Origin of the sequence: Arthrobacter sp. BL-252-APC-1A, assembly GCF_009696625.1 — a bacterium.
Classification (GTDB): Bacteria; Actinomycetota; Actinomycetes; order Actinomycetales; family Micrococcaceae; genus Arthrobacter_B.
Map to the genome: position 1 here is coordinate 1 of NZ_VULS01000002.1, position 226,762 is coordinate 226,762.

Below are 226,762 nucleotides of genomic sequence, written 5' to 3' on the forward strand. Positions count from 1 at the left end.
GAAGGTTTGATTGACACTTTGCCTGTGAGGATTTGATCCTTGCGGGTGGAAGGATGTTCATCATGCCCAAAGCCTTTCCCGAAGAGTTCCGACGCGATGTCGTCGCGGTCGCCCGCAAGGGCGAAGCACCCATTACCCAGATCGCTAAGGACTTCGGTGTCTCACCGGCAGCCCTTCACCGCTGGATGAAGATCGCCGACAAAGAGGACGGCGTGAAATCCGGCGTCGTGTCCGATGACTCCGCGAAGCTGCGGGAGGCCAACAGGCGCATCCGGCTCCTGGAGCAGGAAGCCGAAGTAATGCGCCGTGCCGTGGCCTATCTGTCCCGGGATATCAATCCAAAAAAATGATGTACCCGCTGGTCCGTGAGCTGGCTGCCAGGGATGCCTCGATCAGGGTTCCCGTGGCAGTGTCCTGCCGGGTATTGAATTTCTCCAGACAGGCCTACTACCAGTGGGTCGCCAATCCTGTCCCGTCCCGGGACTGGGAAGAAGCGCACCTGATCAACGCCGCCATTGATCACCACCGCGATGATCCTGCCTTCGGGTACCGGTTCATCGCCGATGAGATCAACGCCGGCCCCGGCCCTACGGTCAGCGAACGCAGGATCTGGCGGCTGTGCTCCGAGAACGGCATCCTCTCCGTGATTCATCGCCGGCGCCGGTCAGGCCTCAAGGCCGGCCCTCCGGTCCACGATGACCTCATCGAGCGGGACTTCAGCGCCACGGCACCGAACCGGAAATGGCTCACGGACATCACCGAGCACCACACCGGGGAGGGAAAGCTCTACCTGTGCGCCATTAAGGACCTTCATTCAAACCGCATCGTCGGGTATTCGATGGACGGGCGGATGAAAGCTTCCCTGGCCGTTGCCGCACTGGACCATGCCGTGGCGTTGAGGAAACCGGCGGGCACTGTGGTCCATAGCGATCGCGGGTCCCAGTTCAGATCCCGCAAGTTCGTCCTAGCCCTGAACACCTACGGCCTGAGCGGATCGATGGGCCGGGTAGGGGCATGCGGTGACAATGCTGCGATGGAATCGTTCTTCTCCCTGCTTCAAAAGAACGTCCTGAACCGGAAACGATGGGAAACCCGGGCCGAACTCAGGCTCGCCATCACAACCTGGATCGAGCGCAGCTACCACCGAAAACGCCGCCAACGTGCCCTCGGACGGCTGACACCCATCGAATTTGAGACAATAAAAAACGCGGCCTCAGCCGCGTAAAAAATTATCAACCCCAGCTGTCAACGAAACCTTCAGCAGTCCCGTATTCCTCGTTCTCTCCGACGGTGCTGCGCAGCAGCTGGCACACGTAATCCGCTTCCCAGGATTCTGGCCGGCCTTGCAGGAGTGCTTCTATCCCGCCAACGTTGGCCGCGACGGAAGCGAGGATCCGGGAAAGAGTGCCAGCGAAATTTGTCGGCACTGAGTGTTCGTTGGCGGTGCCGGCGCCAATGATGCGCTGGCCGCGGGCAGCTGCGGTGAGTGCGGTGATGGCTTCGTCTACCGGGTCGGGTTCAGGGGCATTCTTCTCCAGCAGGGTTGGGGTCATTGCTGTTCCTCTCGGATGCTGACGGGTGTTCCTGGGGTGATGCCTTTCAGTGCGTCTGCCGGTACTTCCAGAAGGGCGTCGACTGCTCCCGGTGATTTCCATCGGGGGCAGAGACTCTGGCGGTTTTCCGTGCAGGGGTCCAGCGTACTGATCTGCAGAACCTGTCCGTCGGCTATCCAAGCTATGTCGATGGGGATTTCCATTCCGGCCATCCACACCTCTCGTTCTTTGCCCGGCTCGAAGGTAATGAGCATTCCTGTGCCGGGTGGAAGGTTTTGCCGGCCACTGAGCCCTGCGCTTTGCTGCTCGGGTGTGACTGCGACTTCAACCTGAAACTCCCGCTCCTCCCCCACGGTGACGGTTGCTGCCTACGGCGCAGCATCGCTGGCACATCCTGCCAGGGTGATGACCGCCAGGACCTGCACAATGAGTCCCCGAGCGATGCGCAGCTCCTTTCCGGAGCTGGGGGTGAAATGGCAGGAGCGGGAACCGCACCACACGGTCCCCGCTCCTCTTTCTGTCCTCCGCAACCAACGAAGGAAATTTCTGTTCACGCCCGTCCTTCTTCTTGACGGGTCCGGCGCCCGGGACGCAGCGCACCGGCTTTCACCGGGACCCACTTCCTGCCGTTGTTGTGCTTTCGCTGCAGCCGGCGCACTTCCCGCAACACCGCGCCCTCAATGAGCTCTGAGACTGACCGGTAGCCTTCCGCTCCGCCGGCTGCCAGGAAAGCGGCTCTGACCTGATCCGCGTCTTGTTCTGTGAAATACGGGGTGAATGACGCAGGTTTTCTTTGGCTCATCGGGTTCCCTGGTCCATGGTCTTCATTCCAGCACCTGGATCCTGAGGTTCTCGGCCGCAGCAGCCCACTCCAGGAAAGGGGCTCCCGTTCGTTCTGTGGGGTCCTCGCTGCGGTACAGGAATTCGTCCCTGATGCGTTCGAGTGCGGTGGAGAGTACGAACACGTCATGCTCTCCACCGAGCTCTAGTTTCTTGCCTGGCATTTTTCTCTCTACTCCACGGGTGTGAGGTAGGGGTTTCCGCTCTGTTGTTCGGGCTGTGAGGGGCGTTTGGCCGGCTGCACGGGGCCGTATTTGAGGGACGCTCCGATTTCTTCGACGTCGAGTTCGATGGTGGTTCGGTTCTCGCCGTCCTTGGTTTCGAACCGCCGGGATTTCAGTGTTCCTTCGGCTATGACCCTGCTTCCCTTGGTGAGGGATTCCGCGATGTATTCGGCTGTTTCGCGCCATACGGTGCAGCGGATGAAGAGTGTTTCTCCGTCCTTCCATTCATTGCTTTGGCGGTCCAGGATCCTCGGTGTTGAAGCGATGGTGAAGTTGGCGACCGGGACGCCGCTGGGGGTGAAGCGCAGTTCGGGATCCGAGGTGAGGTTTCCGGTGATGGTGGTGGTGGGTTCGCCTGCCATGGTGATCAGCTTCCTTCGTGGGTGATAGATGGGAGTGCTGCTTTTTATGGGTTAGGTGCTGGGGGTTTCCAGGGCGATGACCTGGTTGATCTTGTCCGGGTTCAGTCCTGACCAGTGATCTTCGGATCCGTCCCGTTCGTAGACGACGACGGGTGCCTGGACGTACCCGAGTTCTTCGGTGATGTATTCCAGTGCTGCGGGGGTGGCGGTGATATCGACTACCTGGGGATCAAGCCCGGCGTTCTTGAACCTTCCGATGGTGAGCTTGCAGGGTCCACAACCGGGCTTCGTGTAGACGGTGATAGTCATGGCACTCATTCCTCAGGTTTCGTAGTCGTTTTAGTCAGAGTCCGTGCTGTTGGTGATGCTTCTATTTTCCCATTTATTCATCTGAATAATAAGGGGTTTTGGCCCTAAATCTAGGGGTTTTCTACCTGTATATCGCTGGAACGTGCGAGTAGTTTCGGGACCAGTTTCGCTGGGTTGGGCCAGGCCAGCCCTGGTTCGTTCTCTGATTAGTTCGCGTTCCATTTCCGCCACGGAGGCGATGATGTTGAACATCAGCCGGCCGGATGGGGTGGTCGTATCGATCCCTTCTGTAAGGGACCGGAAGGCAACTCCCCGTTCGTGCAGCGAATCCAGCAGTTCTACCAGTCCGCGCACGGTCCTGCCGAGACGGTCGAGCTTGGTAACGACGAGTGTGTTTCCGGGCTGGAGTGCCCTCAGGCAGGCTTCCAGTTCTGGTCTGGCCATGGTGGCTCCGGAGCGGCCGTGGTCGGAGTAAATTTCGTAGCACCCTGCCTGGCGCAGCTGCTGCTGCTGGGATTCCAGGCTCTGTTCAGTCGTTGAGACGCGGGCGTCGACGGAGACCGCGGTGCGCGGCAGCCACATCCGCAGGGCTTTTCGGAACGCTGCTGAGGGGTCGAAAGATGGTGGTGGCAGCATCGGGGCGCGGGGAAGTAGGCTCGATCAAGGCTCGTAGCTCCTGACTCTTGATGAATGCGTAGAGAACATCCATCACAGCAGGGCTACGAGCCCTTTAGCTTTCAAGACACGGAACCTGTTTCACCATCAACCGCGAAGAGCCGCTTTGTCTGCTGTCATCGCCAGCGGCATCAGCGGGGCTGCCGCGTCAGAGACGAGCGAGGTGTGTCCAAAGCTCCTTACGTTTATGTAGGGGTGTACAACGGGAATGCGATTGCTCCGATTGCTGGATACACTGGAACACCCCAGGTCGGAAACTCAGTTTGCTACACCGGTACACAATCCGGGCAGGTGTGCAGCAACACTGTTACGCGGGTTAATCAGTACATTTGCTATTCGTACATTCCTGCTCAGTGCTACGGGGGCTTAACCGTAACCGAACAGAGCAACGGCGTTCCAGCTGCTGGGAACGGTGACAGCGGAGGGCCGGTAATATCCGCAATAGGTGGCGTTATCCGCTAACGTCCTAGTCGTTGCCCATGGCATCCAATTGTGCCCGCGCCCGTAGCCGGTCTTGCAAGCCGGCGGCGAGGAGAATTTCGACGATTTTCTCCGGACCGCCCAGCTCCAACAGCACGTTGGTGGCTTTCTGATGCCCGTCGCCCGCGGTGTAGATACTCTCCTCGACTGTCTCGTTCAGGGTGGGTGAAGAACGGAAGTCAAGGGGACCGTTGGCTATGGCCTCGCGCTGAAGCTGCTCGTTCGATTCAACATGGCGCGAGACGGATTCAAACACGTTGAGCTGGTCTTCATCTCTGATCCCCGTGCCCTCGAAGAGCTTGTTGATCTGCTCGATCAGGCCGCCGAAGGTGCCCAGGGTTTTTTCTCTGACGACCCCGGAGCCCACAGCTGTGATCCCCTTGAGCCCCTTGCCCTCCCCGTCGACCAGCTTCAGGTCCCGGGCTTCCTGCTTTTTCAGGGCGTAGTGGGTGAGCACCACGTCGGAAAGATCCAGGTTGTTGCCGGTGGCGCTGGTCTGCAGTGCCTTGGAGAGCAGCTTGAGGTAGATCGCAAGTTTTTCGATCCGGGTGCTCCCGTAGTCGATGATCTGCGAGAAGAAATCATAGGACTTGTTGAAGGCTCCAGCCGTTTTACGGAACTCCTCCAGCTGCTCCAGCTCCAGCGTGTTGTTTGTGAACACCGCTTTCTTGTGGCGGTCGTGGAACACGTCAATGGCTGGCTGGAGGTGTGACACCAGACCGTTGTGGTTGCGCTGGGCCACCCATTTCGCGGCGACCAGCTCCACTTCCCGGTCATTGTAGATACCTGCGGCGTCCAGCTTCATGATCATGTCGTGAATGACGTCCGGATTGGATGCCTTCACGATGGACGCTTCCTCAAAATAGGTTTGGAAGGCGTCGAGGATGGTGTCCGGATCGTTGGCGAAATCCAGTACGTAGGTCTTGTCCTTGCCCGGGATCACCCTGTTGAGGCGGGAGAGGGTCTGCACGGCGGCGATGCCCGAGAGTTTCTTGTCCACGTACATGCCCACCAGCAGGGGTTGGTCGAACCCGGTTTGGAACTTGTTGGCCACAAGCATGACTTGGTAGTCGTCGCTGCCGAAGGCCTTGGTCAGGCTTCGGCCCTTGAGCCCGGGGTTCATGGTGTATTCGGTAAAGCCGTTGGGTCCGGATTCGGGGTCGGTTACCTCGCCGGAAAAAGCAACCAAGGCAGCCAGCTCCGTTTCATAGCCCTTGAGCTGAAGGTAGTTGTCGATGGCGAGTTTGTAGCGGACCGCTTCCTTGCGTGAGGAGGTCACCACCATGGCTTTGGCACGGCCGGCCAGGTGGTGGGCTACATTTTCGCGGAAGTGCTCCACGATGATTGCGACTTTCTGGGCGATGTTGTGCGGGTGCAGCCTCACCCATTGCATCAGTGCTTTGGTGCCCTGGTCGCGATCCACCTCCTGGGTGGCAGCGTCCTGGTCGGACTGAGCGATTCGGGCTGCCATCTCGTAGGTGGTGTAGTTCTGGAGTACGTCGAGGATGAAACCCTCCTCGATGGCCTGCTTCATTGAATACAGGTCGAAGACCTCCATTGTCCCGTTCTCGTCCGGACGTCCGAAGAGATCGATCGTCTTCGCTTTCGGTGTGGCCGTGAAGGCGAAGAAGGAGAGGTTCATGGTGGCGCCGGCCCTGGCTGCCATTTCGGCGGCCAGAACGTCCTCGGTGGTGATGTCCTCGCCCTCCTCCAACCCCATGGAGGTGAGGACATTCTTCAAAGACTTGGCGGCGTCCCCGGACTGCGACGAATGGGCCTCGTCAGCGATGATCGCGTAGTTGCGCCCGGCCAGGCCCTTGTTCTTGCGAATCTCTTCCATGGCATGGGGGAAGGTCTGCAGGGTCACGCCGATGATCTGCCGGCCTTTGATTAAAGCCTCGGCGAGTTGCTTGGATTTGGAGCCTTCGGAGCCGCGGGTGATCGGAGCGAAGACGCCGGCCACGGTTTCCAGCTGCTCGATGGCCTTTTGCAGCTGGCCGTCCAAAACAGTGCGGTCGCTGATGACGATGACGCCGTCGAAGACCTTGGACCCGTTCTCGCGGTGCAGGGAAGCGAGCCGGTAGGCGGTCCATGCGATTGAGTCGGTCTTCCCGGAGCCGGCCGAGTGCTGGATCAGATAATTGTGCCCGGGTCCTTCGGCCAGAGCGGCGCTGGTCAAGGCGTTGACGGCGCGCCACTGGTGGTACCGCGGGAAGCGGGTGGAAGCCTTGAAGGACTTCTTCCCGGTGATGGGGTGGGTGTCTTCCTCGAAGCGGTAATGAATGAATTTTCCGAGCACCGTCAGCCACGCTTCAGGCTCCAGAAGATCTTCCCAGAAGTAGGCGGTTGGGGAGGTGCCTTCGCGCTCGGCGTTGCCGGCCCCGTTGTTCCTGCCCGCGTTGAAGGGCAGGAACCGCGTTGAAGGTCCCTCCAGCTTCGTTGTCATGTGCACTTCCTGGTTGGACACGACAAAGTGCACCAGTGCCCCGCGCCCGTGACACAGCAGCGGTTCGCCCTTGGGATTGCGGTCCTGCCGGTACTGCTTCAGTGCCGCCTCGGCGTCCTGCGTCAGGTCCGTTTTCAGTTCGACGGTGGCGACAGGGATTCCATTAAGGAAGAGCACCAGATCCAGGGACTTGTTGTTCGCCTGGGAATAATGGACCTGGCGCATCACCCGTAACCTGTTGCGCCCGTAGCGTTCCACAGTGGAAGGGTTCAACCCATCGGCAGGCTTGGGCTGGAACATCCGCAGCGTCGCCGGTGTCACGCCGATCGGCTTCTTCAGGGCGTTCAGCGTACCGCCGCCATTGAATGGGTCCGCGCCCATTACGGACGACAACCGGTCCAGTACCCGGAGCTTGGCCTTGGCCAGCATCGTTGGGTTCAGGTCCGGCTTCAGGACCTTTGCAAGCTCCTCCGGTACGGTGTCCTGCAGCCAGCCGAACACGTCCTCGGGGAAGAGCGCCCGTTCGCGGTCGTAGCCCTCATCGGTGGCGGAATAAAGCCAGCCATGGGCAGCCAAGTGGCTGCAGATGCTGTTCTCGAACTCAATCTCGTTATGCAACGCCAACAGACTCGGCCCCCACCTTGTTAGTTGAAGCCCGCGCCATGCGGTCGCGGACATCAATCTTCCCCGTGACCGCCGCACTGATTACGGCCGCCCGTCGCTCTTTCGACAGCTTGATAGCTTGACGTGCATCGGCGATAGCAGCGTCAATTTCGGCGGTCTCATGGTCGACGAATTCAGCAATGGAACGCTGTTCGTCAATAGGTGGGACCGGGATCAGGAGTGCGCGCAGTTTCTCAGCGGTGAGGTGCATAATCGTTGAACCGTTGCAGATGACTTCGAATACCCCGGAATCCCTAAACACGCGGATCAAATAGCCCAAGTACTTGGTATCTGCTGACCCAAGGGACCTAACGCGGTTTACGGTCTTTTGGAAGCTCCAGCCGTCCATGGCGGAGTCCAAGTAATGCACCGTTCCGACAGAACCGCCCTCTACTACCAAGAGATCTTTGGCCATCAGGTTCAAGCGTTCGGCTTCATAGGAGGTAAAGGCCATTTCATTGACGTCGGATAGATCAAGACCCGCATCTTGAATGTTGCCGGCGCGAACATAGGGGAGCACTCGTGCCCCGACAGGTGTTTCCTTGGCGCCATCGAGCATCTTTCCAAGCACGACCTCAAAGTGGTGCCCTAGTGTTGAGAGCAGCCAGTGCGCCGGAACCTCACCAATCCATGTCACCCCGCTGTCCTTCATAGGAACGCTTGAGTTCAGGCCTTTGGTGACTGCTTGAGCGGTGATTGCTGTGCGGCGCTCTTCCAGAAGGGCGATCAAGTCCTCCTGATCCGAGATGAAGGCATCAATCTCGTCCGTCTCACAGTCGAGATAGTTAGAAATGGCTTCTTGTTCGTGGAGAGCCGGGACACCAATTTTTGCTGAGCCCAGATCTGTTTGGGTCATGCTTGGCAGCGCAGTGCTCGTTACGTAGAAGTCGAACGGGATGCGCGTGGCCCAGTAGTAGAGAAACTTCGGTAGCAATCTGTGAGTATCGATTCGGGTGTAATACATCGTGTCAACAGTCCAAAACTTACCGTTGACATACAACGGCTTGTCAACGGTTCCCTTGCGACCGAAAAGCACCGACTCGCCATCGAATAAGTATTCCGAAGATCGGCGGAACTCACCCCCTGAGCCGATGACCGGATAGCCGCCGTTTTCGACCATCACATGTTTATAATCCGAACCATTGCCAAAGTTTACAAATCGGGATAAACGAACCACGTCCCAATGCGCCGGAATGTGGCCTAGAGATTTAACCCCGCTGTCTTTATACGCCGGATACAGCTTCAAGCTCATGCCTTGACCTGCTCCAGGCGTGAACGGATGCGACCCAGAACTGCATCTAGATCGGCATCGATCACCTCCAACGGGCGAGGCGGTATGTACTCGTAGAAGTGACGGGTGAAGGGGATTTCACACCCGTCTTTGGTTTTGTCTTCGTCAATCCAGGCATCGTCAATGAACGGTTTCACTTCGCGCTCTACGTACGCGTGGATGTCCTCGTTCCAGGGAACGTTTTCAGTGTCGCGCAGATCAGGATCCGGTTCGGCCTTGCCCTTCGCGCCTGTACAGACGTCGGCGGTGTCGTCCCGCTCGGAAAGCCCGGCGACGAGTGCTTTCAAATGGGGTCCGCTCAGGTCGGCTCCCGTGGCCCGGAGCTGCTTCTTCAAGGCTTTGGTGAACTCGTCCCGGTTCTTCCACACCACGCCCGTGTCCATGGTCTCCAGCGCAGTCCGCACGTTGGCCATGGCCTCGGCCGTGAGCTTGCTGAAGGCCTTCACCGCCAGGGCCGCCTCGATACGGTCGGGAGTGGTGGCGAAATTTAGCTTCAGCGGACGTTCTACAGTGATGGTGCGGTAAAGGAAATCTGTGGTGTCGAAAATCTTCGACTGGTCGCTGGCCATGAAGTCTCCGTAGAGCTTCACAATGGCTTGGACGTCCTTGGGGCCGAGCTCATTGCGCTTGGATCCCAGACCCTTGCGCATTTTGCGGAACAGCTTGGATCCATCGACCAGTTGCACCTTGTTTCGTCGCTCAGGCGCTTTTTCCTTGGACAAAACCCAGACGTAGGTGCTGATGCCGGTGTTGTAGAACATGTCGGTCGGCAGGGCGATGATTGCCTCGAGGTAGTCGCGTTCCAGCACCCACTTGCGGATGTTCGATTCGCCGGACCCGGCGCCGCCGGTGAACAGCGGGGAACCGTTCAGGACAATCGCGGCGCGGCCTCCGGCTGAGTATTGTCCGGGTTCCCGCATTTTGGATATCAGGTGCAGCAGGAAGAGCATGGAGCCGTCGGATACCCGCGGCAGGCCGGGGCCGAAGCGGCCCGCGAAGCCCCGTTCGGAGTGTTCCTCGCGGACGGTTTTTTCCTGTTTCTTCCAGTCCACGCCGAAGGGCGGGTTGGAGAGGCAGTAGTTGAACGTGGTGCCGGCGTGCCCGTCGTAGAGCAGGGTGTCGTCATTGACGATGGCGTCCACGGACTGGCCCTTGATGACCATGTCGGCCTTGCAGATCGCGTACGACTGGGCGTTGAGTTCCTGGCCGGCGAGGGTGAGCCGTGCCTTCGGGTTCATGCTGGTGAGATGGTCTTCGGCGACCGAGAGCATGCCGCCGGTGCCGGCGGTCGGGTCGTAGACGGAGCGGACGATGTCACCGTCGCGCAGGGCTTCGTCGTCGTTTTCAAACAGCAGGTCCACCATGAGTTCGATGACTTCGCGGGGGGTGAAGTGTTCACCGGCGGTTTCGTTGGAGGCCTCAGCGAACTTGCGGATGAGTTCCTCAAAGACGTGCCCCATTTGGGCGTTGGAGACCTTCTGGGGATGCAAGTCGACCTCCGCGAAACGCTGCACCACCAGCAGCAGGAGGTTGTTATCTTCAAGTTCCTCGATGCGGTCCTCGATCTTGTACTTCACGAAGATGTCGCGCACGTTCTCTGAGAACGCGTTGATATAGGCGAGAAGGTTCTCACGCAGGTTCTCGGCGTCTCCCACCAAGGTGGCGAGATCGTAGCGGCTGGTGTTGAAGAACGAGTGCTGGTGGCCTGCTCTGCTTTTCAGCAGCACTGGCCGGATCGGGATGCCCTTGGCCTCGGCGTCGGCGACGACTTCGAGCACCTTGGGCTTAGTGTCCGCTAACACGGAGTCCAGGCGCCGCAGGACAGTGAAGGGGAGGATGAAGTCACCGTACTGGTGTGCCTTGAAATTACCCCGTAGAAGGTCGGCGATACCCCATATGAATGATGCGTGGTTGCTCAAGTCGTCCCAGTCCCTCTTCGTGTTACCGCCGGCCCATCACTGTTCTGGTCCGACATGCTTAGCCTCTATTCAACCCTCTTTCCGTGGCGACTGGCTGCACTGTGGGGCCCGTACGGAGAACGGACTCGTCACTGGCTCGGCCTCCGGGGCGTCTGTATGGTTGCCGGGCGGCACATTCCACGGGGACGTCGTGTAACGCGATACCGAGGTCGAAATGCGCCGTCGGCTTAGCTGGAATCGACGCGTTTTCTGGAGCTCCTCTGCCACAATGAATAATCATCGTCCTAACGGACGTCAACAGGGGAGAGGCTGCGCGGTGCCAAGCTACGGATTCAAACTACTCGAAATTCAACTATTTCGGGGCCGGGGACAGAAACCGTTGGACTTTGGGGCGCCCGACGGCGACACGAAGAATCCGGAGACCGCACAGATCACGCTTCCTTACCTGGACCTCCTCCTGAAAGACTTCGCGCCGGTCGATGAGACTGAGGCACCGGAGTCCGAAGAGGGTACCTCGATGGGCGATGCATCGACCGACGAAAAGAGTTCGGAGGACGACGCACAGGCCAATGAGGAGACGGTCGAAACCGTAGCGATGGGATCGGATGACGTCGTGGGAGAAGACCCCGATTCTGGAATACCGGAGGAAGAGGGGCGCAAACAGCTTGCAGTAGTCCGGGTTAAGTCCGCCGTGAGGTATCAGGGTGCGGTGCTTCTGGACACGGTTTACGGAATTGTTGGTGATCACGCTCTGGCTGTTGATCCCGAAGGTAAAAAGGACGACACGGACCTCACCAGCCTCGCCACCACCCGGCATTACCGGGCACTCGTTATCGCCCCCACCAGCGGTAAGAATGGACTGCTGGCCGTAGAGGTGGTCTCACGATCACACGCAGGAGGACGCCTTCCCAGCCGCCTGCATGCCGGCGCAAAAGGACACAATTTCAAGGTGCGAACGTTCGGTGCGATCGCTGACGACGAGTCTGTCCGTAACCTGATGAAGGACGGTCGGATCCGTGAGGTCAACTTGTTCCAGACGTTGCCGAGTTCGGACTCCAGCCAGAGCACGACAATTCCGGCGAAGATCACGTTCACCATCGGGGCGGGCTCAACAGAGGAGACCTCACTCAAAAAGCGACTGACGCACTGGCTCCCCACCAAAGAGAACAAAGCGAAGAAGGACAAGCCCGTCGCGGCGGACGAGGCGAAGGCTCTCGCAAGCTATTTGTGGCCGAAGCTTGCTGAGAGTGCTGCGTTTGAAACTGCTGAGGTAGTCGTCGATGGTATCCAGAGGAAGCGGCTCAAACCTCTAGATATGGCATCAGGGTTCACCTACGATCTTGGTGATGTCAGACCCAACAACGATACTTTCGTTGCAAGTGTGGCAGATGTGGTGAACGACTTAGCGGCCACGAATCAGATCGATCTCGAAAGTGATTGGTCGGCGCCGATCGGTGGCTAAAGAAGGGGCAGGCATGCACAAACCTCGCTGGCTGAGAGTTTTTTCCCGGCTGAACGTATTCGCTCTTCTCGGAGACCAGTTCCGTTACCTGACTGACCTGTCTACAAATCGGCCTGAGTGGATCATCCGTGGACTCGTCGTTTTGCTTGCCCCCGCCGCTTTCACCCTTTCGCTTGTCTTCCATGTTCAGATGCAAACAGTTGGGGACCTTGTCGGCGCCCTGGGGCTTCTTGCTGGCGTGTTCATCTCCGCGTTTGCCTTGGTGTTCTCCATCCGCATCAATCTCTCAGCGAAGCCCAGCAAAGTCCTGGAGCGGAGAACAGCGCGTCTGATTGATGAGAGTGCGCTGACATTGCTCGCAGCTGGCCTTCTGTCTGGAATCGATGCGATCTGGCTCGCGGGAGTTTCCGCCTCGATCCCAGCCGAGGGATACGTCGTGTCCGAGTTTGCGACGGCCGTCACCGTGGGGCTTAGTTCATTGGTCGTGCTCTACTTTCTGCTTTCGATACGGCGTCTCCACAAGCTCTACACCGATACCTTCGTGCCGTTCTGGCGGGTGCAGACAGTCGTCGAAGGTTCTGCAACACGACAGGAAACAAAGGACGCCCGCGGCCAAGCCGCAGAGATCGACGCACGACGCAATAGCTAGGTATCGCGAGTGTCGTACGCGTCTTACATGCCCGTGACCAAGTCTTGGAGATAAACACCCCAGCCACGATCCCTGTGGCGACGAGGCTGAGGGCAGGATCTGCCCACAACTGTAGACAGAGTTGCGGCGGCTGATCCTCAGCCCTTGGACTGCAGCTCAGGTCATGCAACTACTCACCCTTGGACTGCCGCCGAAACGAAACCCGCATCTATTCCCCAGATTCGGTGACAGCACACGATAACTAGTGGCAGCAAGAAGTAGGCCTGACTAGAGGCAGCCAAAGCTTGGCGTCCGGCGGTGACGGTGGGATTCGAACCCAGAGCGCCGGGGTGGATATTTGCCGTCTGGAGCTGGTCAGGATCGCGCCGGCTTGCACCTCCGCAGGCAGCCGGGGAAGGGTGCGTCGAGCAAGCTTTGCCAATTCCTTGCCAAGTGCCTCCTGTAGGGCAAAGCAAAAGACCCCGGTTCCCTTTGTTTACAAGGGAACTGGGGTCTTTCTCATCTGGCGGTGACGGTGGGATTTGAACCCACGCTGTGCCTCATCAAACTGAAATCCCCGGGCAGGTGGCCAGACCGCTCGCGCTCATCCCAGAAGACGTTCCTTGCCCAATCGTCTTGCGTCGGCCTCCGGGGGCGGTGGCCGGCCGGATGGTCGTAGATACTCTCGCTCGCCGGAGACAACCGCATCGATCTCGTCTTGAAGATCAGTACCGGGAACGAATACAGCCATGTACCCCTGGTTCCGCCGGGACGTCCGCACTGCCGGAGGTGGACGAATCGATAGGCGTTGAGGCAAGAAACGTGTCCATCGCCGGTGTTCGCGGACTACATGTGCGAACCGAGTCCGTTGTACCGCTCGCCGCCTAATCCAAGGCGAGCAGTTGTGTCCGAACACGAATGGAGGCGGCTCAGTGCGATGACCGGCCACCCAGCTCACGGAGACACCTGACCTGCGCCACTTGCGCCATTTCTGCCGAACAAAAAGTGGCGCAGGCATCCAAGCGCAGCCCAGGCCTGAATTGGCGGGGATCTGAGGGGGAGCACAGGTGGTTGGAGCTCTGTATTTTAAATATTTTAGAAAATAAAAGTGGCGCACCCTACAGGCCTGTGATCTAGCGGATTTCCTCGACGGCCAGGGTCAGGGCATCGAGGCCGGCGCAGGCTGCGTCGAGCTGGCCGAGCAGGGCGGTGAGCTGAGTGCCGAAGGCTGCTTCAACGCCTGGTAATTGATGCATCGCGGCTTCGCGGAGAATCGGGAGGAGACGGGTCACGGTGGCCTCGATGTTCCGGGTCCGGCCGGACTTGAGCAGGATCCGCCGCAACTGGGACCCGGTCAGGACGGCGGCCTGTGACGGGGTGGGGACGGTTCGGAGCAGGAGCCTGGCGGTCGGGCTGCTTAGATCGGATGTGTGGGGGAAGGCCTTCAGTGCCGAGGGATAGTACTCGCGCAGGACGGAACGGATACGGTTGGCGTGCTGCTGCCGATCCCAGACCGCGTCCTGTTGCGCTCGTGCGAGCACTGCAATGGACTGGACCAGTTCCGAGTCTTGAGGCAGAGGACGGTGGGCGTGGCGGTCCGTGCGCAGGATATTGGCCAGTGCCGCGGCGTCTTGGGTGTCGGATTTCTTCCGGGAGACCGTGTGTCGTTCGCGGTATCGAGCCACGGCCATTGGGTTGATGGCGTAGACGTCCCGGCCGCTGGAGCGCAGCGCCGCGACAAGGAGCCCGCGTGTTGTTTCGATGGCCACCGGAATGCGGTCCTCAATCCGGTCTCCGTGCGTGGAAAGCAGGTCTAGCAGTTCCGCTAGTCCCGCTGCCGATTCTGCGACTCGCTGCGAGGACAGCAAACGGCCCTGTGAATCAACGAGTGCGATGTCGTGGTGTCCCTCTGCCCAGTCGATCCCGCAGAACACTTCCGTCATGTGGTTGTTCCTTCCCCTGTGGTGGTAGCTGCAGAGGACCGTTGTGACCTGGGACGGATGCGACCTAATGGTAGAGCTCGATGGCTCGACATCTGATTGGCATTCTTATCCCTGTCGGATGCTGCCGGGGTCGGGTCTTAATGTGAGAACTCTGGGTTTCGGGTTTCTGGTCGAGACTTTGGCCGGCAGCAAGCCCCCGGGGTCAACCTACGTTCCGTGGGGGTGAGGGAGCCAGAGGGACAATCTTTTTCGACGGCTCATGGCCACGGTAACGGGAAGACCTCATCTGACTCCCTCACCTCCCATTAGGTAACGGGGGGGATCCGTGTTGCGCCACTTTTTGGGAAAATGGCGCACTGACCCGGTCAGATCGAGCGGCGTTAGGGCGCGTCGCAGGTGGTCCAGAGCCCCGGCCCTGGACTACGGCGAAGTCCGAGTACGTGAGGTACTGCTCGAACATCATAGGAACGGCGCCGTCTTCGGGGTACTCCGCGGTCGCGTAGCCCTCGTGGACCATCCGCAGGCCCAGGTCCTGGGTGACACCCCGCGCCGGTGATGACGTAGGCCAGCGTGTCCCCGTCCTCGCCGACGGGGTCCTTCAGCTCGGCTTCGTAGGTGACAGCCACCGGTTCGTCGGCGCGCATCAGTCCTTCGAGGTGTGCGGTCGCTTCATCAGCGCCGCACTCGCCACCGGAAGGGGCGTCAGCGCCGAGCATCCGTACTGTGGGGTTAGGTTCCCTGGTGGGGGCTCTGCTGTTCCTGTGCCACTTGTGCCATTTCTGCCAAAACAAAAGTGGCACAGGCCTCGAAAGGGAGCTCAGGCCTGGATTGGCGGGGGTTAGAGGGAACTCACGGCGGGGTTGGAGCTCTATTTTTAGTTATCTTTCGAGAAAAAATGGCACACCCCTACATGCCTGCGATTCCGGGGTTTTTGTCCCCCAAAAGAGGCCGTGTGCCACTTGTGCCACTTTTTTTGAACTTTCTTCTTAGACGCGCGCACGCGCACACGCGCAACTTCTAACCTCGGAGAAAAGTGGCACAAATGGCACAGAGGCGTTTTATGGCCTGTTTTCGTTGATATACCAACAGAAAACACCGTGCCATTTCTGGGAGGAGAAATGGCACGGGTGGTCGGAGGGCGGGCCTCAGAGGGGCCGGAACGCCTTTTCTTTACTGGGATCGGGGCACTGTGCCACTTCTACCCGGAAGTGGCACAGTGTCTTGGCTCCGCTGGCTCTACGGGCCTCGCCTGGCCCAGATCCCGTCCCTAAGTCACGGCAATATCTGCTGCAGAGCGGCACCAGATCGAAGGTCTTCAGGGGGCTGTCTTACTGTGTTCAACAATGCATATAGATATCCCCGCTGGGGCTCATCGATTTGCTCTCCTGCTCTCCCAGCGTCTCCTCCGGAGTGCTGCGACAGAAAAAAGTGCGAAGAGCGCCGGGGAGGGCACCAGTTCATCGCAGCCCACTCCTCCTGCAGACGGGCGGGCTAGATCACGCCCTCGCGTCCAAAGACTTCCGTGGGACCTCATTCCCCGCGCGCTGCCTCAAGTTCTTCCATGCGTCGACGCGTCGCGGAGATAGAGTCTTGTGCATGGTGAGCTTCCTCCTCAGCCTTGCCCAGCCGCCATTGAAGCAGGCTGAGTTCTCGCCTAAGTTCATCAATTTCTTCATCGATGGCGCCCCTGTCTTGCAACAGTGAAGTGAGCGGCACCTGGAGCACGTCTGCGATCGCGACGGCCTCGTCAAGCCGGACTGCCCGTTCGTGCTTCTCTGCCCTGGCAACAGCGCTGGGATCTATGCTGCGTCCGATCCGGTCGGTGATGAGCGCAGCAAGCGCTGCCTGTGACAAACCAGCCCGCTGCCGCTCCACGGTGAGCCTCCGGGCAAATGTCTCTGTTGCGATCGTCATGGCGTGTCCGTTCTCCGCTCAAAGCTTGTGATCAATACATGATGATTTACTGATATTGCGATATTCACATCGTATCGCTATGCTGGAGGTACGAAAGGTCGCGATAACGCTACAGTCCACACACCAGTTCTCTTGGGTGGCGGTGACCACCGATTCCCGGAACGAAGGACGCATGGGACCCCAGTCAGAGGTCCTAAATGTCCACTTCGACCGCATGCCTCCCGGAGGCCCTGTCCAGCGGAAACGACCCGCTTCTCCCGCTACGCGCCGCTCATGAGCGCGGCTGGCCGAAACCGCACACACTTCGCAAGTACGTCCATGCCGGCCGGCTTCCTGCTGTTCGGGCAGGTAAACAGTTCCTGGTCAAGGAATCTGATCTCACCCGGCTGATGCCACAGGTTAGCGCCGCTGGCACCCCGTTTGAGTGTCAGTCTCCTTCCGAAGCCGATCTGACTGACCTCACCGCGCTTGCATCCCGAATGGTCGCCTCCTGGCCGCGGCTTAGCGAACAGCGCAGGATTGAACTGGGCCGCCTACTTGCCACTGGGTGAAACACGTCCTTACATAGGCGAAGCCAGCGGTGTTACTCAAGCGATCAGCCGGACCGCGTCGGAAATCAGTCTGGCTGGACTCCTTGCGGCGAAGGACGTCCTCAATCCGGCTACGACACATCTTCGGCGGTGCGTTTGGAGCATCGCGTCCTGCCTGCCGGAGGCCCGGCATGTCTGGTCGTGGAAGGATCACAAGAGGGTCATCATCTCGCTGACCTTTACCTGAACAGCCGATAACCGGAACACCTCGAAGGCCGGGTCGCAGGGACCGAGCGGTTTGCCTTTTGCATGCACTTCCACCAGCTTTTCTAGCTGGTGGAAGGGGGCGGGAGTCTCGATATGTGTGGAACGCCTGCTTGGAAGCGAACAGAATGCAGACATGCAGCGTCACAATTCATTAGCTGGTGAAAGCTGCGTACGCCTGCTGATATTCTTTTGACTGAGAAATTCCTGCACGTTTCTAGGTTACGCACCCAGGCCCCCGCTCTGCGGGTTTCTTTTTTACAACTTTTAGGGCGACAAGGAAGGTCCATAGCTGTGACCGGCGCTGAGAATAAAGAAATTAAGCATCAGAAACCCGTTCGAGGACAATTCGCGGGGGCTACCTTCTTCGTCGTATGCCTAGCTGCAACTGCCGCCCATTACGGGGCCTACGCCGCTCTCGGCGTCTTGAACGAGGTTGAGTTCAGGCCACTCACGGTGGGGCTGCTGCCATTAACCGCGACAATCGTCATGGGGGTGACATGCCGTAGCTGGAGCCAGTGGCGCAAATGGATCTGGCCTTGGGCGATGGCGGCAGGAGTGCTGGGTTTTATGCTCGCTAACCTGAATTTTTACATGTGGAGCGAGTCCGTGGTGGAGGCAGAGCGCTCGGAAAAGCTGGCTGTGGAACGTGCGGCCAGCGAGGCTGAGTCACGGGCGTGTGAGTACCTTTCCTTGGCCATCGATCAACGTTCAGAAATCGACCAGCACCGGCCGCAGTTCGAGTCAGATGGCACCCCGTGGGGTGACCATTTCGCAAAGCATTTAATGGGAGAAAGCCCGGTGACAGCCAACCTGAGGGAAGAATATGCCCAGTACTGCTAGATGATCAATGAAGTCTGTCGTTGCGTACCGGCGCTCGTGGGCACTGCACTGACCCAGCTCGACACAATTCCGATCAAGGGCCGGGTGCCGCAGGCCAGCGGGGATCAGGACTTATTTGGGTCCGGCTGGAGGGGACATAGACCGGAACGGGTGTGGCACCCGGAACCACATCTTGCCGCGCGACCTGGACTACATCGGGTTTAAACCCGGAACCAGTAGCTGTGTTGTAACGAGTGGCACCCTTCTGGATCCTCAACCGGCGCAGTGATCAGCGTCGTGCGGGGCAGGGCACCTCGAACGCCGTTCGGATCGAACACGTCGACCTGGACCTGAACCTGGACCTGAACAGCTAATAACCGGGACACCTCGACGGACGGGTCAGCTGGATCGGTGCCGTCTCAGTCCGCCGCCAAGTGCTCCCTCAGAGAAAAAAGAGTCGTTAGCCCCTATCGTTCTACCTATGACTGATCCCGCCTTCGCGCTACTTTGGCCACGGCCCCTATTTGAGTGGGAGGCCCGCCGAATCTTAGATCTTCCCTGGGAAACCAAGGATTGGACCTCCATGGTTACTCACCTCTTACTTGAGGCCTACGAAGACGACGAGGTTGCGTCTGCATTTCAATCTGCAATGCCGACCGACGACATCTTCTTGAGCCCTGTAGTACCCAGCAAAAGTATCGCCGCAGCCAGGGCCTGGTTTACTGAATTGCTAAGAGACGAGTCTCGACTGCAGCCCTACAAGGCACCTGTCTACTGGGCTGAGCGAACGGGTGCAAGTGGGACAATAGCGGCCGATAAACCGTACGAGAGCTTCGCCGAGGACTTCTTTGAGCTCATAGACGAATTGCAGGAGGCGGGTTACTTCCCCAAGGTCCTCAAGAAGGATTGCGTCGACGATCCTATTGACTTGGATGACGTGCGAAAGACAATCCGGCGGGCCACTAGATTGGACATCAAGTGGCCCATGACCCCCGGCGATATATTGTCACTCTCAGATGACGCCGTGTACTCACTGGTGGAGTATTTCCACGATCAGGCTCAGCGGCCACGGACTGCCACTCTTCATAGCTATGGCGACTGTGGCCTTCACTTCCAGAATTGGAACAGCCAGACGGGGCAAAGCGTCTACCGCTGGCGCCTCAATGCACTCCTAGAGAACCATGGCGTGCCGCTTCGCATAGGTCCCACAGGTGAAGAGCAAGGACGTCTTATCCGACACTTCGGCTCCCCCTTGGATGACCTCGCAGAGTCAGAAGTCGACAGGCGCGCCGAGGAACCAGAGGACGAGGTCGCTCATGCCGTGAGAAAGTATCGAGCACGCGACGCGTCAGTCGTGGAGAAGCGCTCTGCAATCGTGATGCTCTACGGCGAGATGGAGCCGAAACGGAAAAGGATCGAGAGCACGCTTTCTTCGTCTGACGCAAGCGACCTCTTCAGGATCGCGAACAAGTTTAACCTGAGACACCGAGGACAATCCCAGCAGACAGAGTATGGAGAGGAGTTCCTAGACTGGGTGTTCTGGACTTGTTTGGCCACTCTCCGGCTGTTGGTGGATCTGGACACTTCTGGGCCACCTTCGGGAAATCGTGTGGAATAAGAGGTGTCATCTAGTGGACATCGGCTGCCTGATGTCTGCTTCGACTTCCACCATCCGGCCTTCCAACCCGATGAGGCCAACTCCGGCGTTTGTGGAGGCTCCCTCCCCGGAATAAGCCGAGAACCCTGGGATTCATCGACACATACAATGACATTTCTGTTGCAAGTAGCGGTTCAGGGTTGTCAGCTGAACGCCCAGAGAATGTGCGCGCTCCCCTGGCTCAGGCCATGCTCAGTGCGCGACTGCCGGGCGGTCTCCGCCTCCGAGAGGCCACGTAGACCGATGGCAGCCCAAAGTACGCTTTACTGTGATCACGGTAGCCGCCGTGGCTTTTGCTGCACTTCTGGTAGCCGTGCTGAGTTCCGGTGACGTCCGCGAAATGCTCATGTCGCTCATCAGGGCGGCCCTGAGTTTCGGGTGAGACCCGTCGAACGCCGGCTCGGTGGTGAGGCAGGCACCGTCACGGCAGAGCTGGCTGTTGCAATGCCTGCCGTGGCGGTCCTCCTGGCCGGGCTGCTGACCGGGGCTGCGGCTGGAATTACCCAGCTTCGCCTGGAGGAAGCGGCACGGGCGGCAGGCCGGGCGGTAATGCGCGGAGATGCGGCCGCGGCGGGCGCATCAGTCACCCGCCTGGCCGGGCAGCGGGCGTCGCTTGAATTGGCTGTGGAGGGGGAGTGGGTGCAGGTGCGGGTTTCTTCACCGTTGGACGCTCCGCTCCTGGAGCATCTGCCGGTCACCCTGCAGGCCAGGGCCTCCGTCCTGCCGGATCAGCTGCCGTGAGCAGGCAGGTGCGCTGGGGCAGCATTCCCGCAGGGTACGGAGACGGGAACGACTCTGGCTCTGGAACTGTCATGGCGCTCGGGACGGTGCTGGGGGCGATAGTCCTGTTTCTGGGGGTTCTGCTCCTCGTCCAGGCGACCATTGGAGCAGCCCGTGCGGGGGCGGCTGCGGACCTGGCGGCATTGGCCGGAGCCGACACCATAAGGGGCCTGCGCCCAGGGGACCCCTGCGACGTCGCGGCCGAAGTAGCGGCCCGGAACGCTGCGGAACTCTCGGCATGCGTTCCCGACCCCGGTGCCCGCACTGTCGTGGTCTGGGTTCAGGCCTCGGCGGCATCACTGCTGCCTTGGCCGGCCACTGCACAGGCACGGGCCGGGCCGCCGGGACCGCCCAGGAGCAGCGAGGGGGTGGGATGAGGGGAGCAGCGAGGGGCGGGGTGAGGGGAGCGGCGAGGATCCAGTCATGGGGTGCGGCCGGGAGGATAGAGGCGAAGGAAGTTATCGCCCTCACATCCGCTGGGGGCTGCACTGCCACAGGGAGTCAGTCCCGGGCGCCGGTGCCAGCCGATACCCGGTTGCCTGCTTCGGTGCGGCCGGGTGCATCCGCCAGCAGCACCTCGATCAGAGTCACGGCGCCCTTTTTGTCCAGGGGGTTGTTCTTGTTCCCGCACTTGGGGGACTGCACGCAGGACGGGCAGCCGCCCTCGCACTCGCAGGCCCGGATGGCATCCCGGGTGGCGGTGAGCCAGATGGTGGCAGCCTCGTAGGCGCGCTCCGCGAAGCCGGCCCCGCCCGGGTGGCCGTCGTACACAAAGATCGTCGGCTTGCCGGTGTCAGCGTGCAGGGCGGTGGAAACGCCGCCAATGTCCCAGCGGTCCGATGTTGCCACGAGGGGCAGCATTCCGATCGAGGCATGCTCGGCAGCGTGCAGCGAACCGGGGAAGTCAGCCGCGGCCAGACCTGCCCCCAGCAGCAGCTTCTCGTCAATGATGAACCACACGGCCTTGGTGAACAGCTCCTTGGCCTCGAGCTCCAGCGGTTCCTCTCCCAGAATCTCGTTGGAAACCAGGGCCTTGCGCTGGAAGGAGACAACCTGCGTGGTCACCTTCACCGTGCCGAAGCACATCTGGACCTCGCCCCACTGCTCGGTCCGCTCAGTCTCCATGACTTCGATCTGGGTGACGTCCCGGGCCTGGGTGTAGAACTCCGGATTGGCCCGGGTCACCACCGCACAATGGTCCGCTTCGTTCAGCTCTTCAACCAGGAAGGTCTGCCCCTGATGTACATACACGGCCCCCGTGTGCGCCTGGTACTGGCTCTGGGCCCCGTCCATGGTGCCCAGCAGGGTGCCAGTCTCCGCTTCCACAATGTTGATCGGGCCACCCCCGGCTGCCCGCAGGTTCACCATCGAAGCAGCGCTCTCCGCATGGGTCCAGAACCAGCCGGCAGGACGGCGCCGCAGGTAACCCTGGGCCACCAGCTGATCCAGCAGGCCGGCGGCAGCCGGCCCGAACAGCTCACGCTCATCCGGCGTCAACGGAAGCTCGGCCGCAGCCGCGCACAGGTGCGGTCCCAGCACGTACGGATTGGACGGGTCGAAGACGGTCGCTTCTACGGAAATATCGAAGATCGCCTCCGGGTGGTGCACCAGGTACGTGTCCAGCGGATCATCGCTGGCCACAAATGCCGCCAGGGCGTCCTGTCCGGACCGGCCGGCCCGGCCGATCTGCTGGAACAGGGATGCCCGGGTTCCCGGCCAGCCTGCCACCAGCACGGCGTCGAGCCCGGAAATGTCGATTCCGAGTTCCAGCGCCGAGGTGCTCGCGATTCCCAGCAGCTGGCCGCTGCGCAGCTGGTTCTCCAACTCCCGGCGTTCCTCTGGCAGATATCCGGACCGGTACGCAGCGACCCGGCCGGGGAGGGACGGATGGACTTCATCCAGCAACCGCCGGGTTATGGTGGCGATGGTTTCAGCGCCCCGGCGGGACTTGATAAAGGCAATGGTCCGCACCTGGGCGGCCACGAGGTTGGCCAGCAGGTCAGAGGTTTCCGCGATCACCGTGCGGCGCTCGCGGGCACCGTTTTCACCCTTGCCATCAGTGAGCTGCGGCTCCCACAAAGCCACGGTGGTCGCCCCGTGAGGGGAATAGTCCCGGGTGACGGCATCAACCGCGCTGCCGATCAGCCGGCCAAAGGACTGGGCAGGATCCGCGGACGTGGCGGACGCGCCAATAAAGATGGGGTCCGCCCCGTAATAACGGCAGATCCGGCGAAGCCGCCGCATCAGGTTGGCGACGTTCGAGCCGAACACGCCCCGGTAGCTGTGGGCCTCGTCAATGACCACGTACTTCAGCCGGCGGAAGAACCGGGCCCACCAGGCGTGGTTGGGGAGCACCCCGAAGTGGAGCATGTCCGGGTTGGCCAGGACCATGTTCGCGTGGTCGCGGATCCAGCGCCGGGCACCCGGATCAGTGTCGCCGTCGTAGGTTTCGGCTCGGAGCGTCGGAAGATGCAGGGAATTCAGGGCCGCCAGCTGGTCTGCGGCGAGGGCCTTGGTAGGGGAGAGGTACAGGGCCACGGACCCCGTCGGTTCCAGGGAAATCCGGTCGTCCAAGGCGGTGCGGTAGATTTCGTCCAGGACCGGCAGCTGGTAGGCCAGCGACTTTCCGGAAGCGGTGCCGGTGGAGATGATCGTGTGCCGGCCGGAATGCGCTGCCTCAGCGGCTTCCGCCTGGTGCCGCCACGGAGTATGGACGCCCAGGCGCCCGTACGCTTCAACGAGGTCGGGATGCACCCATTCCGGCCAGGGAACGGTTTGGGCCTCACGCGCCGGAATCTCGTGCAGATGGACCAGCTGCTCGGGGTCGGCACCGCCGCCAAGCAGCGGGATGAGGGAATCGTGAATGGCCACGCGGCCATTGTCCCACCGGTACCCGTGCGTTCGGGACACGGATACCGGCCGGTCCGCGGCGGGCGAAATCTACAGCCGCGGCTCAAACATCATGACGCTTGCAAGGGACTCCCAGCCCAGATAGCGGTACAGCTCCAGGCCTGTTGCGGGAGAGATCAGCAGCCCTGTCTCGGCATCATGTTCCAGGGCCAGTGCGGTCAGGGCCCGCATCACGTAACTGCCCAGCCCCTGGCGGCGGAAGTCCGGCTCGGTGGCAATCTGGTCATAGACGGCAAACCCGTCAACCACTGCCACATGTCCGCGGGCCGCCGGGATCTCCCCGAAGCTGACCTCCACCCGTCCGCCGGTGCCGCTGCGGAAGGTCTGGGCCGTGTAGCTGTCCGGCGGAATTGGATCCTCAATGTCCTGTCCTTCCATGGGCAGGACCATAAAGACCTCATCCGTGGACCGGACAGACAATCCGTAGACGTTGGCGGCACCGTACAGATCGGCCACCCGGGACGTCACGATGGTGAACAGCCGCCCGGCCCCCTGCCTGGCCGATGACGCCAGCGCCGCGAACTCGTCATGGGACGGCTCAAGGGCGAAATACTCCCAGTCATTGGTTTTATCGTGCAGGAAAGCGGCCGGAAACCGACCCTCATGGCGGGTCTGGTAGCCACGGGCTTTGGCCCACCCGGTTACCCAGGTCTCCAGGAGATCATCGGTTAGTCCGTTCATGGAGAAACCCTAGCCCCCGCCTGCCACGCGCGGGAGGGCAGACCGGTAAAACCGGATTTCGCCCGCCGGTCTACCCTTAATACGTGGCCCTGAATCGAATTGCTCTCTATTACGCCTTCACCCCTCTTGCCGATCCGGAAGCGATCCGGCTCTGGCAGCGTGCGCTGTGTGAAAAGCTCGGCCTGCGCGGCCGGATCCTCGTCTCCAAGGACGGCATCAACGGAACCGTCGGCGGTGAACTCAGCGCCGTCAAGGCCTATGTCAAAGCAACCCGCGAGTACCCTGCGTTCAAGAAAATGGACATCAAGTACTCCGAAGGCTCGGCCGAGGACTTCCCGCGCCTGAGCGTGAAGGTCCGCCCCGAGATCGTGAGCTTCGGCGCCCCCGGCGAATTGAAGGTGGATGAGAACGGCGTGGTAGGCGGCGGGACGCACCTGCGCCCGGAAGAACTGCATGAGCTGGTGGAGAAGAAGCGTGCAGATGGAGAAGACGTTGTTTTCTTCGACGGCCGCAACGCCTTTGAAGCCCAGATCGGCAAGTTCAAGGGCGCTGTTGTCCCGGATGTTTCGACCACCCACGACTTCATCAAGGAACTTGAGTCGGGCAAGTACGACGACCTGAAGGACAAGCCCGTGGTCACGTACTGCACCGGCGGCGTGCGCTGCGAAGTGCTTTCCGCGCTAATGGTGAACCGGGGGTTCTCCGAGGTCTACCAGATGCAGGGCGGAATCGTCCGCTACGGAGAAACCTATGGGGACAAAGGCCTCTGGGAGGGTTCGCTTTATGTCTTCGACAAGCGGATGCACATGGAGTTCACGGACGACGCCGTCACCATCGGTGAGTGCGTGCGGTGCCACGCGCCCACGAGCAAGTTCGAAAACTGCTCCAACCCCTCCTGCCGCAAGCTGACCCTTTACTGCGCCGAGTGCGCCGCGGATCCCTCAACACTGCGCTGCCCGGACGGCTGCGAAGCCTAATTTCAGGCCCGCGGCCTTCCGGACCCGGAGGCATTGTGGCACCGGCAGCTGGGACACTCCGGCAGTGCACCGACGTGCAGTGCAGCTACGTCCGTGCAGCTATTTCCCGAAGGCAGCCGGAGCAGTAGCTTCGGCGAGGCTCGCCACAGCCTGCTCGAAAAGCGCTGCAGGATCTGAGGCCCTGCCGGCGCTTTCCTCACGGGCAAAGCACTGCCAGGCGATGCGCCACGTACAGGCAACGAGTTCCGCCAGGACCTGTGCCTGCATCGTTTCCAGCAGGCCCCGTTCCTGCAGCGACTTACTGAGCACGGTCACCAGATGCATCTCCTGGCGGGACACTGCCTGCAGCAGCCTCGGCTCACGCAGCAGCAGCCGGGAGATGCGTTTGAATTCGGACTGCTCAACCTCGTAGGCGAACTGCTGCCTGGACGCATCCATCAGCTCGCGGAGGATCCGCGCCGGGGACCAGGAAGACTGCAGCTCACGGGCCAGAAGTGACCCGAGCAGTTCCCCCTGCCCGGGTACGGCGGCCGCTTCCTTGGAATCGTAGTAACGGAAGAATGTCCGCTCGGAAATGCCGGCCTGCTCCGCGATACGGGCAACCGTGGTGGCATCCATCCCGGCTGTCTCCAGCAGGTCCAGGGTTGCCAGCTGGATGTCACGCCTTGTGGCGGCCTTACGGTCTTCGCGTTTTCCCACGCCGTCCCAGCTTTCTTCGCAGTGCACGAGTGCTTGTGTTCTGTCACAGTATGCCACTTCGATTATAGAAAAGATGGCAGAGTGTGACAGTATTTTCCGGTTCAAGTCCAACAGAAACCGAGGGAATCCTTGAGTCACGAAAGCACCACCGCTGAACTGGACGGAAAGCCAGCCGCTCCGCCCCGTCCGGCACTTTCCACAAAACAGCTGACCGGAATCATCGGGGCGCTGGCGCTGGCCGCGTTCCTGATGATCCTGAACGAGACAGTCCTGACCGTGGCACTGCCCTCGATCATGGCGGACCTGCAGGTCACCGCCGCAGCGGGGCAGTGGCTGACCACCGGGTTCCTGCTGACCGTGTCTGTAGTGATTCCCACGACCGGGTTCCTCCTGCAGCGCTTCACCACCCGGAGCCTGTTCATCTTTGCACTCTCGAGCTTCCTGGTCGGCACGCTGCTGGCCATCTTCGCGCCCACCTTCGCAGTGCTGCTGGTGGCCCGGATTATCCAGGCCGTCGGCACGGCCATTGTGCTGCCGCTGCTGATGACCACCACGCTCACGCTCGTCCCCATGCACAAGCGCGGAGCCATCATGGGCCTGAACTCGATCGTCATCTCCGTTGGTCCCGCAGTTGGCCCCACCGTCTCCGGCGCAATTGTGAACGCGTTCAGCTGGCACTGGATCTTCGTGCTGATGACACCACTGGCGGTAATCATCCTGCTGCTCGGGATTATCTTCATCAAGATCCCCTCATCCACCCGCAAGCTGCCGGTGGATGTGCCCTCGGTGATTCTCTCCGCACTGGCATTCGGATTCCTGGTCTACGCGATCTCCAGCCTGGAACATGCATCAGAGAACCTCGTCCTGCTCGGCGCCAGCGTTGTGGTCGGCGCCGGCTCCCTGGCGCTGTTCATCAAACGGCAGATCGTCCTGACCCGGTCCGGCCGTGAACTGCTGAACCTGGCACCCTTCCGGAACCGGAACTTCACCATCAGCGTCGTCCTCATCATGGTCGCAATGGGAACCCTTCTCGGCACCGTCGTGATCGTGCCGATCATGCTCCAGACCGGCCGTGGCCTGGATACCCTGACCATCGGCATGATGCTCCTCCCCGGCGGACTGGTCCAGGCCGCCGTCGGGCCCGTTTTTGGCCGCGTTTTTGACCGCTTCGGCCCCCGCCCGGTGCTCATTCCCGGTGCCGCGATGCTGGCGCTGGGCCAATGGCTGTACGTCGGTGTTACACCGGAGTCCCCGCTCTGGGTCTTCACCGTCTCCCACATCGTGTTCAGCATTGGCCTGGCCATGCTGATGACCGGGCTGCTTTCCGCCGCCCTGGCCACAGTGGAGCCCCGGCTCTACGGGCACGGATCGGCCATCTTCAACACCGGCCAGCAGCTCGGCGGCGCAATCGGCACCACCATCTTCGTGACGGTACTGTCCATGCTCTCCGCGGCGAAACTCGACGCAGGCTCTGAACTGGCGGACTCGCTGTTCTCCGGCGGCCACACGGCCTTCATCATCGGCGCTCTGCTGGCCACCGCCGCCGTCGTCCTGGCCCCGTTCATCAAGATTCCCCGCCGGGCCTAAAGCGGAGGGGAGGAGCGGGCACGGAACCTAGACTGGAGGAGTGACTGACTTCTCCTGTGTTCCGGGCACCCCGCAAAGCTCAAACCTCCCCCTGCTGGCTGCGCTCGCCGCTGACCTCCAGGACGCCGGCTACACGGTCGACGGCGTCGCCGCCTTCCTCGGCGAAGAGGCAAACGCTGCGCTTGGCCGGGACCAGCTGGTCCCGGCCATGCTCGCTTGCCGTGAAGCAGCCGCCGCCGGCACCGCAACCGCGGTAGCCGCGGCGGTGGCGCTGTGGCTGGTGGGGGAGTCCGTGCCTGTAGAGCAGGCGGACGAGGCCTTCCCCCGGACCGGTGCCGCAGGCCTGAGGGAACTCGGACTGGCCGAAAAGGATCCGGCAGCCCCGGAGCTCCTGCGCGCCGCCGTGGACCTGCGCCCCTATGAATTCGAAACCAGCTGAGCCTGCGCGCTCCGGCGGACCGGGCACTGGACCTGGGCACCGGCTGCGGAATCCAGGTCTTCCACCTGCTCGGGCACGCCCGGCACGTCACGGCTACGGACATCTCCGAACGGGCACTGGGCTTCACCAGGTTCAACCTGGTGCTCAATGCCCCCTCGCTGGGCCTGGATCCTGAACATCTCCAGGAGCGGGTGGACCTGCGGCTTGGCAGCATGCTGGAGCCCGTAGCAGGGGAACAGTTTGACCAGGTGGTATCCAACCCGCCGTTCGTAATTACTCCGCGGGTGCCGGGTGAGGAAGCCGAAGACCGCTTTACGTACCGGGACGGTGGGCTGCCGGGAGACGGGATCGTCTCCGGTCTCTTCCGGGACCTCGAATCCGTCCTTGCGCCTGGAGGCACTGTCCAGATGCTCGGCAACTGGGAGATCCAGGGCCCGGAGGACAGCAAGGACGCCTGGAACGCACGGCTTCGTTCCTGGCTGCCGGACACAATGGACGCCTGGGTTATCCAGCGTGAAGTCCTCAGCCCCGCTGAATATGCCGAAATGTGGCTCAGGGACGCGGCCGAGAACCGTGACCGGGCTGAGTATGCGGCCTCCTACGCCGCGTACCTGCAGGATTTCGCCTCGCGCGGGACCACAGGCATCGGCTTCGGCACGGTGTGGATGCGCCGGAGGATGGACCCGAAGTCGGCCCCGCTGCGCCGCTTCGAGGAAATCACCCACCCCCTTGAGTCGCCCCTTGCCCCGCACCTCGCTGCCTCCGTCGAACGCTTCGACTGGACCCGGGAGCACCCTGACCTGGCAGCCGAGCATCTGGTAGTGGCGGATGACGTCACCGAGGAACGCCACGCCCGCCCCGGCGCAGAGCACCCCGGTGTGATCCTGCTCCGCCAGGGAGCCGGGCTGCGGCGGACCAACCTGATGAGTACCGAACTGACCGGATTTGTGTCAGCGTGCGACGGTGAGCTGCCCGCCGGAGCGATCATCGCCGCCCTGGCAGCGCTGCTGGGCCGTGAGGACCCGGAGTTCGGCCCCGCGCTGGAAGAAGAGGTACGCAACCTGGTCCTGGACGGGTTCCTTCTGCCGGCGGAGCAGTAAGGCAGCGCACACCGAAATTGGTCTGCGTCTGCCCGGCTGTGCAGTTATGGTTACCCTTGTGCTTGGGGATTCCCCATACTGTCTAAGGATGAGCGAGCCTGCGGAGCCCTGCCCGTGCCATCCCTCATCCGCTTTTTGATCCACCCCCGTACGTAGGAGAACAGTGCCAGTTAAGGCAACGGACAAGTCGACCGGCAAGAAGAAGAAGCTGGTAATTGTCGAGTCACCGGCCAAAGGCAAGACGATCGCCGGCTATCTCGGCGACGGCTTCGAGGTCACGGCATCGATGGGTCATATCCGTGACCTGCCCCAGCCCTCGGACCTTCCCGCAGAGTTGAAGAAGACCTCCGTGGGTAAGTTCGCCGTTGACCTGGACAAGGACTTCGAGCCCTACTACGTCGTCTCCTCGGACAAGAAGAAGAAAGTCGCGGAACTCAAGGCCGCGCTCAAGGACGCCGACGAACTCTATCTCGCAACTGACGGTGACCGCGAAGGCGAAGCCATCGCGTGGCACCTGCTGCAGGTGCTCAAGCCCAAGGTTCCCGTCCATCGCCTGACCTTCCCGGAAATCACCAAGGAAGCGATCCAGCGGGCGCTGCAGGAAATGCGTGACATCGACATTTCAATGGTCGATGCCCAGGAAACCCGCCGCATCCTGGACCGCCTCTACGGCTACGAGATTTCCCCTGTTCTCTGGCGCAAGGTGGCCCGAGGCCTTTCCGCCGGCCGGGTTCAGTCCGTGGCAACCCGCCTCGTCGTAGAGCGCGAACGGGAGCGCATGGCGTTCCGCTCCGCCTCCTACTGGGACCTGCTCGGCACCTTCGCCACTGCCTCTTCCGAGTCCTTCAAAGCCCGGCTGACCTCGGTCGACGGCGCCCGGATCGCTTCCGGCAAGGACTTCACCGACCGCGGTGAACTCAAGTCCAAGAACGTCACCCACCTGGATGAAGCGGCAGCTCTCTCGCTGGCCGAGGGCCTGCAGTCGGCGTCGTTCACTGTCCGCTCACTTGAAACCAAGCCGTACACCCGCCGCCCGGCAGCGCCCTTCACCACCTCCACGCTGCAGCAGGAAGCCAGCCGCAAGCTGCGCTTCTCTTCGCGCGTGACCATGCAGGTGGCACAGCGCCTGTATGAAAACGGCTACATCACCTATATGCGTACCGACTCCTCGGCGCTTTCGGACCAGGCCATTAACGCGGCGCGCCGCCAGGCTTCGGAACTGTACGGACCCGAATACGTTCCGGAAGCCCGGCGCGTCTACAAGGGCAAGTCCAAGAATGCGCAGGAAGCCCACGAGGCCATCCGCCCCGCCGGTGACTCCTTCCGCACACCGGCCCAGGTTGCGTCCTCGCTGCGCGGCGACGAGTTCAAGCTGTACGAGCTGATCTGGAAGCGCACCGTCGCCTCCCAGATGGCAGACGCCAAGGGCTCGACGGCGTCCGTCAAGCTCGGCGCAGTCTCCGCCGACGGGCGGGACGCCGAGTTCTCCGCTTCCGGCACCGTCATCACGTTCCGCGGCTTTATGGCCGCTTACGAGGAAGGCCACGACGCCACCCGGGATGAAGACGAAGGTTCCGAGGGCGGCCGCCTGCCCATCCTGAAAAAGGATGATCCGCTGACCGCTGCCGAGCTGGGCGCAATCGGCCACGAGACCTCCCCGCCGCCGCGCTTCACCGAAGCTTCGCTGGTGAAGACGCTGGAAGAGCTGGGAATTGGGCGTCCGTCAACGTACGCGGCCACCATCTCCACGATCATGGACCGCGGTTACGTGACCCAGCGGGGCCAGGCACTGGTGCCCAGCTGGATCGCGTTCTCCGTAGTCCGGCTGCTGGAGGAGCACTTCACGGACTACGTGGACTACGACTTCACTGCCGAAATGGAAGAGGACCTGGACCGCATTGCCCGCGGCGAAGCCGGCCGGGTTGAGTGGCTGAACCAGTTCTACTACGGCGACCGCGTGGACACGGGCCTGCACACGATCGTCAACGACCTCGGTGAGATCGACGCCCGCGCGGTGAACTCCATCGAAATCGCGGACGGCATTGTGCTGCGCGTAGGAAAGTTCGGCCCGTACCTGGAGCGGCCGCTGCCGGCGGATGCCCCGGAAGGTACCGAGCCCGAGCGCGCCAACGTTCCCGAGGACCTGGCCCCGGATGAGCTGACCGCCGAGAAGGCGATTGAGCTGATGAACACCGCCGGACCCGAGGAACGTGTCCTGGGCGAGGATCCGGAAACGGGCCGAACCATTGTGGCCCGCAACGGCCGCTACGGTCCGTACGTCATTGAACTCATTCCCGAGCCCACGGCTGAGGAACTGGCCAACCAGCCGGTTGAGTATTACAAGAACGGCAAGCCCAAGCCCCCGAAGAAGCCTGCCAAGGTGAAGCCGCGCACGGGTTCGCTGTTCAAGTCCATGAGCGTGGAAACGGTCACCCTGGAAGAGGCGCTGAAGCTGATGAGGCTGCCCCGCGTGCTGGGCACCGACGCTGAAGGCAACGAGATCACGGTGCAGAACGGCCGGTTCGGTCCCTACCTGAAGAAGGGCACGGATTCCCGGTCGATCGGCTCCGAGGAGGAGATCTTCACGATCACCCTCGAGCAGGCCCTGGAGATCTACTCGCAGCCCAAGCAGCGCGGGGGACGCCAGGCAGCGGCGCCGCTGGCAGAGTTCGGCACCGACCCCGTCTCGGAGAAGCCTGTGGTGGTCAAGGACGGCCGGTTCGGTCCGTACATCACCGACGGCATCACCAACATCACTGTTCCGCGGTCCATGGCCATCGAGGAGCTGACCCGGGAACGGGCTCTGGAACTCCTGGCCGAGAAGCGTGAGAAGGGTCCGGCCAAGAAGCCGGTCCGCAAGCGCGCCGCAGCGAAGAAGTAGGCGGTGCCGCCTGCCGTGCATCTGGTCCGGTTCCCTGCGCGGGACCGTGGACAGGTGCACGGCAGCTGCCGACGCATAATGGGATCATGCGGCTAGGAGTCCTGGACGTCGGGTCCAACACTGTGCATCTGCTCTTGGTGGATGCCCATCCCGGCGCGCGCCCCGTTCCGTTCGCCTCCCACAAACGTCCCCTGCAGCTGGTCTCCCACCTGGATGACCAGGGTGCAATCACCGGGGCAGGCCAGCGACTTCTGGTGGAGTTTGTGGTGCAGGCCCGTGACTTCGCCGTCCGTCACCACGCCCAGGATCTCCTCGCCTTCAGCACTTCCGCCATCCGCGAGTCCGCCAACGGGCCGGACGTGCTGGAGTACGTGGAACTGCAAACCGGTGTTGCCCTGACAGAACTCAGCGGCCGGCAGGAAGCCTCCATGACCTATTTGGCGGCCCGCCGCTGGTTTGGCTGGGGTGCCGGTTCACTGCTGGACCTGGATATTGGCGGCGGCTCCTTCGAAATGGCGCAGGGACTGGACGAACTGCCCGACGTCGCGGTCTCGGTCCCGCTGGGGGCGGGCAGGCTGACCAGGGACTGGCTGCGGGACGATCCGCCCTCAGCAGCGTCCCTGGACGCGCTGCGCGGCTATATTCGCGGCGTCGTGCAGGAAGCCTCGTCCGAATTCGCCGAATACGGTGCACCTGACCTCGCCGCTGGAACTTCCAAGACCTTCCGCTCCCTCGCCCGGCTCACCGGGGCCGCGCCTTCTGCCGCCGGTCCGTATGCCCGCCGCAAGCTGCGCCGCGCTGACCTCACGGGGCTCATCCCGCGGTTGGCGGGAAGAACTGCGGCGCAGCGTTCAGAGCTCGACGGCGTCTCCGTGCTTCGTGCCCCGCAGGTGCTCGCCGGGGCGCTTGTGGCGGAGGCCGCCATGGAAGCCTTCAACCTAAAGTCCCTGAGCATTTGCCCCTGGGCACTGCGCGAGGGACTGATCCTGCAGCGTTTCGACGCGCTGCGCTTTGACACCCTGCATCTTGACCCACCGGGCCGGCTTCCGGCCGGGCACCAGAGCCTCACGCCGGAACCGGCCGGGGCACTGGTCCTGGCTGCCGCCGGCGAACCGAACGGAAGTGCACCACTATGACACTGACCTCCCCCCGCAATGTGCCCACCGGAACCCACCTGCCGCAGATTCCGGTGGCACTTTCCAGTTCCTCGGTCTACCCGCTTTCCGTCCACGACACGTTCGCCGTTGCCCATGACCTGGGCTACGACGGCGTGGAGGTGATGGTGACCGGCAGCCAGATCAGCCGTAACCCCGAGACCATCCGGGGCCTGAGCGAGCGGTACCACATGCCGGTGCTGGCCATCCACGCGCCGACGCTGCTGCTGACGCAGCAGGTATGGGGGAAGGCCTGGACCAAGATCGAGCTCTCGGCTGCCATGGCTGCGGAGGTGGGTGCCAGCACGGTTGTGGCGCATCCACCGTTCCGCTGGCAGTCAGGCTACGCAGAGAACTTTGCCGAAGGGGTCCGCAGGATCGCTGACGAGTACGGCGTCACGATAGCCGTTGAAAACATGTATCCCTGGCGGGTAAGGGGACGGGAAGCGAAGGCCTACCTGCCGCACTGGAATCCGCTGCCCGAGCCCTATGAGCACGTGACCTGGGACTTCTCCCACGCGGCGATTGCAGGCATGGATTCCTATGAAGAGATCCGCAAACTGGGCAGCCGGCTCAGCCACGTGCACCTGACGGACGGCACTCCAAACGGCAGGGACGAGCACCTGCTGCCGGGGGAAGGGACCCAGCGCTGCGCTGAGGCGCTGCAGTATCTTTCCGAAACCGGATACACCGGCACCGTGGCCATCGAAGTGAGCACCCGGAAAGCCAAGGAGCCGGGGGAGCGGGAAGAGATGCTGCGCCAGACTCTCGAGTTCGCCCGGGTAAACCTGAACCAGGTGCTGGACGAATAGGGCTTAAACGAGCGGGTGCCGGCGATTGCCTCGGGACGGTTGGGGGGAAACGTCCACGAATCGCCGGCACCACGGGGCCGTTACCGGCCCTTCATCACTCGCACCTCCAAGAGGCACTTAATACTGTAGGAAGCGAAGTTGTGCACAAGCCTAGAAACAGCTGTGCGTCCGCTTGGAATCGGGCCGTTTCGGGTCCGTGCAAGGCACCGTGAAAGAATCGTGGCATGCAGAATCTTCCCCGTCTTTCCTTCCTCGGCTGCGGTTCAATGAACGAAGCCATCCTCGGCGGCATCCTGGCCGGCGGCTACCCTGCTGAACTGATCACCGCCACGGTCCGCCGCGCCGAACGTGCCGCACAGCTGCGCGAACGGCACGGGATCACGGTGCTCGCCGGGTCCGAAGATCCCGGGGCCAACCGCACCGCGGCCGAAAACGCGGACGTGGCAATCGTCGGAGTGAAGCCGGTGGGCGTGCGCGCGATGCTGGAAGAGGTGGCCGGAGTCCTGAGCCGGGACACCGTCGTCGTGAGTGTTGCCGCAGCCGTTCCGCTGGAACTGATGGAAGCTGCCCTTCCGGCCGGCACCCCCGTCATCCGGACCATGCCCAATACCCCCGCGAAGCTGGGCCGCGGCGTCACCGCCCTGGCACCGGGATCGGCTGCCACCCCGGACTCCGTGAAGCTGGTGCGCTCCCTGCTCTCCGGGACCGGGCGCGTAGTCGAGGTACGTGAGGACCAGATCAACGCCGTCGGGTCCGTCAGCGGCTCGGGCCCTGCCTACGCCTTCTACCTGGCCGAAGCCATGGCAAAAGCCGGAGCCGAGCTGGGTCTGGACCCCGAGCTGGCCGCGCTGCTGGCAGCCGAAACCCTAGCCGGAGCCGGAGCCATGCTTGCAGAGCCCGGCGCGGACGCAGCAGCCCTGCGCAAGGCCGTGACCAGCCCCAACGGCACCACGGAAGCGGCAATCCGCGTCTTTGACGACCGGGACCTGCCAGCCATCATCGGCGCCGGGATGACCGCCGCGGAGCGTCGCTCAGCGGAGATCACGGCCGAGCTCAGCGCCTCCCGCTAGCCGGAGGCTACGGCCGGGACGCGAAGCGTTCCAGCAGGTCCACGTGCCCGGAGACAATCAGCATGTCCCGGCTGGAAACCTTGGTATCAGCCTGTGCATAGGTGAAGTCCTCACCCGGGGACTTCACCCCCACCACGGTCACGCCGTACTTGGAGCGCACATTCGACTCGCGAAGCGTGAAGCCCTGGGTCTCCTTGGGCGGGTACATTTTCACGATCGCGAAGTCGTCGTCGAACTCGATGAAGTCCAGCATCCGGCCGCCCACGAGGTGGGCGGCGCGCTGCCCGGCGGCAGCTTCCGGATAGATCACGTGGTTGGCGCCAATGCGGGTAAGGATCTTTCCATGCGCCGGCGTAATTGCCTTGACCCACAGGTGCTCGATACCCAGATCCACCAGGTTCACCGTGATCAGGACGCTGGACTCAATGGAGGTGCCAACACCCACGACGGCGGCGGAGAAGTCCTGCGCACCAAGCTGCTTGAGGGCGTCAATGTTGGTGGCGTCGGCCTGGACCACGTGAGTGAGCTTGCCGGAGGCTTTCTGCACGAGGTCCGGATCGCGCTCAATCGCCAGGACCTCGCGGCCCTGCTTCACCAGCTGCTCGGCGGTGGCCGAGCCGAACCGGCCCAGTCCGATGACCAGGACGGGGGCATTGTGCGGCGGTCTTTCAGCCAATGATCGGCCTTTCTTCCGGGTAGTGGTACAGCGGTTTGCGCTGCCTGAGGGCCAGCGCAGCCGCCAGGGTGATCGTGCCAACGCGCCCTGCGAACATCAGGCCGGCCAGGATGTATTTGCCCGACGGCGGCAACTCGGGACTCAGCCCGATGCTTAGTCCCACAGTCGCGAAAGCGGAGATCACTTCGAACAGTACCGGCTGCAGCGTTTCCTCCGTGACGATTAGCAGTCCGATCGTGGCGACAGCCACCATGGTGGCTCCAAGGATGACCACGGAAATGGCCACCCGAAGGGCGCCGGCGGGAATGTTGCGGCCGAAGGCCCGAACGTCGGTGTCGCCGCGGGCCTCGGCAACGATCGCCAGGAAAATCACGGCAATCGTGGTGACCTTGATGCCGCCGGCGGTGGACGCCGAGCCGCCGCCCGCGAACATGAGCATGTCCGTGATGACCAGGGTGGAGGCATCCTGGTCTGCCATCTCCACCAGGCTGAAACCGCCCGAGCGCATCATGACTGAGGCGAAGAGGGCATGCAGGATCTTCTCGCCCACCCCCATCCCGGCGATGGTGCGCTGGTTGAACCATTCCAGTGCAGCCCACAGCAGCGTGCCGGCGAACAGCAGGATGAGGGACACCAGCACGGTGAGCTTGGTGTGCAGGTTCCATCGCCGGGTCTTCATCCGGCTCTGGAGCAGCACCATGATCACCGGGAACCCAAGGCTGCCGATGAAGACGCCGGCCATGATCGGCACCAGCACCCACAAGTCATTTTCGTAGGGCACCAGACCGTCCGAGTGCGGTGTGAACCCGGCGTTGTTAAAGGAAGAGACGGCGTAAAAAACGGCGTGCCAGATGGCCTGGGCCGGGGATTCGCCCAGGACCATGAACCGCGGAGCCAGGATGGCTGCCAGCACCAGTTCGATCAGGACAGTGGTGCTGACGACGATCCGCAGCAGGTTGCCCACCTCGCCCAGACGGCCGGTATTCATGCCTTCCTGGGCGATCAGCTTGCCGCGGACTCCCAGCCTGCGGTTCACGGCCAGGGCCAGCAGCGATGCCATGGTCAGGATGCCCAGGCCGCCCACCTGGATCGCCACCAGAATGAGCACCTGCCCGAACCCGGACCAGTGCGCAGCAGTGGAGACCACCGTCAGTCCGGTAACGCACACCGCTGAGACGGCCGTAAACAGTGCGTCATGCAGCGCGGTGGCCTGCCCGGACGCTGAGGCCAGCGGAAGCGCCAGCAGGGCCGTGAAGAGCAGAATGACCAGGGAAAAGACGATCAGGGCAAGCCTGGCCGGTGAGGAGTTGGCGACGGCGTCAATGAAGTCCCTGCCCGCAACGATGAAGCCAAGGGGACGGCGCTGCCGCGTCTGCAGCGGTTGCTGCGGTTGGGATGCCATGGGTAGTGAAGTCCAGTTCTGTGCGCGGGGTCCTGCAAAGTAGTAAACCACTTAACCCTGCCGCCGGCGGTGCGGGACCGTGTGGTGCGATCGCGTAGCCTGTGAGCATGACGAGTACCGGGCTGAGCCTTCCCGCCGTGCCCACACACATTGTGTGGGACGAATCGTTGCTGGCATACAACTTTGGCCCCGGACATCCCATGAGCCCGCTGCGGCTGGATCTCACGGCACGCCTGGCGAAGGAGCTGGGGATCTTCGACCTGCCGCAGGTCAGCCTGGGCGCCCCGTTCGTCGCTGATGACGCCCAGCTTGCCCGGGTGCACGATCCCGCCTATGTGGCCGCGGTACGGGAAATCAGCCGTAATCCGGAGCGTCCAAACGCTCCGCTCGGCCTGGGCACAGAAGACGATCCGGCCTTCGAAGGCATGCATGAGGCAAGTGCCCGGCTGTTCGGCGGATCCCTGGCTGCGGCCGAGGCAGTCCTCTCCGGCAAGGTGCGGCATGCCGTGAACTTTGCCGGCGGCATGCACCACGCCGCCGCGGGCAAAGCCTCGGGTTTCTGCATCTACAACGACGCCGCTGCCGCCGTCGCGCGCTTCCTGGACGCCGGTTACACCCGGGTCCTGTACATCGACGTGGACGCACACCACGGCGACGGCACCCAGGCGATCTTCTGGAACGATCCGAGGGTCATGACCATCTCAATCCATGAGACGGGGATTTCGCTCTTTCCGGGGACGGGCTTCGCCAACGAATCAGGCGGGCCGGACGCACCCGGAACGGCTGTGAACGTGGCGCTGCCGCCTGGTACCAGGGACGCCGGCTGGCTGCGTGCCTTCCACGCCGTTGTGCCCCAGCTGGCCGGTGCCTTCGAACCCCAGGTGATCATCAGCCAGCACGGCTGCGACGGGCACCGGGACGATCCGTTGTCCAACCTGCGGCTTTCGGTGGATACCCAGCGGCAGGCCGCCCTTTCAATTTCCGGGCTGGCGGACCAGTTCGCTGAAGGCCGGTGGATCGCAACCGGGGGAGGCGGTTACAACGTGGCCAGCGTGGTGCCGCGTTCCTGGGCACTTCTCCTCGCCGTCGCTGCAAACACCCGCATGCCGCTGACCACCCCGGTGCCCCCGGCCTGGCGCGAATACGTTCGGGAACGGCACGGGATCGATACCCCTGCCGCGATGGGCGACGGGGTGGACATGTGGTGGCGTTCGTGGGAGGTGGGCTACGACCCCAACGACGACATTGACCGCACTGTCATGGCAACCCGGAAGGAAGTCTTCCCGCTGCACGGGCTTGACCCGTGGTTTGACTGACCAGGGCCCCCGGGCCCGATGGCCGATTAGCCAGTGTCTCTACCGGCTAAGGTAATGCATATGGTCATTGACGATGTTTTCGCTGTCATAGCTGAAGGAACGCGGCGCGAGATTCTCGGAGTGCTGCGCGGCGGCGACAAATCCGTTGGCGCACTGGTAGAGGAGCTGGAGGTCAGCCAGCCCACCGTGTCCAAGCATTTGAAGGTCCTGCGTGAAGCCGGCCTGGTTGATATGCGGGCCGAAGGACAGCGCCGCTACTACTCCCTGAAGACCGCACCCCTGGACGAAGTAGTACTATGGCTAAGCGCATTTGATCTGCCATCCATTACCGCCGCCCAGGCCACCACACCGACCCTGGCGAGCGTCGCCGCCGGAACCAGCGGCGAAGCACGCGGCCGTTCCCTGTTTGCCGGGATTCCCGGCGCAGCACGGCAAACCGCTGCCGCAGCAGCGGCGGCCAAGATGCCCTCCGGCACTGCCGAGAACCCAACGGCGGCAGTTGACGCCAGCGTCCAGCAGCAGCTGGGCCGAACTGTAGGCCGCGCCGCGGAACGCGCTGCCGATCTGCTGGGAGCACTGCCCAAGTTCCGCCGCCGCCGCCCGTAGGCGGCACCCCTTCCCCGGTCCTGCATCGCTTACGGACACTGACCGGTCTAGCGTAGTAACGGGAGGGGGAATCGATAAGGAGCAACACATGGACGCAACACTCACACGCGTGCGCGACGAGGTTTTTCGCCGCAACCCAGGCGAAACAGAATTCCACCAGGCGGTCGTCGAAGTCTTCGACACCCTTGAGCCGGTTCTCCGCAAGCATCCGCAGTTTGGTGAGGCAGCGATCCTCCAGCGGATCTGCGAGCCGGAACGCCAGATTATTTTCCGTGTTCCCTGGGTCGATGACCAGGGCCACGTGCGCATCAACCGCGGCTTCCGTGTTGAGTTCAACTCTGCGCTTGGCCCGTACAAGGGCGGACTGCGTTTCCATCCCAGCGTTTATCTGGGAATCGTCAAGTTCCTTGGCTTCGAGCAGATCTTCAAGAATGCCCTGACCGGCATGCCGATTGGCGGCGGCAAGGGCGGATCCGACTTCGATCCGCGCGGCAAGTCCGACGCCGAAGTGATGCGCTTCTGCCAGTCCTTTATGACCGAGCTCTACCGCCACATCGGCGAATACACCGACGTGCCCGCCGGTGACATCGGCGTCGGCGGCCGTGAAATCGGCTACCTGTTCGGCCAGTACAAGCGGATCACCAACCGATACGAGTCAGGTGTCCTCACCGGCAAAGGCGTCAGCTGGGGCGGTTCCCTGGTCCGCCCCGAGGCAACCGGCTACGGCGTCGTGATGTTCGTCGAGGAGATGCTGAAGACCCGGGGGCTGAGCCTCGACGGGCAGCGGGTCATCGTCTCCGGATCCGGCAACGTGGCAATCAACGCGATCGCCAAGGCCCAGGCATTCGGCGGCAAGGTTGTGGCCTGCTCCGATTCCTCCGGCTACGTGGTCGATGAAGCGGGGATCGACGTTGAACTGCTCCGGCAGATCAAGGAACACGAGCGCGGACGCATATCCGAGTACGCCCAGCGCCGCGGCGGAAATGTTTCCTTCGTCGCCGGCGGTTCGGTGTGGGACGCGGGCGCCAATGTGGCGCTGCCCTGTGCAACGCAGAACGAGCTTAGCGAAGACGACGCCGTGTCGCTGGTGAAGTCCGGTGCCGTCGCCGTGGCAGAGGGCGCCAACATGCCGTGCACCCCCAAGGCCATTGAGGTCTTCCAGGAAGCCGGCGTGCTCTTCGGCCCGGGCAAGGCAGCGAACGCCGGCGGCGTTGCCACCTCTGCCCTCGAGATGCAGCAGAACGCCAGCCGGGACGCCTGGTCCTTCGAGCACACCGAGCAGCGGCTGAGCCAGATCATGGTGAACATCCACGACCGCTGCGCAGCCACTGCCGATGAGTACGGCTCTCCGGGCAACTATGTGGTGGGTGCCAACATCGGCGGCTTCGTGAAGGTCGCCGACGCGATGCTGGCGCTCGGCGTCATCTAGGCTCCGCTGCCCAGCCGGACGTGGTCCGGCGTCAGTTCGCTGACGCTGGCCACGCCCATCAGGGCCATTGTCCGCGCGGCCTGGGCCGAGAGGATCTGGATGCTCCGGTCCACTCCGGCCCGGCCGCCGGCCATCAGGCCGTAGAGATACGCCCGGCCGATAAGGGCGAAGTCCGCACCCAGCGCCAGCGCCGCCACGATGTCCCCTCCACTCATGATTCCGGTGTCCAGGATGATGCTGGTCTTGCCCTTCAGTGCAGCCGCAGTCTCCGGCAGCAGCTGCAGCGGAATCGGCGCGCGGTCCAGCTGGCGTCCGCCATGGTTGGACAGCACAATTCCGTCAGCCCCGTGGTCCACCGCCTGCCGGGCGTCGTCGAGGGTCTGGATGCCCTTGACCACCAGGTTTCCCTTCCACACCGACCTCAGCCAGTCCAGGTCCTTGAGCGTCAGGGTGGGATCGAACATCGAGTTGATGAGCTCAGCGACCGTTCCCGAATACCTGTTCAGTGACGCGAAGGAGAGCGGCTCGTGGGTAAGGAAGTTGAACCACCAGGCCGGCCGGTAGGAGGCATCCAGGACGGTCTTCAGTGTCAGGGCCGGCGGAATGGTCATCCCGTTGCGGACATCCCGCAGCCGCTCCCCGGCAACGGCGGTATCCACGGTGACCATCAGGGTGTCAAAACCCGCTGCCGCGGCCCGGTTGATTAGCTCCAGCGACTTGTCCCGGTCTGTCCAGAGGTAGAGCTGGAACCAGTTCCGGCCGTCCGGGGCTGCCGCCGCAACGTCCTCGATTGAAGCGGTGCCCATGGTGGAAAGCGTGTACGGGATGCCGGCGGCTGCGGCAGCCTGCGAACCGGCGTATTCACCCTCCGACTGCATCATCCGGGTAAACCCGGTGGGAGCGATGCCAAAGGGAAGGGCAGACTCCCGCCCCAGTATCGAGGTGGACAGATCCACCGAGGCTACGTTGCGGAGCACACCGGGACGGAACTGCAGGTCCTCGAACGCTGCCCGGGCCCGGCGCAGGGTGATTTCCCCTTCCGCGGCCCCGTCCGTGTAGTCGAACGGCGCCTTCGGGGTGCGCCGTTTGGACAGGTCACGCAAATCCCAGATGGTGCTTGCCTTCTGCAGTCTGGCCGCCGCTCCGAGCTGCGGTTTCTTGAACTGCATCAGGGGTGCAAGGTCCTGGACCCGGGGAATCCTGCGCGTAAGGGCCGGGGGTTTGGAAGTCACGGAAAAACTCGCTTTCAGTACAGCCTGTTCGTGCCCACGAGCCTACGGGGTGCGGCTGGGGCGTTCCGTCACAAACGCGGTTTGTGACCGCAGAGAATTGCCATGTGCACTCCAGAGGGTTAACGTCGTGGGCATGACTAACCGTTGGTATGCGTATTTTTCGTTGGCTCTGGAGGAGCCCGCGCGATAGTACGCTGACGCCAACCTTCAGAGCCAACAGGGCAGGGGATCATTCCCTTGCCCTTCGCCATATCCGGCGGGTTCTGAAGCAAAGTCCCGCCGGTCCATTCTCACAACGGATACGGGACCATGAACCTCACCACCGCACAGCACTCCCAAGCCACAACCGACCTTCGCGTCAGCGAATTCCGCCCGCTGCCCGCACCGGAAGAGCTGCTGGCCGAACTGCCGCTCTCTGCGGAGCTGGCGCAGACAGTGAGCCAGGGCCGCGAAGCCGTCCGTGCAGTGCTCGACGGCGTTGATGACCGCCTGCTCGTCGTCGTCGGACCCTGCTCCATCCACGACCCTGATGCCGGCCTGGACTACGCCCGCCGCCTTGCCGAAGCAGCGCAGGAGCACAGTTCGGACCTGCTGATAGTGCTGCGCGCCTACTTCGAGAAGCCCCGGACCACGGTGGGCTGGAAGGGCCTGATCAACGATCCGCACCTGGACGGCAGCCATGACATTGAGAGCGGCCTCTTCGCAGCCCGGAGGTTCCTGATCGCTGCGGGAGAACTGGGACTTCCTGTGGCCACCGAATTCCTGGAACCCATCAGCCCCCAGTACGTGGCCGACCTGGTCAGCTGGGGCGCAATTGGAGCCCGGACCACAGAAAGCCAGATCCACCGCCAGCTCGTCTCCGGCCTGTCCATGCCGGTGGGATTCAAGAACGGCACTGACGGGTCCCTCCAGATCGCCCTGGACGCGTGCACCGCGGCTTCGGCTCCGCAGTCGTTCCTTGGAATCGACGGTTCCGGCCGCGCCTCCATGGTCCGCACCGCGGGGAACGCGGATGCACACCTGATCCTGCGCGGCGGCAATTCGGGCCCCAACTACTCTGCAGCGCACGTTGCTGCCGCCTCGGAGGCACTGGCCGCACGGGGACTGAACCCCCGCCTGATTGTCGACGCGTCCCATGCCAACTCCAACAAGGACCACCACCGGCAGGCGGAAGTCGCTCTGGAGCTGGCGGCCCAGCTTGAGTCCGGAACTGCGGGTGCCCACCAGCTTGCCGGGGTAATGCTGGAGAGCTTCCTGGTGGGAGGTGCCCAGGCCCACGACGCCGCCAATCCGGGCCCGCTGGTGTACGGCCAGAGCATCACGGACAAGTGCATGGACTGGGAGACGTCCGCCGGGGTGCTTTCGGTGCTCGCACAGGCAGCACGGACCCGTAGAAATGCGTCATAAGCGCGGCCTATTGGAGTGGAAAACTTCCACTATGGTTACTCCAGCCACTAGAGTAGAGTGCTAGACGGTCACGAGATGGTCATCAAGGCGACACGCCGCCGCAGTTGTGTAGGGCGCAGGTTGCTTCCGAGCGAAGGAACAAGAGATAAATGGCAGACGAGAGCAATTTCTCGGACGTGCGGTTTCTGACGGTGTCAGAGGTCGCGGATGTCATGCGCGTGTCCAAGATGACCGTTTACCGGCTCGTGCATTCCGGCGAACTTCCGGCGGTCCGTTTTGGGCGGTCGTACCGCGTTCCGGAGTCTGCTGTGCAGCAGGTTCTGCGCAACGCCGTCATTGACAGGCAGTCCGGTACGGCCTAAATCCGTTCCGGCCGTAACCTGATTTGGGGTGCTGTCTGCGCTGTCCGTAAAGGCTGTGCGGAGGCGGTACCCTGTTAAGGAACGTTTTCATTCTGGCTAGTAACTGCCGGAACCGATGCTGGCGGGCCATGTGGCCTGGCGGAAGCGGGGACCGGCATGGCTCCTAATTCAAGTTTGTGAGGACTCTGTGGGTTCAGTAATCAAGAAGCGCCGCAAGCGTATGGCCAAGAAGAAGCACCGTAAGCTGCTTCGTAAGACCCGCCACCAGCGCCGCAATAAGAAGTAGATTCTTCTTATCTGCCGTTGAAGCCCGCCGTCCGTCAGGACTTGGCGGGCTTCCGCTTTTAAGCGTCCCTTTCGACCGGGACTGCTAGCGGGACCGGACCCAGGAGAAACCCCGCCACAGGCCGTAGGCTGCCCCTGCGAGGGATGCCGTCTTGAGCCCAAGGGTGGCCGCACGGCGGCCGGAACGGAAATCGTAGACGGGCCAGTTCTTCTCCCTGGCATGACGGCGGAGCCGTGCATCCGGGTTGATGGCCACTGGGTGGCCCACCATGCTGAGCAGCGGCACGTCATTGTAGGAATCGCTGTATGCCCAGCACCGGTCCAGGTCCAGGCCCTCCTGCTGCGCAAGTACCCTGACGCCGTCGGCCTTCGCGGGTCCGTGCAGGAATTCGCCAACCAGCCGGCCGGTATAGAGTCCGTCACTGACTTCGCTAACGGTCCCCAGGGCCCCCGTCAGGGAGAGCCTGCTGGCGATTACTGAAGCCACTTCAATCGGCGTGCCGGTAACCAGCCAGACCGGACGTCCCGCCCTCATGTGCTGTTCTGTCAGCGCACGGGTTCCAGGCCAGATCTTGGAGACGATCATCTCGTCATAGACTTCCTCGCCCAGGATCCGGACGTCTTCCGCGGCCAGGCCCGTGGCGAATGCAAGCGCGGCGTCCCGGACGCTGTGCACGTCCTTCAGGTTTTCGCCCTGGAGCATAAAGCGCAGCTGCTTGGCTGCAAACCCGGCGGCCTCACGGAGAGTGAAGACCCTCTTCTGGTACATCTTCCGGGCCACGTGGAAGAGGCTGGCGCCGCGCATAAGTGTGTTGTCTACGTCGAAGAATGCGGCCTCTCCCGGGTTGCCTGCCGCGGCCGGAGAATCGTCGGCACGGACAAACATGGATCGGGGCATGGAAGAAGTCTACTGAAAAAGAGCTCCCGGCCTCGGATATGCGGCTTGGAGACTAAATTGGAAGTCATGAATGATGTCCTTCCCGACGCCGCGGTGCCCGAATTGCTTCTGCTGACCCGTCCGGGATGCCACTTGTGCCAGGCTGCCCGGGAAGTTCTGGACCGGGTCTCCGCGGATCTCGGAGTTCCCTGGCAGGAACGTTCGATTGCAGATGACCCGGAGCTGCTCGAACGGTTCGCCGAGGAGATTCCCGTCCTGATGATTGACGGTGTGCAGCGTGACTTCTGGCAGATCGACGAATCGCGCCTGCGCCGGCTCCTGTCCGCGTAACCGGGGGCCAAACACACTTGGTGCGGAAGCGGATGCGGTCCTAGAGTGGGTGCTTACCGGGCCTGGCGGTCCGCAGGACCGTCCAGTTGCCCAGTAGCTAACGGAGTTGCAGAAGTGAGTATGCCGGATGAGCAGGATGTAACGGCCGTTGGTGCGTCCGCGCATGGACGGCATATCCCGCCGGCTTCCCTCGCCCGCCTGACCGTGTACCTGAGGGTGCTTGGCACCATGCTGACCGAGGGCGTGGAACGGGTCTCCTCAGAGGAACTCGCGGAGGCAGCCGGCGTCAACTCGCCCAAACTCCGCAAGGACCTCTCCTATCTGGGTTCCTACGGGACCCGCGGTGTTGGGTATGACGTTCCGTACCTCAGCGGCCAGATTTCTGCGGCGCTTGGCCTGACCCTCGACTGGCGGGTCGCGATCGTGGGCGCCGGGCATCTGGGCCGTGCCCTGGCCGGTTATCCGGGGTTCGGGACCCGCGGGTTCGAAGTAGTGGCACTTTTCGACGCGGATCCAATGACGGTTGGACAGGAAATCGGCTGGCTGCGGATCAGCCCGGTGAACTCCCTTGAACGGGTACTGGAGACTACCAGGGCCAATATGGCGGTCCTTGCCGTCCCGGCGGAGGCAGCACAGGAAATGTGTGACCGTCTGGTGAAGGCCGGAATCACCAGCATCCTCAGCTTTGCCCCGGTTGTTCTCCAGGCCCCGCCGGAGGTACAGATCCGGAAGGTCGATATGGCCACGGAGCTGCAGATCCTTGCCTATCACGCACAGCGTGCCCAGGTGGCCGCCCTGGCGACGGACGCCCAGGCACGCCTGATGCGCTGAGCTCTGTTCAGGCTGGAACTAGCCGGTTTCCCCGTGAAGCAAAGTAGCGGGCGCTCTGCGGGATAAACAGCAGACCGGTTCCCAGCCCTGCCAGTACTCCAGCTGTGACGTGCTGGTACGCCAGGTCCTTGAATCCGAAGAACAGGGCCGCGGCTACCAGCACGACACAGCCGGCCCGGGCCCAGCTCCGGCCGTCGCGGATAAGCGATGCCAGGAGAACGTAGAACCCGAAAGCCACAGCAGCCACGGCCGCGTCCGCTACCCGGGCCATTGACAGGACAGTCTCCACCGGGACGCCCAGCGCCTCCAGCTGAGATGCTGCGGCGGGTGCCGCCCGCTGGGGGTCCATTGCCTCCCGGAGCCCGATCAGCAGGGTCAGCACGCCGCCCCCGGTGATGAGGAGGGCCGCCAGGTTCACCGGAAGGGGCGCCCGACGGCGGGACCTGCGGTCGGTGATCCGCGGCGCGGGGGCGGGTGCTGCAACCGGGGACGGGCGGTGGTCCGGACGCGGCGGGGTTTTTGCTGCCGGCCGCGGCCGGGCGGGGGACTTCCTTCCCGCCGGTGCAGGCGCCGTCGTGGTTGCCTCAGAAGCGGTGTCAGCCTGGGCCTGAACGGGCTCAGCCTCCGGCGCGTGAACGGATGCCGGGGAAGTGAGCGCCAGCTTAATGACTGCATCTGGAAAACGGGCCCAGCCAAACAGCCGATCCCCGACCCCGGTTTTTGGCTGCCGGCCGGCAGAACCGTCCGCGGGAAGTTCCCGGGTGCGTCCCGTGGGAGGAAGCGGCTCGCGGCCGTGCCGGCGGAGGCCGGTGTGCAGGATTCGCCGGGGGAGGGATTTGGACCCGGCTCCGGATGAGCTGGGCGCTGCGGGAGTAGTTGCCATAGTCGTCGCCGCCTTCACAAGACCGGGAAATCATTGCCCGCCAGGGGTCCGGGGACCTCGGCGGGGACTCCACGCTACGTGCCGCGGCGGCGGCTGTGACCTCAGCCGGCCCAAACCTGCATGCGCTTTCCCGAAAATTATCCGGGTGGGCCCGGGAGGTCTCAGTAAGGGCGGTAGGGGTTGAAATTATGGCGCTGGAAGTATGGGTTGCTGGGCCGCAGGTAGAGCATCACAATTCCTGCGATCCCGGCCAGCGAGGAGAGCAGGGAGATCCAGCCGATCAGCGAGGTCACATAGGCGGGAAGGGATAACAGCAGCCCGAAGGCCGAGAAGGCTGCGAACACTGTGCCGACAATCCGGGCCCAGTTGTGCCCCTTCAGGACGAACCAGGCAATCAGGACGTAGATGCCCAGTCCGATGATGCTCAGCACCACCGAAAACCAGATCAGGAACCCGCCGGCGTCCTGGACATCTATGTTGGCGTCCCGCAGGGCGTCGGTTTGGGAAAGGGTCAGGACATCCGGCAGACGGACTGCGGTCACGATGTTGTTGATCAGGGAGAGGACTCCCGCGGCGATGATCAGCCAGAACCCCGTCACGACTTCACGGGGTGCAGGACCCTTGGGCTGGGTCGACGGTCCCTGCGCGGCTCCGGGATAGCTGTAGCCGGAGGGCTGCGCGGGCTGGTAGCCGTATGACTGCCCGTACTGTCCCTGGCCATACTGCCCGTAGGGCTGCCCCGGCTGCTGATATGGGCCCGGCCCTGCGGCATGTCCCGGGTGCTGGCCGGGTTCCGGCGGGATGTGGGTCTGTGCCGGCTGATTCGGCTGATTCGGCTGGAGAGGAGGGCTGTACTGTCCGTATTTCGGCTCCGGACGCTGGTCCTGGCCTTCACCGGGTTCCGGCTGCCGGCCCGGGAGGTCCTGGTTTTCGTGGGGATCGCTGGGAGTGCTCATTGGTGCCCGCCTGCCGAGTGGATGGCCTGCCGAAAGAGCCTCCGGCAGGGCAGATAACCCATCTGCGAAGTCGGGGTTCAGTCTAGCTGTCCTGGCACGCGGCAACACGGTTTGGCGCGCGAATCGACGGTGCGCGGGGTACAAAAACAGCAGGTCCGGGACGCGGGAGAGCGTACCGGACCTGCTGGATGAATGCGTGTGCTTATGCCTTGACGAAGGCAACGTCCACGTTGATGGTGACCTTGTCGCCAACCAGGACGCCGCCGGTTTCAAGTGCGGCGTTCCAGGTCAGGCCGAATTCCTTGCGGCTGATGACGGTGGAACCGGAGAACCCGGCGCGGGTGGCGCCGAACGGATCGACCGCTACGCCGTTGAATTCGACGTCCAGGGTGACCGGGCGGGTGGTGTCCTTGATGGTCAGGTCGCCGGTGAGCTTGTAGGTTTCACCGGAGCCTTCGACGCTGGTTGCCGTGAAAGTCAGTTCCGGGTACTGCTCGACGTCGAAGAAGTCGGCACCCTTGACGTGTCCGTCACGGTTCGGCTCGTTCGAATTGAACGACGCGGCGTCGATCGTGGCGCTGATCTTGGAATCATTCAGGTCCTGACCAACCTCGAGGACAGCAGTCACCTTGTCGAAGTTGCCGCGGACCTTGCTGATGCCGGCGTGGCGGACGGTGAAGCCAACCTCGCTGTGGGAGGAATCGAGGTTCCAGGTGCCTGCAGTCAGACCGGTGGGGATCATGGGGTTCTCCTTCTGGGATGCGGCGGTGTGCTGTCTGCACCACCGCCAGTAGATGCATTTGCATTTACTATTGCATACATTGGTCAAAGGTTCAAGTGTTCGTGAAGATTTAATCTATCCCGGCGACTCTGCGAGACTTGAAAGCATGTCCCGTGCCTCTATCCACCTCGTCCGCCATGGTGAAGTCTTTAATCCCGACGGCATCCTGTACGGCCGGTTGCCGGAGTTCCACCTCTCCGAACTGGGCCGCGAAATGGCAGACCGTGTAGCCGGCCACTTCGAGCAGCGCAGGAACGACGGCGCAAAGCTGGTTCATCTGGTTGCCTCGCCCCTGACGCGTGCCCAGGAGACCGCAGCCCCGATCGCAAGCGCCCTGGGCCTCGAAACCATGACCGACGAACGGATCCTGGAAGCGGAAAACCGCTTCGAAGGCCTTCCCGGCGTCAAGCGCCAGCTCCGCAATCCCCGGTACTGGCCGCTTCTTCGCAACCCGATGAAACCCTCCTGGGGAGAGCCGTATGCCCAGCAGGTGGAGCGGGTCATGGCAGCGGTTCACGACGCGCGCATCCGGGCTCTGGAACTGGGCGGCTCCGGTGCTGAAGCAGTCCTTGTCAGCCACCAGCTGCCGATTTGGGTGACCCGCCTGGCTGCTGAGGGCCGCAGGCTCTGGCACGATCCCCGCAGCCGGGAGTGCACCCTCACCTCGGTCACCACCCTGGAATTCAATGACATGGAACTCACCGGCGTCCGCTATGCGGAGCCGTCCGCTGATCTTTTGCCCGGGGCAGCGAATCTGCCTGGCGCATAATACAATTACTACGCGTTGTAGAAGTGGCCGCCCCCTGCCGCGATGAAAGCTGGATCTCCGTGAAGAAACCCGAAAGCGAAACACCGCCTGCCGCCATGCACCGCAGGTCCTTCCTGCGGCTTGGTGCCGGGCTTGCCGTTGGCGTGCCGCTGGCGGCTGCGCTCGCAGGCTGCTCAACGGATGATCCGCTGGCCGAACAGGCCAAAGCAGGAGACAACAAGAACTACATCGCCGGAGACGGGTCCGTCACTGAATACGCGCCGTCCGAACGAGGTGAACCGGTTCGCTTGAGCGGAACCCTGTTTGACGGCACGGAAGTCAGCGCTGCTGACTGGGCCGGCGACGTCGTCGTCCTCAATTTCTGGTACGCAGCGTGTGCTCCCTGCCGCAAGGAAGCCCCCGACCTCGTGGAGCTGCATGACACTTACGCTCCCGAGGGCGCACGCTTCTACGGTGTGAATATCCGCGACGAGGCCAAGACTGCCGAGGCCTTCGAACGCAATTTCGCCATTCCCTACCCGAGCTTCGAGGACCGCAACGGTGAAGTCCTGCTGGCCATGACCAGCTTCGTGCCGCCGCAGGCTGTGCCCACCACGCTCGTCCTTGACCGCGAAGGCCGGGTCGCTGCGCGCATCCTGGGCCTTGCGGACAAGGGAACCCTGAAGACGCTCATCAGCGACGCGCTGGCCGCGTAGCCGCTGTGCCGCCCGTGATCCCAGCCGCCGCAGTGCCGGCCGCCAACGTATTCGCAGAGACGATCCTTAACGGATCGATGCTGCTGGCGATCCCGGTTGCCGTCCTTGCCGGGCTGGTTTCATTCCTGTCCCCGTGCGTGCTGCCGCTGGTGCCCGGCTACCTCGGCTACGTCACCGGCCTGACGGGCATTGACCTGCAGAAACAGCGGCGCGGACGGATGTTCACCGGAATCGCACTGTTCGTGCTCGGGTTCTCGGTGGTTTTTGTGGCCATCGGCGCGGGAATCGGGCAGCTCGGCTCCTGGCTGCGCGGCGCCGAACAGGCTTGGATCCAGCAGGTCCTGGGCGCACTGATCATCCTTCTGGGCATCATCTTCATGGGTGGCCTGTCCTGGTTCCAGCGCGACCGCAAGATCGAGGCGCGCCCCCCGGCCGGACTCTGGGGCGCCCCACTGCTCGGCGTGACCTTCGGGCTGGGCTGGGCACCGTGCCTGGGCCCGACCCTCTCAGCCGTGCAGCTGCTCTCCTTCTCCGGCGACGACGCGTCCGCGGCGAAGGGCGCGCTGCTCACCTTCGTGTACTGCCTGGGCCTGGGGCTGCCGTTCCTGCTGATTGCCCTGGGCTTCAGGCGCGGAATGGGAGCACTCGGTTTCTTCCGCCGGCACCGCGTCGCCATGCAGCGCTTCGGCGGCGGCATGCTGATCGCCCTTGGCCTCCTGATGGTCACCGGTGTCTGGAACATTTGGATCAACCAGCTCCAGGGCTGGTTGGATAGTGTGACGCTGCCAATCTGATGAACACTCCTTCGAACCCGTCCCCAGAGAACAATGAGAACCAGTTGAAACCTGAACCGGACAGCGAAAAGACGCCCACTCCGCCGGCACCTGATGCGGGAACCAAGACCGCTGCGGCGGGAGGCAAGGGCAAAAAGGCGGCCAGCGACGTCGCGCTTCCCAGCCTTGGGCTGCTTGGCACCCTCCGCTGGGCCTGGACACAGCTCACCAGCATGCGCACTGCACTGTTCCTGCTGCTCCTGCTGGCCGTGGCTGCCGTTCCGGGGTCGCTCTTCCCCCAGCGGCCGGCCAACCCCGCCGCGGTCACGCAGTACATTCAGGACAACCCGGGTTCAGGGCCTTGGCTGGACCGTTTCCAGCTTTTCGACGTGTACTCCTCCGTCTGGTTCTCCGCGATCTACCTGCTGCTGTTCATCTCCCTGATCGGGTGCGTGATTCCGCGCGCCAAGGTGCACTGGAAGGCGCTGCGCTCCAAGCCGCCGCGGACTCCCACCAAGCTCTCCCGCCTGCCGGAGTACGGCACCCTTGCGGTGCCGGCCGGCACCGGACTCACTGCTTCACAGGCCGCCCGCGACGCTGAGGCAATTCTTAGCAAGCGCGGCTACCGCGTCGAGGCCCGGGACCTGGACGGGGACCGCCCGTCCGTGGGCGCCGAGCGCGGCTTCCTGAAGGAAACCGGAAACCTGGTTTTCCACGTGTCCCTGATCGGCGTCCTGGCCTCCGTGGCCGTGGGCGGGCTGCTGGGCTACAACGGCCAGCGGGTTGTGGTGGAAGGCGATACTTTCGTGAACACCCTGGTGGGTTACGACACCTTCACTCCCGGCACCAACTTCACCGAGTCCCAGCTTTCTCCGTATTCGCTGACCCTGGATGAATTCGAAGTCACTTTCGACCGCCAGCCAAACGGCAACGTCCAGCCGCTGGACTTCCACGCGGACGTTACGGTGCAGGAGGACCCGGACGAGGAACCGCGCAAGGAAACGCTGAAGGTCAATGAACCGCTGAACATCGGCGGAACCAAGGTTTACCTGGTCGGCAACGGATACGCACCCGTGGTGACAGTGCGCGACGGCGAAGGCGAGATTGCGTACCAGGGCCCGGTGGTCGGTGTACCCACTGACGGTGTGTACACGTCCCTCATGGTGATCAAGGCTCCGGATGCCAAGCCGGACCAGCTCGGTTTCGTAGGATTCTTCCTTCCCACCGCCATGCTGGATTCGCAGGGGGTTTCCTTCTCCGGTGACCCCGATCCGGTGAACCCGCAGCTCAACCTGAACTCCTACTACGGGGACCTGGGGCTCGACGACGGTGTTCCCACCAACGTGTTCGTCCTTGATACCGAGGACCTCACGCCCCTGAATAACCGGGACCTGGACTCGGGCGGCATTGTGCTGGGCATGAACCAGACGTACGACCTGCCCGAGGGCAAGGGCTCGATCAGCTTCGACGGCCTGCTGCGCTATGCAGCACTGGACGTCCACTACGATCCGGCCAAAACCGGGGTGCTCATATTCTCCGTACTCAGCCTTGCGGGGCTGTCCGCCTCCCTGTTCCTGGCCCGCCGCCGAGTCTGGGTCCGTACCGGAACGGCCGAAGATGGACGCATAATGGTCGAGTACGGTCTGCTGGCCCGCGGTGAAGACGCGCGGCTGGAAACCGAGGCTGAAGCCCTGCGGAACCTGCTCGAAAAGAAGTGGCTGGCGGGAGCTCCCGCCGCAAACCCTGCGGAAGGCCCGGATACCCTGGCCGACGCATCAGTGGCCGGCAGCACCGGACGCACGGAAGAAACAGGTAAGGACTCCTAATGCCCTCCATCGACTACCAGCTCGCGGAATACAGCGACCTATTTATGCTGCTGGCGGCGTTCACCTACACGGTCGCGCTGCTCGCCTTCGCCTGGGACCTGGCCAAGAGCAGCAAGACGCTGCAGGCCGTTGACCGTAAGGCCGCAGCCCAGGCGGCCCCGGCGAAGAAGGTCATGGCCACCGCGGGCGCTCCCACGGGACCGGCAGACTCCAACCGCCAGTGGGACAGCAGCGAAGCAGTCACCGCTGACGACGCCATGGGCTACACCGGACCACGCCGCAATGCGGCCCGGGTCGCGGTTGCGCTCACCGCGCTGGCTACGCTGATCCATGCCGCTGCCGTCGTGGCCCGGGGCCTGGCTGCCCACCGTGTGCCGTGGGGCAACATGTACGAATTCTGCACCACCGGCGCCCTCGTGGTGTCCGTGATCTTCCTGCTGGTGCTGCTGCGCCGCGACCTGCGGTTCCTAGGCACCTTCGTGGTGGGCCTGGTGCTGATCATGATGATGGCTGCGACCATCGGCTTCCCCACCCCGGTAGGCCACCTGATCCCCGCGCTGCAGAGCTACTGGCTGATCATCCACGTTTCCGTTGCGGTTATTGCCTCGGCCCTGTTCACCCTGACCTTTGCCATGTCGGTGCTGCAGCTGCTGCAGGCTGACCGCGAGGCCAAGGCCCGTGCCGGCGCGAAGGAACGCTTCGGGTTCCTGAAGATCGTTCCCTCGGCACAGTCCCTGGAGAACTTCTCCTACCGCATCAACGCCGTTGCCTTTGTGCTCTGGACCTTCACCCTGATGGCCGGCGCAGTCTGGGCCGAGCAGGCCTGGGGCCGTTACTGGGGCTGGGACACCAAGGAAGTCTGGACCTTCGTGATCTGGGTTGTCTACGCCGGCTACCTGCACGCCCGCGCAACCCGTGGCTGGACCGGCACCCGCGCCGCCTGGCTCTCGATCGTCGGCTACCTCTGCGTGGTCTTCAACTTCACCATCGTCAACGTCTACTTCGCCGGCCTGCACAGCTACTCCGGCGTCTAGTCCCTGCCGTTTCAAGGCCCCGCTCCGGCTCCTGCCGGGGCGGGGCCTTTGCTGTTTCGGGTGGGGTGCGGCTTGGGGCGGATCTCGCGGCCGGTGTCGTGAGGCTGCGGCACGTGGTTGAGGCACGCGGGCTTTTGCGCCGGACCCATTCCGCAAGCGCTCTGAACGGTGCCAGACTGGGCCAATGAGTCACCGCGCAGGGTACAGCCGGCGCGCAGCACTCGTCCGGGTCGACACGTCTGGTCCTTCATGAAGCCGGGGGGCAAAGCCGTCGTCGCGCTGCTCGCGTGCTGCATCGCGCAGTTCGTCCTGACGGTCAACGGCTCGATCGTGAGCATCGTCCTTCCCGACATTGCGAGGGAGTTCGGCTCCTCGATGACGTTGCTGCAGTGGACGGTAGGAGTCTACGTCCTCGCTTTCGCGTGCCTCCTGACAGCGGCGGGCAACACGGCCGACCGGCTCGGCCGCCGCCGCATCCTGATCGCCGGACTCGCCGTAATCCTGATCGGCTCCCTGGTCTGCGCGCTGAGTCCCGATGTTGCCGTGCTAATCGCCGGGCGCGTCGTGCAGGCCGTCGGCGCAGCCATGCTCGCTTCGTCGGGGCTCGCCGCTGTCTCGGCCGAGTCAACCGTCACCGCGGTGCGGGTCCGCGCGATCGCGTGGTGGGCCGCGATTGGCGGTGTCGCCCTGGCCGCCGGACCCTTCATCGGTGGCGTCCTCAGCGAGTACTTCGGATGGCGCGGCGTGTTCTGGATGAGCGTCCCGGTCGCCCTCATCGGCCTGATCCTGGTGCCGATCTCAGTCAAGGAGTCACGCAACCCCTCGCCGTTGCCGTTCGATGCCGTCGGGCAGATCCTGCTGTCGGGGTTCCTCGCTGCGCTGGCCTTCGCGATGATCGAGGGCACGCAGCTTGGCTGGACTTCCGCGCCGATCCTGATCGCGCTCGGGGCCGCGGCTGTGCTCCTCACCGTCGGGCTGCTGCGTGCCCGGCGCCGGCCGGATCCCCTGATCCCGCTCCGGCTCTTCGCCGACCGCCCCTTCGTCCGGGCCTCGCTCACCTCGATCATCGGCTTCGCCGCCGCCGCAGGCTTCTTCTATATCGCCCCGCAGTATCTGCGCTCGATCCGCGGGGAGAGCGCGCTGGAGGCGGGCATCTTCCTCCTGCCGCTCGCGCTCGCCGCTCTGGCTTCCGCCCAGCTGTCCGGGCGGATCGTCGCGGCCGGGCGGGCGGGCCAGGACCTGGTGGCGGGCGGAGTGGTCATGGCAGTCGGTTCGGTGATGATGCTGCTGTGGTCGGACGGCTCGCTGTGGGTGGTCGCGGCGGCGTTCATCGTCTTCGGATTCGGCTACGGACTGCTCAACGATCCGCTCAGCGTGGAGGAGCTCGCATCGCTTCCCGGCTCGGAGGCGGGCCTGGCTTCGTCGCTGTTCTCGACGTCGAAGCAGACCGGTCAGCTCTTCGGCATCGCGGCGGTGGGCACAATCCTGTCCGCGGCCTCGCCGGACTTCGCGCCCGCCTACCGCGATGTAGGCGGGTGGGGCTGGGCGGCGCTGGTAGTCTGCGGCGTCGCGGTCTCCGCCCTCAACGTCCCCTCCCTGGGAAGCCGCGCCAAGCCGATCCGCACCCCCACCATCACGACCCCGGACGGGCCTTCCCGTTAAAGGTGGCTAGTTGCTGCTGGGCTTCTCGTCGTCGTTCTGCTTTGAACGCTTCTCGCGGTCGGCGATTTCCTGCTCCCGGCGCTTGAGCTCTTCTTCCTTCTGCTTCTGACGGCGGCGGATCTCCAGGTTGCGGAGGAACTCGGGGTCATCGTCCGGAGCAGTGGGGTGGCGCGGTGCGCGGGGCTTGGGCTCGGGACCGCTGGCCGGACGGCCAAAAAGGAACCACAGAATGGCACCCAGAACCGGCAGCAGAACAATCACAGCGATCCAGGCGGGTTTGGAAATGCTCCGGACTTCGTGTGCACGGGACATAAGGCAGTCGATGACTGCGTAGATGATTACGGCTGCGACGACGATGACGCCGAGGAGTACGAAGCGGGGCATGCCCCCAGTGTAGTGGAGGCAGCTGGAGGCGGCCTGAATAGTTTCCAAAGGCACTCAATCAGGCAGTTTCAGCCCGTTCGGCAGGCTGGGAGACTGGTTCAGGGGCAGCCCGTAGAATGGGCACGTGGCTTTCTGGAAATTTACCGCTCTCCGCCTTGGTCTGGTGGCCGTCTTCTTTGTTGCAGGCCTGTACCTGCAGCTGGGCCTGGTGCTGTCCGCAATCGTGGCCGCAGTGCTGGCCTGGTGCGTGACGTACCTGTTCTTCCGCGACATGCGCGACGCCGCTGCCAAAGGCCTGCAGAGCCGGTTCAGTGAAAAGACACCTCCCTCACGCAACCGCGCTGAACTGGACGATTCCGCGGCAGAGGATTCCATGCTTGACGCCAACCCGGATGTGACGATCGATTCCGACCGCAAGCTTCGGGAACCCAAGCCCCGCGACTCCTAGACCGCTGCCCCTGCCGGCCCGGCGGATTCTGCTAGGGTCGGGTTTTTGCCCGGGGAATCTTCCCGGCGCACGGCAAACGGGGGATAGGCATGGAGACAGGAACGGACGCTGCAGTGCGCAGCTCCCGGGCGGAACAGGAATACAACAAGCGCTGGCTCATCGGTGTCACTGCCGGTCCGCTTGCTGCGGGCCTGCTCGCCGGGGCATGGATGTTCTCAGTCGCCGGGAACCTGCCTGACCCGCTGGCCAGCCACTGGGGTCCGGACGGCGTCGACGGCTACATGTCCCTCCCGGGCAACGCGGCAATCGCTGTCTTTGTTTGCGGCGGGAGCGGAGCCCTTGTGGCAGGGCTCGCCATCGCGGCGCGTGCCGCCTCACGGGCCGTTGCCCGGATCGGCGTGGGCTTCGGGCTGGCCATGGGCATTGCCATGACAGGGCTGGCTGTAGCCGTTGTTGCCGGCCAGATAGGGCTGGATGACGCATCACAGGCTTCAGCCTCTGCTCCGGTCATCTGGACATCGGTACTGGTTGCGGCCCTGACAGGAGCAGTCATGGGCTGGCTTTACCGTCCAGGAGAGGTTGAGCGGCTGCAAAGTCCCGAGACCCGGGAACAGTCGAACGCTGCTTCCGGCCCGCTGCTCTCTGCCACAGCCCGCGCTGCCGCTGCCGCACAGCAGAGTCTTGCCGTCAACGTTTCCATGGGTCCGGTCAAGTGGCTGCTCAGCCTGGGCGTCGGTGCGCTGGTTACCCTGAGCCTGGTCTTCATCCTTCCGCAGCTGGGTTTGCTCGGCATTCCGGCCGCGGCCCTGATGCTGGCCTTTTGCCAGGGAAAGATCGTTATTGACCCTGACGGCGTCCGTGTCCTGGCCGGCGGGTTCTGGAAACTCATGCCGCTCTCCTACGAAGAGATTCGGGGCGAATCCGTTGAGGACATCATTGCCATGGACTTTGGCGGCTGGGGTTACCGGCTGACCGGAGGAAGCGTCGGCTTCATTATGCGCAGCGGCCCTGCCCTGGTCCTGACTGCCGGATTCAAGCAGCGCTTTGTATTTTCGATGCCCGACGCCGAGACCGCCGCCCGCGCCTGCGCACTGGTGAGCGCCTACCGGACTGGCTCCGGGGATGAATCCGCTGCTCCTGCGGTTTGAATTACCTCCCGGCGGGTGGTTTGGTCCGTTTCGGGCCCCTAAGCGTCGCTAGGGTGACTGCTATGAGATCCCTTCTTACCGCTGCGCGGCGCTGGGCGGCTCCTTCAGCGGCCGCTGTCTTCTTCAGCGGGTGGTGCGTCGTGGAAGTGGGCCGCATGAGTCCGATGGCCGCCACCCTTCCCATGTTCTGGAACGGAACCATACCCCTGCTTGTGCTGACGGCAGCCATCGGTGTTGCTGTGCGCTGGCCCGTCCTGTCCCTTTCCCTGACGGCGCTCCTGCTGACCGCACAGCTGCTGAAAGTCGTGCAGCCCCTCGATACAAACTGGGCGATTTATCTTGGTGCCTTCCTCTCGCTGGGACTGATCGCCTGGACCAGTAAGCGCCGCACCAGGATTATTGCCTTCGCGGCCAACACCGTGTTCGCCGCCGTAATGACGTTCCTGATGCTCTCCTGGCGCTACGGCTATGGAGTCGGCTGGCTCCCGCCGCTGTATCTGGGGGACAGGGCGGCCCTGACGGCTTTCGGGCCCCAGCTGTTCTTTATGCTGCTGCTCATTGCCGCGGCCTGCTTCGCCCTCGGCCTGCTGCTGGCGCTGGTCCAGGAGCGCGGTCGGTTGTTCCGGGCACGGGAACTGGCGCAGTCCACGTTGAAGGACCGGGAAATCGACCTGGTGGTAGAGCAGGAACGAACCCGGATCTCCAGGGACCTCCATGACGTCCTGGCACATTCGCTGGCAGTTATCGCAGCACAGGCAGACGGGGCACGCTACAGCGCGAAGGACCAGCCCGAACCGGTGCTGAAGGCCCTTGAAGCCATTTCGTCATCAGCCCGGAGCGCGCTGGTGGATGCCCAGCGGGTCATCGAGGGAGTGCAGGATGACGGGATGAGCGCTCCGCAGCCGCAGATGGACGATATTGCCGGGCTGATCGAGGGCATGAGGAGCAGCCTGGACATCCAGGAGGGGATTTCCGGAGAGCCGGTCAAACTCTCCAGCGGCCAGCAGCTGGCGGTGTTCCGGATTGTGCAGGAATGCCTGACCAACGCCCTGAAGCACGGAGGGCGCCGCACAACCGTTCGGCTCAACTTCGACTGGAGCGGCCCGGGACTGACCCTGCACGCATCCAGTGCGCGGCATCCGAATGCGACGGAAGGCACGGCCGGGCAGCGGACGGGCCGGGGGATTCCCGGAATGCGGGAGCGGGCCAGCCTGGCCGGCGGCTGGCTTACGGCGGGTCCGGACGGCGATCAGTTCCGGGTGACGCTGTTCCTGCCTTACGGCCCAGCCGAGGGCCGTCCTGCTGCAGCTGATCCTGCAGCCGGCCAGGAACCGGGGGAGACCCCACAGCTCGCACTGAGCAGCGGAGGGAAGGTTCCCGGCGATGTCTGAAACAGATACACGGATCTCAGTTGCGCTGGTGGACGACCAGCCGCTGTTCCTGGCCGGAATCCGCATGCTGGTCGAGAGCCAAGAGGACATGGTCTTCGCCTGGGACGCCGGGGAAGGGCTGCAGGCGGCCCGGCTGGCGGCCGAAAAGCGCCCTGACGTGATCCTGATGGACCTGCGGATGCCGGTCCTTGACGGTGTTGAGGCGACCCGCCGGATCGTGGCGGAGGCAGACAGCGCCGGCACGGAACCGCCCCGCATCGTCGCCCTGACGACCTTCAACCGCGACCAGGCGGTGGTCCAGGCTGTTCAGGCCGGGGCCAGCGGATACCTGCTCAAGAGTGCTGAGCCGGAGTTCCTCCTGGCCGCCATCCGGACCGTCCATTCGGGCTATTCAGTGATTGCTCCGGGGTCAATCCATTCCCTCTTCGACCACGCGGCCCGCAACGCACCGGCACGGGAACCGGATCTTGCCGTCCTTGAAGTCCTCTCCGCACGGGAACGCGACGTGTTCCTGCTGGCGGCAAAGGGCCTGAGCAACGGTGAAATGGCACAAAGCCTCTTCGTCTCGGAAGCCACGGTGAAGACCCATCTGCGCAGCGTCCTGGACAAGCTGCAGCTGCGCACCCGGATCCAGCTGGTGTCCTTCGCCCACGAGCGCCGGCTGCTGGGCAGCTGACCGGGATGCCGGTACGCAGACAACCCGTGACAAGGACCGGGCGCGGGAAACCCAGGGGGCTGCACGCTGCCGGTCACCTGGGGATAGTGGCCGCCGCGGTCCACGCCTTGTCCTGGTGCATGGTCGGCATCCTGGCAGCTCCCGGGATTTCCGGACTCAATGCAGGGTCCGCAGGCGGGGACGCCGCATGGCTGGTTACGCTTCTGGCACTCCTGGCTTCAGCGGTGCTGATCCTTGGGACAGTGCTCGGTGTCCTCGGGACCGGCAAAGGCGGCGAGTCAGCCGCAGAGCGGCTTCGCGCTAGGCCAGCACCCGCGTCAGCACCAGCGCCAGCCCGTAGACGACGCTGAAGCCCAGGTTGATCAGGCCCGTCTGCTTCAGCACCGGGATCAGGCTGCGGCGCTTCTTGCCCTTGAGCATGAGCCAGCTGGGCATCAGGCAGGCCGGCAGCAGCAGCAGGACCAGCAGCACCCACGGGTAGTCGCCCACCAGCAGCAGCGGCAGGAGAAGCGCCAGCGCGAGCATCATCACGTAACTGATGCGGGCGGCGTCGTCTCCCAGGCGAACCGCAAGGGTCCGCTTCCCGGATTCCCGGTCCGTGGGGATGTCCCGCACGTTGTTGGCCATCAGCAGGGCCGTGGCAATCAGCCCGGTGGAGATGGCACCGATCCAGGCCGCAGCGTTGACCTGCCCGGCCTGCGTGTAGGTGGTGCCCAGTGTGGCAACCAGGCCGAAGAAGACGAAAACGAACACATCGCCCAGGCCAAGGTACCCGTACGGATTCCGGCCTCCGGTGTAGCCCCAGGCGGCAGCGATGCAGCCCACGCCCACCAGCAGGAGGAACCAGGCCTGGGAAAGGATTACCAGCGCAAGGCCGGCCGCCATGGCCAGGCCGAAGCACAGGAATGCCGCGTACTTCACGTGTTTGGCGGCAGCGGCACCGGAGCCCGTGAGCCGCAGGGGCCCCACCCGGTTGTCGTCGGTGCCGCGCACGCCGTCGGAATAGTCGTTCGCGTAGTTCACGCCCACCTGGAGCAGGATTGCCACCAGTGCGGCGAGCAGGGCGTTGAACCAGTGGAAGGAGCCCAGATCGAACGCAGCCGCGGAACCGATAATCACCGGAGCAACTGCCATGGGAAGTGTCCTGGGGCGTGCCCCCTCGAACCATTGCGCCGCTGTGGCCACAGTCAATTCCTTCGTTAGCTCGTGCTGGTGTGCTCCGGCAGGAAAAGGCTGCCGGGCAGCTTCATTCTCCCGCACCACCTGCGGGAGGGCGAAACGGGTCCTAGCCGCGGGCGGCGGCGAGCAGCTGGCGGACGGCCAGCCTGTCAGTCTTGCCGCCGGGCAGCAGGGGAAGCCGTTCCAGCTCCACCACAATCTTGGGTACGGCCGGTGCACCCAGCGCGGAGCGGACCGCGCCCCGCAGCAGGTCGGTGTCCACCGAGCCGACGACGACGAGTCCCACCACGGCGCCCCACTCCGGGTCCTCAAGTCCCATGGCCACCGCCTGGTGCACTTCGGGAAGCTGTTCGGCGGCGGCTGCCACAGCAGCGCCGGAGACCTTCACGCCGCCGGTGACGATCACGTCGTCGAGCCGTCCGGACACGGAAACCAGTCCGTCCGCTGTCACCGAGCCCGTGTCATCGGTGCGGAACCAGCGCTTGCCCGAATGGAAGGCGAACCGTTCAGCGGTGAGCTCCGGCGCGCCGAGGTAACCCTCAGCCAGCATGTCTCCGGCAATCCAGAGCCGGCCCTCGGACTCCTGGACCTCGACGCCGGGCAGAGGCACGCCGTCGTACACGCAGCCGCCCGCCGTCTCGCTCATGCCGTAGGTGCGGACCACGTTCAGGCCCTGGGCCTGGGCCTGTGCCAGGAGGGCCGGGCTGGCGGCTGCCCCGCCCAGGAGGATCCCGTCGAAGCGCTTCAGCACGGCCAGCGTGTCCGGTGCCGGATCGGTGAGCAGCCGGTGCAGCTGGGTGGGGACCAGGGACGTCAGCCGGGTGCGGTCCGTCATCGCCTGAGCCGCGGTGGTGAAAGCTTCCGGGCTGAACGGTGCTCCGGTGTCCATGAGCACAGGTTCGGTTCCCGCATACAGGGAACGCACCAGCACCTGCACGCCGGCAATGTAATGCACCGGCAGGGCCAGCAGCCACTGGCCGTCCCTGCCCAGGTGCATCGCCGTCGCCATTGAGGAGGCCGCCAGCGCATCCGTGCTGAGCATGGTCTGCTTCGGCACTCCGGTGGAGCCGGAAGTGCTGATGACCAGGGCGACGTCGTCGTTGGGCAGTTCCCCGGTGAACGTCTGCGCCGGGTCGGAGTGCGGGGCGACGGCAGGACCTTCGCCGGCCAGCGCGGCAGCCAGGGGCGGCAGCAGGTCCCCGGCGTTGTATCCGGCAGGTGTGTGGACGGGAAGCAGTTCCATGACGTCCTAGAAGTAGTAGGGGAAGTTGGACCAGTCCGGGTCCCGTTTGGACAGGAACGCTTCCTTGCCCTCCACCGCTTCGTCGGTCATGTAAGCCAGGCGGGTGGCTTCGCCGGCGAAGACCTGCTGGCCGGCCAGGCCATCATCGGCCAGGTTGAAGGCGAACTTCAGCATGCGGATCGCCTGCGGGGACTGCCGGGCAATGTCCGCGGCGTATTCGAGGGCAACCTTCTCCAGGTTCTCGTGGTCCACCGCTTCGTTGACGGCTCCCATGGCAACCATGTCCTCAGCCGAATACTCACGGGCCAGGAAGAAAATTTCCCGGGCACGCTTCTGGCCGATCTGGCGTGCCAGCAGCGCTGAGCCGTAACCGGCGTCGAAGCTTCCCACCGTCGCGTCGGTCTGCTTGAACTTGCCGTGCTGGCGGGAAGCGATGGTCAGGTCGGCAACTACGTGCAGGCTGTGTCCGCCGCCGGCGGCCCAGCCGTTGACGACGGCGATGACCACCTTGGGCATGGTCCGCATCAGGCGCTGGACTTCCAGGATGTGCAGCCGGCCAGCGCGGGCCGGATCAATCGTTTCCTGGGTCTCGCCCTCTGCATACCGGTACCCGTCACGCCCGCGGATGCGCTGGTCACCGCCGGAACAGAAGGAATGGCCGCCGTCCTTGGGAGAGGGGCCGTTGCCGGTGAGGAGCACGGTGGCAACATCGGGAGTCATCCGTGCATGGTCCATGGCGCGGTAGAGCTCGTCAACGGTACCGGGACGAAACGCGTTGCGGACCTCCGGCCGGTTGAAGGCGATCCGCACCGTGGGCAGGTCGCGCACGACGGCGCCGTCGGCGTCGCGCTCCACCTGGCGGTGGTAAGTCATGTCCTGGAAATCTTCAAAACCGCCAACCACCCTCCACTGCCGGGGATCGAAGATGTCAGAGACCTGCGCGGGAAGTTGTGTAGTCACGGTCTCGAGTTTATCGCGGCAGCATCTTGGCCGGCTCCGGACCGGTTTCCGCCTACTGCCTTCTAGCCTCCGCAGCACCGGCGTAGCTTGAGTGAATGGCTAGCAGCTCCGTTACGGGGACCGACGGCCCCGCCTCCGATGCACTCCTAAAACTTGGCAGGTTCTTCACCCGCTGGGACGAAACGGCCGACGGCCGCGCTGTCTTCCGCGAAGGTGGGCGCAAGGGCGATGCCTTCTACCGGAACAGGTGGAGCCACGACAAAGTGGTCCGCTCAACCCACGGCGTGAACTGCACGGGCTCCTGCTCGTGGAAGGTCTATGTCAAGGACGGGATCATCACCTGGGAAGCCCAGGAAACTGACTATCCCACCGTTGGCCCGGACCGGCCCGAATACGAACCCCGGGGCTGCCCGCGCGGCGCAGCGTTCTCCTGGTACACCTATTCACCCACACGGGTGCGCTATCCCTACATCCGCGGCGTGCTGCTTGAAATGTACCGGGAGGCCAAGCGGTCCACCGGAGGGGATCCGGTGCTGGCCTGGGAATCCCTCATTGCCGATCAGGGGAAGCGCCGGACGTGGCAGCAGGCCCGCGGCAAGGGCGGCCTGGTCCGTTCAAGCTGGCAGGAAGCCCTGGAAATGACCGCGGCAGCCCACGTTGCCACGATCAGGAAGTACGGTCCGGACCGGTGCACCGGCTTCTCCCCGATTCCCGCCATGTCCATGGTCTCCCACGCAGCCGGTGCACGGTTCATCAACCTGATTGGCGGGGTGATGAACAGCTTCTATGACTGGTATGCGGACCTGCCGGTCGCCTCACCGCAGGTATTCGGCGACCAGACAGACGTCCCTGAGTCAGGGGACTGGTGGGACGCCACCTACCTGATGATGTGGGGCTCGAACATTCCGGTGACCCGGACCCCGGACGCGCACTGGATGGTTGAAGGACGGTACCGGGGCACGAAGGTGGTGTCGGTCAGCCCGGATTACGCGGACAACACCAAGTTCGCCGACGAATGGCTGCCCGCCCAGGCCGGGTCCGATGCAGCGCTCGCCATGGCCATGGGCCACGTGATCCTCAAGGAGAACTTCGTGGACCGGCGGGTGCCGTTCTTCGAGGACTACGTGGTGCAGTACACGGACCTGCCGTTCCTGGTCACCCTGGTGGATGGCCCGGGCGGAACCACTGTTCCGGGAAAGTTCCTTACCGCACAGGACCTGGGCGGAGAGGAGGCGCAGGCTGCCGATGCCGCGTTCAAGACCGTCCTGCTGAACCGGGAAACGGGTGCCCCCACCGTGCCCAACGGTTCCATGGGGTTCCGCTACAACGATGACGACGCCGGGAAATGGAACCTGGATCTGCAGGGTGTCTATCCGGCACTGTCCCTGGCTGACGGTGCCGGCTGGCTCGGGGAGACCAGCGGGGTTGACCTGCCGGTGTTCTCCGACCCCTCCGGCGCAGGATCCGTGGTGCACCGCGGGGTTCCGGTAACAACGGTGGCGGGCAGGAAGGTCACCACGGTCTTTGACCTGATGCTGGCGCAGTACGGCGTGGGCAGGGACGGGCTGCCCGGAGACTGGGCCTCCGGATACGACGACGCCGCCACCGCCTACACCCCGGCATGGCAGGAAGAACTGACGTCCATCAAGCCCTCGGCGGTCATCCGCACAGCCCGGGATTTCGCGGCCAACGCTGAGAAGTCCAAGGGCCGGTCCATGATTATCCTCGGTGCGGGCATCTGCCAGTGGTACCACGGTGACGTTACGTACCGGGCGATCCTGGCCATGCTGATGCTCTGCGGCTGCGAGGGGCGCAACGGCGGCGGGTGGGCGCACTATGTGGGGCAGGAAAAGTGCCGTCCGATCACCGGATGGGCCGCGATGGCCTCGGCGGGGGACTGGAACCGGCCGCCGCGGTTCATGATCGGTACGGCCTTCTGGTACATGCACACGGACCAGTTCCGTTCCGACGGGTACTCCACCGACGCCGTGCAGTCGCCGCTGGCGGAAGGCCACCTGCGGGGCATGCATTCGGCGGATGTTATTGCCAAGTCCACCCGCATGGGCTGGATGCCGTTCTTCCCGCAGTTCGACGCCAAAAATTCACTGGACGTCGCCGACGAGGCCGCAGACGGCGTCGCCCGCGGTGAAGCGCCCAACGAGGCTCGGTGGGTGGCGGACCGGCTCAAGGAGGGCAGCCTGCGCTTTGCCGTGGAGGACGTCGATGCGCCGGAGAACTGGCCGCGCACCCTGATCCTGTGGCGGTCGAACCTCCTCGGTTCCTCCGCCAAGGGAGAGGAATACTTCCAGAAGCACCTGCTGGGCACGCTGAACAACGTGATGGGCAAAGACCACGGCGATGCCCGCCCCAAGGACGTGGTGTGGAGAGAGGATGCACCGCAGGGAAAGCTGGACCTGCTGGTTTCCGCGGACTTCCGGATGACGAGCTCCACCCTGCTCTCCGACGTCGTGTTCCCGGCGGCGACCTGGTACGAAAAGTACGACCTCTCCTCCACAGACATGCACCCGTACGTGCATGCGTTCACCCCCGCTATCGCGCCGCCGTGGGAGGCGAAGTCGGACTTCGAGCTTTTCCGCCTGCTTTCCGTGGAATTCTCCCGTCAGGCACAAAAGCACCTGGGGGTGCGCAGGGACATGGTCGCCACGGCGCTGACCCACGACACCCCGGGGGAAATCGCCCAGCCCGGCGGGCACGCCCCCGACTGGAAGAACACGGATATACCGGCGGTGCCCGGGAAGAACCTGCCCAACCTCGCAGTGGTGGAACGCGACTACACCGCGATCGCGGACAAGTTCGTGGCCATGGGACCGCTGGCGGAGAAAGCCGGGTTCACCACCAAATACATCACCTATGAGGTCTCCAAGCAGGTGCGCCAGCTGGCAGCCAAGCACGGCGTCTTCGACTCCGGCGCGGCCCGCGGGCGGCCTGCCGTGGATACCGACGCCCGGATGGCAGAGGCAATCCTGCTCTTCTCCGGAACCACCAACGGTGAACTGGCTGTCCAGGGCTTCGAAACCCTGGAGAAACGCACCGGAACGCCGCTGGCTGACCTGGCGATCGGCGCCGAGGACAAGCTGATCACCTTCCGGGACACCCAGGACCGCCCGACGCCGGTGATCACCTCACCGGAATGGTCCGGCTCCGAGACGGGCGGGCGCCGGTACGCCCCGTTCACCATCAACATCGAACGGCTGAAACCCTTCCACACGCTAACCGGGAGGATGCACTTCTTCCTGGACCATGACTGGATCCGGGACATGGGGGAGGCGCTGCCCGTCTTCCGGCCCCCGCTGGATATGGCACGGCTGTTCGGCGAACCGCAGCTGGGCACCCGGGGTGAGCTTTCCGTAGCGGTGCGTTACCTGACCCCGCACAACAAGTGGTCCATCCACTCCGAGTACCAGGACAACCTGTTTATGCTCTCCCTCTCCCGGGGCGGCACAGCCGTCTGGATGAGCCCGCAGGACGCGGAGCTGATCCAGGTCCGGGACAACGACTGGGTTGAATGCGTCAACACCAACGGGGTGCTGGTGGGCCGGGCGATCGTCAGCAGCCGGATGCCTGCCGGCGTCGTGTACGTCTACCACGCGCAGGAAAGGATCATCGATACGCCGAAGTCCGAAGCCACCGGCCGGCGCGGCGGCATCCACAACTCGGTAACGCGGATCCTGGTGAAGCCCAGCCACATGATCGGCGGATACGCCCAGCTGTCCTGGGCCTTCAACTACCTGGGCCCCACCGGCAACCAGCGGGACATTGTCTCCGTGGTCCGCCGGCGCTCGCAGGAGGTGAGCTACTGATGAGGATCATGGCGCAGGTTGCAATGGTCATGGCGCTGGACAAGTGCATTGGCTGCCACACGTGTTCGGTGACCTGCAAACAGGCCTGGACCAACCGGGCCGGTACTGAGTACGTCTGGTTCAACAACGTGGAGACCCGCCCCGGGCAGGGGTATCCGCGCCGCTATGAGGACCAGGAGAAATGGCGCGGCGGATGGGAATTGAACCGGCGCGGGAACCTGAAACTGAAGGCCGGCGGCCGGATGGCCAAGCTCTTCGGGATCTTCGCGAGCCCGGTCCAGCCGGAGCTCAGCGACTACTACGAACCGTGGACGTACGACTACGAGAACCTGATCCAGGCACCTGCCGGCAACGATTTCCCGGTCGCCCGGCCCAAGTCCCTGATCACCGGCGAGAACATGAAGATCGAATGGTCGGCGAACTGGGATGACGACCTCGGGGGTGCACCGGAAACGGCGCAGCAGGACCCGGTGGTGGAAAAGCTCCGGCAGGACGCTGAGGACAAGGTCAAGTTCGAATTCGACCAGACCTTCATGTTCTACCTCCCGCGGATCTGCGAGCACTGCCTGAACCCCTCCTGCATGGCATCCTGTCCTTCCGGCGCGATCTACAAGCGTGAGGAGGACGGCATTGTCCTGGTGGACCAGGACCGCTGCCGCGGCTGGCGGCAGTGCGTCACCGGCTGCCCTTACAAGAAGATCTATTTCAACCACCGCTCCGGCAAGGCGGAGAAATGTACGTTCTGCTACCCGCGGATAGAGGTGGGGCTGCCCACCGTGTGCGCGGAGACGTGCGTAGGCAGGCTGCGGTACATCGGAATTTTCCTGTACGACGCCGACCGGGTCACCGAAGCGGCAGCAACACCGAATGAACAGGATCTTTACGAGGCCCAGCTGGACCTCATGATGGACCCGAACGACCCCGAGATCATCGCGGCCGCCCGCGCGGAGGGAATCCCGGAGGACTGGCTGGATGCAGCCCGCCGCTCACCGGTCTACGCGCTGGCCAAGGAACTGCGGGTGGCTCTGCCGCTGCATCCGGAATACCGCACCATGCCCATGGTCTGGTACGTCCCGCCGCTGTCTCCGATCGTGGATGTACTAAAGGAACAGGGACACGACGGCGAGAAGGCCGAGAACCTCTTCGGGGCGATTGAAGCGCTGCGCATCCCGGTGGAATACCTGGCCGAGCTCTTCACCGCCGGGGACACCGATCTGGTGACCTCAGTGCTGCGGAAGCTGGCCGCCATGCGCGCCTACATGCGGGACATCACCCTGGGCGATGCGCCGGATGAAACCATCGCCTCCGACGTGGGCATGACCGGCGAGGAAATCGTGCGGATGTACCGGCTTATGGCGGTGGCCAAGTACGAAGAGCGGTATGTCATCCCCAGCGCGCATCTGGAAGACGCCCACAACCTGGAGGAAATCGGCTGTTCCCTGGACACCGACGGCGGACCAGGGATGGGCCAGACCGGGGTGTTCGGTGAGGCATCCGGGCGCCCCATGCCCGTGGCGGCGGAGAACTTCGCCGCCCTGGAGGCACGGCAGCGCGGCGACGACCCGGCAGGGAACCGGGACATGACGGGCCGGGTCAACCTCCTGAACTGGGACGGGCGGGGCTCACCCCGGGGACTTTTCCCGCCCGGCCAGACTGACGGCGGTGAACGGACATGAGCCTGCTGGAGAAGCTGCTGGGGAAACCCGGCAAGGGAACCATGGCGCCGGAAAGGTACGCGGACCGCAATCCGCGGCGCAGCGCCGTCGTCCGCCAGGTGGCCTCTTTGCTGCTGCAGTATCCGGAGGAGGACCTCATTGCCTCCCTGCCGGTCCTGCGCAGCGCGCTGGAAGAATCAGGTGCGCTGGAGCCGGGGGTGCAGGAGCTCTTCGACTGGCTGGCCGCCCGTCCGCTGCCCGGCGTGCAGTCGGTCTACGTCCAGGAGTTCGACCTCTCCAAACGCCACAGCCTGCACCTGACCTACTGGACAGACGGGGACACCAGGCGGCGGGGTGAAGCGCTCGCAGCGTTCAAAGAGGTCTACCGGGAACACGGGATGCTGCCGGAGGGCACGGAACTGCCCGACTACCTGCCGCTGGTGCTGGAGTTCGCAGCGAAGGTTTCCCCGGAAGACGGCTATGAACTCCTGCAGCGCTACCGTCCTTCACTGGAACTGCTGCGCCTGGCGCTTCGGGACGCCGGGCTTCCGTACCACCACGTGCTGGCGCTGGTGTGCACCACGCTTCCCGGTGTCTCACCGGAGGACGCACAGACGGTGATGCGCACAGCCGGGTACGGGCCGCCTACGGAAACCGTGGGCCTGGAGCCCTACAGTTCGCGGCTGCTGCCGCTGTCGGAGAGGAACCGGACATGAGCACCCCAGCCTCCCGTTTTCCCGCTGATGTGCTGCCACCTGAAAACGTGACCGTCACTCTGGGCGACGTCATGCTCTGGGGAGTGCTTCCGTATGTTGTGATAGCGGTTCTGGTTTTGGGATCCATCTGGCGCTACCGGTATGACCAGTTCGGCTGGACCACCCGGTCCTCCCAGCTCTACGAGGCGCGGATCCTGCGGATCGCCTCGCCGCTTTTCCACTTCGGGATCCTGGCAGTAATCGCCGGGCACTTCATCGGGCTGGTGATTCCGCAGGACTGGACAAAGGACGTGGGGATCTCCGAGGGGCTGTACCACGCAATGGCACTGGGGATCGGGCTCATCGCGGGAATCGGCACCATGGTGGGGGTCGTCCTGCTGATCTACCGGCGCCGCACCACCGGGCCGGTGTTCATGGCCACCACCCGGAACGACAAGCTGATGTACGTGGTCCTGGTTGCCGCACTGTTCGCCGGGCTGGCAACAACCCTCATCTCGGTGTTCGACCCCAACATCACGGACTACCGCGAAACGGTCTCGCCCTGGTTCCGGTCCGTTTTCATCTTCCAGCCGGACATCGCCGCGATGACCGCTGCGAGCCTCTCCTTCAAAATCCATACGCTGTGGGGCCTGGCGCTGTTCGCGATCTGGCCCTTCACCCGGCTGGTGCATGCCTTTACCGCACCGCTGCAGTACTTCTTCCGCCCCTACATCGTTTACCGCTCGCGGGGGAAGCGGAAGTCCCTGAGCGCTGTGCCGCCGCGCCGCGGCTGGGCCCCGGTCGGCACCCCGGACCGGAACCGCAGGGGCGGCGTTCCCCGGCAGTGAGGGTTTCCTGAACAGAGAGGAACGCCATGGCATCCGCCCCATCTGCACCCCCGGCGCCGGACCTGAAATCCGGGCAGCTGCTCAATCTCATCACGGCCACCGTCGCCTCGACCGTGGGATTTTGGGCGTGGACGATCATCGGCCCGCTTTCAGCCCGGTACACCCAGTCAATGGACCTGAACCCAAGCCAGGCCTCCATCTTGGTGGCCATGCCCATCCTGGTCGGCTCCATTGCCCGGATCCCGGTCGGAGCCTGGACCGACCGCTACGGCGGGCGGCGGATGTTCACGCTTGTGCTGGGAACAACGGCGCCGCTGGTCCTGCTGACTGCCGTCGCGGGCGAGACCGGCAGCTACGCCCTGATCGTCGTCGTCGCGTTTTTCCTCGGCATCGCCGGGACGGTGTTCGCGATCGGGATCCCGTTCTGCTCGGCCTGGTACGACCGCAGCCGCAGGGGCTTTGCCACCGGGGTCTTCGGTGCAGGCATGGTCGGCACCGCAGTCTCGGCGTTCTTCACCCCGCGGCTGGTCAGCGGTGTCGGGTATTTCAACGCCCACCTCATCATCGCCGGCGTCGTGGCCCTCATGGCGGTGCTCAGCTGGCTGGTGCTGCGGGAATCACCGGCCTGGAGCCGGCCCACGGAACCGACCCTGCCCAAGATCCGTCATGCCTTCACGCTCAAGGTCACCTGGCAGCTGTGCTTCCTCTACGGCGTGGTCTTCGGTGCGTTCGTCGCCTTCTCCAACTACCTGCCCACCTATTTGGGGAACGTGTACGACTATGACGCGACGGCGGCCGGAACCCGCACGGCAGGGTTCGCGGTGGCCGCGGTGATCGCCCGGCCGATCGGTGGGACCATCGCGGACAAGACCGGGCCAAAGATCGTCACGCTGACGTCCTTCGCCGGGACCGTGGTCCTGGCCATGGTGGTGGCGTTCCAGCCCAGCCAGGAACGGGTCTACGGGACAGCCTTCCTGCTGATGGCACTGTTCCTGGGCCTGGGCACCGGCGGTGTCTTCGCCTGGGTGGGACGGGCCGCGCCGCCGAAGGACGTTGGCACGGTGGGCGGCATCATCGCCGCCGCCGGGGGACTGGGAGGCTACTTTCCGCCGCTGGTCATGGGAGCCACCTACGACGCCGAGAACGCCAGCTACTTCGTGGGACTGACACTCCTGGCCGTGTTCGCGGCCCTGGCGCTGCTGCTGACCTTCACCGTGCGCAACGGCGGGAAAACCGACGAGCGCCTGCAGTCCCCTGCCTGAACCCTTGGCAGGCCGGGCCTAGCGGGAGACCTTGCCCATCAAACCGGCGACAGGCCGCAGGAAGACCGGTTTGGCGAGCAGCCACGCCCCCGCGGTCACCGCCACGGACAAGGCGAAGATGCCGAAGCCGAGCCATCCGCCGTCGTCCCGGGCCGCGAACATATGGTTCAGGTTCCGCAACGCACCGGTACTGAGCACCAGGACCACGTGTGTCACCACGAAAGCCACGAAGAAGAGCATCACCGGAAAGTGGACCCTGCGGGCCAGAGCCATCGGGAAGGCACGCTCCAGCGCGGAGTTGCCCTTTGGCCAAATTGGACTCATGCGCATCCCGGTGAGGGCGGCCAGCGGCGCGGCGATGAAGACGACCGCGAAGTACGACAGGACCTGCAGTGCGTTGTAATGGATCCAGCCGTTCTCTGTGGGCCAGTCCAATGAGGCGTACTGCAAGGCGGTACTGAGAGCGTTCGGGAACACGTCCCAGGACGTGGGAACGATGCGCATCCAATGTCCGCTAATGAACAGCAGCACCACGAAAACCAGGCCGTTGAGCAGCCACAACACATCCAGGCACAGATGAAACCAGAGTTCCAGGCTGATCTTCGCCGGCTTCGCTTTGGTCCTGATCAGTCCGGTGTTGTTCCTGGTCCAGTACGCCTTCGGGCGGGCGGTGGCACGAATCTGCCAGCCGGAGCGGATGATCAGCACGATGAAGAAGGCGTTCAGGAAGTGCTGCCAGTTGACCCAGGCAGGCAGCCCCACCGGAGTGTTCTCAGGCCGGTCGCTGTGACCGGGGTAGGCCGCCAGGAACTCCTGCACCGGCTCCAGGCTCCTGGCCCATTTGGCCACCAGTACAACGGCTGCCGCGGCCGCTACTGCCACAGCAATCCACAGCGCGGCACGGATCCACTTTGATGGGCCGGGTTTGCTTCCCTGTTTGGCCCCGGTCAACAACGACATGTGTATCTGCCTTTCCTAGCTGCCAGCGGTGACGCTGCTGCGTTCCGTGATGGCGTTGGTGAGCTGCGGCACGATGGTGAACAAGTCTCCGACGATCCCGAAATCGGCAACATCGAAGATCGGCGCGTCGGGGTCCTTATTGATGGCCACGATCCGCTTGGCGGTCTGCATACCGGCCAGATGCTGGATGGCGCCGGAGATGCCCACCGCGATATAGAGGTCCGGTGAGACACTTACCCCGGTCTGGCCGACCTGGTGATTCTGCGGAACGTAACCGGAATCAACTGCTGCCCGCGAGGCGCCCAGGCCTGCACCGAGGGCATCGGCCAGTTCCTCCAGCAACGCGAAGTTGTCCTTGGACGCCAGGCCGCGGCCTCCGGAGACGACGATCCTCGCGGCACGGAGTTCCGGCCTGGCGGCCGCGGCGACCGCCCGGCTGCGGGATTCGACGACGGCGGCTCCTGAGGTGGGAACTGCCACTGCGCGGACCTGGCAGTCGGGATCCGCGACGGCAGCCGGAGGTTCCGAGCCTGTGGAACCCACCGTAACGAGGGCTGTGCCGGTGCCGACCGTTGACTCAGTGACGTACGTTCCGCCGAAAACCGAATGGGAAGCGACGAGTTGTCCCGAACGCAGGAAAAGCTCCTGCGCTTCGAGGACGACTGCGCTGTTCGTTCGCACGGCCAGCCGCCCAATGACTTCGCGGGCCACCGCGCTGTTGGAGGCAAGGACCGCAGCCGGGGCGTAGTCCTGCATGGCCGCAGCGAGCGCAGCCACTGAACCGGCTGCCACATGGGCTGCGGCGTCCGCGGTTTCGGCAACGAAGACCTTCGCAGCTCCCAGGTCACCGAGCCGGGAGGCAAGAGCCCCGGCTTGGCCAGGGGCTGCCGCAACGACTGCCACACAGGTCCCCAGGTTCGCCGCCGCTGCCAGCAGGTGGGCACACCGCTGATGCGGTGCGCCGTCGTCGTTAAGCTCGATATTCACCAGAATGTTGGTCATGTCCTGACTTCCTTAGATCAGTTTTTCGGCGGCAAGGTATGCGGCAAGCTCTGCCACCGCGTGGCCGTCGTCAATAGTCTTGGTTCCGGCGCTCCGGGCCGGTCGCTTGGAGACCGCCAGGACGCGGTTCCCGGCCGGGTGGTCCACGCCGGCAAATCCCAGGTTCGACGCATCATGCACGGCAATTGTCTTGCGCTTCGCAGCCAGGATGGACTTGAACTTCGGGAAGCGTGCCTCGCCGACGGCTTCGGTCACCGAGACCACCGCAGGGAGGGAACCCCGAAGTACGGTGGTGCCCTCAGCGTCCGAGCGCACCCCGCGTACGTCAGTCCCCGTGAGTTCCACGGAGTCGAGGGAACCCAGGAAGGGAAGGTCCAGAATTTCCGCGATCATAGCGGGCACCACGCCGCCGCGCCCGTCGGTGGATTCGTTCCCGGCAATCACCAGGTCTGCACCGGTCTTCTGAACGGCGGCAGCCAGGACACGTGCCGTGGCCAGTGCGTCAGCCCCCGCCAACAAATCGTCCCGCACGTGCACGGCGTGGTCCGCGCCCATGGACAGGGCTTTGCGCAGCGCTTCTGCGGCTGTGCCCGGACCCATCGTGACGACCGTGATTTCAACCCCCTTGTCGGCGTCCTTCTCCTTCAGCGCCGTCTCCAAAGCGCGTTCGGTGATTTCATCAGTCACCCGGTCTGCAGCGTCCCGGTCAGCTCTTCCGTCCGCAGTCAGGTGGCGTTCCGTTTCGGTGTCCGGCACCTGCTTGATCAGTACTGCGATTCTCATTTTTGGCTCTTTTCTTTCTTGTGGTGCTCGTAGGTAAACCGCAAGGCGGGCCAGCTCGCGAGGTCGATCCGCCCTAACCGGGTTCGGCGGCGCGCGGGGGCAGCCACAATCCCCGGGCGCGTGCCACGACGGATCCGTCAACACGGATGTCGCCGGTCACCCAGACCTTGCGGCCATCGACCTCCTCAATCCGTGCCCTGACATCCAGGGGTTCGAAGAGTGGAACTGCATGGTCGTATTCGACGGTTAGGGAGCGGGTGAAGACCCAGATACCGAGGGTTCCGGCCGCGTAGCCCATAATGTGGTCGAGCAATGTGGCCACGAACCCGCCGTGGACGCGTCCCGGCGGGCCCTGATAGGGCAGCCCGAGAGTCGTCGTCGTGCGAGCACTGTTGTCCGCGCCCATGGTGAGCTGGACCGGGGGCGCAATCGGGTTCAGGATTCCGGAAACCGGAGAACGGTCCCGGTAGTTCTCCCTGCCCTCGGCCGTCCGGCCCGGCGGGTCTTCCCTGACCATCACCTCGACTGGCTGGACATGCTCTGCCAGCAGCTCCAGCACCGACTCGAGCCGCTTGGCCAGCTCCGCTGCGGCAGATGTGTCCTCCTTGAGCCGCACCATGGCGTCCAGCAGCGAACGGGTGTGCTCGACGGCGGAGAGCAGGTTTTGCCTGCTCTGAGTGGGATCCGCGTGGCCGGCTTCTGCAGCGGGCCACGCCGCCTTACTGGTCATTTCCGAGGATGAGCGCACTCGTCGGAACACCGGTGCCGGCGGTAACGAGGACATTCCGGGCGTCCGGAACCTGGTTCACGGCCGTTCCACGAACCTGCCGAACCCCCTCAGCGATACCGTTCATGCCGTGAATGTAGGCTTCGCCCAGCTGGCCGCCGTGGGGGTTGATCGGCAGGCGCCCGCCTAGCTCAATGGCACCGTCCTTGATGAATTCCTTTGCCTCACCACGCCCGCAGAATCCGAACTCTTCCAGTTGGGCCAGGACGAACGGAGTGAAATGATCGTAGAGGACAGCGGTATCGATGTCCTCCGGACGCAGGCCGGTGTCGTTCCAGAGCTGGCGGGCCACATTGCCCATTTCCGGAAGTGCGCGGTCTCCGTCGGCCCGGTAATAGCTGACCATGCTGTGCTGGTCGTAGGCCGCGCCCTGGGCTGCGGACCGAATCGTCACGGCCGCTCCCGGGAGGTCCCGTGCCCGCTCCGGGGTGGTAATGACAAAGGCCTGGCCGCCGTCTGATTCCTGGCAGCAATCAAGCAGGTGCAGCGGTTCGGCGATCCAGCGTGAAGCCTGGTGCTCCGCCAAGGTGATCGGCTTGCCGTAGAACCAGGCTTTGGGGTTGGTCGCGGCATGTTTGCGGTCAGCTACCGCCACCCGGCCGAAGTCTTCACTGGTGGCACCGCTGAGGTGCATGTAGCGCTGGGCGAACATACCCACCCAGGAAGCCGGAGTCATCAGGCCGAAAGGAAGTGTCCAGGAGTAGGCTGCGGCGCGGGCATCGGGAGCCCACCCGTCCACGTTCATCGCCGTCCCGAACCGGGCACCGGAACGCTCGTTGAAAGCCCGGTAGCAAACCACTGTCTTGGCCACGCCGGTGGCAACCGCCATGGCTGCATGGAGTATGGTTCCGGCGGCAGCACCGCCGCCGTAGTCCACATGGCTGAAGAAGTTCAGTTCCTTGCATCCGAGGCCGCGGGCGACTTCGATGGCCGGATTGGTGTCCATGGAATAGGTCACCATGCCGTCGACGTCGTGCGGGTTGACCCCGGCGTCCCGGCACGCGGCGAGCGCCGCCTCCTGGGCGAGCTGGAGCTCGGAGCGTCCGGAGTTCTTGGAGAATTCGGTGGCGCCGATGCCTACGATGACGGCCTTGTCCAGCAGGTTGCTCATGCCGTTTCCTTTCGGGTGGGGAAGGCCAGGTCGATGCTGGCGGTGACGTGCGTACCCAGTGAGTTGGTGCCGGTAGCCAAGACCCGGATCTGTCCGTCGAGTACCGATTCGACAGAACCCGAGAAAACCATTTCGTCACCGGGAAAGTTGGTGGCACCGAGGCGGATGTTGATGCGCTTGACGTGCGCCGCGGGGGCCCATTCCCCGACATAGCGGTTAACCAGGGCATTGGTGGTGAGGATGTTCATGAAAACGTCCTTGGTGCCGGCAGCCACCGCAACGTCCTTGTCATGGTGGACCTTCTGGAAGTCGCGGGTGGCGATGGCTCCCGTGACGATGAGGGTAGCCGTGATGGGAATCCTGAGTTCAGGCAGGGCGTCCCCGACGGCGATGGTCTCCGGCCAGCTGCCGTGCGGGGTCCGGGGCAGTAAGGTTTCCTGGGATTTCATGCCCGGCCCCCTGCGTGCGCTACCGGCAGGACAAGGCCTTCGTCCATACGCTCGGCAGAAACGGTGACAGGCATACCGATCTGCACCGTTTCACGTTCGACGCCCTCCAAGTTCATGACTACGCGCGGGCCCTCTTCAAGTTGGATGACCGCGACTATATAGCCTGCCTCGAACGGCGGCACGATTGGATGGTGCAGGACCACGTAGCTGTGAACGCTCCCGCGCCCGGACATGGCCTTTGGTGCCCAATGCAGTGAGTGGCACTGCGGGCACATGGGCACGGGCGGATGACGCAGCTCCTCGCAGTCCGAGCACTGCTGGATGGAAAGCTCACCGCGTTCGGTAAGGGATTCGAAGAAGAAAGCGTTGTCCAGGTTGATGGCCGGGCGGGGGCGCAGCGCCTGCTTCACAGGTGTTTGCGCCTCTGGAAGGGTTTCAGTCATTGGAGCTCCTCTTTGCTGGGTTGTACCAAAGGGTGCGGAATCGCATGGTGCCCACCCGTTCACCCTTCTGGTCGGTGTAGGTAGTGAGAGTGGTGATGAAGTAGCCCTCGCCCAGGCCCGTTTGCTTGGGACCAACGAGTGACTCCACCTTCTCGGCAGCCGTGAGGATGTCCCCCGGAACCAGGTAACGGTCGTATTCCTGGTCGCAGTTCACAGCGACGACCTTCGGGTAACCCGCCTCAGCCAGTTCTGCGTAGGCCCGGTCCACGTCGCTTTCGATGACCGGGTCCGAGGGGTTGATCATGTTCCACACCTGCAGTGCAGACGGCGGAGCCACCACTCCGGGGTGGCCGGCGGCACGGGCCGCCTCGGGGTCCAGATAGGCTGGGTTCCGCTCGCCGACGGCGTCACACAAATGATGGATCATCGGCCGGTTGACCTCGTCCCGCGCGACGGACACTCTCTCGCGGGCATCGGTGATAATCTCACCGATGCTTGTGGCCGGGTCGATACTCATACCGTCTCCTTCTCCTTGGTGTTGCTGCTGGCTGGTCGCAGAGGCAGGAGGTGGGCGCGGCCGTTTTGTTCAAACAACGCCTCCAGCTCCTCCATGGCTTGTTGGTCCAGGCGCTCGAAAGTGATGCCGCGCCCGGGACGGTGGTAAACCGTCTCATTTACCAACCAGGCGCTCTTGCGCAGGGTCGGCTTGCTGATCTTCTGTGTGGCGGTCACGGGTACTTCCTTGACGACGCTGAGGAAACGCGGTGCCCACTTGGTGCCAAGGTCCGGCTGCGCTTCGAGGAAGGCTGCAAAGGAGGCCGGATCGAAGCCGTCGGGGTCCTCCATCTGGAGTGTGGCCATGACCTGGTCCCCGGTGCGCGCATCGGGAACCGGGTAGACCGCGGCGAGCATGACTCCCGGGTAGCGGGAGAGCACCCGTTCCACCGGGGCGGCAGAGAAGTTTTCACTATCCACGCGCAGTTTGTCGGAGGTGCGGCCGGCAAAATAGAAGAACCCCTTCTCATCGCGGTACGCCAAATCGCCGGTCAGGAACGCGTTCCCGCGGATTCGCTCGGCGACCGCTTCCGGATTCTTGTAGTAGCCCTCAAACAGCGGGGCGCCGGTGAGGTTCACCAGTTCGCCGATTGCTTCCTCTGCGTTCAGTATCCGTCCGGTATCGGACAGGACAGCTCGAGGGCATTCCGTCATGGTCTGCGGATCCACTACCGCAGCGTCCATTCCTTCGGGCGGCAGGCCAAGGGATCCCGCCGGCGTTTCCGGTGTGCGCCGCAGCGTCAGTCCGCCCTCGCTGGCCCCGTAGTTTTCGGTAGGCCAGATGCCGAACCGGCGTGCGAACTCGACCATGTCGAGTTCCGAGGCTTCGGTACCGAAACAGGACTCCAGCTTGGTCTGCCGTTCCTGGGGTTTTTCGGGCTGGGCCAGGAGATAGGACAGGGAGCGCCCGACATAGTTGAAGTACGTTGCCTTGTACCGCATCACATCCGGCAGGAAGCCGGAAGCCGAGAACTTGCGGGCCAAGGCGAAGGCTCCGCCGGTGTACAGGGGATTCGCCCAGCAGGCAAAGATCCCGTTGCCGTGAAACAGGGGCATCGAGTTGTAGCTGACGTCGTCGCTTCCCAACCCCATATGGCGGAAGGCTGCTGTGCGGTACAGCCGGCCGGTGGTGCATATAACAGCTTTCGGATCTCCGGTGGAACCGGAGGTGAAGAGCAGAAGCAGGATCGTGCGGGGATCCCCGGCGGCTTCGACGTCGGGTGCCGGGAACCTGCGGTATTCCGCCAGCTGTTCGGCGTACTGGGGCGTGGCGATGCGCAGGGTCTTGCATTCTTCTACGCCTGAGGGCACTCCATTGAAATAGGCCTCCAGCTCTGCGTTGGTGATCAGGATTTCGCAGTCCGTGTACCTGATGTCCCGGGCCAGCTCTTCCCCGCGCCGGGTGAGGTTAATCCCTACCACGGCTGCTCCGGCGTAGGCGGCAGCGCCGATCGCGAAAATGTACTCCGGGTCGTTTTCCAGCATGACGCCTACGTGGAAGGGGCGGCCCTCTTCATGAAGGGCGAGCAAGAGGTTCGCACGGATCCGGCATTCAGCCACAACCTCGGCCCACGTCCAGATACGGCCTTCGAAGAGCAGGCCGGGACGGTGGTCATCGGCTCGGAGGTCCAGCAGGTCTCTGGTAGTTTGTAGTCTTGTCGTTTCGGTGGTGGTATTCATAATCAATCCTTGAGGGTGAGGCTGGCGGCCTGGGCTTTGGATCCCTGCGTATTCGGGACCCTCGTCGGTGGAATGAAGAAGACAACGATGATGGTCAAGATGCAGGTGACGATGAGCGCACCCACTGAGAGATAGAATCCCGACTCCGAGACGAAAGCGTTCTCGCCTGCGACAACAGGCGAGAACGCGAGCATCAGCCCGACTATCGAGGCGGAGACCGCCTGGAAGGCGGTGCGGACCACGGCATTGATGGCGGTGGCGGTGCTGGTCTGTTCGGGAAGCACACACTCGACGATGACTGTCGGCATCCCGGAGTAGAGGAACCCGGTCCCCAGGACCACCACCACGAGGCCCGTGATGACGGTGGCGAGATCTCCGGGTGCAATACAGACGATCAGCAGCCCGGCAATGGTCAGCAGTGAACCGATCATCAGTCCTACGCGGGCGCCGAAGCGGGCGGAAATCCTGCCGATCAACGGAGAAATGCAGAACGCGGCTGCGGCGGTAATGAACCCCAGCAGGCCGGTCATGGTTGCGCTCAGCCCCAGCCCGACCGGCAAAGCCATCACGGTGCCGTCGGCTGTGAGGTAGCTGCTGGGATTGCGGTAAATCGTCACCGTCAGGATATTCATGGTGCCGATGGGGCCGATGGCGATCAGCGCAGTTGCCAGCATGCCCAGGGCGAACTTCCGTTCCCGGAACATCCTGACATTGACCATGGGTTCCTCCGTGCGCAGCTCCCACTTAATCCAGAGCGCCAGGATGGCCAGGCCGCCCACCACAAAGGCGAGGACGGCAACGTCAGTCCAGCCACGATCCTTGCTGAGGGTTAGCCCGTAGAGCACGGAGGCGATGGCGGCGCCAAAGAGCAGACCACCGAAGTAATCGATCCGTCCCGCGGCGGCCAGGGTATCGCGCGGTTCCCTGGCCACCCCAAAGTGCACCAGGGCGGCGGCAACTGTCGCTGCCACTGCTGCGGTCCAGAAGATGTAGTGCCAGGTTGCGTAGTCCAGGAACAGGCCGCCGCCCAGCATGCCGGCCGCTCCGGCCAGCAGGGCCGAGGTACTGACAACGGCGATCCCCATACTGATCTTGGCCTGCGGGAAGGTGGCGCGCACGACGCCGATGGCCAGCGGCAGCACCGCACCGGAGACACCCTGCAGTGCCCGTCCGGCAACAAGTACCGCGAACGACGGGGCCAAGGCACTGATGACTGAACCTATGGCCGACAGCAACAGGATGACCACCAGGACCTTGCGGCGCCCGAACTGGTCGCCCAGTCGGCCGACGAACCCTGTAGCCATGGCAGCAACCAGCGAGTATGCAGTGATGACCCACACCAGCTGTGACAGGTCGGAGGTGAAGAAGTCGCCCGGAGCGTAGAGCAGCTGAACGGCCATGGAAGTCTCGAAGGCGGCAACTATCTCAGCAAATACGAGAACCGACAGGATCGCGCCAACGCCCCGTCCGGCTGCCCGCCCGGTGCCGGCCGCGGCGGTCATGCCTGGACTCCCTGAAGCGGAAGCACTACGTCTGCGAGTTCCTCTGCGACCTGCCCGGCAGAGCCCCAGAGAACATCGAGCTCGCGAACCCAGACGAAGAAGCGGTGAATATGGTTGTCCAGGTCAGCACCCATGCCCCCGTGCAGGTGCTGGGTGGCATGGACTACGCGGAAGCCGCCTTCGCGGGCACACCAGGAGGCCGTGAAAGCCGCCGCTTCACCGTCGCCGCCGTTGTCCAGCTGCCAGGCAGCGTCGATGGTGGTCAGCCAGATCACCACAGAATCTATATGGGCATCGGCAGCTCGCATCGCCACACCCTGATTGGTGGAGATTGGGCGGCCGAACTGCTCGCGTTCGGAGGTGTACAACGCGGTACGTCGAACCGCTTCATCGCAGGCGCCGGCGATGATGGCGGCTGCCGCGGTGAGCAGGCGCGGCCGGACCCAGGCGGCGACTTCGCCGGCGGGACGGTCCGCGCCAACGAGATCTGTATCGGTGACCAGCACGTCTGAACAGACAACTGATGCATGCTGCTGCCCGCTGATCCCTGTGAAGGCATCGACGCCCAGCCCGGCCCGTTCTGCCTCGACCAGTGCCATCAAATCGCCGTCGCCGGTGTGGAACTGGACCAGGAAGTGGGTCGCACTTGGAACCAGATAACCAAAGTCGATGGTTCCGTTCAGGACCCAGCCGCCGGAGGTCCGCTGTCCGTTGATCCTCCTGCGTGTTTCCGGAAGGAGTACGCCCACCCGGGCGGTTCCTTCACTGATCGCTCCGTAGACACCGCGGCTGTCGCCGAATTCAGCCAGTGCAAGCGCAGTGACGGCAGTGCTGACGTAGGGGATCCGGGCCAGCCGCCGCCCCTGTTCACGGGCGATGAGGGTCAGTCCGACCATGCCCAGTCCGGGCTCGTCCTCATCGGCGGGAAGCACCGCTTCGAGCAGGCCGGCTTCGACGGTCTGGTCCCAGAGGGCCTCGTCGAAAGGTTCTCCTGCTTTCACTGAGGCTACATGCCGTTCATCGCTGCTCAGGTGCGAAAAGATCTGTGCGGCAAGGTCAGCAACCGCCTGCTCATCCTCACCCGGGGTGAATTCCATGCTGGGGGCCTGCAGGCCACTGTGGATGCTTACGGTGCTCATCGTGCCTTCCTTGCCATGCCGAGGGTGGTCCAGGCGACAATCTCGCGCTGGATTTCTGCGACGCCGCCGCCGAAAGTATTGATTTGGGCGCCCAGATTCATGAGAGCCAGCCGTCCGGTGTCGAACCGCCAGGGCGCATCGGTAATGCGGGAGGCTCCCGCACCGACTACTTCAAGCAGGGAACGGTAGACATCGATGACCGTTTCGGTGGCGAATACCTTGGCCGCGGACGCCGAGCCCGGATCGAGATCGCCTCGCGCCGTGGTTTCCACGAGCTGCCAGTTCATGAGCCGCATGGCACGCAGCCGCGCGGTCGAGGTCGCGATCAGGTGACGCACCCACGGTTCGGCTGCCAGCTGCCCGCCTGCCGCAGTCTGCTGGCTGCCGACCCACTCGCGCACGTCGTCAAGCAGTCCCTCGCAGATGCCGCTGAACGCCGCCAGCCCCACCCGTTCGTGGTTGAGCTGGGTGGTGATCAGCTGCCACCCCTCGTTTTCGTTTCCGACCACGTTGGTGAGAGGAACGCGGACGTCGTCGTAATACGTGGCGGTCGTGCTGAAGCCGCCTACGGTATGGATGGGGGTAGCGGAGAAACCGGGCGCCGATGTGGGAACCAGGATAAGGGAGATGCCCTTGTGCTTGGGTGCGTCCGGGTCGGTACGAGCAGCCAGCCAAATCCAATCCGCGCCGTCACCGCCGGAGGTGAATACCTTGCTGCCGTTGATGACGTACCCCTCGCCGTCGCGCACGGCACGGGTGGTGAGGGACGCCAGATCGGTGCCGGCTTCGGGTTCCGTGTAGCCGATCGAGAAAATGCACTCCCCGGCCAGGATCTTTGGCAGGAAGTAGTCCTTTTGTTCCTGGGTTCCATGACTCATGAGGGTCGGACCCACCGTGGTCATGGTGATCATCGGGATAGGAGCGTCGGCGCGGTAGGCCTCGTCATAGAAAACAAACTGTGCGTCCGGACCGAGGCCCTGCCCGCCGTATTCGACGGGCCAGCCGATTCCGAGCCATCCGTCGCTGCCCATCTGGGCCTGGACCGCAGCGAGGACGGGCCCTCCAGCTTCACCCTCTTCGCGCAGTCCCGCCCGAACCTCGTCCGTGAGGAGGTTCGCGAAGTATGCACGGAGCTCCTCACGGAGGTTCATGATCTCCGGGGAAGTACGTAGGTACATCACGTTGCCTTTCGTCGTTGATAGGCATCAGCCGTCGGCGACGGCAGTGTGTGACCGAGGTTACTTACCGGCAGGTAAGCCGTCAATAGCCAATCTGGTGGGCGGCGATACGCAGCATGAACGGCCTGTGGAGTGCGCCGATGAGCCGGTTAGAGACGGCGGAAAGGCAGGGGATGCGGGCTCTCGCCGATGACGGTCCGTCGAGGAATGATTGCCTGCGCAGAGAAACGGCAGGGTCGGAGCCAACTAGTTGGGCAGTATGGGTCCCAGTGGCGGTATTGAATCGAAAATCAGTCTTCGAATGATTTCTTGATGAAGCTGTAAACAATCTCCCGGCGGCGTTCCGGAGTCATTCCGTCGATGACGAAGCGGCGCTTATCAAAAACGGTCTCGCGGTGCATCATGTCCATGAGGAGAATTGAACGGACCTTCTCTTCATCGCTCATGCCGGGGAGCATGGTGAGTTCAATCGTCCTTACCCGGTGGCGCTCAATACGGTTGTAGATGCTCTCGGGCAGCCATACCTGGCTTCCCCCAATGGCGAGGACGGAAACGGCACGTGGATCGGACAGCATGAGGTCCGAATAGGTGACCAGGAATTTCCACCGCGACTCGGCATCCGTAAACCGCTGCGGAGCTTCTTCCAGGAGGGCATCAATCCTATCCAGCAGTGGATTGAGGATCCCGTTGAGAATGTCATCCTTGTTCTTGAAATGGTAATATAGGGCAGCCTTTGAGAATCCCAGTTTTGAGGCGATTAAGCTCAGCGGAGTGCCGGGGTAGCCATTCTCCATGAATAACTCGACGCTAACATTGAGAATCTTTTCCCGCGTATCCAGACTTCCGGTGCCTCTCTTCGTACTCACGCCGCTGATTCCTATTCCGTTGAGTTCGGTCCCGATCATAACTGCTGGGACGGGCGGGCGGAGAAACGGAGGAAATACGGGTGCCGGGCGAGGTGACCTGCCTGAGCCCTTGGCAGGCCAGGCCGGCTGAGTAGAGTCAACGGATGGGAGCAACAGAGCTGATCCTCATCCGCCACGGCGAGAGTGCCGGCAACGTCGCCGCGACGCACGCCCAGCGCACCGGGGCGGAGGTCGTCGACGTCGGGCTGCGGGACCCCGATGTGCCGCTCAGCGCGGGCGGGGAAGCCCAGGCCGCGGCGCTGGGAACATGGCTTGGCGGCCTGCCGCCGGAGGAACGTCCCGACTCGGTCTGGTGCTCGCCGTATCTGCGGGCGCGGCAGACAGCAGAGCTGGCCGGCCTCACTCCCTTCCGCGTGGATGAGCGGCTGCGGGACCGTGAACTCGGCATCCTGGATATGCTCACCTCCCGCGGGGTCCAGGCCCGCTATCCGGAGGAAGCACGGCGGAAACAGTGGCTGGGAAAGTTCGCCTACCGGCCGCCGGGCGGGGAATCCTGGGCCGACGTCGCGCTGCGGCTGCGCTCGCTGCTCAGGGACCTTGACGACGCCGAGGACGGCAGGAGCGTGGCGGTGATCTGCCATGACGCGGTGATCATGCTGCTGCGCTATGTCTGCGAAGGCCTGCTGGAAGCTGACCTGCTGGACATTGCGGCGGCGAACAGCGTCCGCAACGGTTCGGTCACGCGGCTCCTCCGGCCCGCCGGCACAGGCTTTTGGGATCTCGCGGCGTTTAACAGCGTGGATCACCTGGCACGTGGCGGCGCGCCGGTCACCGAACACGCAGGAGATGAGAATGTCCATCCGCGCTGAGCTCGTGACGCCTGCCCTGCTGCGCGGGTGGCCGGTGTCACGGGACGCAGAAGGCAAGGACGACCGCGGGACTGTCCTGGTGATTGGAGGCGCCCGGCGGACTCCCGGCGCAGCGATCCTGGCCGGGCGGACCGCCTTGCGGGCCGGTGCCGGACGCCTGATGCTTGCGGTGGCGGAGTCGGCCGCCGTCGCATCCGCCGTGGCCCTTCCGGAGTGCGGCACCGCAGGTCTGCCGGAAAACGGGGGCAGGATCAACGGCCTTGCGGCAGCGGCTGCCCTGGGGGCGGACCTGCCCAGCGCCGACGTCGTTGTGGTGGGTCCGGGACTGGACAACGCCGAGGACACTGCCGACCTGCTGCGCGGCGTCGTTCCCGGGATCGCCGACGGCGCGTCCGTGATCCTCGACGCCTACGCGCTGGGCGTGCTGCCCGGCCTTCCGGAACTGCATGACCGCCTCGCCGGCCGGCTTGTGCTGACGCCGAACAAGGCAGAGACGGCGCGGCTGCTTGGGAAGGAAAGCGTTGACGACGCCGAGGCCGCGGCCCGGGACATCGCACGCCGCTACGGCGCAGTGGTGACCAGCAGGGGCCGGGTCACCGCGCCGGACGGCCGCGCCTGGGAGATTCCGGCCGGCAATCCCGGGCTGGCGACGTCGGGCAGCGGGGATGTCCTGGCCGGAGCCGTGGCAGGGTTCCTCGCCCGCGGAGCGTCCCCCGGGCAGGCTGCCCTGCTGGGGGACGTATCTTCACTCCACGGCAGGAGACCGGTTGTCCTCAGCGAAGGGCCCGCTCAGCTTCCTGGCCAGCGAACTCCTCGAAGCCATGCCTGCGGTGATGACGGAACTGAGCATGTGATGCCCGCGGGGGCGCCTGCCGATACTGTTGATTGATGGCAACCCCTGACTCCCCGGCCCGACCCGCAGATCGACGCCGCGCTGTCCTGCAGGAACCACCACTGACCTACCGGTTCACCCGGGCGGATGGTGCCGCCCTGGCGTTCTATGTGGGGGCGCTGGCGCTGCTCAGCCTCACGCCCGTGGCGCTGGCCGTGATGACGGTGATCCAGGACCCGGTGCTGGCGTCGTACGCCGTAAACTTCACGTTCTACCTGATCGCGGGGCTGCTGGCGTTGGTTGCGGCGCGTGCCTACGTAGTGCGGGAAACCCGGATCCTGCTGACGCGTCCCTGGCTGACCCTGGGCGTGATTCCGCTTTCCGTGATTGCCATGCTGGTTGCGACCATGGTCCTGGTGCTCATCACCGGCCCGCCGCAGACGTCCGTAAACCAGGCAGCGGCCCAGGATTTGATGACCTCGGTGTCCCCGTGGCTGGTGGTTCCGCTGTTCGTGGTGCTTGCCCCGTTTGTGGAGGAGTACATCTTCCGCCACCTGCTCATCGGAAAACTCTCGCGGCACTGGAACATCTGGATCTGCGCGCTGCTTTCGCTGCTGCTCTTCGCGGGCATCCATGTGCTGCAGGAAGCCGATTTCTCCCTCCCGGTCCTGGCCCCATACCTGGCCATGGGCGCGGTGCTGGTCGGGGTCTACGTCTGGGCAGGGAATAACTTCATGCTCTCCTACGCCGTGCACGCAGCGAAGAACCTGCTGGCGGTGCTGCTCACCTACGCCGTCCCGGTGGAGTTGCTGCAGCAGTAGCTGCGGACCGCGAACCCGTTTAGCTGATGCAGAATTCGTTGCCTTCCGGGTCGGCCATCGTGTACCAGAGATGCGGACCCTGGCTGGCTTCCCAGAGGAATTTTGCCCCACGGGCTTCCAACGCGGCGCGGGTTGCGTTGATGTCGTCCCCGGAGAGGCGGATGTCCAGATGGATCCGGTCCTTGACGGTCTTGGGTTCGGGAACGGGCTGGAACAGGATGCGCAGGGGAGCGACGGGCGAGCCGGCCGGGACCGGCTGCAGGACCGCTGAGCCCGCGCTCCACATCCGCACGCCGTTGTGCTCGATCACCTCATCGGGTGAGGCGTAACCCTTGTCGAGCATTTCGTCGATAAAGGCCTGGTCTGTTTCCTCGACCGGCCAGCCGAGGGTTTCGGCCCACCAGTCGGCCTGGGTGTGGGCGTCTTCGCAGTCGATACAGATCTGAATGTCGTAAGCCATAGGCCAAACCTAGGCCGGGCCGCCTCCGGTGTCGCCGGTATTGGGGTCAGCTTCTGTCCGCATCACCAAGATCGCAGTCGCGGCTCGGATGGGTGCTGAAACGGGCAGTTTCTGTCATCTCGCTGAAGGTCATGTGTTTGACCGCCCCGGCCGGTTCTGCGATTGTTTATAGAACGATTGGTCGGTAAATCCGGTGGCCGCGGGCAGCGAAGCCCGGCGGCAGACTGGCAACTCTTTGGGAGCAGATATGGCTGAGGCTTTTCTCGTTGGCGGAGTACGGACTCCGGTAGGCCGCTACGGAGGTGCGCTCTCCAGCGTCCGCCCCGATGACCTGGCAGCACTGACACTGCGCGAACTCGTTGCCCGCGAAGGCCTGGACCCCGCCGTCGTCGACGAAGTCATCCTGGGCAATGCCAACGGTGCCGGCGAGGAAAACCGCAACGTGGCACGCATGGCCGCACTGCTGTCCGGTTTCCCCGACACCGTTCCGGGCATCACGGTGAACCGGCTGTGCGCCTCGGGCCTGTCTGCCATCATCATGGCCTCGCACATGATCAAGGCAGGCGCCGCGGACATCGTGATCGCCGGCGGGACCGAGTCCATGAGCCGTGCTCCCTGGGTTACCGAAAAGCCAACCAAGGCCTTCGCCAAGCCCGGCGACACCTTCGACACCTCGATCGGCTGGCGCTTCGCCAACGAGCGCTTCGTCTCCGGTGACCTCTCCCGCGACGGCAAGATGACCTACTCGATGCCGGAAACCGCCGAAGAACTGGCTGCCACGGACAGCATCTCGCGCGAAGACGCGGACGCTTTCGCCGTCCGCTCACACGAAAACGCCATCGCCGCCATCGCCGCCGGCCGGTTCAAGGACGAAATCGTTCCCGTCACCATCAAGGGCCGCAAGGGCGACACCGTCGTGGACACCGACGAAGGCCCCCGCGAAGGCACCTCCATGGAGGTCCTGTCCAAGCTGCGCCCGGTGGTCAAGCCCGGCGGCATCGTCACAGCCGGGAACGCCAGCTCGCTGAACGACGGCGCCTCCGCGATCATCATCGCCTCCGAACGCGCCATCAAGGAGTATGGGCTCACTGCTCGCGCACGGATCATCGACGGCGCGTCCGCCGGCGTCGCCCCGGAAATCATGGGCATTGGCCCGGTTCCGGCGACGCAGAAGGTCCTGCAGCGCAGCGGTGTCCGGCTGGACCAAGTCGGCGCCGTCGAGCTGAACGAAGCATTCGCCACGCAGTCCCTCGCCTGCATCCGCCGCCTCGGCCTGGATGAGGGCATCGTAAACAACGACGGCGGCGCCATCGCCCTCGGCCATCCGCTGGGCTCCTCCGGCTCCCGCATTGCCATCACCCTGCTGAACCGGATGGAACGCGAAGGCGCCGCGCGCGGCATCGCCACCATGTGCGTCGGCGTTGGCCAGGGCACCGCGATGCTGATCGAGGCCGTGTAGTGCCTGACTTCTCCTCCTTTACGACCCTGAAGGTCACCGTTGGCGAGGACCGCGTCACCGCCGTCCTGAACCGGCCGGAAGTCCGCAACGCCATTGACCAGGCCATGGTCGATGAACTGCACGAACTCTGCGCCGCACTGGAAAACGATCCGAAGATCCTCATCCTTGCCGGCACCAACGGTGTCTTCGCCTCCGGCGCGGACATTGCGCAGCTGCGCGAACGCCGCCGCGAAGACGCCCTGCGCGGCATTAACTCCAGCATCTTCGTCCGCATCGCCAAGCTGCCCATGCCGGTGATTGCGGCACTTGACGGCTTCGCGCTGGGCGGGGGAGCCGAACTCGCGTTCGCTGCCGATTTCCGCATCTCCACCCCGACGGTCAAGATCGGCAACCCGGAAACCTCCCTGGGGATTCTCGCAGCCGCCGGTGCCAGCTGGCGCCTGAAGGAACTCGTCGGCGAACCCCTGGCCAAGGAAATCCTCCTGGCCGGCCGCATCCTGAACGCCGACGAAGCCCTGGCCGCCCGCCTGGTGACCGAGGTCCACGACGCCGAGAACCTGATGGACGCCGCAAACGCGCTGGCCGACCGGATCGCCAAACAGGATCCGCTGGCCGTGCGCATCACCAAGTCCGTGTTCTCCGCGCCCGCCGAGGCGCATCCGGTGATCGACACGCTCGCTCAGGGCATCCTCTTCGAGTCCGAGGCGAAGTTCGACCGCATGCAGGCATTCCTGGAAAGGAAGAAAAAGAAATGACAGTACCCTCCAAAGTCGGTGTCCTCGGCGGAGGCCGCATGGGTGCGGGCATTGCCCACGCCTTCTGCACTGCCGGTGCCGCCGTCGTCGTTGTGGAGCGTGACGACGCCGCAGCGCAGGCCGCCTACGCGCGCGTTGCCGGTAACCTCGCCAAGAGCGTGGAACGCGGCACCACGGACGAGACCCTGGACGCGCTGACCGCCCGGCTGAGCGTCTCCACTGATTATGCGGACTTCGCCGGCTCCGGCCTGGTCGTGGAGGCTGTTCCGGAAGACTTCGGCCTGAAAGCTGCAGCATTGGCCGCTGTGGAGGAGCAGTTGGGCGACGACGCCTGGCTGACGTCCAACACGTCCTCGCTGTCTGTCTCGGAGCTGGCCGGGAAACTGCAGCGCCCGGAGCGCTTCTGCGGCCTGCACTTCTTCAACCCGGTTCCGGCGTCCACCCTGATTGAGGTGGTCCTGGGCAAGCAGACTTCCGATGAGCTGGCCGAAGCTGCCCGGACCTGGGTCACGGACCTGGGCAAGACTCCCGTCGTCGTCAATGACGCCCCGGGCTTTGCCAGCTCCCGGCTCGGCGTGGCCATCGCACTCGAGGCCATGCGCATGGTCGAAGAAGGTGTTGCCTCCGCCGAGGATATCGACGCCGCCATGGTCCTGGGCTACAAGCACCCGACCGGTCCGCTGAAGACCACCGACATTGTGGGCCTGGACGTTCGGCTCGGCATCGCCGAGTACCTTGCCTCCACGCTCGGTCCGCGCTTCGAGCCGCCGCAGATCCTGCGGGACAAGGTTGCCCGCGGTGAACTTGGCCGCAAGACCGGCAAGGGCTTCTTCGACTGGAGCTAGTTTGCGCCTGGCAGCAGCCCGCATGCTTCGCCTCTTGAGGGAGCATGCGGGCTGCTGTTCTTAAGCTTTGCGGTGTCTGCGAAACTGGGGCCGTCAGCGCGCGGCGTCAATCCCGGCACGCCATCCCGGAGCGCGCCCGCCGTGCGGCGGGTGCAGGGCCCCGGCATCAATGCCTGAGCTTTGGAGCAGCCAGGAGACCAGGGAGTTTGAGTTCCACATATCGCCGTCGGGCATTTTGGCGCCCCACACCATATCCGGAACTTGAGGCACCCTGGCGCGCAGGGCATCGGCACCGGACGTGGATACGTTGAACACCAGGGGCGGCTCCGGAGCATAGCCAAGGTCGGGAATGATTCCGCCGCGCCAGCACCGCACTTCATACCGAAAGAGCTTCAGGCGGCCGAGCGCCCGGAGACCGACTGGACCTTCGGCCACCACGCCCCGTTCGCTGCGCCCCTGGCCCCACGAAGGCGTCATCTCGATCGCATAGGTTGAACCGTCGGCCGCGACCTCCAGCGCTGCGTGGAAGAGCGGCCGGGGGTGGCGCCGCTCCCGCACGGAGCGCCAGAGTTCCCACCAGCGGCTGGTGTGGATCACCAGATGTCCGCCGGCGCCAACAGGCAGCCACCACAACCGCACCTGCGCCGTGTCCATGTGCCGCCTCCTTATGGAAACTGTCCGGCCCTCAGCAGGCCGCAGCTAAGCCTTGCCGACCGGCTGCTGCAGCTCGGTCACCCAATCCGCCTGATCCTCTGACCAGGAGCGCAGGTAGACCTCCCGGCACGGGCCGGAGGGGGTCAGCCCGCGGGCAATGATTTCGGTGTGGACCGCCTGCCAGCTGTCGGCGATGCCGTCCATGGAGCCAAGATGGACCCCGCAGATCGCCATCGGAACGCTGGGCAGTTCCACTGCCTCGACGCCGTCGGGAACCGGATCTGGGCTGGCGAAGCCTGCCGTAATCCGCATGCCGTCCTCACCCATGTCGTACTGCGCCACCGGTACACCTGACGGGGCGCCGGATGGAGCCAGCAGTGCGGCGACGCTGTCGAAGAGGGGTCCGACGACGCCGGGGACCTCGGGCTGTTCGGCCACCATTGCCTGGCGGGCAGCGAGGCGGAGCGCCGGAAGGGGTTTTTCAATGATTTCGATCTGGGCCATGTGCTTTTCCTTTTCGATGAGATGGAGCCTGCGCTCCACGTCGATGAGCCGTGCGGCAGCAATCCGTGCCTCCTCTGCGACCTCTGCCCGCCTCAGGCGCAGCAGGGCGGCGATTCGCCCTGAGTCCACGCCGGAGTCGAGCATGGCGGAGATGTCCTCCAGCCCGAAGCCCAGGGAACGCAGTGCGACGATCCGGTGCAGCCGTTCAAGCTGGGCTGGATCGTAGGAACGGTAGCCGCTGAAAACATCCACGTGGGCAGGTACGAGCAGGCCGGAAGTATCCCAGTGCCGAAGCATGCGGTGGGTTACCTGGCCGATCTGCGCGAACGCTCCGATGGATAACATGGTCCAGTTCTCCTGCCTTCCACAGTGTCAGGGTCAAGTATGACTGGCTGGGGCCTGCGGAGGCTGGCTGGGCGTGGGTCCGCCTAGTCTTGGAGGCATGGGTGAGCCGAGGAGCCGGAACGTGGACTGGGAAGGCGCTGCCAATGCCCGGGACCTGGGCGGAATTCCCGCAGCCAACTCGCACATTCAGCCCGGGCGTGTGTACCGGATGGGCCGCTCCGAATGGCTCACCGCCCGCGGCTGGCAGCAGGCATACGACGCCGGTGTGCGGACGGTAGTTGACCTGCGCAACAGTTCCGAGATCGGGCGCCGCGACACGGATCCCGTAGTCCCCCCGTCGGCTGTTACCGGAATCCGGTTCCTGAATCTGCCTACCCAGGAAGCGGACGATCCTGACTTCACCGCGCTGACCGGACCGTACATGAGCTCACCCCGGTTCTACCCGGAGAACCTGCGCCGCTGGCCGGAAAAGTTCGCGGCAATCGCCCGCGCCGTCGCTGATGCGCCGCCCGGCGGCGTCGTACTGCACTGCTCAGCCGGTCGCGACCGTACGGGACTCGTCGCCGCCCTGCTGCTGGACCTGGCCGGCGTGGCGCCGGGGGAGATCGCAGCCGACTACCGGGAAGCGCTGACCGGCATCAACGACTGGCACCGCACCCAGCAGCGGCCGAGGGAACGGCCGCTGGACGACTCCGAGCTCGCGGCCCGCGCCGGCTCCGCCGAAGCGGAGCTGCTGGATATGCTGCGGAACTTCGACGCCGCAGCCTACCTGCGCCGGGCCGGTGCCGGTGAGGGAACCCTCGCCCGGCTCCGGTCCCGGCTGCTGCAGGAGGACTTCTAAGCAGACTGGTCCTGCATGGTTATGTCATTGCGCGGAAGCCGGCCCCTGCATGGGAAAACCCTTTCCGTGGTGGCCAAGTAGAAAAAAGAGCTCCTGTTCCGGCCCTCAAAAGCGCCCGGGACCATCAGCGAGGAATACCGGGGGCACCACTGGGGCGTCCCGGGGCTGGCGGCCAGGGCCTCGGCCAGCAGAGGAACGTCGTGGTGCCACATGATCTGCTGCCGTCCATCGAGCACCAGGCAGATCAGGTCCAGTTCCGGGTCGGCGTGGACCTCGACGTCGATCCAGTCGTCGTACTTCATGAGGCGGCCGCCATGGATCCAATGGATCTTGTGGCCGGGGGCAAATGCGGTGCAGCGGGGGTCACTGGAGGGAATCACAGCGTGTCCTTCGAGATGAGTGTCCTTGCCCGCTCCGGTTGGACGCGGGCCGCTTCGTCATCCGAACCACCCGCCGAACATTGGGGTTGGTGCATGGCCAGTCGGAGCTTTTCCACACCCTGCGGGTGCGGAGGCCATGTCTCGTGAAGCACTGATTACGTTAGCAGGCCGCGGGGACACCCGTACATACAGACGGCCCGGGCCTCCTTCCGAACCTCACTGCACGACGGAGGCGCCCGCGTCTGGTGGGCACCGCCGTCGTCTCAGGTGCGTGAACGGTACTGCTCAGCGGCGGCCGCGGCAGGGATGGCCGCCGCCGGGGTGCAGGTCCACATCCGCGGTGATGGCGGCCAGGTAACCCTCGCGGTAGCCGGTGGCATTTGGATGCAGGGCGAACGGGCTGTTTGCGTAGATGATCCACGGATCGGCTGAGCCGATGCCGTGGCCGGCGAACTCGTCCACCACGTCAACATAGGTGGACCCGCGGTCCGGCAGCTGGGCGGCGAGAACCGCGTTCAGTGCGTCTGTTCCGGCGTTGAAAAGCGCTGCGGCGTCAGGGTTCAGAAGCCCGGGAACACCGGCCCCGTCAAACAGGTGCGGGTAGCCGGTCAGAACCAGCTCCGCCCGGGGTGCCAGGGCCCGCATTTGCCCGAGGGACTGGCGCACCTGGGGTGCGAGGGTTGTTTCCGCGTATTCCTGTGCCGCCGCGAGTGCCGGAGCGCAGGTGGCCGGGAGCTGGGCACCGGCGCAGGCTGCCACGACTTCGCCGAACCGCACATCGTTGCCGCCGATGGTCAGCGTGACCAGGTCGGTGTTCCGGTCGATGCTGCCTGCAGCCTGCAGGGATGCGATTTGTTCCGGCAGGTCCACGGGGCCTGCGGGCGCTGAGGGAGGGGTGCTGGCCGCCGTCGCGCCGCCGCAGGTGACATCAGCGTCCAGTTCAATCCTGCGGAGTTCATCCAACAGGGCCGGGTAGCCTTCGGCGGTGCGGCCGCAGGCATCGAGGACTGCTCCGCCGCCGAATCCGGCGGCATACGAATCCCCAAGTGCTACGTAATCAACTGTCCTTTTGGGCCCGCGGTCCCACCCCTTGTGGGGCCCGTGGTGGCCGCGGTCGCGGTCGGCTCCGGTACCGGCTGCGGTCCAGCCCGGGGGAGCACCTGCCGCGTCCGCCGCGGGTACGGCCAGGGACCCTGCCGTGAGCAGGCATCCTGCGGACAGCAGCGCCGCTGCCCGTCCCCACTTGCGTAACTGGAACATGTTCCTGCCTTCCGCCGTCGTCGTCTGCAGTGCAGTGCCGCGTAACCGCCCACGGTAGCGGCCGGCCTCCTGCGGCGGAATACGAAGAGGACGAACGGAGCGGGGAGGAAAAGTATGGGCCGGTCCGCTTTTGGGTGATGTGCCGCAGGGCACTCTCATGTAGGCTGGATTCATTACCGACCGTCCGGTCAGTTATCGGCCTGCGCCGCCGCAGCTGCGGCCAGCGGAACCGGTCCGGACTGGAAAATGAACGTCCAGTATCGAAAGGGTCCGTCAAAGATGACCTCAACCGCCATAGACGTGCAAGTCGTCCCCAGTTTCGTCCAGGACGAATGGTGGACCCCGGAAGGCACCTCGGCCAACCCCGCTGAAGTCCGCGACGCCTCCACGGGCGAGCTGCTGGCACTGGTCAGCACCGACGGCCTGGACACCGCCGCAGCCGTCGAACACGGCCGCACGGTGGGCCACCGTGGCCTCGCCGGCCTCACGTTCCACCAGCGGGCACTGAAGCTGAAGGAACTGGCGCAGTACCTCAACGGACGCCGCCCGGAACTCTACGAGATCTCCGCACGCACCGGCGCCACCAAGATTGACTCCCTGGTGGACATCGACGGCGGCATCGGCGTCCTCTTCACCTTCGGTTCCAAGGGCCGCCGCGAGCTTCCGAACTCCACCGTGGTGATCGACGGCACCGCTGAGGTCCTGTCCAAGGACGGCTCCTTCATTGGCGAGCACATCTACACGTCCATCCCGGGCGTCGCCGTGCAGATCAACGCGTTCAACTTCCCTGTCTGGGGCATGCTGGAAAAGTTCGCCCCTGCCTTCATCGCCGGCGTACCGACGATCGTGAAGCCTGCAACTCCCACCGGCTACCTCACCGAAGCCGCAGTGCGGATGATGATCGAATCCGGCATCCTGCCCGCCGGTTCCCTCCAGCTGATTTCCGGCTCCGCGCGCGACCTGCTGGACCACCTCGACTACCGGGACATGGTCTCCTTCACGGGATCGGCGTCGACCGCCAACAAGCTGAAGAACCACACCAACGTCATCGAAGGCGGCGTCCGTTTCACCAGCGAAACCGACTCGCTGAACGCTTCGATCCTCGGCCCGGACGCTGTTCCCGGAACCCCCGAGTTCGACGCGTACGTGAAGTCGCTGGTCACTGAAATGACGGTCAAGGCCGGCCAGAAGTGCACCTCCATCCGCCGCGCCATTGTGCCCAAGGCCTTGGTGAATGACGTCGTTGCTGCCGCCGCCAAGCGCATCGAAGAGCGCGTTGTCCTCGGCGACCCCCGCGCTGAGGGCGTCACCATGGGTGCGCTGGCTTCCGCTGAGCAGCGCGACGGCGTCCGTTCTTCCGTCCAGACGCTCCTGGATGCCGGCGCGAAGATCGCGTTCGGCAGCCTGGAGGCCCCCGAAACCGTGCAGGCTGACGGCAGCCGCGGCGTCGTCGAAGACGGTGCCTTCATGGCGCCGGTGCTGCTCACCTGGGATGACCCCAACGCAGAGGCACTGCACTCGGTTGAGGCCTTCGGCCCGGTTTCCTCCGTGGTCGGCTATGAAGACACCGCCGACGCCGTGCGCCTGGCTGCCCTGGGCGGCGGCTCGCTGGTAGCCACCGTCTGCAGCAACGACCCGTCAACCGTCCGCGAGGTTGTCGCCGGCATCGCCGGCCACCACGGCCGTGTGCACGTCCTGAACCGGGAAACCGCCCGCACCTCCACCGGCCACGGTTCGCCCGTGCCGCACCTGGTCCACGGCGGTCCCGGCCGCGCCGGCGGCGGCGAGGAGCTCGGCGGCATCCGCGCCGTCAAGCACCACATGCAGCGCACCGCCATCCAGGGTTCACCGAACATGCTCACCGCCATTACCGGCGTCTGGCACACCGGCGCAGACCAGTTCTTCGATGAGACCCACCCGTTCCGCAAGGACCTTTCGACGCTGAAGATCGGCGATGCGATGGCCTCGGAACTGCGGGAAGTCACCCTGGAGGACATCACCGCGTTCGCAAACAGCACCGGCGACACGTTCTACGCGCACACCAACCAGGAAGCTGCTGAGGCGAACCCGTTCTTCCCGGGCATCGTGGCGCACGGCTACCTGCTGCTCTCCTGGGGTGCCGGACTGTTCGTGGAGCCTGCTCCGGGACCGGTACTGGCTAACTACGGGCTGGAGAACCTGCGGTTCATCACTCCGGTTGCTGCCGGCGACTCCATCCGGGTCACCCTCACGGCCAAGAAGATCACCCCGCGTGAGACCGACGAGTACGGCGAGGTTGCCTGGGACGCCGTCCTGCACAACCAGAACGACGAGATCGTGGCCACCTACGACGTGCTGACCCTTGTGGAGAAGAAGCGCGCCTAGCCTCCACCTTCCCTCCATCGAGATCGCAGAAACTGCCCGTTAGAAGCTTCTAACGGGCAGTTTCTGTCATCTCGTTTGGGGGGGTAAGAAAAGAGAACGGGATTAGGGCTTGCCGTGCAGGCCGTCGAACATCATTGAAATAATGTCGTCGGCGAGCTTCTCAGCACTCAGCGAGCCGCCGGGCTTGTACCACTCAACGATCGAGTTGATCGTTCCGAAAAGCAGGCGGGTAGTGGTCCGGGGATCGATGTCGCTGCGCAGTGACCCTTCGGAGCGGGCGGCGTCTACGAGCTCCGCCACGCGGCGGTCGAACTGGCGGCGGCGCTCCATGGCGTCACGCTCGACTTCAGTGTTGCCGCGCAGCCGCAGGAGCAGGGTGACGAACGGCAGCCGCTCGGTCAGGACTTTGATGGTGCCCCGGAGCACGAACTCGAGCCGGGAGTCGGCCGGACCGGAGGAAGCCTGAGGGTCGTCCAGTATGCCTTCGAGGCCGCCCAGGGCGTTTTCGAGCGCAAGGCGCAGCAGGTCGCCCTTGGACGGAACGTGGTGATAGATCGCGGACTTGGTGATGCCCAGGTTCTCCGCGAGGATGCCCATCGACGTCGCTTCGTAGCCGTGACGGTTAAACACGTCAACGGCTATGTTCAGCACGGTCTGCTGGTCATAGCCGGGCCGCCCCCTGCGGGTGCCGTTGGCGCCGGAGGGAGAGGAAGTCGCGGAACTCGTTGGACTAGGCATCTGGATATTTTCGCATGATCGTTCGGTTGGCCGGGACACCTCCCGGCCAACCGAACACTTTCTGCGGCTGTTAGGCCGGCTTGTTTTCCTGCTTGCGCAGGTCGTAGATCCGGCGCAGCTTGCCGCTGGAACGGGCCAGTGAACCGGGCTCCACCACGTGGATGGCGCAGGAGGATCCGATGTGGATCTTGATCTGGCTCTTCAGCTCAGCGGCGGCCTTGACGCACTCGTCAGCCGAAGACTCGGCGCGGCGCTCGATCTTTACGGCCAGCTCGTCCATACGGTCCGGTCGGGTGATTTCGAGCTGGAAGTGCGGGCTGAGGGCCGGGATCCGCAGGGCGATCTCCTCGATCTGGCTCGGGAAGAGGTTCACGCCGCGCAGGATGATCATGTCGTCATTGCGGCCGGTGATGCGGCCCATGCGGCGCATGCCCGGACGTGCCGTGCCGGGCAGCAGACGGGTCAGGTCGTGCGTGCGGTAGCGGATGATCGGCAGTGCTTCCTTGGTCAGGGACGTGAAGACCAGTTCGCCGTGCTCACCGTCGTCCAGGACTTTGGTGTCATCGAACGGATCGATGATCTCCGGACGGAAGTGGTCCTCCCAGATGTGGGCGCCGTCCTTGGTTTCAACGCATTCCCCGGCTACGCCCGGGCCCATGACCTCGGAGAGGCCATAGATGTCGCAGGCGTCGATGTCCATCATCTGCTCAAGCTCATGCCGCATTTCCTCAGTCCACGGCTCGGCGCCCAGGACGGCGTTCTTCAGCGAGGTGGAGCGCGGATCGATCCCGGCGCGCTTCATGGCATCGGCAATGGTCAGCAGATAGGTGGGAGTAGCCAGGATGGTGTCCGGCTGGAAGTCCTGGATCAGCTGGATCTGGCGTTCGGTCTGGCCGCCGGACATCGGAATGACCGTGCAGCCCAGCTTCTCGGCGCCGAAGTGGGCGCCCAGGCCGCCGGTGAAGAGGCCGTAGCCGTAGGCGTTGTGGACCTTGTAGTTGGACTTCACGCCGGAGGCACGCAGTGAACGGGCCACCAGGGTGCCCCAGCGGTCAAGGTCGCCCTTGGTGTAGCCGACGACGGTCGGACGGCCGGTGGTGCCGGAGGATGCGTGGATGCGGGACACCTCGTCCATCGGCACAGCGAACATGCCAAACGGGTAGCTCTGGCGCAGGTCTTCCTTGGTCGTGTACGGGAACTTGGCCAGATCGGAGAGTTCCTTGAGATCGTCCGGGTGGACACCGGCGTCGTCGAATTTCTTCGTGTACAGCGGCACGCGGTCATAGGCGTAGCGGACCGTCTCCTTGAGGCGGGTGAGCTGCAGGGCCTCGATCTGATCCCGGCTCATGAGCTCCTCGGCGTCGAGGGTGGCGGGATCTGCTGCGGTGGCCTTGATTGCGGAGGCGGTATTCATTGCGTAGAACCTTTGGGAGAGGGGTAGGGCTTGATTGTGCAGTGTTGGGAAAGAAAGTGGAAGTGCGTAATCCGGTGCGGGCGGAAGGGCCGGTTCAGGACCGGCGGGCCGGATTCGGAATGGTGCGTGAGCGGCCCCTGAATTCAGCAACGACGCGCGTCGCGCCGTCCGGAGACTCGGCGGTGACTTCGATGTCGTACACGCCGCTGCGGCCTGCCGCTGCACGGCGGCTGGCTTCGGCCCGAAGCTTATCGCCGGAACGGGCTGAAGAGATGAAGTTGATGTCGGCTCCGGAAGCCACGGTGATGGTCTCCATGTTTGCCAGCGAGTCTGCGCCGGCCGGATTGCACGCAAGGGCAAATGCGGTGTCCGCGAAGGCGAAAACCATGCCGCCGTGCGCGATCGAAAACCCGTTCAGCATCTCCGGACGCAGATCCATGGTGATGACTGCCTCGCCGTCAGCGAGGTGCTCTACCTTAATTCCGAGCCATTCCGAAGTGGCATCGTGTTCCAGGATGGGATGCGCGGGGTTCGTTTCGCGAACCGGTGCGGTGACGCCGTAGTCAGCCATGGATGCCCTCACTTCTTTCTTTACCGAATGTTCATTAGGTAATCCTGTGAGCGTTATCACTGTCAAGTTGAAGAGGTCTCATGCGGGTGTGTGACATCGGGTGCCGGCCGTAATACTTGGCGTTCCCTGCCCCCGCAAAGGCTCATGGTCTAACCTGAGAAAGTGATGTTTGCCACAGCCGCACCGGGAGTGCTGCATCCCAAGTCCTCGCTCTTACCCGAATGGCTGGATCCCCAGGTCTTCCTCTCCGACCCCGCTGTGGGCCCCTGGGTAGTCCTGCTGATCTGCGGAATCGTCTTCGTGGAAACGGGCCTGCTCATCGGGTTTTTCCTCCCCGGGGATTCCCTGCTCTTCACCGCAGGTCTCCTGGTAGCCACAGGTGCCATGCAGATCAACATTTGGGTGCTGATCCTGCTGATTGCCCTCTGCGCTTTCGCCGGTGACCAGCTGGGCTACTACATAGGCCGCAAGGCGGGACCCGTGGTCTTCAACAGACCCGAATCCAGGTTCTTCCACCAGGACAACGTTCGCCGGGCCGAGGCATTCTTTGCCAGGCACGGCGGCAAAGCAGTGGTCCTCGCCCGCTTCATCCCGGTGATCCGGACCTTCACGCCGGTAGTCGCCGGCGTCGGCCGGATGCATTACGCAACCTTTATCGCCTACAACGCCATCGGCGGGGCCTTCTGGGCGCTGAGCGTCACGCTGCTGGGGTACATTCTGGGCGACCGCGTGCCGTTCGTACGGGACAACCTGGACCTGATCTTCCTCGGTGTTATCGCCTTGACGCTGATCTTTGTGGTTGCAGGGCTGTTCCGCCCAGGCAAGCGGCAGCGCGCTGCGGGCAAAGGCCCCGCAGGGAAGGAAGCAGGGAAGGAAGTGCGGAAGGAAGCTGGCAAGGAAGCGCGTCCGCGGATCCGTCCAGTGCCGCGGCCCCGCCCGAGAGCGCCGGAGGCCGGCGGGATCGACTAGCCGGACCTGCCCGGACCAGACATACCGGAAGCCGGGTACCCCGCGGGGTACCCGGCTTCCTGCGTCTCCTGAGAGTTACCGGGCCGCAGCCGGAGAAACCACTCCAGGCAGCAGGTCCCGGGCGCCCAGCGCCGAGAGTACAAAGGCATAGTCCCAGGCGCGGTCCTTCCAGGCTTCGTAACGGCCGGATGCGCCGCCGTGGCCGCCGTCCATCTCGATTTTCATCACGATCGGCTCGGAACCGGTGGTGGTTTCGCGCAGCTTCGCGACCCACTTGGCCGGTTCTACGTAAAGCACCCGGGTGTCGTTGAAACTGGTCACCGCTGCTATGCGCGGGTAGTCCACGGCGCGGATGTTCTCATACGGGCTGTACTCGCTCATGTAGCGGTAAACCTCGGGATCGGTGATCGGATTGCCCCACTCCTCCCACTCCAGAGCTGAAAGCGGCAGGTCGGGATCCAGGATGGAGGTCAGTGCATCAACGAACGGTACCTGGGCCAGGATCGCCCGGTACTTTTCCGGTGCCAGGTTCGCGACGGCGCCCATCAGCAGTCCGCCCGCGGAGCCGCCCATGGCCGCGATCCGCTCCGGGTCCACCCATCCTGAGGCAGCCATGTGGTCGGTCGCTGCCACGAAGTCGGTGAACGTGTTCTTTTTGTTCAGCTTCTTGCCCTGGTCGTACCAGGCGCGGCCCATCTCGCCGCCGCCGCGGATGTGCGCCACCACAAAGACGACGCCGCGGTCCAGGAGGGAGAGCCGGGCAATGTTAAACGCCGGGTCCATGGAGATTTCGTAGCTGCCGTACGCGTAGACCAGTGCGGGGTTGGAACCGTCCTGTGCCACTTCCCGGCGGCGGAGCACCGAGAGCGGGATGCGGGTGCCGTCCGCCGCCGTCGCCCAGTCCCGCTCGGCAACGTAGTCGGAGCGGTTGTACCCGCCGCGGACGGGGGTTTCCTTCCGCAGCTCCAGCTCGCCCGTGGCCAGCACATAGTCATAGACGCGCGGGGGAGTGAGGTAGGACGTGTAGCTGAGCCGGATGATCGGGGAGTCGTATTCAGCGTTGGTCAGGCCTGCCGTGTAAAGCTGCTCATCGAACGCGGGCTCGGCCGGCGCCTGCTGCTCCACAGTGCCAATCCCGGCCAGCGGCAGGATCTGCACCCGTTCCGTGGTGTCCTTGCGGACCGAAACCAGGACGTGCGTGGAGGTGACGGATACCCCGTTGACCCGGACGGCGTCGTCGTGGGCCACCACGGTGTGCCACTGCTGCTCCTGCAGCGGCTTGGCGAACTCCGGCTCCGCGACCAGGGAGACCATCGAGTTCAGTGCGTCCTTGTTGTGAGTGATCAGGTACTGGCGCACACCGTCCCCGGTAAAGGGTTCGACTTCGTACAGGATCCGCTCGCTGCGCGGGATCAGGGTACGCACGGTATCCGACGGATCATCGAAGTCCAGGACACGGTATTCGCTGTACTCGGAACAGCTGATGCCGATCAGGAGCTGCCTGCGGTCGGCGGAAAGGTCGAAGCCTGTCCACATGGCGACGTCGTCCTCCTGGTAGATCACGGCGTCTTGGCTGACATCCGTGCCCAGGGTGTGAGCCTTGATCTGGTAGGGGCGCCACGAATCGTCTACGACGGTGTAGAACACCCGGGTTCCGTCCGGGGAGAAAGCGAGGGAGTAGAAGACGTTGGAAACGACGTCGGGCAGCAGCTCACCGGTGCGCAGGTCCTTGATGCGAAGGGTGAACCGCTCATCTCCTGCGTTGTCCTCGCAGTACGCCAGCAGGTTGCCGTCCTCGGTGACGGCCAGGCCGCCGAGCGCGAAGAAGGGCTTGCCCTCAGCTTCGGCATTGCCGTCAATGAGGATCTGCTCTCCGGGGACCGGAACGCCGGGTTCGACGACGGGCGGTGTCCAGTCCGCGTGCAGATCACCGGTGTCCTGGGCTGCAGTGCGGCAGTGGATCGCGTACTGCTGGCCTTCCTCGGTGCGGGTGTAGTACCACCAGCCTCGCTTGCGGGCAGGAACGGAAAGATCCGTTTCAACGGTGCGGGCCTTGATCTCGTCGAAGATCTGCTGCCTCAGCGGTTCCTGGTCCGCAGTGACGGCCTCGGTGTAGGCATTCTCCGCATTGAGATGCTCAACGACCTCGGGATTTTCCTTCTCCCTCAGCCACTCATAGTCGTCGGTAAACGTTTCACCGTGATGGGTGCGCTCGACGGGGACTTTTTTGGCAGCCGGGGGAACAGGTGTAGTCATGGTCCCGAATATATCGAGCCGGACCGGCGGCGGCGACGGGCCGCGCCCCTTTATGCTTCGGGCGGAGCGGGCAGCGCCCAGGATCCCCGGCGCGGGTGGGCTAGCGTCCCAGCAGGATCCAGGCGCTGAACATTCCGGCAGCGGCGAAGAACACCCAGTTCGCCAGGACAAGGATAAGAGTGTGCGCGAAGGGCCGGGGGCCGGTGCTGGGCACCACGGTCACGGGATCTTCGGTGGCCGGTCCGCGGCGGAACTGGGACCACAGCGACGTGGCCAGCAGCAGGCCGCCGCCGGCCAGGGCTACCGGAACGGCCGGAAGGGTTAACAGGACTGTGCTGCCCGCGGTCCAGTACAGGAGGATGTGAGCCAGGACGACGCCGGCCAGGACGGCCAGCGGGCGGCCGGGCTTTCCCGCGAGGGCCGCGGGCAGATACCGGGGTGCGGCACCGGCAGCGAGAAGCAGGGTCAGGACTACGGCGAGACCGCTTGCGGTGATCTTCAGGATGCCGCCGCTTGAGGCAACGGCGGCGGCAACGGCGCAGAAGCCGAGGAGTCCCAGCAGGATTGGTACCAGCAGGTGGGCGGCCAGGGCGGGGGCGCTGCCGTTCCTGAACCCCTCCGGCACACGGACGCGCTCCGGCGTTCCCCTGCTGGCCATACGTTTCCTCCTGGATGCGGCTGTCCCTTCAAAGGTATCCGGTGTCAGCGTGGCCGCCTGACACCGCTACGGGCATGGGGCGGTGTGTCCAGGGCGGCCGCAAAGAACCCGCTCCGCCTTGACGTGCCATCGCTCACACGCATATCCTGAACGAACGGTCGGTAATTATTGGCCGAACGACTTCCGCGGAGCTGTCCGCGGCCACGTGGAAAACAGTGAGGTGACATCTATGGCTACGCAGACAGACACAGAACGTGATTTGTACGCCGTCCCGGCCCAGCAGGACGATGACGCAGCAGGCCAGGCGGCCTTCGACCGGATCATTGCCGACGATTCGCGGATTGAACCCCGCGACTGGATGCCGGAAGGCTACCGCAAGACCCTGGTCCGCCAGGTGTCGCAGCATGCGCACTCCGAAATTGTCGGCATGCAGCCGGAAGCAAACTGGATCACGCGCGCACCCTCACTGAAGCGCAAGGCGATCCTGCTGGCCAAGGTCCAGGACGAAGCAGGCCACGGCCTCTACCTCTATTCCGCCGCCGAGACGCTCGGCACCCCGCGGGAAAAGATGACTGAAGACCTGATTGCAGGCAAGGCCCGCTACTCCAGCATCTTCAACTACCCCACCCGCAGCTGGGCGGACATGGGCGCAATCGGCTGGCTCGTTGACGGTGCGGCCATCTGCAACCAGGTTCCCCTGTGCCGCGCATCCTACGGCCCCTACGGCCGTGCCATGGTGCGCATCTGCAAGGAAGAGTCCTTCCACCAGCGCCAGGGCTTCGAGATCCTCCTCGAACTGGCCAACGGCACCGAGGCGCAGAAGCAGATGGCCCAGGACGCCATCAACCGCTGGTACGCCCCGGCGCTGATGATGTTCGGCCCGCCGGATGACGATTCCCCCAACTCCCGCCAGTCCATGGCGTGGAACATTAAACGCTTCTCCAACGACGAACTGCGCCAGCGCTTCGTCGGCATGATCTATGAGCAGGTCAAGGTCCTTGGCCTGACCTTGCCCGATGACCAGATCCGGTTCAACGAAGAAACCGGGAAATGGGAGTACGGACCGCTGGACTGGAACGAGTTCAAGGAAGTCCTCGCAGGACGCGGCCCGTGCAACTCGCAGCGGCTGGCCCGCCGCCGCGAAGCACACGAAAACGGCGCCTGGGTGCGCGAAGCAGCAGCTGCATACGCGGCAAAGCAGGCACGAAAGACTGAGGTGGCATAAGCATGGTTTCCGGTTCAACAACGGGCGACGACGGCACCAAGACGGCGGCAACGTCCGGTTCGGTTGCTCCTGACACAGGAATCAACGCGGCCTGGCCGCTTTGGGAAGTCTTCGTTCGCTCCTCCCGCGGGCTCTCCCACGTCCACGCCGGTTCGCTGCACGCACCCGACGCTGACATGGCACTGCGCAACGCACGCGACCTGTACACGCGGCGTAACGAAGGCGTTTCGCTTTGGGTGGTTCCGGCCGAAGCGATCATCTCCAGCGATCCCGATGCCAAGGGCCAGTTCTTCGAGTCCCCGCAGGGCAAGGACTACCGGCACGCCACGTACTACCGCAAGTCTGAAGGGGTGAAGCACCTGTGAACGCGGACAGCGCCACCCGGATTACCCCCGGCAACGCCCTGCGGCCCGAGGACATCGCAGCCTCTGACGCCAAGGCTCCCGAGGCCGTTGCAGAGTACGCCCTGCGGTTGGGTGACGACGCCCTGATCCTGGCCCAGCGCCTCGGCTGGTGGGTTGCCCGGGCTCCCGAGCTGGAAGAGGACATTGCCCTCTCCAACATCGCTCTGGACCTCCTTGGCCATGCCCGTTCCTTCCTCACCTACGCCGGAACGGCCTGGGGAAAGACCGAGGATGACCTGGCCTACTGGCGCGGCGAAGAGGAATACCGTTCCGCCCACATCGTGGAGCAGGAGAACGGGGACTTCGCCAAGACGATTGCCCGCCAGCTGGTGGTCTCCTTCTTCCAGTACGAGCTCTACACCGCCATGCTCACCTCCAAGGACGAAACCCTGGCAGCCATCGCAGCCAAGGCCGTCAAGGAAGTGGACTACCACCGCGACCACAGCGCCCAGTGGGTGCTGCGCCTGGGCCTGGGGACCGAGGAATCACGCACCCGCATGATCCGCGCCCTGGAGCTCACCTGGCCGTACGTAGGCGAGCTGTTCGAGGATGACGACCTGGTTCGCTCCCTCGAAGGAATCGCCGTCCTGCCGTCGACCCTGCGTGCTGCATTCGACGAGAAGGTCGGCGCCGTGCTTGCCGAAGCCGAGCTTGAGGTGCCTGTTGTGCAGCCCGCACCCGGCGGCGGCCGGCGCGGTGAGCACAGCGAATACCTCGGTTTCATCCTGGCCGAGCTCCAGGTCCTGGCCCGCCAGCACCCCGGCGCAACCTGGTAACAGCGATGAACGAGACTGAGGCAGCACCCGCCGTCGACGCCGCAGCCAGCACGCAGCTGCGTCCCGCAGACCCCGCTTCGGCGGCGGCATGGGACGTTGCTGCGACAGTCTGCGACCCGGAAATCCCGGTCCTGACAATTGAGGACCTGGGCGTTCTGCGGGACGTTCAGGTGCAGCAGGACAACTCGGTGCGGGTGGCCATCACCCCTACCTACTCCGGCTGCCCCGCCATGGACGCCATCCGAGACGATGTCACCGCTGCGCTGCTCGCCGCCGGCTACGGCCAGGTCCGGGTGGACCTGGTCCTGGCCCCGGCCTGGACCACGGACTGGATGACCGAGTCCGGCAAGACCAAGCTCAACGAGTACGGCATTGCCCCGCCCACCGGCCGGGCAGCTGCCGGCCCCGTCCGGCTTGGCATGAGCGTCAAATGCCCCCAGTGCTCCTCACTCAACACGCGTGAAATGACACGCTTCGGCTCCACTTCCTGCAAGGCGCTGTACGTGTGCCGCGACTGCCAGGAACCCTTCGACTACTTCAAGGTGCTCTAGAACCATGACAACCTCCACCACCGAGGCAGGCGCTGCTCCCGCCTCGCGCCGCACCGCCTTCCACCCGCTGACAGTCAGTGCTGTCCGCCGGCTTACCGAAGACGCCATCGAAGTCACCTTTGCGGTGCCGGAAGAACTAACCGGATCCTTCGATTACCTGCCCGGCCAGTACGTCGCACTGCGCACCACGCTGGACGGCACAGAGATCCGCCGCAGCTACTCAATCTGCGCGGAACCGAAGCCCGGCGAAATCCGGGTCGCCATCAAGCGCGACCTCGGCGGCAGGTTCTCCACCTGGGCCAACGAAAACCTCAAGGCCGGAGACGTCCTGGACGTCATGAGCCCCACGGGCGGCTTCATCTCCAAGCACCCGATGACGGCGCTGAACCACCCCGAAGACATCGACGTAGCGGACGAGAACGTTTTCGTTGCCGTCGCTGCCGGTTCCGGGATCACCCCGGTGATCTCCATTGCCCGCACCGTGCTGGCTGCCTCGGAGAACGTGCGCTTCGACTTGGTGTACGCCAACAAGGCGGCGATGGACGTCATGTTCCTCGAAGAGCTGGCGGACCTGAAGGACAAGTACCCGGCACGTTTCGCCGTGCACCACGTGCTCTCCCGCGAGCAGCGCATCTCCCCGCTGCTTTCCGGCCGGATCGACGCTGACAAGCTGTCTGCACTGATCGAATCCGTTCTGCCGACCCGCGACGTTGACGAGTGGTTCCTCTGCGGCCCGTTCGAACTGGTGCAGCTGTGCCGGGACACCCTGGCAGAGCGCGGCGTGGACTCGGAAAAGGTCCGCTTTGAGCTGTTCACCACTGGCCAGCCGGGCAAGCCGGAAGGCCAGATCGGCCGCCCCATCCAGGTGGACCCGTCAGCGGACAACTACGAGATCAGCTTCCGCCTGGACGGACTGCAGGGCAAGGTTGCCAGCCCCACGCACGCCCGCGAATCGATCCTCAATGCAGCCCTGCGCGTGCGTCCGGATGTTCCGTTCGCCTGTGCCGGCGGCGTGTGCGGCACCTGCCGCGCCAAGGTTGTCTCCGGCACCGTGGAGATGGAAGAGAACTACGCACTGGAACCGGATGAAATCGAAAAGGGTTACATCCTGACCTGCCAGAGCCGTCCCACCAGCCCCGAAGTCACCGTCGACTACGACGCCTAGGAGCGCGGAACCCATGAGCGAACAGAACCAGCCTGAGTCCATGGTCGAACTCAGCATTTCCGACGGCGTCGCAGAGGTTGTGCTGAACGCCCCCTACAAGCTGAACTCGCTGGACGAGCAGGCCCTCGCGGACCTGTCCAAGGCTTACGACGACGCCGCTGCCGCCGGCGTGCGGGCACTGCTGCTGCGCGGCGAGGGTCGTGCATTCTGCGCCGGACGCGACATCTCCGGCGTCGTCCCGGCCGAAGACGACGCCTATGCCTACCTGGGGGACCTGGTCACGCCGCTGCTGAAGAAGATGGCTGCCTTCCCGGCACCCACCTTTGCCGCCGCGCAGGGCGCCTGCCTCGGCGTCGGGCTGGGCCTGCTTGTGGCCACTGACGTGGTGTACGTGGCGGACAACGCGAAGATCGGCTCGCCGTTCGCGAACCTGGGGGCAACCCTGGATTCGGGCGGACACTGGCTCTTCACCGAGCGGCTGGGCGCCCACCGGACGCTGGACCTGATCTACACGGCAGACCTGATGAGCGGAGCTGAAGCCGTCGCGGCCGGTCTGTTCAGCCGGGTGTTCCCGGCCGAAGAGCTGCTGGACTCCACCCGGGCCACTGTGGCCCGCGTGGCCTCCGGTGCAACTGGAGCCTTCCGTGCTTCCAAGGAACTCGTCGCACAGATCCGCGATGCCCGGCTGGGGCTATGGGATTCTGTCGAAGACGAGAATAAGGCGCAGGGCGTGCTTTGCGGCACCGAGGACTATGCCGAAGGCTTCGCCGCATTCAAGGAGAAGCGCAAGCCGGTATTCAAGGGCTAGCTTTCCCCTCTCATCGAGATAGCAGAAACTGCACGATACAGCCCTGTAACGTGCAGTTTCTGCCATCTCGATGGGAACGGGGAGCGGATATTCGACACGGCGTCGAAACTTCGGGAGAATTGCAGGGCCGGATGCGATCCCGCCCGGTACACGGTGCCTGAGGAGGACCGATGACAGCGCGTGCCGCACGCTTGGTGCGCGGCTGGGCCGGAGCATTCGCGGCCACAGCCGTGGCCGCTGCGTCGCATGTGCTTGGCGGCGGTGCCGCTCCCGAACCGGCCCTCGTGCTGTTCTGCCTGGCAGTTTCGGGAATGGTCAGCTGCCTGCTGGCCGGACGCGGGCTCTCCCTGCCCCGGCTTTCCACCGCCGTCGTCTTCAGCCAGGGGCTGTTCCACCTCATTTTCAGCTTCGGCTCTGCCCCCGCAGCCGTCGGCGCAGGTTCCGGCCATGCCCACCACTCAGGGCCCTCCCTGACTGAGATCGGCACTGCCGCCGCGGCGTCGTCGGCCCCTGTCCACGGACTCATGATGTGGCTGAGCCACGCACTGGCCGCGGCCGCCACGGTGTGGATCGTGGCCCATGGCGAGCGGACCCTAATCCGCATCCTCGAGGCACTTGGTGTCCGGCCCGGTGCCCTGCTGCCGTTGTTCCGTCCCGCGCACCTTCCCCGCCCCATCGCTTCGGCCCTGGCCGTCCGTCCCCTGGGGCTGCGCAACCTTGGCATTCCGCTCCTGACGCTCCGGCACCGGGGCCCACCTGCTGTATTCGTGTCCAGCTAGGCGCACCCGCGCACTCCGCACGAATCCCAGTTCCTTCCCGGAACGGAAAGCAGTTATGCCTACCACTCTTTACCGCCAGGCCCGCACACGCGCCTCGCTCCTTGCCGCAGTTATCCTCGCCGCTTTCGCCGCGGCACTCTTCCTCGCGCAGCCTGCACACGCGCACGATGAACTCATTTCATCCAATCCGGCCGACGGCGCCGTGCTGGAAGAAGCACCGTCCGAAATCGAACTGGTCTTTAGCTCCGCGCTGATGGATCTGGGCAACCAGGTGATCGTTGCTGACGCTGCCGGCAACAACGTTGCCGAGTCGGAGCCGGTGCTAAACCGGGAAACCCTGGTCCAGGCAGTTCCAGCACTCGAAGCGGGGGACTACCAGGTGAACTGGCGTGCGGTTTCCAGCGATGGGCACCCGATCACCGGCACCTTCAGCTTCACTGTGAACGCTCCGGCCGGAGCGGAGGAAAGCACCGCTCCGGCGGCCTCCGAATCCGCTTCCATCCCGGCAGCCAGCGAGCCCGCTCCCAGCGCTTCAGCAGACCCGGCAGAAGCAGAACCGGCAGCGGAGGAGTCAGATGTGGCATCCCACCTGCCGTGGGCCCTCGCCGGTGCCGGCGTAGGAGCGGCTGCAGCCCTCGCTGCCTGGGCGATCGTTGTCCAGATGCAAAAGCGCCGCGGAGATCACGCCTAGCTTCCAGCCGCCCCGCCGCGTCATGCTGCGGCACGCTTCTTTGGCCTGCCCAAATGCAGTGCCCCCGTCTTCTCTTCCGTGCCCGCGGGCGCGGAACACACCTTTGGAGTACCTGAAACATGAAAAAACTGACCCTCGCCGCCGCTGTCCTTGCGCTCTCCGCAGCCGGACTGGCCGGCTGCGCCGCAACAGACACCCCGGCTGCCGAAACCGCACAGACTGCCGAGCAGGCAGCCGCGCTGTCCGTAACGGGAGCCTGGGCGAAGGCTGCCGACGCCGGCGGTATGACCGGCGCCTTCGGCACGCTGGAGAACTCCGGCACTGAGGACCTCACCGTCGTCTCTGCCAGCACGCCCGCCGCTACCGCGGTTGAGCTGCATGAAGTTGCCATGGACGACGACGGCGCCATGGTCATGCGCGAAATCGAAGGCGGCTTTGTGGTCCCCGCCGGAGGTGAGTACCTGCTCGAACCCGGGGCCAGCCACCTGATGCTCATGGGCCTGCAGGACGGCCTGCTCGCCGGAGACACCGTAACCATCACCCTGGAACTGGAAGACGGCTCGACGGTGGAGATGGACGCGACCACCAAGGACTTTGCCGGCGCCAATGAAAGCTATGGAGACATCAGCGGCGCTGACGGCCACGGGACTGAGGGAGACCACGGTTCCACCGAAATCCACGGACACGCGGACAACTGATGGCCCAGGACCAAGCACCCGGCGGCGTCGGAAGGCGCAGGCTGCTGTTTGGGGGAGCTGCGGCCGGTCTGGGAGCAGTGACTGCCGCCGGCGGGCACCTTCTGGGCAGCCGCAGCACGCCTGATCTGGAGCGGACAGGCCTGGACGAAGCCGGCAGCAACGGACAGGAAACAGTTCCGTTCTACGGACTTCACCAGGCCGGAATCGAAACTCCTCCCGGGGCCTACGCTGCCTTTGTGGCCCTGGACCTCCGCGAGGGCATCGGCCGCGACCGGATCCAGTCCTGGCTGCGCCTGCTCACAGACGACGCCGCGGCGCTGACCCAGGGCCAGCCGGCCTTGGCCGACACGGAACCCGAGCTGGCAGTGCATCCCGCCCGGCTGACCGTGACCATCGGTTTCGGCCGCAGCCTGGTAGCCGCGGCAGCCCCCGACAGAGTGCCTGCCTGGCTCGGCCCGCTTCCGGCGTTCGGCATCGACGCCCTGCAGGACCGCTGGAACGGCGGTGACCTGGTGCTGCAGCTCTGCGCCGATGATCCGCTGACCCTGGCCCACGCCCAGCGGATGCTGCTGAAGGACAGCCGGTCTTTCGCTTCCGTGCGCTGGGTGCAGACCGGATTCCGGCGTGCCTACGGCAGCGAACCCGCGGGCACCACCATGCGCAACCATTTCGGACAGGTGGACGGCAGCGCGAATGCGCTGCCGGGGACCCCGGAGTTCGACCGCGTGGTCTGGGGTGACGCCGAGCTTCCGGCATGGCTGGAGGGCGGCACATCCATGGTCATTCGGCGCATCGCCATGAACCTGGACACCTGGGACGAGCTGGACCGGAGGGGACGGGAAGAATCGGTGGGCCGCAGGCTCTCCGACGGCGCCCCGCTCACCGGGAAAGCCGAACATGACGAACCGGATTTTGACGCCGTTACCGGTCTTGGTTTCAAGGTCATTCCGGAGTACGCGCACATGCGGCGGGCCAGGCCGGACAACCCGCGTCAGCGGATCTACCGGCGCGGCTACAACTATGACGACGCCCCGGAGCCGGGAGGGTCCGTCTCCAATGCCGGGCAGATTTTTGTGGCGTTCCAGGCTGACGTGACTGAACAGTTCGTGCCGATCCAGCAGCGCCTGGACCAGCTGGACCTGCTCAATGAGTGGACGACGCCGATTGGCTCAGCGGTCTTTGCCGTGCCGCCGGGTGCGCGGAAGGGCGGTTTTGTGGGGGAGGAGCTCTTCACATAGGGATTGCTCCGCTGCAGGTGGCCCCGCTAGGTTGGGAATGTCAGTATGCTGACTAATGTTCCCCTGGCGGGGCATCACCGAAAGGCAACAATGACGCAGAGCTATGATCCGAATAATGATCCGGCCAATCCGGACAAGCCCAAGGAAGCTGACAACGCTGCTGAAGCCCAGAAGGGCCCGGGCACGCAGGAGGGCACAGGAAACCATGCCGGAAGCGGTGAGAAGGGCCGCCGGGTCAACCCTGACCCGGCAGAAGGCAACATCACCGGACTGGAGCCCGGCGGCGGGGTGCCGCCGGGCGAGACTCCTCCCGCGGAGGACCAGATGAGCATGGACCAGGGACACGACGAAGACTAGGCGCGTCCGTCCCTTCTGCAATCTCGATGGAGGGTCAGCGGACGTCGAGGTCCTCGAACACCAGGAAAGTCTGGGTGTCCAGTACGCCGGGCGCAGACTGCAGCTGGTCGAAGATGACCTGCCGCAGGTGAAGGTTGTCCTCGGCCCGCACCAGCAGGATCACATCGAAGGACCCTCCCACCAGGGCAACATGGTGCACCTCGGGAATCTTGCGCAGGGCTTCCTTCAATTCGCGCCAGGAATGCTGGCGAACCTTCAGGGTGACGTAAGCGCTGGACCGCAGTCCCGCCTTGACCGGGTCCACGAGTGCGGTGAAGCGGGTCAGGACGCCGGAGCCGGTCAGCTTCGAGATGCGCGAGTAGGCGTGCGCCCGGGAGATATGCACGGCCTCGGCCACGGCACTGACTGAGGCCCGGCCGTCACGCGTGAGCTCCTCAAGGATCCGCTTATCGATCTCATCCAGTGTCGCCTGCGTCTCCGCCATAGTGTCTACGTCCTTCAAAGTAATCCAGCTCACTTTTACAAGTCGTCCATCACAATACGCAGAGAACGACAATAAATCTAGGATTCCGGCGTCCGGTGGATGCGAATCGTCAGCTTCTTCATACTGGGCTTACAGAAATTCCATCCAAGCCGGAGGAACCGGGACGCCCGGAACCCATCCGGCATCCGCCGCGGCAGACGGAGGCTTCAATGACTATTCCCACCGGCAACACTCGCGCCGGGTCCGCTCAGGGCACGCGGCCGGAAGACAATGAGGACCGCACCGCAACCATGCTGCCCTCCGCCGAACCGGTCCAGCTGATCGACGCTGACGGCACCCACCGGCACAGCGAGAAGTACCCGCTCCCGGACGGTGACGCCCTCAAGGCCGCCTTCGAGGGCCTGGTGTCCGGCCGGCGTATCAACGACCAGGCCAACGCGCTGGTCCGGCAGGGCCGGCTGGCGGTCTACCCCTCCTCCCACGGACAGGAAGCATGCCAGATTGCAGCCGCTGCCGTGCTGGCCGACGGCGACTGGCTCTTCCCGACGTACCGCGACACCGTCGCCGTCGTACACCGCGGGGTGGACCCCCTGCAGGTCCTGACCCTGCTCAAGGGTGACTGGCACGCAGGCTATGACCCGTATGAGCACAACGTGGCTCCGCAGGCGACGCCGCTGGCCACCCAGCTGCTGCACGCCGTGGGCGTGGCCCACGCGGCCAAGCTGCGCGGCGAGAACACCGTGGTGATGGCAATGTGCGGCGACGGCGCCACCAGCGAAGGCGACTTCCATGAGGCCCTGAACTTCGCCGCGGTCTTCCACGTTCCCGTGGTTTTCTTCGTGCAGAACAACGAGTACGCAATTTCTGTGCCGCTGAAGAACCAGAGCGTAGCTCCCTCGCTGGCCCACAAGGCCATCGGTTACGGCATGCCGGGCGAGCGGGTGGACGGCAACGACGCCGCGGCGCTGCTCGCCGTGCTGGCCGCCGCCGTCGAGCGTGCCCGTGAAGGCGGCGGCCCTGCCCTGGTGGAAGCACACACCTACCGGATGCAGGCCCACACCAACGCCGACGACGCCACCCGTTACCGATCCGAGGAGGACGTCGCCCAGTGGGTTCCCAGGGATCCCCTGGCCCGGCTGCGCACCTACCTCACCGGACTGGGCGTCCTTGACGACGCCGCTGAGGAAGAGATGGCGGCCTCGGCCGAGACCATCGCGTCCCGCATCCGCGACGGCCTCAACACGGACACCGTGCCCGAGCCCATGGACCTCTTCAACTTCGTCTATGACAGCCGCACCCCGCAGCTCGCCGAGCAGGCCGCCCTGCTGCAGGACGAGCTCTCCCGGGCACAGGACTAACAGGAGCCACCAATGACAGTCACAGCACAGGCGCCTGCGCCCGAAGATACCCGTGTCAGCCTGACCTTCGCGAAGGCACTGAACACCGCCCTGGCCGACGAAATGGCCGCGGATTCCGCCGTGGTGATGTTCGGCGAGGACGTCGGCCCGCTCGGCGGCGTCTTCCGCATCACCGACGGCCTGACCGCCCGCTTCGGTGAGGAACGCTGCTTCGATACCCCGCTGGCCGAATCGGGCATCATGGGCATGGCCGTTGGCATGGCCATGAACGGAATCCGCCCGGTTGTCGAAATGCAGTTCGACGCCTTCGCCTACCCCGCCTTCGAGCAGGTGGTCAGCCACGTCGCCAAGATGTCCAACCGCACCCGCGGCAAGGTCAAACTGCCCCTGGTGATCCGCATTCCGTACGCTGGCGGAATCGGGGGAGTGGAGCACCACTGCGACTCCTCCGAGTCCTACTACGCGCACACCCCGGGCCTGACCGTCCTGGCCCCGGCCACCGTTGCGGACGCCTACACCATGCTCCGCGAAGCCATCCGCTTCCCGGACCCGGTGGTGTTCCTGGAACCCAAGAAGCTGTACTGGACCAAGGAAGACGTTGACCTGTCTGCCCTGCGGGCGCCTTTCGAAGACAGCGCCCCGGCCGCAGACCCGGCGATCGGCAAGGCCGCCGTCGCCCGCGAAGGCACCGACGCAACCCTGATCGCCTACGGTCCGTCCGTATCCACTGCCTTGTCCGCGGCCGAGGCGGCTGCCGCTGAAGGCCGCAGCCTGGAAGTCATCGACGTCCGCAGCATCGTCCCCTTCGATGACGAAACCGTGTGCGCCTCGGTCCGGAAGACCGGCCGCGCCGTCGTCATTTCTGAAGCCCCCGGCTTTGCGTCCGTCGCATCGGAAATCGTTGCCCGCATCCAGGAACGCTGCTTCCACTCGCTGGCTGCACCCGTGCTTCGCGTGACCGGCTTCGACATCCCGTACCCGGCACCGAAGCTGGAGCACTTCTTCCTGCCCGGTGTGGACCGCATCCTGGACGCTGTGGACGAACTTCAGTGGGAGGACAAATGAGCGTGCGCACTTTCCTGCTCCCGGACCTGGGCGAAGGCCTGACCGACGCGGAACTGGTGAACTGGCTCGTTGCCGAGGGCGACACCATTGCGGTGGACCAGCCCGTGGCCGAGGTGGAGACCGCCAAGTCACTGGTGGAGGTCCCCTCACCGTTCGCGGGCGTGGTACAGACACTGCACGGCGCCGCGGGGGAGAGCATCGACGTCGGCAAGCCGCTGATCTCGGTCCGCACGACGGCGGACGCCCCGGCACCCGGCGAAACCTCGCCGAGTGCCCCCAGCGACCCGGATCCTGCCGGCGAGGCCTACCGGCAGGAGGAACGGGCCGGTTCGGGCAACGTGCTCATCGGTTACGGGACTCCCGATCAGACCAGCCACGGCACTAACCGCCGCACCCGCGCCCCGCGCCGCGCTTCGGCTGTGCAGGCCGTCCCCGCAGCTCCGGCTCCTGCAGCCGTTGCAATCGCTGACCCGGCTCCGGCAGCAGCCGCAACCCTCGAGGCTCCGCGCTGCATCAATCCGCTGGTGCGCCGCCTGGCCCGCGAGTCCGGAATCGCACTGCGCACCCTGAACGGCACCGGGCCGGACGGCCTGATCCTGCGCCGCGACGTCGAACTGGCCATCAGCGCCGGCTCGCCCGATGTAGCGGTAGCCCCTGTCCCTGCGTCACCGGCTGCTCCTGCGGCGGGAGATACCGACCCGCGCTCAGGCCTGGGCGTCGCGTCCCGCACCCCGGTCAAGGGACTGCGCCGCACCGTCGCCGCGAACCTCAGCGCCAGCCGCAGCGAAATCCCGGAAGCCACCGTCTGGGTGGACGTGGATGCCACCGCCCTGCTGGAACTGCGCGCCGACCTCAAGGGCCGGGACCCGGAAAACACCCCGGGCCTGATGGCGTTCCTGGCCCGGTTCACCCTGGCCGGACTGCGCAGGTTCCCGGAGCTGAACACCCGTTACGTCGCCGGAACCGGCCCGGATGCCGAACTGGTGGCCTTCGACGGCGTCAACCTGGGGTTCGCTGCGCAGACCGACCGCGGCCTGATGGTTCCCTCGATCCGGCACGCCGAAAAGCTGAGCGCCCGGGAACTGGACGCGGAAATCCGGCGGCTGACGGCGTCGGCCCGGTCCGGAGCCGCCACTCCGTCAGAGCTGACCAGCGGCACCTTCACCCTGAACAACTACGGGGTATTCGGCGTTGACGGAAGCGCGGCGATCATCAACTATCCCGAATCGGCGATCCTTGGCATCGGCCGGATCATTGACAAGCCGTGGGTCGTGGACGGACAGCTCGCGGTACGCAAAATGACTGAACTGACACTCGTCTTTGACCACCGGGTCTGCGACGGAGGGACTGCCGGCGGGTTCCTTCGTTACGTTGCCGACGCAATAGAGAACCCGGGAAGCGTCCTGGCTGACCTGTAGCCTGCGGCACACGGTAGGTTGGTTAGCGCAGACACCCCGAAGGACGGACGCCATGACCCAGACCCACCCGCAGACTCCCGATGACTGGATAGAGCTGGCGCCGCGCACTTATGTGCGGGCAAGCCCGGGCTGGGGAATGAACTCCGGGCTGGTTATCGGCGAGGAACGGGCGCTGCTGGTGGATACGGGTGCCGGACCGGCCCAGGCCAAGGCGCTGCTCGACGGCGTCCGGAAGCTGACCAGCCTGCCGGTCATCGCGGTTAACACCCATGCCCACTTCGACCACTTCTTCGGCAACGCCTACCTGATGGACAACGGTGTTGAAGAGATCTGGGCAACCAGCGCCTGCGCCGGGACCATTACGGCAACAGGTGAGGAGCAGCGTTCCGCTGTTGCCGCCGTCGAACCGGGCATGGCAGCCGGGACCGGCCCGGGTACGGCCATAGCCGCACCCACCAGGCTGGTTGAGGGGGCACCCGTGGACCTGGACCTCGGCGGGATTTCCGTGACCCTGTTCCATCTGGGCCGCGGCCACACCGACCATGACCTTCTGGTGGGTGCCGGCGACGTGCTTTTCGCCGGAGACCTGGTGGAACAGGGCGCAGACCCGAATTTCGGAGACTCCTACCCGAAGGAGTGGATCCGCACGCTGGGCAAGATCGTTGCGCTGGAAGACCTTTACGGAACCGTGGTTCCCGGGCACGGAAAACCGGTGGACATGGACTTCGTGACCACCCAGATGAACAAGATGCGCACCGCCGTTGCCGTGACCCGCAGTGCCATGGACCAGGCCTCCACGGACATGACCAAGGCCGTGCCGATCCTGCCCTACGGGCCCGAACAGTCCCGGGCCCTGCTGATGCGCCTGCGTACCCTGGCCCGCTGGAAGTGGCTGAAGCAATAGATACCTTCAGTCTGCGCGGTATCGCCGTACCGGCCTTCGGGCCAACGGTGCTGTACGGAACGGCGATCGGGGCGATCCTTCCCGTCGTAGCCCTGACCGCCCGCGACCTCGGTGCCACAGTGGCGCTGGCTGCCGCGATTGTCACCCTGACCGGCATCGGTTCTCTCCTGACCAACGTTCCGGCGACGCTAGTTACCACCCGCTTCGGGGAGAAATGGGCGCTGGTGGGCGCGGCAGCCTGGTGCGCAGCTGCCATGGTTCTGGCTGCTTCAGTGCCCGTGCTCTGGGTCTTCGCCGTCGCCGTTTTTATGGTCGGCATGGCGGGAGCCGTGTTCGGGCTGGCCCGGCAAAGCTACGTCACTGAAGCCGTTCCGCTGCACTACCGGGCACGTGCGCTTTCCACTCTGGGCGGATCCAACCGGATCGGTGTCTTTATCGGTCCGTTCGCTGCCGCCGGGGTGATGTCCTTCGCCGGAACTCCAGGCGCCTACTGGGTAGGTGCTGTGGCCGCCCTGGGTGCGGGACTGCTGAGCCTGACCGTTCCAGACCTGAGCGTGCGCGGGCCAGGCCACGGAAACCGGGCCTCGCGCAGTGAGGAGCTGGAGGAAGCGGTCGACGCCGTGGCCGCGCCCACCATCAGGTCCATTCTCCGCAGCCACTCACATGTTTTCGGCACAGTGGGGATCGGGGTGCTGCTGATTGCGGCGGTTCGGGCCACCCGGCAGGCCGTCATTCCGCTGTGGGCCCAGCACCTGGGCATCGATCCTGCCCAGACCGCGCTGATCTACGGCATTTCCGCCGGCATCGACATGCTGATCTTCTATCCGGCCGGACGGGTCATGGACCTGCGCGGACGCCGGGCAGTGGCGGTGCCCTGCATGCTGCTGATGGCTGCAGGGCTTGGCCTGCTGCCGCTCACGTCATCTCCGCTGCAGCTGCTGCTGGCGGCCCTGCTCATCGGTTTCGGCAACGGAATCGGATCCGGAATCGTGATGACGCTGGGCGCGGATTTCTCTCCGCAGCCGGGCCGGCCGCAGTTTCTGGGGCTGTGGCGGCTGCTCTCGGACATTGGGATTCTCAGCGGGCCGGGACTGCTGTCCCTGGTCACCGCGCTTATCTCGCTTTCCGCCGGAATTGCCGCGACCGCGGTGATGGGTCTTGCCGGTGCCGCCGTGCTGTGGCGGTACGTTCCGAAGGGACGCCGGACCGGCCCCTAGCGGTCCCCGGCCTGCTGGGTGAACAGCCAGGAGCCAAGGGCTGCGATCATATACCCCACGCCGAGGATCAGGCTCAGTCCGCACCAGAAGTACAGTGGACGGCCGTCCAGCCCAGCCACGCCTGCGCCCCAGCGGGCATAGGCATACAGGGCAGCTGAAAGGGCCAGGAAGAACATGCCTCCCGCTGCGGACAGACCGGTCCAGAGCCGTCCGCCCGCGCCGCGGCTGCCCGGGGGGAGGGTGTTCCAGTCCTGGTTGGTCCGCATCATCACCAGGCCCCCCACCAGCGTGCAGGCGGCAACAACAAAAAAGGCTGCAACGACGTCGGCGGGCCTGTGCCAGAGATTGAAGAACGTTGCCGTGCCGGCCAGGACGGCGTAGGTGCCGCCCAGGACTGCGGTCAGCGGCCGCCACCGCGGGGAAGAGACCAGAAAGACAGCTGCCATGGCGGAGGCAGCCATGGTGGTGTGTCCGGAGGGAAGGGAATTGAACGCGAGCGTGGCGACACCGCGGTCCGGACGGTCCAGCAGCAGGTTCTTCAGCAGTTGCGTCACCAGGTTGGCACTGGCCATGGTGGCGATGGCAATGACGGCAGGGGAGAGGCGCCTGCGGTAAATCGTGACGCCGGCGATTACCGCCAGCGCAATGAACACGGATGCCAGCGGAAGGCTGTCCAGGATCTGCAGCGACGGGACGCGGGTCCCCGGTGCCACCAGCTCCGCCTCGCGCCAGGCGGATTCGTCTGCCGCCTGGCCCGTAGTGGTTCGGACGAAGCCAAAGTACGTTACTGCCGCGCCCGCTGCCGCCAGCAGTGCCGCGAAAAGAAAGAGTGCGGGGTTGTGCCCGGCCGGCCGCCGCACGGGCTGCCGCTTGTTCAGGAGATTGCGCGTATCCATCCCCTCAAGCGTGCCATAGGTCCTTGCCGGTTTGCTGTGAATAGCTGCCGTGCAGGCCATTAGGCTGGAACTGTGGAACCAAATCCTTATCCCGGCCTTCCTGTCCTGCGTGACGGGGCGCACGTTGTGTCCCTTCCCATGCGCGTGAAGTTTCGCGGAATCCTCCACCGTGAGGCCCTGGTGCTGCAGGGGCCCGCTGGCTGGGGAGAGTTCTCGCCCTTCCCCGAGTATGACGACGACGAAGCGGTTCCGTGGCTGGCCTCAGCCGTCAAATCTGCCTGGGAACCGTTTCCGCAGCCGGTCCGCAGCAGCGTTCCGGTCAACGCAACGGTCCCCGCAGTGGCAGCGGACCAGGTGGAGAAAGTCCTGGCCCGGTTCGGAGCCGTGCCCGCTGTGAAGGTGAAAGTGGCCGAGCGGGGCCAGGTACTGGCCAACGATCTTGAGCGGGTCTCCGAAGTGCGGCGGCTGCTTCCGGACGCGGGGATCAAGGTAGACGCGAACGGCGGCTGGAGCGTGGAGGAGGCCGTTCATGCCCTGACCCTGCTCTCGGAGTACGGCCTCGAATATGCGGAACAGCCGGCTGCGGACATTCCCGGCCTGCGCGCGGTTCGCCTGGAGCTGGCACGCCGTCAAATCCCGGTTCCGGTGGCGGCAGATGAGTCTGTGCGCAAGGAATCGGATCCTTTGCTGGTGGCGAGGGAGGACGCCGCGGATCTGCTGGTGGTGAAGGTGTCGCCGCTGGGCGGGGTGGCCCGGGCACTGGAAGTAGTGGCAGAGGCCGGTCTGCCCGCCGTCGTAAGCTCCGCACTGGATACCTCGGTGGGCATCCGGGCCGGTGTTGCGCTGGCCGCAGCCCTGCCTGAACTTCCGTTTGCCTGCGGACTTGGCACACTCTCCCTCATGGAAGGTGACGTTTCGGATCAACCCCTGCTGCCCGACGGCGGGGCGCTGGCAGTGCGCGACGCACCAGTTAATCCGGACCTGCTGGAACGTTACGCGGCCGCCCCGGACCGGCAGCAGTGGTGGCTGGAACGGCTGGAGCGGGTGTACGCGAAACTGGCCTTGGCCCCGGAAACCGGACGCTGAGGATCTATCGCCCGGCGCTCACTGTGCCGGACAGTCAGCCGGGTCAGGCAGGCCAATAGCCAATTCGCGCTTCCGGACCGCACGCTCCGGATGCCGAACCCTAGGATGGAGAGGTGACCGGATCCTCGAAGTCCCCCAGCCAGAACTCCTCCGCCAGCCCTTCGGGGCAGGGCGCAGGAAACAGCCTGAGCTCCCTCCAGTCGGCCCGCTCTGCCATTCGGGCACTGGCCCGCGCCGGAGTGCGGGACGTGGTGCTGGCACCGGGCTCCCGCAGTGCACCTCTGGCCTACGCCCTGGCCGAAGCGCAGACACAGGGACTCGTCCAGGTCCATGTCCGCATTGATGAACGCGTTGCCGGCTTTACTGCCCTGGGTCTCGCGCGCGGCGGCGCACGCCCGGCAGCCGTAGTAACGACGTCGGGCACAGCCGTAGGTGAACTGGTTCCGGCGGTGATGGAAGCGCACCATGCAGGGATTGCGCTGGTGGTTCTCTCCGCTGACCGTCCCGCTGAACTCCACGGTACCGGCGCCAACCAGACCACGGTGCAGGATGGAATCTTCGGGCGCTTCCCGGCGGCCGAGGCCAACATTGAAGCAGGCCTGGATCCGCAGGGTGCCATCGCAGAGGCCTTCGCGAAAGTGGGCGGCCCGTCACCCTACGGTCCCGTCCACATCAATCTCCAGTTCCGTGATCCCCTCATTCCCACGGAGGCGGATGCCTTGGGGGCTGCAGAGGCGGGCCCGGTTGAGGCACTGGCAGCAGCCGAGGAAGCGGCCCCGGGAGCACTGGCGGATCTGGGCGGCGTGCACCGGACCGTGGTTGTTGCCGGCGACGGCGCCGGGGAAATAGCAGCTATCTTTGCCCGGCGTGCCGGACTGCCGCTGCTGGCTGAACCATCCTCGAACGCCCGGTTTGGCCCCAACTCAGTCACCGCCTACCGCCTGCTCCTGGCGGAGCTTGGTCCGCAGATTGAACGCGTGGTGGTCTTTGGCCGGCCCACGCTTTCCCGTCCGGTGTCCGCCCTGCTGGCCCGCCCGGACGTAGCGAAAGCCCTCTACGTTCCCCGTCCCGTGAACTGGTTTACACCCGGCAAACGGCCGGAAAAAGTCGTAACGGACCTTTCAGGGCTGCTCGCGTTTGCCGGCAGGGGAGCGCCGGGCTGGCTGAAGATGTGGCAGCGTGCCTCGGCCGCCGCAGAAACCGCAATCCACGCCGTGCTGGATGCCGAAAGCGAGTTGTCCGGCCTGCATGTGGCCCGGCTGGTCTGGGAGAACTCGGACGCCAACCTGGTGCTCGGATCCTCCAACACCATACGGGACGTTGACCTGGTGGCCGCGGGGCGCTGGCACCCGCTGGATGTCTATGCAAACCGTGGCCTGGCCGGCATTGACGGCACTATCTCCACGGCGTCGGGCATTGCCCTGGCCAACCGAATTCCGACCCGGCTGCTGCTGGGGGACCTCACCTTCCTGCACGACGCCGGCGGGCTGCTGCTCGGCGACGGAGAGGCGGAGCCCGACCTGCAGCTGGTAGTGCTCAACGACGCCGGCGGGGGCATCTTCACCACGCTCGAACACGGAGAGCTGGGGGAACGCGAGGAATACCGCGACGTCGTCGAGCGCTTCTTCGGTACCCCGCACCGGGCCGACCTGAGAGCGCTGGCCGCCGGTTACGGAGTACGCCACCAGGCCCTGGACACGGCGGGGGAGCTCGACACCGCGCTGCGGGCCCCGGTGCGGGGCCGGTCCATCCTTGAAGTCAAAGTACAGCGGTCCGCCCTGCGCGCACTGCACCGCCGGATCGAAGAAGCGGTGACCGGCGCCCTTCCTGCAGCTCCCTAACGTACCCGGACGCAGCTGCGGCCTGCACCGGAAGGTGCAGGCCGCAGCTCTTTGTGCTGAATTCGGGTCCTAGAGGACCTTGGAGAGGAAGGAGCGGGTCCGCTCGTGCTGCGGATTGCCCAGCACGGTTTCGGGTGCACCCTGCTCCACAACCACGCCGCCGTCCATGAATACCACGCGGTCACCGACCTCGCGGGCAAAGCCCATCTCATGGGTCACCACCATCATGGTCATGCCCTCCTGGGCCAGCTGGCGCATGACTTCCAGGACGTCACCAACGAGCTCCGGGTCCAGTGCGGAAGTGGGCTCGTCAAAGAGCATCATGTCCGGATCCATGGACAGGGCCCGGGCAATCGCAACGCGCTGCTGCTGGCCGCCGGACAGCTGGGCGGGGAACGCCTTGGCGCGGTCGGCCAGGCCAACCTTTGCCAGGTTCTTCATGGCCGTCGCCTCAGCCTCGGCCTTGCCGCGCTTCTTGGCACGGCGCTGGGCCAGGGTCAGGTTCTGCAGCACATTCAGGTGCGGGAAGAGGTTGAACTGCTGGAATACCATGCCGATCCGGGTGCGGACGGCATCCAGGTCCGTCTCCGGATCGGTGATGTCCGTGCCCTCGACCCGGATGGTTCCCGTTGTCGGTTCCTCGAGCCGGTTCACGCAGCGCAGCAGGGTGGACTTGCCGGAACCGGACGGACCGATCACGCAGACGACTTCGCCCTGGTTGACGTGGAAGTCGATGCCCTTGAGGACCTCGTTGTCGCCGAAGGACTTGTGCAGGTTCCGGACTTCAATTGCGGGAGTGCCTGCGGACGGGGTAGGTACAGGTGTGCTCACGCTGGATTACCGGCCTCTCTGGTTGTGGCGTTCGAGTTTGGCGACCAGCTGTGTCAGCGGCAGGGTAATGATCAGATACATGATCGCAGCCAGGACCAGGGGAGTGGAGTTGGCGTTCTGCGAGACCGCATCCCGCGCGAAGGTGGTCAGCTCCCGGTCCTGCATCGCCATGCCTGCGATGAACAGCAGCGAGGTGTCCTTGATCAGGATCACCAGCTCATTGGTCAGCGGCGGGGTGATGATGCGGAACGCCTGGGGCAGGGTCACGGAGACCATGGTCCACGCCGGGCCCATGCCCAGCGAGCGGGCCGCTTCGGTCTGTCCTGCGGGTACGGCCTGAATGCCTGCACGGATGGTCTCGGCAATGTAAGCGCCGGACACCATGATCAGGGCGATCAGGCCGGCTCCCGCGTTGCCTCCGGGCGGACGCCAGGAGAAAGCGATCGGGACGGCGAAGGCCATCGCGAAGATCACCAGCAGGGCGGGCAGGCCGCGGAAGATCTCGATGTAGACTGTTGCCGCCCACCGGTAGGGGCCCACCGGGGAGAGCTTCATCAGTGCCAGGATCAGGCCGAGGATCAGGCCGCCGATGAACGCGATGATCGTGTAGACGACGGTGTTCTTGACGGCGACCGTGATGATGGTCGGGAAGGCCGCGCGGGCCACCTCCGGGTCGAAGAAGTTCACGCCGATGGCCTGCCAGTCGGCGAGCAGGACTACGGCAACAACTGCCAGGACGAAGACGGCGTACAGGATGCCCCGGGTGAGGCGTCTGCGGGTGGACGGTTTCAAGTAAAGGCCTTCCGCGGAAGTTTAGGGCCGTCCCTGGCGGGATGTGCCAGGGACGGCCGTGGGTCAGTCGGTGTTATTCGGTGAAGTACTCGTCGTAGATTTCCTGGTATTTGCCGTTGTCACGCAGGGCGGCCAGCTGTTCGTTCACGCCGGATACGAGTTCTTCGCTCGCGTTCTTCGCCATGGCGAAACCGTAGGATTCGTCCGTCTCGAACTTCGCGGCGATGGTGAAGGCGCCCTCTTGGGTGTGGCCCAGGTTCACGGGGAGGTCCTGCAGCACGGCGTCGACGTTCCCTGCCTGCAGGGCGGGGAAGAGTTCGGCGTCCGAGGGGTAGGAGATGATCTCGGCGTCGGCAGCGTTGTCCCGGGCGTAGGCCTCGCCGGTGGTGCCCTGCTGGACCCCAACCTTCTTGCCGGCGAGGTCTTCGATGCCGGTGATGTCCGAGCCCTCGGGCACGAGGATGGACTGCAGCGAATCGTAATAGGGATCGGAGAACGTCAGGTTCTTCTGGCGTTCCTCGGTAATGGTCATGGCGCTGGCGCCCAGGTCGCACTGTCCGGCGGCCAGGACGGTGCCGCCCTGCAGGCCGTCAAAACCGACGTCCTGGATGGAGGCCTCAAGGCCCATGCCGGATGCGATTTCCTTGATGAGGTCCATGTCGAAGCCCACGTACTCGCCGTTTTCTTCGTATTCGAAGGGCGGGTAGGGAATGTCGGAGCAGACGGTGAGTTTCCCATCGGAAACCAGGTTCATTCCCGAATCAGACGCGCTGTCGCTGCCGCCGCCGCAGGCGGAGAGGGCAAGTGCGGACAGTGCCGCAGCGGCCAGGACGGAGGATCGTGCTTTGTACGGCATGGATTGGTACCTTCTCTTGGTGCCGGGCAGGACCGCCTGCGGTCCCGAACATTGTTGGTAAGCAGTCTCGATTGTACGCATCCATCACGTTTCGGGTGCCGCAGCTCACAGCGCGGGGCGTGCCCTTTACAACAGACGGCGCTGGCCTGTGAACAAGGCCGGCGCCGTCATGCAGCAGCAGATGGGTTATTCGGTGAAGTACTTGTCGTAGATTTCCTGGTACTTGCCGTTGCTGCGCAGCTCTGCCAGCTCTGCGTTGACAGCAGCCACCAGGTCTTCGCTTCCGGTCTTCTTCATGGCGAAGCCGTACACTTCATCCGTTTCGTACGTCGCGGAGATGGTGAAGGCACCACCGTCCGTGTGGTCCAGGTTGACGGGCAGGTCCTGGAGGACGGCGTCGATGTTGCCGGCCTGCAGGGCCGGGAACAGCTCGGCGTCGGACTGGTAGGAGACAACCTCGGCGTCGGCGGCGTTCTCCCGGGCGTAGGACTCGCCGGTGGTGCCCTGCTGCACGCCAACCTTCTTGCCCGCCAGGTCTTCGAGGGACTGCACGGAGGAGCCCTCGGGAACCAGCAGCGACTGGAGGGAGTCGTAGTACGGGTCGGAGAAGGCGAGCTTGTCTGCGCGTTCCGGGGTGATGGTCACTGCGGCAGCGATCAGGTCGCACTGGCCGGCGGCCAGGACGGTGCCGCTCTGGAGCCCGTCGAAGCCGACGTTCTGCAGTTCCCAGTCCAGGCCCATCCCGGCGGCGATTTCGCGCGAGAGGTCCATGTCGAACCCGGCGTATTCACCGTTGTCATCTACGTATTCAAAAGGCTGGAACGGCAGGTTGGAGCAGACAGTCAGCGTGCCGTCATTGACCAGTCCCAGACCGGACTCATCAGCTGAATCGGACCCCGAGCCGCAGGCTGCGAGGCTGAGGGCACCGACGGCCAGGACAGCGGCGACGGCTTTGCGTGCTTTGTGGTGCATTGGTTTAGAACCTTAGGTCGTGACGGAGCGTTCGGCTCCGGTTGGGGGCAGGAAAAAGGCGGCAGAAAGCCGCTCTCCGGGAATAAATTGTACGCGCCGCTCAGGAAGGCTGGCCGGAGAGCACCCGGGCGCGGTCCAGTCCCAGGGCCTCAAGCATGGGACGGAACTTGGACCAGGTTTCTTCCAGCTCTGCTGCCGGGTTGGAACCCGAAACGATCCCGCAGCCTGCGAACAAGCGGACAGCTTGGGGGTCTTCGATCACGGCACCGCGCAGCGCGATGCCCCATTCCCCGTTGCCGGCGGCGTCGAACCAGCCCACCGGACCTGCATACGGACCCCGGTCCATGTGTTCAAGTTCACTGATGAGTTCCCCGGCAACACTGGTCGGGTAGCCGCAGACAGCAGCGGTTGGGTGGAGGGCTTCAACCAGGTCCAGCGATGTTGGGACAGTGCCGCCGTCCACGCGGAGGTCCGCGGTGACATCCGAGGCCAGATGCCAGACGTTGGGCAGCTCAAGGACGAACGGTTCGCTGTGCGAAGTCATCGAAGACGTGAACGGTTCAAGATGGCTGGTGACCGAATCGATGGCGATGGCATGTTCGTGCTGCTGCTTTTCGGAGCCGGCCAGGACACGCTTGGCGTAGTCCGGATCGTCCAGGGGAGCCGTGGCACGGTCCAGGGTGCCTGCCAGCACCCGGGCACGGGCCTTGCCCTCTTCAACCTTGATCAGCATTTCAGGGGTGGACCCAATGAGTCCGTCAACTGAATACGTCCAGCAGCTCTCGTACCGCAGTGCCAGTTCGCGAAGCACCTGCGCGGTGGCGACGGGCGAAGATAGGCTGGCCACAATGTCCCGGGCCAGGACGATCTTGCTCAGCTCACCGGCGGCGATGTGCGCCACGGACCGGGCGACGGCGTTTTTCCATTCGGACTCGGAGAGCACACCGGGCTGGATGGTGTCATTGCCGTCTGAAAGTGAATCTGCGGAGATTTCCTCCAGGTAGCCGGCCAGGGCAGCTACCACCGACTCCCGGTCCAGGGCGGCGTCGGGATCGAGCGTGGTCTGCGTGACCCATGCGGTTCCGTTCCGCGAGCCGACGATGATCTCCGGGACTACAACCCGGGAAAGAAAAGGGGACCGCTTGGAGAAGGCAAAGGAACCGAAGGCGGCCAGGCCGCTTCCCGGAACCTGGACCTCGTCCTCGACGGCGGCTTCGGCGCGGACTGCGTTCCACCATCGGCGGGCTGAATCAAAACGGTCCGGGCCGGTGGAAGTGTGGCGCAGGACTTCTCCGAATCCCACCAGGCCTTCGCCGTGGCGGATCCAGCACAGCTGGTCATTGCGGACCAGATACTCCAGCAGCCCGATCGCGGCCGAGGGCACGCTCAATGGGATGGTTAGGGAACGCAGGGAGGTCATAATGCCTCCAACCCTACTCCGCCTGCCTGCAAGCCCCATATCCAGGCCATTGCCCCGGCGGGAGGGAACACATGCGTTTGTGACCAAACGCAAACACCTTGCGGCCGGTTCGGCTGCCGGAACATTGTTTGAGACAATGAGCGGGTGAAGCGCGCAACTTTGGAAAAACGCCCCGATGAAGTCGCTGCCATGTTCGATGAGGTGGCTCCCAAGTACGACATCGTCAACGATGTGCTGTCCATGGGCCAGACCCGCCGCTGGCGCCGTCTGGTGGTGGACGCCGTCGGCGCCCGTCCCGGTTCCCGTGTGCTGGACCTTGCGGCCGGTACCGGAACCTCCAGCGAGCCTTATGCCGACGCCGGTGTCTCCGTGGTCGCCTGTGACTTCTCCCTGGGCATGCTCAAGGTTGGCAAGCGCCGCCGCCCGGACATCGACTTCGTGGCCGGTGACGCCACCAACCTGCCGTTCGAGGACAACTCCTTCGACGCGACCACCATCTCCTTTGGGTTGCGCAATGTTAACGAGCCCAAGAAGGCCCTGGCTGAGATGCTGCGGGTCACCAAGCCGGGCGGGAAACTTGTTATTGCCGAGTTTTCATCGCCGGTTGTTCCTTTGTGGCGCACCATGTACACCGAATACCTCATGCGTGCGCTGCCTCCGATCGCCCGCAAGGTCGCATCCAACCCGGACGCCTACGTCTACCTCGCCGAGTCAATCCGTGCCTGGCCGAACCAGGACGAACTCGCGGGCTGGATCGCCGCAGAAGGCTGGGAGGACGTCGCCTACCGCAACCTTACGGGCGGAATCGTCGCCATCCACCGTGCAGTGAAGCCTGCAGTTAATCCTGCAGTTAATCCTGCAGTTAAGCCGGCGGAGGCCGCCGGAGCGTGAGCGTCCTCATCGTCGGTGCCGGCCCGGCCGGCTCCACCGCCGCCTACTACCTCGCCTCTGCGGGTATTGACGTAACGGTTCTCGAGAAGACCGCGTTTCCCCGTGAAAAGGTGTGCGGCGACGGGCTCACGCCCCGCGCTGTCCGCGAAATCCAGCTCCTGGGCCTTCCCCATGACGAGGCAGACGGCTGGCGCCGGAACAAGGGCCTTCGGCTGATCGCCGCGGGACGGACAATCGAGCTCCCCTGGCCGGACCTGGCGGACTTCCCCTCCTACGGGCTGGTCCGCACGCGCCTGGGCTTTGATGAGGAGCTGGCGCAGCACGCCCGTTCAGCAGGCGCAAGAATCCTGGAGCGGCACAGCGTCACCGAAGCCATCAGGGACGAAAACGGCAGGGTACGCGGCGTCGTCGCGAACGTGCTTGACGAAAACGGCCGCAAGACCGGCGAGGCACGCGAGTTCACCGCCGACATCGTCCTGGCTGCCGACGGCAACTCCACCCGTACGGCCCTGAGCCTTGGCCTGGAGAAGCGCGATGACCGCCCGCTGGGTGTGGCCGTGCGCACCTATTTCACCTCGCCGCGCACCAATGACGACTGGATGGAAGGGTGGCTGGAGCTTCCTGACGCTGCCGGCAACCCGCTGCCCGGTTACGGCTGGGTCTTCGGCGTTGGCGACGGCACCTCCAACGTGGGCCTGGGCATCCTGAACTCCTCCAAGGAGTTCGGCAAACTGGACTACCGCCAGGTGCTGCGGGACTGGACCGCCGGCATGCCCGAAGAATGGGGCTTCACCCCGGAGAACCAGGTCGGCGAGATCCGCGGGGCCGCCCTTCCCATGGGTTTCAACCGGACCCCGCACTACTCTCCCGGACTGCTCCTGCTCGGCGACGCCGGCGGGATGGTCAGCCCGTTCAACGGAGAAGGCATTTCCTACGCAATGGAGTCCGCACGCTTCGCGGCGGACTACATTGTCTCCGCCGAACAGGCGCGCCGCACCCCCGGGATCCTCTCCCCGCAGGCAGCGTACGACGCCGCGCTGGCCGGCTACGCGGAGCGTGTCCGGAACGAGTGGGGCAGCCACTTTACCCTCGGCCGGATCTTCGCCGGGCTGATCGGCAAACCGGCTGTCATGAAGCTGGCACTGCGGACCGGGATGCCCATCCCGGTGCTGATGCGCTTCGTCGTTCGGATGCTGGCCAACCTCAGGGACGCCTCACCCCGCGGGATCGAGGATAGAGTGATTGCGTTGATGGAAATGCTGGTTCCTGCCGCCTCCAACCAGGACGGCGCGCCCCAGCCCGTCCGGGGCGCGGGCAGCAATGCCAGAGTTTGACCCCTGCCAACCCGTCCCCACGAGAAGTTAGCCTTGAACAGTGACTGAATCCACCAATGCCAGCCCGGATGCCCTCGGGGACGCCGAGACGGCGCTGCCTCCCGGGTTCACCCCCATCGCCGAGGATCCCGTTCTGGGACCTGCGATTGTCGCCGGACTGGGGAAGATCGAGGATGAGCTGCGCGAAGCCATCGCCAACTCCGATCCGTTCGCGGACGCAACCTCCCGTCACCTGATGGAAGCCGGCGGCAAGCGGATCCGCCCGCTGCTGGTACTGCTGGCCTCGCACCTTGGTCCCAACCCCGGCAACGAGCAGGTGCGGATGGCCGCCGTCGTCGTCGAACTAACGCACCTCGCCACCCTGTACCACGACGACGTGATGGACTCCGCGCCCGTGCGCCGCGGAGCCCCCACCGCCCACGAAGTCTGGGGCAACTCAGTTGCCGTGCTGACGGGCGACCTCATCTTTGCGCGCGCCTCCTCACTGGTGTCCGTCCTTGGGGCCGAGGCCCTGGGGATCCAGGCCCGCACCTTCGAACGGCTGGTCATGGGACAGCTGCACGAGACTCTCGGCCCGGCCGACGGCGAGGATCCGCTGGAGCACTACCTCTCCGTCATCGCGGGGAAGACCGGTTCCCTGATCGCGGCCTCGGGCCAGCTGGGTGCGCTTTTTGGCGGCGCAGACCGGGAGACCGTGGAGATCATGGTCGAATACGGAGAGAAGGTCGGTGTTGCCTTCCAGCTGGCTGACGACGTGATTGACGTAGCCGGCCTGCAGGACAAGTCGGGGAAGACTCCGGGAACGGACCTGCGGGAAGGTGTCCCCACGCTTCCCGTACTCCTGCTGCGCCGCAACGCTGCTGCCGGGGACACCGAAGCTGCCGCGGTCCTGGAGCTGGTCGACGCCGACCTGAGTTCCGATGAAGCCCTGGCTGCCGCCGTGGCTGCAGTCCGGGGCAACCGTGCCACCGCTGAGGCCTGGGAGGTTGCCCGGCAGTGGGCAGCCGATGCTGTCGCAGCGCTGGCGCCCATGCCCGAATCCCTGGTCAAGTCTTCCCTGGCGGCGTTTGCAGAAGCTGTTGTGGAGCGCGAAGCATAGGTCCTTGTCTGAACGGTTAAGAACAAAAAAGGCTGCCCCGGTGAACCAGCGGGGCAGCCTTTTAGTTTTGCCGGATCAGTCTTCGTCGTCCTCGAAAACCCACTCGAACATGTCAAAAACGTACTCGCTGAAGGTTCCCTCTTCGCTCTGCCATTCGCCGCGCGCATTGTTGCGCCGCCAGACGATCGGGTCCGGAATGTCCAGCTGGTCGGCCCGGAAACCCCAGGTGAATTTTTCATCCTCGTCTTCGAGGAAGAGCAGGAAGCCGTCCTCGACCTCAAGCTCGTCGGGGTCCCAGAAGAAGTGGTATGCCTCCATCAGGTCTTCGCAGCCGCCCAGGGCAAGGTAGAACTCACGCAGGACCAGAGGGATGGGGAAGTCATGCTCATCGAGCATGTCGTCCAGTTCATCCGCGCTGAGGCCGTCATCGGGCCGCCAGTTGTCCTCAAGGTACTTCGGGACCAGGGCACGGAACTTTTCGAGGAACATTTCACTCATTGCTGGGGCTCCAACGTTGCAGGCGGACGTACTTCTATCCTAGCCGCGGCAGGGACAGTCCCTGACCGGCCGGCCGGAGGCGGCCAGCGGGCGGGGCTGCAGCCCCGCCCGCTAAGCGGTACGGTGCGCCAGCCCCGGATAGTCCAGCACCACGCCGTCGGAATCAACCGTGATCTCCGCCGTGAAGCCCCCGGAATCCGAGGAGAACAGGACGATCGCGCTGCCGCGTTCCCCGCGGTAGGGAGAGACCTGTGAGTAGACCTGTTCGCTGGCAACTACCCGCAGGCTCGGCATCTGGACAAAGGCCATGGTCAGCCGGGTCTCGTCCGGGGGAGCGGCATTGTTCAGGAGGTCCAGCCGGAGGATGGGCATGGTGTTTGTCAGGGGGCACAGGCCCAGGTCGCAGTCCTGGGCATTGTCCAGGGACCGGGGGTCCTCGATCCCCGGTCCGGGAAGGTCAACTGTGCCGCTGGCGGTGACGTGCGAATCCCAGCGGCCGTCCACGGACCGCGTAAGTTCCAGGGTGCGGGACCAGCCGTTGCCGGTGACTTCAACGTGCAGCCGGCGGGTTACCCACCCCGGAGACGTTGAGAGGGACCAGGTGGCACAGTACTCGTCGCATGTGGTGGTGCCGCTGGCTGCCAGTTCGCTTTCGCGGAAGGAAACGACTGCTGAATCCCGGCGTCCGGGGTCATCGATGCCCGCCCAGTGAAGGGTCTTGGCGGGTTGCGCAGGCGAGTCCATCCCTACAGCCTAAAGTCCGGTTCAAAACCGGACCAAACTGCGCACGGGTGTTCCGCTCTCCGCGGGCCCGGCACCGCACTCAACCTGCGAGCCTGCGCACATTCAGCGCCAGGTAGAGATGCACCCTGTCAGCAGTGACCGCAGGGTCATAGCCGGAGAGGTCAGCGATCTGCGTCAGCCGGTACCGGACGGTGTTGCGGTGCAGGCCGAGTTCCTGTGCCACCTTGGCCACCGACCCGTTCAGGGCCAGGTACTTCTCCAGTGTTGGCACCAGTTCGGCGTCGTGTGTCCGGTCGAAGGCCAGCAGCGGGTCCAGTGCCTCGGCGGCCAGGTCGGCAAGCGGAACATCCCGGCTTCCCATCAGCAGCGAGGCCAGGCTGAGGCGGTCAGGCTCATTGACCGCAGCACCGCGCAGGAGTCCTTCCTTGGCCTCGTAGTAGCCCCACCGGAGCCCGGCCGGCTCGGTATAGGGCCCGCCGACGCCAATTTTGGCCGGGATGCCGGCTTCCTGAAGATATGCGCCCAGGGCCGGAGCCAGCTGGGCGGGATTGCCCTCGGGAACCAGCACGGCCAGCCGTTCCTCGCAGATGGCGCTGACTGCGGATTCGAAAGCCGCCGGGAGGGGAAGCGAGGTGAGCGCCTTTGCCTGGGACGGGGCCGCCTCCACCAGCAGGGTCAGCTGCCGGCGGCCGGTGCTGACCCCGGATGCTCGAAGTCTGTGGTCGGCATCCTGCCCGGTGAGTTTGCCGGCCACAATGTCATCCAGCAGCTGCCCGTTGACGGCGCGTTCCCGAACCCGTCGCCGGGCCTGGTTGTTCAGCTCCACACTGATCAGGCTCTGGGCGTAGGCGATTAGGTCAGGCTGGCGGAAGGGGCGGGCAACCGAGAGCGTGCAGCGGTCCCGCAGCCCGGTGGCGATCGGAACCCGGTGCCATTCACTGTCCGCCGCTGCACCGCCGGTGGAAAAGACCTCGGTGCCGAACTGGTGCAGCGCCACATCCGTTTCCAGGATTGACCCCAGTTCTGCAAGCAGCCCCGGCAGTCCCTGGCCGGACAGCAGGGCTTTCGCCAGCACCTGGTGTCCGGTGAGAAGCTCGTGCAGGTGCTCCACATGGTCTGAGGACAGTGCATCGGCCACAAGTTTCCCTATGGCAATGAACGGAGTCCGGTAGGGGACTTCGAAGACCGGCAGGCCCAGCCGGTTGGCTTCCTCCAGCAGCGGACCGGGAACCCGGTCCAGGCTCAGGCCGGTGCCGAACCCGATTGCCAGGGCCCCCGCCCGGTGCACGCTTTCAACGAACCTGCGCTGCACGGCGCCGGTGCGCTGACGCATACCGGTGGTGAGTACGACTTCGCCGCCGCTCAGGAACGGGGACGGGTTTTCAAGTTCGGTGACGGCCACCCACTGCACCGGCACCGGTTCAATGGCGGCAGTGCCCCGGACAACCAGGTCCAGGTCTTCGGCGGAAAGCAGATCGGTAAGCGAGATAGGCACCCCACAACTATAGGCAGCTTCCGTTGGGCGCCTGCACCGCAAACTCGCGCCTTCTTTGTGCGGATGGCTGTCCCATCGAGTCCTCCCGCCGCGTAAATTTGGATCACTGCGGCGTATAACTCCCATCACTCCACCCCGTCGAAAGAGGCATGAACCAATGAGCACATCAGCCACCGCCCCGGCTTTCCGGCTGGAACAGAAGCGGAACATCACCGGGACCTTCCCCGGACCCAAGTCCGCTGCCCTCAGCGAGCGCCGTGCCGCCGTCGTGGCCAAGGGTGTTGCCTCCAGCGTCCCGGTGTATGTCCAGGATGCCGACGGCGGCATCATCCAGGATGTGGATGGTAACTCCTTCATCGACCTGGGGTCAGGCATTGCTGTCACCAGCGTCGGCGCGTCCGATCCCGCCGTGGTTGCAGCCGCGCAGGAACAGGTTTCCCGCTTCACGCACACCTGCTTTATGGTCACCCCGTACGAGGGCTATGTTGCCGTCGCAGAGAAGCTCGCCGAACTTACTCCCGGCACGCACGAAAAGCGCACGGTGCTCTTCAACTCCGGCGCCGAGGCCGTTGAAAACGCCGTCAAGATCGCCCGCTCGGCTACCGGCCGCCAGGCCGTCGTCGCGTTCGACCACGCCTACCATGGCCGCACCAACCTCACCATGGGCCTGACCGCCAAGGCCGCACCGTACAAGACCGGTTTCGGGCCGTTCGCGTCCGAGATCTACCGGATGCCCATGAGCTACCCGTACCGCGAGGAAAACCCGGAAATCACCGGCACCGAGGCAGCCGAGCGTGCCATCCTGGCCATCGAAAAGCAGATCGGCACGGATCAGCTCGCAGCCATCCTGATCGAGCCGATCCAGGGTGAAGGCGGCTTCATTGTCCCCGCTGAAGGCTTCCTGCCCCGCCTGGCCGAATGGGCCAAGGCCAACGGAATCGTATTCATCGCTGATGAAGTCCAGTCCGGTTTCTGCCGCACCGGCGAGTGGTTCGCCGTGGACCATGAAGGTGTTGTTCCGGACATTATGACCATGGCAAAGGGCATTGCCGGCGGCATGCCGCTCTCCGCTGTGACCGGCCGCGCCGACCTGCTGGATGCAGTGCACCCCGGCGGCCTGGGCGGAACCTACGGCGGCAACCCCGTGGCCTGTGCCTCGGCACTGGCAGCGATCGAAACGATGGAAACCCAGGATCTCGCCGGGCGCGCCCGCCGCATCGAGGAAATCACCGTTCCCAGGATGCGCAGGCTTGCAGACGAGACAGGGGTTATCGGCGATGTCCGCGGACGCGGCGCAATGCTTGCCCTCGAGCTGGTCAAGCCCGGTACCAAGACTCCCGACGCCGCTGCCGCCAAGGCGGTCGCCGCCGCCTGCCTGGCCGAGGGCGTCATCATCCTCACCTGCGGTACCTACGGCAACGTGATCCGCCTGCTGCCTCCGCTGGTGATCGGCGAGGAGGTGCTCTCCGACGGCCTCGACGTGCTGGAAGCAGCCATCCGCGCCCAGGCATAACTCCTATTGGCCAAAGGGCGGTATCCGGTCACCCGGATGCCGCCCTTTGGTGTTTCCCGGTCCCGGTTTTCCCGCGAAGCCTACGCGCCGGAGAACCCCGCGAAGCCGCGGATCATCGCATCAAGTCCGATCTCGAAGGCCTGCTCGGCCGCCTTGCCGCTTTCCCTGCCGGGGGCGGCGGCCACAGCCGCGGTGAACAGCGGGCTGGCCCCGGCAAGTGAACCGGTGTCGAAAATGTCCTCCGGGGCAACGGCGTCGAAGGCCGATCCGAAGATAAACGACTCAAGGGCCACAATCGCCGGAATGATCTGTGCCTGCTTCCAGCCTGCCCGCAGGAAGCCCTCCGTGACCGCTTCGTACATGGCTAGGGTGCGCGGAGCGCCGGAGACCTGCAGGACGGCAATCACGGCAATGAGCGGGGTGTGCCGGGCAAAGACTGCCCGGTAGGACCGGGCCCAGGTCCGCACGGCGTCGTTCCAGGGCAGTTCGGCGAAGCAGGCCACATCCACCTCCGCCATGAGGTCGTCCTGGATCCAGCGCAGCACTTCCGCTTTGGAGGAGGCGTGGTTGTAGAGGGCCGACGGCGCCACCTGCAGCCTGGCTGCCAGCGAGGACATGGTGAAGCCCTCATAGCCCCCTGCGGTGATGACTTCCAGGGCAGCTGCGGCGATATTCTCCCTTGTCAGGACGCGCTTGGACGGACGGCCCGCGCTGCGCCGCGTGCGTGCTGCCGGCATCCATTCCTCCAGGTGTCTGCGGCACTTCCGGTGCCGGAAATTAATATTCGCACAGACTCTCCCTCCACAGCCGGGCGTCGGTTAGAGTGTCGGTACAAAATGAACGCTATTCATTTATGTGGCGTGGCATTTGAGCGGCCGGAGGTCGGCCGCTGGAGAGAGGAACAAAAGTGCAAACCCTGGAACGGAACGTTGTCATCATCGGCGCAGGCCCCTCCGGCCTCACTGCGGCACGCAAACTCAAGGCCGCAGGCCTGAGCGTGGCAGTGCTTGAGGCGCGGGACCGGGTAGGCGGCCGCACCTGGTCGGACACCATCGACGGTGCCTTCCTCGAAATCGGCGGACAGTGGATCTCCCCTGACCAGGAAGCGCTCAGCGAACTGGTCGAGGAGCTGGGACTGGAGACTTTCCCGCGGTACCGCGAGGGCGAATCCGTGTACATCGGCTCGGACCACCGCGCCGTCCGCTACTCGGGAGACATGTTCCCCGTAGCCGAGTCAACAGCCCGGGAAATGGAACGGCTCATCACCCTGCTTGACGAGCTCACCGCGAAGACCGATCCGGCAACTCCGTGGACACACCCCGACGCCCGGGCACTGGATACCATCTCTTTCTCCGCCTGGCTGCGTGAACAGTCCTCCGACGAAGAAGCCTGCAACAACATCGGCCTGTTCGTCGCCGGCGGGATGCTCACCAAGCCCGCGCATTCCTTCTCCGCACTGCAGGCGCTGCTGATGGCTTCCTCTGCCGGATCGTTCTCCAACCTGGTGGATGAGAACTTCATTCTGGACCGCCGCGTGGCCGGAGGCATGCAGCAGGTCTCCGAGCGGATGGCCGCGGAGCTGGGAGAAGACGTCATTCTCGGCGCGCCGGTGCGCACCCTGCGCTGGAACGAGGACGGCCACTCCGTAACGGCAGAGGCCGACGGCGTCACCGTCCACGCCCGCTACGCCATCATGGCAGTCCCGCCGAACCTCTACTCCCGCGTCTCCTACGACCCGCCGCTTCCTCGCCGGCAGCATCAGATGCACCAGCATGTCTCTCTGGGCCTGGTCATCAAGGTCCATGCCGTGTACGAGAAGCCGTTCTGGCGCGAGTCCGGTCTTTCCGGCACCTGCTTCGGCGCCCACGAACTGGTGCAGGAGGTCTACGACAACACGAACCACGGGGATTCCCGCGGCACCCTGGTGGGCTTTGTCTCCGATGAAAAGGCCGACGCCATGTTCGAGCTGACCGCTGAGGAACGCCGCCAGGCAATCCTCGAATCGATCGCCCGCTACCTCGGCGACGAAGCACTCACCCCCGAGGTTTACTACGAATCCGACTGGGGCTCGGAGGAATGGACCCGCGGCGCCTACGCTGCCAGCTATGACCTGGGCGGCCTGCACCGCTACGGTCCGGACCAGCTGACCCCGGTTGGCCCCATCTACTGGTCCTGTTCCGATCTTGCAGCCGAGGGCTACCAGCACGTCGACGGCGCCGTCCGCATGGGCGCGAAGACCGCCGAACGCATCATCTCCCGGTTCCAGGGCTGATCAGCCGTGCGTTACGTAGTCGGCTACACGGCCACCGAACGGGGCAGGGACGCGCTGTTCCTGGCCTGTGCAATCGCCCGGAGCCAGGGAGCATCCCTGGACCTGGTGATCGTTGACCCCGAAGAGTCTCCCTACACGGCTGTCTACCCGCCGGAGCGGACCTACGCGTCCCTCCTGGCCAAGCAGCTCAGGGACTGGCTGGATGAAGCCCTGGCCCTGGTGCCCGAAGACATCGAGGCAAGGGGGCACATCCGCACTGCCGACTCGGACGCGCGTGGACTGATCGAAGCGGCCGAAGAGTTCGGCGCCGGCCTCATTGTGGTCGGCGCAGGAAGCAACGGGCTGTTCAAGCGCTTCACGGTGGGCAGCGTTGCCAACGCGCTGCTGCATGCTGCCGGCGTCCCGGTGGCCCTTGCTCCCCGCGGCTACAGCAGGATGGAACCGCTCACGCGGATCACCTGTGCGGTGGGGGAGCGGCGGGGTGCGGAAGACGTCCTGGAGGTTGCCTGTGATTCAGCTGCCCGCCGGGGCCTGCCGCTGCGCCTGCTCTCCCTGCTGGCGCTGGACTCCTCCGGCGGTGCGGCCCTGGACGAAGCACGGCTGCACGTTGCGGACCGGGTCCGGCGGGCTGAGGAACTTACCAAGGGAAAGAGCAGCATTACCGGTGTTGTCGCCCACGGGCGCACCATCGAAAACGCCGTCGACGACCTTGAATTCGACGACGGCGAGGTCCTGATCATCGGCTCTAGCCGATTGGCCCGCAGCAACCAGCTTTTCCTCGGCACCACCGCGTCCAAAGTCCTCCGCAGCCTCCCGGTGCCAATGGTCGTGGTCCCGCGTAACTATTCCCGCGCCGCACACGGCCAGGCACCCCAGTCAGGAGATACCCAGTGAAGACACGCACCCGGGCACAGGGCGGAGGCGCCGCAAGCGGGCTGAGCAGCAAAGGGCTGAAGGGAGGGCAGGTCGGGCTGATCGGCGCCGTCGTCATTGGCATTTCCTGCATTGCGCCCGCCTACACCCTCACATCCGGACTCGGGCCGACCATTTCAGAGGTCGGGGTGCAGCTTCCGGCGATCTTCCTGGTCGGGTTTATTCCCATGATCCTGGTGGCGCTTGGCTACCGGGAGCTGAACACCGCCATGCCGGACTCAGGCACGTCCTTCACCTGGGCAACGCGGGCCTTCGGTCCATGGGTGGGCTGGATGGGCGGCTGGGGGCTGATTGCGGCGACCATCATTGTCCTCTCCAACCTGGCAGCTGTAGCGGTCGATTTCTTCTACCTGATGCTCGCCCAGGTCACAGGCAACGATTCCCTCGCCGACCTGACTTTGAACCTGCCCCTGAATATCGCAACAACCCTGGTCTTCGTGGCCATAGCCTGCTGGATCTCCTACCGCGGCGTGGAGACCACCAAGACAGTGCAGTACGTACTGGTGGCCTTCCAGCTGGTGGTCCTCACCTGGTTCTCGGTGGCGGCCTTCGCCCACGTTGCCGGCGGAACGGCATTCGACGCCACGCAGATCAGCTGGGACTGGTTCAATCCGTTCGCGGTTGAGTCCTTCTCCGCATTTGCGGCCGGCGTATCCCTCTCAATCTTCGTCTACTGGGGCTGGGACGTAACCCTGACCATGAACGAGGAAACCAGGGATCCGGACCGGACACCGGGCCGGGCTGCCACCGCCACCGTGTTCGTCATCGTGCTCATTTACATGATGATCGCTCTGGCCGTCATCTCCTTTGCCGGAGTAGGCGACGGGGAGCTCGGTGCCGGCAACCCGGACAACCAGGAGAGCATCTTCGCGGTACTGGCGACGCCGGTCATGGGCCCCTTTGCCATCCTCATGTCCCTGTCCATCCTCTCCAGTTCGGCGGCCTCACTTCAGTCGACGTTCGTGTCTCCTGCCCGCACACTGCTGGCAATGGGCCACTACCGCGCCCTGCCCCGGCGCTTCGGGCGGATCAGCCCGGCGCACAAGTCCCCGGGCTATGCCACGGTGGCTGCTGCAGTGGCGGCAGCGGGGTTCTACGTCATTACCCGGCTGCTTTCTGAAAACGCGCTGTGGGACACCATTACAGCGCTGGGCCTGATGATCTGCTTCTACTACGGCATCACGGCCCTGGCCTGCGTCTGGTACTTCCGGCGGGAGGCATTCGCCAGCGCACGGTCCTTCCTGCTGAAGTTCCTGGCGCCCGCCCTGGGCGGCGTCATCCTCTTCATCATGTTCATCAAGACCGCTTTCGATTCGATGGACCCGGACTACGGGTCCGGCTCCTCCGTGGGCGGCGTCGGCCTGGTGTTCGTCCTGGGAATGGGCGTGATTGTGCTGGGCGCTGTGCTGATGCTCATCATGTACCGCGCTAACCCGGGCTTCTTCCGCGGTGAGACGCTGCGCACCGGAGATTCGGTTTCCGCTGCCCAGCCCGAATCGGCTCCTTTGGTATAGCCCGGTTTCTGTCCGGGACCGTGTGGCCGGGCGTGGGCCCTTCCCGGCTTGCCCGGGCTCGGCGCGGTTCGGTCTGGCTCGGTCTGGCATGGGCCGACCCGGACCACCCGGCTGGCCCGGGCTCGGGCGGTCTGCCCTGAAGTGGTCCGGCTTGCTGTTGTGGCCCGTCCTCCGGCGGAGGGCGATCGCAGCTGTTTCCGCGGGAACGCCCCGGGATCGCTCCGGTTTGTGGCTTTCGCTCCGCTTTGTTCGGTGGGAAGCGCTACAAACCGGAGCGAACCGGCCAGGGCCAGGATTGGGCGGCGGATATCCTCCGGCCTGGGACTTCCCCGCCGCAGGGGGACAATCCTGCCGTGGCGCCGCGGAGGATTGTCCCGAGACGGCAGGGAAGTCCCAAAGCGCGGGAAAGTGCGGGGTTGGCAGTGTCCCGGACTGGTATCAATGTCCCAAAGCGCCGGACACCCGGTCTAACCAACTGCCCAAACGGCAGGGAAGTCCCGAAAGGCCGGATATCCGGTCTGGGCAGCAGCCCCGACTCCACGGAAGTCCTGGGGTGCCTGGAAGAGCCATAAGACCCGACGTCGCGGCATTTCGGGACGCCTGTTGTCGGTGTGAATAGAGGGGTCGTTGTGAAGAATGAGGCGTTGGGCTAGATTGAGTGTCAAGCACCGCACGCATGCGGCGTGTCGCGCCCGTTTGGGGGCGGGCGCTCAAGGAAGGCCTCCACGGGGGTACCCCCCAAGGGTCTCGAGGCACTAAGGATTGAAATGCGACTGAGGAAACTCGCGGGCGTTTTTGCTGCGCTCGCGCTGGCTCTGGGGGCGACGGCGGTGGCCATGCCTTCAGCGTCTGCTACATCGCTGGACGGCTCGGCGGCGGCCCGCCTCCACACCCTTATCAACGATTACCGGCAAGCCCACGCGCTCAAGCCCCTGGCCTGGAACCAGGGAATTGCCAACGTGGCGCAGCAGTGGACACTGGACTCCGCCAAGACTGCCAGCGTGTCCGGAGCAGGAACGTTCCTGCACAACCCGTCCTTCGCAGCACAGTATCCGGCAGGGGCGAAGCATGCCTCAGAGAACATCGCCTGGAACATGAGCGTGGACCAGGCATTCCAGTGGTGGGTGAACTCGGGCCCGCATAAGGCAAACATGCTGCGGGCGGCAGACACCGAACTCGGCATCGGTGTTGTGCAGCTTACTGAAGGTCCGAACAGGGGTGTGTACCTGGCAACGGTCAACTTCGGCCAGTACGAAACCCCTCCGCCCGCACCGGTCCCGCCGGCTCCTGAACCTGAGCCCGCTCCGGAGCCGGACCCGACACCGGTCCCTGCACCCGAGCCGGACCCGACGCCGACACCGGCACCCGAGCCTGCTCCTGCACCGGAACCGGTCCCGACGCCTGCACCGGCCCCGGAACCGGTCCCGACGCCTGCACCGGCCCCCGCACCGGCCCCTGAGCCCGCTCCTGCACCGGCCCCCGAACCCGAGCCTGCACCGGCCCCCGAACCGGAACCGACACCCGAAGCAGAGCCGGCCCCTGCACCTGTACAGGTGGCAGGCACGGCGCCTGATGCGGACAACGTGCCTGCCGCGGAAACCGGGCCGCTGCCTGAGTCCGAGCCTGCTGTGGATGAAAACACGGCACCGGAAGAGCCCGCCGTTCTTCAGGAAGACCCAGCAGAAGAACCAGCGCCGGCCGCTTCACGGGCTGAACTCCTGACCAGCGATCCCGCCGTCCTGACCCCGGAAGCCCGGGGCACGTTTGAGGCGAAGGCAAGCGGAAGCCTTCTGGTGGTTGCAGGTCTGACGCCGGGCACCCAGTACCAGGTGTTCCTGCATTCGACGCCGGTCAAGGTCGGCACACTGACCGTTGACGCTGCCGGGGTACTCCCGCTGAGCATCCCGGCCGATCTCGAAGCCGGAGACCACAGGGTTGCCCTCTACAACATGGACGGAACCCTGGCGGGCTGGCAGTCCTTCACGCTCCAGCCGGCAGTGACCGTGCTGGGCGCCCCGGCGCAGAGCGCCGGAACCGCTCCCGCCGTGCTGGCGGAAACCGGTGTGACTCCGGCGCAGATGCTCGTCGGCGGTGCAGGCGTGCTGATGGCTCTGGCCGGCGGCGCAGTGCTTCTGGCACTTCGCATCCAGGGCCGGCGACCTGAAACCGCGACCGTAGCCGCAAGCTAGGCTGCCAGCGGCATAACGAACAAAACCGGACGGTGAAGGGTTTCCCTTCGCCGTCCGGCGTTTAAGCAGCAGGTTCCAGCGCCGCTAGGCAGCTGCCGCGCGGCGGATCCGTGCGCGCCGCGGGGAACCCAGCATGTCGATGCTCAGCATCAGCAGTGCCAGCCAGACCAAACCGAATCCAGCCCACCGCTCAGCAGGCATGGCCTCCTTGAAGACCAGCAGCGCTAGCGTGAACTGCAGGATGGGCGCCAGGTACTGCAGCAGTCCCACGGTGCTCAGCGGCAGCCGCCGTGCTGCGGCACCGAAAAACACCAGCGGAACCGCGGTGGCGATGCCGGAGGCCGCGAGCAGCCAGAAGTGGGCCGGCCCCTCGGTCAGGAGGGTCCCGGAGCCCGTGACGGCAAGGACCACCAGGACTGCGGCGGCGACTGGCGTGAGGACGGCGGTTTCAATCGTGAGGCTGGAAACGGCGTCCACCTTGCCGCCCACGTTCTTTTTCACCAGCCCGTACAGGCCAAAGCTGAAAGCCAGCGCCAGCGCGACCCACGGCACAGTTCCGTAGCCGAACGCCAGAACCAGCACAGCTATGAAGCCGACGGCGATCGCGGCCCACTGAAGCGGCCGAAGGCGTTCCTTGAGCACCAGGACGCCCAGGAGTACGGAGATGAGCGGGTTAATGAAGTAACCCAGGGCGGCTTCTACGGCGTGTCCGCTGAGGACGGCCCACGCGAACACCAGCCAGTTGACGGCGATCAAAAACGCAGCCAGGGTCAGGGTGCCTACTACGGCCAGGTTCCGAGCAGCCGCGAACACCAGCCGCCAGGAGCGCATGACCGTGAGCAGTGCAGCACAGAAGACCAGGGAGAAGAGGACCCGCGCTGCCACTATCTCCACAGGGCCGGCCGGTTCCAGCAACAGGAAATAGAGGGGGAGGACCCCCCAGATTCCGTAGGCGCCGATGCCGAAGAGCAGCCCCGAAGTACTGGGCTTGTCATCGGGCGGAGTCCCGCCCGCCGGCCTGGACGAAACGTAGGAGGTTCCGCCGGGTGACTGCGTGGCGGACGCGGCCGGCATTCCGGCAGGAGATTGCTCATTGGGCATGTGGGGTGCAACCGGCTACGCCGTGGGCGTATTCCCGTATGTCGGGGGCACGACGTTTAGACGCGATGGTGAGTGCCAATTAGAATAGAAAAGTGTGCGCCATTTGCGTGCCACGACTCCCAAGTAGAAGGACTCTAAGTGTCTAACTCAGCTCCGGACAGCTCGCAGCGTCCCATGCGAGTCGCAATTATCGGTGCTGGTCCGGCAGGCGTTTACGCCGCAGACATCCTGACCAAAGCGGACCGCGACTTCGAAGTCAGCATTGATCTCTTTGATCAGTACCCGGCACCCTACGGCCTCATTCGTTACGGCGTGGCCCCGGACCATCCGCGTATCAAAGGAATCGTCAACGCCCTGGAAAAGGTGCTGGACCGCGGTGACATCCGTTTCCTGGGGAACGTGAATTACGGCCGCGACCTTACCCTGAAGGACTTCCGGCACTTCTACGACGCGATCATCTTCGCGACCGGTGCCCTGAAGGACGCTCCGCTGAACGTCCCCGGTGTCGATCTTGAAGGCTCCTTCGGCGGCGCGGACTTCGTCTCCTGGTACGACGGCAACCCGGACGTGCCGCGCGACTGGCCGCTGGATGCCAGGGAAATCGCCGTCATCGGCAACGGCAACGTGGCCCTTGACGTTGCCCGAATTCTCTCCAAGCACGCCGATGACCTGCTGACCACCGAGATTCCGTCCAACGTGTACGAGGGGCTCAAGAAGTCCCCGGTCACCGACGTGCACATTTTTGGGCGGCGCGGCCCGGCCCAGGTGAAGTTCACTCCGCTGGAACTGCGGGAGCTCTCGCACTCACGCGACGTGGACATTGTGCTTTACCCCGAAGATTTCGAATTCGACGAAGCTTCGGATGAGCAGATCCGGACCAACAACCAGACCAAGACCATGGTCAACACCCTGACGAACTGGCTGGTCGAGGAACAGGACACCGGCGCGTCCCGCCGGCTGCACCTGCACTTCCTTCATTCCCCGGTTGAGATCCACGACGATCCCTCCACCCCCGGCAAGGTTGCGGGAATCAAAATGGAGCGCACGGAACTCGACGGAACCGGCAATGCGCGCGGCACCGGCGAGATCATCGATTATCCGGTCCAGGCCGTTTACCGTGCCGTCGGCTACTTCGGCTCCGAGCTTCCGGAAGTTGGCTACGATTCCCGCCGCGGTGTCATTCCCAACGAAGGCGGCCGCGTCGTCGACACCAGCGGCACGCCGGTCCCGGGCATCTACACCACCGGCTGGATCAAGCGCGGTCCGGTTGGCCTGATCGGCCACACCAAGGGCGACGCCCTTGAGACCATCGGCTACCTGCTCGAAGACCGCCGGTCCCTGCCCGCAGCCGAAGAGCCCCAGCCGGAGGCGATCATCGCGCTGCTGGAAGAACGCGGCGTCGAGTACACCACGTGGGAGGGATGGAAGCGCCTGGACGCTTACGAGAAGTCCCTGGGCGCCAAGTACGTGCACGGTGACCCCGGGATCGGCGACCTGGTCCGCGAGCGGGTCAAGGTTGTTGACCGGGAGGAAATGACCCGGATCTCCCGTGAGGGCTCCGAGTAGGCTGCTCTTTCCAAACTGTTGACCGAAGCCGGGTGCCGCTGTGCGGTGCCCGGCTTCGGCCGTTAATCCCCGGCCTTGCCGGCAGCCGGGTTTCCTGGCCCGCGGCGCTCTGGAACTGTGCCGTGGCGCATGTCACTATGGACGGGCAGCCACCCGCTGCCCGGAATCCTGCCTCCAACATGGCAGGACCGGATCGGACGGTCTCCTTATCAACGCGGATAGGCAGGACGGTGCAGAAGTCTTCCAGTGCCTTGCAGGGGATGGCTTTTCGGAGCCCTGAGACCCTGCAGCGTGATGCCTGGCGGGCACACGAGAGCCTTGGGTCCCAGAGCCAAATCCTGGATATGCTGCGTCCCGGCGTCCGGGAATCCTGGCAGCGTTCCCTCCGGCACCATCCCGATCCCGATGCCGCCCGCTCTGCGCTCGTGCTCGAAGGCCCCGATCTGAACGCGTACCGGGATTCCCACCCCTTGGCTTCGATCATGCCGGTGATCCAGCGGCTGCTGGTCGAACCGGGACGGGACAGCGGACTGCTCGTCGCCGTCGGAGACCAGCTGGGACGCCTGCTCTGGGTCGACGGGGACCCCGAACTGCTGCGCCGCGCTGAGAGCATGATGTTCATGCCCGGCGCGGACTGGTCCGAACACGCTGTGGGTACCAGCGCTCCGGGCACCGCGCTGGCCACCGGACGGAGCGTGCAGATTGTCGGGGCCGAGCACTTCAGCCCGCAGGTGCACCCCTGGTCCTGCACAGCGGTTCCGGTCCAGGATCCGGAAACGGGGTCCGTGCTGGGGGTCGTGGACATTACCGGCAAGGAAGAAGCAGTGGCTGTCCATACACTCGCCCTGGTCGAGGCAGCTGTGGCCGCTGCCACCGCCCAGCTGCGGGTGGAACGGCTGCAGCTGGGCGGCGCAGGGCGGCGCCGCTCGACGGAGCGGGCATCGCGGTCCAGCCTCTACCAGGACAGCCTGCAGGTTCTCGGTACAGACACCGCGGACCTCTGCGTGGATGGCGTCCGCCTGCAGCTGAGCCAGCGGCATTCGGAGCTGATGACCCTCCTTGCCCTGCATCCCCGCGGCCTTACCGCTGAGGAGCTGGCTGTGCTCGCTTACCCGACCGAAGCCTCCGTGGGCAGTGTCCGCGCGGAGATGCTCCGGCTGCGCAAGCTGCTCTCCAAGTCTTCCTCAGCGCGGATTGTCCCGGACTCCCGCCCGTACCGGCTGCCGGTGGACCTGGTCCAGGACGCGGGGCAGGTCCGCGCCTGCCTGGGCCGCGGTGCGCACCGGCTGGCGCTGAATATCTACAAGGGGCCGGTTCTGCCGCACTCTGAGGCTCCGGGCATCGTGGAACTGCGGCAGAGCCTCAGCGCCGAACTGCGCGAAGCAGTCCTCGGCGAGGCTGGAATCGAGACTGTCCTTCAGTACCTGAAGCTGGAGGAAGCAGCGCACGACGCCGAGGCGTGGCGGCTGGCGCTGCAGCTGCTCCCGCCGCGTTCCCCGCGGCGGGCCGGCATAGTCGCGGGCCTGCAGCGGATGGAGCGGGAGCTCGCCTAGCCGCGTGTTTCGTTGTCCGGTTCCGGAGCCCGCACTCCGGCAGGCTCGCCGGCCTGCGGGCCGATAACCGGCTTGATCCGCAGGCTGGTCAGGAACCCAATGAGCAGTGCGCCGGCGGCGATCCAGCCCGCGAGCGAGGCGCCGCTGGTCATAGCGTCACGGGCGGCGTCGGCAATAAACGCGGTCTGGGGATCTGCTGCCAGTGCCGCGATGCTGCCGCCGGAGGTGGCGTTTACCGAATCCACCGCCCCGGCCAGCTGCGGTGCGCCGGCAACAGCATCCGCCACCTGGTTCTCAGTGCCTGTGCGAAGCGTGGTGAAGAATGCCGTTCCCAGCACGGCGATGCCCAGCGCTGAACCGGTCTGCCGGGCGGTGCTCTGGGTAGCTGAACCCTGGCCGCTCTTGGCCAGCGGAACCTCGGCCAGGATGACCGACGTCAGCTGGGCAGTGGCCAGGCCAACGCCCATGCCGTAGAAGAGCAGGATCGGGGAAGTGAGCCAGGCTGAGCTGTCCGGTCGGATCAGCAGGGCCAGGGCGGCGATGCTTAGGATTTCCAGACCCAGGCCCATCCGGACGACCACCACCGGACTGTACTTCCTGGCCAGGGCGGCAACACCTCCGGAGGCCAGGAAGGAGCCCAGTGCCAGGGGAAGCAGTGCCAGGCCGGCTTCGAAGGCGGTGTAGCCCAGCACGTTCTGGAACCACAGGGGCAGTGAAAGGATCAGCCCGAACTCGCCGAAGCTAACAATAAGCGCGGTCACGTTGCCGTTGGCGAAGGACGGGATACGGAACAGGGAGAGGTCCAGGATTACGCCCTTCCCTGCTTCCGTGCGCGAACGCTCCAGCAGCACAAAACCCACCAGGGCCACGGCCGCCAGCAGGAAGGCCAGCGGGACGGGGGAGAGCGTCCCTGCCTGGAACGGCGCGTCCTCGGTGGCGTTCCACCAGCCGTAACTGCGGCCTTCGATCAGGCCGAAGACGAGCGCCCCGAAGCCCAGAATGGACAGTGCGGCTCCGCCAAGGTCCAGGCACTGTGCAGCCCCGGTGACGGCTTCGGATGATTCGGCCACGAACAGCAGCAGCCCCGCAACTACCAGCACACCCACCGGGATGTTGATGCCGAAGGCCCAGCGCCAGCTGGCGTTCTCGGTCAGCCAGCCGCCCAGCAGCGGGCCGATGGCTGCCATGCCGCCGATTGTGGAACCCCAGACCGCGAAGGCAATGCCCCGTTCCCGGCCCTGGAAGTTGGCGTTCAGCAGGGCGAGGGTGGTGGGCAGGATCATTGAGCCGCCCAGGCCCTGCAATGCACGGCCCAGGATCAGGATGCCTCCGGACTCGGCGACGGCGCAAAGCACCGAGGCCGCCACAAAGAGCACGACGCCGGTCAGCATGATCCGCCGCCGGCCCACCCGGTCCGCAATCCGGCCCCAGGTCAGCAGCAGCGCAGCGAACAGCAGCGTGTAGATCTCCTGCACCCATTGGATCTCGGTGCTGGAAATCCCCAGGTCCGCAACGATCGAGGGGACGGACACCGACACGATGGTGGCGTCCATGATGATCATTGCCACGCCGAGGCTGATGGCCAGCAGGCCCCACCAGCGGTAGCGGATGTACCGGCCCGGCTGCGGTTCTGCGCCGCTGCCCGTGAGTTCGGAAGTCATTAGCGTTCCTTATATCTCGATTACTAAGAAATTGCCTTAGGTAACCATAAACCCGCCTGCAGCGGGCCGCTAGCCGGTGTGCAGCGTCCCTGCTACGCAGATGCTACGTCTGCCTGCGTACTGTTCACCACACCGACGGACACGACACCGAGGTCGTGTACCAACGCTCGAAATTGAGGAGCAAACAAGTCATGACCGTTTACGCGCAGCCCGGCCAGGGTGAGGCACTTGTTTCATTCAAGCCCCGCTATGAGAACTGGATCGGCGGGGAGTGGGTCCCCCCGGTCAAGGGCGGCTATTTTGAGAACGTGTCACCGGTTACGGGCAAGGTCTTCTGCGAGGTGGCCCGCGGCACCTCCGAGGACATTGACCTGGCCCTGGATGCAGCGCACAAGGCAGCGCCGTCGTGGGGCAAGACCTCCGTCGCGGAGCGCGCCAACATCCTGAACCGCATCGCCGACCGCATCGAAGAGAACCTGGAGATGCTCGCCGTTGCCGAGACCTGGGACAACGGCAAGCCGGTTCGTGAAACCCTGGCTGCGGACATGCCGCTGGCCGTGGACCACTTCCGCTACTTCGCCGGCGCTGTCCGCGCCCAGGAAGGCACGCTCTCCCAGATCGATGACAACACCACCGCGTACCACTTCCATGAGCCGCTGGGGGTGGTGGGCCAGATCATCCCGTGGAACTTCCCCATTCTGATGGCGGTCTGGAAGCTTGCCCCTGCACTCGCGGCCGGCAACGCCATAGTCCTGAAACCAGCCGAACAGACCCCTGCCTCGATCCTGGTGCTGGCTGAACTGATTGCAGACCTGCTGCCGGCCGGCGTGCTGAATATCGTCAACGGTTTCGGTGTGGAAGCGGGCAAGCCGCTGGCATCCTCCAAGCGCATCCGCAAGATCGCCTTTACCGGTGAGACCACCACCGGCCGCCTGATCATGCAGTACGCCAGCCAGAACCTGATTCCGGTGACGCTGGAACTGGGCGGCAAGAGCCCGAACATCTTCTTCGCGGACGTGGCAGCCCAGGACGATGCGTTTTATGACAAGGCCCTGGAGGGCTTTAACATGTTCGCCCTGAACCAGGGTGAGGTCTGCACCTGTCCGTCCCGTGCACTGGTCCAGGACTCCATCTACGACAGCTTCATGTCCGATGCCCTTGCCCGCACCGCCGCCATGGTGCAGGGCAACCCTCTGGACACCAACACCATGGTGGGAGCCCAGGCCTCGAATGACCAGCTGGAAAAGATCCTTTCCTACATGGATATCGCCGGGCAGGAAGGCGCCAAGGTCCTCGCCGGAGGACAGCGCAACATGCTCGACGGCGACCTGGCGGGCGGCTATTACGTGCAGCCCACCGTTTTTGAAGGCACCAACAACATGCGCATCTTCCAGGAGGAGATTTTCGGACCGGTGGTGTCCGTGACGCGGTTCTCCGACTATGGCGAGGCGCTCTCCATTGCCAATGACACCCTCTACGGCCTTGGAGCGGGCGTCTGGTCACGGGACGGCAACACCGCCTACCGCGCAGGCAGGGACATCCAGGCCGGCCGCGTCTGGGTGAACAACTACCACGCCTACCCCGCACACGCGGCGTTCGGCGGCTACAAGTCATCCGGCATCGGACGCGAAAACCACGCCATGATGCTGGACCACTACCAGCAGACCAAGAACCTGCTGGTCAGCTACGCCGAATCCAAGCAGGGGTTCTTCTAAGCCGGTTCCATCTGCCAGTCCCGCTCAGCTTCGCCATCTAAACAGCAAGGAGATCGACATGGAATACATGCATGCCGCCGTCGCAAACACCCTGGGTGAACCTCTCACCGTAGGAGAGGTGGATGTTCCGAGCCCCGGGCCCGGGCAGGTGCTGGTCAAACTCATCTCAACCGGGGTCTGCCACACGGATCTGCATGCAGTCCAGGGGGACTGGCCGGTGAAGCCCAGCCCGCCCTTCATTCCCGGACATGAGGGTGTGGGCCGCGTGGTCTCGGTGGGCGAGGGCGTGACCGCGTTGAAGGAAGGGGACATGGTGGGCAATGCCTGGCTATGGTCCGCCTGCGGCATCTGTGAATACTGCCGCACCGGATGGGAAACATTGTGCGAGCAGCAGCAGAACGGCGGCTACAGCGTCGACGGTTCCTTCGGTGAGTACATGCTGGTGGATGAGAAGTTCGCCGCGCATATCCCCGAGGGAGCGGACCCGGTGGAGGTCGCGCCCGTGCTCTGTGCCGGCGTCACCGTTTACAAGGGACTGAAGATGACGGAGGCGCGTCCGGGGCAATGGGTGGTGATTTCCGGAATCGGCGGGCTGGGGCACATTGCCGTTCAGTACGCCAAGGCGATGGGACTGCGGGTTGCGGCCGTGGACATTGCCGAGGACAAACTGGCCCTGGCACGCGAATTCGGTGCCGAAGTGACGGTCAATGCCCTGGACGAGGACCCGGTTGAAGCCATCCAGGCGCAGACCGGGGGAGCGCACGGCGTGCTGGTCACGGCCGTGCACCCTTCAGCCTTCGGCCAGGCAATCGGAATGGCCCGCCGCGGCGGAACCATTGTCTTCAACGGGCTGCCGCCAGGTGATTTCCCGGCACCGATCTTCGACATCGTGCTCAAGGGACTGACCATCCGGGGTTCGATCGTGGGCACCAGGCAGGACATGGTGGAGGCACTGGACTTCTACGACCGGGGACTCATCCACCCGAAAATCACCACGCGTCCGCTCGAGGACATCAACGACGTCCTCGACGAACTGGCCGCAGGCCGGATCGACGGACGGGTAGTGGTCCAGTACTGATGGACCCGATCGCACCGCCCGTCCTGGCTGCGGCGCCGGCCCTGCCCGGGGAGACAACCTCCCGGGTGGGGCTTACCGCCGCGGCGCGGGACCTGCTCCGGAAACTGAAGCAGCAGCACGGGCCCCTGATGTTCCACCAGTCCGGCGGATGCTGTGACGGGTCATCTCCCATGTGTTACCCGGAGGGAGACTTCATCACCTCGGAAGCCGACGTGCTTTTGGGTGTCTTCGACCTCGACGGTGAGGACATTGGATTCTGGATGTCCGCCGAGCAGTTCGAGTACTGGAAACACACCCATCTGACCGTTGACGTGGTGACCGGCCGGGGGAGCGGATTCTCCGTTGAGGCGCCGGAAGGCAAACGGTTCCTCATCCGCTCGCGGCTGATGGACGGTGCAGGGGAAGCATGAAGTAGTAAGGTTGCTGTTTAATTCCTTTATGGCCTCACGGCCACGGGATTTGTCCGATGCATCATGATGCCTCAGTCGGGGCGGGAATGAGGAACAGCATGGTTAAGAAGATGACTTTTCTGGCAGGGATCGGCGTCGGTTACCTGATCGGTTCCAAAGCCGGCCGGGAGAAGATCAAGTCGCTGTGGAATGATCCGAAGGTTCAGGACACGGTGAACCAGGGTACGGAATGGGCAAAGCAGAAGGCCCCCGTTCTCCAGGACAAAGTGACGGATGCGGCCAAGGATGCCGCCTCGTCAGCAAAGGATGCGGCATCGTCTGCCAAGAGCAGCGTGAGCAGCTCCAACGGCGGTTCCGGCTCAGGTTCCGGCAGCGGGTCCACCGGCGGAGGATCCTCTGCCGGTGCATCAACCGTTGCAGGGTCATCCAATCCGGCCGACCGCTCCCACACCTCGGGCGGGAACTCCAGCATGGATCCGGCCAAGCCGCAGCCTGACGGACGCTAGATCGCAGCCGGAACCTGCGCCGGGTTCCACAGCACCAGTAATGCCCGCTCCGGTCTGCCGGGGCGGGCATTAGTGTGTCTGAGGCCCCTCGGGTGCTACAAATTTGCCTCTCGTGCAAATTTGCACTTAGTGTAGCGATGTGACTGAGCAGCAGGTATCCCGCAGGGAGCAGAACAAAACGGCAACCCGCCGGGCGATCGCCGATGCCACGCTGCAGCTGGTCCGCAGCAAAGGTGCCGGGCAGTTCACCATTGACGACATTGCCGAGGCCGCCGGGATCTCCCGCCGGACCTTCTTCAATTACTTCCCCAGCACGACGGCAGCACTCAACGTCGCCATGGAGGACTTCCTGGACGGGGTGCTGGGCCACTTCCAGGCACGTCCGCAGAACGAGAACATCGTTGACTCGATGCTTCATGCCCTCTCCCAGCCAGCCGATCCGGCGAACCTTGCAGTGATGGCCGAGTTGCACGGCCTGGCTGAAGAGCGCCCGGAGATGGCACGGGTCCACCTAGAAGCCTGGGACCACGCCGAACACCGGATCGTGGACTCCCTGCGGACCCGCCTGGGGCAGGAAGCGGACCCGTTCTACACCGGCACCCTCGTCGCTGCAGTATTGGCCTGCGGGCGCAGTGCGTTTGCGCAATGGCAGCACCGTACGCACGGTGAGATCACACCGCAGACCCTCACGCTGCTCGAAGAACTCTTCAGCGAAGCCATCGGTTTCCTCCGCGACGGCTTCAGCCGCTAGATCACTCAACCCGACCCGCTCAAAGAAAGACACCCCATGGCATCCCTGCTTTACCGGCTCGGTAAGTTCAGCTTCCGTCACCGCTGGTGGTTCCTCAGCTCCTGGCTGGTGCTGCTGCTAGGTATTGGCGGCGCGTTCGCTGCCTTCAGTGCGCCGACGTCGAACAACTTCACGATTCCCGGGTCGGAAAGCCAGCGGGTGCTCGACGAGATGCGCGAGCGCGTCCCAGACGTCTCGGGCGGATCCGGGCGCATCGTCTTCGAAACGGAATCCGGCGAGGCCTTCACCGAGGCCGAACGCCAGGCGGTCATCGACACGGTGGCGGAACTCAACGGCCTGGACTTCCTGAAATCGGTCAGCGATCCCTTTGAGATGCAGGCACAGCTGGACGGCAGCGGTGAGCAGCTGGCTGCCGGCCAGGCAGAGCTCGACGCCGCCCGGGCCCAGCTGGAAGCGGGCAAGCCGCAGCTGGATGCCGCCGCGGCACAGCTGGCAGCGGGGCGGGAGCAGCTCTCCCTCGCCGAGCTGCAGGCCGGCCAGCTTGAAGCTGCCGGCCAAACCCAGCAGGCAGAAGCAATGCGGGCGCAGCTTCAAGCGCAGGAACAGCAGCTGCAGGCCGGTGAAGCACAGCTGGCCGAGCAGCAGGAAGCCTACGACGACGGCCTCGCCCAGCTGGCAGCAGGGGAGCAGGAGCTTAAGGACGCCGAGCGGAAGGCCGAAGCCAGCAGCGGACTGCGTTTCGTCTCCGAGGACGGCGTCACCGCCTTCTCCGAAGTCCAGTTCCAGGAACAGGCCTACTCCGTAACCCCGGAACAGCGCCAGGAAGTCCAGGACACCGCCAACCAAATCACTGATTCCGGCGTCAAGGTTTTCTACAGCAAGGAAATCGTCGAGGACGTTTCCTCCCTCTTCGGCCCCTCGGAAGCGATCGGCGTTGCCGTTGCCGCCGTCGTGCTGATCCTGATGCTCGGCACCCTGGTGGCTGCCGGCCTGCCGCTGCTGATGGCACTCGTTGGCGTGATTGCAGGGGTCGGCACCACGATGGCCCTCACCGGCGTCGTGGAGATGACGTCCATTTCCCCGATGCTGGCGCTGATGCTGGGCCTGGCCGTGGGCATCGACTACTCCCTGTTCATCATCAACCGGCACCGAACACAGCTGCTCCACGGCATGGAGCTGGAAGAGTCCGCCGGTGTCGCTACCGGCACCAGCGGCAACGCCGTGCTGTTCGCCGGGTTGACCGTGGTGATCGCCCTGGCTGCGCTCGCAGTCCCGGGACTGCCGTTCCTGAGCGTTATGGGCCTGGCAGCGGCCGGTACGGTGGCCATGGCCATCCTGGTGGCCCTCACCCTGACGCCGGCCTTCCTGGGCTTCATCGGCAACCGCATCCTGTCGAAGAAGGCCTGGGCAAAGGCGGGAATCACCCCTCCCGCGGCGCATGCTGCGCTGTCCCCCCAGGACCGGGCAGCGGCCGTCGAACACAGGGAAAACGGAAACCCGCGGCGCTGGGGACGCCTGGTCACCAACCACCCCGTCATCACCGTGATCCTCAGCGTCCTGCTGCTGGGCACCATGGCCATCCCCGCCGGTTCGCTGCGGGTCGGACTGCCCGACGGCGGCTCCGAACCCGAGGATTCGACGGCCTACCAGGCCTACCAGCTGCTGGGCGAGAGCTTCGGCGAAGGCATCAACGGACCCGTGATCGTTGTGGGCTACCTGCCCGACGGGGTCTCCGAGTCTGAAGCATCGGACATGACGTACCAGGTAGCCGACTCGCTGCGCGGACTGGACAACGTCACCACGGTGGTCCCGGCATCCACCAGCGAAGACGGAACCATGGTTGTTTTCCAGGTCATTCCGGAAGGCGGCCCGGCCGCCGAAGGCACCGAAGACCTGGTCCACACCATCCGCGATGATGCCGCCCAGATCAAGGCGGACACCGGCGTCGAGGTAGCCATCACCGGGCAGACCGGCATCAACATCGATGTCTCGGACAAACTGATGGATGCAATGCCCATCTACCTGCTAATCGTCGTTGGCCTGTCCCTGGTCCTGCTCCTGCTGGTCTTCCGGTCCGTCCTGGTACCGCTGATCGCCACCGGCGGCTTCCTGCTCTCGCTCGCCGCCAGCTTCGGTGCCGTCGTCGCGATCTACCAGTGGGGCTGGCTGGGCAGCATCTTCGACGTGCACAATCCCGGCGCGGTCCTGAGCTTCCTGCCGATCATCCTGATCGGCGTGCTCTTCGGGCTGGCCATGGACTACCAGATGTTCCTGGTCTCCGGAATGCGGGAAGCCTACGTCCACGGTGAAGACCCAAGGCAGGCTGTCCGTTCCGGTTTCGACCATGCCTCACGGGTGGTCACAGCCGCAGCGATCATCATGGTCTCCGTGTTTGCCGGGTTCATCTTCGCCCACCTGACAATGGTTCGGCCGATTGGCTTTGCCCTGGCGATCGGTGTGCTGCTGGACGCCTTTGTCATCCGGATGACGCTGATTCCGGCCGTGCTCCATCTGCTGGGCAAGTCGGCCTGGTGGATTCCAAAGTGGCTGGACCGGATTCTGCCGGATGTTGATGTTGAGGGTGCCAAGCTGCTGAACCGGACAACCGCTGCAGACCGGGACGACGCAGAGCCGGAGCTCGCTTCGGCAGGACGGTAGCGGAAATGTGTCACACTTGTTGCGCTTTAGACCGGCACACCCTTCAGTAGCAGTTACCATCGGGGTGCACCGCTCCATCCACCACACCTTTCCCCACCAAGCATTGGAGAGTGAGCCTGAATATGGCAACTGATTACGACGCACCGCGCAAGGCCGAAGAGGACGCCGGAACCGCCTCAATCGAAGAACTTCAGGCCCGGCGGAGCGACAAGCAGTCAGCTGTGGTGGACGTAGATGAATCCGAAGCCGCGGAAGCCTTTGAGCTTCCCGGTGCCGACCTTTCCAGCGAAGAACTGCTGGTCCGGGTAGTGCCGGCCCAGGAGGACGAGTTCACCTGCGGTTCCTGTTTCCTGGTCCGCCACCGGTCACAGTTCGCTGTCGAGAAGAACGGCACCAAGTACTGCAAAGACTGCGAGGGGTAAGTCCCCGGGTGCCCGGCCGAAACCGGGCGTACAACAGCCGCTCCGTACAAAACGCGAGCGGCTGTTGTGGTTAAGCCGTCCGGTGTGCTTTGGTTCCATGCATGGTCAGCGCGGTGCTTTTGGCAGCGGGGGCAGGGATTCGGCTGGGCCGTGGTCCCAAGGCCCTCCTGCCCTTCAACGGGCGGCCGCTGATCGAGCACCTCGCCGGGGAACTGCGGCGCGGAGGGTGCACGCGCGTCGTCGTGATCCTTGGCTCCGGATCAGCCAGGGTCCGGACTGAAGCAGACCTGGCGGATTCGCACGTGGTCATCAATCCGGACTGGGAAACGGGGATGGGTTCATCGTTCCGGGCCGGAATCGCCGAAGCACTCACGCTGGCACCGCGGGAGCCCGTACTCGTGGCGCTTGCCGACCAGCCGGGGCTCACAGCCCAAACGGTGGCCCGGCTGATCGAAAGAGCCGCACCGGCGAGGGTGTCCTGCGCGGCCTACCGGCTCCCGGGCGGGAACCTGCTGCGCGGGCACCCCGTGCTTTTCGCGCCGCAGCTGGCCCGGGCAGCCGCCGCCGGAGCACTGGGTGACTCCGGGGCACGTTCCTTTCTGGCAGCCCACCCCGGCCTGGTGGATCTGGTGGCGTGCGGCGCGGAAGCCGAAGGCCGTGACATAGATACCCCGGCGGACCTGACCCTGCTGGAGAGCCGTGGTCCCGCCGAAGCGGAGGGCTAGTAGGACATGGATATCGCTGCGCCGGCCCGGCATCAGGTAGAGTTGACCGTTCGTAGGGGAGTATCCACCCACGCTGAACCTCGTCAACACGTAGGGCACCGACGCCCGGCCGGGGCCAGCGGGCAGCCACAGGCTGCCGGAGAGACTTGCGGTCCCTTGGCGTACCCTACGAAAGCAGAGACTCCATGACTGTTTCCCCCCTCATCTGGGGCGTGACGATAGCCGTCATCCTCGGCCTGCTGGCCTTTGATTACTTCTTCCACATCCGCAAGGCACATATTCCAACGCTGAAGGAAGCGGCCATCTGGTCCTCCATCTACGTGGGACTGGCCATCATCTTCGGTGTCCTGGTGCTGGTCTTCGGCGGGGTCACCATGGGCGGCGAGTACTTCGCCGGCTACATCACGGAGAAGGCCCTCTCGGTGGACAACCTGTTTGTCTTCCTGATCATCATGGCCTCCTTCCGGGTGCCCCGTGAGGACCAGCAGAAGGTCCTGCTCTTCGGCATTGTCTTCGCGCTGATTGCCCGCACCGGGTTCATCTTCCTTGGCGCAGCGCTGATCAACTCCTTCTCCTGGATCTTCTACCTGTTCGGGCTGATCCTGCTGATCACGGCGGGCAACCTGCTCAAGCCCGAGGACAGCGAGAAGGACGAAGCGAACAACTTCATCATCCGGATCGCCAAGCGGGTGCTGCCCACTACGGACCACTACGACGGCGACAAGCTGATGACCGTCGAGAACGGCAAGAAGGTCCTCACCCCGATGCTGCTCGTCATGGTGGCAATCGGCGGAACCGACATCCTGTTCGCCCTGGATTCGATTCCCGCCATCTTTGGCCTGACGCAGAACACCTTCATCGTCTTCACCGCTACGGCGTTCTCCCTCATGGGCCTGCGCCAGCTCTACTTCCTGATCGACGGACTGCTGGACCGCCTGATCTACCTCTCCTACGGCCTGGCAGCAATCCTGGCGTTCATCGGCGTCAAACTGGTGCTCCATGCCCTGCACGAGAACACCCTCTGGTTCATCAACAACGGCGAGCATGTGGAAGTCATCGAGGTCAGCACCGGCCTGTCCCTGAGCGTGATCATCGGCGTCCTTCTCGTCACCGTGATTGCGTCGCTGGTCAGCCCGGCAGGCAAGGCCCAGACCGCCGTGAACAACGCACGCCGGCACGCCAACGACTACCTGGACCTCTCCTACACCTCGGATGAGTCCGAGCGGGAGCGCATCTACCGTGCCCTCTGTGACGAAGAGAAGCAGATCCTGCAGATGGACAAGAAGTACCGGGACAAGGTCAAGGACATCGAGGACATCCGTGCCGAGGTAGCTCGCGCCCATGAGGAGCATGCCCGCTACTCCAGCAAGTAGCCGATCCCGCTCAAAAAGCCCTCCGCAGCCATCGTGCTGCGGAGGGCCTTCTTGGCTTAACTTTTTGGCTTAACTAGGCATCAGTCCTGAGCCGGCGCCGCAGCCAGCCGGTCCTTGCGCCGAAGGTTGCTTCAGAGAGGGCGCTCTCCGGAACGAGCTGGTCATAGCGGTGGAAGCCGCCGGCCCACAAATGCAGCTCCGTGTCATTGCCGGACTCCCAGAGCCTGCTCGCATACGCCACCGTCTCATCCCGAAAGACCTCCGCGGTCCCGCATTCAAGGAAGGTGGGCGGGAGCCCGGAAAGATCCGCTGCACGGGCCGGGGCAGCGTAGGCAGAGACCGCGCCCTGTGCCCGGCGACCCAGCAGGGAATCCCAGCCGAGGGTGTTCGCCGCCCGGTCCCATCCGCCGGTGCCCTCGAACTGACGGGCTGAAACTGATGAGTTCCGGTCATCGAGCATCGGGCTGAGCAGCAGCTGCCCGTCGATGCGGGGCCCGCCGCGGTCCCGGGCCATGAGAGCAAGCCCGGCTGTGATGCCCCCGCCGGCGCTCTGCCCGGCTATGAAGAGCTTTTGTCCCCGAGCCGTTTCCCGGGCGACCCACTCCAGGGCTGCATAGGCGTCCTCCCGCGGGGTTGGGTCTGGGTGTTCCGGCGCGAGCCGGTATTCAACAGTGACGAGCGTGGCGTCGAACTCATCCACCCACTTCAGGAACGGGGTAATTCCGCTCCACCGGTCACCGGCCACCATTCCGCCGCCGTGGGTGTGGAAGATGACCGGGCCCGCAGGCGCGCTGCCGCGATGAAGCACCGAGACGGGCACGGCTGCGCCCGCGTTTGCCGGAACAAGTTCGTCACGGCGGTGGAAGCGTTCCAGCTGCTCCAGGACGGCGGGTCCGGTGGAGGCCGCCTGCCGGAGCGCGGCGAGGGATCCGGTGCCGGCGGATGAGGTCCCGCCCGGATGTCTGGCCTGGAAGACCGGGGCAATCTCGTGGTCGTAGGGAGGCGGAACCAGATTTGTGCTCATGTATTTCCTTTGCTGACGGGAGACGGCGGACCGCCTCTTGCGCCTGTCATTTCGGGTCTGGGGTACTTTGTGACGCCGATTACACAGACTCTCTAGCCAGATGTGATTGAACTCACTAGAATCCTTATTCTAGACGAGGCAATCAAGAAAGCCTCTGCTCTTGTACCCAGATTCGTAAGGCCCCCGGGCCTGAAGGGAATTCCCAAATGACTCTTGCAGTGGCCGCAATGTCCCATGCCCCCTCCTTCGGAAATGTGGATCCGGGCGGGACCGTGTTTGCCGAGATCAACTCGGCCATTGACGAGGTCCGCGACTTCGTGGAGGACTTCGCTCCGGACATCACCATCGCCTTGGGCCCGGACCATTTCAACGGCGTGATGTACGAGATGATGCCGCCCTTCTGCGTAGGTGCGCAGGCAACAGGAGTGGGTGACTGGGGCACCGCTGCCGGTCCGCTTCCGGTAGACAGCGACGCAGCGCGGGAGCTGCACCGGCTCATTCTCGAAGACGGAATCGACATTGCCCGCTCAGAGCGGCTGCAGGTTGACCATGGTGTCCTGCAGCCCCTGGAGTTTGTGTACGGACACGGGTTCACCAACCCCTTCGTGCCGATCTTCGTGAACTCCGTCGGGCTTCCCCTCACACCCATGAACCGCGTCCGCCTTTTCGGTGAAGCCGTGGGACGCGCAGCCGCCAAGCTGGACCGCAAGGTCCTGATCTTTGCCTCCGGCGGTCTCTCCCACAACCCGCCCATTCCCGTCTGGGACGGCGCTCCGGAAGAGGTCCAGGAACGCCTTATCCATTTCGAGATGACCCCGGAACAGCGTGAGGTCAAGGAATCGACCATGATCGCCAACATCCGCAAGTTCGCAGAGGGCAAAGCCACCACACAGCCCCTGAACGCCGAGTGGGACAACAAGGTCCTGGACGCCTTCCGTGCAGGCGACCTTTCCGTGGTGGATTCCTGGACCAACGAGTGGTTCCACGCCGAGGGTGGCAGCGGCGCCCACGAGGTCCGCACCTGGATCGCAGCATTCAGTGCGCTGGCCACGGCCGGCAGCTACAGCTTCGCAGTGGACCGTTACTGGCCGGTGGAGACCTGGGGTGCGGGCTTCGGCGTTGTGGCCGCCAAGACGGACGGCCCTTCGTGAGCTGGGAAATGCGGACGCTGTGGCAGGAGATCGGTGACCTGCCGCACCAGCTCCGTTACGTCGACGTCGGGGGCTGCCGTACCCGTGTGCTGAGTGTTGGCCAGGGAAAAGACACGATCGTCCTGATGGCAGGCACGAGCGGACACCTGGAAGCCTTTACCCAGAACATCCGTGCTCTGGCGGGGGAATACACCGTCCTTGCCTACGACTATCCCGGACACGGGTTCTCGACCCTCGCCGGCGCCGACCTTGAGATTCCGGACTACGAACAGCATCTGCTTGGTCTGCTGGACGAACTCGGTCTGGACCAGGTGCACCTGTGCGGCGAATCGCTGGGCGGCTGGATTGCCCTGAAGTTTGCCCAGAAGCACGCGGACCGGGTCAAGACCCTGATTCTCAGCGCGCCCGGCGGGCAGGTCATGCCTCCTTCGGCGATCGGCAAGACACGATCCGTCAGCCGCAACGCCGTCGAGGACCCGACCTTCGAGAACGTCAAGGCCCGGCTGCAGGTGGTCATCCATGACCCGGCGCTCATCACCGATGAGCTGGTGCAGATGCGCCGGGGCGTCTACAGCCGCGACGGCTTCGCCAGGTCCATGAGCCACATCCTCGCGCTGCAGAACCCGGAGATCCGCTTCCGCAACCGGGTCACCGTGGAGGACTACGCAGCCCTGACCGTTCCCACCCTGCTGGTCTGGACTGACCATGAGCCCTCCGGGGGAGTGGAGACCGGTGAAGAATTTGCCGCCGCCATACCGGACGGCGAGCTGCTGCTGATCCGCAATGCCGCGCACTGGCCGCAGTGGGAAGACCCCTCGGCCTTTAACGAACGTGCCCTTGATTTCCTCGCCCGAAAGGGGTGACCCGAATGACCGAAACCACAGCTGCCGCCGGCACTGTCCAGATGCTGGCCGACGAACTCTATGAAGCCCGCCGGGCCCTGCGTCCGATCGACTTCATCCGCAACCACCTGGCGGAGGGGGACCTCGACGCCGCCTACGCAATATCCGAACTCAACACCGCCCGCCGGGTCCAGGAAGCCGGTCTTCGGCGGGTAGGCCGCAAGGTTGGACTCACCAACCCTATGGTCCAGGCCAAAGCCGGAGTGGACCAGCCGGACTACGGAATCATCCTGGAGGACATGGTTTTCGAGAGCGGAACAGTGCGTCCCCGTTCCGCTTTTATCAAGCCCAAGATCGAAGCCGAAATCGCGTTCGTCCTGAAGGAAGACCTGCTCAGTTCAGACCTGGACAGCATCAAAGCCGCCATCGACTACGTGACACCGGCCATTGAGCTGGTGGACTGCCGCTACCACAACTACGGCATGTCAATCCTGGACACCGTGGCAGACAACGCCGCCTGCGAGGGCGTTGTCCTGGGCGCCGTCCGCAAGAGCTATGAAGAAGTGGACCTGGACGAGGTGGAGATGGTCCTCTACCGCGGGGACGAGGAAGTCACCCGCGGTGTGGGCCGCAATGTCCTGAAGGGCCCGATCAACGCGATTGCCTGGCTGGCCGAAACTTCACTGCGGGTAGGCAAGCCGCTGCTGGCCGGGGAGATCCTGCTCTCCGGTTCCATCGGCATGATCGTGGACTGGGACACGGACGTCACCTACCGGGCCGAGTACTCCCACGGCTTCGGATCCGTCCAGGCCACCCTGAGCACCAAGGAGAGCGCAGATGCGTAGGGTTACCCCCGAAATCCGAGCTGAGATCGAGCAGCTCGTAGCCGAACACCACTGGCTGCTGGACCACGGCCACGCAGACCAGCTTTACACCCTCTATGCCCCGGACGCAGTCTCCACCGGCCCGCTGGGAACGATGGAGGGCCGCGAGGCCATCAAGGCCTGGGGCGAGCGCCGAATTCAGGTTGATGCCGGGGTTGTCCGGCATTTCTCCGGCGGCACGCGCCTGGCTTTTGTGGACGGCGTTCTCTGCGGGACCACCTACTACATGACCTTCCGGGACAGCCAGCCTGATCCGCTGCTGCCGGCCAGCGTCGGCGAGTTCCGCGAGCAGTACGTGGAGCAGGAGGGGCGCTGGCTGATCCACCGGCGGGAAATTGCCCCCATCTTCGGAGGTGCCAACGCTGCTGCGCACGCACAGCGGCTGGCCGCAGGAGGACAGCAATGAGTTCCTCCGCCTCCGTGCCTGTGATTATGCATGTGGCAACTGCTTCGCTTTCAGTGGTGGAAGCCGCGCTCGACGCTGGTTACGACGGGCTCATGATCGACCTGCAGCACGGTGAAGTGGGACTGGAGAACGCCTGCACAATGCTGCGTGCCGTTCCCCGCGGCAACGCACACATCTTCGCCCGCGCCGCCGGACTCGAATCCGGCGCGATCGGACGGCTTCTGGACAGCGGCGCCCGCGGCATTGTGGCACCAACCATCGAAACGGCCGAGCAGGCCAGCCAGCTCGTCGCCGCAGTGAAGTACCCGCCGCTGGGCCGGCGCAGCCTGGGCCCCAGCCGCCCCGGACTCTACTCCGGTGAGGACTACTGCGCGGCCGGCAACGCCGCCGTGGCCGCGATCGTGCAGATTGAAACCGCAGCCGGCGTGGATGCGGCCGCGGAGATCCTCGCCGTGGAGGGAGTCGACGCCGTCTACATCGGCCCGGCGGACCTCGCGGTCTCCTACGGACTCCCCGGCCGCGCGGACTGGGCCGACGGCCCCGTCGCCGAGGGGATCGAAAAGGTTGCCGCGGCAGCCCGCGCGGCGGGTGTCCGGCTGGGGCTGTACTGCAGCGATCCGGCGTTCGCGGCTGCACAAATCCGCAGCACCGGACTGGACTTCGTTGGCATAGGAATCGACTTGATGTTTATGGGAAAGCAGGCCCGGGCAACCGTGGCAGCCCTGGATGCGGCTTTGGAGGAACAATCATGACGGAACAGGCCGACATCCTGATTATCGGCGCCGGGCCCACCGGCCTCACCCTTGCGAACCTGCTGGGGCAAAACGGCGTCTCGACCGTGCTTATCGAGGCCCGGGATGAGCTGATCGACTATCCCCGCGCCGTCGGCATTGACGATGAATCGCTGCGGGCCATGCAGGGCCTGGGGCTCGTGGACAAAGTGCTCGAGCACACCGTCCCGGACCAGCAGATCCGCATCGTCAACGGCTCGGGCAAAGTGATTGCCGGGATCAACCCCACCACCCGTGAGTTCGGCTGGCCCCGGCGCAACGGCTTTGTGCAGCCGCTGGTCGATGCCGTCCTGCTCGACGGGGCACGGCGCTTTGACAGCGTAGATGTGCGGATGGGCACCGAAGCGGAGGACCTGGTCCAGGACAGCGACGGCGTTACCGTCACCGTCCGCGCGCAGGGACAGGAATCCACCATCCGTGCGGCCTACGTTGTGGGCTGCGAAGGCGGACGGTCCTTCACCCGGCAGAAGCTCGGCATCCCCTTCACCGGTGAGACCCGGCAGCAGCGCGGCCTCGTCATCGACGTCGCCAATGATCCGCTCGGCACACCGCACGCAGTCTTCGGCGGCGACCCCAACCGCGGCTACGCCACCCTCAGCCTGCCGCACGGCATCCGCCGCTGGGAGTTTATGCTCCTGGAAGGCGAGGACGATGCGCTGGTTGAAAGCGACGAGTTCCTGCATAAGCTCCTGCGGGACCACGTCGCCGACCCGTCCAAGCTGGAGATCATCCGGCGCCGGGTCTATGAACACCACGCCCGAATCGCTGACCGCTTCCGCGACGGCCGGGTACTGCTTGCCGGCGACGCAGCGCACGTCATGCCCGTCGTTGCGGGCCAGGGCTGGAACTCCTGCATCCGGGACGCGCTCAACCTCGGCTGGAAACTCACGGCCGTAGTCCGGGACCTGGCCGGCCAGGAGCTGCTGGACACCTACGCCGAAGAACGCCGGGACCACGTCAAGGCCATGGTGGACCTCTCCGTTGGCATGTCCAAAGTGGTGACTAACCGGAGCAAGGTCACCTCGGCCGTGCGGGACAGTGCTGCTGCCGTGATCGACCGCCTGCCCAAGCTCAAGTCCTACATCTCGGGACAGGGTTTCAAGCCGATGCCGAAGTACACCAGGGGTGTAGTCCTGACCTCACCGTGGACGGTGTCGAAATCCGTGCCCGTGGAGGACGGCGCTGTTCCCGGAGCAGGAACACTGTTCCCGCAGCCGCGTGTTGAGGGCTCCCGGGGAGCCGGCATCCTGCTGGATGATGCAGTCAGCGCCGGGTGGCGGGTATTTGTCTGGAACAACGACCCGGCAAAGTTCCTCAGCCCGGATACCCAGGCGCGCCTGGTTGACCTGGACGCTTCCCTGGTCCAGCTGGTGCCTTCCGCCCAGCTGAAATGGGCCGCCGCGAATGCAACCGCCGGGGTCACTGTGCTGGGAGACCCTGCAGGGGTACTCAAGTCCTGGTTCCATGCCCGGCCGGTGTCCGCCGTCGTAGTGCGCCCGGACCACGTTATTGCCGCGGAATGCCTCGCCCAGGACCTGGACAGCACACTGCGGACGATCTTCCTGAAGGCGCACCTGCGCCCCGCACGTGAGAGGGCAGCCGCCACCGCCTAACGGTGGCAGCTCCGCCTGCGAAACCAACCACACGCACTGACGAGCGCACCGCGCCGGCCAGCCACGGCCGCCGCACCCGCGTTTCGTTCCCTCAAAGAAGAGAGAACCAGATGAACACCAAGACCACGCGCCTGCTCGGAGCCGGCGCCCTGCTCGCCCTGGCCCTCACCGGCTGTGCTTCAGGCTCCATCTCCGGGGGAGAGAGCACCGCTGCCGCTGCAGGATCCGGCAACTCGGACCTCCGGGACGTGACGATCGGGCTCTTCCCGTCCTCCGCCGTCGGCGCCATCCAGCTCGGTATTGACAAGGGATACTTCGAAGAGGAAGGCCTGAACCTGGAGCTCCTGCTGGGCCAGGGCAGCGCCGCGCAGCTGCCTTCCCTGAGCTCCGGAAGCCTCGACTTTATGCTTGCCAGCCCCACGACGCCGCTGATTGCGACCGCCCAGGGCCTGGACCTGAAGATCATTTCGGGCTATGCGGCCAACCGCCCCGACATCGTGGAGGACTCAGTGTCGGTCCTGGTGGGTCCGGGCTCGGACATCAAGAGCGCGCGGGACCTCGAAGGCAAGACAGTCTCAATCAATGCCCTGGGCAGCATCGGCGAGATCGGCATCCGGGAGGCCGTGGAGCTCGACGGCGGCGACCCGAACAAGGTCACCTTCGTACAGCTTGGCTTCAACGAGGTGGGCGCCCAGCTGGAGAGCGGCCAGATCGACGCCGGTATGGCCGGTCCTCCCTTCATGCAGCAGATCGTTGCCGACGGCGGCAGCGTCATCAGTGACTTCATCCAGGACGCCGACCTGGGCGGGGCAGAGCTCGTGATCGCCTCCAGCGGCGCCCTGACCCGGGATGATCCCGAAGTGATCGAAAGCTTCGTGGCGGCCCTGGACAAGACGCTGGCCTACGCCGAGGAACACCAGGACGAGGTGCGGGCCCTGCTTCCGGATGTCCTGGGCACCTCTCCGGAAGCAGCTGCGAAGACCGACTTCATTGCCTGGAGCGCCGAACTGGACGTGGACGCCCTGAAGCAGTTCGCGGATCTCATGGAGAAGCACGGCGTCACGGAGAAACGCCCCGATGTTGAATCCACCGTCTGGACCAAGTAACACCAGCGGCTGCCGGGCTGAAGCCCTGCAGCCCAAGGCTTCTCAATTCTGTTATCCGAAAGGGGGCTGGTCATGACGGCCAACCCAGCTACATCGACCGCAGCGCGGTCATCGGTGCGCTGGCTCCGCGTTGGTCCGGCGCTGCTGGGGACCTGCGGCGTCCTCGGTTTCCTGCTGATCTGGCAGGCAGCCGCGGTGACCGGCCTGGTGGATTCCCGGCACCTGCCGCCCGCCACCGAGGTCCTTGAGCGGTTTATCGCCAACCTGGCATATACCGATTTCTGGGTCGCCACCGGGCACACGCTGCGCGCCTGGCTTCTGGGACTGCTGATCTCCGCCGTGGCCGGACTGGTGCTGGGCGTTCTGATCGGCTCAAACAGCTTCCTGGTGAAGGCCACCCATTCGACGGTCGAGTTCCTCCGGCCTATCCCGGCCGTGGCGCTGATTCCGATCGCTGCCCTGCTCTTTGGCCCGCGCCTGGGCTCGGAACTGATGATCATCATCTATGCCTGCTTCTGGATCGTGCTGATCCAGGTCTTCTACGGGATCGCTGACCTGGATCAGGTGGCTATGGACACCACCAGGACACTGGGACTTTCGTTCATGGAACGGGTCCGCTACCTCATCTTCCCCACGCTGCTGCCGTTCTTGATGACCGGGCTGCGCCTGGCGGCAACGGTTGCGCTGGTACTGGCCATCAGCGTGGAGCTGATCGTGGGCACACCCGGCCTGGGCCAGGAAGTGGCACTGGCCCAGATCAACGGATCGGCACCGGCCATCTTCTCCCTGATCATCACCAGCGGCCTGCTGGGCATCATCATCAACATGCTGATGCGGTTCGTGGAGCGTAAAACCCTGTTCTGGCACGAATCGGTACGCGGAGGAAAAGCGGCATGACGAACGTCCTGAAAAAGACCGGGTACTTCCTGGGCCTGCCGCTGATCCTGATCACGGCGTGGGTCATCTACACCTCGGTGACCACCAACTTCTTCATCCCCGAACCGGCGATGCTGGTGGACCGCTTCTTCAGCATCTGGTTCTCCGAACGGTTTGCCTCCGATGTCCTGCCGAGTCTGTACCGGCTGCTGGCCGGGCTGCTGCTCTCGATTGTGATCGGCGTCAGCGTCGGCGTCGTCATTGGCTACGTCCGGTGGATCCGCTGGCTGTTTGAACCCCTCTTCGAGTTCATCCGCGCGGTCCCCTCGACCATCCTGATCCCGGTACTGCTGCTGCTCATCGGCATCAACGACGCCATGAAGATCACCCTGATCGTGTTCAGCTGTGTCTGGCCCATCCTGCTCAACACGGTTGCCGGCGTCACTTCCATCGATGAAGTGCAGCAGAACACCGCCAAGGTGATCGGTCTGAAGGGCCTGGACCGGATGCGGTACCTCGTTCTTCCGGCAGCCTCGCCGCAGATCATGGCAGGCATCCGCCAGAGCCTGGCCGTCGCGCTCATCCTGATGGTCGTCTCCGAAATGTTCGCGTCCACGGACGGAATCGGGCACTGGACCATCAACTTCCAAAACCGCGTTGCCATCCCCGAGATGTGGAGCGGCGTGCTGCTCCTGGGAATCATCGGCGTCGCGCTGTCTGCAGTCTTCCAAATGATCCAGAAGCGGACACTCGCCTGGTACGAAGGATTGAAGGAGAACAAGAATGACTAACGCAACCAAGACGGTCCGCCTCGAAGTAGACCAGCTGCAGAAGATCTACCAGACCGGCAACGGGACTGAATTCGAAGCGGTGCGTTCGCTCACCTTCGACCTGCACGACGGCGAGTTTGCCTGCCTGGTGGGCCCCTCCGGCAGCGGCAAGACCACGCTGCTCAAGTGCATCGCGGGGTTGATGCGGGCCACCTCCGGCCGCGTGGTCCTCGACGGCCAGCCGGTCAACGGCCCGGCAAAGGGCATGGCCGTCGTGTTCCAGGAGTACGGCCGCAGCCTCTTCCCCTGGATGACGGTTGAAGCGAACGTCGGGCTGCCGCTGAAGAGCGCGGGCCTGTCCAAGGCCGAACGCACCAGCCGGGTGGCCGACGCCCTTAAAGACGTGGGCCTGTCCGAGGCCGGCAGCAAATACCCCTGGCAGCTCTCCGGCGGTATGCAGCAGCGCGTAGCCATTGCCCGCGCGGTAGCCTCCCGGCCCAGCGTGCTGCTGATGGACGAGCCGTTCGCAGCCGTTGACGCGCAGACCCGCGCGGATCTTGAGGACCTGGTGCGCAGGATCTGGAAAGAGCACAACATGACGATCCTGTTCGTAACCCACGACATCGACGAGTCCGTCTACCTCGCCGAGCGGGTCCTGGTCCTCTCCAGCTCCCCGACAGTGATCCAGAACGACATTGAGATTGACCTCCCCTCCGACCGCGACCAGCTCCTGACGCGTTCGGATGCGCGGTTCGGTGAACTCCGCGCCGAGGTCTACGAACGTGTGCAGTTCGCCAAGACCAACGTCACCGGACAGAGCGAGCCGGCCCGGCTCACGGGAGTGGGCGCATGAGTGCCGCCGGCCTCGACGCAGCCGTGCAGGCCCCTGATGACCTGTTCTGGCAGGAACACAGCGAACAGATCACTGAGTCGGATGAGGAACTGCAGAGGATTGCTGAAGCTGCAGACCTTCCCGCCCTGCTGGCAGCCCTGGCCGCCGCAACCGGGGATACCAGTTTCCTGACCCCTGACCTGCGTCCTCCGCTGACGCCGGTGGACACCGTTAACCACCCGCACGGCGGCATGAGCGCCGAAGCACAGGAACGCGGCCGGACGGCGGCACTGGCCGGCCTGCGCCGGCTGCGGGATGAGGGAATTACCCGCAGCCGGATGCTCAGCGACACTGAAACCGGCACGATCCTCGAGTTCCTGGCCAACGGGCACACGGAATGGGACGGAATGCTGCGCCACGAGCTGGATCTGGCCCCGGATAAGAACGGTGCGCCGGACTGGCAGTTCGACGACGTCGCTGCGGGCCGGGAATTCTCCGCCCTGATCGTCGGATCAGGTGTTGCGGGGCTCGCAGCTGCGCACCGGTTCCGGCAGGCAGGCGTTCCCTTCAGCATCATCGAGTCGGCCGACCGGCTCGGCGGCACCTGGCAGAAGAACCGCTACCCGGGCGTCCGGCTGGACACCCCCACCTTTGGCTACTCCTACTCCTTTGCGCAGCGCGCTGACTGGCCGCACCAGTTTGCGCAGGGTGCCGAGATCCGCGAATACCTGGAAACCGTGGCCGAACGGTCCGGAATCGCAGACCTGGTGGAGTACGGAACCCGCCTGCTCAGCGCGGAGTGGGACTCGGAGACCGGCCTCTGGACGGTGCTCACGCGCGTACGGGGCGGAACCGAACAGCGCCGGACGTTCAACGCCGTCATCACCGCCACCGGCCAGCTGGACATCCCCAACATTCCGGACTTCCCTGGCAGGGATTCCTTCGGCGGTGTCGCCATGCACTCCCAGGACTGGGACGAGACGGTTGACTACCGGGGCAAGCGCGTAGCCGTGATCGGCACCGGTGCCAGCGCGTACCAGATTGTTCCCGCGATCTGCGCGGATGTGGAGAGCATGGTCGTTTTCCAGCGCAGCGCGCCGTGGATGCTGCCGGCACCGAGCTACCACGACTCGATGACCGAGGTGTTTTCCTGGCTCAGCGCGAAGGTGCCCCACTATGCGCAGTGGTACCGGCTGTGGGTTACCGTCCTGGGCATCCCGGGCCGGTTCCACACCGTGCGGGCCGAGGAAGGCTGGCACGGTGCTCCGCTCAGTGTTTCCGCCCGGAACCAGGAGGTCCGCGAGGAACTCACCCGCATCCTGGGCGAACAGTTCAGCGGGCACCCGGAGCTGCTCCAGCATGCCATCCCCGGCTATCCGCCCGGTGCGAAGCGGATGCTGCGGGACAACGGTGTATGGGCGAGGGCGCTCACCTCTGACCATGTGGCTCTCGAGACGTCCCCGATCCGGGAAATCACGCCCACCGGGATAGTCACGGAGGACGGAACCCGCCACGAGGTGGACATCATTGTCTACGCCACCGGCTTCCGGCCGTCAGAGTACCTTGAAGGCATTGAGATCCGGGGCCGCGGCGGCGTCGAAATCCACGACGCGTGGGAGGGTGATGCCCGCGCCTACAACGGCATTACCGTCCCCGGGTTCCCGAACTTCTTTATGGTCTACGGCCCGAACGTGGGCGGCGTGGTGGCCGGAAGCCTCCACTTTATGCTCGAACGTGCTTCCGAATACGCACTGAAAGCGGTCCGTGAGGTCCTGGAACGGCGCGTCAAGGCGCTGGACGTCCGGCCGGAAGCCCTGGAACGGTTCGTGGCCTGGGTCGCTGAGGAAAACCGGCAGATGGCCTGGGGCCAGCCCTACGTCCGCACCTGGTACCAGAACGCCAAGGGACGGGTGTCCCAGATCTGGCCCTTCACCAACGTCGAATACTGGGAAGTGACCGAGTCGATAAACCCGGCAGACTATGATTTCCTCGCCTAGGCAAACCCTGTGTGCCGGGGCCGGGCTGCGCGTGCGCGGTCCGGCCCCGGCAGTGCAGGGACCAGGCACAGATGATGACCAGCTTGCGAAAGGACGACGGTGACCCGCAGAAGCCGAGCGCATCAGAGTACCCCCGGCAACGAGAAAGCCATTCTTGAGGCTGCACTGACGCTGGCCGTCACAGCGGGGTACGAAGGAACCACCATGGCGGAGGTGGCGCGCCTGTCCGGCCTGCCCGTCGGCTCGGTCTACTGGCACTTCAACAACAAGGAGCAGCTCTTCGCCGAACTGATCGAGTACTGCTTCGCGCAGTGGAAGATCGACCACACCGGCCCAACCAACCGTGACCTGCTTCGCCGCAGCATCGCCGGGTCCGCCGGGGGATCGGTGGATCCGGAAAACCGGGCGGAGGCTTTCTGGATCCTGGCACTGCTCTTCGCGCTGGAGAAACGGCTGGCGGGAAACCTTGCACGGGAGAAGTACCTCGAAGTCCGCAAAGAGATGTTCGAGCTGATGGTCCAGCGGGTGGAACCCCAGGTTCCTCCATCCGTCCTCGCCGCCGATCCGGGCTTCGGCCGCAAGATGGTGGTGCTGGGCCGCGCCCTGACGGACGGCTTCTACATCGCCGCCTCCGCAGGAGACGAGATCGATTTCCTGGAGTTCGCGGACCTGTCCGCCACCGCCGTCGAAGCACTGATCCAGCGGCGTGCCGCTGAAATTGAAGGGAACCTGAATGCAGCCGAATCCGAGTCCTAAGACGGCAGTCGTCATCGCCGGAGGTTCCGGCATCGGCGCCGCAGTGGTCCGCGAACTCTCCGCCTCCGGATACCGCGTGGCGGCGCTCTCGTCCTCCGGCAGCGCGAAGGAACTCGCCGAAAGCCTCGGAGGAGTTGGCCTTGCCGGTTCCAACCGCTCTGCCGGTGACCTGCAGGCGATCGTGGATCTTGCGCTGGCTGAGTTTGGCCGCATCGATACCGTGGTGAACGGGTCCGGGCACGGCGCATCGGGGCCGGTCCTTCAGATCACCGACGAACAGTGGGAAGACGGCATGAACGCCTTCCTGATGAACGTAGTCCGCATGGCCCGGATCATCACTCCGCACTTCGAGACAGCCGGCGGCGGAACAATCGTCAATATCTCCACCAGCTCACCGTTCGAACCGAATCCGCGCTATCCCGTCTCAGCAACTTTCCGCGCGGCCCTGGCATCCTTTACCAAGCTGTACACGGACGAGTACGGTCCGGCCGGGATCCGCATGAACAACGTGCTGCCCGGCTTCACCAAGGAAGACCCGTCCACGGTCCAGCCGGAGTGGACCCAGCGCATCCCCCTGCGCCGGGCCGCGGCCGCCACTGAAGTGGCGCGGGTGGTACGTTTCCTGGCCAGTGAGGAATCCAGTTACATGACGGGGCAGAACGTGCGGGTCGACGGCGGTTCCGCGCGCTCGGTCTAGCCGCCGGATCCCTGCCGGGCCGGGCTCAGTCCGCGCTGCGCGGCAGGGCGATGCCAGAGTCGAGGACCACCCGGACGGTGGCTTCATAATGTGCACGCAGGAGCCGGGCCAGCTCCGTGGCGTCGCGGGCCAGTGCCGCAGCGAGAATCTCGCGGTGCTCTCCCTCTACGTCCCGGCTGCCCGGCTCAACGTGCGGGGCTGCCCAGCACCGGTACAGTTCGGTGGCATCGGAGAGATCCGAGGCCAGTTTCAGCATGGGTCTGCACGCGCTGGCTTCAAGCAGCTTGAGGTGGAAGGCCTTGTGCGCTTTCTGCCAGGCAGGATCGACGTGGTCCGGGTCTGCTGCTGAGCGCCGGGGAATCCGCGCCAGCTGGTGGTGCACCGCCATGACCTCGGATTCCCACACCACGTCGCCGCGTTCGACGGCGAGCCGTGCCGCAAGCTCCTCCGTGACACACCGCAGCTCGGTCAGGTCCTCCAACTCCCGGACGTCCAGTTCCCGGACGAAGAAACCCCGGTTGGGCTGGGCCGTCACCAGTCCGTCTCCGGCCAGCCTGGCCAGCGCTTCCCTGACGACGGTGCTGCTGGTGCCCAGCCTTTCGGCCAGCGTCACCGGCTGCAGCCGGGTTCCGGGTCCCCATTCCCCGCGGAGAATGTCTTCCCTAATACGTTCGACCGCCTGGGGTCCTGCTTGTGCCATGGTTCCTCCTGTTCCCCGATTCTGCCCTAAAAACCTGGAACACCGGATTATGACTCGAATAATATACTTTTCATTGACGAGTAGCTTCTTTGCTGGTTAGTGTTGTGGCGAACACCACAATCAGGTGAACGGCCGCGGTAATTCCCGGGCCGGGAGCCGAGGACAAGCCAAAGGAATGACCATGCGCTACGCCAGCTACCTTTCCCCCGCAGGAGCCCAGACCTGGGGTGTCGTCGAGGATGGGGCCGCCTACGACCTCGGTCCCAGCGGCCTCAACCTTGCCGCGAACCTCAGCGACGCCGTGCGCGACGGCGTTTTCGGGACCGTGCAGCCGGAGCAGTACTCCTCCGCACCGGCCGCAGCCGAAGCGGAGATCACTTTCCTGCCGCCGGTCACGGCACCGGGCAAGATCATCTGCATTGGTGTGAACTACCGCAGCCACCAGGAAGAGACAGGCAAGGTGGAGCAGAAGGCCCCCACCGTTTTCACCCGTTTCGCAGACACCCAGATGGGCCACCTGGAACCGGCCCTGATGCCGGCCTCCACCACGCAGTTCGACTACGAGGGTGAGATGGCCCTGGTCATTTCGAAGGACGCCTGGCACGTCTCGAAGGAAAACGCCTTCGACTACGTCGCCGGTTACGGTGCCTACAACGACTTCTCGGTCCGGGACTGGCAGCGCAACGCCTCCCAGTGGATCCCGGGCAAGAACTTCCCGGGGACCGGAGCTTTCGGCCCGTACCTCGTTCCTGCCTCTGACATCGAGGACCTGGACTCCATGGTCCTGGAGACCCGCGTCAACGGCGAAGTGCGGCAGAAGGCCGCGCTGGGAGACCTGTACTTCTCCATTCCCGAGCTCATCGAGTACGTCACGGGCTTCACCAAGCTCTCAGCCGGCGACGTCATTGTCACCGGAACTCCCGGGGGAGTGGGCCTGTTCATGGAGCCCTCGGGCCTGCTGAGCGACGGCGACGTCGTCGAGGTTGAGGTCAGCGGGCTGGGCATCCTGCGCAACACGGTCCAGCGCTGCGAGTAGGCCGGCAGGTCAGCGGAAGGAGCAGCGGTATGGAAGAACTGACGGAAACCGACGTCCTGGTAGTCGGTGCCGGCCCAATCGGCATGACCGCGGCGGCCCTGCTGGCTGACTACGGAGTGAACGTAGTCCTCGCCGAAAAAGCGGCCACCACCAGCGACTCCCCGCGGGCAATCAGCGTGACGGATGAAACCCTGCGCGTCATGGCAGAAATCGGCGTGCTGGAAGAGCTTGTCCCGGAGATGCTGATGGACACCGGTGCGCGGTATTTCGGCCGCAGCGGACAGCTCCTGGCGGAAGTCCGTCCGGGCCGGCCGCGCCTGGGGCAGCCCGGCAAATCACAGTTCGACCAGCCGGTCATGGAATCGCTCCTGCTGGATGCCGTTCGCCGGCGTCCGGGAATTGACCTGCGCTTTGAATCTGAGGTCCTGTCTCTGACGGATCAGGGCAGCAGCGTCGAAGCGCTGATTCTCCGCGACGGTGCAGTCCACCGGGTCCGGTCGAAGTGGGTCCTGGCCTGCGACGGCGGCAGGAGCCCTATCCGGACCCGGATGGGAATCACGCTTGAGGGAAGCACACAGGCGCAGCAGTGGATCGTCGTCGACATTGAAGACTCAAAGGTGAAGACCGAGAAATTTGCCGAGTTCCACTGCAACGGAACCCGCCCGGTAGTGCAGGTTCCTGGGGCCAAGGGACGGCGCCGGTATGAGTTCATGCTGCTGCCGGGGGAGCGGGCGGAAGATGTCACCACCCCGGATTTCATCGCCGGGCTCGTGGCGCCCTACGAAGCCGTGGAGCCGGAGAAGATCCGACGGGCCGCCGTTTACGTGGCCCATCAGCGGATCGCCGCCGAGTACCGCCGTGGAAGGGTAATCCTTGCCGGGGACGCCGCGCACCTGATGCCGCCGTTTGCCGGCCAGGCGCTCAACGCGGGTGTCCGGGACGCAGCCAACCTGGCGTGGAAAATCGCAGCCCAGGTCAACGGTGCGCCGGAAGCCCTGCTGGATACCTATGCTGCAGAGCGCAGGCCGCACACAGCGGACATGGTCCGGCTGTCGCACCTGATCGGCCAGGTAGTGATGGCCACCAACCCGCTGGCAGCCGCAGCACGCGACAAGCTGCTCGCTGCTTCCTCACTGGTTCCGCCGCTGAACCGGTGGATCACCCAGATGCGGTTCCTCAAGCAGCCGCACTACACCGCCGGGTGCCTGGTCCCGCCGTCCCGGGAAACGTCCAAGCCGGCTGCCGAACTGGTGGGCCGCGCCCTCGCCCAGCCGGCCGTCCGGGATGACGAAGGAGCGGAATACGGCCTGGATGCTGTTCTTGGCCGCGGCTGGAGCTGGCTGCGGTTCCTCGGTGCGAACCGCATCGAGGTGGCACCTGCCGGGGCAGACTCCGCGGAACGGCGGACCGTACGGGTAACGGACACCGAAGGTGTGTTCCGTGCCCTGCCGCCCGGCACAGGACTCATCGTCCGCCCGGACCGCTACGTGGCAGCTGCTTTCGAAGCCGGCGGCGAATCCGCCGTCCTGGCGCAGCTGGCCGAGCTGGTGCCGGAACTCGGACGCGTGGGCAGCACGGCTGCCCGGAACCTCTAACGCCCCGCACGGCGAATCTATTTATCTAGGAGAAAACATGTCTTGGGGCTTGATCCGGGAAATGGGCCATGTGTCCATTCAGACCACCGACGTCGATGCTGCGGTTGCGGATGCGACCGGGCTGCTGGGCCTTCGCGTCACTGAGCAGGCGGGCCGGGAAACCTATCTGGCCGCAGCGGCGGTCCACCACGAACTGGTGTATGTCGAATCGGACACCAACGGAATCCACTCGCTGGGCCTGGTGGCCAGGGACGGAGACGCACTGCGCGAGATCCGGCGCCGGGTCGAAGCAGAAAACCTGCCGGTGATCAGCGAGAAGCCGGTTTCCGCCGGTGTGCAGGACGGCTTCAGCTTCATTGGACCGGAAGACTGGGTCTTCGATATCTACACGGACCTGCAGGCGAGTGAGGCCGGGCCGCTATCCTTCGGACCGGACCGCTACGGGCACATCAACTTCCACCCCCGCAACGTCCGGGCCATGATGGAATTCCTCGCCCGGGTACTGGATTTCCGGCTGTCCGACGTCATTGGCGATGACTTCGCCTACTTTATGCGGTGCAACCCGGACCACCACGGCATCGCCTTGATCCAGGGGAAGGGGACCTTCCACCACCATGCCTGGCAGACCCAGTCCATCGCGGACCTGGGCAAACTGGGGGACCGGCTGAACCGGCTGGGCCGGGAGCTGATCTGGGGTCCCGTCCGCCACGGCGCCGGACACAACATAGCGGCCTATTACGTTGAATCCTCCGGTGCGGTCGTGGAGCTTTACACGGATCTGGAACAGATTTACGACGACGCCCGTCCGCCCGTGAAATGGGGTGCGGACGACAACTGGTGGAACATGTGGGGCTCCTACCGGCCCGAAGAGTTCCGGACCTTCGGCATTCCGCCGGTCTCAGGACGCCGCTGACGCGTCCTGTGCGGGGTCACCGCTCCAGTGCCGCCTTCAGCCCTGCAGGCGGCGCTGGAGCGGGGCTTCCGCAGCGCCGGCCGCAGAGGGCGGCGGGTTCCGCCGGATCAGGCGGGCCAGCAGGATGCCGGAGAGCAGCGATCCCAGTCCGCCCGCAGCCAGGTCTCCGATCGTGTCCCGGTAGCCGACGTTGATCGTGGCATCCACGTAGTAGTGTCCCCACCACTCGCCGAACTCCCAGAGGACACTAAGTGCCAGTCCGAGCGCGGTGACGACGGCGGGAACCGCGAACCGCGGCACCGGACGGCCTCCAGGATGCCAGGCTGTCACTGCTCCGTAGGCGGCGAGCAGATACCAGGCCATCACCGCGATGGTCCCCGTAGCGGCAAAGTGCACAGCCAGGTCCCACCAGGAGATGCGGGCGTAAAGGTCCATCACGCTGCTCCAGGCCGCCAGAAGAAGGGTGAGGCCGTAAAGAGAGGAAAACAGGGGTGCCGCCGGCAGGCAGCGGGAGACCAGAAGCCCCAGCAGCACCAGCGCGAACAATGCGGCCTCCACCGGGCCGTGCCAAAGCAGTACTGCCAGCAGGCTCACCACGCCGAGAAGCCGGACTCCGTCCGAAGCCACCTCCGCTGTGGAGGCCGGACGGCGCAGGAGGGCATCGATCATGTAGCTACGGTATCCGAGCAGAGTTGGCGCCGCCCAGCCTCGGACGCCGCAGGCAACGCAGGAATTGCACGTAGGATCACTGGCATGCAAGCCCCAGACCTTCCCGCAGTGAGCGTTGTGATTCCGTGCCTGAATGACGCCGGGGTGCTCCGGACATGCTTGGCCTCCCTGGCTGAACAAAGCATGCAGCCGGCGGAAATCGTGGTGGTGGATAACAACAGCACCGATAACAGTGCGGAGGTAGCGGCGGAGTTTTGTGCGAAGGTGGTGTTCGAGCCGCGGCCGGGCATCCCGGCGGCTGCGGCCGCCGGTTATGACGCTGCGGCGTCGGAAATCATTGCCCGATGCGACGCGGACTGCATCCTGCCGCCCAACTGGATTCAGCAGTTAGCTGAACATTTCGCTGCCGATCCGCAGCTTGCCGCCGTGAGCGGGCCCGGCAGGTTCTACGGTTTTTCCCCGTGGCTGGGCAGGGTGCTCTCCCGGATCTACCTCGGGTCCTACTATCAGGCGATGACCCTGGCCCTGGCTCACCGGCCGCTTTTTGGATCAAACCTCGCCCTGCGGACAGCGGTCTGGCACGAGGTGAAGGATGCTGTCCACCGGGAGGATCCCGAACAGCACGACGACGTGTGCCTTAGCGCGCATCTGGGCCTGGATTACCGGTGTGCCTGGGACAGGACGCTGGTGGTGGGCATGGCTCCGCGCGCTGTCCTGGGCGGCGCGAACCTGGCCCGCCGGTTCCGCCGGGCGTTCCATACGCTGGCCGTACATTGGCAGGCTGAGCCGCCGTGGCAGCGTTGGGTCAGGCGTTTTCGGGATATAGCAGGGGCAGCTGCAGCACCAGCCAGGGACTGAAGGCCCACGGCGTTAACCTGACGGATTCAACCACCCGGGCAGGATCTGCCCAGGTCCAGTCCATCACTTCGTCTGCGGCAGGGACCGGGTCGGCTTCAGCTATGGCCGTGTACACGGGGCAGATTTCGTTCTCAACGATTCCGGAGGCATCCACAGCGCGGTACCGGAAGCCGGGGAGCGCGACGGCGATGTCCCGCACCTTCAGGCCCAGCTCGCGTTCGGCGCGGCGCACCACGGCGTCCTCCGTGGCTTCACCCGGTCCGGGATGGCCGCAGAAGGAGTTGGTCCAGACTCCCGGCCAGGTCAGCTTGGACAGTGCCCTGCGGGTGACCAGGATGCGTCCGTCCGGATGGTAGACGTGCGTGGAGAAGGCCCGGTGCAGCGGCGTGTCCGTGGTGTGGACGGTCATCTTGTCCGCTGTACCTATCATTTGACCCTCGTTATCGACCAGAATGACTTCTTCCCGGCGTTGCGGCATTTCTTCCCCTAACGATCAGCGTGTTTACTTTATGTATGGAGACAGAACACTTGCCAGACGAGAGAATTGGCCAAAAGCAGGTGGAACGTGTCCTGGACGGGTTTTTCACCGCGGCCAAGGAGCGCGCGGAGCGTATCAGTCCCAGCTACCTTAGCCTCTGGGAGACTCTCGAAAAATCTACGGTCGGGGGCAAGCGGCTGCGCCCCCAAATCGTCATGACGGCCTACACGCACCTTGGCGGAACAGACCTGGAAGCCGCGGCCCGCGTGGGTGCGGCCTTCGAACTGCTGCACACCGCCCTGATTGTCCACGACGACGTGATCGACCTGGATTTTGTCCGCCGCGGGCAGGACAACGTCGCCGGGGTCTACCGGCGGATGGCCGAAACCGCAGGTGAGCCGAATGAAGTGGCACGGCACCGCGGACTCTCAGTTGGTGTCATCGCCGGAGACCTGGCCCTAAGCGGCGCTTTCCGGATGCTGGATTCCGTCTCCACGGATCCGCTGACCAGGGAGGTCCTTGCCGGAATCCTGGATGAGGCAGTGTTCGCATCAGCGGGAGGGGAGCTCATCGACGTCGACTTTTCCTTTGCCGCAGGATCGCCGCCCGTGTCAGAGATCCTGGACATGGAACGGCTCAAGACGGCGGTCTACTCCTTCGAAGCTCCGCTGCGTGCCGGAGCAGTACTGGCCGGTGCCGGCGTGGAGGTGGCAGCGGCCCTGGGCCGCTTCGGCCGGGACACCGGAATCGCCTACCAGGTAGTCGATGACCTCCTGGGCGTCTTCGGGAATGAGAGCGCCACGGGCAAGTCCAGCATGGGAGACCTCCGTGAAGGCAAGCGCACGGTCCTGATTGCCTACGCCGCGCAGACGCCCTGCTGGGAAGAGCTCTCCGGACTGATCGGCCGCCCGGACATGCGGCCGGCCGATGCCGACCGTGCCCGGCAGATCCTCGTGGACTGCGGGGCACGCGGGTACGCCCAGGACCTCGCCGACCGTTATGCCTCCACCGCGCGCAGCCACCTTGAGTGCGCCGAAGTGCCGGTTGGGCTGGCCTCGGTGCTGGACGACGTCGTCTCCTCCTCCGTGAACCGGGGGCGGTAGGCATGGCACAGGAAACCGGCCTCCCGCTGTACAACCGGGTGGCAGCTGAGACCGCGGCCGTGATGATCCGGGCCTATTCAACCTCCTTCGGCCTCGCGTCGCGGCTGCTCGACTCCCGCACCCGGCGGCAGATTGAGACGATTTATGCGCTGGTCAGGCTGGCCGACGAGATTGTTGACGGCGTTGCACTGGCCGCGGAAATTCCCCCGGCCGAAATCCGGCGCATGCTTGATGACCTTGAAGCCGAGACCGCCAGCGCCCTGCGCACCGGCTACAGCGTGAACCTGGTGGTCCACGCCTTTGCGGTAACTGCACGCCGCACCGGAATCGGAACCGACCTCACCGCTCCGTTCTTCCGCTCCATGCGTGCAGACCTCACCCGGGCCGAGCACACTCAGGCAAGCTTTGAGGACTACGTCTACGGTTCCGCTGAAGTAGTGGGCCTGATGTGCCTGCAGTGTTTCCTGAACGGCCGCGAGGTGCCTGCAGACCAGGAGAAGCGGCTGCGCGAAGGGGCGCAGCGCCTGGGCGCGGCCTTTCAGAAGGTCAATTTCCTGCGGGACCTGGCAGAGGATTTCGAGGCACTGGGCCGAAGCTATTTCCCGGGCATAACTGTGGACGCGTTCACCGAGACGGACAAACACCGTCTCCTTGATGACATTGAAGCGGACCTTGTGGTTTCCGGTGCCGCCATTGCCGAGCTGCCGCGTGAGTGCCGGGCCGCCGTTGCCCTGGCGCAGGAACTCTTCGCGGAACTGGCCCGCAGGCTGCGCCGGACCCCCGCGTCGCAGCTGCGCACCACCCGGATCCGGGTGCCCAACCCGGTGAAGCTGCGCATCGCTGCTGACGCCGTCTACACTCACCGGCTCCGCCGCGCTTCGGCGCCGCAGCTCTCCGCCCCCGACGCCGAAAGGGCGCCATGAACTCCGCAAAAACCAAGTCCCGCCCGCGCACGGCCATCGTCATTGGCGGAGGCATTACGGGACTGGCAACCGCTGCACTGCTGGCACGTGAGGGCCTGGACGTGACCGTACTCGAGAAGAACAGCACTGCCGGAGGGCGTACCGGAAGCTGGGAAACAGACGGGTTCCGCTTTGATACCGGTCCGTCCTGGTACCTGATGCCCGAGGTGTTCGACCACTTCTTCCGCATGCTGGGAACCAGTGCCGAGGAGCAGCTGGACCTGGTGCAGCTGGACCCCGGCTACCGGGTGTATTTCGAGGGTGATGAGGCCCCCGTAGACGTGCAGGCCACACGGGAAAAGAACATTGCCTTGTTTGAGTCGCTGGAACCGGGTGCCGGGGCCCGGCTGGCGTCCTACCTGGATTCCGCTGCCGAGGTCTATGACATGGCCAAGAAGCGTTTCCTGTACAGCACGTTCGCCTCATTCCTTCCGCTGCTGCGTCCGGATGTGCTCTCCCGGGGACCACGGCTGGCGAAACTGCTGCTGCAGCCGCTGAGCTCATTTGTGGGGAAGCGGTTCACCGACCCGCGGATCCGGCAGATCCTGGGTTATCCGGCAGTGTTCCTGGGTTCCTCCCCGTTCACGACGCCGAGCATGTACCACCTGATGAGCCGGCTGGACCTCCAGGACGGTGTCCTCTATCCGCGCAGGGGTTTCCACCGGCTGATCACTGTCATTGCCGCGCTGGCTGAATCCGAGGGTGTGAAGATCCGGCTGGAAGCGAACGTTACTGCGATCCGCACGGAGGGCTCCGGCAAGGGCAAAGCGCGTGCCACCGGCGTCGAGTACCGGGACGCTGCGGGCAACCCGGTGGCGCTCGACGCCGACCTGGTGGTTTCCGCTGCGGACCTGCACCACACTGAAACCCGCCTGCTTCCCGCGCAGCTGCAGACCTACCCGCCCAAGTACTGGGAATCCCGGATCCCGGGCCCCGGGGGGATCCTGCTGCACCTGGGCGTCCGCGGCGAGCTGCCCCAGCTGGCACACCACACCCTGCTCTTCACGAAGGACTGGAAAGCGAACTTCGAGAAGATCTTCGGAAAGCACACATCAGTTCCGGATCCGGCTTCGCTATACATCTGCAAGCCTTCGGCCACGGACCCGGATACCGCACCTGCGGGCCAGGAGAACGTGTTTGTACTGGTTCCTGTCCCGTCGGACCCGGCGCTGGGTTCCGGGGGGATTGACGGCGGGGGCGATCCGCGGCTTGAAGCCATGGCGGACACCGTGATTGGACAGATCTCCGAATGGGCCGGGATTCCGGACCTGGCCGAACGGATCACGGTCCGCCGGACCGTGGGTCCGGGCGATTTCAGCGCGGAGTTCAACTCCTGGCGCGGGACCCTCCTGGGTCCCGCGCACGTTCTGAAGCAGAGTGCGTTCCTGCGCGGCACCAACGCCAGCCGCAAGGTGGAGAACCTGCTGTACGCAGGCGGGTCAACACTGCCCGGCATCGGTCTGCCGATGTGCCTGATCAGCGCTGAGCTGGTGTTGAAGCGGCTGCGTGGGGACACCAGCACCGGGGCGCTTCCCGAGCCGGCCGGCCCGGCGGAGCGGTTGGACTGATGGGGGTCCTCTACCTGCTGTTCCTGCTGGCCTCGATTGGCTGCATGGCACTGCTTGACCACCGGTTCAAGCTGTTCTTCTTTGCCGGGGCCCCGCTGCGGGCCGCACTGGTGCTCGCCGCCGGCCTGGCGTTCTTCCTGGTCTGGGACCTCTTCGGGATCGGGCTGGACATTTTCTACCGGGGAGAGACACAGTTCATGCTCGGACTGGAGCTGGCCCCGCATCTGCCGGTGGAGGAGGCCTTCTTCCTGGCTTTCCTCTGTTACCTCACCATGGTGCTCTTTGGACTGCTGAAGGTTGCCGCCACGCACTTTGGGCGAACCCGCAGCGGTCAGGCGGTGAAGCGGTGACGTACTGGCTGCTGAACCTCTGCTTCCTGCTGCCCGCAGCCCTGGTGCTGGCAGCGGCACTGCTGCGCCGCCGTCGTGCCGGACACAGCAACCGGACCTTCCTGCTCCGCCTCGCCGGTACCGCGGCGGTCCTGCTCCTGCTGACAGCAATGTTCGACAATTTGATGATCGCGGTGGACCTCTTCGGCTACAACCCGGACCGGATTTCCGGTGCGTTCCTGGGACTGGCCCCGCTGGAGGACTTCGCCTACCCGCTGGCGGCCGTGCTTGCCCTGCCGGCGCTCTGGGAACTGCTCTCCCCGCGCACCGCCACTGTCCCGGAGGAAAAACGATGAGCGCCCCTGCCACCCGCACGCCCAGTTCCACCCTGCGGATGCTGCTGGTCTCGTCCCGGCCGTTGTCCTGGGTCAACACCGCGTACCCGTTCGCCGCGGCCTACCTGCTGACCGCCGGCCGCATCGATGCCGCCTGGATCATCGGGACGCTGTACTTCCTCATCCCGTACAACCTGGCCATGTACGGAATCAACGATGTCTTCGACTACGAATCGGACCTGCGCAACCCGCGGAAGGGCGGCGTCGAGGGCGCCCTGCTGGACCGCAGCTTCCACCGGGTCACCCTGCTCGCCGCAGTGGTGACCAATGTGCCGTTCCTTGTGGTGCTGGCGCTGATGGGCTCCCCGCTGTCCTGGCTGGTGCTGGCCGTCAGCGTGTTCGCGGTCATCGCGTACAGCGCTCCCGGGCTGAGGTTCAAAGAGCGTCCCTTCCTGGACTCGATAACCTCCAGCACGCACTTTGTCTCCCCGGCGGTGTATGCGCTGGTGCTGGCCGGGGCGCAGTTCACGACCGGACTGTGGGCCGTGCTGGGTGCCTTCTTCCTGTGGGGGATGGCCAGCCAGGCCTTCGGAGCGGTACAGGACATCATTCCGGACCGGGAAGGCGGCCTGTCTTCCATTGCCACGGTGCTGGGCGGCAAGGCTGTGGTTCGGCTGGCCTTCGGCGCCTACGCCGCAGCCGGCGCGCTGATGCTGTTCACTCCGTGGCCCGCGCTGCTCGGGTCCCTGCTGGCGCTGCCGTATCTGCTGAACCTGCTGCCCTTCCTCTCCATCACGGACGAACGGTCGGAGGAAGCCAACGCCGGCTGGAAGCGGTTCCTGAAGCTGAACTTCCTGACCGGTTTCCTCGTAACGATGCTGCTCATCTGGTACTGGCCCTCCCGCTGATCCCCCGCCCCTCCCTCCCCTTCCCCCCCCAATCATCGAGATAGCAGAAACTGCCCGTTACAGCGCTGATACGGGCAGTTTCTGTCATCTCGATGTGTGGAGCCGGAGTCGGGGAAGACGAAAGCGGCCGGCCCCCGAAGGGACCGGCCGCTTTCGCTAGCCGAAGGGACGCTGATTAGTCAGCGACGCCGACGAACTCAGCCTGCTCGTTGGCCGTGGTCTCGCCGGTGGCGAGGTTGGCGCGCAGCTTCGCGCCGAGGTCGGCGTCAACGTTGGTCCAGTACTGAATTGCAGCTTCGCGGATGTGCGGGCGCTGCACACCGGAGACTGCACCGGTGATGGTTTCCAGGAAACGGGCCTTGGCGGCGTCGTCGAACACCTCGCGGTACAGCGTGCCGGCCTGGCCGAAGTCGCTGTCCTCGGAGTGCAGGGTCGCGGCGGAACGCACCAGGGCGCCGTCGTTCTCCCACGTGCCTTCGCCGGCGAGTGCCGGGTCGGCCACGGGGCCGCCCAGGGTGTTCGGGGCGTAGACCGGAGTCTCGGGGGAGTTGAAGAAGAAGCGGCCGGAGCCGTCCTGTGAGTAGTTGTTAACCGGGGCCTTCGGTGCGTTGACCGGCAGCTGGTTGTAGTTGGTGCCAACGCGGTAGCGCTGGGCATCCGGGTAGGAGAAGATGCGGGCCATCAGCATCTTGTCCGGGGAGGCTGCAATGCCCGGAACCAGATTGGCGGGGGAGAGTGCCACCTGCTCGATCTGGGCGAAGAAGTTCTCCGGGTTGCGGTTCAGGGTGTGCGTACCCACCTTGATCAGCGGGTAGTCAGCGTGCGGCCAGACCTTGGTCAGGTCGAACGGGTTGAACCGGTAGTTCTTGGCATCGTCGTACGGCATGACCTGAACGTGCAGGTCCCAGGACGGGAAGTTGCCGGCGGCAATGTTCTCGTACAGGTCGCGGCGGTAGTAATCGGCGTCTGCGCCGGCGATGCGCTCTGCTTCTGCACCGGTGATCTCGTGGTTGCCCTGGTTCGAGGTGAAGTGGTACTTCACCCAGAAGCGTTCACCGGCAGCGTTGATCCACTGGTAGGTGTGCGAGCCGAAACCGGGCATTTCACGCCAGGAGCGCGGGATGCCGCGGTCGCCCATCAGGTACGTGACCTGGTGTGCGGACTCGGGGGAGTTGGTCCAGAAGTCCCACTGCATGTCGGCGTCACGCAGGCCGGAACCCGGGAGGCGCTTCTGCGAGTGGATGAAGTCCGGGAACTTGATGCCGTCGCGGATGAAGAACACCGGGGTGTTGTTTCCGACGATGTCGTAGTTGCCTTCGGAGCTGTAGAAACGCAGTGCGAAACCGCGGACGTCGCGCCACGTGTCGGGCGAGCCCATTTCACCGGCAACGGAGGAGAACCGCTGGATGGTTTCGGTGGTGGTGCCGGGCTGGAAAACAGCGGCACGCGTGTACATGGAAACGTCTTCGGTGACGGTGAATTCGCCGAACGCGCCGCCGCCCTTGGCGTGCACGATGCGCTCCGGGATGCGCTCCCGGTTGAACTGGGCCAGCTTCTCAACCAGGTAACGGTCGTGGAGTACAACCGCGCCGTCAGCTCCGTGGGACAGCGAGTGTGCGTCGCTGGCAACCGGAGTGCCGGTCTGGGTGGTGGTGAAGTTCGACATTCTCTCTCTTTCTTCTTTGGGTGGAGTGTTTAAGTCGATGGGTCAGGAAGTCTTGCCGGCAGTGTCCGGCTTGGCTGCGCAGTCGGCGCAGAGGCCCTGGTAGAGCACATCCGCAATCTGGATGGTCATGCCGTGGGTGTTGCTGGGGGTCAGGCACGGTGCGTGTCCGACGGCGCAGTCAACGTCCTCGATGCGTCCACAGCCGGTGCACATCGCGTGATGGTGGTTGTCATCGACGCGGGTCTCATAACGGGCGGGGGAGTGCGGCGGTTCGATCCGGCGCAGCATGCCCGTTTCCGTGAGATCGGTGAGCACAACGTAGACGGACTGGAGGCTGATGTCCGGAAGGGTGGTCCGCACAATAGCTGCGACTTCATCCGCACCTGCGTGCGGTGAATGTTCGACGGCGTCCAGCACGGCCAGGCGCTGCTTGGTGACCCGGCGTCCGTGTGCACGCAGCTGCGCTGACCACTTGTCAGTGGTTGCCGCGGAGGCTGCTGTGGAAGTCATGCGTCAACAGTACCGTTTATTCTGAATTATTCATAATAAGGTGACCCTAACCGTGCACGCTTAGGGTGGTGGTGCGGCAACGTGTGCTGCAGCCAACCAGGAGGCAAAGTGTCCGCAACAGCTGCCCGGCCCCAGGCGCTCCGCCTGCGAGTGGGCAAAACCGAGGTGGGGCTGCGCTCATCCGGGACGCCGGGGCCATCAGTGGTGCTTGTCCACGGGATCGGCGCGTCACCGCGATACTTCGAGCCCCTGGTCCGTGAGCTCTCGCGGGACCACTCCGTCCACTGTGTAGAGCTGCCGGGGCATGCGGGCCTGCCGAAGCCGGAAGAGCCGCTCAGCATGGCGGGGTACGGCGCCGCCGTTGCCCAGTCGCTGCGCCAGGCCGGAATTTCCGAGGCAGTGCTGGTGGGCCATTCGATGGGATGCCAGGTGGTGGTGGAGGCGGCCCTCGCGGATCCGGACCTCGCCAGGTCACTGCTGCTGCTCGCTCCAACAGTGAACCGGGCCGAACGCACCATCGCCGAGCAGGCGCTGCGCCTGGGCCAGGACACCCTGCGTGAACACCCGGCAGTCAATTGGACTGTCTTCTCGGACTACCTTCGCACCGGGCCCCGCTGGTACCTAGGCACCCTTCGCCGGATGATGGAGCACAGGCTTGAGGAACGCCTTGCCCTTGCAGCCTGCCCGGCTGCGGTGGTGAGCGGGAGCAGGGATCCAATCGTGCCGCGCTCCTGGCTCCTGCGGCTGGAGCAGGCCGGGTCCGGCGTGCAGCTTGGCGAAGTTCCTGCGGCCCCGCACGTACTGATGTGGACGCACCCTGCCCAGACAGCGCAGTGGGTGCGCAAACTCGGGAAAGCAGTCCCGTGACCGGTACCGGGAGAAGCGCAGAACGTCCGGGGCTTCTGCGGCGGGTCCGGTACCGGCTGCGCCTGGCTGCGGCGTGGGCGGCCGACTACGCCTACGTGGCGCGGTGGCAGGTGCAGGGATTCCTGTTTCGTCTTGATCCGGCCCCCTATCTGGAGCCTGCGGGAGGCCAGGCACCCCGCCTGCCGGTGGTGCTGATCCCCGGCGTCTACGAAAACTGGCAGTTCCTCCGGCCGCTGGCCGCTGCGCTCGCCGAACGCGGTCACCCGGTGCACACCGTCAACAGCTTGGGCTACAACCGGGGGAGGGTGGACAGGATGGCGCGGCTGGTGGAGGCCTACCTGGACTCCGCCGGCCTGCAGGACGCGGTGATCGTGGCGCACAGCAAGGGCGGGCTGATTGGAAAGCAGGTCCTGCTCGGGCCGAAGGGGCACCGCATCCGGCACCTGGTGGCGATCAACACGCCTTTCTCCGGCTCACCGTACGCCCGGCTCTTCTTCCTCCCGTCCATCCGGGCGTTCTCCCCGCGCAATGCCCTGCTCCGCAGCCTGCAGGCAAGCCTGGATGCGAATTCCAGGATTACCTCCATCTATGCCGGCTTTGACCCGCACATCCCCGGCGGCAGCAGGCTCGACGGCGCACGCAACATCCAGCTCGAGGCCATGGGACACTTCCGCCCAGTCGGAGACCCCGAGGTGCACCGGCTCGTTGCCGAGGTGCTGGAGAACCAGGGTGCGCCGGGCAGCGCTCAAAGCCGGCCCTAGCTGGCTCCGTGCGCCAGCGCCTGTCCAACGGCGGATTCAACGCCGGCGGTCCAGGGGTCGCCGTGGCCTGTCAGCAGCAGGGGAGCCCGCGTCTCGGCGAGCGCGTTCAGGGATTCAAGCGCCGCAGCGCTGTTGGCCGTCGCCGCCCCTGAGACTATCTGCGGGCCGCGATGGCCGGTATAGGGGTTGAGGGTGACCAGTGCATCGCCGGCAATGAGTGCCCCGCGGTCCGGAAAATGCAGGGACACATGCCCGGCGGTGTGTCCCGGCGTCGGAATCACCTGCGGAGCACCGGGCAGGACCGCCGCAGACCCGGCGTCGAGCGCGTGGACGTCCGCTACGCCGCGGACCATCAGGGCGCCGGCCATAGTCATGGCCCCCAGCTGCCGAAGGGAACCGGGAAAGCGGATCGGATACTGGAACCGGGCCCGTTCATGGGCGTACCGGTACGGGTGGGCAGCGATGTAGTGGTCCGCCGGATCTGCCAGGACGGGAGCACGGAACTCGGTGCGCAGCTTCGCCGCGGTGCCCACATGGTCAAAGTGTCCATGTGTCAGCACAATTGCGCTGACCGAACCCGGGCCGTAGCCAAGGGACCGGACGGCTCCTGAAATCTCGTGCTGGGCGGCAGGCAGTCCGGAGTCGATGATCATCACCTCGCCGTCGCCCTCGACCAGATACACGTTTGTGTAGGCGTGCTCGATCAGGTGGATACCGTCAGCAACGTTGCGGGTCAGCATGGTTCCTCCTAGGCATGCGGTGAAAGGACAATCCTAAGCTTGCTTTCCGCCTGATGGTGCCAGCTCCGCCGCAAGGGGTCACCTTGACCGGCCACCGGGCAGCGCTCGCCTAGACTGCTCGAGTGCCAAGACTGCTCGCTGACCTCACCCCGCTGCGCGAAAGCCGGGATTTCCGCCGACTGTGGACCGGAACAGCGCTTTCCGCGGTCGGTACACAGCTCACCCTCGTCGCCGTAAGCCTGGAGGTCTATGAACTGACCCAGTCCAGCCTGTACGTGGGAATGCTCGGCGTGGTCGGCCTGGTGCCGCTTGTACTGGCCGGGTTGTACGGCGGATCAGTGGTGGACGCCTACGACAGGCGCAAGGTGGCACTGTTCTCCGCAGTCGTTCTGTGGCTTACCACCATCGGCATCGCGGTGCAGGCCTGGCTCGGCCTTCAAAACGTGTGGCTGCTCTTTGCCCTGGTGGCCGTCAACGCCGGTGCCGGAGGCCTGAACCATCCCGCCCGCAGTGCAATCATTCCGCGGCTTATCCGCACCGAGCTGCTTCCGGCAGCAAACGCCCTGAGCATGATTACCTTCGGCCTGGCCATGGCGGTAGGGCCGCTTCTGGCAGGTGTGCTGGTGGGGCAGGTGGGCTACGGCTGGACTTACACGATCGACGTCGTTACATTCACAGCCGCCATGTGGGCGCTGTACCGCCTGGATCCAATGCCTCCGGTTGGCCAGGTGCAGAAGGCCGGGCTGAAGTCCGTGCTCGAGGGCTTCACCTTCCTTGGCACACGCCCCAACATCCGCATGACGTTCATTGTGGACCTGGCGGCCATGGTCCTGGCCCAGCCGCGTGCACTGCTGCCCGCCATTGGGGCGCTGATGCTGGGCGGGGGAGCTGAAACAGTGGGCATCCTGCTCGCTGCCACGGCTGCCGGCGCGTTCCTCGCCGGCCTCTTCTCCGGGCCCCTGGGCCTGGTGCGGCGGCAGGGGCTGGCCGTTATGTGGTCGGTGGTTGCCTGGGGACTCTCAGTTGCCGCATTCGGTGTGGTGGTGGTGCTGGCAGGTGAGCACGACGGCGGCGGCGTCTCACCGTGGCTCCTTCCGGCGGCGCTGGCCATGGGGGCTGCGGGCATCGCCGACTCGATCAGCGGAGTCTTCCGTTCCACGATCCTGCAGGCCGCCACACCGGACGCCATGCGCGGCCGGCTCCAGGGAGTCTTTGTGGTGGTGGTCGCCGGCGGTCCCCGGCTGGGAGACCTGGTGGCCGGAATCGACGCTTCCCTTCTGGGAGAGGGCTGGGCCGCCGTCGCGGGAGGACTGGCGTGCGTTGCCGCCGTCGTGGTCCTGGCCCGGCTGCAGCCCGCGTTTGCGCGGTACGACGCCAGGCACCCGGCTCCATAATTCGCCAAGGACCGGGAAGAACCGCCGTGGAACAGTGAGCGGGGCAGATACGTTAACGCTTAGGAAAAGTACCGCGGAAGGTTTTGGACCTGCGCTCCTGATGGGAGGGTGGGGCCTTCCGCCCAGGAAGGATCGTGTACACGTGCACCGACATTTCAACGGTTTGAAGACCGCACTCCTCTTTGGCGTGCTCTTCGCCGTGCTGCTGGGAATCGGCGGGCTGCTGTCCAGCGGCACGGGGAACTCCTCGTTCATCTGGATTTTCCTGGTGATCGGCCTGGCCACGACGGCGTACAGCTACTGGAACAGCGACAAGCTCGCCATCAGGGCCATGCATGCCGTGCCGGTAACCGAAGCCCAGGCCCCGGAAATGTACCGGATTGTCCGTGAGCTCTCGGCCAAGGCCAACCAGCCGATGCCCCGGCTGTATATCTCGCCCACCATGGCGCCGAACGCCTTCGCCACCGGCCGCAACCCGCAGAACGCCGCTGTCTGCTGCACCCAGGGCATCCTGGCGCTGCTCAACGAACGCGAGCTGCGCGGGGTACTGGGCCACGAGCTGATGCATGTCTACAACCGGGACATCCTGACCTCCTCGGTTGCCGCTGCGATTGCCGGCGTCATCACCTCGCTGGGGCAGTTCCTGCTCTTCTTCGGCGGCGGCGACCGCCGCAACCAGAACCCGCTGGCCATGATCGCCATGGCCATCCTGGCTCCGCTGGCGGCCAGCCTCATCCAGATGGCCATCGGCCGTACCCGGGAGTACGACGCCGATGAGGACGGCGCGACCCTGACCGACGATCCGCTGGCGCTGGCATCGGCGCTACGGAAGCTTGAAACCGGAACCCAGCAGGCCCCGCTGCCCAACACGGACCAGAAGCTGGTCAACACCTCCCACCTGATGATTGCCAATCCGTTCCGCAACGGCGTGCGCGGCCTGCTGGCCACCCATCCGCCGATGGCTGACCGGATCCGTCGCCTCGAAAACATGGCGGGACGCCCACTCGGTTCCTAAGCGCAGCGGCATCGACACAGAAAGCGAGCACACATGCGGCTGATCCTCGTCCGCCACGGCCAGACGCCGTCGAACATTGAACGGCTGCTGGACACCGGAGCCCCCGGCCCCGGGCTGACCGAGCTGGGACTGGCCCAGGCAGCGGCCCTGCCTCAGGCCCTCGGGCATGAGCAGATCAGCGGCGTCTACGCCTCAAACCTGGTGCGCACGCAGCTCACTGCCACGCCGCTGGCCGATGCGCTGGCCCAGCCGATCGAGGTCCGGGACGGGCTGCGCGAAATCTCCGCCGGAAACCTGGAGATGCGCGGGGACAGCGAATCCATCCAGGCCTACCTGCGCACCGTCTACGCCTGGGTCCAGGGCGATCTTTCCGTGGCGATGCCCGGCGGGCCGGACGGCGCGGAGACGCTTGGCCGCTTTGACGAGGTGGTCTCCGAGCTGCAGCGCACGGGGCAGCAGACGCCGGTGATCTTCAGCCACGGCGCGATCATCCGGGCCTGGGCCACCGCACGCGCCCGCAATGTGGGGCCGGACTTCATTGTCCACAACACGCTGAGCAATACGGGAATTGTGGTGCTTGAGTCCAAACCGCGTCCGGAAGCCCACGGCCATGCCTGGGGGCTGCTCACCTGGCAGGGGGAGGCCGTCGGCGGCTCCACCCTGGAGGACCCGGGGGCTGACGGCCCGGCGGGCGAGGACGTCGAGCTCACGCCCTGAGCCCGGCAACAAACGACGGCGGCGCTTCCCGGAAGGGGAGCGCCGCCGTCGTTTTCTTCGTCTGCGTTAGATGCAGTGATTAGCGGAAGTTGATGAACTGCAGATCGACGTCCAGGTCGGCGCCCTTCAGCATTGCCATGGTGGCCTGCAGATCGTCGCGGGACTTGGAGCTGACACGAAGCTCATCGCCCTGGATCTGGGACTTGACGCCCTTCGGGCCCTCGTCACGGATCATCTTGTTGATCTTCTTGGCCTGGTCCTGGGCGATGCCTTCCTTCATGGAGGCCTCGATCCGGTATTCCTTGCCCGAGGCGTAGGGCTCGCCGTCATCGAGGGACTTCAGCGAGATTCCCCGCTTCACCAGCTTGGACTGGAAGACGTCCAGGACGGCCTTGACGCGTTCCTCTGAGTTGGCCTTCATCAGGATCTTTTCGCCGCTGAAATCGACCTCCGCACCGACACCCTTGAAGTCGTAGCGCTGTGCGATTTCCTTCTGGGCCTGGTTCAGGGCGTTGGCGACCTCCTGCTTGTCGATCTTGCTGACGACGTCGAATGATGACTCGCTGGCCATAATGCGCTCCTTAGGTGTGCGTGGGTAGGTGGACTTCTCCTGTGCACCAGCCTAATAGGTGGGCAGGGCCCCCGGGCAGCCGCGGGTGCTCACAGGCAGTATTCAGCCCCAGCGCACCGTCCTCACATCTGCCTGGGAAAAGGTTGGGACCATGAGCACGCACCCCACTGAACCCAAGGAGCCTCCGCGCACAGCTGCGAAGGCGGAGACCGAAGAACCAGAGGGACAGAGCCCCGTGCCGCCGGGAACGCCCGTGCCGCCCGGGGCAGCGGCGCTGGTGTCTGCGGCATCGCCGCGTCTGTCTGCAGGAATCCGGCTGCGGCGGGTGGCAGCATCCTCCATGATCGCTGCCGTGTCGGTGACGGGTGTGGGCGCGGCATCGGCGCAGGCCCGGGAACCGCAGGAAGCTGCGTGGCAGGTCCCCGCCGAAGACGTGGAGGAAACATCTGCCCAGCTGCCGCTGGCCAGCCCTGCTGCAGCAGCCCGGGACGGTGCCGAGCGACTTGCCGGCGTCCGCCAGGACCTCGCCAATGCGGTCGCATGGGGCAGCGTGACTGCTTCCCAGGCGGAGCATTTCTATGCCCAGATCAGCGCCCGGATTGCCCGCGGACTCTAGCCCGGGGCGCCGATTCGATTCTTGGGCCAATGTTCTGTAAAGTTGTCTTGCCCGCGGTTACCGCGGACAAAGTCTTCGCAAGAAGGCCTTCGGCAGATTACCCGAGCGGCCAAAGGGGGCTGACTGTAAATCAGCTGGCAATGCCTACGGGGGTTCGAATCCCTCATCTGCCACCGAAGAGAGAACATCCCCGGTCTTAGGACCGGGGATGTTTTTTTGTTTTCCCACGTCCCAGCCGCCGCCGAAGTGACCGGCAGCCAAAAGTTCGGCACAAAAGCACCGGTTATGGGCACGCCCCCGAGAACTATGTGACTGGGCCGTCTAGTGTTTCTAAGCATGAAAGAGGACCTGGCTCTGGACCGTCTTGCCGAACAGTTTCGGGAAGCGCTGCGCGAAGCCGTCTTCCTCGTGCGCCACATGGACACGGAATTCGGCATTACCTCTAATCAGCTGGGTACGCTGCGGATGGTGGACGGCGACGGCATGCGGGTTTCCGACGTCGCCAGGAACCTGGGCGTCAAGGTTCCCAGCGCCACGGAGCAGATTATCCGCCTCGAGCATGCAGGCCTGGTGCGGCGGAGTCCGGACCCCGAGGATTCACGCGGTGTACGGGTCAGCCTGACTCCGGACGGACGCCGCAAACTGGCAGTTGAAACCGAGCGCCGGGAGTCGCTGCTCTCGGACCTGCTGGGCCAGCTGGGCGCCGCAGAGCAGGAGAAACTGCGCGAGGCGCTGCCGGTGATCGCCAAGGTCACGCAGATGGGATTCTCCACCGTCGGCTGAACCCGGTCTTCACCGCAGAGCGAACAATTGCAGACATCGTCCGGCAGGCGCTATAGCGTGGAAGCTATGGCAACTATTGACATCACCGAGGCAACGTTCCCCGAGACCATTGAGGAAAACGACATTGTGTTCGTTGACTTCTGGGCGGACTGGTGCGGCCCGTGCAAGCAGTTCGCACCGGTTTACGACGCCGTCTCGCAGCAGCACGAGGACATCACCTTCGCGAAGGTGGACACCGAGGCTGAGCAGGGACTAGCCGCAGCCGCTGGCATCACTTCCATCCCCACCCTGATGGCGTTCCGCGAAAAGGTGCTGGTGTTTTCCCAGCCCGGCGCGCTCAACGCGAACCAGTTCAGCGAACTGGTCGAAGCCGTGAAGGGACTGGACATGAAGGCTGTCCACGAGCAGATCGCCGCCCAGGAACAGGGCCAGGCAGCAGCCGGCCAGGATGGACAGGTCAGCTAGCGCACCAGCGCTCCACAGCTAAACACCAGCAGGGAGCTCCTCCGGCAGCGGAGGGGCTCCCTGCTGCGCGTTAACCTTCCGAGCCGCTGCCGGAGCCCCCTGACCGATAAGTATTTTCCCTAGCCGCGAGCTTTGACGAGTTGTAGGCTCGTGCATCCCGGGGGAGCCGCGCTGACGCCGGCTGCCCGTCTGCCGGGGGAACCCAGTCAACGACGACCAAGGTTACAAGGCGAGGAATACCAAATGAGCGGTAATCGAGCAGTTGCTTATATCGAGCCCGGTGTTGTGGAAGTCCAGGACATCGACTATCCAACCTTCGAGCTCCGGGATGGTCCGGGGGTGAACCCGGCCAATGTGGGACGCAAGCTGCCCCACGCGGCCATTCTGAAGGTCCTGACAACCAACATCTGCGGATCGGACCAGCACATGGTCCGCGGGCGCACCACGGCACCGGCGAACCTGATCCTCGGACACGAGATTACCGGCGAGGTAGTTGAAACCGGACCGGATGTGGAGTTCATCAAGGTTGGCGACGTGGTGTCCGTCCCCTTCAACATTTCCTGCGGCCGCTGCCGGAACTGCAAGGAGCGGAAAACCGGGATCTGCCTCAACGTGAACCCGGACCGTCCCGGCAGCGCCTACGGCTATGTGGACATGGGCGGCTGGGTGGGAGGCCAGGCAGAATACGCGCTTGTGCCCTACGCGGACTGGAACCTGCTGAAGTTCCCGGATTCTGAGCAGGCCATGGAGAAGATCATGGACCTGACCATGCTCTCCGACATCTTTCCCACCGGCTACCACGGCGCCGTCACGGCGGGCGTGCGTACCGGCTCCACCGTCTACATCGCCGGTGCCGGCCCCGTCGGGCTGGCCGCGGCAGCGGGTGCACAGCTGCTGGGTGCCGCCGTCGTCATCGTCGGTGACCTCAATGAGGACCGGCTGGCGCAGGCGCGCAGCTTCGGCTGTGAAACCGTGGACGTCTCCAAGGGCGATCCCAAGGACCAGATCGAGCAAATCCTGGGTGTTCCGGAAGTGGACTGCGGCGTGGACGCCGTGGGGTTCGAGGCCCGCGGGCACGGGCACGGATCCGGACAGGAGGCTCCGGCGACGGTCCTGAACTCGCTGATGGACATCACTGCGGCAGGCGGGGCGCTGGGCATCCCGGGCCTGTACGTCACCGGCGACCCCGGCGGAATTGATGAGGCAGCCAAGGTCGGCTCGCTGTCCATCAGCCTGGGAACGGGATGGGCCAAGTCGCTGTCCTTCACTACCGGCCAGTGTCCGGTGATGAAGTACAACCGCGACTTGATGATGGCCATCCTCAATGACCGCGTGCAGATTGCCAAGGCGGTGAACGCCACCGCTATCCGTCTCGATGATGCACCGGAGGCATACCGGGAGTTCGACTCCGGTGCGGCCAGGAAGTATGTCATTGACCCGCACGGAGTTACCGGAGCCAACGCCAACTAGGGTCCGGAGGTGAAGGGCCGCCGGGAAGGACGCACGAATTGCGTTCCCCGGCGGCTCTTTGCGCGACCGCACCTTCCGCCCGCTGACGGCGCCTCGCTAGACTCGATGAGCCGGAGACCCCCCACCCAGTATTTTCGTGGACCTTCGGCTGCACCACTCATGCGGGACACGAGTTGGAAGCGGGGACCAGATGCGCACAATCCTCACACGCCGGGACGGGTTACAACCCCTCCGCCGGGGCACCGCCCCGCCGCCTGGGTGCAGTTGGCCAATATGCCCTCAACCTGACGGAGCAGTGCAGTGAACGGGGCGGATACCGCCTGGGTCCTGGTATGCGCCGGGCTCGTGCTGTTCATGACGCCGGGGCTGGCACTGTTCTACGGCGGGATGGTTCCCGTACGGAACGTGCTCACCATGATGATGCAGAACATCATCCCGCTGGGCGTCATCACCCTGACCTGGATTCTGGTGGGCTACACACTGGCCTTCAGCAACAAGGGGAACTCCGTTCTGGGAGAGTTCGATGCCTTCGCCCTGATTACCGTGGACACACCCCAGTTCCATACCGTCACCGCAGGGGTGACCATCCCTGCCCTGGCGTTCGTGGCGTACCAGATGATGTTCGCAATCATCACTCCTGCCCTGCTCACCGGTGCCACCGCCGGACGGCTGAAATTCGCCGGCTGGACGGTATTCCTGGTGGCCTTTTCAATCCTGGTCTATCCCCAGGTGGCCCGCTGGCTCTGGCATCCCAAGGGCTGGCTCGCCCAGCTCGGCGCCCAGGACTGGGCCGGCGGCCTCGTGGTTCATGCCTCCGCCGGTGCCGCAGCCGTGGCAGTGCTCCTGGTAGTGGGACGCCGCCGGGGCTGGCCGCAGCTCACGACCTCACCCAACAACCTGCCGCTAATGCTGGTGGGTGCGGGGATTCTGTGGTTCGGCTGGTTCGGGTTCAACGCCGGCGATGGGCTGCAGGCCAACGACATCGCCGCCCAGGCTCTGATCAACACCCACGTGGCCGGCGGAGCCGCCATGCTGACATGGCTGCTGGTTGAACGCCTCACCAGCGGACACTCCACGCTGGTTGGGGCAGTGTCCGGAGCCGTGGCGGGGCTGGCCACGATTACCCCGTGCGCCGGATTCGTCAACACCGGCTCCGCGCTGCTCATTGGGCTGATCGCCGGCTGTGTCTGCTGCTTCGCGGTCCGGCTTAAGCACCTGCTGCGCTACGACGATGCACTGGATGTAATCGCCGTGCACTTCGTCGGAGGCCTTATCGGTTCGTTCATGCTGGGGTTCTTCGCGGACAGCGCCGTGAACCCGGTCAGCGCCGACGGCCTGTTCGCCGGCGGCGGCGGGCTCCTGCTGTGGCATCAGACCGTGGCAATCGTCTGCGTCGTGGTGTTCTCGTTCGTGCTGAGCTGGATCGTCGCGGCGCTCATCAACCGGACCATTGGCCTGCGCGAACCGGGCCCGGAACAGGACTCGCTGGATCAGGTACAGCAGGGCCAGTCGGGATATTCCCTGAGCGGTGTTACTGCCCACCCCACGACCAGCGGACGAGGTGCCGGTGCACCTCAGGGGGATGCGGCCGGGCCGGGCGAACCACGGCATGTGATCAGCGCGATCGTCAACACCGAACGGATCGACGGGCTGCGCGATGCCCTGCTGATGGCCGGCGCCAGATCCATTGAACTGATGGAGACCACGGTTTATACCGGCCGGGTCCGTACCGAGGTTTTCCGTTCCAACGTGCGGAAGCTGGACTTCGAGGAACGGATGCGGGTGTACGCAGCCGTCGACGACGAGCATGAAGAGGCCGTAGCCGCCGTCCTGCGGCGTTTCGGTGCTGAACCTGAATCGGTCCACCGGCTGGAAATCAGTCCGTAGCCGGCCGCGGATTTAGCCAGTTCCCGGGCCGCACCTTGGCTGCCCGGGAACTGTTCCGTTTTTTGGGAGGGGGATCAGCCGCGGTGGAGTGCGACCGGTTCTGCCAGCAGGGCGCTGAGGGATTCATCCAGGTCCTGCTTGGCCGCGCCGGCAGCGTGCCGGGCCAGGTCATCTTCGGATGCCCAGCGTTCGGTCAGGACAATCCGGTCCTCTGATTCCTCAGTGATTTCGTACCGCAGGCAGCCCGGCTCGGCCTGAACCTGTTCGATCGCGATTTCCAGGGCCAGCTTCACGCGGAAGAACTCTCCGGGGTTGGGAACGAATACGGCTGTCAGATCTACGGGTGCGCTCATTCAACCAACCTTAGGCGACCGGCACACCGGGCAGCGTCAGTGCCTGCGGTGGTCCTGGGGCGCAAGCCGCGGACCGTAGGCCTGTTTGCGGAAACCGGTCAGGACGATCATGCGCACTACCCGCTGCCTGTGCCCGCGCCAGGGTTCCAGCAGCGCCAGCATCCCGGCGTCGTCCGTCCGTTTGCCGGTCAGCGCGGCACCCACATCTGCGGCGAGGTGGAAGTCTCCCACGGAAACATGGTCGGGGGAGCCGTGCGTGCGCTGCAGGATTTCTGCCGCGGTCCACGGCCCGATTCCCGGAAGGGACTGCAGCTTGGCGCTGACTTCCTCTCCCAGCGGCATGCCGGCCAGGCGTTCAAGGCCCGACCCCGAGGCACAGGCCCGCAGGATGGTGCGGGAACGGTGCGAATCAACGCCGGCCCGGTGCCAGTCCCAGCTGGGAATCCTCCGCCATCCCGAGGCCTCGGGAGCGAGCATCAGCCCCGGGGGCACCGGCCCCGGCGCCGGCTCACCAAAGCGCTGTACCAGGTACCGCCAGGCGTGGACCGCTTCCATCTGGGTTACCTTTTGGCCCAGCACCATGGGCACCAGGGTCTGGAGGATCCTTCCGGTGCTGGGCAGCCGGAGGCCGGGGTGGCGCCTGCGGGCCTCACGCACAGCCGCAGGCAGGGTTGCCAGGAAGGCCGGATCGTCGAAAGAAGACCAGTCGTCGTGCTCGCCCAGCAGCGCCGGAACGGAGGCGAGCGCCTCCTCCGCGCCCGGACCCCAGGCCTGGGCCGAAACCCGGGCGGGCGAACGCAGCGCGCCGGCATGCTGGGTGAGCCGGAGCGTTGCCGGTCCGGTACGGGTACGGAAAGCCAGCCAGACCCCTGCATCGGAAAGCTGCACGGTAGGATCGGAGGCCCCGTTCGCCAGGGTCCGCAGCGTGCGTACCAGCTCCAGCGGGCGGGAGAACTCGAACTCACCGCGACTGGAGGCCGATCCGGAAGACATGCCACCATGCTCGCACGCCCGGAGTGAACTTCTGTCCCAAAACCACGGGGACGTAAGCAAGTTTGCTACGCAGTGTTCAGCCCGGCCTGTTCCTTCGCGCCTCAGCCAGTAACGTGGTGCGCATGAAGTATGCCAACACTGTCCTGGACCTGATCGGCAACACCCCGCTGGTGAAACTCCACCACGTCACCGAAGGCATTAAAGCCACGGTGCTGGTGAAGCTGGAGTACCTCAATCCCGGCGGTTCCATCAAGGACCGCATCGCCGTGAAGATGATCGAAGCGGCGGAAGCGGAAGGCAAACTGCGCCCGGGCGGGACGGTGGTTGAACCGACCAGCGGCAACACCGGCGTCGGCCTTGCCCTGGTGGCCCAGCAGAAGGGCTACAACTGCATCTTCGTCACGCCGGACAAGGTTGGTGTGGAAAAGCGCGACGTACTGCGCGCCTACGGTGCCGAGGTGGTGGTGACGCCCACCGCCGTCGCGCCCGAAAGCCCCGAATCCTACTACGGTGTCTCCGACCGGCTGGTCCGGGAGATCGACGGCGCCTACAAGCCCGACCAGTTTTCCAACCCGGCCGCTCCGGCCAGCCACTACGAGTCCACCGGACCCGAGATCTGGAACGACACCGAGGGAAAGCTCACCCACTTCGTTGCAGGTGCAGGCACCGGCGGAACCATCACCGGCACCGGCCGCTACCTGAAAGAAGTCTCCGCGGACCGCCCCTCAGGCCCGGTGAAGATTATCGCTGCTGATCCCGATGGTTCGGTCTACTCCGGCGGCACCGGACGCCCGTACTTCGTGGAAGGCGTCGGGGAGGACATGTGGCCCGGCAACTACGATCCGTCGGTTCCGGACGAGGTCATTGCCGTCAACGACGCCGAGTCCTTTGCGATGACGCGCCGCCTGGCGCGGGAAGAGGGCCTGCTGGTAGGCGGGTCCTCCGGCATGGCCGTGGTGGCTGCGCTGCGTGCCGCCAAGGATCTGGGGCCCGACGACGTTGTGGTGGTCCTGCTGCCGGACAGCGGCCGGGGATACATCGGCAAGATCTTCAACGACGGCTGGATGAAGTCCCACGGGTTCCTGGCCGATCAGGATCAGGATGCCTCCGTAGCGGACGTGCTGGCAGCCCGGGGCGGCGAGCCGGCACCGTACGTACCCAAGACGGCCACCGTCCTGGAAGCCGTTGAACTGCTGGCCCGGTACGGCAGCAGCCTTCCGGTGCTGTCCCACGAGCCGCCGGCAGTGCTGGGTGAAGTGCACGGCTCGGTGGATGAGCGCTCGCTGAGTGAGAAACTCTTCCGTGGCGAAGCCAAGCCCGGGGACCCGGTCAGTGAGCACCTCTCGGCCAAACTGCCGCAGATTGGTGCCGGGGAATCCGTATCCGCAGCGATGGAACGCCTGGCAGAGGCAGACACGCTGCTGGTCGCCTCCGGCGGCACCTGGCACGGTATCCTCACCCGCCGCGACCTGCTCTCCTACCTCAGCGCCTAGACCCGTAAACCCCGAGCGCCGCCGCGCCGGCACAGGAGGAAAACCATGACTTCAGGATTCAACACCCGCGCCATCCACGCCGGACAGACCCCCGACCCGACCACCGGGGCCGTGATCCCGCCGCTGTACCAGAGCACCACCTATGCCCAGGACGGGATCGGCGGACTGCGCAACGGCTACGAATACGGCCGCGGCACCAACCCCACGAGGGATTCGCTGCAGGAACAGCTCGCGGCGCTGGAAGGCGGGCGCCACGCGTTCTCCTTCAGCTCCGGCCTTGCCGCTGAGGACGCCCTGATCCGCGCGCTGCTGGCACCCGGAGACCATATTGTGCTGGGCAACGACGCCTACGGCGGAACGTACCGCCTGATCAACCGGGTGCTTTCCGCCTGGGGCATCACCAACGCGGCCGTTGACATGTCCGACACCGCTGCCCTGTCAGCGGCCATCTCAGCGGGGAACACAAAAATCGTGTGGCTTGAAACGCCGTCGAACCCGATGATGAAGATTTCAGACATCGCCGCAGTGGCGCAGGCCGCACACGACGCCGGTGCCCTCCTGGTAGTGGACAACACTTTCGCGTCCCCGTACCTGCAGCAGCCGCTGGCCTTCGGAGCGGACATCGTGGTGCATTCGACCACCAAGTACATCGGCGGCCATTCTGACGCGGTGGGCGGGGCAGTGATCCTGAACGACGACGCCGCTGCGGAGAAGATCGGGTTCATCCAGTACGCGGTGGGCGCCGTTTCAGCTCCGATGGAAGCATGGCTGACCACCCGCGGGCTGAAGACCCTGGGAGTGCGCATGGACCGGCACTCTTCCAATGCCATGGCGGTGGCGCGGTGGCTGAAGGACCAGACCGCGGTCGAGTCGGTGCTTTATCCGGGGCTGGAAGAGCACCCCGGCCATGACCTGGCCAAGGCCCAGATGAAGGACTTCGGCGGCATGGTCTCGGTCAGCTTCAAGGGCGGGGAAGCAGCAGCCCGCAAGGTTGCCGAGTCCACGAAGGTGTTTACCCTGGCCGAGTCCCTGGGCGGGGTGGAGTCCCTGATGAACTACCCCTCGGAAATGACGCATGCCTCCGTGAAGGGCACCGAGCTGGCCGTGCCGGAAAACCTGCTGCGGCTCTCCGTGGGCATTGAGGACGTTGAGGACCTCATTGCGGACCTGGACCAGGCGCTGAAGCAGCTCTGATTCCGCAGCCGTCCTGCGCTCAGCGGCGTCCCGTGAGACGGCGCCGGCGCACCTTCGGGTCCGTTTGGGCGTAGAAGCGGCTGCTCTGCGGGAGCCAGAGGAGGACGGCACAGGCCAGAAGCAGTGCGCCCAGTGCCATGAGCGAGGGGCCGCGGAACAGCAGGGGAACACCGGCTATCAGCCCCAGTGTGGTCAGGGTTTCCCTGCTGCTGCGCCTGCCGCGGCGGAGCCGCAGGGCGTAGAAGGCGGTGAGGGCACCCAGCGCAATCCCCAGGATGCCCAGCGTCAGCAGGCCCTGGGAATCCTGGCGCTGCGTCTGCGCTGTAAACAGGAACGAGCCGCCGGCCAGGAACAGGACGACGGCGGCGACTGACCAGGCTGCCGTCGCCAGCCGCATGGTCCCGGGCATGGGAGTCAGTGGATGTGTCTTGCTCAAGCTGGTTCTCCTTATCGGGGATCCTGCCGCCGCTGGAGGCTGTGCAGGCATCCCGTTCACTGACTACCGTAGCGGCAGTAGGGGACGCGCTGCCCGAACATGACCGACCCTGCCGCAGAGCTTTAAACCGATTAGGGGAAGTTCAGCGGGAAAAACCCCTCCTGAGGCCACTTGGGAAAGGCCGGCAGGTAGAGTGTCGCTCGCCCGCCCAATCGCCGAAGGGCGGCAGCACAGGAGGGAAGCACATGGCGCAGGGACTGCGTTCTCAGGCCGCAGGCGCGGCGCTGGTGCTCGGTGCGGCCGCGGTCTGCGCCGCGCTGCTGGCACTCGCCATGGTCCTGGCGCCGCGGGACGGCATCGACTTCCGGGTTTACGTGGCCGGTGGACAGACTGTCCTGAAAGCCAGTGGTGAACTCTATTCCGTGGGGATCCCCAATCCGCCTAATCCTTCGCTGATGTTTACCTACCCGCCCGTATCGGCACTGCTGTTCGCGGTCCTGGCGCCTTTCGGCGACGTCATCGGATTCAACATCTTCTTCGGGCTCTCCCTGGCCTTGACCGCGCTGACTGCGCTGTGGCTGGTGGCTAATTTCAGCGGTTCCGGCAGTGTAAGGGCCGTGCTGAGGGGGTTCTGGCTCCGGCCGGCGGCGATCGTGGCGTTTGGGCTCATAGCAGCCCTGGGGCCATGGCGGGACACACTGGCGCTGGGCCAGATCAACATCATCCTGTTCGCACTGGTAATGATCGACTTCCTCAACCGCAGCGAGCAGTGGCCGCGGGGGCTGCTCACCGGTGTGGCCGCCGGGTTCAAGCTGACTCCGCTGGCCTTCGCCTTCTACTACCTGGTGCGCGGCGACTGGCGGGGGCTGCGGAATATGGCCTTTGGCTTCCTTGCCACCTTCGGGCTGGGGTTCCTGATCCTGCCCCGGGAATCGAAGACTTATTGGGGAGAACTGCTCCCGGACACGTCACGGGTCGGCGGGGGAGCGTACGTGGACAACCTTTCCTTCCGCGGCGCGCTGCTGCACTTCGCCGGACCGGATGCGGACGTGACTGCCCCCTGGCTGCTCCTGTGCCTCGCCGCAGCGGCTGCTGCAGCCGTCATCATCCGGCTGGCAACACTGGCCGGGATGGATCTGCTGGCTCTGGCGGCCGCAGCACTGCTGATGCTGCTGGCCTCACCGGTCTCCTGGTCCCACCACTGGGTCTGGGTGGCCATCTTCCTTCCCCTGACCGCGGCAGCGGTGCAGGGGCTTCCCGGACGGCGAAGGACGATGCGTGCCACCGGCTGGATCCTGCTGGCCGCCACGACAGTGATTTTCTACCTGACGCCCAAGGGCATTGCCACTCTGCTGGGCGCGGGGGACCTTGACTCCCAAGCCCCGGGACTGTGGCTGATGGCCGCCAGCGCCGGAGTCTTCTGCGGCGCCGGCCTGCTGGCCTGGTTCCTGGTCCTGCTGTGGCCCGCCCGGCCCCGCCGCTGGTGGCGCGCCGCACCCGTTTCCGGGGATATCCAGGTACCTCGGACCTAGACTGTTGCCCATGACTACCGGATCCCTCCTGGCTATCTGCCGCGTGCACGCCCTGCGGCCCACCTCCGACGCGGTGGGAGTGAGCGCGATCGACAAGCGTGCCGTTGAGGGACCCGTCAAGCTTTACTCGCTGGGGCTCACCGGCGATGTGCAGGCAGACCGCCGGCACCACGGCGGTGAATCCAAGGCTGTCTACGCGTACTCGCAGGAGGACGCGGACTACTGGGCTGCGGAACTGGGCGAGCCGGTGCCGCCGGGCCGTTTCGGTGAAAACCTCCGGGTGGCAGGCATCGACGCGTCCCACGCGGTAGTGGGGGAGCAGTGGCGGATCGGTGCGGATGTGGTCCTGGAAGTGACCTGCCCGCGCACACCCTGCCGGAACTTCGCCCAGTACATGGGCCAGCCGAAGTGGGTGGCCCGGTTCGCCGCGGCCGGACGACTGGGAACCTACCTCCGCGTTGTCAGCCGCGGCTCAATCCAGGCCGGAGACGCAGTGGAAGTCATTTCCCGCCCGGAGCACGGAGTAAGCGTGGCGGACGTGTTTACCGGCCTCTCCGCTGAGCAGCATTTCCGCCTGTCAGAAGCACATTCGGAGGGCATGTACCTGTCTCCGGAAATCCGCAAGGTGCTCCGCCGGCAGGCTGCAGTCCAGGACGCCGTTTAGGCTGTGTGCCGGACCTCACTGCCCTAATCTTCGGGGATAGCGGCTGCCATGCCGTACACTTGAGGAATCCCCCACTCCGGTATTCCCTGATTTCCCTGCGGACTTGAGTCCATTGCAGGTACGTTGTGTTGGGGCCCGCATGAAACATGCGGGCAGATTCATCTCCTGGGAGCGCCGGCAAAGAAATCGTCACACCGAGCCGCGGTCGCAACCCAGTGATACAGGCCCACAGCTGTGACGGAGAGTCCTGCCTGGGATTGCAACAGTGCCCGGACTTATGTACTCGCAGCCGTTAGAGCGCGCTGCCCGGTCCCACTGATGAGGAATACTCCTTTGCTTGATAACGCCCAAGACATTCTTGAAGAAAACACCACCCCCGAAGCTGAAGAAGCCGAGGTGCTGTTCTCTGATTTCGATCTGGACCCCCGCGTCCTTGCCGCTCTGAAGGACGTTGGCTACAAGACGCCGTCGCCTATCCAGGCAGCCACCATTCCGCTTCTCCTCGAAGGCCGCGACGTCGTAGGCCTGGCACAGACAGGTACCGGCAAGACCGCCGCCTTCGCTGTTCCCGCACTGTCCCTGCTGGCCGGACGCCCGGCCACCAAGGACACCCAGGTTCTGGTCCTGGCACCCACCCGTGAACTGGCACTGCAGTCCGCAGAGGCCTTCACCTCCTACGCAGCACACATGGATGCCATCACCGTCCTGCCCGTGTACGGCGGATCCGCTTACGGCCCCCAGCTTGCCGGACTGCGCCGCGGCGCCCAGGTGGTTGTTGGAACCCCCGGCCGAGTGATCGACCACATCGCCAAGGGCTCACTGGACCTGTCCAACCTTGAATACCTGGTGCTGGACGAAGCCGATGAAATGCTGCGCATGGGCTTTGCCGAAGACGTGGAGCAGATCCTTTCCTCCACCCCGGCGGACAAGCAGGTTGCCCTGTTCTCCGCCACCATGCCGCCGGCCATCCGCAAGATTGCCAAGAAGTACCTGAACAACGCTGCGGAAATCACGGTCAAGTCCAAGACCACCACCGGCGTCAACACCCGCCAGCGGTACGTTCAGGTCATGGGCCCGCACAAGCTGGACGCCATGAGCCGCATCCTCGAGACCGAGGACTTCGACGGCGTCATCGCCTTCGTGCGTACCAAGATGGCTACCGAGGACCTGGCTGACAAGCTGAAGTCCCGCGGCTACAAGGCTGCCGCCATCAACGGCGACATCCCGCAGCAGCAGCGCGAGCGCACCGTCGAGGCCCTGCGCGACGGCAAGATCGACATCCTGGTTGCCACCGACGTCGCCGCCCGCGGCCTGGACGTCGAGCGCATCAGCCACGTCTTCAACTACGACATCCCGCACGACACCGAGTCATACGTGCACCGCATTGGCCGCACCGGCCGTGCAGGACGCAGCGGCGACGCGATCCTCTTCATGACCCCGCGCGAAAAGTACCTGCTGCGCGCCATCGAGAAGGCCACCCGCCAGCCCGTTGAGCACATGCAGCTGCCGAGCGTTGACCTGGTCAATGCCAAGCGCCTTGCCAAGTTCTCCGAGCGGATCACCGAAACCCGGAACACCGAAGACCTCTCCGTCTTCCGCGACCTGGTTACCAAGTACATCGCGGAGAATGATGTTCCGGCCGAGGAAATCGCCGCTGCACTGGCCGTTATGGCCCAGGGCGGACGCCCGCTGCTGATGGAAGAGATTCCGCAGGCACCGGCCCGCCAGCGTGAGCGTTCCGAAGGCCGCAACGACGGTTTCGGCTCCCGTGGCCCGACGCGCCCGCTGACCGAAGGCAACGCGACCTACCGCATCGCCGTCGGACGCCGCCAGCGCGTTATGCCCGGTTCGATTGTCGGCGCCATCGCGAACGAGGGCGGCCTGTCCTCCTCGCAGATCGGCGGCATCGACATCCGTGCCGACCACACCCTCGTGGAACTGCCGGCTGACCTTTCCAAGGACCAGCTGCGTGCCCTGTCCCGTACCCGGATCGGCGGCGAGCTGATCCACCTGGAGCTGGACAAGGGACGCCGTCCTTCCCGCGAAGGCGGCTCCTACGACCGCGCTGACCGCGGTTTCAAGAAGGACTTCAAGAAGCGCGACGGCGAGCGGTCCTTCGGTGACCGCGGCTCGGACCGCCCGTACAAGAAGAAGTTCGACGGCGACCGCAGCTTCAGCAAGCCTGCCGGTGCCGGCGCCGGTGCGCGCAAGCCGCGTTTCCGCGACTAAGAGTTCCTAACAGGTTGGGTGTCCCCGGAAAGGGGGCACCCAACCTGCGTTTAACGCCCTTGGTGCTGCCGGTTTGCCGCCGGCGGCGCGGGTTCTGTCTGGTTTACGCGGCGGCTGCGCCGGACACGGTAGAGGTGGAAGAACCATACGCCTGGTCCCAGGACGGGAAACCCGAGAATGCCGAGCAGGCACAGGAACTTCGTGCCTGGCGTCAGGGTACGATCCCGGGCCAGGGAAATGACCGCAGCGACTGTCAGCGCCAGGATCACCGCTCCCATGGCGGTGACCATGAACTCCCATACTGCCGGAACGGCCGGATTGGTGCCTTGGTCCATGCTGGGCTCCTCTTTGAACGCTTGCCGCCTTTCGGCGCGGTTCCGAGTCAGTCTGCCACAGCAGGCTCGCCGTTCAGGAACTCAGCGGCATGCCTGGCGTCCCTGGCGTCCCTGCGCAGCTGCAGTACATCGGCTGCCAGTGCAGCGAAGTCGCGCAGCGTCGCTTCCTGCTCCCCGGTGAGGCTGCGCGCCCTGCGGTCCATGACACAGAGGGTGCCAAGGGCAAGCCCGTTGGCGTTGCGCAGCGGCACTCCGGCATAGAAGCCAAAACCGGGGGACGCGGCCACCAGCGGATTATCAGAGGTGCGCGGGTCCTTCTGCACGTCATCGACGATGAACAGATCGTCTTCCCGGACCGTCACCGGGCACAGGGAGCCGCTCTGATCCGTGGAACCCCTGCTGGCGCCGCAGCCGGACACTGTCCAGACCTGTTCCCCGCCCACAATTGAAACTGCCGCCACTGGAACGCCCAGCACGCGTGCGGTGAGGGCGGTGATCCGGTCCAGGATTGGATCCGCTTCGTCTTCTGACGCCGCTCCCAGCTCCTCGGCCGCACGGACCCGCTCGGGATCCTCACCTGCAGCCATGCTGCGGCGTCCGCGGCCTGCCGTCGCCAAGTCCTGCATGGCCTCGGACACCTCGTGGGCCGATGGCCGCTCAGCGGGGTCCAGGGCCGTCATGGCACGGAGGATTCCAGCCCACTGCGGTCCCAGGGAATCGGGGATCTCCGGACCGCGGAACAGGCGTGCCAGTGCGCTTTCAACCGCCAGGCCGGGAAAGGCGCGCTCTCCGGTCAGGCAGCGAAGCAGTACCAGTCCCAGCGAATAGACATCGCTGTGCGGCCCCGCCGGCTCGGAGCGCACCTGCTCCGGGCTCATGAACCCAGCAGTCCCGGTGAACTCTTCTCCCTGCGGGTTGGGATCTCCGGCCATCTGTGCCACGCCGAAGTCGGTCAGTTTGGCGCGCAGCCGGGTTTCGTCTTCCCGGTAGTCAAAGAGCAGGATGTTCGCCGGCTTGATGTCCCGGTGCACAATGCCGCCGCGGTGCATGTAATCGAGGCCGATGGCCAGGTCATACGCGAGATGCGCTACCTGGCGGGCCGGCAGCTTGTCCGTGGCCAGCCTGCGGCTCAAATCGGAACCCTGGACCAGTTCCATGGCCAGCCACACAATCGAGGTGCCCGACGGCGAAACTTCGGTACCGGCGTCGAACAGTGTGATCAGGCTGTGGTGGTTGAGCTGGGAGAGGACTTTGGCTTCCGCTTCGTTGCGGCTGCGTTCTTCTTCCGTCCGGGCTCGGGAAGCAATGAGTTTCACGGCTACATTGCGGCCCAGCAGTTCATCCACTGCGCGGTGGACCGAGCCCATGGAGCCGGAACCGATCCGCTCCTGCAGGCGGTATCTGCCGCCCACGACCGTTCCGGGACCCATTTGCCTAGGCATCCACGCACTCCTGTAAGAATCTGATCCGGCCGGCAGGGGAACGGCGGTGTGGAAACCCTGTTGTTCCCTGTTATGCAGTCTAAGTCCGCTCTTGCCTCCAGGTGCCGCAAGACAGGCCGCTGACATGCAGGAACAGTGTCTTCAATCACACTGGGGCGGTTTGGGGGAAATCGATTTCGTGATGCGCAGAAAGTACTGGTAGAGTCTTATGTCGTTGCCCCGGACAGGGGCGATGCCCCGATAGCTCAGTGGTAGAGCGCCATCTTGGTAAGATGGAGGTCCCGGGATCGATTCCCGGTCGGGGCTCTCAATGGGAGGGTCCGCGTTTCTAAGCCTGCTGTTCCACACTAGGCCAGGTGCGCGGGCTTGACTCATTTATGGCGGTGTAGCTCAGTTGGTTAGAGCGCACGACTCATAATCGTGAGGTCGGGAGATCGAGCCTCCCCACCGCTACCAAAAGAAAACCCCCGGGATCTTCCCGGGGGTTTTCTGTTTGCCCCGGCACCTGGAAACTACGCAGGGACACGCAGCGCCCGGACCAAGCCGGAAGGGACCGGCTTGTAGGATCACATCAGAGCGCCGTCCCGATCAATCGCACCGAGCACGGAACGAAAGATGCAGACCCGATGACAGAGAACACTCCCGCTGCTGCCGAGCAGGCCCTTCCGAGCCGGCGGGCCCGCAGGGCTGCGCAGAACCCCGACGCCGGTGCCTCCGCCGCGGACGGATCGGTTACACGGCGCGGTTCAAGGGCAAAGTCTGATCCAGGGGCTCAATCCGGTTCAGGGACACATCCCGGTGCCGGCGACGGCATTGCCTCCGCTGCGAAACGTTCAGCAGTGCAGGCGCCTGTGGAGGAACCCCTCACCCGCCGGCGTGCCCGGGCGGAACTCCGGTCCTGGGGCGGCAGCACGGTTCCTGCGGCAGAGAATATTCCCGAGGCAGAGAGTGTTCCTGCGGAGCGGGTGCCGGTGGAGACCGCCGCGGATGTCACTGCCGGGCAGGAACCCGTTTCGGATGTTCCCACTGAGCATGCCGGTCCTTCCACCGGTCATGCCGGCCCATCCGCCGAAAGCGCCGGTCCCAGCACCGGTCCCTCCACCGAATCCGCGGCGGACGACTCCGTGCCCCAGTGGTCCGTCCCGCAGGGCCCAGCCGAAACCGGCCAGGAGCCGGATATGGACTGGACCGAAGCGGCTCCGCCCGAACCCGTGATCCAGCCGGAACCGGCGGCTGCCATAGCGGAGGCGCCCAGCGCGGCGCCCTTTGATCCCCGCACCGCCGTCATCCTTCTCGAATTGCCGGAGGCTCCGCCGGCCCTGCCGCAGCCGGAAGGGGAGGACCGCCCGTTGGCAGACGGCTTCGGCTCCATGGCAGGCAATGCGTTTGAGCCCGTTTTCCTGGAGCCGGAACCGGAACTGGAACCGGAACCGGAATCAGAACCAGAATCAGAAGCTTGGGCCGTAGTTGAACCGGTCCCGGAAGCTGTAGTTGAACCGGAATCCGAAACCTCGCCGGAAGCCGCGGTGGACGCTGAACCGGACCTTGAAGCGGAACCGGAACCGGACCTTGAAGCGGAACCGGACGTTGAGGCGGGGCATCCCGCGGGGTTGCCGCTTGATCCAGTACTGATGCCCTCTGACCTGCGCGAACGCACTCGCCAGGCAGTGCGCGGCGAACCGAACGACGTCCGCAGGGCCACCTTCCTGGATACCAAAACCGCAAAGATCCCCGCCACCCGCGGTTTCCGCGGATTCCTGGCTTCACTGGGAATCCGGATAGCGCCGTCTGCCCGTGAGCTGGAGGAACGGCGGGACACGCGCATGGTGAGCCAGCACTGGCCCGGCCCGCGCACCATCTCCGTGGTGAACGGTAAGGGCGGAGCTAACAAAACGCCCACCACCGTGATGCTGGCCGCCATCTTTGCCCGCAACGGCGGCGGGCCGGTCCTGGCCTGGGACAACAACGAGACCCGCGGCACCCTGGGCTGGCGCACCGAGCAGGCGCAGCACGATGCCACCGTTATGGACCTGCTCCCCGAAACGGGGCTCCTGCTCTCGCCTGCCGCACAGTCGGCCATGCTCGCGAAGTTTGTCCACCACCAGACGGACGACAAATACGACGTCCTGCGCTCCAACCCGAACGTGCTCGCCTCGGAGCAGAAGGTCACGAAGGCAGATTTTGATTCCCTGCACTCCGTGGCGTCGAAGTACTTCCGGCTGAACATCGTGGACTCCGGCAACGATGAAAGTGCCGAACGCTGGCTGCGGATGATCGACCACACGGACCAGCTGGTCATTGCCACCACTACGGTCGAAGAGCATGCCGAGGCCGGTGCCCTGCTTCTGGAAGCCCTCCAGGAACGTGGTGGGAGATATGCGGAACTGGCGCGCGGCGCCGTCGTGATTGTCTCCCAGGCAGACCGTAACGGGACCGAAGCCCAGGCACGCAGGGTGGCCGAGGCGTTCAAGGTGCTGGCACGGGCGGCGGTGACCATTCCTTACGACCCTGCACTGGTCAAGGGACAGATCCGCTATGCCTCGCTCCGGCCGGTAACCCAGCGGGCGTGGCTGAGGGCAGCGGCCGCTGTTGCGGGCGGCCTCTAGAAAGATCAGCTTGCTTATCTTTACCTCTTTTTCCTAGGGTAGGTAGCAGCGGCGGTTCAGACCGGACCGCCAGACCCACGAACGGAGGCAAAATGTCAGCACATGATATTTCCGGCAAGAAGGTCGCTTTCCTGCTCACGGACGGCGTAGAGCAGGTCGAACTCACCAGCCCCTGGGAAGCCGTAAAGGAAGCCGGCGGATCGCCGGTCCTGGTTTCGCCGTCCAGCGGCAGCATCCAGGGCTTCAACGGTGTGGACAAGGGCGACACGTTCTCCGTCGACCTCGATGTCGCGGATGCCAACGCCTCGGACTTCGACGCACTGGTACTGCCCGGCGGCGTCGTCAACGCCGACTACCTGCGCGTGAACAAGGACGCCCAGAAGTTTGCGCGGGACTTCTTCGAAGCTGGCAAGCCGGTCGCCGCGATCTGCCACGGACCGTGGCTGCTCATCGACGCCGAAGTTGTGAAGGGCCGTGACCTGACGTCCTTCCACACCCTTGCCACCGACCTGCGCAACGCCGGTGCCAACTGGAGCGATGAGGAAGTTGTCGTCGACCAGGGACTGGTCACCAGCCGCACCCCGGATGACCTGGAGGCGTTCAACGCCAAGGTTGTGGAGGAGATCTCCGAAGGCCAGCACGCGGGACAGCACGCCTAGGCCGCTTCCCGCCTTTCTCCGCCCCGGATGCCGGCAGGCATCCGGGGCGGAGTGCTGTCCGGGGTTCTGTGCGGGTTGACCCAGGCCTTGGATGAGACGTCCATGGTCTTTTGCCCCAGGCTCCCTAGGGTGGGTGGCAACCATGGAGTCCGCATCGGCGGCCGAGCAAAGGGGGAGTATGCCTGCGATCAGCAGCGACAACGTACCGGCGGGCCCAGGCCAGCGGCCGCTGGAGGGGATTGTGGTGGCAGACTTTTCCCGTGTCCTCGCCGGGCCTTTGTGCACCATGACCCTCGCGGACCTGGGCGCCCGGGTCATCAAAGTGGAACGGCCCGGGACCGGGGACGACACACGCAGCTGGGGCCCGCCCTGGTCGCCCACCGGGTCCACCTACTTTGAGTCCGTCAACCGGAACAAGGAGTCGGTCTGCCTGGACCTGGGAGATGAGGGAGACAGGCAGCTGGCCCGCGAACTGGCCCTGCGGGCCGACGTCCTGGTGGAGAACTTCAAGCCCGGCGGCCTGGACCGGCTGGGACTCGGCTACGCAGAACTGAGCGCCGCGAACCCCGGACTGGTCTACGCTTCCATCTCCGGGTTCGGGTCAGCCGGAGGCCGTGACCTTCCCGGCTACGACTTTGTGGTGCAGGCCCTGGGCGGGCTGATGAGCATAACCGGAGAAGCCGACGGCACCCCGCTGAAGGCCGGAGTGGCGCTGGTCGATGTACTCACTGCCAAGGACGCCGCCATCGCCGTCCTGGCTGCGCTCTCCTCCCGGCGGGCGACGGGCAGGGGCAGCCATGTGCAGGTCAATCTGCTCTCAAGCCTCCAGGGTGCGCTGGCCAACCAGGCCCAGGCCTGGCTTGGCGCCGAAGTGGTCCCCGGCAGGATGGGCAATGCCCACCCGTCGATCGTGCCCTACCAGCTGCTGGACTGCGGCGACGTTCCGCTGGCAGTCGCGTGCGGCAACGACGCCCAGTTTGCCCGGCTTGCCGCGGAGCTCGGAGCCCCGGAGCTGGCTTCCGATGAGCGGTTCGCCACCAACAGCGCCCGGGTTGCACACCGGGAAGTGCTGATTCCTCTGCTGGAGCGCCGGCTTGCCGCCGCACCGGCAGCACAGTGGCAGGAACGGCTGAGCAAGGCAGGGATACCGGCAGGAAAGGTCTCCGGCATCGATGAGGGCATAGCGTTCGCCGAGTCCCTCGGCCTGGATCCGGTTCTGGAAGTCCTGGATTCCAACGGCGATCCGGCAGGCCGGCAGATCCGGCACCCGGCCACGTGGGAACCGCCGCTGGCGACCCGGGCTGAGGCTCCGCCAAAGCTTGGTGCGCACACGGAGGAGATCCGGGCGTGGCTTCGGACACCGGTGCAGGAAGGTCATCTCTCGCGCTGACGCAGCTCCAGCCACAGCGGCGCCGAAACGTCCGGGTCATCGAGGTCGACGCCGAGCAGCGCCGTTGCGAGTCCGATGCGGTGGCGCAGTGAGTTCCGGTGCACGCCCAACGCCCGTGAAGCGTTCTCCCAGTGGCCGCGGTGCCGCAGGTACTCCCTCACGGTTCCCGCCAGGTCCGTTCGCGGGTACTCCGCCAGGGCAGTAGCCCAGGCCTGGGCAGCCGGATGTGCCGGTCCTGCTGTCCCGGCGAGTGCGCCGGCGGCTGCCTGGCCGAGCGCACGTCGCAGGCCAGGAAGCACCCCCGGGACTTCGCCCAGCGTGACGGGTTCGCTGACCGCGCCGGACAGCTCCGGCACCTCTGCGGGCAGCGGCACGGACTCAGCTGCCGCCCAGGCCTCCTGGCCGTTGTCGGGCACCAGGACGTAGAGCACTCTGTCACGCTCGTGCCGGAGCGTGCAGGAAGTGCTCTGCGCCGGCAGAGGCTCTACCCCCGGAGCAGGTTCCAGTGACAGCGCCGCCCGCACCAGCTGCTCCGCAGCGTGCCCGCCGGGTGCGGAGAGTGCCAGGACCCGCACCCGCCGGGGGAGCTCGGAGTGCCCTGCGTCTTCGGCCAGTATCCGTGCTGCTTCGGTGAGCCCGTGCAGTATCAGCTTGGCTACTGCAGACTGGAGGACTGCCGCGGCACCGGAGGCAGCCTCACGCTGCCGCGCCTTGAGAGCCAGGAGCGTGCAGACCGTCATGATTACCTGGCGGTCGGGCGCTGCGAGCTTCCGCCCCGGGCCCACCGCCAGGAAGCCGTGGATCCGGCCGTTGACCGCAATGGGGTACTCCACCACAGGCTGGCCGTGCAGCTCGAAAGTCGCAGCCGAATGGGTACCAGCGCGGTTTAACCGGATGGTCTCTTCGCGCAGGGGCTCGAGCAGGGCGCCGGTGCTCTCCGGCCAGTAACGTGCAGGCTCGGTACCCGAGGGTAAAAACACGGCCCACCCGCCCAGCGCCTGGGCAAGTCCGCGGACGACGGCGGCGGCGCCGTCCGGCCGCATGGCGGCCTGTGCCAGCGAAGTCTGGGTTCCCAGGCTGCCCAGCAGCTCGGCCTGCCCGCTGCGGGCAGAAAGGGACCAGAATGCCCGGGAAACGTTTTGGAAAGGCACGCCGTCGGGGACGGCGAGCAGATGGATGCCTGCCTCGTCACACGCCTGGGACAAATAGTCCGGCACCTCCGCAAGCCAGGGCCCCAGGCCAATGCCGAGGGCATGCAGGCCCTTGGCGCGCAGCCGATCCACGTACCTGGCAGTCGTTGCCGGACTCCCTCCCAGGGGCATGCCCGTGGTCAGCAGGAGCTCGCCGCCGTCGAGGTACGGCGTGGGATCCTCCAGCTCGGAGACGTGGACGCCGGTCAGCTGCCTGCCCCGGAGGGAGTGGCCGCTGACGGGAACCAGATGCGGGCCGAGCACCGCGCAAAGCTCAGAAAGGGAGACCATGGGATAAATCATCCGCTATCGGGCCGGAACTTGGCCGGAATGCTCAATGACGCATGTCGCAGGCGTCCGTAGCGTGTGGTCATGACTTTCACTGCATCCGAGGCCACGCTGCCCCAGACCCGTCATCTTGCCACCGCAGTTCCGGGGCCCCGCTCCCGGGAACTGCACGCTGAACGCAGGCAGCAGGTCAGTTCTGGATTCGGCACGGTGCTGCCGGTCTTCATCGAGCGGGCAGAGGGCGGAATCCTCCAGGACGTGGACGGAAACCGTTTCATCGATTTTGCCTCGGGCATCGCAGTGACCAGCGTTGGCGCGTCCAACGCCCGGGTCCGGGAGCGGGTCGCAGCACAGCTGGAGCGGTTCACCCATACCTGCTTTATGGTCACCGAATACGAATCCTTCACACAGGTGTGCCGCTGGCTCAATGAACACACCCCGGGAACTTTCGAGAAGCGGACGGCTCTCTTCTCCACCGGTGCGGAAGCGGTCGAAAACGCCGTCAAGATCGCCCGCGCCGCGACAGGGCGGCCGAACGTCCTGGTCTTTGACGAGGCATACCACGGCCGAAGCCTGCTCACCATGGCCATGACGGCAAAGGAAAACCCCTACCGCCTCAACTTTGGCCCGCTGCCGGGAGAAGTGCTGCGGGCACCGTCAGCGAATCCGCTGCGTCCGTCCCGGGCGTCCGTTCCCGGGGCCGATCCTGCCGCTGCCGCGCTGGCCGGCGTCGAAGAGCTCCTGTCCGAGCACGGGGCCGGGTCCTTCGCAGCAATGGTGATCGAACCGATCCAGGGAGAGGGCGGTTTCGTTGTCCCGGCCCCCGGTTTCCTGCAGGGGCTGCGGTCCCTGGCCGACCAGCACGGGATTGTGCTGGTTATCGATGAAATCCAGGCCGGCATGGGCCGCACCGGCACCCTCTATGCCAGCGAGCACGAAGGTGTGGCCGGAGACATCACGCTCAGCGCCAAGGCCCTGGCCGGCGGGCTGCCCCTCTCCGCGGTCACGGGGCGCGCGGACCTCATGGACGCAGTGCACACCGGTGGCCTGGGCGGAACTTACGCCGGCAACCCGCTGGCCTGCGAAGCGGCACTCGCCGTCTTCGAAGAATTCGAGGACGGCACGCTGCTGGCGAATGCACGTGCAATCGAAGAGACGGTCCGCGAAGTCCTCGAACCGCTGGTGGCCCAAGTGCCCGCGGTTGCCGAGTTCCGCGGCCGGGGCGCAATGCTGGCCCTCGAATTCGCGGACCCGGAAACTCTGGAACCGCGTGCGGACCTGGCCCAGGCCGCGTCCGCAGCCTGCCACGCCCAGGGCGTGCTGACACTCACCTGCGGCACCTACGGCAACGTCATCCGGCTCCTGCCTCCGCTGGTCATACCCCGGGACCTGCTCCTCGACGGACTTCATGTCCTGCGCTCGGCCATCCTCGAAGCCGCGGCGAATTCCTAGCCAGCTGCCAACCGGTCAACCACCGCCAGCCGGCTGACGCCGGCCGTCCGAAAGAGATGAAACACCATGAGCACAACCACCGCACCTGCCACGGAGACCCTGGACCCCTCGGACCTGATCAGTTTCGACTCGCTGCTGACCAGCGAGGAACTGGAGCTGCGCGCCCGCGTCCGCACTTTCGTGGATGAGGCTATCCGCCCCAACATTGCAGGATGGTTCGAGGCAGCACACTTCCCGCTGGAGATAGTCCCGGAAATGGGGAAGCTTGGCCTGCTGGGCATGCACCTGCACGGGTACGGCTGCGGCGGACGCTCGGCCGTGGAGTACGGACTGGCCGGGGCTGAACTGGAAGCCGGAGACTCCGGGCTGCGGACATTCGTCTCCGTCCAGGGGTCACTGGCCATGAGCGCGATCTCCAAGTGGGGTTCCGAGGAACAGAAGACCCGCTGGCTTCCAGGCATGGCCCGCGGCGAGGAAATCGGCTGCTTCGGCCTGACCGAGCCCACTGCCGGTTCGGACCCTTCAGCCATGAAAACCTTCGCCCGGCGCGACGGCGATGACTGGGTACTAAACGGCACCAAGCGCTGGATCGGCCTTGCCAACGTAGCCTCCGTGGCAGTCATCTGGGCACAGACCGAGGAGGGAATCCGGGGTTTTGTGGTTCCCACTGAAACTGCGGGCTACACCGCAACGCCGATTGAGCCCAAGCTGTCCATGCGAGCCAGCATCCAGTGCGAAATCGAGCTCAGCGACGTCCGCCTGCCCGCCGACGCGATGCTCCCCGGGGCACGCGGACTGCGCGGTCCGTTCTCCTGCCTCAACGAGGCACGCTACGGAATCATCTGGGGATCCATGGGCGCGGCACGGGATTCCTTCGAAGCTGCGCTGGCCTACTCCAAGGAGCGGCTGCAGTTCGACAAGCCCCTGGCCGGGTACCAGCTTACCCAGCAGAAGCTCGTGGATATGGCCCTGGAAATCAACAAGGGGTTCCTGCTTGCCCTGCATCTGGGCCGCCTGAAGGACGCGGGCACCCTGCAGAACCACCAGATCTCCGTGGGGAAACTGAACAACGTCCGCGAAGCCATCGCGATCGCCCGCGAAGCGCGGACGATCCTGGGCGGCAACGGCATCACCCTGGACTACTCGCCGCTGCGCCACGCGAACAACCTTGAATCGGTGCGCACCTACGAGGGCACGGACGAGGTACACACGCTCATCCTCGGCCAGCACCTCACCGGCGTCCCAGCCTTCCGCTAACCAGTCCGCACACCACACAGGAGAACCCCTTGGCCAACAACACACCTGCCGCAGCGCTCCGGCAGTTCATCGCCGGCAAATGGGAAGACGGCGAGGCCGCCCGGCTCAGTTCCGCCAATCCCGCCCGTCCGCAGGAAACCGTGGCGGAGGGGAACCAGGCGTCGGTGGAGCAGCTGAAGCAGGCGGTAGCTGCGGCTTCTGACGCGGCACGGTCCTGGGCAGCGGTGCCGATGCACGAACGCGGCGCCGTCCTGCTCCGTGCTGCCGCCCTGCTGGAGGGGTCAGCCGATGAACTCGGGCTGGAACTGGCACGTGAAGAAGGCAAGACCCTGGCTGAGGGCAGGGGAGAAGTGGCCCGCGCAGCGCAGATCCTGAGGTACTACGGGAACGAGGGAGACCGCAGTGCCGGAGAAATCTTCTCCTCTCCGAGACGCGGCGAACAGATCCTGGTAGTGCGCAAGCCGCTCGGCGTCATCGGCGTTGTCACCCCGTTCAATTTCCCCATCGCCATCCCCGCCTGGAAGATCGCTCCTGCCCTGGTGTACGGCAACACCGTGGTGTGGAAGCCTGCCAGCACCGTGCCGCTCCTGGCACAGCGGCTCGCCGAGGCCCTTGACGCAGCCGGTCTGCCCAAGGGTGTCCTGAACCTCGTGATCGGTCCGGGTGCCCTGGGAAGTGTACTGGTGGAACATCCCCTGCTGGACGGACTCACCTTCACCGGTTCCACCGGGGTGGGCCGGAAGCTCGCGGCGGCCGGCGCTGCACGGGGAGTCCCCGTGCAGGCGGAAATGGGCGGAAAGAATGCCGCCGTTGTCCTGGCCGGGGCAGATCTTGACCTGGCCGCAGAGCAGGTACTGTTCGGTGCGTTCCGGTCCACGGGGCAGAAATGCACGGCAACGTCGCGGCTGATCGTGGAGGAACAGGTCGCGGATGACCTGCTGGCCAGGCTGACCAGCAGGTTGGGGGAGTGGTCCACGGGGGACCCGGCCGACCCCTCAATCCACATGGGCCCACTGGTCAGCGCGTCAGCGGCAGCGGACGTGCGCAGGGGGATCGACGCCGCAGTTTCCGCCGGCGCCCGTGTTGCCTTCCAGGGTTCAATTCCCCGGGACGCCGGCGAAGACTCGGCGTTCGTGGCGCCAACCATCCTGGAACTGCCGGAGGGCTCCGAAGCGGACCGCAACCCGGCCTGGACTGAGGAGTTCTTCGGCCCGGTGCTGGCAGTCCGCCGGGCGGCCAGCACCGCCCAGGCTTTCGAATGGGCCAACCAGGGAGACTACGGCCTCTCCGCCGCGGTCTTCACTCAGGACGTCACCCGGGTGCTCGACGCCGTGGACGGCCTCGACGTCGGGATCCTCCACGTGAACTCCGAGTCCGCCGGTGCAGACCCGCACGTTCCGTTCGGCGGGGCGAAGAAGTCGGGGTACGGACCCAAGGAGCAGGGCCAGTCCGCCAGGGAGTTCTTCACCCACACCACCACCGTTTACCTCCGCGGGGGTACCCCCGGTTAGGACTTTTCGCCCCGGCAGGCGAACCGCCGGTTCTGCACCACCTTCACCAACGCTCTGCATCACACGCACCGCAACCAAAGGGGTAAGGGAATGGCTACATCGGAAGTCGGCGCCGCGAAAGCGGAACCGTCGCTGTTGAAGGTCCTGGGCAACTGGGACGTCCTGGCACTTGGATTCGGAGCCATGATCGGCTTTGGCTGGGTGGTGCTGACCGGGGACTGGATATCCTCCGCCGGAACCATGGGCGCCGTCCTGGCCATGGCGGCGGGCGGGCTGATCATGGCCGTCGTGGGGCTGACCTATGCAGAGCTCGTGGCGTCCATGCCCAAAGCAGGCGGCGAGCACAACTACCTGCTGCGGGGCATGGGGCCGCGCTGGTCGTTCATTGGGTCATGGGCCATCACCGGCGGTTACATCAGCATCGTTGCCTTTGAAGCCGTTGCCCTTCCCCGCACCGCCACCTACCTCTTCCCCAACCTCAACGCCGTGCCGCTGTGGGAGATAGCCGGGGACCAGGTGCACCTGACCTGGGCGCTGGTTGGCGTGATTGCCGCCGTCGTAATTACCGGCATCAACATTCTCGGCGTCAAGCAGGCGGGTATCGCGCAGACCTTCGTGGTCCTGCTGCTGCTCGTCATCGGCCTCATGCTGGTCTTTGGCTCCTTTACCGGCGGTTCCGCAGTGAACATGGAGCCGTTCTTCAGCGGCGGCCTGGGCGGATTCTTCGCCGTCCTGGTGGTGGTGCCGTTTATGTTCGTCGGCTTCGACGTGATTCCCCAGTCCGCAGAGGAAGCCAAAATCCCGCCCCGGCAGATTGGGCGCCTGGTAGTCATCGCCGTCGTGCTCGCCACCGTCTGGTACGTGGGTGCAATCCTCACGACCTCGTCCGCCATGCCCGCCTCAGAGCTGGCCGGAGCAGACATTGCGACGGCGGACGCCATGGGTGCGCTGTTCAACAGCGACACCATGGCCAAGGTCCTGATTGCCGGCGGTATAGCGGGCATCCTCACCTCGTGGAATTCCCTGCTTCTCGGAGCATCACGGCTGATGTACTCAATGGCCCGTTCCGGAATGCTGCCGGAGTGGTTTGGCCGCCTGCACCCGAAGTACCGCACCCCGGCCAACGCATTGCTGTTCATCGGCGGACTATCGGTCCTGGCACCGTTCTTTGGGCAGAACATGCTCGGCTGGCTGGTGGATTCGGGCTCACCCAGCATCGTGATCGCCTACGCGATGGTCTCCCTGGTGTTCGTCCTGCTGCGCCGCCGCGAACCAGGCATGGACCGGCCGCTGCGGATCGGAGGCCGGGGCAACGGCGGGCAGGTAATCGGGATCGCGGCGCTCATCCTGTGCCTGGGACTGCTTTCGCTCTACCTGCCCGGAATGCCCGCAGCCCTGGGCCTGGCGCCATGGGTGATGTTCGGCCTGTGGTGGATCCTGGGCATGGTTTTCCTGTTCCGGATTCCAGCCGGGATCCGTCCCGGGATCGGTGCCGAAGAGAACCTGCTGGAACGCCTGGCTGCCCGGAAGGGACGCTAGCGGCCGGCCCGGCTGTTGCCCGTGGACGGGCGCTAGGACCAGGCCACAACCAGCCTGGCAGCCTGCTGCGGGACGGTGACGTCGATTCCCGTCAGCTGCTCGAAGCGGTGCAGCCGGTTCATGAGGGTGTTGCGGTGGCAGAAGAGTTCCTCTGCTGACCGCGCCACGCTGCCGCTGGCCAGGTAGGAGCGGACGGCCTCGCTCAGCCGGGCCCTCTCCGCCGGGCCGCAGGAGGCCAGTGCGCTGTCGACATCGGGAACAACCGGAGCGCCGGTCTCCGCGAGGCGAAGCCGGGCGAGCCGGGCCCAGGCGTTGCTCATGGTCAGGGCCCCGGAGTCCTGTTCCCCTGCCAGGGACGCCAGGGTTCGTGCCGTCTGTGCTGCCGTCCGCACCCCTGCGAGCCCGGGTACCTGCTCCACCAGCCCGCACCGCAGGCTGCGGACCTGCGCGGTGGCTTCCTGGCGGGGACTTCCGGGGCGGTCGTCCGCCGCCCAGAAGGCGGTCAGCCCGTCAGGCATGGGGTGGGTGAAGAGGTCCGTTCCCCGGCGCGCGGCCGCAGCCACCACCAGATGCAGTGCGGGGGTGTTCTCGGTGGTCGTAGCTGCCACGACGAGGGTCGCGCCGGCCGCAACACCGAGTCCCTCGGCAATGCGGGAGAGTATTTCCGGGGGCGGAACAGCGGTACCGAACAAAGCGGCGACGTGTCCCTGACGCAGAGATGACGCTTCCTGGGCCATCCGCTGGCGTTCACGCATGTAGGTCGCCTGCGTCTGTGCAGCGTAGGAGTCCACCACCTCCCAGACAGTCTCGGCACGGTGGACCATAAGCTCCGCGTCGCTGCTGCCGGCCAGTGCGGTCAGCTCGCTCCATAGCACCGTGAAGTCCTGGCGGATCGCCGTCATGAGCGACTCCACCGGCAGTCCTGCCCGTGCCCGGGAAACTCCGACCTCCAGGGCAATGTCCTGCCGGGCAGCGACCAGCTCAGGACTGTCCTGGCCGCTGCGCAGGCTCTCGATCAGTGCTTCGAAGGATGCAGCGGCGGTACGCCGGATTTCACTGGCCGGCAGGGTGCCGTCACGGTAGTCCTCGAGCTGCAGGACCCGGTCCAGGAAGCAGTTTGTGAGGCGCTCTACACTCAGGCCGTCCAGGAGGGTGTTCCAGCGCTCAGACTCGGGCGTGTTAATACTGCGTTTCTGTGTGATTACCACGGCGCGAAAACCTCCATTTTTGGGCTTTCGCACATCCTAGCGGCCCAAACCCGCGCGATTTGTTACTCCCGCCACGTTAGGTTCCCTGACAAGCTTGGCTCGTTCCCGTCCGTTGGAGCGCAAAGCCGGTTCCTGCGGACTCCAGTTGACGCGGAGGCCCCCAATGGCACAGACAACGAACCTCGAGGTGGGTGCGGCACGCACCCTCACCGACAAGGAGGCCATGAAGGTCTCTGTCGGAGCCCTGATTGGTACCGCTATGGAGTGGTACGACTTCTTCCTTTTCAGCGCCGCTGCCGCACTCGTCTTCAACGTCCAGTACTTCTCCAACGAGAACGCAACTGCTGCAGCCCTGGCCTCCTTTGCAACCTTCGGCGTGGGTCTTGTGGCCCGCCCCATTGGCGGAATGATCTTCGGATCCATGGGAGACAAGATCGGCCGCCGGAAGACGCTCATGGTGACGATCGTGGGCATTGGAGTCATCACCGGCCTGATCGGCGCGCTGCCGACCTACGCTGCGATCGGAATAGCGGCACCGGTGCTGCTGGTCCTCCTGCGGATCGCGCAGGGCCTCTTCGTCGGCGGCGAATGGTCCGGGGCCATGACCATCGTCGTCGAGAACGCCCCGCTTGAACGCCGGGCACGCTACGCCGCGTTCCCGCAGATCGGTTCGCCCATCGGAACGATTCTTTCCTCCGGCGGCTTCTTCATCATGACGCTGATCTTCTCCCAGGAGAACTTCGACAGCTTCGGCTGGCGGATCCCCTTCCTGGCTGCGATCCCCATGCTCCTGGTCGCCGTCTACATCCGGAGCAAACTCGACGAGTCTCCGGTCTTCGCAGAACTGCTTGAACGCGGGCAGGTTGAAAAGACTCCGATCCGCACCACCCTGTCCGAATCCTGGCGGCAGATCTTCATCGGCATGGCAGCGGCGCTGCTGGGCGTCGGCGGCTTCTATCTCGTCACTGCATTCGTGGTCTACTACGGCGTGTCCATCCTGGGCTATTCCTCGCAGCTCATGCTGCTCGGCGGCATGGTGGCTGCCGTGGTTGAAATCCCGGTCCTGATTCTGGGCGGACGGCTCGGCGAGCGCTTCGGGGCCAGCCGCGTCATCCTTTACGGCGGAATCGGCTCTGCCGTCGCCGCTGTTCCGTCCTTCCTCCTGATTACCAGCGGCACCCCGGTGCTGGTGATCCTGGGCATGACACTGGCCGTAGCCACCCTTTCCCTGCCGTATGCCGCCAACGGGACCATTCTCACCGGCCTGTTCCCGGCCCGGACCCGGTACACGGGTGTTGGATTCGCCCAGAACACTGCAGGCATGGTCTCGGGGTTCATCCCGCTGGCGGCAACGGGAATGGTGGCCGCCGCGGCGGACCACTGGTGGCCCGCTGCCGCGCTGCTGGTTGGCCTGAGCCTGTTCACCGCGGCAGCGGGGATTCTCGCTCCGCGGCTGAGCGTTGACCTGCCCGGCTTCAAGCACTAGCACCACGAGGAGACCCGTATGACGTCCGCCGGCCACCTGATTGTCCGCCAGCTCGAAGCCCATGGAGTGCCCCGCATCTACACCGTGCCCGGTGAGAGTTTCCTTGATGTCCTGGACGGGCTTCATGACTCACCGATCGAAACCGTGGTCTGCAGGCATGAGGGAGGCGCGGGCTTTATGGCGCTCGCGGAGTCGAGGCTTACCGGTACCCCCGGCATAGCAATGGTCACGCGCGGCCCTGGGGCAGCGAACGCCATGATCGCCGTCCACACGGCCTGGCAGGACGCGACGGCGCTCGTCCTCTTCGTCGGTCTGGTCCCGGTCGCGGACCGGGGCCGGGACGCCTTCCAGGAATTCAGCCTGGAAGGATGGTTCTCCACCACGGCCAAGCGTGTGCTGGTGCTGGAAGATGAACTGCGGGCCGCCGAGGTGGTGGCAGACGCGATGCGCATTGCCTCGGCGGGACGCCCCGGCCCGGTCATCGTTGGCTTGCCGGAAGACGTCCTTGTGCGTACTGCCTCCGCCGGTACCGTTCCGCACCGGGGTCCGCAGCAGTCTGCTGCGGACCCCGGTGCACCGGCCATGCAGGAATTCACGGAACGACTGTCCGCCGCCGGCCGCCCGCTGATGATCGTGGGTGGAGACGGCTGGGCAGCCCGAGACAGCCATGAGCTGGCGAGGTGGGCGGCGGCCGCCCGGATTCCGGTGGCAGGGGATTGGCGGGCCTACGACGCCGTTTCGCACCAGTCGCCGGCCTTCGCAGGCTGGCTGGGGTACGGAAGGGCTGACACGCTGGCGCAGCGCCTGGACGAGGCGGATCTCCTGTTCTATGTGGGCTGTGCACGCACCGACGTGCCAAGCGACGGCTACACACGGGGCATGGAGACACCCACCGTCCTGGTACTGCCGGACCCTGAGGCTTCCGGCCACGCCGGAAGGATCGACCAGCACATCGCGGTGCAGCCGGCGTCCTTTGCGGCAGCGCTCCCGGACCCCGACGCGGTCTCCGGCGAACGGGACGGCACCTGGATGAAGGCGCTCGCCGCGGACCAGCAGCGTTTCTGCGCCCCGCGGGTCCCGGACATACAGAAGGACGCAGGCACCGGCGTCGACCTCGCTGCGGCTTTTGCGCTGCTGGACCAACGCCTTCCGCAGGACCGCGTCGTGACCTATGGCGCGGGAAACGCCACGATCTGGGGACACCGGTACCTGGCCCACAGCGGACCGGGCACCTTGGTGGGACCCCGCAACGGTGCGATGGGACTGGCCGTTCCGGCGGCCGTAGCCGCGTCGCTGGTCCATCCATCGCGTTGTGTCGTTGCCGTCTGCGGAGACGGGGATTTCCTGATGAACGCCCAGGAGCTGGCCGTGGCGGCAGCGCACGGGGCGGCGCCGCTTGTGATTGTGGTGGACAACGGCATCTACGGAACCATCGTGGCCCACCAGCAGAAGCACTATCCCGGCAGGCCTTCCGGAACCGCTATTCCCAACCCGGACTTTGCCGGCTGGATTGCCAATTTCGGCGGACACGGCGAGCGGGTGGAGAAGACCAGCGAGTTTGGCCCGGCGCTTGACCGGGCGCTGGAGAGCGGACGGCTGGCGCTGATCCATCTTGTGGTCGATCCGGGGCTGATGCCACCCGAGGCGTCCAACTCTGAGCAGAGCGCTTCTGCAGGAGGCCCGGCATGAAACTTGACCTGATCCTGCGCGGCGCAGACATTCTCACCCTGGAACCCAAACGTCCCTCGGCCCACGCCGTCGGAGTGCTCAACGGGCGTATCGCCGGATTCGATGAGGAACTCGAAGGCTGTACGGCGGAGCGGGACATCGACCTGGGCGGCGCTGTGGTGGTTCCCGGCTTTATTGATGCCCACTGCCACACCACCTGGTGGGGTCTGGGGCTCAGCGCCGTGGATTTGGAACAGGCGCGCGGCCTTGAGGAACTGTATGGGCTGATCGAGGAGGAGGCCCGGCGGCTGAAGGACAGCCCGGGCGCCTGGATCAAAGGCACCGGGTTCAACCACAAGCACCACGGCGGCGCCTATCCTGACATCCGCCGGCTGGATGAGATCACCGGAGACCACCCGCTGTACCTGCGTCACGTCTCCGGCCATCTTTCAATCACCAACTCGGCGACGCTGCGGCTGGCAGGGGTCTTCGAGCCCGGGTTCGAAAACCCCACGGGCGGAGCGGTGCAGCGCGGTGCCGGGGGCTACCCGAACGGGATCGTGGAGGAATCGGCGCAGCAGCTGCTGCAGAACCTGCTCCTGCCGTACCCGGTCGAGGAGATCATCGAGGCACTGGACGCGGCCACCACCCGGTATGCGATGGCGGGAATCACCAGCTTTACCGAAGCCGGGGTGGGAGGAGGATGGATTGGCCACAGCCCGGTTGAACTCCAGGCCTACCTGCAGGCCCGGCTGGCCGGAAAGCTGCACGCCCGCGCCCAGCTGATGCCGGCCCTAGACTCGCTGCATCCGATTACATCGAACGCCGGCGACATGCACGGCACGGGAACCGGCAGGGGCCTGGACCTCGGAGCAGGCGCCGGCTTCGGCGATGACTGGATATCCCTGGGGCCGGTCAAGGTGTTCATGGACGGTTCCCTGCTGGGAGCCACCGCAGCGGTCACCGAGGACTACTGCGGACACCACCACACCAGCGGCTACCTGCTGGATGCCCCCGACACCTACCGGGAACGGGTCGATGCAGCGTACCGCGCAGGCTGGCCGATTGCGCTGCACGCCATTGGCGACGCCGCAATTGACCTGGCCACGGAGATCATCCTCAGCTGCCAGGAAAAGTACGGCCGCAACGCGCTGCCGAATCGGATCGAGCACTACGGCATCGCCCGGCCGGACCAGCTGGAACCGGTCGCAGCAGCAGGGATCGCCGTGACACCGCAGGCAGCCTTCATCGGCCCGCTGGGCGACCAGTTCGCACAGATGGTCGGTCCCGAACGTGAGGGCTGGCTCTACCGCGGAAGGTCCCTGGTAGACGCAGGAATCCTGGTAGCGGGGAGCTCCGACCTGCCCGTTGCAGACAACAACGTGCTGCGGGCACTGCAGTCCTGCGTGGACCGGCGCACGGAAGGCGGCAGGATCCTGGGCGGACCCGAAGAATGCCTGACCCCTGAGGAAGCGCTGCGCAGCTACACCGAATGGGCTGCCCGCGCCACAGGCGCCCTCGCAGACAAAGGAACCCTCCGCCGCGGAAAACTCGCGGACTTCGCTGTCCTCTCCGGATCACCGCTGACCGCACCGGACATTTCGGAGCTCTCCGTGCTGGCTACAGTCGCAGGCGGGGAATTCACCTACAACCAGCTGGCAGCGTGGGACGGGTCCGTCCCGTCCCCGGCCAACCGACGTACAGGAGCACAGGCATGAGCACTTCCCCCGGGTCCGCGCAGGAAACAGGGTCCTTTCTCGCCGACTTCAGGTCCATGAGCACTTTCGGAGCTACTGCCGGGGGAGGCGTGGACCGGCAGGCCGGAACGGCAGCCGACGGGCAGGTGCGGAACTGGTTCCGGGGGCTGCTTGAAGGGCACGGCTTCGAGGTCCGCTACGACGCGGTTGGAAACCAGTTCGCCGTTCTGGAACTCGTGCCGGGAGCGCCGTGCATCGCCGTCGGATCCCACCTGGACTCCCAGCCGCTGGGCGGAAAGTACGACGGCGCGTACGGTGTCCTTGCCGGGGCCCACGCGGCGATCCGGCTGCTGGAGAAGGTGCGCCGCGGGGAACTCGACGCCCAGTTCAACATCGCAGTGGTGAACTGGTTCAACGAGGAAGGATGCCGGTTCAAGCCCTCCATGATGGGAAGCGCGGTCTTCACCGGGAAGCTGCCGCTTGGGCAGGTCCTTGCCACCACCGACCCCTCGGGCACCACAGTGCAGGAAGCGCTTGAAAGCATAGGGACCATCGGGGACTTTGAAGTTGACCTGGCAGCGTACCTGGAAATCCACATCGAACAGGGCCGCTCCCTCGAAGATGCAGGCCTGACCATTGGACTCGTGGAGTCCACCTGGGGTGCGAACAAGTATGAGTTCATCGTGCATGGCGAGCAGGCCCACACCGGGGCCACCGTCATTGCGGACCGGCACGATGCACTGCTCGGTGCCAGTGCACTGGTAATGGCAGCCAGGGAAATCGCGGATACCTTCAGCACTGCCGAGCATGCCGTCATCACCTCCTGCGGTGAGTTCACCGTGTTCCCGAACTCTCCCGTAGTGGTGGCGAGCAGGGTCAATCTCCTGGTGGACATCCGCAGCACGGACCCTGACGTACTGGCTGCGGCCGACGCCGAACTGCACAGGCGGGTGGCGGCGATCGAGAAAAGCGCATCCGTGCGGATCGAACGCGGCGCCGAGCATGTCTGGGCCGCCAAGGCCTACGACCAGGCCGGGATGGAGCTTGCCGGAGCCTGTGCGCAGGAACTGGGCCTTCCCCACGGAACTGTCCGGACTCTGGCCGGCCATGATTCCACCAACCTCAAGGACGTGGTGCCGACCATCATGCTCTTCGTTCCCAGTGTCGAAGGAATCTCCCACAACGAGAAGGAACTGACCAGCGATGAGGACATGCTGGCCGGCCTGGATCTCCTGACGGAGCTGCTGGGCCGGGTCGCGGCCGGAGGGTTCGTCTCCCGGAGCTAGCCCTCCCGCACCGGTGGCAGCCGCCGGGTGGACGCTGTCCGGTGGCAGCTGCCCGCCTGCCCGGCCGGGCTGCCATCCGGGTGCGGTACCGTGAAATGGAACCCGTACCGCACCCTGGAGGCCTCCGCAGCATGACCAGTTCCGTCTTTCTGTGCGGCGGCACCGCCTGGGACGGCGACGGTGCATTCCTGCGCCTGGCCGAACCCGGGGGAGCAGCAGCGTTCCTCCGCCTCGCCCCGGGAACGGAGCTGCGTTTCAGGAACCGTTCCGAAGCCCGGCGCTACTGCCTGGGCTATGAACTGGTCCGGGAAGACGGCCGCACATCCCACCCCTGTCCTGACCAGGCCTGCGCCGAACGCGGCTACCAGTGCCGGCGCTGCTTCTTCCAGGACGAGGGAAGGCTGGTTCACAACAGCCACCGCGGAGGTGACCTGCCGGCCGGACTTCGCAGCTTCCTTGCCCGCCCGCAGTGGCTCTACATCGCCACGTTTGCGGACGGCACCACGAAGGTCGGCACCGCAGCGGACCGGCGGAAGGTCCTGCGGCTGACCGAGCAGGGTGCCCTGGCCGCCCAGTATGTGGCCCGCGCAGACAACGGAATCCGCGTCCGGGTCCTGGAAGACACTCTCTCCTCGGCACTGGGACTTACCCAGGCGGTGCGTTCCGGCCACAAGTGCGCTGCCCTGTCCGCGCCGCTGCCCTCCGCGACCCTCGAGGCCATCAACGCCGGCCACGCCGACGCCGCCCGCACCGTGCTGTTTGATCTTGGACAGGACGGTTTTGAAGTGGTGAAGGAATCCTGGGGCCGTCCCCGGGAGTTCGATGCAGTGCTGCAGAACCACGGGGCGGGGGTGTATCCCCTTCAGCTCACGGCGGGAGAACACGGGCTGGTTCTGCGCGGCGTACTCGGCAGCACGGCGCTCGCAGGCACGGACGACGCCGGGCTCAACTTCCTCGCCGATCTCACCTCGCTGAAGGGGCAGCGGCTGGAACTGGGCGACTATTCGACCAGTCTTCCGGCCCTCCAGGAGCCGCTCTTCTGACCTGTGGTTCCCCTACGCCTGGCTTGGCCGTTTCGGCGGGTCAGGTGCCCCGACTGTATTCTGAAGCCATGCTTAACACCCCCTGGGAAACCGGTTCTCCGCTCTACCGCCGCCTGGTTGTCATCGCCCTGTCGGTGACGGGCGCGGGAATCCTGATGGTCCTTCTGGGAGCCGTGACCAACCAGCAGATCATCATGTACCTGGCGCTGCCGGTGATCGTCGTGGGCATGAGCGCACACCTGAGCGGTATGGTGGTGCGAGCCCGCGACGCCAAACGCCGGATGAAGGACAACCAATGAGCATCAACACTGAATTGCAGGGCCGCCGGTACCCGGCCACTGAGCCGTACCAGGTGGGCCGGGAGAAGATCCGTGAGTTCGCCCTGGCCGTGAAAGCGACCCACCCCGCACACTTCGACACCACGGCGGCGGAAAAGCTCGGCTACTCCGACGTCGTTGCTCCGCCGACCTTTGCGATCATTGTGGCGCAGCGCGCCGACGCGCAGCTGATCAATGATCCCGAAGCCCGCATCGACTTTTCCCGTGTGGTCCACGCTGACCAGCGGTTCACCCACCACCGGCCGATTGTGGCCGGAGATGAGCTTCTTGCGGAGCTCCACGTGGACAGCATCCGGGCGATGGGCGACGGCGCACTCATCACCACCCGCGCCGAAATAACCACCGTCGAGGGAGAAAAAGTCGCCACCACTCTCTCATCCATTCTCGTCCGCGGAGAGGGCCAGTAACCGTGTCCATTGCACTCAGCGAACTTGTTGCCGGCCAGGAAATAGGCCGCACCACTGTTGAAATCAGCCGGGCGGACCTGGTCCGCTACGCCGGTGCTTCCGGAGACTTCAACCCGATCCACTGGAACGAACGGTTTGCCCGGTCCGTTGAGCTGCCCGGCGTCATTGCACACGGCATGTTCACCAT

214 protein-coding genes, 3 tRNA genes, 1 pseudogene and 1 riboswitch (1 of these 219 cut by a window edge) are annotated in these 226,762 nt (G+C 64.9%); of the genes and pseudogenes, 141 read left to right on the forward strand and 77 right to left on the reverse strand.

Translation table 11 applies throughout. From position 1 onward, the window contains the following. Positions 1–62 precede the first annotated feature (62 nt). Positions 63–1,225, forward strand: a protein-coding gene (locus FYJ28_RS02725; RefSeq protein WP_154578247.1) for an IS3 family transposase whose coding sequence is annotated in 2 segments (ribosomal slippage) — positions 63–341 and positions 344–1,225 — 1,161 coding nt in all. Because the reading frame shifts where the segments join, the coding sequence is not laid out codon by codon here. Positions 1,226–1,232: 7 nt separating this feature from the next. Here the strand turns inward: FYJ28_RS02725 and FYJ28_RS02730 are convergent. The 10 genes from FYJ28_RS02730 to FYJ28_RS02770 form a co-directional block, all read right to left on the reverse strand. Beyond that, positions 1,233–1,553 (reverse strand): hypothetical protein, encoded by a 321-nt coding sequence (locus FYJ28_RS02730; protein ID WP_154578248.1) that lies wholly within the window; start codon positions 1,551–1,553, stop codon positions 1,233–1,235. Next, positions 1,550–1,906 carry a DUF192 domain-containing protein gene (locus tag FYJ28_RS02735; RefSeq protein ID WP_082413230.1) on the reverse strand — a complete coding sequence of 119 codons (357 nt, stop codon included), beginning with the start codon at positions 1,904–1,906 and terminating at the stop codon, positions 1,550–1,552. Before FYJ28_RS02735 ends, FYJ28_RS02730 begins: the two co-directional genes overlap by 4 nt. 197 nt (positions 1,907–2,103) lie before the next feature. Next, on the reverse strand, positions 2,104–2,355 hold the full coding sequence (locus FYJ28_RS17090) for a ParB family protein (RefSeq protein ID WP_082413231.1): 252 nt from the start codon (positions 2,353–2,355) through the stop codon (positions 2,104–2,106). 22 nt (positions 2,356–2,377) lie between these two features. Then, the gene (locus tag FYJ28_RS02740) at positions 2,378–2,557 is read right to left on the reverse strand and encodes a hypothetical protein (RefSeq protein ID WP_152969821.1); all 180 of its coding nucleotides are present in this window, start codon (positions 2,555–2,557) and stop codon (positions 2,378–2,380) included. An 8-nt stretch (positions 2,558–2,565) separates the two neighbouring features. Further along, on the reverse strand, positions 2,566–2,979 hold the full coding sequence (locus FYJ28_RS02745) for a single-stranded DNA-binding protein (protein WP_082413232.1): 414 nt from the start codon (positions 2,977–2,979) through the stop codon (positions 2,566–2,568). Between the two features lie 51 nt (positions 2,980–3,030). Further along, on the reverse strand, positions 3,031–3,288 hold the full coding sequence (locus tag FYJ28_RS02750) for a glutaredoxin family protein (RefSeq protein ID WP_055239136.1): 258 nt from the start codon (positions 3,286–3,288) through the stop codon (positions 3,031–3,033). A gap of 30 nt (positions 3,289–3,318) precedes the next feature. Beyond that, positions 3,319–3,924 (reverse strand): recombinase family protein, encoded by a 606-nt coding sequence (locus tag FYJ28_RS02755; RefSeq protein ID WP_082413233.1) that lies wholly within the window; start codon positions 3,922–3,924, stop codon positions 3,319–3,321. 505 nt (positions 3,925–4,429) lie between these two features. Then, the gene (locus FYJ28_RS02760) at positions 4,430–7,507 is read right to left on the reverse strand and encodes a type I restriction endonuclease subunit R (protein WP_229780204.1); all 3,078 of its coding nucleotides are present in this window, start codon (positions 7,505–7,507) and stop codon (positions 4,430–4,432) included. Beyond that, complete coding sequence (locus FYJ28_RS02765) at positions 7,500–8,804, reverse strand: restriction endonuclease subunit S (RefSeq protein WP_055239139.1); 1,305 nt, start codon at positions 8,802–8,804, stop codon at positions 7,500–7,502. The genes FYJ28_RS02760 and FYJ28_RS02765 overlap by 8 nt, the downstream gene beginning before the upstream one ends. After that, the gene (locus tag FYJ28_RS02770; RefSeq protein ID WP_055239140.1) at positions 8,801–10,762 is read right to left on the reverse strand and encodes a type I restriction-modification system subunit M; all 1,962 of its coding nucleotides are present in this window, start codon (positions 10,760–10,762) and stop codon (positions 8,801–8,803) included. The genes FYJ28_RS02765 and FYJ28_RS02770 overlap by 4 nt, the downstream gene beginning before the upstream one ends. A 316-nt stretch (positions 10,763–11,078) precedes the next feature. Between FYJ28_RS02770 and FYJ28_RS02775 the strand changes: the two genes are divergently transcribed. Together FYJ28_RS02775 and FYJ28_RS02780 are read left to right on the forward strand one after the other, a co-directional pair. After that, complete coding sequence (locus FYJ28_RS02775; RefSeq protein ID WP_152969822.1) at positions 11,079–12,224, forward strand: hypothetical protein; 1,146 nt, start codon at positions 11,079–11,081, stop codon at positions 12,222–12,224. Between the two features lie 13 nt (positions 12,225–12,237). Continuing rightward, the gene (locus tag FYJ28_RS02780; protein ID WP_055239142.1) at positions 12,238–12,873 is read left to right on the forward strand and encodes a hypothetical protein; all 636 of its coding nucleotides are present in this window, start codon (positions 12,238–12,240) and stop codon (positions 12,871–12,873) included. Positions 12,874–13,994: 1,121 nt separating this feature from the next. On the opposite strand, the pseudogene FYJ28_RS02785 reads toward FYJ28_RS02780, so the two are convergent. Beyond that, positions 13,995–14,795, reverse strand: a pseudogene (locus tag FYJ28_RS02785) (IS110 family transposase); the annotation flags it as partial. A 1,530-nt stretch (positions 14,796–16,325) separates the two neighbouring features. After that, complete coding sequence (locus FYJ28_RS02790; RefSeq protein ID WP_055239144.1) at positions 16,326–16,709, reverse strand: helix-turn-helix domain-containing protein; 384 nt, start codon at positions 16,707–16,709, stop codon at positions 16,326–16,328. 1,088 nt (positions 16,710–17,797) lie between these two features. On the opposite strand from FYJ28_RS02790, the gene FYJ28_RS02795 reads away from it, so the two are divergent. The 5 genes from FYJ28_RS02795 (at position 17,798) to FYJ28_RS02815 (ending at position 21,139) form a co-directional block, all read left to right on the forward strand. After that, positions 17,798–18,346, forward strand: a complete 549-nt coding sequence (locus FYJ28_RS02795) for a hypothetical protein (RefSeq protein ID WP_055239145.1) — start codon at positions 17,798–17,800, stop codon at positions 18,344–18,346. A 562-nt stretch (positions 18,347–18,908) separates the two neighbouring features. Further along, a complete protein-coding gene (locus FYJ28_RS02800; protein WP_055239146.1) occupies positions 18,909–19,943 on the forward strand; it encodes a hypothetical protein in 1,035 nt (344 codons plus the stop codon). A gap of 307 nt (positions 19,944–20,250) precedes the next feature. Continuing rightward, entirely contained in the window at positions 20,251–20,364 is a 114-nt protein-coding gene (locus tag FYJ28_RS02805) for a DUF4244 domain-containing protein (RefSeq protein ID WP_082413235.1), read from the forward strand. Beyond that, positions 20,361–20,723: a TadE family type IV pilus minor pilin gene (locus FYJ28_RS02810; RefSeq protein ID WP_326831474.1), complete on the forward strand. Its 363-nt coding sequence runs from the start codon at positions 20,361–20,363 to the stop codon at positions 20,721–20,723. The genes FYJ28_RS02805 and FYJ28_RS02810 overlap by 4 nt, the downstream gene beginning before the upstream one ends. An 8-nt stretch (positions 20,724–20,731) precedes the next feature. Further along, positions 20,732–21,139 carry an Rv3654c family TadE-like protein gene (locus FYJ28_RS02815; RefSeq protein WP_326831525.1) on the forward strand — a complete coding sequence of 136 codons (408 nt, stop codon included), beginning with the start codon at positions 20,732–20,734 and terminating at the stop codon, positions 21,137–21,139. A gap of 124 nt (positions 21,140–21,263) precedes the next feature. Here the strand turns inward: FYJ28_RS02815 and FYJ28_RS02820 are convergent, their stop codons facing one another. Beyond that, positions 21,264–23,633, reverse strand: coding sequence for a DEAD/DEAH box helicase (locus tag FYJ28_RS02820; protein ID WP_326831475.1), 2,370 nt, complete (start codon positions 23,631–23,633; stop codon positions 21,264–21,266). Between the two features lie 69 nt (positions 23,634–23,702). Next, positions 23,703–24,353, reverse strand: a complete 651-nt coding sequence (locus FYJ28_RS02825; RefSeq protein ID WP_055239149.1) for a GNAT family N-acetyltransferase — start codon at positions 24,351–24,353, stop codon at positions 23,703–23,705. A gap of 83 nt (positions 24,354–24,436) precedes the next feature. Between FYJ28_RS02825 and trhO the strand changes: the two genes are divergently transcribed. Further along, complete coding sequence (gene trhO / locus FYJ28_RS02830; RefSeq protein WP_055239150.1) at positions 24,437–25,330, forward strand: oxygen-dependent tRNA uridine(34) hydroxylase TrhO; 894 nt, start codon at positions 24,437–24,439, stop codon at positions 25,328–25,330. A 99-nt stretch (positions 25,331–25,429) separates the two neighbouring features. Here trhO and FYJ28_RS02835 read toward each other — a convergent pair whose 3' ends face one another. Beyond that, on the reverse strand, positions 25,430–26,029 hold the full coding sequence (locus tag FYJ28_RS02835) for a TetR/AcrR family transcriptional regulator (RefSeq protein ID WP_055239151.1): 600 nt from the start codon (positions 26,027–26,029) through the stop codon (positions 25,430–25,432). 129 nt (positions 26,030–26,158) lie between these two features. Here FYJ28_RS02835 and FYJ28_RS02840 point away from each other — a divergent pair, with 129 nt between their 5' ends. The 7 genes from FYJ28_RS02840 to proC all read left to right on the forward strand — a co-directional run bounded on the left by FYJ28_RS02840 (position 26,159) and on the right by proC (position 35,072). Next, positions 26,159–27,616 (forward strand): MDR family MFS transporter, encoded by a 1,458-nt coding sequence (locus tag FYJ28_RS02840; RefSeq protein ID WP_082413236.1) that lies wholly within the window; start codon positions 26,159–26,161, stop codon positions 27,614–27,616. A gap of 40 nt (positions 27,617–27,656) precedes the next feature. Then, the gene (locus FYJ28_RS17600) at positions 27,657–28,055 is read left to right on the forward strand and encodes a DUF7059 domain-containing protein (protein ID WP_326831476.1); all 399 of its coding nucleotides are present in this window, start codon (positions 27,657–27,659) and stop codon (positions 28,053–28,055) included. A gap of 65 nt (positions 28,056–28,120) precedes the next feature. Further along, complete coding sequence (locus tag FYJ28_RS02845; protein WP_326831526.1) at positions 28,121–29,155, forward strand: hypothetical protein; 1,035 nt, start codon at positions 28,121–28,123, stop codon at positions 29,153–29,155. 163 nt (positions 29,156–29,318) lie between these two features. Then, complete coding sequence (topA, locus tag FYJ28_RS02850; protein ID WP_326831477.1) at positions 29,319–32,036, forward strand: type I DNA topoisomerase; 2,718 nt, start codon at positions 29,319–29,321, stop codon at positions 32,034–32,036. 86 nt (positions 32,037–32,122) lie between these two features. Beyond that, complete coding sequence (locus FYJ28_RS02855) at positions 32,123–33,172, forward strand: Ppx/GppA phosphatase family protein (protein WP_154578250.1); 1,050 nt, start codon at positions 32,123–32,125, stop codon at positions 33,170–33,172. After that, positions 33,169–34,002 carry a sugar phosphate isomerase/epimerase family protein gene (locus tag FYJ28_RS02860; protein ID WP_154578251.1) on the forward strand — a complete coding sequence of 278 codons (834 nt, stop codon included), beginning with the start codon at positions 33,169–33,171 and terminating at the stop codon, positions 34,000–34,002. Before FYJ28_RS02855 ends, FYJ28_RS02860 begins: the two co-directional genes overlap by 4 nt. Positions 34,003–34,226: 224 nt before the next feature. Continuing rightward, entirely contained in the window at positions 34,227–35,072 is an 846-nt protein-coding gene (gene proC, locus FYJ28_RS02865) for a pyrroline-5-carboxylate reductase (RefSeq protein ID WP_154578252.1), read from the forward strand. A 7-nt stretch (positions 35,073–35,079) separates the two neighbouring features. Here the strand turns inward: proC and FYJ28_RS02870 are convergent, their stop codons facing one another. Beyond that, positions 35,080–35,748 (reverse strand): potassium channel family protein, encoded by a 669-nt coding sequence (locus tag FYJ28_RS02870; RefSeq protein ID WP_055239157.1) that lies wholly within the window; start codon positions 35,746–35,748, stop codon positions 35,080–35,082. Further along, positions 35,741–37,150, reverse strand: a complete 1,410-nt coding sequence (locus FYJ28_RS02875) for a TrkH family potassium uptake protein (RefSeq protein ID WP_154578253.1) — start codon at positions 37,148–37,150, stop codon at positions 35,741–35,743. The genes FYJ28_RS02870 and FYJ28_RS02875 overlap by 8 nt, the downstream gene beginning before the upstream one ends. Before the next feature lie 107 nt (positions 37,151–37,257). Between FYJ28_RS02875 and FYJ28_RS02880 the strand changes: the two genes are divergently transcribed. From FYJ28_RS02880 to gdhA, 3 genes are all read left to right on the forward strand, one after another. Continuing rightward, on the forward strand, positions 37,258–38,466 hold the full coding sequence (locus FYJ28_RS02880) for an acetoin utilization protein AcuC (protein ID WP_055239159.1): 1,209 nt from the start codon (positions 37,258–37,260) through the stop codon (positions 38,464–38,466). A 60-nt stretch (positions 38,467–38,526) separates the two neighbouring features. After that, entirely contained in the window at positions 38,527–39,072 is a 546-nt protein-coding gene (locus FYJ28_RS02885; RefSeq protein ID WP_154578254.1) for an ArsR/SmtB family transcription factor, read from the forward strand. An 88-nt stretch (positions 39,073–39,160) separates the two neighbouring features. Next, positions 39,161–40,501, forward strand: a complete 1,341-nt coding sequence (gdhA, locus tag FYJ28_RS02890; protein WP_055239161.1) for an NADP-specific glutamate dehydrogenase — start codon at positions 39,161–39,163, stop codon at positions 40,499–40,501. On the opposite strand, the gene FYJ28_RS02895 is transcribed toward gdhA, so the two are convergent. After that, the gene (locus tag FYJ28_RS02895) at positions 40,498–41,733 is read right to left on the reverse strand and encodes an alpha-hydroxy acid oxidase (RefSeq protein WP_442778567.1); all 1,236 of its coding nucleotides are present in this window, start codon (positions 41,731–41,733) and stop codon (positions 40,498–40,500) included. The two genes, gdhA and FYJ28_RS02895, sit on opposite strands and share 4 nt — an antisense overlap. A 309-nt stretch (positions 41,734–42,042) precedes the next feature. On the opposite strand from FYJ28_RS02895, the gene FYJ28_RS02900 reads away from it, so the two are divergent. The 3 genes from FYJ28_RS02900 to FYJ28_RS02910 all read left to right on the forward strand — a co-directional run bounded on the left by FYJ28_RS02900 (position 42,043) and on the right by FYJ28_RS02910 (position 43,788). Next, the gene (locus FYJ28_RS02900; RefSeq protein ID WP_055239163.1) at positions 42,043–43,140 is read left to right on the forward strand and encodes a 3-deoxy-7-phosphoheptulonate synthase; all 1,098 of its coding nucleotides are present in this window, start codon (positions 42,043–42,045) and stop codon (positions 43,138–43,140) included. A 149-nt stretch (positions 43,141–43,289) separates the two neighbouring features. Continuing rightward, positions 43,290–43,502: a helix-turn-helix domain-containing protein gene (locus tag FYJ28_RS02905; RefSeq protein ID WP_055239164.1), complete on the forward strand. Its 213-nt coding sequence runs from the start codon at positions 43,290–43,292 to the stop codon at positions 43,500–43,502. 187 nt (positions 43,503–43,689) lie between these two features. Then, positions 43,690–43,788 (forward strand): 30S ribosomal protein bS22, encoded by a 99-nt coding sequence (locus FYJ28_RS02910; protein ID WP_003792170.1) that lies wholly within the window; start codon positions 43,690–43,692, stop codon positions 43,786–43,788. 84 nt (positions 43,789–43,872) lie between these two features. Here the strand turns inward: FYJ28_RS02910 and FYJ28_RS02915 are convergent, their stop codons facing one another. Beyond that, positions 43,873–44,685, reverse strand: coding sequence for an HAD family hydrolase (locus FYJ28_RS02915; protein WP_154578255.1), 813 nt, complete (start codon positions 44,683–44,685; stop codon positions 43,873–43,875). A 66-nt stretch (positions 44,686–44,751) separates the two neighbouring features. Between FYJ28_RS02915 and FYJ28_RS02920 the strand changes: the two genes are divergently transcribed. Continuing rightward, the gene (locus FYJ28_RS02920) at positions 44,752–45,015 is read left to right on the forward strand and encodes a glutaredoxin family protein (RefSeq protein WP_055239166.1); all 264 of its coding nucleotides are present in this window, start codon (positions 44,752–44,754) and stop codon (positions 45,013–45,015) included. A 120-nt stretch (positions 45,016–45,135) separates the two neighbouring features. Beyond that, complete coding sequence (locus tag FYJ28_RS02925; RefSeq protein ID WP_154578256.1) at positions 45,136–45,846, forward strand: redox-sensing transcriptional repressor Rex; 711 nt, start codon at positions 45,136–45,138, stop codon at positions 45,844–45,846. Positions 45,847–45,853: 7 nt separating this feature from the next. On the opposite strand, the gene FYJ28_RS02930 is transcribed toward FYJ28_RS02925, so the two are convergent. The 3 genes from FYJ28_RS02930 to FYJ28_RS02940 all read right to left on the reverse strand — a co-directional run bounded on the left by FYJ28_RS02930 (position 45,854) and on the right by FYJ28_RS02940 (position 48,427). Next, the gene (locus FYJ28_RS02930) at positions 45,854–46,729 is read right to left on the reverse strand and encodes a hypothetical protein (RefSeq protein WP_055239168.1); all 876 of its coding nucleotides are present in this window, start codon (positions 46,727–46,729) and stop codon (positions 45,854–45,856) included. Positions 46,730–46,890: 161 nt separating this feature from the next. After that, the gene (locus FYJ28_RS02935; protein WP_154578257.1) at positions 46,891–47,685 is read right to left on the reverse strand and encodes a DUF6264 family protein; all 795 of its coding nucleotides are present in this window, start codon (positions 47,683–47,685) and stop codon (positions 46,891–46,893) included. Between the two features lie 202 nt (positions 47,686–47,887). Then, the gene (locus FYJ28_RS02940; RefSeq protein ID WP_154578258.1) at positions 47,888–48,427 is read right to left on the reverse strand and encodes a YceI family protein; all 540 of its coding nucleotides are present in this window, start codon (positions 48,425–48,427) and stop codon (positions 47,888–47,890) included. 145 nt (positions 48,428–48,572) lie between these two features. On the opposite strand from FYJ28_RS02940, the gene FYJ28_RS02945 reads away from it, so the two are divergent. The 6 genes from FYJ28_RS02945 to FYJ28_RS02970 all read left to right on the forward strand — a co-directional run bounded on the left by FYJ28_RS02945 (position 48,573) and on the right by FYJ28_RS02970 (position 55,225). Beyond that, positions 48,573–49,235 (forward strand): histidine phosphatase family protein, encoded by a 663-nt coding sequence (locus tag FYJ28_RS02945; RefSeq protein ID WP_055239171.1) that lies wholly within the window; start codon positions 48,573–48,575, stop codon positions 49,233–49,235. 95 nt (positions 49,236–49,330) lie between these two features. After that, entirely contained in the window at positions 49,331–49,930 is a 600-nt protein-coding gene (locus FYJ28_RS02950) for a TlpA family protein disulfide reductase (RefSeq protein WP_055239716.1), read from the forward strand. Between the two features lie 77 nt (positions 49,931–50,007). Further along, a complete protein-coding gene (locus FYJ28_RS02955; RefSeq protein ID WP_055239717.1) occupies positions 50,008–50,724 on the forward strand; it encodes a cytochrome c biogenesis CcdA family protein in 717 nt (238 codons plus the stop codon). Further along, complete coding sequence (resB, locus tag FYJ28_RS02960; RefSeq protein WP_154578259.1) at positions 50,724–52,529, forward strand: cytochrome c biogenesis protein ResB; 1,806 nt, start codon at positions 50,724–50,726, stop codon at positions 52,527–52,529. Before FYJ28_RS02955 ends, resB begins: the two co-directional genes overlap by 1 nt. Then, positions 52,529–53,563 carry a c-type cytochrome biogenesis protein CcsB gene (gene ccsB / locus FYJ28_RS02965; RefSeq protein ID WP_055239173.1) on the forward strand — a complete coding sequence of 345 codons (1,035 nt, stop codon included), beginning with the start codon at positions 52,529–52,531 and terminating at the stop codon, positions 53,561–53,563. Before resB ends, ccsB begins: the two co-directional genes overlap by 1 nt. A 249-nt stretch (positions 53,564–53,812) precedes the next feature. Further along, positions 53,813–55,225, forward strand: a complete 1,413-nt coding sequence (locus tag FYJ28_RS02970; protein WP_154578260.1) for an MFS transporter — start codon at positions 53,813–53,815, stop codon at positions 55,223–55,225. Between the two features lie 6 nt (positions 55,226–55,231). On the opposite strand, the gene FYJ28_RS02975 is transcribed toward FYJ28_RS02970, so the two are convergent. After that, complete coding sequence (locus FYJ28_RS02975; protein WP_055239175.1) at positions 55,232–55,609, reverse strand: PLD nuclease N-terminal domain-containing protein; 378 nt, start codon at positions 55,607–55,609, stop codon at positions 55,232–55,234. Positions 55,610–55,733: 124 nt separating this feature from the next. Between FYJ28_RS02975 and FYJ28_RS02980 the strand changes: the two genes are divergently transcribed. From FYJ28_RS02980 to FYJ28_RS02995, 4 genes are all read left to right on the forward strand, one after another. Next, positions 55,734–56,057 carry a DUF4229 domain-containing protein gene (locus FYJ28_RS02980; RefSeq protein ID WP_326831478.1) on the forward strand — a complete coding sequence of 108 codons (324 nt, stop codon included), beginning with the start codon at positions 55,734–55,736 and terminating at the stop codon, positions 56,055–56,057. Between the two features lie 89 nt (positions 56,058–56,146). Then, positions 56,147–57,205: a hypothetical protein gene (locus tag FYJ28_RS02985; protein WP_154578261.1), complete on the forward strand. Its 1,059-nt coding sequence runs from the start codon at positions 56,147–56,149 to the stop codon at positions 57,203–57,205. A gap of 62 nt (positions 57,206–57,267) precedes the next feature. Next, the gene (locus tag FYJ28_RS02990) at positions 57,268–58,596 is read left to right on the forward strand and encodes a sensor histidine kinase (protein WP_154578262.1); all 1,329 of its coding nucleotides are present in this window, start codon (positions 57,268–57,270) and stop codon (positions 58,594–58,596) included. Continuing rightward, complete coding sequence (locus FYJ28_RS02995; RefSeq protein WP_154578263.1) at positions 58,589–59,272, forward strand: response regulator; 684 nt, start codon at positions 58,589–58,591, stop codon at positions 59,270–59,272. The genes FYJ28_RS02990 and FYJ28_RS02995 overlap by 8 nt, the downstream gene beginning before the upstream one ends. 300 nt (positions 59,273–59,572) lie before the next feature. Here FYJ28_RS02995 and FYJ28_RS03000 read toward each other — a convergent pair whose 3' ends face one another. From FYJ28_RS03000 to FYJ28_RS03010, 3 genes are all read right to left on the reverse strand, one after another. Continuing rightward, complete coding sequence (locus FYJ28_RS03000) at positions 59,573–60,457, reverse strand: 1,4-dihydroxy-2-naphthoate polyprenyltransferase (protein WP_326831479.1); 885 nt, start codon at positions 60,455–60,457, stop codon at positions 59,573–59,575. Between the two features lie 100 nt (positions 60,458–60,557). Beyond that, positions 60,558–61,694 carry an AMP-binding protein gene (locus tag FYJ28_RS03005; protein ID WP_055239181.1) on the reverse strand — a complete coding sequence of 379 codons (1,137 nt, stop codon included), beginning with the start codon at positions 61,692–61,694 and terminating at the stop codon, positions 60,558–60,560. 6 nt (positions 61,695–61,700) lie between these two features. Beyond that, positions 61,701–62,654 carry a 1,4-dihydroxy-2-naphthoyl-CoA synthase gene (locus FYJ28_RS03010; RefSeq protein ID WP_055239182.1) on the reverse strand — a complete coding sequence of 318 codons (954 nt, stop codon included), beginning with the start codon at positions 62,652–62,654 and terminating at the stop codon, positions 61,701–61,703. 95 nt (positions 62,655–62,749) lie between these two features. On the opposite strand from FYJ28_RS03010, the gene FYJ28_RS03015 reads away from it, so the two are divergent. The 5 genes from FYJ28_RS03015 to FYJ28_RS03035 are packed head-to-tail and all read left to right on the forward strand — an operon-like array spanning position 62,750 to position 70,935. Further along, positions 62,750–66,475, forward strand: coding sequence for a nitrate reductase subunit alpha (locus FYJ28_RS03015; protein WP_154578265.1), 3,726 nt, complete (start codon positions 62,750–62,752; stop codon positions 66,473–66,475). Then, positions 66,475–68,151 carry a nitrate reductase subunit beta gene (gene narH, locus FYJ28_RS03020; RefSeq protein WP_154578266.1) on the forward strand — a complete coding sequence of 559 codons (1,677 nt, stop codon included), beginning with the start codon at positions 66,475–66,477 and terminating at the stop codon, positions 68,149–68,151. Before FYJ28_RS03015 ends, narH begins: the two co-directional genes overlap by 1 nt. After that, positions 68,148–68,846: a nitrate reductase molybdenum cofactor assembly chaperone gene (gene narJ / locus FYJ28_RS03025; RefSeq protein ID WP_154578267.1), complete on the forward strand. Its 699-nt coding sequence runs from the start codon at positions 68,148–68,150 to the stop codon at positions 68,844–68,846. The genes narH and narJ overlap by 4 nt, the downstream gene beginning before the upstream one ends. After that, complete coding sequence (gene narI / locus FYJ28_RS03030; protein WP_154578268.1) at positions 68,843–69,673, forward strand: respiratory nitrate reductase subunit gamma; 831 nt, start codon at positions 68,843–68,845, stop codon at positions 69,671–69,673. Before narJ ends, narI begins: the two co-directional genes overlap by 4 nt. Before the next feature lie 26 nt (positions 69,674–69,699). Continuing rightward, positions 69,700–70,935, forward strand: a complete 1,236-nt coding sequence (locus FYJ28_RS03035; RefSeq protein ID WP_154578269.1) for a nitrate/nitrite transporter — start codon at positions 69,700–69,702, stop codon at positions 70,933–70,935. A gap of 18 nt (positions 70,936–70,953) precedes the next feature. On the opposite strand, the gene FYJ28_RS03040 is transcribed toward FYJ28_RS03035, so the two are convergent. The 13 genes from FYJ28_RS03040 to FYJ28_RS03100 all read right to left on the reverse strand — a co-directional run bounded on the left by FYJ28_RS03040 (position 70,954) and on the right by FYJ28_RS03100 (position 83,390). After that, entirely contained in the window at positions 70,954–71,895 is a 942-nt protein-coding gene (locus tag FYJ28_RS03040; RefSeq protein ID WP_154578270.1) for a cytochrome b/b6 domain-containing protein, read from the reverse strand. A 15-nt stretch (positions 71,896–71,910) separates the two neighbouring features. Further along, a complete protein-coding gene (locus FYJ28_RS17605) occupies positions 71,911–72,897 on the reverse strand; it encodes an electron transfer flavoprotein subunit alpha/FixB family protein (protein WP_154578271.1) in 987 nt (328 codons plus the stop codon). A gap of 12 nt (positions 72,898–72,909) precedes the next feature. Further along, positions 72,910–73,680 (reverse strand): electron transfer flavoprotein subunit beta/FixA family protein, encoded by a 771-nt coding sequence (locus FYJ28_RS03050; protein ID WP_154578272.1) that lies wholly within the window; start codon positions 73,678–73,680, stop codon positions 72,910–72,912. Positions 73,681–73,753: 73 nt separating this feature from the next. Beyond that, the gene (locus FYJ28_RS03055; protein ID WP_195840582.1) at positions 73,754–74,410 is read right to left on the reverse strand and encodes a PaaI family thioesterase; all 657 of its coding nucleotides are present in this window, start codon (positions 74,408–74,410) and stop codon (positions 73,754–73,756) included. Beyond that, on the reverse strand, positions 74,400–75,578 hold the full coding sequence (locus FYJ28_RS03060) for a lipid-transfer protein (protein WP_154578274.1): 1,179 nt from the start codon (positions 75,576–75,578) through the stop codon (positions 74,400–74,402). The genes FYJ28_RS03055 and FYJ28_RS03060 overlap by 11 nt, the downstream gene beginning before the upstream one ends. Next, on the reverse strand, positions 75,575–76,027 hold the full coding sequence (locus FYJ28_RS03065; RefSeq protein ID WP_154578275.1) for a MaoC/PaaZ C-terminal domain-containing protein: 453 nt from the start codon (positions 76,025–76,027) through the stop codon (positions 75,575–75,577). The genes FYJ28_RS03060 and FYJ28_RS03065 overlap by 4 nt, the downstream gene beginning before the upstream one ends. After that, positions 76,024–76,470, reverse strand: a complete 447-nt coding sequence (locus FYJ28_RS03070) for a Zn-ribbon domain-containing OB-fold protein (protein WP_154578276.1) — start codon at positions 76,468–76,470, stop codon at positions 76,024–76,026. The genes FYJ28_RS03065 and FYJ28_RS03070 overlap by 4 nt, the downstream gene beginning before the upstream one ends. Beyond that, positions 76,463–76,987, reverse strand: coding sequence for an FAS1-like dehydratase domain-containing protein (locus FYJ28_RS03075; protein ID WP_154578277.1), 525 nt, complete (start codon positions 76,985–76,987; stop codon positions 76,463–76,465). The genes FYJ28_RS03070 and FYJ28_RS03075 overlap by 8 nt, the downstream gene beginning before the upstream one ends. Further along, the gene (locus FYJ28_RS03080; RefSeq protein ID WP_154578278.1) at positions 76,984–78,705 is read right to left on the reverse strand and encodes an AMP-binding protein; all 1,722 of its coding nucleotides are present in this window, start codon (positions 78,703–78,705) and stop codon (positions 76,984–76,986) included. Before FYJ28_RS03080 ends, FYJ28_RS03075 begins: the two co-directional genes overlap by 4 nt. 2 nt (positions 78,706–78,707) lie before the next feature. Further along, positions 78,708–80,207, reverse strand: a complete 1,500-nt coding sequence (locus tag FYJ28_RS03085; protein WP_154578279.1) for an MFS transporter — start codon at positions 80,205–80,207, stop codon at positions 78,708–78,710. After that, entirely contained in the window at positions 80,204–81,346 is a 1,143-nt protein-coding gene (locus FYJ28_RS03090; RefSeq protein WP_154578280.1) for an acyl-CoA dehydrogenase family protein, read from the reverse strand. The genes FYJ28_RS03085 and FYJ28_RS03090 overlap by 4 nt, the downstream gene beginning before the upstream one ends. Then, complete coding sequence (locus FYJ28_RS03095) at positions 81,343–82,524, reverse strand: acyl-CoA dehydrogenase family protein (protein WP_154578281.1); 1,182 nt, start codon at positions 82,522–82,524, stop codon at positions 81,343–81,345. Before FYJ28_RS03095 ends, FYJ28_RS03090 begins: the two co-directional genes overlap by 4 nt. A 290-nt stretch (positions 82,525–82,814) precedes the next feature. After that, entirely contained in the window at positions 82,815–83,390 is a 576-nt protein-coding gene (locus tag FYJ28_RS03100) for a TetR/AcrR family transcriptional regulator (protein WP_195840583.1), read from the reverse strand. Positions 83,391–83,533: 143 nt separating this feature from the next. On the opposite strand from FYJ28_RS03100, the gene FYJ28_RS03105 reads away from it, so the two are divergent. From FYJ28_RS03105 to FYJ28_RS03115, 3 genes are read left to right on the forward strand one after another with little or no spacing between them, the layout of a single operon-like run. Then, positions 83,534–84,259: a histidine phosphatase family protein gene (locus FYJ28_RS03105; RefSeq protein WP_154578283.1), complete on the forward strand. Its 726-nt coding sequence runs from the start codon at positions 83,534–83,536 to the stop codon at positions 84,257–84,259. After that, entirely contained in the window at positions 84,243–85,148 is a 906-nt protein-coding gene (locus FYJ28_RS03110) for an ADP-dependent NAD(P)H-hydrate dehydratase (RefSeq protein WP_326831480.1), read from the forward strand. The genes FYJ28_RS03105 and FYJ28_RS03110 overlap by 17 nt, the downstream gene beginning before the upstream one ends. Continuing rightward, positions 85,148–85,912 carry a CPBP family intramembrane glutamic endopeptidase gene (locus tag FYJ28_RS03115; protein WP_154578284.1) on the forward strand — a complete coding sequence of 255 codons (765 nt, stop codon included), beginning with the start codon at positions 85,148–85,150 and terminating at the stop codon, positions 85,910–85,912. The genes FYJ28_RS03110 and FYJ28_RS03115 overlap by 1 nt, the downstream gene beginning before the upstream one ends. 19 nt (positions 85,913–85,931) lie before the next feature. On the opposite strand, the gene FYJ28_RS03120 is transcribed toward FYJ28_RS03115, so the two are convergent. Further along, the gene (locus tag FYJ28_RS03120) at positions 85,932–86,372 is read right to left on the reverse strand and encodes a VOC family protein (RefSeq protein WP_154578285.1); all 441 of its coding nucleotides are present in this window, start codon (positions 86,370–86,372) and stop codon (positions 85,932–85,934) included. 247 nt (positions 86,373–86,619) lie between these two features. Here FYJ28_RS03120 and FYJ28_RS03125 point away from each other — a divergent pair, with 247 nt between their 5' ends. Genes FYJ28_RS03125 through FYJ28_RS03135 form a run of 3 tightly spaced genes read left to right on the forward strand, consistent with a single transcriptional unit; the run spans position 86,620 to position 89,431 of the window. Next, positions 86,620–87,831, forward strand: coding sequence for a thiolase family protein (locus FYJ28_RS03125; protein WP_154578286.1), 1,212 nt, complete (start codon positions 86,620–86,622; stop codon positions 87,829–87,831). Beyond that, on the forward strand, positions 87,831–88,586 hold the full coding sequence (locus FYJ28_RS03130) for an enoyl-CoA hydratase/isomerase family protein (protein ID WP_326831481.1): 756 nt from the start codon (positions 87,831–87,833) through the stop codon (positions 88,584–88,586). Before FYJ28_RS03125 ends, FYJ28_RS03130 begins: the two co-directional genes overlap by 1 nt. After that, positions 88,583–89,431 (forward strand): 3-hydroxyacyl-CoA dehydrogenase family protein, encoded by an 849-nt coding sequence (locus tag FYJ28_RS03135; protein WP_154578287.1) that lies wholly within the window; start codon positions 88,583–88,585, stop codon positions 89,429–89,431. The genes FYJ28_RS03130 and FYJ28_RS03135 overlap by 4 nt, the downstream gene beginning before the upstream one ends. A 93-nt stretch (positions 89,432–89,524) precedes the next feature. Here FYJ28_RS03135 and FYJ28_RS03140 read toward each other — a convergent pair whose 3' ends face one another. Both FYJ28_RS03140 and FYJ28_RS03145 read right to left on the reverse strand, forming a co-directional pair. Next, positions 89,525–90,085: a hypothetical protein gene (locus tag FYJ28_RS03140; RefSeq protein WP_154578288.1), complete on the reverse strand. Its 561-nt coding sequence runs from the start codon at positions 90,083–90,085 to the stop codon at positions 89,525–89,527. 45 nt (positions 90,086–90,130) lie between these two features. Further along, the gene (locus FYJ28_RS03145) at positions 90,131–90,934 is read right to left on the reverse strand and encodes a MerR family transcriptional regulator (protein WP_154578289.1); all 804 of its coding nucleotides are present in this window, start codon (positions 90,932–90,934) and stop codon (positions 90,131–90,133) included. A 97-nt stretch (positions 90,935–91,031) separates the two neighbouring features. Between FYJ28_RS03145 and FYJ28_RS03150 the strand changes: the two genes are divergently transcribed. After that, positions 91,032–91,775, forward strand: a complete 744-nt coding sequence (locus FYJ28_RS03150; RefSeq protein ID WP_082413241.1) for a tyrosine-protein phosphatase — start codon at positions 91,032–91,034, stop codon at positions 91,773–91,775. Here FYJ28_RS03150 and FYJ28_RS03155 read toward each other — a convergent pair. Both FYJ28_RS03155 and FYJ28_RS03160 read right to left on the reverse strand, forming a co-directional pair. Then, a complete protein-coding gene (locus tag FYJ28_RS03155; protein WP_055239195.1) occupies positions 91,772–92,155 on the reverse strand; it encodes a hypothetical protein in 384 nt (127 codons plus the stop codon). The two genes, FYJ28_RS03150 and FYJ28_RS03155, sit on opposite strands and share 4 nt — an antisense overlap. 16 nt (positions 92,156–92,171) lie before the next feature. After that, positions 92,172–92,304: riboswitch (SAM riboswitch) on the reverse strand. Between the two features lie 136 nt (positions 92,305–92,440). Continuing rightward, on the reverse strand, positions 92,441–93,415 hold the full coding sequence (locus FYJ28_RS03160) for an SGNH/GDSL hydrolase family protein (protein WP_195840584.1): 975 nt from the start codon (positions 93,413–93,415) through the stop codon (positions 92,441–92,443). A 279-nt stretch (positions 93,416–93,694) separates the two neighbouring features. On the opposite strand from FYJ28_RS03160, the gene paaZ reads away from it, so the two are divergent. Beyond that, positions 93,695–95,779 (forward strand): phenylacetic acid degradation bifunctional protein PaaZ, encoded by a 2,085-nt coding sequence (gene paaZ / locus FYJ28_RS03165; protein ID WP_055239197.1) that lies wholly within the window; start codon positions 93,695–93,697, stop codon positions 95,777–95,779. A 102-nt stretch (positions 95,780–95,881) separates the two neighbouring features. Here the strand turns inward: paaZ and FYJ28_RS03170 are convergent, their stop codons facing one another. The 3 genes from FYJ28_RS03170 to FYJ28_RS03180 all read right to left on the reverse strand — a co-directional run bounded on the left by FYJ28_RS03170 (position 95,882) and on the right by FYJ28_RS03180 (position 98,502). Then, complete coding sequence (locus FYJ28_RS03170; protein WP_154578291.1) at positions 95,882–96,517, reverse strand: TetR/AcrR family transcriptional regulator; 636 nt, start codon at positions 96,515–96,517, stop codon at positions 95,882–95,884. 70 nt (positions 96,518–96,587) lie between these two features. Next, positions 96,588–97,931, reverse strand: coding sequence for a phenylacetate--CoA ligase PaaK (gene paaK / locus FYJ28_RS03175; RefSeq protein WP_055239199.1), 1,344 nt, complete (start codon positions 97,929–97,931; stop codon positions 96,588–96,590). A 94-nt stretch (positions 97,932–98,025) separates the two neighbouring features. Beyond that, positions 98,026–98,502: a hotdog fold thioesterase gene (locus tag FYJ28_RS03180; RefSeq protein ID WP_055239200.1), complete on the reverse strand. Its 477-nt coding sequence runs from the start codon at positions 98,500–98,502 to the stop codon at positions 98,026–98,028. Positions 98,503–98,667: 165 nt separating this feature from the next. Between FYJ28_RS03180 and FYJ28_RS03185 the strand changes: the two genes are divergently transcribed. Beyond that, positions 98,668–99,471, forward strand: a complete 804-nt coding sequence (locus tag FYJ28_RS03185; protein ID WP_154578481.1) for a DedA family protein — start codon at positions 98,668–98,670, stop codon at positions 99,469–99,471. A gap of 75 nt (positions 99,472–99,546) precedes the next feature. Here FYJ28_RS03185 and FYJ28_RS03190 read toward each other — a convergent pair whose 3' ends face one another. Together FYJ28_RS03190 and FYJ28_RS03195 are read right to left on the reverse strand one after the other, a co-directional pair. Continuing rightward, positions 99,547–101,727: a S9 family peptidase gene (locus FYJ28_RS03190; protein ID WP_055239202.1), complete on the reverse strand. Its 2,181-nt coding sequence runs from the start codon at positions 101,725–101,727 to the stop codon at positions 99,547–99,549. A gap of 100 nt (positions 101,728–101,827) precedes the next feature. Beyond that, positions 101,828–102,385, reverse strand: coding sequence for a hypothetical protein (locus FYJ28_RS03195; protein WP_055239203.1), 558 nt, complete (start codon positions 102,383–102,385; stop codon positions 101,828–101,830). A gap of 229 nt (positions 102,386–102,614) precedes the next feature. Between FYJ28_RS03195 and paaA the strand changes: the two genes are divergently transcribed. The 11 genes from paaA to FYJ28_RS03250 all read left to right on the forward strand — a co-directional run bounded on the left by paaA (position 102,615) and on the right by FYJ28_RS03250 (position 111,077). Further along, a complete protein-coding gene (paaA, locus tag FYJ28_RS03200) occupies positions 102,615–103,610 on the forward strand; it encodes a 1,2-phenylacetyl-CoA epoxidase subunit PaaA (protein WP_154578292.1) in 996 nt (331 codons plus the stop codon). Positions 103,611–103,612: 2 nt separating this feature from the next. Further along, complete coding sequence (gene paaB / locus FYJ28_RS03205; protein ID WP_154578293.1) at positions 103,613–103,975, forward strand: 1,2-phenylacetyl-CoA epoxidase subunit PaaB; 363 nt, start codon at positions 103,613–103,615, stop codon at positions 103,973–103,975. After that, a complete protein-coding gene (gene paaC / locus FYJ28_RS03210; protein WP_326831482.1) occupies positions 103,972–104,790 on the forward strand; it encodes a 1,2-phenylacetyl-CoA epoxidase subunit PaaC in 819 nt (272 codons plus the stop codon). The genes paaB and paaC overlap by 4 nt, the downstream gene beginning before the upstream one ends. 5 nt (positions 104,791–104,795) lie before the next feature. After that, positions 104,796–105,341: a 1,2-phenylacetyl-CoA epoxidase subunit PaaD gene (gene paaD, locus FYJ28_RS03215; RefSeq protein WP_154578294.1), complete on the forward strand. Its 546-nt coding sequence runs from the start codon at positions 104,796–104,798 to the stop codon at positions 105,339–105,341. Between the two features lie 4 nt (positions 105,342–105,345). After that, a complete protein-coding gene (paaE, locus tag FYJ28_RS03220; protein ID WP_154578295.1) occupies positions 105,346–106,506 on the forward strand; it encodes a 1,2-phenylacetyl-CoA epoxidase subunit PaaE in 1,161 nt (386 codons plus the stop codon). A 40-nt stretch (positions 106,507–106,546) separates the two neighbouring features. Beyond that, positions 106,547–107,314: an enoyl-CoA hydratase/isomerase family protein gene (locus FYJ28_RS03225; protein WP_154578483.1), complete on the forward strand. Its 768-nt coding sequence runs from the start codon at positions 106,547–106,549 to the stop codon at positions 107,312–107,314. 170 nt (positions 107,315–107,484) lie between these two features. Further along, the gene (locus FYJ28_RS03230; RefSeq protein WP_154578296.1) at positions 107,485–108,093 is read left to right on the forward strand and encodes a hypothetical protein; all 609 of its coding nucleotides are present in this window, start codon (positions 107,485–107,487) and stop codon (positions 108,091–108,093) included. Between the two features lie 55 nt (positions 108,094–108,148). Further along, the gene (locus FYJ28_RS03235) at positions 108,149–108,784 is read left to right on the forward strand and encodes a copper resistance CopC family protein (protein ID WP_154578297.1); all 636 of its coding nucleotides are present in this window, start codon (positions 108,149–108,151) and stop codon (positions 108,782–108,784) included. Between the two features lie 119 nt (positions 108,785–108,903). Continuing rightward, the gene (locus FYJ28_RS03240; RefSeq protein WP_154578298.1) at positions 108,904–109,482 is read left to right on the forward strand and encodes a copper chaperone PCu(A)C; all 579 of its coding nucleotides are present in this window, start codon (positions 108,904–108,906) and stop codon (positions 109,480–109,482) included. Beyond that, the gene (locus FYJ28_RS03245; protein WP_154578299.1) at positions 109,482–110,720 is read left to right on the forward strand and encodes a Dyp-type peroxidase; all 1,239 of its coding nucleotides are present in this window, start codon (positions 109,482–109,484) and stop codon (positions 110,718–110,720) included. Before FYJ28_RS03240 ends, FYJ28_RS03245 begins: the two co-directional genes overlap by 1 nt. Before the next feature lie 90 nt (positions 110,721–110,810). After that, on the forward strand, positions 110,811–111,077 hold the full coding sequence (locus FYJ28_RS03250) for a DUF6480 family protein (RefSeq protein ID WP_055239211.1): 267 nt from the start codon (positions 110,811–110,813) through the stop codon (positions 111,075–111,077). Between the two features lie 34 nt (positions 111,078–111,111). Here FYJ28_RS03250 and FYJ28_RS03255 read toward each other — a convergent pair whose 3' ends face one another. Beyond that, positions 111,112–111,561: an Lrp/AsnC family transcriptional regulator gene (locus FYJ28_RS03255; protein ID WP_055239212.1), complete on the reverse strand. Its 450-nt coding sequence runs from the start codon at positions 111,559–111,561 to the stop codon at positions 111,112–111,114. A 209-nt stretch (positions 111,562–111,770) separates the two neighbouring features. Here FYJ28_RS03255 and pdhA point away from each other — a divergent pair, with 209 nt between their 5' ends. From pdhA to FYJ28_RS03280, 5 genes are read left to right on the forward strand one after another with little or no spacing between them, the layout of a single operon-like run. Beyond that, entirely contained in the window at positions 111,771–112,919 is a 1,149-nt protein-coding gene (gene pdhA, locus FYJ28_RS03260; protein ID WP_154578300.1) for a pyruvate dehydrogenase (acetyl-transferring) E1 component subunit alpha, read from the forward strand. A 12-nt stretch (positions 112,920–112,931) separates the two neighbouring features. After that, positions 112,932–113,984 carry an alpha-ketoacid dehydrogenase subunit beta gene (locus tag FYJ28_RS03265; protein ID WP_154578301.1) on the forward strand — a complete coding sequence of 351 codons (1,053 nt, stop codon included), beginning with the start codon at positions 112,932–112,934 and terminating at the stop codon, positions 113,982–113,984. Beyond that, positions 113,981–115,402 (forward strand): dihydrolipoamide acetyltransferase family protein, encoded by a 1,422-nt coding sequence (locus FYJ28_RS03270; RefSeq protein WP_154578302.1) that lies wholly within the window; start codon positions 113,981–113,983, stop codon positions 115,400–115,402. The genes FYJ28_RS03265 and FYJ28_RS03270 overlap by 4 nt, the downstream gene beginning before the upstream one ends. A 52-nt stretch (positions 115,403–115,454) precedes the next feature. Beyond that, the gene (locus FYJ28_RS03275; RefSeq protein WP_154578303.1) at positions 115,455–116,306 is read left to right on the forward strand and encodes an MBL fold metallo-hydrolase; all 852 of its coding nucleotides are present in this window, start codon (positions 115,455–115,457) and stop codon (positions 116,304–116,306) included. Further along, entirely contained in the window at positions 116,285–117,523 is a 1,239-nt protein-coding gene (locus FYJ28_RS03280; protein WP_154578484.1) for an MFS transporter, read from the forward strand. The genes FYJ28_RS03275 and FYJ28_RS03280 overlap by 22 nt, the downstream gene beginning before the upstream one ends. Here the strand turns inward: FYJ28_RS03280 and FYJ28_RS03285 are convergent. Next, positions 117,520–118,419 carry a phosphatase PAP2 family protein gene (locus FYJ28_RS03285; RefSeq protein ID WP_195840585.1) on the reverse strand — a complete coding sequence of 300 codons (900 nt, stop codon included), beginning with the start codon at positions 118,417–118,419 and terminating at the stop codon, positions 117,520–117,522. The genes FYJ28_RS03280 and FYJ28_RS03285 overlap by 4 nt on opposite strands. 72 nt (positions 118,420–118,491) lie before the next feature. On the opposite strand from FYJ28_RS03285, the gene FYJ28_RS03290 reads away from it, so the two are divergent. Both FYJ28_RS03290 and menD read left to right on the forward strand, forming a co-directional pair. Next, positions 118,492–119,505 carry an o-succinylbenzoate synthase gene (locus tag FYJ28_RS03290; RefSeq protein ID WP_326831483.1) on the forward strand — a complete coding sequence of 338 codons (1,014 nt, stop codon included), beginning with the start codon at positions 118,492–118,494 and terminating at the stop codon, positions 119,503–119,505. Between the two features lie 113 nt (positions 119,506–119,618). Further along, on the forward strand, positions 119,619–121,346 hold the full coding sequence (gene menD / locus FYJ28_RS03295; RefSeq protein ID WP_326831484.1) for a 2-succinyl-5-enolpyruvyl-6-hydroxy-3-cyclohexene-1-carboxylic-acid synthase: 1,728 nt from the start codon (positions 119,619–119,621) through the stop codon (positions 121,344–121,346). 69 nt (positions 121,347–121,415) lie between these two features. Here the strand turns inward: menD and FYJ28_RS03300 are convergent, their stop codons facing one another. The 5 genes from FYJ28_RS03300 to FYJ28_RS03320 all read right to left on the reverse strand — a co-directional run bounded on the left by FYJ28_RS03300 (position 121,416) and on the right by FYJ28_RS03320 (position 126,217). Then, the gene (locus FYJ28_RS03300; protein WP_055239222.1) at positions 121,416–122,177 is read right to left on the reverse strand and encodes an amino acid ABC transporter ATP-binding protein; all 762 of its coding nucleotides are present in this window, start codon (positions 122,175–122,177) and stop codon (positions 121,416–121,418) included. 6 nt (positions 122,178–122,183) lie between these two features. Beyond that, positions 122,184–122,969: an amino acid ABC transporter permease gene (locus tag FYJ28_RS03305; protein WP_055239223.1), complete on the reverse strand. Its 786-nt coding sequence runs from the start codon at positions 122,967–122,969 to the stop codon at positions 122,184–122,186. Between the two features lie 73 nt (positions 122,970–123,042). Further along, the gene (locus tag FYJ28_RS03310; protein WP_055239224.1) at positions 123,043–123,825 is read right to left on the reverse strand and encodes a basic amino acid ABC transporter substrate-binding protein; all 783 of its coding nucleotides are present in this window, start codon (positions 123,823–123,825) and stop codon (positions 123,043–123,045) included. 186 nt (positions 123,826–124,011) lie between these two features. Beyond that, on the reverse strand, positions 124,012–124,797 hold the full coding sequence (locus FYJ28_RS03315; RefSeq protein WP_154578305.1) for a basic amino acid ABC transporter substrate-binding protein: 786 nt from the start codon (positions 124,795–124,797) through the stop codon (positions 124,012–124,014). Positions 124,798–124,897: 100 nt separating this feature from the next. Then, on the reverse strand, positions 124,898–126,217 hold the full coding sequence (locus tag FYJ28_RS03320; protein ID WP_154578306.1) for an isochorismate synthase: 1,320 nt from the start codon (positions 126,215–126,217) through the stop codon (positions 124,898–124,900). Positions 126,218–126,361: 144 nt separating this feature from the next. Between FYJ28_RS03320 and FYJ28_RS03325 the strand changes: the two genes are divergently transcribed. The 3 genes from FYJ28_RS03325 to FYJ28_RS03335 are packed head-to-tail and all read left to right on the forward strand — an operon-like array spanning position 126,362 to position 129,541. Beyond that, positions 126,362–127,108, forward strand: a complete 747-nt coding sequence (locus tag FYJ28_RS03325) for a demethylmenaquinone methyltransferase (protein WP_326831485.1) — start codon at positions 126,362–126,364, stop codon at positions 127,106–127,108. Next, positions 127,105–128,442 carry a geranylgeranyl reductase family protein gene (locus tag FYJ28_RS03330; protein WP_326831486.1) on the forward strand — a complete coding sequence of 446 codons (1,338 nt, stop codon included), beginning with the start codon at positions 127,105–127,107 and terminating at the stop codon, positions 128,440–128,442. Before FYJ28_RS03325 ends, FYJ28_RS03330 begins: the two co-directional genes overlap by 4 nt. A 40-nt stretch (positions 128,443–128,482) precedes the next feature. Continuing rightward, complete coding sequence (locus tag FYJ28_RS03335) at positions 128,483–129,541, forward strand: polyprenyl synthetase family protein (RefSeq protein ID WP_055239233.1); 1,059 nt, start codon at positions 128,483–128,485, stop codon at positions 129,539–129,541. Between the two features lie 75 nt (positions 129,542–129,616). On the opposite strand, the gene FYJ28_RS03340 is transcribed toward FYJ28_RS03335, so the two are convergent. The 3 genes from FYJ28_RS03340 to FYJ28_RS03350 all read right to left on the reverse strand — a co-directional run bounded on the left by FYJ28_RS03340 (position 129,617) and on the right by FYJ28_RS03350 (position 132,278). Further along, positions 129,617–130,039 carry a hypothetical protein gene (locus tag FYJ28_RS03340; protein ID WP_055239234.1) on the reverse strand — a complete coding sequence of 141 codons (423 nt, stop codon included), beginning with the start codon at positions 130,037–130,039 and terminating at the stop codon, positions 129,617–129,619. A 111-nt stretch (positions 130,040–130,150) separates the two neighbouring features. Further along, on the reverse strand, positions 130,151–130,783 hold the full coding sequence (locus tag FYJ28_RS03345; RefSeq protein ID WP_055239235.1) for a putative glycolipid-binding domain-containing protein: 633 nt from the start codon (positions 130,781–130,783) through the stop codon (positions 130,151–130,153). 79 nt (positions 130,784–130,862) lie between these two features. Further along, a complete protein-coding gene (locus FYJ28_RS03350) occupies positions 130,863–132,278 on the reverse strand; it encodes a PucR family transcriptional regulator (protein WP_055239236.1) in 1,416 nt (471 codons plus the stop codon). Between the two features lie 157 nt (positions 132,279–132,435). Here FYJ28_RS03350 and gabT point away from each other — a divergent pair, with 157 nt between their 5' ends. Continuing rightward, a complete protein-coding gene (gene gabT / locus FYJ28_RS03355) occupies positions 132,436–133,791 on the forward strand; it encodes a 4-aminobutyrate--2-oxoglutarate transaminase (RefSeq protein ID WP_154578308.1) in 1,356 nt (451 codons plus the stop codon). An 80-nt stretch (positions 133,792–133,871) separates the two neighbouring features. Here the strand turns inward: gabT and FYJ28_RS03360 are convergent, their stop codons facing one another. Beyond that, complete coding sequence (locus FYJ28_RS03360) at positions 133,872–134,528, reverse strand: TetR/AcrR family transcriptional regulator (protein ID WP_154578309.1); 657 nt, start codon at positions 134,526–134,528, stop codon at positions 133,872–133,874. Between the two features lie 170 nt (positions 134,529–134,698). Between FYJ28_RS03360 and FYJ28_RS03365 the strand changes: the two genes are divergently transcribed. The 4 genes from FYJ28_RS03365 (at position 134,699) to FYJ28_RS03380 (ending at position 140,699) form a co-directional block, all read left to right on the forward strand. Then, complete coding sequence (locus FYJ28_RS03365) at positions 134,699–136,063, forward strand: flavin monoamine oxidase family protein (protein ID WP_055239239.1); 1,365 nt, start codon at positions 134,699–134,701, stop codon at positions 136,061–136,063. Positions 136,064–136,069: 6 nt separating this feature from the next. Beyond that, complete coding sequence (locus tag FYJ28_RS03370; protein WP_326831487.1) at positions 136,070–136,957, forward strand: universal stress protein; 888 nt, start codon at positions 136,070–136,072, stop codon at positions 136,955–136,957. Beyond that, positions 136,954–138,510, forward strand: coding sequence for an APC family permease (locus FYJ28_RS03375; RefSeq protein ID WP_326831488.1), 1,557 nt, complete (start codon positions 136,954–136,956; stop codon positions 138,508–138,510). The genes FYJ28_RS03370 and FYJ28_RS03375 overlap by 4 nt, the downstream gene beginning before the upstream one ends. Before the next feature lie 767 nt (positions 138,511–139,277). Then, complete coding sequence (locus FYJ28_RS03380) at positions 139,278–140,699, forward strand: CAP domain-containing protein (RefSeq protein ID WP_154578311.1); 1,422 nt, start codon at positions 139,278–139,280, stop codon at positions 140,697–140,699. Positions 140,700–140,783: 84 nt separating this feature from the next. Here the strand turns inward: FYJ28_RS03380 and rarD are convergent, their stop codons facing one another. After that, positions 140,784–141,800 (reverse strand): EamA family transporter RarD, encoded by a 1,017-nt coding sequence (rarD, locus tag FYJ28_RS03385; protein WP_154578312.1) that lies wholly within the window; start codon positions 141,798–141,800, stop codon positions 140,784–140,786. A 138-nt stretch (positions 141,801–141,938) separates the two neighbouring features. Here rarD and FYJ28_RS03390 point away from each other — a divergent pair, with 138 nt between their 5' ends. Both FYJ28_RS03390 and FYJ28_RS03395 read left to right on the forward strand, forming a co-directional pair. Next, on the forward strand, positions 141,939–143,366 hold the full coding sequence (locus tag FYJ28_RS03390; protein ID WP_055239244.1) for an FAD-dependent oxidoreductase: 1,428 nt from the start codon (positions 141,939–141,941) through the stop codon (positions 143,364–143,366). Positions 143,367–143,626: 260 nt separating this feature from the next. Then, entirely contained in the window at positions 143,627–144,919 is a 1,293-nt protein-coding gene (locus FYJ28_RS03395) for a GAF domain-containing protein (protein ID WP_154578313.1), read from the forward strand. Here the strand turns inward: FYJ28_RS03395 and FYJ28_RS03400 are convergent. Then, positions 144,916–146,580: a DHA2 family efflux MFS transporter permease subunit gene (locus FYJ28_RS03400; RefSeq protein WP_154578314.1), complete on the reverse strand. Its 1,665-nt coding sequence runs from the start codon at positions 146,578–146,580 to the stop codon at positions 144,916–144,918. The genes FYJ28_RS03395 and FYJ28_RS03400 overlap by 4 nt on opposite strands. A gap of 191 nt (positions 146,581–146,771) precedes the next feature. On the opposite strand from FYJ28_RS03400, the gene exaC reads away from it, so the two are divergent. The 9 genes from exaC (at position 146,772) to FYJ28_RS03445 (ending at position 156,218) form a co-directional block, all read left to right on the forward strand. Then, complete coding sequence (exaC, locus tag FYJ28_RS03405; protein WP_055239247.1) at positions 146,772–148,295, forward strand: acetaldehyde dehydrogenase ExaC; 1,524 nt, start codon at positions 146,772–146,774, stop codon at positions 148,293–148,295. Between the two features lie 58 nt (positions 148,296–148,353). After that, a complete protein-coding gene (gene adhP / locus FYJ28_RS03410) occupies positions 148,354–149,373 on the forward strand; it encodes an alcohol dehydrogenase AdhP (protein WP_154578315.1) in 1,020 nt (339 codons plus the stop codon). Next, on the forward strand, positions 149,373–149,783 hold the full coding sequence (locus tag FYJ28_RS03415; RefSeq protein WP_154578316.1) for a DUF779 domain-containing protein: 411 nt from the start codon (positions 149,373–149,375) through the stop codon (positions 149,781–149,783). The genes adhP and FYJ28_RS03415 overlap by 1 nt, the downstream gene beginning before the upstream one ends. A gap of 98 nt (positions 149,784–149,881) precedes the next feature. Continuing rightward, positions 149,882–150,289: a hypothetical protein gene (locus FYJ28_RS03420; protein WP_195840586.1), complete on the forward strand. Its 408-nt coding sequence runs from the start codon at positions 149,882–149,884 to the stop codon at positions 150,287–150,289. 139 nt (positions 150,290–150,428) lie between these two features. Continuing rightward, positions 150,429–151,040 (forward strand): TetR family transcriptional regulator, encoded by a 612-nt coding sequence (locus FYJ28_RS03425; RefSeq protein ID WP_055239251.1) that lies wholly within the window; start codon positions 150,429–150,431, stop codon positions 151,038–151,040. Positions 151,041–151,076: 36 nt separating this feature from the next. After that, a complete protein-coding gene (locus tag FYJ28_RS03430) occupies positions 151,077–153,698 on the forward strand; it encodes an MMPL family transporter (RefSeq protein WP_154578318.1) in 2,622 nt (873 codons plus the stop codon). 122 nt (positions 153,699–153,820) lie between these two features. Beyond that, positions 153,821–154,120, forward strand: a complete 300-nt coding sequence (locus FYJ28_RS03435) for a DUF4193 domain-containing protein (protein WP_055239253.1) — start codon at positions 153,821–153,823, stop codon at positions 154,118–154,120. 101 nt (positions 154,121–154,221) lie between these two features. Continuing rightward, on the forward strand, positions 154,222–154,845 hold the full coding sequence (locus tag FYJ28_RS03440) for a nucleotidyltransferase family protein (protein ID WP_055239254.1): 624 nt from the start codon (positions 154,222–154,224) through the stop codon (positions 154,843–154,845). Positions 154,846–155,030: 185 nt separating this feature from the next. Then, entirely contained in the window at positions 155,031–156,218 is a 1,188-nt protein-coding gene (locus FYJ28_RS03445) for a TerC family protein (protein ID WP_154578319.1), read from the forward strand. Positions 156,219–156,291: 73 nt separating this feature from the next. Here FYJ28_RS03445 and FYJ28_RS03450 read toward each other — a convergent pair whose 3' ends face one another. Continuing rightward, positions 156,292–157,242 (reverse strand): alpha/beta hydrolase, encoded by a 951-nt coding sequence (locus FYJ28_RS03450; protein WP_154578320.1) that lies wholly within the window; start codon positions 157,240–157,242, stop codon positions 156,292–156,294. 206 nt (positions 157,243–157,448) lie between these two features. Between FYJ28_RS03450 and FYJ28_RS03455 the strand changes: the two genes are divergently transcribed. The 13 genes from FYJ28_RS03455 (at position 157,449) to FYJ28_RS03515 (ending at position 169,963) form a co-directional block, all read left to right on the forward strand. Beyond that, positions 157,449–158,393, forward strand: a complete 945-nt coding sequence (locus tag FYJ28_RS03455; RefSeq protein WP_154578321.1) for a 3-carboxyethylcatechol 2,3-dioxygenase — start codon at positions 157,449–157,451, stop codon at positions 158,391–158,393. Then, the gene (locus FYJ28_RS03460) at positions 158,390–159,256 is read left to right on the forward strand and encodes an alpha/beta fold hydrolase (protein ID WP_326831489.1); all 867 of its coding nucleotides are present in this window, start codon (positions 158,390–158,392) and stop codon (positions 159,254–159,256) included. The genes FYJ28_RS03455 and FYJ28_RS03460 overlap by 4 nt, the downstream gene beginning before the upstream one ends. Before the next feature lie 5 nt (positions 159,257–159,261). Then, entirely contained in the window at positions 159,262–160,080 is an 819-nt protein-coding gene (locus FYJ28_RS03465) for a 2-keto-4-pentenoate hydratase (RefSeq protein ID WP_154578322.1), read from the forward strand. Continuing rightward, the gene (locus FYJ28_RS03470) at positions 160,073–160,525 is read left to right on the forward strand and encodes a nuclear transport factor 2 family protein (RefSeq protein ID WP_154578323.1); all 453 of its coding nucleotides are present in this window, start codon (positions 160,073–160,075) and stop codon (positions 160,523–160,525) included. The genes FYJ28_RS03465 and FYJ28_RS03470 overlap by 8 nt, the downstream gene beginning before the upstream one ends. Next, the gene (locus FYJ28_RS03475) at positions 160,522–161,277 is read left to right on the forward strand and encodes an HpcH/HpaI aldolase family protein (RefSeq protein ID WP_154578324.1); all 756 of its coding nucleotides are present in this window, start codon (positions 160,522–160,524) and stop codon (positions 161,275–161,277) included. Before FYJ28_RS03470 ends, FYJ28_RS03475 begins: the two co-directional genes overlap by 4 nt. After that, complete coding sequence (locus FYJ28_RS03480) at positions 161,274–162,929, forward strand: bifunctional 3-(3-hydroxy-phenyl)propionate/3-hydroxycinnamic acid hydroxylase (protein ID WP_154578325.1); 1,656 nt, start codon at positions 161,274–161,276, stop codon at positions 162,927–162,929. The genes FYJ28_RS03475 and FYJ28_RS03480 overlap by 4 nt, the downstream gene beginning before the upstream one ends. Positions 162,930–163,039: 110 nt before the next feature. Then, a complete protein-coding gene (locus FYJ28_RS03485; protein ID WP_154578326.1) occupies positions 163,040–164,035 on the forward strand; it encodes an ABC transporter substrate-binding protein in 996 nt (331 codons plus the stop codon). Between the two features lie 72 nt (positions 164,036–164,107). Further along, positions 164,108–164,932 (forward strand): ABC transporter permease, encoded by an 825-nt coding sequence (locus FYJ28_RS03490; RefSeq protein ID WP_154578327.1) that lies wholly within the window; start codon positions 164,108–164,110, stop codon positions 164,930–164,932. Beyond that, the gene (locus tag FYJ28_RS03495) at positions 164,929–165,702 is read left to right on the forward strand and encodes an ABC transporter permease (RefSeq protein WP_154578328.1); all 774 of its coding nucleotides are present in this window, start codon (positions 164,929–164,931) and stop codon (positions 165,700–165,702) included. The genes FYJ28_RS03490 and FYJ28_RS03495 overlap by 4 nt, the downstream gene beginning before the upstream one ends. Continuing rightward, complete coding sequence (locus tag FYJ28_RS03500; RefSeq protein WP_154578329.1) at positions 165,695–166,534, forward strand: ABC transporter ATP-binding protein; 840 nt, start codon at positions 165,695–165,697, stop codon at positions 166,532–166,534. Before FYJ28_RS03495 ends, FYJ28_RS03500 begins: the two co-directional genes overlap by 8 nt. Then, on the forward strand, positions 166,531–168,510 hold the full coding sequence (locus tag FYJ28_RS03505) for a flavin-containing monooxygenase (protein ID WP_154578330.1): 1,980 nt from the start codon (positions 166,531–166,533) through the stop codon (positions 168,508–168,510). Before FYJ28_RS03500 ends, FYJ28_RS03505 begins: the two co-directional genes overlap by 4 nt. 99 nt (positions 168,511–168,609) lie before the next feature. Beyond that, on the forward strand, positions 168,610–169,266 hold the full coding sequence (locus tag FYJ28_RS17500; protein ID WP_326831490.1) for a TetR/AcrR family transcriptional regulator: 657 nt from the start codon (positions 168,610–168,612) through the stop codon (positions 169,264–169,266). Next, entirely contained in the window at positions 169,244–169,963 is a 720-nt protein-coding gene (locus FYJ28_RS03515; protein WP_154578331.1) for an SDR family oxidoreductase, read from the forward strand. The genes FYJ28_RS17500 and FYJ28_RS03515 overlap by 23 nt, the downstream gene beginning before the upstream one ends. A gap of 25 nt (positions 169,964–169,988) precedes the next feature. On the opposite strand, the gene FYJ28_RS03520 is transcribed toward FYJ28_RS03515, so the two are convergent. Continuing rightward, a complete protein-coding gene (locus FYJ28_RS03520; protein ID WP_154578332.1) occupies positions 169,989–170,663 on the reverse strand; it encodes a GntR family transcriptional regulator in 675 nt (224 codons plus the stop codon). A 181-nt stretch (positions 170,664–170,844) separates the two neighbouring features. Between FYJ28_RS03520 and FYJ28_RS03525 the strand changes: the two genes are divergently transcribed. The 3 genes from FYJ28_RS03525 to FYJ28_RS03535 are packed head-to-tail and all read left to right on the forward strand — an operon-like array spanning position 170,845 to position 174,207. Next, complete coding sequence (locus FYJ28_RS03525; RefSeq protein ID WP_154578333.1) at positions 170,845–171,699, forward strand: fumarylacetoacetate hydrolase family protein; 855 nt, start codon at positions 170,845–170,847, stop codon at positions 171,697–171,699. A gap of 29 nt (positions 171,700–171,728) precedes the next feature. Then, positions 171,729–173,294, forward strand: a complete 1,566-nt coding sequence (locus tag FYJ28_RS03530; protein ID WP_154578334.1) for an FAD-dependent monooxygenase — start codon at positions 171,729–171,731, stop codon at positions 173,292–173,294. Positions 173,295–173,331: 37 nt separating this feature from the next. Further along, positions 173,332–174,207: a VOC family protein gene (locus tag FYJ28_RS03535; RefSeq protein WP_154578335.1), complete on the forward strand. Its 876-nt coding sequence runs from the start codon at positions 173,332–173,334 to the stop codon at positions 174,205–174,207. Between the two features lie 36 nt (positions 174,208–174,243). Here FYJ28_RS03535 and FYJ28_RS03540 read toward each other — a convergent pair whose 3' ends face one another. Then, positions 174,244–174,876 (reverse strand): hypothetical protein, encoded by a 633-nt coding sequence (locus FYJ28_RS03540; RefSeq protein ID WP_195840587.1) that lies wholly within the window; start codon positions 174,874–174,876, stop codon positions 174,244–174,246. A gap of 84 nt (positions 174,877–174,960) precedes the next feature. Between FYJ28_RS03540 and FYJ28_RS03545 the strand changes: the two genes are divergently transcribed. Beyond that, a complete protein-coding gene (locus FYJ28_RS03545; protein WP_154578336.1) occupies positions 174,961–175,734 on the forward strand; it encodes a glycosyltransferase family 2 protein in 774 nt (257 codons plus the stop codon). Here FYJ28_RS03545 and idi read toward each other — a convergent pair. Then, positions 175,682–176,212 (reverse strand): isopentenyl-diphosphate Delta-isomerase, encoded by a 531-nt coding sequence (gene idi / locus FYJ28_RS03550; protein WP_154578337.1) that lies wholly within the window; start codon positions 176,210–176,212, stop codon positions 175,682–175,684. The two genes, FYJ28_RS03545 and idi, sit on opposite strands and share 53 nt — an antisense overlap. 50 nt (positions 176,213–176,262) lie before the next feature. Between idi and FYJ28_RS03555 the strand changes: the two genes are divergently transcribed. Genes FYJ28_RS03555 through FYJ28_RS03580 form a run of 6 tightly spaced genes read left to right on the forward strand, consistent with a single transcriptional unit; the run spans position 176,263 to position 181,417 of the window. Beyond that, on the forward strand, positions 176,263–177,315 hold the full coding sequence (locus tag FYJ28_RS03555; protein WP_229780208.1) for a polyprenyl synthetase family protein: 1,053 nt from the start codon (positions 176,263–176,265) through the stop codon (positions 177,313–177,315). Between the two features lie 2 nt (positions 177,316–177,317). Continuing rightward, the gene (locus FYJ28_RS03560; RefSeq protein WP_082413246.1) at positions 177,318–178,238 is read left to right on the forward strand and encodes a phytoene/squalene synthase family protein; all 921 of its coding nucleotides are present in this window, start codon (positions 177,318–177,320) and stop codon (positions 178,236–178,238) included. Continuing rightward, positions 178,235–179,845, forward strand: a complete 1,611-nt coding sequence (crtI, locus tag FYJ28_RS03565) for a phytoene desaturase family protein (RefSeq protein ID WP_154578339.1) — start codon at positions 178,235–178,237, stop codon at positions 179,843–179,845. Before FYJ28_RS03560 ends, crtI begins: the two co-directional genes overlap by 4 nt. After that, positions 179,845–180,195: a lycopene cyclase domain-containing protein gene (locus FYJ28_RS03570; protein WP_154578340.1), complete on the forward strand. Its 351-nt coding sequence runs from the start codon at positions 179,845–179,847 to the stop codon at positions 180,193–180,195. The genes crtI and FYJ28_RS03570 overlap by 1 nt, the downstream gene beginning before the upstream one ends. Next, positions 180,192–180,530 carry a lycopene cyclase domain-containing protein gene (locus tag FYJ28_RS03575; protein ID WP_326831491.1) on the forward strand — a complete coding sequence of 113 codons (339 nt, stop codon included), beginning with the start codon at positions 180,192–180,194 and terminating at the stop codon, positions 180,528–180,530. The genes FYJ28_RS03570 and FYJ28_RS03575 overlap by 4 nt, the downstream gene beginning before the upstream one ends. Next, positions 180,527–181,417 carry a prenyltransferase gene (locus FYJ28_RS03580; RefSeq protein ID WP_154578341.1) on the forward strand — a complete coding sequence of 297 codons (891 nt, stop codon included), beginning with the start codon at positions 180,527–180,529 and terminating at the stop codon, positions 181,415–181,417. Before FYJ28_RS03575 ends, FYJ28_RS03580 begins: the two co-directional genes overlap by 4 nt. 175 nt (positions 181,418–181,592) lie before the next feature. Here the strand turns inward: FYJ28_RS03580 and FYJ28_RS03585 are convergent, their stop codons facing one another. Together FYJ28_RS03585 and FYJ28_RS03590 are read right to left on the reverse strand one after the other, a co-directional pair. Beyond that, the gene (locus FYJ28_RS03585; RefSeq protein ID WP_055239264.1) at positions 181,593–183,083 is read right to left on the reverse strand and encodes a catalase; all 1,491 of its coding nucleotides are present in this window, start codon (positions 183,081–183,083) and stop codon (positions 181,593–181,595) included. Positions 183,084–183,125: 42 nt separating this feature from the next. Continuing rightward, entirely contained in the window at positions 183,126–183,593 is a 468-nt protein-coding gene (locus tag FYJ28_RS03590) for a Fur family transcriptional regulator (protein WP_154578342.1), read from the reverse strand. Between the two features lie 108 nt (positions 183,594–183,701). Between FYJ28_RS03590 and FYJ28_RS03595 the strand changes: the two genes are divergently transcribed. Both FYJ28_RS03595 and FYJ28_RS03600 read left to right on the forward strand, forming a co-directional pair. Then, complete coding sequence (locus FYJ28_RS03595) at positions 183,702–184,460, forward strand: alpha/beta fold hydrolase (RefSeq protein WP_055239266.1); 759 nt, start codon at positions 183,702–183,704, stop codon at positions 184,458–184,460. After that, on the forward strand, positions 184,457–185,221 hold the full coding sequence (locus FYJ28_RS03600) for an esterase/lipase family protein (RefSeq protein WP_326831492.1): 765 nt from the start codon (positions 184,457–184,459) through the stop codon (positions 185,219–185,221). The genes FYJ28_RS03595 and FYJ28_RS03600 overlap by 4 nt, the downstream gene beginning before the upstream one ends. Here the strand turns inward: FYJ28_RS03600 and FYJ28_RS03605 are convergent. Next, the gene (locus FYJ28_RS03605) at positions 185,218–185,961 is read right to left on the reverse strand and encodes an MBL fold metallo-hydrolase (protein WP_154578343.1); all 744 of its coding nucleotides are present in this window, start codon (positions 185,959–185,961) and stop codon (positions 185,218–185,220) included. The genes FYJ28_RS03600 and FYJ28_RS03605 overlap by 4 nt on opposite strands. Before the next feature lie 122 nt (positions 185,962–186,083). Between FYJ28_RS03605 and FYJ28_RS03610 the strand changes: the two genes are divergently transcribed. The 3 genes from FYJ28_RS03610 (at position 186,084) to FYJ28_RS03620 (ending at position 189,087) form a co-directional block, all read left to right on the forward strand. Then, positions 186,084–187,355 (forward strand): MFS transporter, encoded by a 1,272-nt coding sequence (locus tag FYJ28_RS03610; protein ID WP_326831493.1) that lies wholly within the window; start codon positions 186,084–186,086, stop codon positions 187,353–187,355. Between the two features lie 142 nt (positions 187,356–187,497). Continuing rightward, positions 187,498–188,370: a zinc metalloprotease HtpX gene (gene htpX, locus FYJ28_RS03615; RefSeq protein WP_055239268.1), complete on the forward strand. Its 873-nt coding sequence runs from the start codon at positions 187,498–187,500 to the stop codon at positions 188,368–188,370. Positions 188,371–188,403: 33 nt separating this feature from the next. Next, positions 188,404–189,087: a histidine phosphatase family protein gene (locus FYJ28_RS03620; RefSeq protein ID WP_154578345.1), complete on the forward strand. Its 684-nt coding sequence runs from the start codon at positions 188,404–188,406 to the stop codon at positions 189,085–189,087. 79 nt (positions 189,088–189,166) lie between these two features. Here the strand turns inward: FYJ28_RS03620 and FYJ28_RS03625 are convergent, their stop codons facing one another. Then, positions 189,167–189,658, reverse strand: a complete 492-nt coding sequence (locus tag FYJ28_RS03625) for a YajQ family cyclic di-GMP-binding protein (protein WP_055239270.1) — start codon at positions 189,656–189,658, stop codon at positions 189,167–189,169. Positions 189,659–189,809: 151 nt separating this feature from the next. Between FYJ28_RS03625 and FYJ28_RS03630 the strand changes: the two genes are divergently transcribed. The 6 genes from FYJ28_RS03630 (at position 189,810) to amt (ending at position 194,879) form a co-directional block, all read left to right on the forward strand. Then, positions 189,810–190,274 carry a hypothetical protein gene (locus tag FYJ28_RS03630; RefSeq protein ID WP_154578346.1) on the forward strand — a complete coding sequence of 155 codons (465 nt, stop codon included), beginning with the start codon at positions 189,810–189,812 and terminating at the stop codon, positions 190,272–190,274. Positions 190,275–190,365: 91 nt separating this feature from the next. Then, positions 190,366–190,447 (forward strand) — tRNA-Tyr (locus FYJ28_RS03635). 163 nt (positions 190,448–190,610) lie between these two features. After that, on the forward strand, positions 190,611–191,057 hold the full coding sequence (locus FYJ28_RS03640) for a MarR family winged helix-turn-helix transcriptional regulator (RefSeq protein WP_055239272.1): 447 nt from the start codon (positions 190,611–190,613) through the stop codon (positions 191,055–191,057). Between the two features lie 66 nt (positions 191,058–191,123). Then, positions 191,124–191,522, forward strand: coding sequence for a thioredoxin (trxA, locus tag FYJ28_RS03645; protein ID WP_055239273.1), 399 nt, complete (start codon positions 191,124–191,126; stop codon positions 191,520–191,522). Between the two features lie 243 nt (positions 191,523–191,765). Beyond that, positions 191,766–192,992 carry a formaldehyde dehydrogenase, glutathione-independent gene (fdhA, locus tag FYJ28_RS03650; RefSeq protein ID WP_055239274.1) on the forward strand — a complete coding sequence of 409 codons (1,227 nt, stop codon included), beginning with the start codon at positions 191,766–191,768 and terminating at the stop codon, positions 192,990–192,992. A 300-nt stretch (positions 192,993–193,292) separates the two neighbouring features. Beyond that, positions 193,293–194,879, forward strand: a complete 1,587-nt coding sequence (gene amt, locus FYJ28_RS03655) for an ammonium transporter (protein ID WP_326831494.1) — start codon at positions 193,293–193,295, stop codon at positions 194,877–194,879. A 74-nt stretch (positions 194,880–194,953) separates the two neighbouring features. Here amt and FYJ28_RS03660 read toward each other — a convergent pair whose 3' ends face one another. Together FYJ28_RS03660 and FYJ28_RS03665 are read right to left on the reverse strand one after the other, a co-directional pair. Further along, positions 194,954–195,232, reverse strand: a complete 279-nt coding sequence (locus FYJ28_RS03660; RefSeq protein ID WP_055239276.1) for a putative quinol monooxygenase — start codon at positions 195,230–195,232, stop codon at positions 194,954–194,956. Positions 195,233–195,268: 36 nt separating this feature from the next. Next, the gene (locus FYJ28_RS03665) at positions 195,269–196,225 is read right to left on the reverse strand and encodes a DNA-3-methyladenine glycosylase family protein (protein ID WP_229780210.1); all 957 of its coding nucleotides are present in this window, start codon (positions 196,223–196,225) and stop codon (positions 195,269–195,271) included. Between the two features lie 122 nt (positions 196,226–196,347). Here FYJ28_RS03665 and FYJ28_RS03670 point away from each other — a divergent pair, with 122 nt between their 5' ends. After that, positions 196,348–197,718, forward strand: coding sequence for a cystathionine beta-synthase (locus FYJ28_RS03670; protein ID WP_154578347.1), 1,371 nt, complete (start codon positions 196,348–196,350; stop codon positions 197,716–197,718). Between the two features lie 45 nt (positions 197,719–197,763). Further along, entirely contained in the window at positions 197,764–198,912 is a 1,149-nt protein-coding gene (locus FYJ28_RS03675; RefSeq protein WP_055239278.1) for a cystathionine gamma-synthase, read from the forward strand. Between the two features lie 19 nt (positions 198,913–198,931). Here the strand turns inward: FYJ28_RS03675 and FYJ28_RS03680 are convergent, their stop codons facing one another. After that, a complete protein-coding gene (locus FYJ28_RS03680) occupies positions 198,932–199,348 on the reverse strand; it encodes a hypothetical protein (RefSeq protein ID WP_154578348.1) in 417 nt (138 codons plus the stop codon). A gap of 245 nt (positions 199,349–199,593) precedes the next feature. Between FYJ28_RS03680 and FYJ28_RS03685 the strand changes: the two genes are divergently transcribed. From FYJ28_RS03685 to FYJ28_RS03695, 3 genes are all read left to right on the forward strand, one after another. Then, complete coding sequence (locus FYJ28_RS03685; RefSeq protein WP_154578349.1) at positions 199,594–200,880, forward strand: glycosyltransferase 87 family protein; 1,287 nt, start codon at positions 199,594–199,596, stop codon at positions 200,878–200,880. 10 nt (positions 200,881–200,890) lie between these two features. Then, complete coding sequence (locus FYJ28_RS03690; RefSeq protein WP_055239281.1) at positions 200,891–201,544, forward strand: MOSC domain-containing protein; 654 nt, start codon at positions 200,891–200,893, stop codon at positions 201,542–201,544. Positions 201,545–201,862: 318 nt separating this feature from the next. Continuing rightward, complete coding sequence (locus tag FYJ28_RS03695; protein ID WP_082413248.1) at positions 201,863–203,773, forward strand: DEAD/DEAH box helicase; 1,911 nt, start codon at positions 201,863–201,865, stop codon at positions 203,771–203,773. A 50-nt stretch (positions 203,774–203,823) separates the two neighbouring features. Here the strand turns inward: FYJ28_RS03695 and FYJ28_RS03700 are convergent, their stop codons facing one another. Next, complete coding sequence (locus tag FYJ28_RS03700; protein WP_055239283.1) at positions 203,824–204,108, reverse strand: PLD nuclease N-terminal domain-containing protein; 285 nt, start codon at positions 204,106–204,108, stop codon at positions 203,824–203,826. Between the two features lie 47 nt (positions 204,109–204,155). Then, complete coding sequence (locus tag FYJ28_RS03705; RefSeq protein ID WP_195840588.1) at positions 204,156–205,550, reverse strand: protein kinase domain-containing protein; 1,395 nt, start codon at positions 205,548–205,550, stop codon at positions 204,156–204,158. Positions 205,551–205,784: 234 nt separating this feature from the next. Here FYJ28_RS03705 and FYJ28_RS03710 point away from each other — a divergent pair. The 5 genes from FYJ28_RS03710 to FYJ28_RS03730 all read left to right on the forward strand — a co-directional run bounded on the left by FYJ28_RS03710 (position 205,785) and on the right by FYJ28_RS03730 (position 210,205). Next, positions 205,785–205,856: transfer RNA gene (locus FYJ28_RS03710), tRNA-Thr, on the forward strand. A gap of 73 nt (positions 205,857–205,929) precedes the next feature. Next, positions 205,930–206,006 (forward strand) — tRNA-Met (locus FYJ28_RS03715). A 170-nt stretch (positions 206,007–206,176) separates the two neighbouring features. Further along, positions 206,177–208,156 carry an AAA family ATPase gene (locus FYJ28_RS17095; protein WP_195840589.1) on the forward strand — a complete coding sequence of 660 codons (1,980 nt, stop codon included), beginning with the start codon at positions 206,177–206,179 and terminating at the stop codon, positions 208,154–208,156. A gap of 92 nt (positions 208,157–208,248) precedes the next feature. Continuing rightward, a complete protein-coding gene (locus FYJ28_RS03725; protein WP_055239285.1) occupies positions 208,249–208,815 on the forward strand; it encodes a type 1 glutamine amidotransferase domain-containing protein in 567 nt (188 codons plus the stop codon). Positions 208,816–208,993: 178 nt separating this feature from the next. Continuing rightward, on the forward strand, positions 208,994–210,205 hold the full coding sequence (locus FYJ28_RS03730) for a CaiB/BaiF CoA transferase family protein (protein ID WP_154578351.1): 1,212 nt from the start codon (positions 208,994–208,996) through the stop codon (positions 210,203–210,205). Here FYJ28_RS03730 and FYJ28_RS03735 read toward each other — a convergent pair. Continuing rightward, positions 210,190–211,686: a PucR family transcriptional regulator gene (locus FYJ28_RS03735; RefSeq protein ID WP_154578352.1), complete on the reverse strand. Its 1,497-nt coding sequence runs from the start codon at positions 211,684–211,686 to the stop codon at positions 210,190–210,192. The two genes, FYJ28_RS03730 and FYJ28_RS03735, sit on opposite strands and share 16 nt — an antisense overlap. Positions 211,687–211,767: 81 nt before the next feature. On the opposite strand from FYJ28_RS03735, the gene FYJ28_RS03740 reads away from it, so the two are divergent. The 4 genes from FYJ28_RS03740 to FYJ28_RS03755 all read left to right on the forward strand — a co-directional run bounded on the left by FYJ28_RS03740 (position 211,768) and on the right by FYJ28_RS03755 (position 217,442). Beyond that, a complete protein-coding gene (locus tag FYJ28_RS03740; RefSeq protein ID WP_055239729.1) occupies positions 211,768–213,135 on the forward strand; it encodes an aminotransferase class III-fold pyridoxal phosphate-dependent enzyme in 1,368 nt (455 codons plus the stop codon). A gap of 66 nt (positions 213,136–213,201) precedes the next feature. Next, positions 213,202–214,392 carry an acyl-CoA dehydrogenase family protein gene (locus FYJ28_RS03745; protein ID WP_055239287.1) on the forward strand — a complete coding sequence of 397 codons (1,191 nt, stop codon included), beginning with the start codon at positions 213,202–213,204 and terminating at the stop codon, positions 214,390–214,392. Between the two features lie 29 nt (positions 214,393–214,421). Further along, positions 214,422–215,903, forward strand: coding sequence for an aldehyde dehydrogenase family protein (locus FYJ28_RS03750; protein ID WP_154578353.1), 1,482 nt, complete (start codon positions 214,422–214,424; stop codon positions 215,901–215,903). A gap of 90 nt (positions 215,904–215,993) precedes the next feature. Then, entirely contained in the window at positions 215,994–217,442 is a 1,449-nt protein-coding gene (locus FYJ28_RS03755) for an APC family permease (protein WP_055239289.1), read from the forward strand. A 32-nt stretch (positions 217,443–217,474) separates the two neighbouring features. On the opposite strand, the gene FYJ28_RS17610 is transcribed toward FYJ28_RS03755, so the two are convergent. Further along, positions 217,475–218,650 carry a PucR family transcriptional regulator gene (locus FYJ28_RS17610; protein ID WP_055239290.1) on the reverse strand — a complete coding sequence of 392 codons (1,176 nt, stop codon included), beginning with the start codon at positions 218,648–218,650 and terminating at the stop codon, positions 217,475–217,477. A 163-nt stretch (positions 218,651–218,813) separates the two neighbouring features. Between FYJ28_RS17610 and FYJ28_RS03765 the strand changes: the two genes are divergently transcribed. The 8 genes from FYJ28_RS03765 to FYJ28_RS03800 form a co-directional block, all read left to right on the forward strand. Then, positions 218,814–220,136, forward strand: coding sequence for an MFS transporter (locus FYJ28_RS03765; protein ID WP_055239291.1), 1,323 nt, complete (start codon positions 218,814–218,816; stop codon positions 220,134–220,136). Between the two features lie 18 nt (positions 220,137–220,154). After that, positions 220,155–221,825, forward strand: a complete 1,671-nt coding sequence (locus FYJ28_RS03770; protein WP_154578354.1) for a thiamine pyrophosphate-dependent enzyme — start codon at positions 220,155–220,157, stop codon at positions 221,823–221,825. Next, the gene (locus tag FYJ28_RS03775) at positions 221,822–223,522 is read left to right on the forward strand and encodes an amidohydrolase (protein WP_154578355.1); all 1,701 of its coding nucleotides are present in this window, start codon (positions 221,822–221,824) and stop codon (positions 223,520–223,522) included. Before FYJ28_RS03770 ends, FYJ28_RS03775 begins: the two co-directional genes overlap by 4 nt. Further along, entirely contained in the window at positions 223,519–224,787 is a 1,269-nt protein-coding gene (locus FYJ28_RS03780; protein ID WP_154578356.1) for a M20 family metallo-hydrolase, read from the forward strand. Before FYJ28_RS03775 ends, FYJ28_RS03780 begins: the two co-directional genes overlap by 4 nt. A gap of 131 nt (positions 224,788–224,918) precedes the next feature. Then, on the forward strand, positions 224,919–225,830 hold the full coding sequence (locus tag FYJ28_RS03785; protein ID WP_154578357.1) for a DUF2797 domain-containing protein: 912 nt from the start codon (positions 224,919–224,921) through the stop codon (positions 225,828–225,830). A 68-nt stretch (positions 225,831–225,898) separates the two neighbouring features. After that, positions 225,899–226,129 carry a hypothetical protein gene (locus tag FYJ28_RS03790; RefSeq protein WP_055239296.1) on the forward strand — a complete coding sequence of 77 codons (231 nt, stop codon included), beginning with the start codon at positions 225,899–225,901 and terminating at the stop codon, positions 226,127–226,129. Continuing rightward, positions 226,126–226,575 carry an FAS1-like dehydratase domain-containing protein gene (locus FYJ28_RS03795; RefSeq protein WP_055239297.1) on the forward strand — a complete coding sequence of 150 codons (450 nt, stop codon included), beginning with the start codon at positions 226,126–226,128 and terminating at the stop codon, positions 226,573–226,575. Before FYJ28_RS03790 ends, FYJ28_RS03795 begins: the two co-directional genes overlap by 4 nt. A 2-nt stretch (positions 226,576–226,577) precedes the next feature. Further along, on the forward strand, positions 226,578–226,762 hold the 5' end (the start) of the coding sequence (locus FYJ28_RS03800) for a MaoC family dehydratase (RefSeq protein WP_055239298.1). Its footprint extends 247 nt past the window's final position; 185 of the gene's 432 nt are visible here — the first part of the coding sequence; its start codon is at positions 226,578–226,580; the stop codon falls past the right edge of the window.

Coding starts and splice junctions, on each gene's coding strand:
- FYJ28_RS02855 (WP_154578250.1), top strand. CDS start 32,123: ATGCGGCTAGGAGTCCTGGACGTCGGGTCCAACACTGTGCATCTGCTC.
- FYJ28_RS03395 (WP_154578313.1), top strand. CDS start 143,627: ATGGCTTTTCGGAGCCCTGAGACCCTGCAGCGTGATGCCTGGCGGGCA.
- FYJ28_RS02885 (WP_154578254.1), top strand. CDS start 38,527: ATGGTCATTGACGATGTTTTCGCTGTCATAGCTGAAGGAACGCGGCGC.
- FYJ28_RS02880 (WP_055239159.1), top strand. CDS start 37,258: ATGACGAGTACCGGGCTGAGCCTTCCCGCCGTGCCCACACACATTGTG.
- FYJ28_RS03310 (WP_055239224.1), bottom strand. CDS start 123,825: ATGCCGTACAAAGCACGATCCTCCGTCCTGGCCGCTGCGGCACTGTCC.
- FYJ28_RS03535 (WP_154578335.1), top strand. CDS start 173,332: ATGTCTTGGGGCTTGATCCGGGAAATGGGCCATGTGTCCATTCAGACC.
- FYJ28_RS03320 (WP_154578306.1), bottom strand. CDS start 126,217: ATGACCTCCCTGCGTTCCCTAACCATCCCATTGAGCGTGCCCTCGGCC.
- proC (WP_154578252.1), top strand. CDS start 34,227: ATGCAGAATCTTCCCCGTCTTTCCTTCCTCGGCTGCGGTTCAATGAAC.
- FYJ28_RS17095 (WP_195840589.1), top strand. CDS start 206,177: ATGACAGAGAACACTCCCGCTGCTGCCGAGCAGGCCCTTCCGAGCCGG.
- FYJ28_RS02920 (WP_055239166.1), top strand. CDS start 44,752: ATGAATGATGTCCTTCCCGACGCCGCGGTGCCCGAATTGCTTCTGCTG.
- FYJ28_RS03400 (WP_154578314.1), bottom strand. CDS start 146,580: ATGACTTCCGAACTCACGGGCAGCGGCGCAGAACCGCAGCCGGGCCGG.
- FYJ28_RS03240 (WP_154578298.1), top strand. CDS start 108,904: ATGAAAAAACTGACCCTCGCCGCCGCTGTCCTTGCGCTCTCCGCAGCC.
- FYJ28_RS03670 (WP_154578347.1), top strand. CDS start 196,348: ATGAAGTATGCCAACACTGTCCTGGACCTGATCGGCAACACCCCGCTG.
- FYJ28_RS02990 (WP_154578262.1), top strand. CDS start 57,268: ATGAGATCCCTTCTTACCGCTGCGCGGCGCTGGGCGGCTCCTTCAGCG.
- FYJ28_RS17090 (WP_082413231.1), bottom strand. CDS start 2,355: ATGAGCCAAAGAAAACCTGCGTCATTCACCCCGTATTTCACAGAACAA.
- FYJ28_RS03250 (WP_055239211.1), top strand. CDS start 110,811: ATGACGCAGAGCTATGATCCGAATAATGATCCGGCCAATCCGGACAAG.
- FYJ28_RS02935 (WP_154578257.1), bottom strand. CDS start 47,685: ATGAGCACTCCCAGCGATCCCCACGAAAACCAGGACCTCCCGGGCCGG.
- FYJ28_RS03160 (WP_195840584.1), bottom strand. CDS start 93,415: ATGTTCCAGTTACGCAAGTGGGGACGGGCAGCGGCGCTGCTGTCCGCA.
- FYJ28_RS03725 (WP_055239285.1), top strand. CDS start 208,249: ATGTCAGCACATGATATTTCCGGCAAGAAGGTCGCTTTCCTGCTCACG.
- FYJ28_RS03770 (WP_154578354.1), top strand. CDS start 220,155: ATGACGTCCGCCGGCCACCTGATTGTCCGCCAGCTCGAAGCCCATGGA.
- FYJ28_RS03180 (WP_055239200.1), bottom strand. CDS start 98,502: ATGGCTGACTACGGCGTCACCGCACCGGTTCGCGAAACGAACCCCGCG.
- FYJ28_RS03110 (WP_326831480.1), top strand. CDS start 84,243: ATGTCCATCCGCGCTGAGCTCGTGACGCCTGCCCTGCTGCGCGGGTGG.
- fdhA (WP_055239274.1), top strand. CDS start 191,766: ATGAGCGGTAATCGAGCAGTTGCTTATATCGAGCCCGGTGTTGTGGAA.
- FYJ28_RS03765 (WP_055239291.1), top strand. CDS start 218,814: ATGGCACAGACAACGAACCTCGAGGTGGGTGCGGCACGCACCCTCACC.
- FYJ28_RS03255 (WP_055239212.1), bottom strand. CDS start 111,561: ATGGCGGAGACGCAGGCGACACTGGATGAGATCGATAAGCGGATCCTT.
- FYJ28_RS03730 (WP_154578351.1), top strand. CDS start 208,994: ATGCCTGCGATCAGCAGCGACAACGTACCGGCGGGCCCAGGCCAGCGG.
- FYJ28_RS02740 (WP_152969821.1), bottom strand. CDS start 2,557: ATGCCAGGCAAGAAACTAGAGCTCGGTGGAGAGCATGACGTGTTCGTA.
- paaB (WP_154578293.1), top strand. CDS start 103,613: ATGGTTTCCGGTTCAACAACGGGCGACGACGGCACCAAGACGGCGGCA.
- FYJ28_RS03525 (WP_154578333.1), top strand. CDS start 170,845: ATGCGCTACGCCAGCTACCTTTCCCCCGCAGGAGCCCAGACCTGGGGT.
- FYJ28_RS03640 (WP_055239272.1), top strand. CDS start 190,611: ATGAAAGAGGACCTGGCTCTGGACCGTCTTGCCGAACAGTTTCGGGAA.
- FYJ28_RS03490 (WP_154578327.1), top strand. CDS start 164,108: ATGACGGCCAACCCAGCTACATCGACCGCAGCGCGGTCATCGGTGCGC.
- FYJ28_RS02765 (WP_055239139.1), bottom strand. CDS start 8,804: ATGAGCTTGAAGCTGTATCCGGCGTATAAAGACAGCGGGGTTAAATCT.
- FYJ28_RS03740 (WP_055239729.1), top strand. CDS start 211,768: ATGACTTTCACTGCATCCGAGGCCACGCTGCCCCAGACCCGTCATCTT.
- FYJ28_RS03660 (WP_055239276.1), bottom strand. CDS start 195,232: ATGAGCGCACCCGTAGATCTGACAGCCGTATTCGTTCCCAACCCCGGA.
- FYJ28_RS03055 (WP_195840582.1), bottom strand. CDS start 74,410: ATGACCAGTAAGGCGGCGTGGCCCGCTGCAGAAGCCGGCCACGCGGAT.
- FYJ28_RS03065 (WP_154578275.1), bottom strand. CDS start 76,027: ATGAAATCCCAGGAAACCTTACTGCCCCGGACCCCGCACGGCAGCTGG.
- FYJ28_RS03560 (WP_082413246.1), top strand. CDS start 177,318: ATGGCACAGGAAACCGGCCTCCCGCTGTACAACCGGGTGGCAGCTGAG.
- FYJ28_RS02730 (WP_154578248.1), bottom strand. CDS start 1,553: ATGACCCCAACCCTGCTGGAGAAGAATGCCCCTGAACCCGACCCGGTA.
- FYJ28_RS03380 (WP_154578311.1), top strand. CDS start 139,278: ATGCGACTGAGGAAACTCGCGGGCGTTTTTGCTGCGCTCGCGCTGGCT.
- gabT (WP_154578308.1), top strand. CDS start 132,436: ATGAGCACATCAGCCACCGCCCCGGCTTTCCGGCTGGAACAGAAGCGG.
- pdhA (WP_154578300.1), top strand. CDS start 111,771: ATGACTATTCCCACCGGCAACACTCGCGCCGGGTCCGCTCAGGGCACG.
- FYJ28_RS03540 (WP_195840587.1), bottom strand. CDS start 174,876: ATGATCGATGCCCTCCTGCGCCGTCCGGCCTCCACAGCGGAGGTGGCT.
- FYJ28_RS03625 (WP_055239270.1), bottom strand. CDS start 189,658: ATGGCCAGCGAGTCATCATTCGACGTCGTCAGCAAGATCGACAAGCAG.
- FYJ28_RS03620 (WP_154578345.1), top strand. CDS start 188,404: ATGCGGCTGATCCTCGTCCGCCACGGCCAGACGCCGTCGAACATTGAA.
- gdhA (WP_055239161.1), top strand. CDS start 39,161: ATGGACGCAACACTCACACGCGTGCGCGACGAGGTTTTTCGCCGCAAC.
- FYJ28_RS03315 (WP_154578305.1), bottom strand. CDS start 124,797: ATGCACCACAAAGCACGCAAAGCCGTCGCCGCTGTCCTGGCCGTCGGT.
- FYJ28_RS03230 (WP_154578296.1), top strand. CDS start 107,485: ATGACAGCGCGTGCCGCACGCTTGGTGCGCGGCTGGGCCGGAGCATTC.
- FYJ28_RS03570 (WP_154578340.1), top strand. CDS start 179,845: ATGGGGGTCCTCTACCTGCTGTTCCTGCTGGCCTCGATTGGCTGCATG.
- FYJ28_RS03475 (WP_154578324.1), top strand. CDS start 160,522: ATGAGTTCCTCCGCCTCCGTGCCTGTGATTATGCATGTGGCAACTGCT.
- paaZ (WP_055239197.1), top strand. CDS start 93,695: ATGACCTCAACCGCCATAGACGTGCAAGTCGTCCCCAGTTTCGTCCAG.
- FYJ28_RS02915 (WP_154578255.1), bottom strand. CDS start 44,685: ATGCCCCGATCCATGTTTGTCCGTGCCGACGATTCTCCGGCCGCGGCA.
- FYJ28_RS03690 (WP_055239281.1), top strand. CDS start 200,891: ATGACTACCGGATCCCTCCTGGCTATCTGCCGCGTGCACGCCCTGCGG.
- FYJ28_RS03195 (WP_055239203.1), bottom strand. CDS start 102,385: ATGGCCAGCAGGGGAACGCCGGAGCGCGTCCGTGTGCCGGAGGGGTTC.
- FYJ28_RS03265 (WP_154578301.1), top strand. CDS start 112,932: ATGACAGTCACAGCACAGGCGCCTGCGCCCGAAGATACCCGTGTCAGC.
- FYJ28_RS03345 (WP_055239235.1), bottom strand. CDS start 130,783: ATGGACTCGCCTGCGCAACCCGCCAAGACCCTTCACTGGGCGGGCATC.
- resB (WP_154578259.1), top strand. CDS start 50,724: ATGAACACTCCTTCGAACCCGTCCCCAGAGAACAATGAGAACCAGTTG.
- FYJ28_RS02950 (WP_055239716.1), top strand. CDS start 49,331: ATGCACCGCAGGTCCTTCCTGCGGCTTGGTGCCGGGCTTGCCGTTGGC.
- FYJ28_RS03480 (WP_154578325.1), top strand. CDS start 161,274: ATGACGGAACAGGCCGACATCCTGATTATCGGCGCCGGGCCCACCGGC.
- FYJ28_RS03360 (WP_154578309.1), bottom strand. CDS start 134,528: ATGCCGGCAGCACGCACGCGGCGCAGCGCGGGCCGTCCGTCCAAGCGC.
- FYJ28_RS03700 (WP_055239283.1), bottom strand. CDS start 204,108: ATGGACCAAGGCACCAATCCGGCCGTTCCGGCAGTATGGGAGTTCATG.
- FYJ28_RS03150 (WP_082413241.1), top strand. CDS start 91,032: ATGGGTGAGCCGAGGAGCCGGAACGTGGACTGGGAAGGCGCTGCCAAT.
- FYJ28_RS03095 (WP_154578281.1), bottom strand. CDS start 82,524: ATGTACCTACGTACTTCCCCGGAGATCATGAACCTCCGTGAGGAGCTC.
- FYJ28_RS03665 (WP_229780210.1), bottom strand. CDS start 196,225: ATGTCTTCCGGATCGGCCTCCAGTCGCGGTGAGTTCGAGTTCTCCCGC.
- FYJ28_RS03275 (WP_154578303.1), top strand. CDS start 115,455: ATGACCCAGACCCACCCGCAGACTCCCGATGACTGGATAGAGCTGGCG.
- FYJ28_RS03285 (WP_195840585.1), bottom strand. CDS start 118,419: ATGGATACGCGCAATCTCCTGAACAAGCGGCAGCCCGTGCGGCGGCCG.
- FYJ28_RS02755 (WP_082413233.1), bottom strand. CDS start 3,924: ATGCTGCCACCACCATCTTTCGACCCCTCAGCAGCGTTCCGAAAAGCC.
- FYJ28_RS02955 (WP_055239717.1), top strand. CDS start 50,008: ATGCTGCTGGCGATCCCGGTTGCCGTCCTTGCCGGGCTGGTTTCATTC.
- FYJ28_RS03705 (WP_195840588.1), bottom strand. CDS start 205,550: ATGCCTAGGCAAATGGGTCCCGGAACGGTCGTGGGCGGCAGATACCGC.
- FYJ28_RS03135 (WP_154578287.1), top strand. CDS start 88,583: ATGACAGTACCCTCCAAAGTCGGTGTCCTCGGCGGAGGCCGCATGGGT.
- FYJ28_RS03015 (WP_154578265.1), top strand. CDS start 62,750: ATGGCTAGCAGCTCCGTTACGGGGACCGACGGCCCCGCCTCCGATGCA.
- FYJ28_RS03040 (WP_154578270.1), bottom strand. CDS start 71,895: ATGTCGTTGTTGACCGGGGCCAAACAGGGAAGCAAACCCGGCCCATCA.
- FYJ28_RS03270 (WP_154578302.1), top strand. CDS start 113,981: ATGAGCGTGCGCACTTTCCTGCTCCCGGACCTGGGCGAAGGCCTGACC.
- FYJ28_RS03485 (WP_154578326.1), top strand. CDS start 163,040: ATGAACACCAAGACCACGCGCCTGCTCGGAGCCGGCGCCCTGCTCGCC.
- FYJ28_RS03080 (WP_154578278.1), bottom strand. CDS start 78,705: ATGAATACCACCACCGAAACGACAAGACTACAAACTACCAGAGACCTG.
- FYJ28_RS03500 (WP_154578329.1), top strand. CDS start 165,695: ATGACTAACGCAACCAAGACGGTCCGCCTCGAAGTAGACCAGCTGCAG.
- FYJ28_RS03115 (WP_154578284.1), top strand. CDS start 85,148: ATGGCAACCCCTGACTCCCCGGCCCGACCCGCAGATCGACGCCGCGCT.
- FYJ28_RS02780 (WP_055239142.1), top strand. CDS start 12,238: ATGCACAAACCTCGCTGGCTGAGAGTTTTTTCCCGGCTGAACGTATTC.
- FYJ28_RS02860 (WP_154578251.1), top strand. CDS start 33,169: ATGACACTGACCTCCCCCCGCAATGTGCCCACCGGAACCCACCTGCCG.
- FYJ28_RS03085 (WP_154578279.1), bottom strand. CDS start 80,207: ATGACCGCCGCGGCCGGCACCGGGCGGGCAGCCGGACGGGGCGTTGGC.
- FYJ28_RS03735 (WP_154578352.1), bottom strand. CDS start 211,686: ATGGTCTCCCTTTCTGAGCTTTGCGCGGTGCTCGGCCCGCATCTGGTT.
- FYJ28_RS03170 (WP_154578291.1), bottom strand. CDS start 96,517: ATGCCTAGTCCAACGAGTTCCGCGACTTCCTCTCCCTCCGGCGCCAAC.
- FYJ28_RS03605 (WP_154578343.1), bottom strand. CDS start 185,961: ATGCTGACCCGCAACGTTGCTGACGGTATCCACCTGATCGAGCACGCC.
- FYJ28_RS03105 (WP_154578283.1), top strand. CDS start 83,534: ATGGGAGCAACAGAGCTGATCCTCATCCGCCACGGCGAGAGTGCCGGC.
- FYJ28_RS03245 (WP_154578299.1), top strand. CDS start 109,482: ATGGCCCAGGACCAAGCACCCGGCGGCGTCGGAAGGCGCAGGCTGCTG.
- FYJ28_RS02745 (WP_082413232.1), bottom strand. CDS start 2,979: ATGGCAGGCGAACCCACCACCACCATCACCGGAAACCTCACCTCGGAT.
- FYJ28_RS03145 (WP_154578289.1), bottom strand. CDS start 90,934: ATGTTATCCATCGGAGCGTTCGCGCAGATCGGCCAGGTAACCCACCGC.
- crtI (WP_154578339.1), top strand. CDS start 178,235: ATGAACTCCGCAAAAACCAAGTCCCGCCCGCGCACGGCCATCGTCATT.
- FYJ28_RS03675 (WP_055239278.1), top strand. CDS start 197,764: ATGACTTCAGGATTCAACACCCGCGCCATCCACGCCGGACAGACCCCC.
- FYJ28_RS03455 (WP_154578321.1), top strand. CDS start 157,449: ATGACTCTTGCAGTGGCCGCAATGTCCCATGCCCCCTCCTTCGGAAAT.
- paaD (WP_154578294.1), top strand. CDS start 104,796: ATGAACGAGACTGAGGCAGCACCCGCCGTCGACGCCGCAGCCAGCACG.
- paaK (WP_055239199.1), bottom strand. CDS start 97,931: ATGAATACCGCCTCCGCAATCAAGGCCACCGCAGCAGATCCCGCCACC.
- FYJ28_RS03050 (WP_154578272.1), bottom strand. CDS start 73,680: ATGAGAATCGCAGTACTGATCAAGCAGGTGCCGGACACCGAAACGGAA.
- FYJ28_RS02945 (WP_055239171.1), top strand. CDS start 48,573: ATGTCCCGTGCCTCTATCCACCTCGTCCGCCATGGTGAAGTCTTTAAT.
- narH (WP_154578266.1), top strand. CDS start 66,475: ATGAGGATCATGGCGCAGGTTGCAATGGTCATGGCGCTGGACAAGTGC.
- FYJ28_RS17605 (WP_154578271.1), bottom strand. CDS start 72,897: ATGACCAACATTCTGGTGAATATCGAGCTTAACGACGACGGCGCACCG.
- FYJ28_RS03060 (WP_154578274.1), bottom strand. CDS start 75,578: ATGAGCAACCTGCTGGACAAGGCCGTCATCGTAGGCATCGGCGCCACC.
- FYJ28_RS03775 (WP_154578355.1), top strand. CDS start 221,822: ATGAAACTTGACCTGATCCTGCGCGGCGCAGACATTCTCACCCTGGAA.
- FYJ28_RS02800 (WP_055239146.1), top strand. CDS start 18,909: ATGGTTACTCACCTCTTACTTGAGGCCTACGAAGACGACGAGGTTGCG.
- FYJ28_RS03585 (WP_055239264.1), bottom strand. CDS start 183,083: ATGTCGAACTTCACCACCACCCAGACCGGCACTCCGGTTGCCAGCGAC.
- rarD (WP_154578312.1), bottom strand. CDS start 141,800: ATGCCCAATGAGCAATCTCCTGCCGGAATGCCGGCCGCGTCCGCCACG.
- FYJ28_RS03445 (WP_154578319.1), top strand. CDS start 155,031: ATGACTGTTTCCCCCCTCATCTGGGGCGTGACGATAGCCGTCATCCTC.
- FYJ28_RS02900 (WP_055239163.1), top strand. CDS start 42,043: ATGAACCTCACCACCGCACAGCACTCCCAAGCCACAACCGACCTTCGC.
- FYJ28_RS03035 (WP_154578269.1), top strand. CDS start 69,700: ATGGCATCCGCCCCATCTGCACCCCCGGCGCCGGACCTGAAATCCGGG.
- FYJ28_RS03695 (WP_082413248.1), top strand. CDS start 201,863: ATGAGGAATACTCCTTTGCTTGATAACGCCCAAGACATTCTTGAAGAA.
- FYJ28_RS02750 (WP_055239136.1), bottom strand. CDS start 3,288: ATGACTATCACCGTCTACACGAAGCCCGGTTGTGGACCCTGCAAGCTC.
- FYJ28_RS03785 (WP_154578357.1), top strand. CDS start 224,919: ATGACCAGTTCCGTCTTTCTGTGCGGCGGCACCGCCTGGGACGGCGAC.
- FYJ28_RS03415 (WP_154578316.1), top strand. CDS start 149,373: ATGGACCCGATCGCACCGCCCGTCCTGGCTGCGGCGCCGGCCCTGCCC.
- FYJ28_RS03505 (WP_154578330.1), top strand. CDS start 166,531: ATGAGTGCCGCCGGCCTCGACGCAGCCGTGCAGGCCCCTGATGACCTG.
- FYJ28_RS03580 (WP_154578341.1), top strand. CDS start 180,527: ATGAGCGCCCCTGCCACCCGCACGCCCAGTTCCACCCTGCGGATGCTG.
- FYJ28_RS03125 (WP_154578286.1), top strand. CDS start 86,620: ATGGCTGAGGCTTTTCTCGTTGGCGGAGTACGGACTCCGGTAGGCCGC.
- FYJ28_RS03075 (WP_154578277.1), bottom strand. CDS start 76,987: ATGAGTATCGACCCGGCCACAAGCATCGGTGAGATTATCACCGATGCC.
- FYJ28_RS03120 (WP_154578285.1), bottom strand. CDS start 86,372: ATGGCTTACGACATTCAGATCTGTATCGACTGCGAAGACGCCCACACC.
- paaA (WP_154578292.1), top strand. CDS start 102,615: ATGGCTACGCAGACAGACACAGAACGTGATTTGTACGCCGTCCCGGCC.
- FYJ28_RS03235 (WP_154578297.1), top strand. CDS start 108,149: ATGCCTACCACTCTTTACCGCCAGGCCCGCACACGCGCCTCGCTCCTT.
- FYJ28_RS02825 (WP_055239149.1), bottom strand. CDS start 24,353: ATGAACGGACTAACCGATGATCTCCTGGAGACCTGGGTAACCGGGTGG.
- FYJ28_RS02995 (WP_154578263.1), top strand. CDS start 58,589: ATGTCTGAAACAGATACACGGATCTCAGTTGCGCTGGTGGACGACCAG.
- paaE (WP_154578295.1), top strand. CDS start 105,346: ATGACAACCTCCACCACCGAGGCAGGCGCTGCTCCCGCCTCGCGCCGC.
- ccsB (WP_055239173.1), top strand. CDS start 52,529: ATGCCCTCCATCGACTACCAGCTCGCGGAATACAGCGACCTATTTATG.
- FYJ28_RS02985 (WP_154578261.1), top strand. CDS start 56,147: ATGGAGACAGGAACGGACGCTGCAGTGCGCAGCTCCCGGGCGGAACAG.
- FYJ28_RS03090 (WP_154578280.1), bottom strand. CDS start 81,346: ATGAGCACCGTAAGCATCCACAGTGGCCTGCAGGCCCCCAGCATGGAA.
- FYJ28_RS03140 (WP_154578288.1), bottom strand. CDS start 90,085: ATGGACACGGCGCAGGTGCGGTTGTGGTGGCTGCCTGTTGGCGCCGGC.
- FYJ28_RS03520 (WP_154578332.1), bottom strand. CDS start 170,663: ATGGCACAAGCAGGACCCCAGGCGGTCGAACGTATTAGGGAAGACATT.
- FYJ28_RS03225 (WP_154578483.1), top strand. CDS start 106,547: ATGGTCGAACTCAGCATTTCCGACGGCGTCGCAGAGGTTGTGCTGAAC.
- FYJ28_RS03005 (WP_055239181.1), bottom strand. CDS start 61,694: ATGGAACTGCTTCCCGTCCACACACCTGCCGGATACAACGCCGGGGAC.
- idi (WP_154578337.1), bottom strand. CDS start 176,212: ATGCCGCAACGCCGGGAAGAAGTCATTCTGGTCGATAACGAGGGTCAA.
- FYJ28_RS03790 (WP_055239296.1), top strand. CDS start 225,899: ATGCTTAACACCCCCTGGGAAACCGGTTCTCCGCTCTACCGCCGCCTG.
- FYJ28_RS03530 (WP_154578334.1), top strand. CDS start 171,729: ATGGAAGAACTGACGGAAACCGACGTCCTGGTAGTCGGTGCCGGCCCA.
- FYJ28_RS03340 (WP_055239234.1), bottom strand. CDS start 130,039: ATGAGTGAAATGTTCCTCGAAAAGTTCCGTGCCCTGGTCCCGAAGTAC.
- FYJ28_RS03450 (WP_154578320.1), bottom strand. CDS start 157,242: ATGAGCACAAATCTGGTTCCGCCTCCCTACGACCACGAGATTGCCCCG.
- FYJ28_RS02875 (WP_154578253.1), bottom strand. CDS start 37,150: ATGGCATCCCAACCGCAGCAACCGCTGCAGACGCGGCAGCGCCGTCCC.
- exaC (WP_055239247.1), top strand. CDS start 146,772: ATGACCGTTTACGCGCAGCCCGGCCAGGGTGAGGCACTTGTTTCATTC.
- FYJ28_RS02790 (WP_055239144.1), bottom strand. CDS start 16,709: ATGACGATCGCAACAGAGACATTTGCCCGGAGGCTCACCGTGGAGCGG.
- FYJ28_RS03780 (WP_154578356.1), top strand. CDS start 223,519: ATGAGCACTTCCCCCGGGTCCGCGCAGGAAACAGGGTCCTTTCTCGCC.
- FYJ28_RS03435 (WP_055239253.1), top strand. CDS start 153,821: ATGGCAACTGATTACGACGCACCGCGCAAGGCCGAAGAGGACGCCGGA.
- FYJ28_RS02975 (WP_055239175.1), bottom strand. CDS start 55,609: ATGCCCCGCTTCGTACTCCTCGGCGTCATCGTCGTCGCAGCCGTAATC.
- FYJ28_RS03495 (WP_154578328.1), top strand. CDS start 164,929: ATGACGAACGTCCTGAAAAAGACCGGGTACTTCCTGGGCCTGCCGCTG.
- adhP (WP_154578315.1), top strand. CDS start 148,354: ATGGAATACATGCATGCCGCCGTCGCAAACACCCTGGGTGAACCTCTC.
- FYJ28_RS02905 (WP_055239164.1), top strand. CDS start 43,290: ATGGCAGACGAGAGCAATTTCTCGGACGTGCGGTTTCTGACGGTGTCA.
- trxA (WP_055239273.1), top strand. CDS start 191,124: ATGGCAACTATTGACATCACCGAGGCAACGTTCCCCGAGACCATTGAG.
- FYJ28_RS02940 (WP_154578258.1), bottom strand. CDS start 48,427: ATGATCCCCACCGGTCTGACTGCAGGCACCTGGAACCTCGATTCCTCC.
- FYJ28_RS03185 (WP_154578481.1), top strand. CDS start 98,668: ATGTTTGCCACAGCCGCACCGGGAGTGCTGCATCCCAAGTCCTCGCTC.
- FYJ28_RS02930 (WP_055239168.1), bottom strand. CDS start 46,729: ATGGCAACTACTCCCGCAGCGCCCAGCTCATCCGGAGCCGGGTCCAAA.
- FYJ28_RS02925 (WP_154578256.1), top strand. CDS start 45,136: ATGCCGGATGAGCAGGATGTAACGGCCGTTGGTGCGTCCGCGCATGGA.
- FYJ28_RS03070 (WP_154578276.1), bottom strand. CDS start 76,470: ATGACTGAAACCCTTCCAGAGGCGCAAACACCTGTGAAGCAGGCGCTG.
- FYJ28_RS03465 (WP_154578322.1), top strand. CDS start 159,262: ATGACCGAAACCACAGCTGCCGCCGGCACTGTCCAGATGCTGGCCGAC.
- FYJ28_RS03795 (WP_055239297.1), top strand. CDS start 226,126: ATGAGCATCAACACTGAATTGCAGGGCCGCCGGTACCCGGCCACTGAG.
- FYJ28_RS03430 (WP_154578318.1), top strand. CDS start 151,077: ATGGCATCCCTGCTTTACCGGCTCGGTAAGTTCAGCTTCCGTCACCGC.
- FYJ28_RS03755 (WP_055239289.1), top strand. CDS start 215,994: ATGGCTACATCGGAAGTCGGCGCCGCGAAAGCGGAACCGTCGCTGTTG.
- FYJ28_RS03545 (WP_154578336.1), top strand. CDS start 174,961: ATGCAAGCCCCAGACCTTCCCGCAGTGAGCGTTGTGATTCCGTGCCTG.
- FYJ28_RS03590 (WP_154578342.1), bottom strand. CDS start 183,593: ATGACTTCCACAGCAGCCTCCGCGGCAACCACTGACAAGTGGTCAGCG.
- narJ (WP_154578267.1), top strand. CDS start 68,148: ATGAGCCTGCTGGAGAAGCTGCTGGGGAAACCCGGCAAGGGAACCATG.
- FYJ28_RS03630 (WP_154578346.1), top strand. CDS start 189,810: ATGAGCACGCACCCCACTGAACCCAAGGAGCCTCCGCGCACAGCTGCG.
- FYJ28_RS03745 (WP_055239287.1), top strand. CDS start 213,202: ATGAGCACAACCACCGCACCTGCCACGGAGACCCTGGACCCCTCGGAC.
- FYJ28_RS03190 (WP_055239202.1), bottom strand. CDS start 101,727: ATGACTACACCTGTTCCCCCGGCTGCCAAAAAAGTCCCCGTCGAGCGC.
- FYJ28_RS03470 (WP_154578323.1), top strand. CDS start 160,073: ATGCGTAGGGTTACCCCCGAAATCCGAGCTGAGATCGAGCAGCTCGTA.
- FYJ28_RS02970 (WP_154578260.1), top strand. CDS start 53,813: ATGAAGCCGGGGGGCAAAGCCGTCGTCGCGCTGCTCGCGTGCTGCATC.
- FYJ28_RS03420 (WP_195840586.1), top strand. CDS start 149,882: ATGGTTAAGAAGATGACTTTTCTGGCAGGGATCGGCGTCGGTTACCTG.
- FYJ28_RS03440 (WP_055239254.1), top strand. CDS start 154,222: ATGGTCAGCGCGGTGCTTTTGGCAGCGGGGGCAGGGATTCGGCTGGGC.
- FYJ28_RS03515 (WP_154578331.1), top strand. CDS start 169,244: ATGCAGCCGAATCCGAGTCCTAAGACGGCAGTCGTCATCGCCGGAGGT.
- narI (WP_154578268.1), top strand. CDS start 68,843: ATGAGCACCCCAGCCTCCCGTTTTCCCGCTGATGTGCTGCCACCTGAA.
- FYJ28_RS03685 (WP_154578349.1), top strand. CDS start 199,594: ATGGCGCAGGGACTGCGTTCTCAGGCCGCAGGCGCGGCGCTGGTGCTC.